The 230,686-nt window shown below is 46.0% G+C and carries 196 protein-coding genes, 2 tRNA genes, 1 rRNA gene and 3 pseudogenes; 100 read left to right on the top strand and 102 right to left on the bottom strand.

Annotated features, from left to right (window positions below; translation table 11 throughout):
• Positions 1-6: 6 nt before the first annotated feature.
• From QNM19_RS20810 to QNM19_RS20790, 5 genes are all read left to right on the top strand, one after another.
• Positions 7-1,227 (top strand): tetratricopeptide repeat protein, encoded by a 1,221-nt coding sequence (locus QNM19_RS20810; protein ID WP_049862977.1) that lies wholly within the window; start codon positions 7-9, stop codon positions 1,225-1,227.
• An 87-nt stretch (positions 1,228-1,314) separates the two neighbouring features.
• Entirely contained in the window at positions 1,315-1,773 is a 459-nt protein-coding gene (locus QNM19_RS20805) for a GNAT family N-acetyltransferase (RefSeq protein WP_049862978.1), read from the top strand.
• Between the two features lie 4 nt (positions 1,774-1,777).
• Positions 1,778-2,143 carry a hypothetical protein gene (locus QNM19_RS20800; RefSeq protein WP_284027161.1) on the top strand — a complete coding sequence of 122 codons (366 nt, stop codon included), beginning with the start codon at positions 1,778-1,780 and terminating at the stop codon, positions 2,141-2,143.
• Between the two features lie 142 nt (positions 2,144-2,285).
• Positions 2,286-2,672 carry a hypothetical protein gene (locus tag QNM19_RS20795; protein ID WP_049862979.1) on the top strand — a complete coding sequence of 129 codons (387 nt, stop codon included), beginning with the start codon at positions 2,286-2,288 and terminating at the stop codon, positions 2,670-2,672.
• A 276-nt stretch (positions 2,673-2,948) separates the two neighbouring features.
• The gene (locus tag QNM19_RS20790; RefSeq protein WP_058795091.1) at positions 2,949-3,713 is read left to right on the top strand and encodes a class II glutamine amidotransferase; all 765 of its coding nucleotides are present in this window, start codon (positions 2,949-2,951) and stop codon (positions 3,711-3,713) included.
• 87 nt (positions 3,714-3,800) lie between these two features.
• Here QNM19_RS20790 and QNM19_RS20785 read toward each other — a convergent pair whose 3' ends face one another.
• Genes QNM19_RS20785 through purM form a run of 3 tightly spaced genes read right to left on the bottom strand, consistent with a single transcriptional unit; the run spans position 3,801 to position 6,227 of the window.
• Positions 3,801-4,562, bottom strand: coding sequence for a DUF3108 domain-containing protein (locus tag QNM19_RS20785; protein ID WP_082225304.1), 762 nt, complete (start codon positions 4,560-4,562; stop codon positions 3,801-3,803).
• A complete protein-coding gene (purN, locus tag QNM19_RS20780) occupies positions 4,513-5,175 on the bottom strand; it encodes a phosphoribosylglycinamide formyltransferase (protein ID WP_049862980.1) in 663 nt (220 codons plus the stop codon). Before purN ends, QNM19_RS20785 begins: the two co-directional genes overlap by 50 nt.
• On the bottom strand, positions 5,175-6,227 hold the full coding sequence (gene purM / locus QNM19_RS20775; protein WP_010385511.1) for a phosphoribosylformylglycinamidine cyclo-ligase: 1,053 nt from the start codon (positions 6,225-6,227) through the stop codon (positions 5,175-5,177). Before purM ends, purN begins: the two co-directional genes overlap by 1 nt.
• 226 nt (positions 6,228-6,453) lie before the next feature.
• Here purM and QNM19_RS20770 point away from each other — a divergent pair, with 226 nt between their 5' ends.
• Complete coding sequence (locus tag QNM19_RS20770) at positions 6,454-8,055, top strand: putative bifunctional diguanylate cyclase/phosphodiesterase (RefSeq protein WP_082225302.1); 1,602 nt, start codon at positions 6,454-6,456, stop codon at positions 8,053-8,055.
• A gap of 204 nt (positions 8,056-8,259) precedes the next feature.
• Positions 8,260-8,847 carry an MlaC/ttg2D family ABC transporter substrate-binding protein gene (locus QNM19_RS20765; protein WP_010385509.1) on the top strand — a complete coding sequence of 196 codons (588 nt, stop codon included), beginning with the start codon at positions 8,260-8,262 and terminating at the stop codon, positions 8,845-8,847.
• Between the two features lie 39 nt (positions 8,848-8,886).
• On the opposite strand, the gene QNM19_RS20760 is transcribed toward QNM19_RS20765, so the two are convergent.
• A complete protein-coding gene (locus QNM19_RS20760) occupies positions 8,887-9,693 on the bottom strand; it encodes a DUF2989 domain-containing protein (RefSeq protein ID WP_049862981.1) in 807 nt (268 codons plus the stop codon).
• A 333-nt stretch (positions 9,694-10,026) separates the two neighbouring features.
• On the opposite strand from QNM19_RS20760, the gene QNM19_RS20755 reads away from it, so the two are divergent.
• From QNM19_RS20755 to QNM19_RS20730, 6 genes are all read left to right on the top strand, one after another.
• A complete protein-coding gene (locus tag QNM19_RS20755; RefSeq protein WP_049862982.1) occupies positions 10,027-11,472 on the top strand; it encodes a glyceraldehyde-3-phosphate dehydrogenase in 1,446 nt (481 codons plus the stop codon).
• A gap of 212 nt (positions 11,473-11,684) precedes the next feature.
• Entirely contained in the window at positions 11,685-12,812 is a 1,128-nt protein-coding gene (locus QNM19_RS20750; protein ID WP_049862983.1) for a M14 family metallopeptidase, read from the top strand.
• Positions 12,813-12,878: 66 nt separating this feature from the next.
• Entirely contained in the window at positions 12,879-14,612 is a 1,734-nt protein-coding gene (locus QNM19_RS20745; protein ID WP_284027160.1) for an alanine/glycine:cation symporter family protein, read from the top strand.
• 200 nt (positions 14,613-14,812) lie between these two features.
• Positions 14,813-15,139, top strand: a complete 327-nt coding sequence (locus QNM19_RS20740) for a hypothetical protein (protein ID WP_010385503.1) — start codon at positions 14,813-14,815, stop codon at positions 15,137-15,139.
• 2 nt (positions 15,140-15,141) lie between these two features.
• Positions 15,142-15,423 carry a YeaC family protein gene (locus QNM19_RS20735; RefSeq protein ID WP_049862984.1) on the top strand — a complete coding sequence of 94 codons (282 nt, stop codon included), beginning with the start codon at positions 15,142-15,144 and terminating at the stop codon, positions 15,421-15,423.
• Positions 15,413-18,097: a DUF349 domain-containing protein gene (locus tag QNM19_RS20730; protein ID WP_049862985.1), complete on the top strand. Its 2,685-nt coding sequence runs from the start codon at positions 15,413-15,415 to the stop codon at positions 18,095-18,097. The genes QNM19_RS20735 and QNM19_RS20730 overlap by 11 nt, the downstream gene beginning before the upstream one ends.
• Positions 18,098-18,143: 46 nt before the next feature.
• Here the strand turns inward: QNM19_RS20730 and QNM19_RS20725 are convergent, their stop codons facing one another.
• Positions 18,144-19,040: a TIGR01777 family oxidoreductase gene (locus QNM19_RS20725; protein ID WP_049862986.1), complete on the bottom strand. Its 897-nt coding sequence runs from the start codon at positions 19,038-19,040 to the stop codon at positions 18,144-18,146.
• 202 nt (positions 19,041-19,242) lie between these two features.
• Between QNM19_RS20725 and QNM19_RS20720 the strand changes: the two genes are divergently transcribed.
• The gene (locus tag QNM19_RS20720) at positions 19,243-20,277 is read left to right on the top strand and encodes an AI-2E family transporter (RefSeq protein ID WP_049862987.1); all 1,035 of its coding nucleotides are present in this window, start codon (positions 19,243-19,245) and stop codon (positions 20,275-20,277) included.
• Between the two features lie 29 nt (positions 20,278-20,306).
• Here QNM19_RS20720 and QNM19_RS20715 read toward each other — a convergent pair whose 3' ends face one another.
• The 5 genes from QNM19_RS20715 to QNM19_RS20695 all read right to left on the bottom strand — a co-directional run bounded on the left by QNM19_RS20715 (position 20,307) and on the right by QNM19_RS20695 (position 23,355).
• The gene (locus QNM19_RS20715; RefSeq protein WP_049862988.1) at positions 20,307-20,732 is read right to left on the bottom strand and encodes a hypothetical protein; all 426 of its coding nucleotides are present in this window, start codon (positions 20,730-20,732) and stop codon (positions 20,307-20,309) included.
• Positions 20,716-22,053 carry an ATP-binding protein gene (locus QNM19_RS20710; RefSeq protein WP_049862989.1) on the bottom strand — a complete coding sequence of 446 codons (1,338 nt, stop codon included), beginning with the start codon at positions 22,051-22,053 and terminating at the stop codon, positions 20,716-20,718. Before QNM19_RS20710 ends, QNM19_RS20715 begins: the two co-directional genes overlap by 17 nt.
• On the bottom strand, positions 22,047-22,721 hold the full coding sequence (locus QNM19_RS20705) for a response regulator transcription factor (protein WP_010385495.1): 675 nt from the start codon (positions 22,719-22,721) through the stop codon (positions 22,047-22,049). The genes QNM19_RS20710 and QNM19_RS20705 overlap by 7 nt, the downstream gene beginning before the upstream one ends.
• A 3-nt stretch (positions 22,722-22,724) precedes the next feature.
• Positions 22,725-22,976 (bottom strand): PepSY domain-containing protein, encoded by a 252-nt coding sequence (locus QNM19_RS20700; RefSeq protein ID WP_049862990.1) that lies wholly within the window; start codon positions 22,974-22,976, stop codon positions 22,725-22,727.
• A 79-nt stretch (positions 22,977-23,055) separates the two neighbouring features.
• Positions 23,056-23,355 carry a YciI family protein gene (locus tag QNM19_RS20695; protein ID WP_049862991.1) on the bottom strand — a complete coding sequence of 100 codons (300 nt, stop codon included), beginning with the start codon at positions 23,353-23,355 and terminating at the stop codon, positions 23,056-23,058.
• A gap of 259 nt (positions 23,356-23,614) precedes the next feature.
• On the opposite strand from QNM19_RS20695, the gene QNM19_RS20690 reads away from it, so the two are divergent.
• Positions 23,615-25,039, top strand: a complete 1,425-nt coding sequence (locus QNM19_RS20690) for a sodium-dependent transporter (protein ID WP_049862992.1) — start codon at positions 23,615-23,617, stop codon at positions 25,037-25,039.
• 49 nt (positions 25,040-25,088) lie between these two features.
• Here QNM19_RS20690 and QNM19_RS20685 read toward each other — a convergent pair whose 3' ends face one another.
• The gene (locus QNM19_RS20685) at positions 25,089-25,730 is read right to left on the bottom strand and encodes a CPBP family intramembrane glutamic endopeptidase (protein ID WP_049862993.1); all 642 of its coding nucleotides are present in this window, start codon (positions 25,728-25,730) and stop codon (positions 25,089-25,091) included.
• Positions 25,731-26,055: 325 nt separating this feature from the next.
• Here QNM19_RS20685 and QNM19_RS20680 point away from each other — a divergent pair, with 325 nt between their 5' ends.
• A complete protein-coding gene (locus QNM19_RS20680) occupies positions 26,056-26,334 on the top strand; it encodes an HU family DNA-binding protein (protein ID WP_049862994.1) in 279 nt (92 codons plus the stop codon).
• A gap of 8 nt (positions 26,335-26,342) precedes the next feature.
• On the opposite strand, the gene trpA is transcribed toward QNM19_RS20680, so the two are convergent.
• From trpA to QNM19_RS20650, 6 genes are read right to left on the bottom strand one after another with little or no spacing between them, the layout of a single operon-like run.
• Entirely contained in the window at positions 26,343-27,149 is an 807-nt protein-coding gene (gene trpA / locus QNM19_RS20675; protein WP_049862995.1) for a tryptophan synthase subunit alpha, read from the bottom strand.
• Positions 27,146-28,327 carry a tryptophan synthase subunit beta gene (gene trpB / locus QNM19_RS20670; RefSeq protein WP_010385487.1) on the bottom strand — a complete coding sequence of 394 codons (1,182 nt, stop codon included), beginning with the start codon at positions 28,325-28,327 and terminating at the stop codon, positions 27,146-27,148. The genes trpA and trpB overlap by 4 nt, the downstream gene beginning before the upstream one ends.
• 10 nt (positions 28,328-28,337) lie before the next feature.
• On the bottom strand, positions 28,338-29,702 hold the full coding sequence (trpCF, locus tag QNM19_RS20665; protein ID WP_284027159.1) for a bifunctional indole-3-glycerol-phosphate synthase TrpC/phosphoribosylanthranilate isomerase TrpF: 1,365 nt from the start codon (positions 29,700-29,702) through the stop codon (positions 28,338-28,340).
• Complete coding sequence (gene trpD, locus QNM19_RS20660) at positions 29,695-30,699, bottom strand: anthranilate phosphoribosyltransferase (protein WP_049862996.1); 1,005 nt, start codon at positions 30,697-30,699, stop codon at positions 29,695-29,697. Before trpD ends, trpCF begins: the two co-directional genes overlap by 8 nt.
• A 2-nt stretch (positions 30,700-30,701) precedes the next feature.
• Positions 30,702-31,292: an aminodeoxychorismate/anthranilate synthase component II gene (locus QNM19_RS20655; protein WP_049862997.1), complete on the bottom strand. Its 591-nt coding sequence runs from the start codon at positions 31,290-31,292 to the stop codon at positions 30,702-30,704.
• Positions 31,289-32,863: an anthranilate synthase component 1 gene (locus QNM19_RS20650; protein ID WP_049862998.1), complete on the bottom strand. Its 1,575-nt coding sequence runs from the start codon at positions 32,861-32,863 to the stop codon at positions 31,289-31,291. Before QNM19_RS20650 ends, QNM19_RS20655 begins: the two co-directional genes overlap by 4 nt.
• Before the next feature lie 518 nt (positions 32,864-33,381).
• On the opposite strand from QNM19_RS20650, the gene rnm reads away from it, so the two are divergent.
• Genes rnm through rluB form a run of 5 tightly spaced genes read left to right on the top strand, consistent with a single transcriptional unit; the run spans position 33,382 to position 37,165 of the window.
• Entirely contained in the window at positions 33,382-34,227 is an 846-nt protein-coding gene (gene rnm / locus QNM19_RS20645) for an RNase RNM (RefSeq protein WP_049862999.1), read from the top strand.
• Positions 34,228-34,231: 4 nt separating this feature from the next.
• Entirely contained in the window at positions 34,232-34,852 is a 621-nt protein-coding gene (locus QNM19_RS20640; protein WP_010385480.1) for an L-threonylcarbamoyladenylate synthase, read from the top strand.
• Between the two features lie 2 nt (positions 34,853-34,854).
• A complete protein-coding gene (locus QNM19_RS20635; protein WP_049863000.1) occupies positions 34,855-35,670 on the top strand; it encodes a segregation and condensation protein A in 816 nt (271 codons plus the stop codon).
• 50 nt (positions 35,671-35,720) lie between these two features.
• Positions 35,721-36,308 carry an SMC-Scp complex subunit ScpB gene (gene scpB, locus QNM19_RS20630; RefSeq protein ID WP_010385478.1) on the top strand — a complete coding sequence of 196 codons (588 nt, stop codon included), beginning with the start codon at positions 35,721-35,723 and terminating at the stop codon, positions 36,306-36,308.
• Positions 36,305-37,165: a 23S rRNA pseudouridine(2605) synthase RluB gene (gene rluB / locus QNM19_RS20625; RefSeq protein ID WP_010385476.1), complete on the top strand. Its 861-nt coding sequence runs from the start codon at positions 36,305-36,307 to the stop codon at positions 37,163-37,165. Before scpB ends, rluB begins: the two co-directional genes overlap by 4 nt.
• A gap of 42 nt (positions 37,166-37,207) precedes the next feature.
• On the opposite strand, the gene QNM19_RS20620 is transcribed toward rluB, so the two are convergent.
• Positions 37,208-37,951 carry a YciK family oxidoreductase gene (locus QNM19_RS20620; protein WP_049863001.1) on the bottom strand — a complete coding sequence of 248 codons (744 nt, stop codon included), beginning with the start codon at positions 37,949-37,951 and terminating at the stop codon, positions 37,208-37,210.
• A gap of 269 nt (positions 37,952-38,220) precedes the next feature.
• Between QNM19_RS20620 and QNM19_RS20615 the strand changes: the two genes are divergently transcribed.
• Together QNM19_RS20615 and sohB are read left to right on the top strand one after the other, a co-directional pair.
• Entirely contained in the window at positions 38,221-40,641 is a 2,421-nt protein-coding gene (locus QNM19_RS20615; RefSeq protein WP_284027158.1) for a VolA/Pla-1 family phospholipase, read from the top strand.
• A gap of 72 nt (positions 40,642-40,713) precedes the next feature.
• Positions 40,714-41,727 (top strand): protease SohB, encoded by a 1,014-nt coding sequence (gene sohB, locus QNM19_RS20610; RefSeq protein WP_049863002.1) that lies wholly within the window; start codon positions 40,714-40,716, stop codon positions 41,725-41,727.
• 30 nt (positions 41,728-41,757) lie between these two features.
• Here sohB and QNM19_RS20605 read toward each other — a convergent pair whose 3' ends face one another.
• The 4 genes from QNM19_RS20605 to QNM19_RS20590 form a co-directional block, all read right to left on the bottom strand.
• Positions 41,758-42,258, bottom strand: coding sequence for a SixA phosphatase family protein (locus QNM19_RS20605; protein ID WP_049863003.1), 501 nt, complete (start codon positions 42,256-42,258; stop codon positions 41,758-41,760).
• Positions 42,259-42,294: 36 nt separating this feature from the next.
• Positions 42,295-43,212 carry an ABC transporter ATP-binding protein gene (locus tag QNM19_RS20600; protein WP_049863004.1) on the bottom strand — a complete coding sequence of 306 codons (918 nt, stop codon included), beginning with the start codon at positions 43,210-43,212 and terminating at the stop codon, positions 42,295-42,297.
• The gene (locus tag QNM19_RS20595; protein ID WP_049863005.1) at positions 43,209-44,018 is read right to left on the bottom strand and encodes an ABC transporter permease subunit; all 810 of its coding nucleotides are present in this window, start codon (positions 44,016-44,018) and stop codon (positions 43,209-43,211) included. Before QNM19_RS20595 ends, QNM19_RS20600 begins: the two co-directional genes overlap by 4 nt.
• Positions 44,019-44,135: 117 nt before the next feature.
• Positions 44,136-45,947 (bottom strand): M2 family metallopeptidase, encoded by a 1,812-nt coding sequence (locus QNM19_RS20590; RefSeq protein WP_049863018.1) that lies wholly within the window; start codon positions 45,945-45,947, stop codon positions 44,136-44,138.
• Positions 45,948-46,095: 148 nt separating this feature from the next.
• Between QNM19_RS20590 and QNM19_RS20585 the strand changes: the two genes are divergently transcribed.
• On the top strand, positions 46,096-48,360 hold the full coding sequence (locus QNM19_RS20585) for an acyl-CoA dehydrogenase (RefSeq protein WP_284027157.1): 2,265 nt from the start codon (positions 46,096-46,098) through the stop codon (positions 48,358-48,360).
• Positions 48,361-48,478: 118 nt separating this feature from the next.
• Here the strand turns inward: QNM19_RS20585 and QNM19_RS20580 are convergent, their stop codons facing one another.
• The 4 genes from QNM19_RS20580 to QNM19_RS20565 form a co-directional block, all read right to left on the bottom strand.
• Positions 48,479-48,916, bottom strand: a complete 438-nt coding sequence (locus QNM19_RS20580) for a hypothetical protein (protein WP_049863006.1) — start codon at positions 48,914-48,916, stop codon at positions 48,479-48,481.
• A 161-nt stretch (positions 48,917-49,077) separates the two neighbouring features.
• Entirely contained in the window at positions 49,078-51,423 is a 2,346-nt protein-coding gene (locus QNM19_RS20575) for a PKD domain-containing protein (protein WP_049863007.1), read from the bottom strand.
• Positions 51,424-51,621: 198 nt separating this feature from the next.
• A complete protein-coding gene (locus tag QNM19_RS20570; protein WP_049863008.1) occupies positions 51,622-54,765 on the bottom strand; it encodes an efflux RND transporter permease subunit in 3,144 nt (1,047 codons plus the stop codon).
• A 3-nt stretch (positions 54,766-54,768) separates the two neighbouring features.
• Positions 54,769-55,944: an efflux RND transporter periplasmic adaptor subunit gene (locus QNM19_RS20565; RefSeq protein WP_049863009.1), complete on the bottom strand. Its 1,176-nt coding sequence runs from the start codon at positions 55,942-55,944 to the stop codon at positions 54,769-54,771.
• 221 nt (positions 55,945-56,165) lie between these two features.
• On the opposite strand from QNM19_RS20565, the gene QNM19_RS20560 reads away from it, so the two are divergent.
• Positions 56,166-56,414, top strand: coding sequence for a YkgJ family cysteine cluster protein (locus QNM19_RS20560; protein ID WP_082225305.1), 249 nt, complete (start codon positions 56,166-56,168; stop codon positions 56,412-56,414).
• Between the two features lie 134 nt (positions 56,415-56,548).
• Here the strand turns inward: QNM19_RS20560 and map are convergent, their stop codons facing one another.
• The 3 genes from map to rsmF all read right to left on the bottom strand — a co-directional run bounded on the left by map (position 56,549) and on the right by rsmF (position 59,711).
• Complete coding sequence (gene map, locus QNM19_RS20555) at positions 56,549-57,355, bottom strand: type I methionyl aminopeptidase (protein ID WP_417712665.1); 807 nt, start codon at positions 57,353-57,355, stop codon at positions 56,549-56,551.
• The gene (locus QNM19_RS20550; protein ID WP_049863010.1) at positions 57,330-57,542 is read right to left on the bottom strand and encodes a ParD-like family protein; all 213 of its coding nucleotides are present in this window, start codon (positions 57,540-57,542) and stop codon (positions 57,330-57,332) included. The genes map and QNM19_RS20550 overlap by 26 nt, the downstream gene beginning before the upstream one ends.
• A gap of 729 nt (positions 57,543-58,271) precedes the next feature.
• Positions 58,272-59,711 (bottom strand): 16S rRNA (cytosine(1407)-C(5))-methyltransferase RsmF, encoded by a 1,440-nt coding sequence (gene rsmF / locus QNM19_RS20545; protein ID WP_284027155.1) that lies wholly within the window; start codon positions 59,709-59,711, stop codon positions 58,272-58,274.
• A gap of 228 nt (positions 59,712-59,939) precedes the next feature.
• On the opposite strand from rsmF, the gene QNM19_RS20540 reads away from it, so the two are divergent.
• Together QNM19_RS20540 and arsJ are read left to right on the top strand one after the other, a co-directional pair.
• Entirely contained in the window at positions 59,940-60,953 is a 1,014-nt protein-coding gene (locus tag QNM19_RS20540; protein ID WP_049863012.1) for an ArsJ-associated glyceraldehyde-3-phosphate dehydrogenase, read from the top strand.
• Between the two features lie 4 nt (positions 60,954-60,957).
• Positions 60,958-62,157 carry an organoarsenical effux MFS transporter ArsJ gene (arsJ, locus tag QNM19_RS20535; RefSeq protein WP_284027154.1) on the top strand — a complete coding sequence of 400 codons (1,200 nt, stop codon included), beginning with the start codon at positions 60,958-60,960 and terminating at the stop codon, positions 62,155-62,157.
• 72 nt (positions 62,158-62,229) lie between these two features.
• Here the strand turns inward: arsJ and QNM19_RS20530 are convergent, their stop codons facing one another.
• Entirely contained in the window at positions 62,230-64,209 is a 1,980-nt protein-coding gene (locus QNM19_RS20530; RefSeq protein ID WP_049863013.1) for a methyl-accepting chemotaxis protein, read from the bottom strand.
• Between the two features lie 404 nt (positions 64,210-64,613).
• A pseudogene (ttcA, locus tag QNM19_RS20525) lies at positions 64,614-65,393 on the bottom strand (tRNA 2-thiocytidine(32) synthetase TtcA); the annotation flags it as partial.
• 479 nt (positions 65,394-65,872) lie between these two features.
• Between ttcA (QNM19_RS20525) and ttcA (QNM19_RS20520) the strand changes: the two are divergent.
• Positions 65,873-66,742, top strand: a complete 870-nt coding sequence (gene ttcA, locus QNM19_RS20520; RefSeq protein ID WP_049863014.1) for a tRNA 2-thiocytidine(32) synthetase TtcA — start codon at positions 65,873-65,875, stop codon at positions 66,740-66,742.
• Positions 66,743-67,048: 306 nt separating this feature from the next.
• Here ttcA (QNM19_RS20520) and QNM19_RS20515 read toward each other — a convergent pair whose 3' ends face one another.
• From QNM19_RS20515 to QNM19_RS20510, 3 genes are all read right to left on the bottom strand, one after another.
• The gene (locus tag QNM19_RS20515) at positions 67,049-70,123 is read right to left on the bottom strand and encodes a TrlF family AAA-like ATPase (RefSeq protein WP_284027153.1); all 3,075 of its coding nucleotides are present in this window, start codon (positions 70,121-70,123) and stop codon (positions 67,049-67,051) included.
• A gap of 8 nt (positions 70,124-70,131) precedes the next feature.
• Positions 70,132-70,293 carry an HTH-like domain-containing protein gene (locus tag QNM19_RS24480; RefSeq protein WP_465251001.1) on the bottom strand — a complete coding sequence of 54 codons (162 nt, stop codon included), beginning with the start codon at positions 70,291-70,293 and terminating at the stop codon, positions 70,132-70,134.
• A 475-nt stretch (positions 70,294-70,768) separates the two neighbouring features.
• Positions 70,769-71,092 carry a helix-turn-helix domain-containing protein gene (locus tag QNM19_RS20510; RefSeq protein WP_082225542.1) on the bottom strand — a complete coding sequence of 108 codons (324 nt, stop codon included), beginning with the start codon at positions 71,090-71,092 and terminating at the stop codon, positions 70,769-70,771.
• A gap of 96 nt (positions 71,093-71,188) precedes the next feature.
• Between QNM19_RS20510 and QNM19_RS20505 the strand changes: the two genes are divergently transcribed.
• The 4 genes from QNM19_RS20505 (at position 71,189) to QNM19_RS20490 (ending at position 79,435) form a co-directional block, all read left to right on the top strand.
• Entirely contained in the window at positions 71,189-71,449 is a 261-nt protein-coding gene (locus QNM19_RS20505; protein ID WP_197094361.1) for a transposase, read from the top strand.
• 357 nt (positions 71,450-71,806) lie between these two features.
• Positions 71,807-72,418 carry a hypothetical protein gene (locus tag QNM19_RS20500; protein ID WP_049865751.1) on the top strand — a complete coding sequence of 204 codons (612 nt, stop codon included), beginning with the start codon at positions 71,807-71,809 and terminating at the stop codon, positions 72,416-72,418.
• Between the two features lie 110 nt (positions 72,419-72,528).
• Entirely contained in the window at positions 72,529-78,822 is a 6,294-nt protein-coding gene (locus QNM19_RS20495) for a hypothetical protein (protein WP_284027152.1), read from the top strand.
• Positions 78,725-79,435, top strand: coding sequence for a hypothetical protein (locus QNM19_RS20490; RefSeq protein ID WP_049865752.1), 711 nt, complete (start codon positions 78,725-78,727; stop codon positions 79,433-79,435). The genes QNM19_RS20495 and QNM19_RS20490 overlap by 98 nt, the downstream gene beginning before the upstream one ends.
• 81 nt (positions 79,436-79,516) lie before the next feature.
• On the opposite strand, the gene QNM19_RS20485 is transcribed toward QNM19_RS20490, so the two are convergent.
• From QNM19_RS20485 to ccoN, 15 genes and pseudogenes are all read right to left on the bottom strand, one after another.
• A complete protein-coding gene (locus QNM19_RS20485) occupies positions 79,517-79,930 on the bottom strand; it encodes a hypothetical protein (protein ID WP_156202401.1) in 414 nt (137 codons plus the stop codon).
• Between the two features lie 78 nt (positions 79,931-80,008).
• On the bottom strand, positions 80,009-82,270 hold the full coding sequence (locus QNM19_RS20480) for a hypothetical protein (RefSeq protein ID WP_284027151.1): 2,262 nt from the start codon (positions 82,268-82,270) through the stop codon (positions 80,009-80,011).
• An 80-nt stretch (positions 82,271-82,350) separates the two neighbouring features.
• The gene (locus QNM19_RS20475) at positions 82,351-84,030 is read right to left on the bottom strand and encodes a hypothetical protein (protein ID WP_284027150.1); all 1,680 of its coding nucleotides are present in this window, start codon (positions 84,028-84,030) and stop codon (positions 82,351-82,353) included.
• Positions 84,014-85,270: a site-specific integrase gene (locus QNM19_RS20470; RefSeq protein WP_284027149.1), complete on the bottom strand. Its 1,257-nt coding sequence runs from the start codon at positions 85,268-85,270 to the stop codon at positions 84,014-84,016. Before QNM19_RS20470 ends, QNM19_RS20475 begins: the two co-directional genes overlap by 17 nt.
• A gap of 166 nt (positions 85,271-85,436) precedes the next feature.
• Positions 85,437-85,580: pseudogene (locus tag QNM19_RS20465) on the bottom strand (tRNA 2-thiocytidine(32) synthetase TtcA); the annotation flags it as partial.
• 150 nt (positions 85,581-85,730) lie between these two features.
• On the bottom strand, positions 85,731-86,654 hold the full coding sequence (uspE, locus tag QNM19_RS20460) for a universal stress protein UspE (protein WP_049865781.1): 924 nt from the start codon (positions 86,652-86,654) through the stop codon (positions 85,731-85,733).
• 100 nt (positions 86,655-86,754) lie between these two features.
• A complete protein-coding gene (locus QNM19_RS20455; protein WP_010385451.1) occupies positions 86,755-87,483 on the bottom strand; it encodes an FNR family transcription factor in 729 nt (242 codons plus the stop codon).
• A gap of 227 nt (positions 87,484-87,710) precedes the next feature.
• Positions 87,711-88,382: a sulfite exporter TauE/SafE family protein gene (locus tag QNM19_RS20450; protein WP_049865782.1), complete on the bottom strand. Its 672-nt coding sequence runs from the start codon at positions 88,380-88,382 to the stop codon at positions 87,711-87,713.
• Positions 88,360-88,542, bottom strand: coding sequence for a cbb3-type cytochrome oxidase assembly protein CcoS (ccoS, locus tag QNM19_RS20445; RefSeq protein ID WP_049865783.1), 183 nt, complete (start codon positions 88,540-88,542; stop codon positions 88,360-88,362). Before ccoS ends, QNM19_RS20450 begins: the two co-directional genes overlap by 23 nt.
• A complete protein-coding gene (locus tag QNM19_RS20440; protein ID WP_049865784.1) occupies positions 88,539-90,914 on the bottom strand; it encodes a heavy metal translocating P-type ATPase in 2,376 nt (791 codons plus the stop codon). Before QNM19_RS20440 ends, ccoS begins: the two co-directional genes overlap by 4 nt.
• Before the next feature lie 5 nt (positions 90,915-90,919).
• Entirely contained in the window at positions 90,920-91,411 is a 492-nt protein-coding gene (locus QNM19_RS20435; protein ID WP_040645005.1) for a FixH family protein, read from the bottom strand.
• 118 nt (positions 91,412-91,529) lie between these two features.
• Entirely contained in the window at positions 91,530-92,495 is a 966-nt protein-coding gene (gene ccoP / locus QNM19_RS20430) for a cytochrome-c oxidase, cbb3-type subunit III (RefSeq protein ID WP_284027148.1), read from the bottom strand.
• Positions 92,492-92,677: a cbb3-type cytochrome oxidase subunit 3 gene (locus tag QNM19_RS20425; protein ID WP_010385443.1), complete on the bottom strand. Its 186-nt coding sequence runs from the start codon at positions 92,675-92,677 to the stop codon at positions 92,492-92,494. The genes ccoP and QNM19_RS20425 overlap by 4 nt, the downstream gene beginning before the upstream one ends.
• Before the next feature lie 6 nt (positions 92,678-92,683).
• Positions 92,684-93,304, bottom strand: coding sequence for a cytochrome-c oxidase, cbb3-type subunit II (ccoO, locus tag QNM19_RS20420; RefSeq protein ID WP_058795135.1), 621 nt, complete (start codon positions 93,302-93,304; stop codon positions 92,684-92,686).
• Positions 93,305-93,316: 12 nt separating this feature from the next.
• On the bottom strand, positions 93,317-94,750 hold the full coding sequence (ccoN, locus tag QNM19_RS20415) for a cytochrome-c oxidase, cbb3-type subunit I (protein ID WP_058795136.1): 1,434 nt from the start codon (positions 94,748-94,750) through the stop codon (positions 93,317-93,319).
• A 97-nt stretch (positions 94,751-94,847) separates the two neighbouring features.
• Here ccoN and QNM19_RS20410 point away from each other — a divergent pair, with 97 nt between their 5' ends.
• The 5 genes from QNM19_RS20410 to QNM19_RS20390 all read left to right on the top strand — a co-directional run bounded on the left by QNM19_RS20410 (position 94,848) and on the right by QNM19_RS20390 (position 103,405).
• Positions 94,848-95,555 carry a hypothetical protein gene (locus QNM19_RS20410; RefSeq protein WP_049866217.1) on the top strand — a complete coding sequence of 236 codons (708 nt, stop codon included), beginning with the start codon at positions 94,848-94,850 and terminating at the stop codon, positions 95,553-95,555.
• 215 nt (positions 95,556-95,770) lie between these two features.
• Positions 95,771-99,769 (top strand): coiled-coil domain-containing protein, encoded by a 3,999-nt coding sequence (locus tag QNM19_RS20405; protein WP_284027147.1) that lies wholly within the window; start codon positions 95,771-95,773, stop codon positions 99,767-99,769.
• Positions 99,770-99,831: 62 nt separating this feature from the next.
• Positions 99,832-100,926: a TonB-dependent receptor gene (locus QNM19_RS20400; RefSeq protein ID WP_284027146.1), complete on the top strand. Its 1,095-nt coding sequence runs from the start codon at positions 99,832-99,834 to the stop codon at positions 100,924-100,926.
• 10 nt (positions 100,927-100,936) lie between these two features.
• Positions 100,937-102,850 (top strand): hypothetical protein, encoded by a 1,914-nt coding sequence (locus QNM19_RS20395; protein ID WP_049865183.1) that lies wholly within the window; start codon positions 100,937-100,939, stop codon positions 102,848-102,850.
• A 117-nt stretch (positions 102,851-102,967) separates the two neighbouring features.
• On the top strand, positions 102,968-103,405 hold the full coding sequence (locus QNM19_RS20390) for a GreA/GreB family elongation factor (RefSeq protein WP_237113763.1): 438 nt from the start codon (positions 102,968-102,970) through the stop codon (positions 103,403-103,405).
• Here QNM19_RS20390 and QNM19_RS20385 read toward each other — a convergent pair whose 3' ends face one another.
• The gene (locus tag QNM19_RS20385) at positions 103,406-104,401 is read right to left on the bottom strand and encodes a GlxA family transcriptional regulator (RefSeq protein WP_049865181.1); all 996 of its coding nucleotides are present in this window, start codon (positions 104,399-104,401) and stop codon (positions 103,406-103,408) included.
• A gap of 117 nt (positions 104,402-104,518) precedes the next feature.
• Here QNM19_RS20385 and QNM19_RS20380 point away from each other — a divergent pair, with 117 nt between their 5' ends.
• Positions 104,519-106,420 carry a beta-ketoacyl synthase gene (locus tag QNM19_RS20380; RefSeq protein WP_049865180.1) on the top strand — a complete coding sequence of 634 codons (1,902 nt, stop codon included), beginning with the start codon at positions 104,519-104,521 and terminating at the stop codon, positions 106,418-106,420.
• A gap of 51 nt (positions 106,421-106,471) precedes the next feature.
• Here the strand turns inward: QNM19_RS20380 and fghA are convergent, their stop codons facing one another.
• Together fghA and QNM19_RS20370 are read right to left on the bottom strand one after the other, a co-directional pair.
• Positions 106,472-107,314 carry an S-formylglutathione hydrolase gene (fghA, locus tag QNM19_RS20375; RefSeq protein ID WP_049865179.1) on the bottom strand — a complete coding sequence of 281 codons (843 nt, stop codon included), beginning with the start codon at positions 107,312-107,314 and terminating at the stop codon, positions 106,472-106,474.
• 11 nt (positions 107,315-107,325) lie between these two features.
• Complete coding sequence (locus tag QNM19_RS20370; protein ID WP_284027145.1) at positions 107,326-108,447, bottom strand: S-(hydroxymethyl)glutathione dehydrogenase/class III alcohol dehydrogenase; 1,122 nt, start codon at positions 108,445-108,447, stop codon at positions 107,326-107,328.
• A gap of 97 nt (positions 108,448-108,544) precedes the next feature.
• Between QNM19_RS20370 and QNM19_RS20365 the strand changes: the two genes are divergently transcribed.
• Positions 108,545-109,411, top strand: coding sequence for a LysR family transcriptional regulator (locus QNM19_RS20365; RefSeq protein WP_049865177.1), 867 nt, complete (start codon positions 108,545-108,547; stop codon positions 109,409-109,411).
• On the opposite strand, the gene QNM19_RS20360 is transcribed toward QNM19_RS20365, so the two are convergent.
• Entirely contained in the window at positions 109,408-111,075 is a 1,668-nt protein-coding gene (locus tag QNM19_RS20360) for a SulP family inorganic anion transporter (RefSeq protein WP_049865176.1), read from the bottom strand. The two genes, QNM19_RS20365 and QNM19_RS20360, sit on opposite strands and share 4 nt — an antisense overlap.
• A 168-nt stretch (positions 111,076-111,243) precedes the next feature.
• On the opposite strand from QNM19_RS20360, the gene QNM19_RS20355 reads away from it, so the two are divergent.
• Genes QNM19_RS20355 through QNM19_RS20345 form a run of 3 tightly spaced genes read left to right on the top strand, consistent with a single transcriptional unit; the run spans position 111,244 to position 114,377 of the window.
• Positions 111,244-112,455 carry a lipoprotein-releasing ABC transporter permease subunit gene (locus QNM19_RS20355; RefSeq protein ID WP_049865175.1) on the top strand — a complete coding sequence of 404 codons (1,212 nt, stop codon included), beginning with the start codon at positions 111,244-111,246 and terminating at the stop codon, positions 112,453-112,455.
• Positions 112,448-113,146: a lipoprotein-releasing ABC transporter ATP-binding protein LolD gene (gene lolD, locus QNM19_RS20350; protein WP_284027144.1), complete on the top strand. Its 699-nt coding sequence runs from the start codon at positions 112,448-112,450 to the stop codon at positions 113,144-113,146. The genes QNM19_RS20355 and lolD overlap by 8 nt, the downstream gene beginning before the upstream one ends.
• 4 nt (positions 113,147-113,150) lie before the next feature.
• Positions 113,151-114,377 carry a lipoprotein-releasing ABC transporter permease subunit gene (locus QNM19_RS20345; protein ID WP_284027143.1) on the top strand — a complete coding sequence of 409 codons (1,227 nt, stop codon included), beginning with the start codon at positions 113,151-113,153 and terminating at the stop codon, positions 114,375-114,377.
• A 28-nt stretch (positions 114,378-114,405) separates the two neighbouring features.
• Here the strand turns inward: QNM19_RS20345 and QNM19_RS20340 are convergent, their stop codons facing one another.
• From QNM19_RS20340 to QNM19_RS20295, 10 genes are read right to left on the bottom strand one after another with little or no spacing between them, the layout of a single operon-like run.
• Complete coding sequence (locus QNM19_RS20340) at positions 114,406-116,025, bottom strand: bifunctional diguanylate cyclase/phosphodiesterase (protein WP_049863748.1); 1,620 nt, start codon at positions 116,023-116,025, stop codon at positions 114,406-114,408.
• A gap of 5 nt (positions 116,026-116,030) precedes the next feature.
• On the bottom strand, positions 116,031-117,095 hold the full coding sequence (locus QNM19_RS20335; protein WP_284027142.1) for a protein-glutamate methylesterase/protein-glutamine glutaminase: 1,065 nt from the start codon (positions 117,093-117,095) through the stop codon (positions 116,031-116,033).
• A complete protein-coding gene (locus tag QNM19_RS20330; protein ID WP_049863750.1) occupies positions 117,092-117,895 on the bottom strand; it encodes a CheR family methyltransferase in 804 nt (267 codons plus the stop codon). Before QNM19_RS20330 ends, QNM19_RS20335 begins: the two co-directional genes overlap by 4 nt.
• A 6-nt stretch (positions 117,896-117,901) precedes the next feature.
• The gene (locus QNM19_RS20325; RefSeq protein WP_049863751.1) at positions 117,902-118,447 is read right to left on the bottom strand and encodes a chemotaxis protein CheW; all 546 of its coding nucleotides are present in this window, start codon (positions 118,445-118,447) and stop codon (positions 117,902-117,904) included.
• A gap of 1 nt (position 118,448) precedes the next feature.
• Positions 118,449-119,018 carry a chemotaxis protein CheW gene (locus QNM19_RS20320; protein ID WP_049863752.1) on the bottom strand — a complete coding sequence of 190 codons (570 nt, stop codon included), beginning with the start codon at positions 119,016-119,018 and terminating at the stop codon, positions 118,449-118,451.
• Between the two features lie 6 nt (positions 119,019-119,024).
• A complete protein-coding gene (locus tag QNM19_RS20315) occupies positions 119,025-121,004 on the bottom strand; it encodes a methyl-accepting chemotaxis protein (protein ID WP_049863753.1) in 1,980 nt (659 codons plus the stop codon).
• Between the two features lie 22 nt (positions 121,005-121,026).
• A complete protein-coding gene (locus tag QNM19_RS20310; protein WP_049863754.1) occupies positions 121,027-123,117 on the bottom strand; it encodes a chemotaxis protein CheA in 2,091 nt (696 codons plus the stop codon).
• Between the two features lie 2 nt (positions 123,118-123,119).
• Complete coding sequence (locus QNM19_RS20305; RefSeq protein ID WP_156202200.1) at positions 123,120-123,401, bottom strand: STAS domain-containing protein; 282 nt, start codon at positions 123,399-123,401, stop codon at positions 123,120-123,122.
• Between the two features lie 5 nt (positions 123,402-123,406).
• Entirely contained in the window at positions 123,407-123,775 is a 369-nt protein-coding gene (locus QNM19_RS20300) for a response regulator (RefSeq protein ID WP_010385407.1), read from the bottom strand.
• A 21-nt stretch (positions 123,776-123,796) separates the two neighbouring features.
• Positions 123,797-124,645 (bottom strand): methyl-accepting chemotaxis protein, encoded by an 849-nt coding sequence (locus tag QNM19_RS20295; protein ID WP_417712666.1) that lies wholly within the window; start codon positions 124,643-124,645, stop codon positions 123,797-123,799.
• Positions 124,646-125,115: 470 nt separating this feature from the next.
• Between QNM19_RS20295 and QNM19_RS20290 the strand changes: the two genes are divergently transcribed.
• Positions 125,116-125,550: a DUF4826 family protein gene (locus QNM19_RS20290; protein WP_049863757.1), complete on the top strand. Its 435-nt coding sequence runs from the start codon at positions 125,116-125,118 to the stop codon at positions 125,548-125,550.
• Here QNM19_RS20290 and QNM19_RS20285 read toward each other — a convergent pair.
• The 8 genes from QNM19_RS20285 to cspD all read right to left on the bottom strand — a co-directional run bounded on the left by QNM19_RS20285 (position 125,534) and on the right by cspD (position 134,315).
• Positions 125,534-125,992, bottom strand: a complete 459-nt coding sequence (locus QNM19_RS20285; RefSeq protein ID WP_049863758.1) for a GNAT family N-acetyltransferase — start codon at positions 125,990-125,992, stop codon at positions 125,534-125,536. The genes QNM19_RS20290 and QNM19_RS20285 overlap by 17 nt on opposite strands.
• A gap of 120 nt (positions 125,993-126,112) precedes the next feature.
• The gene (locus QNM19_RS20280) at positions 126,113-127,267 is read right to left on the bottom strand and encodes a cupin domain-containing protein (RefSeq protein WP_284027141.1); all 1,155 of its coding nucleotides are present in this window, start codon (positions 127,265-127,267) and stop codon (positions 126,113-126,115) included.
• Positions 127,268-127,505: 238 nt separating this feature from the next.
• Positions 127,506-128,876: an adenylosuccinate lyase gene (gene purB / locus QNM19_RS20275; protein WP_049863759.1), complete on the bottom strand. Its 1,371-nt coding sequence runs from the start codon at positions 128,874-128,876 to the stop codon at positions 127,506-127,508.
• A gap of 34 nt (positions 128,877-128,910) precedes the next feature.
• Complete coding sequence (gene hflD, locus QNM19_RS20270) at positions 128,911-129,513, bottom strand: high frequency lysogenization protein HflD (protein ID WP_049863760.1); 603 nt, start codon at positions 129,511-129,513, stop codon at positions 128,911-128,913.
• Positions 129,513-130,613, bottom strand: coding sequence for a tRNA 2-thiouridine(34) synthase MnmA (gene mnmA / locus QNM19_RS20265; protein ID WP_049863761.1), 1,101 nt, complete (start codon positions 130,611-130,613; stop codon positions 129,513-129,515). The genes hflD and mnmA overlap by 1 nt, the downstream gene beginning before the upstream one ends.
• A gap of 107 nt (positions 130,614-130,720) precedes the next feature.
• Entirely contained in the window at positions 130,721-131,365 is a 645-nt protein-coding gene (locus QNM19_RS20260) for a pseudouridine synthase (protein WP_049863762.1), read from the bottom strand.
• Between the two features lie 100 nt (positions 131,366-131,465).
• Positions 131,466-133,688 (bottom strand): NADP-dependent isocitrate dehydrogenase, encoded by a 2,223-nt coding sequence (locus QNM19_RS20255; RefSeq protein WP_049863763.1) that lies wholly within the window; start codon positions 133,686-133,688, stop codon positions 131,466-131,468.
• 408 nt (positions 133,689-134,096) lie between these two features.
• Complete coding sequence (gene cspD, locus QNM19_RS20250) at positions 134,097-134,315, bottom strand: cold shock domain-containing protein CspD (RefSeq protein WP_010385386.1); 219 nt, start codon at positions 134,313-134,315, stop codon at positions 134,097-134,099.
• A gap of 206 nt (positions 134,316-134,521) precedes the next feature.
• On the opposite strand from cspD, the gene clpS reads away from it, so the two are divergent.
• Entirely contained in the window at positions 134,522-134,839 is a 318-nt protein-coding gene (clpS, locus tag QNM19_RS20245; RefSeq protein WP_010385384.1) for an ATP-dependent Clp protease adapter ClpS, read from the top strand.
• 28 nt (positions 134,840-134,867) lie between these two features.
• Complete coding sequence (clpA, locus tag QNM19_RS20240; protein ID WP_010385383.1) at positions 134,868-137,135, top strand: ATP-dependent Clp protease ATP-binding subunit ClpA; 2,268 nt, start codon at positions 134,868-134,870, stop codon at positions 137,133-137,135.
• A gap of 102 nt (positions 137,136-137,237) precedes the next feature.
• Here the strand turns inward: clpA and infA are convergent, their stop codons facing one another.
• The 4 genes from infA to trxB form a co-directional block, all read right to left on the bottom strand.
• Positions 137,238-137,456, bottom strand: a complete 219-nt coding sequence (gene infA / locus QNM19_RS20235) for a translation initiation factor IF-1 (protein WP_002962494.1) — start codon at positions 137,454-137,456, stop codon at positions 137,238-137,240.
• Positions 137,457-137,548: 92 nt separating this feature from the next.
• Positions 137,549-138,253 carry an arginyltransferase gene (locus QNM19_RS20230; protein WP_049863764.1) on the bottom strand — a complete coding sequence of 235 codons (705 nt, stop codon included), beginning with the start codon at positions 138,251-138,253 and terminating at the stop codon, positions 137,549-137,551.
• Positions 138,246-138,962 (bottom strand): leucyl/phenylalanyl-tRNA--protein transferase, encoded by a 717-nt coding sequence (gene aat, locus QNM19_RS20225; RefSeq protein ID WP_049863765.1) that lies wholly within the window; start codon positions 138,960-138,962, stop codon positions 138,246-138,248. The genes QNM19_RS20230 and aat overlap by 8 nt, the downstream gene beginning before the upstream one ends.
• 123 nt (positions 138,963-139,085) lie before the next feature.
• Entirely contained in the window at positions 139,086-140,039 is a 954-nt protein-coding gene (gene trxB / locus QNM19_RS20220) for a thioredoxin-disulfide reductase (RefSeq protein WP_046003205.1), read from the bottom strand.
• 257 nt (positions 140,040-140,296) lie between these two features.
• Here trxB and pssA point away from each other — a divergent pair, with 257 nt between their 5' ends.
• A complete protein-coding gene (gene pssA, locus QNM19_RS20215) occupies positions 140,297-141,622 on the top strand; it encodes a CDP-diacylglycerol--serine O-phosphatidyltransferase (protein WP_049863766.1) in 1,326 nt (441 codons plus the stop codon).
• Positions 141,623-141,661: 39 nt separating this feature from the next.
• On the opposite strand, the gene asnB is transcribed toward pssA, so the two are convergent.
• From asnB to QNM19_RS20180, 7 genes are all read right to left on the bottom strand, one after another.
• Positions 141,662-143,338 carry an asparagine synthase B gene (gene asnB, locus QNM19_RS20210; RefSeq protein WP_284027140.1) on the bottom strand — a complete coding sequence of 559 codons (1,677 nt, stop codon included), beginning with the start codon at positions 143,336-143,338 and terminating at the stop codon, positions 141,662-141,664.
• A 169-nt stretch (positions 143,339-143,507) separates the two neighbouring features.
• On the bottom strand, positions 143,508-144,170 hold the full coding sequence (gene pcp / locus QNM19_RS20205; protein ID WP_049863767.1) for a pyroglutamyl-peptidase I: 663 nt from the start codon (positions 144,168-144,170) through the stop codon (positions 143,508-143,510).
• A complete protein-coding gene (locus QNM19_RS20200) occupies positions 144,163-145,182 on the bottom strand; it encodes a DUF979 domain-containing protein (protein WP_049863768.1) in 1,020 nt (339 codons plus the stop codon). The genes pcp and QNM19_RS20200 overlap by 8 nt, the downstream gene beginning before the upstream one ends.
• Positions 145,179-145,922 carry a DUF969 domain-containing protein gene (locus QNM19_RS20195; protein WP_049863769.1) on the bottom strand — a complete coding sequence of 248 codons (744 nt, stop codon included), beginning with the start codon at positions 145,920-145,922 and terminating at the stop codon, positions 145,179-145,181. The genes QNM19_RS20200 and QNM19_RS20195 overlap by 4 nt, the downstream gene beginning before the upstream one ends.
• Complete coding sequence (locus QNM19_RS20190) at positions 145,919-146,854, bottom strand: 5-oxoprolinase subunit C family protein (RefSeq protein WP_049863770.1); 936 nt, start codon at positions 146,852-146,854, stop codon at positions 145,919-145,921. The genes QNM19_RS20195 and QNM19_RS20190 overlap by 4 nt, the downstream gene beginning before the upstream one ends.
• Positions 146,848-147,504: a 5-oxoprolinase subunit PxpB gene (gene pxpB / locus QNM19_RS20185; RefSeq protein ID WP_049863771.1), complete on the bottom strand. Its 657-nt coding sequence runs from the start codon at positions 147,502-147,504 to the stop codon at positions 146,848-146,850. Before pxpB ends, QNM19_RS20190 begins: the two co-directional genes overlap by 7 nt.
• Before the next feature lie 200 nt (positions 147,505-147,704).
• The gene (locus QNM19_RS20180; protein ID WP_284027139.1) at positions 147,705-149,219 is read right to left on the bottom strand and encodes a leucyl aminopeptidase; all 1,515 of its coding nucleotides are present in this window, start codon (positions 149,217-149,219) and stop codon (positions 147,705-147,707) included.
• Positions 149,220-149,494: 275 nt separating this feature from the next.
• Between QNM19_RS20180 and msrA the strand changes: the two genes are divergently transcribed.
• Positions 149,495-150,715: a peptide-methionine (S)-S-oxide reductase MsrA gene (gene msrA, locus QNM19_RS20175; RefSeq protein ID WP_284027169.1), complete on the top strand. Its 1,221-nt coding sequence runs from the start codon at positions 149,495-149,497 to the stop codon at positions 150,713-150,715.
• Between the two features lie 23 nt (positions 150,716-150,738).
• On the opposite strand, the gene QNM19_RS20170 is transcribed toward msrA, so the two are convergent.
• A complete protein-coding gene (locus QNM19_RS20170; RefSeq protein ID WP_049865634.1) occupies positions 150,739-150,930 on the bottom strand; it encodes a hypothetical protein in 192 nt (63 codons plus the stop codon).
• A gap of 201 nt (positions 150,931-151,131) precedes the next feature.
• Here QNM19_RS20170 and QNM19_RS20165 point away from each other — a divergent pair, with 201 nt between their 5' ends.
• Entirely contained in the window at positions 151,132-152,055 is a 924-nt protein-coding gene (locus QNM19_RS20165; protein ID WP_284027138.1) for an ABC transporter substrate-binding protein, read from the top strand.
• A 95-nt stretch (positions 152,056-152,150) separates the two neighbouring features.
• Positions 152,151-154,457 carry a methyl-accepting chemotaxis protein gene (locus QNM19_RS20160; protein WP_049865637.1) on the top strand — a complete coding sequence of 769 codons (2,307 nt, stop codon included), beginning with the start codon at positions 152,151-152,153 and terminating at the stop codon, positions 154,455-154,457.
• Positions 154,458-154,462: 5 nt separating this feature from the next.
• Here QNM19_RS20160 and QNM19_RS20155 read toward each other — a convergent pair whose 3' ends face one another.
• Positions 154,463-155,485: a LacI family DNA-binding transcriptional regulator gene (locus QNM19_RS20155; RefSeq protein ID WP_049865638.1), complete on the bottom strand. Its 1,023-nt coding sequence runs from the start codon at positions 155,483-155,485 to the stop codon at positions 154,463-154,465.
• 388 nt (positions 155,486-155,873) lie between these two features.
• Between QNM19_RS20155 and glk the strand changes: the two genes are divergently transcribed.
• From glk to QNM19_RS20120, 7 genes are all read left to right on the top strand, one after another.
• Positions 155,874-156,890, top strand: coding sequence for a glucokinase (glk, locus tag QNM19_RS20150; protein ID WP_049865639.1), 1,017 nt, complete (start codon positions 155,874-155,876; stop codon positions 156,888-156,890).
• Between the two features lie 14 nt (positions 156,891-156,904).
• Entirely contained in the window at positions 156,905-157,918 is a 1,014-nt protein-coding gene (locus tag QNM19_RS20145) for a LacI family DNA-binding transcriptional regulator (protein WP_049865640.1), read from the top strand.
• Positions 157,919-158,178: 260 nt separating this feature from the next.
• Positions 158,179-160,032, top strand: a complete 1,854-nt coding sequence (edd, locus tag QNM19_RS20140) for a phosphogluconate dehydratase (protein WP_284027137.1) — start codon at positions 158,179-158,181, stop codon at positions 160,030-160,032.
• Positions 160,033-160,055: 23 nt separating this feature from the next.
• Positions 160,056-160,676 carry a bifunctional 4-hydroxy-2-oxoglutarate aldolase/2-dehydro-3-deoxy-phosphogluconate aldolase gene (locus tag QNM19_RS20135; protein ID WP_010385361.1) on the top strand — a complete coding sequence of 207 codons (621 nt, stop codon included), beginning with the start codon at positions 160,056-160,058 and terminating at the stop codon, positions 160,674-160,676.
• A 17-nt stretch (positions 160,677-160,693) separates the two neighbouring features.
• On the top strand, positions 160,694-161,698 hold the full coding sequence (gene gap, locus QNM19_RS20130) for a type I glyceraldehyde-3-phosphate dehydrogenase (protein ID WP_010385360.1): 1,005 nt from the start codon (positions 160,694-160,696) through the stop codon (positions 161,696-161,698).
• Between the two features lie 203 nt (positions 161,699-161,901).
• On the top strand, positions 161,902-163,329 hold the full coding sequence (locus QNM19_RS20125; protein ID WP_049865757.1) for a YfcC family protein: 1,428 nt from the start codon (positions 161,902-161,904) through the stop codon (positions 163,327-163,329).
• A 288-nt stretch (positions 163,330-163,617) separates the two neighbouring features.
• Positions 163,618-165,492, top strand: coding sequence for a S8 family serine peptidase (locus QNM19_RS20120; protein ID WP_049865756.1), 1,875 nt, complete (start codon positions 163,618-163,620; stop codon positions 165,490-165,492).
• Positions 165,493-166,070: 578 nt separating this feature from the next.
• Here QNM19_RS20120 and QNM19_RS20115 read toward each other — a convergent pair.
• Complete coding sequence (locus QNM19_RS20115; RefSeq protein ID WP_049865755.1) at positions 166,071-168,287, bottom strand: TonB-dependent receptor; 2,217 nt, start codon at positions 168,285-168,287, stop codon at positions 166,071-166,073.
• A 486-nt stretch (positions 168,288-168,773) separates the two neighbouring features.
• Here QNM19_RS20115 and QNM19_RS20110 point away from each other — a divergent pair, with 486 nt between their 5' ends.
• Both QNM19_RS20110 and adk read left to right on the top strand, forming a co-directional pair.
• The gene (locus QNM19_RS20110; protein ID WP_284027136.1) at positions 168,774-169,673 is read left to right on the top strand and encodes an EamA family transporter; all 900 of its coding nucleotides are present in this window, start codon (positions 168,774-168,776) and stop codon (positions 169,671-169,673) included.
• A gap of 198 nt (positions 169,674-169,871) precedes the next feature.
• Positions 169,872-170,516 carry an adenylate kinase gene (adk, locus tag QNM19_RS20105; protein ID WP_010385354.1) on the top strand — a complete coding sequence of 215 codons (645 nt, stop codon included), beginning with the start codon at positions 169,872-169,874 and terminating at the stop codon, positions 170,514-170,516.
• A 74-nt stretch (positions 170,517-170,590) separates the two neighbouring features.
• Here the strand turns inward: adk and cmoB are convergent, their stop codons facing one another.
• Both cmoB and cmoA read right to left on the bottom strand, forming a co-directional pair.
• The gene (cmoB, locus tag QNM19_RS20100; protein ID WP_284027135.1) at positions 170,591-171,559 is read right to left on the bottom strand and encodes a tRNA 5-methoxyuridine(34)/uridine 5-oxyacetic acid(34) synthase CmoB; all 969 of its coding nucleotides are present in this window, start codon (positions 171,557-171,559) and stop codon (positions 170,591-170,593) included.
• 10 nt (positions 171,560-171,569) lie between these two features.
• Complete coding sequence (cmoA, locus tag QNM19_RS20095) at positions 171,570-172,295, bottom strand: carboxy-S-adenosyl-L-methionine synthase CmoA (RefSeq protein WP_049866284.1); 726 nt, start codon at positions 172,293-172,295, stop codon at positions 171,570-171,572.
• A gap of 125 nt (positions 172,296-172,420) precedes the next feature.
• Between cmoA and QNM19_RS20090 the strand changes: the two genes are divergently transcribed.
• Complete coding sequence (locus tag QNM19_RS20090; protein WP_049866285.1) at positions 172,421-173,107, top strand: DUF3334 family protein; 687 nt, start codon at positions 172,421-172,423, stop codon at positions 173,105-173,107.
• Positions 173,108-173,145: 38 nt separating this feature from the next.
• Here the strand turns inward: QNM19_RS20090 and QNM19_RS20085 are convergent, their stop codons facing one another.
• On the bottom strand, positions 173,146-177,048 hold the full coding sequence (locus QNM19_RS20085) for a PAS domain-containing hybrid sensor histidine kinase/response regulator (RefSeq protein ID WP_284027134.1): 3,903 nt from the start codon (positions 177,046-177,048) through the stop codon (positions 173,146-173,148).
• 109 nt (positions 177,049-177,157) lie between these two features.
• Here QNM19_RS20085 and QNM19_RS20080 point away from each other — a divergent pair, with 109 nt between their 5' ends.
• From QNM19_RS20080 to QNM19_RS20045, 8 genes are all read left to right on the top strand, one after another.
• A complete protein-coding gene (locus tag QNM19_RS20080; protein WP_284027133.1) occupies positions 177,158-178,270 on the top strand; it encodes an ATP-binding response regulator in 1,113 nt (370 codons plus the stop codon).
• A 179-nt stretch (positions 178,271-178,449) separates the two neighbouring features.
• Entirely contained in the window at positions 178,450-179,292 is an 843-nt protein-coding gene (locus QNM19_RS20075; protein ID WP_049864568.1) for an isopenicillin N synthase family dioxygenase, read from the top strand.
• Between the two features lie 492 nt (positions 179,293-179,784).
• On the top strand, positions 179,785-180,696 hold the full coding sequence (nagK, locus tag QNM19_RS20070; protein ID WP_049864569.1) for an N-acetylglucosamine kinase: 912 nt from the start codon (positions 179,785-179,787) through the stop codon (positions 180,694-180,696).
• A gap of 3 nt (positions 180,697-180,699) precedes the next feature.
• On the top strand, positions 180,700-181,818 hold the full coding sequence (gene nagA / locus QNM19_RS20065; protein ID WP_049864570.1) for an N-acetylglucosamine-6-phosphate deacetylase: 1,119 nt from the start codon (positions 180,700-180,702) through the stop codon (positions 181,816-181,818).
• A gap of 65 nt (positions 181,819-181,883) precedes the next feature.
• Complete coding sequence (gene nagX, locus QNM19_RS20060; RefSeq protein ID WP_049864571.1) at positions 181,884-183,005, top strand: transmembrane glucosamine N-acetyltransferase NagX; 1,122 nt, start codon at positions 181,884-181,886, stop codon at positions 183,003-183,005.
• A 273-nt stretch (positions 183,006-183,278) separates the two neighbouring features.
• Positions 183,279-184,073, top strand: coding sequence for a glucosamine-6-phosphate deaminase (gene nagB / locus QNM19_RS20055; RefSeq protein WP_058795187.1), 795 nt, complete (start codon positions 183,279-183,281; stop codon positions 184,071-184,073).
• A gap of 115 nt (positions 184,074-184,188) precedes the next feature.
• Positions 184,189-185,133, top strand: coding sequence for an NAD(+) diphosphatase (nudC, locus tag QNM19_RS20050; RefSeq protein ID WP_197094291.1), 945 nt, complete (start codon positions 184,189-184,191; stop codon positions 185,131-185,133).
• Between the two features lie 27 nt (positions 185,134-185,160).
• Positions 185,161-186,330 carry a cystathionine beta-lyase gene (locus tag QNM19_RS20045; protein ID WP_049864572.1) on the top strand — a complete coding sequence of 390 codons (1,170 nt, stop codon included), beginning with the start codon at positions 185,161-185,163 and terminating at the stop codon, positions 186,328-186,330.
• A gap of 44 nt (positions 186,331-186,374) precedes the next feature.
• On the opposite strand, the gene sbcB is transcribed toward QNM19_RS20045, so the two are convergent.
• Positions 186,375-187,826 (bottom strand): exodeoxyribonuclease I, encoded by a 1,452-nt coding sequence (gene sbcB, locus QNM19_RS20040; protein ID WP_049864573.1) that lies wholly within the window; start codon positions 187,824-187,826, stop codon positions 186,375-186,377.
• A gap of 535 nt (positions 187,827-188,361) precedes the next feature.
• On the opposite strand from sbcB, the gene QNM19_RS20035 reads away from it, so the two are divergent.
• The 3 genes from QNM19_RS20035 (at position 188,362) to QNM19_RS20025 (ending at position 190,603) form a co-directional block, all read left to right on the top strand.
• Positions 188,362-188,775 carry a hypothetical protein gene (locus QNM19_RS20035; protein WP_010385337.1) on the top strand — a complete coding sequence of 138 codons (414 nt, stop codon included), beginning with the start codon at positions 188,362-188,364 and terminating at the stop codon, positions 188,773-188,775.
• A 287-nt stretch (positions 188,776-189,062) separates the two neighbouring features.
• A complete protein-coding gene (locus QNM19_RS20030; protein WP_156202281.1) occupies positions 189,063-189,221 on the top strand; it encodes a hypothetical protein in 159 nt (52 codons plus the stop codon).
• Positions 189,222-189,607: 386 nt separating this feature from the next.
• Positions 189,608-190,603, top strand: coding sequence for a hypothetical protein (locus tag QNM19_RS20025; RefSeq protein ID WP_049864574.1), 996 nt, complete (start codon positions 189,608-189,610; stop codon positions 190,601-190,603).
• A 330-nt stretch (positions 190,604-190,933) separates the two neighbouring features.
• Here the strand turns inward: QNM19_RS20025 and QNM19_RS20020 are convergent, their stop codons facing one another.
• The 3 genes from QNM19_RS20020 to QNM19_RS20010 all read right to left on the bottom strand — a co-directional run bounded on the left by QNM19_RS20020 (position 190,934) and on the right by QNM19_RS20010 (position 192,849).
• Positions 190,934-191,785, bottom strand: coding sequence for an alpha/beta hydrolase (locus QNM19_RS20020; RefSeq protein WP_010385334.1), 852 nt, complete (start codon positions 191,783-191,785; stop codon positions 190,934-190,936).
• A 651-nt stretch (positions 191,786-192,436) separates the two neighbouring features.
• Positions 192,437-192,589, bottom strand: coding sequence for a hypothetical protein (locus tag QNM19_RS20015; RefSeq protein ID WP_156202282.1), 153 nt, complete (start codon positions 192,587-192,589; stop codon positions 192,437-192,439).
• 183 nt (positions 192,590-192,772) lie between these two features.
• Positions 192,773-192,849 (bottom strand) — tRNA-Pro (locus tag QNM19_RS20010).
• Between the two features lie 513 nt (positions 192,850-193,362).
• On the opposite strand from QNM19_RS20010, the gene QNM19_RS20005 reads away from it, so the two are divergent.
• Together QNM19_RS20005 and QNM19_RS20000 are read left to right on the top strand one after the other, a co-directional pair.
• Positions 193,363-194,433, top strand: coding sequence for a hypothetical protein (locus QNM19_RS20005; protein WP_349654727.1), 1,071 nt, complete (start codon positions 193,363-193,365; stop codon positions 194,431-194,433).
• 600 nt (positions 194,434-195,033) lie between these two features.
• Entirely contained in the window at positions 195,034-195,846 is an 813-nt protein-coding gene (locus QNM19_RS20000) for a hypothetical protein (RefSeq protein WP_284027132.1), read from the top strand.
• 1,477 nt (positions 195,847-197,323) lie between these two features.
• On the opposite strand, the gene QNM19_RS19995 is transcribed toward QNM19_RS20000, so the two are convergent.
• The 3 genes from QNM19_RS19995 to QNM19_RS19985 form a co-directional block, all read right to left on the bottom strand.
• The gene (locus QNM19_RS19995) at positions 197,324-197,743 is read right to left on the bottom strand and encodes a hypothetical protein (protein ID WP_049865247.1); all 420 of its coding nucleotides are present in this window, start codon (positions 197,741-197,743) and stop codon (positions 197,324-197,326) included.
• Between the two features lie 24 nt (positions 197,744-197,767).
• A complete protein-coding gene (locus tag QNM19_RS19990) occupies positions 197,768-198,673 on the bottom strand; it encodes a DMT family transporter (protein ID WP_049865248.1) in 906 nt (301 codons plus the stop codon).
• 89 nt (positions 198,674-198,762) lie between these two features.
• A complete protein-coding gene (locus tag QNM19_RS19985) occupies positions 198,763-199,566 on the bottom strand; it encodes a methyltransferase domain-containing protein (protein WP_049865249.1) in 804 nt (267 codons plus the stop codon).
• Between the two features lie 437 nt (positions 199,567-200,003).
• Here QNM19_RS19985 and QNM19_RS19980 point away from each other — a divergent pair, with 437 nt between their 5' ends.
• From QNM19_RS19980 to QNM19_RS19850, 27 genes are all read left to right on the top strand, one after another.
• Positions 200,004-201,494 carry a pyridoxal phosphate-dependent decarboxylase family protein gene (locus tag QNM19_RS19980; RefSeq protein WP_156202351.1) on the top strand — a complete coding sequence of 497 codons (1,491 nt, stop codon included), beginning with the start codon at positions 200,004-200,006 and terminating at the stop codon, positions 201,492-201,494.
• Positions 201,495-201,785: 291 nt separating this feature from the next.
• Complete coding sequence (locus QNM19_RS19975) at positions 201,786-202,175, top strand: L-rhamnose mutarotase (protein ID WP_049865250.1); 390 nt, start codon at positions 201,786-201,788, stop codon at positions 202,173-202,175.
• Positions 202,172-202,531 carry an L-rhamnose mutarotase gene (locus tag QNM19_RS19970; RefSeq protein ID WP_049865251.1) on the top strand — a complete coding sequence of 120 codons (360 nt, stop codon included), beginning with the start codon at positions 202,172-202,174 and terminating at the stop codon, positions 202,529-202,531. Before QNM19_RS19975 ends, QNM19_RS19970 begins: the two co-directional genes overlap by 4 nt.
• Positions 202,532-202,778: 247 nt before the next feature.
• Entirely contained in the window at positions 202,779-204,119 is a 1,341-nt protein-coding gene (locus tag QNM19_RS19965) for a lysine N(6)-hydroxylase/L-ornithine N(5)-oxygenase family protein (protein WP_284027131.1), read from the top strand.
• Positions 204,106-205,164 carry an NAD(P)/FAD-dependent oxidoreductase gene (locus QNM19_RS19960; RefSeq protein ID WP_049865254.1) on the top strand — a complete coding sequence of 353 codons (1,059 nt, stop codon included), beginning with the start codon at positions 204,106-204,108 and terminating at the stop codon, positions 205,162-205,164. The genes QNM19_RS19965 and QNM19_RS19960 overlap by 14 nt, the downstream gene beginning before the upstream one ends.
• 14 nt (positions 205,165-205,178) lie before the next feature.
• Positions 205,179-206,102, top strand: coding sequence for a dihydrodipicolinate synthase family protein (locus QNM19_RS19955; protein WP_049865255.1), 924 nt, complete (start codon positions 205,179-205,181; stop codon positions 206,100-206,102).
• The gene (locus tag QNM19_RS19950) at positions 206,090-207,115 is read left to right on the top strand and encodes a beta/alpha barrel domain-containing protein (RefSeq protein WP_284027130.1); all 1,026 of its coding nucleotides are present in this window, start codon (positions 206,090-206,092) and stop codon (positions 207,113-207,115) included. Before QNM19_RS19955 ends, QNM19_RS19950 begins: the two co-directional genes overlap by 13 nt.
• A 27-nt stretch (positions 207,116-207,142) precedes the next feature.
• Positions 207,143-207,814 carry an HAD family hydrolase gene (locus QNM19_RS19945; protein WP_049865257.1) on the top strand — a complete coding sequence of 224 codons (672 nt, stop codon included), beginning with the start codon at positions 207,143-207,145 and terminating at the stop codon, positions 207,812-207,814.
• A gap of 11 nt (positions 207,815-207,825) precedes the next feature.
• Positions 207,826-208,689: a type 1 periplasmic-binding domain-containing protein gene (locus QNM19_RS19940; protein WP_049865258.1), complete on the top strand. Its 864-nt coding sequence runs from the start codon at positions 207,826-207,828 to the stop codon at positions 208,687-208,689.
• Between the two features lie 171 nt (positions 208,690-208,860).
• Positions 208,861-209,628 carry an SDR family NAD(P)-dependent oxidoreductase gene (locus QNM19_RS19935; protein WP_049866204.1) on the top strand — a complete coding sequence of 256 codons (768 nt, stop codon included), beginning with the start codon at positions 208,861-208,863 and terminating at the stop codon, positions 209,626-209,628.
• A gap of 272 nt (positions 209,629-209,900) precedes the next feature.
• Entirely contained in the window at positions 209,901-210,641 is a 741-nt protein-coding gene (locus QNM19_RS19930; RefSeq protein ID WP_197094399.1) for an SDR family NAD(P)-dependent oxidoreductase, read from the top strand.
• Between the two features lie 22 nt (positions 210,642-210,663).
• Entirely contained in the window at positions 210,664-212,712 is a 2,049-nt protein-coding gene (locus QNM19_RS19925; protein ID WP_049866206.1) for a class I tRNA ligase family protein, read from the top strand.
• A gap of 45 nt (positions 212,713-212,757) precedes the next feature.
• Positions 212,758-213,240, top strand: coding sequence for a glutathione peroxidase (locus QNM19_RS19920; protein WP_049866207.1), 483 nt, complete (start codon positions 212,758-212,760; stop codon positions 213,238-213,240).
• 37 nt (positions 213,241-213,277) lie between these two features.
• Entirely contained in the window at positions 213,278-213,814 is a 537-nt protein-coding gene (locus QNM19_RS19915; protein WP_049866208.1) for a DUF924 family protein, read from the top strand.
• Between the two features lie 29 nt (positions 213,815-213,843).
• Positions 213,844-214,233: a VOC family protein gene (locus QNM19_RS19910; protein ID WP_049866209.1), complete on the top strand. Its 390-nt coding sequence runs from the start codon at positions 213,844-213,846 to the stop codon at positions 214,231-214,233.
• Between the two features lie 215 nt (positions 214,234-214,448).
• On the top strand, positions 214,449-214,898 hold the full coding sequence (locus QNM19_RS19905) for a GNAT family N-acetyltransferase (RefSeq protein ID WP_049866210.1): 450 nt from the start codon (positions 214,449-214,451) through the stop codon (positions 214,896-214,898).
• Between the two features lie 667 nt (positions 214,899-215,565).
• Positions 215,566-216,375: a hypothetical protein gene (locus QNM19_RS19900; RefSeq protein WP_284027129.1), complete on the top strand. Its 810-nt coding sequence runs from the start codon at positions 215,566-215,568 to the stop codon at positions 216,373-216,375.
• 19 nt (positions 216,376-216,394) lie between these two features.
• Positions 216,395-217,243, top strand: coding sequence for an alpha/beta hydrolase (locus QNM19_RS19895; RefSeq protein WP_156202457.1), 849 nt, complete (start codon positions 216,395-216,397; stop codon positions 217,241-217,243).
• Positions 217,206-218,681, top strand: coding sequence for an AMP-binding protein (locus QNM19_RS19890; protein ID WP_049866152.1), 1,476 nt, complete (start codon positions 217,206-217,208; stop codon positions 218,679-218,681). The genes QNM19_RS19895 and QNM19_RS19890 overlap by 38 nt, the downstream gene beginning before the upstream one ends.
• A gap of 1 nt (position 218,682) precedes the next feature.
• Positions 218,683-218,925 (top strand): acyl carrier protein, encoded by a 243-nt coding sequence (locus QNM19_RS19885; protein ID WP_049866151.1) that lies wholly within the window; start codon positions 218,683-218,685, stop codon positions 218,923-218,925.
• Between the two features lie 74 nt (positions 218,926-218,999).
• A complete protein-coding gene (locus QNM19_RS19880) occupies positions 219,000-219,908 on the top strand; it encodes a chlorinating enzyme (RefSeq protein WP_049866150.1) in 909 nt (302 codons plus the stop codon).
• 99 nt (positions 219,909-220,007) lie between these two features.
• Entirely contained in the window at positions 220,008-220,232 is a 225-nt protein-coding gene (locus tag QNM19_RS19875) for an acyl carrier protein (protein ID WP_049866149.1), read from the top strand.
• Positions 220,232-220,966 (top strand): thioesterase II family protein, encoded by a 735-nt coding sequence (locus tag QNM19_RS19870; RefSeq protein WP_049866148.1) that lies wholly within the window; start codon positions 220,232-220,234, stop codon positions 220,964-220,966. Before QNM19_RS19875 ends, QNM19_RS19870 begins: the two co-directional genes overlap by 1 nt.
• A 30-nt stretch (positions 220,967-220,996) precedes the next feature.
• A complete protein-coding gene (locus QNM19_RS19865; protein WP_049866147.1) occupies positions 220,997-221,560 on the top strand; it encodes a GNAT family N-acetyltransferase in 564 nt (187 codons plus the stop codon).
• A gap of 10 nt (positions 221,561-221,570) precedes the next feature.
• Positions 221,571-222,569 carry a succinylglutamate desuccinylase/aspartoacylase domain-containing protein gene (locus QNM19_RS19860; protein WP_049866146.1) on the top strand — a complete coding sequence of 333 codons (999 nt, stop codon included), beginning with the start codon at positions 221,571-221,573 and terminating at the stop codon, positions 222,567-222,569.
• A 43-nt stretch (positions 222,570-222,612) separates the two neighbouring features.
• A complete protein-coding gene (locus QNM19_RS19855; protein WP_049866145.1) occupies positions 222,613-223,443 on the top strand; it encodes a hypothetical protein in 831 nt (276 codons plus the stop codon).
• A 50-nt stretch (positions 223,444-223,493) separates the two neighbouring features.
• Positions 223,494-223,829, top strand: coding sequence for a cupin domain-containing protein (locus QNM19_RS19850; RefSeq protein ID WP_010385318.1), 336 nt, complete (start codon positions 223,494-223,496; stop codon positions 223,827-223,829).
• 353 nt (positions 223,830-224,182) lie between these two features.
• Here the strand turns inward: QNM19_RS19850 and QNM19_RS19845 are convergent, their stop codons facing one another.
• The 7 genes and pseudogenes from QNM19_RS19845 to QNM19_RS19815 all read right to left on the bottom strand — a co-directional run bounded on the left by QNM19_RS19845 (position 224,183) and on the right by QNM19_RS19815 (position 230,000).
• A complete protein-coding gene (locus QNM19_RS19845; protein ID WP_049866144.1) occupies positions 224,183-224,827 on the bottom strand; it encodes a hypothetical protein in 645 nt (214 codons plus the stop codon).
• Positions 224,815-225,231 (bottom strand): hypothetical protein, encoded by a 417-nt coding sequence (locus QNM19_RS19840; RefSeq protein WP_049866143.1) that lies wholly within the window; start codon positions 225,229-225,231, stop codon positions 224,815-224,817. The genes QNM19_RS19845 and QNM19_RS19840 overlap by 13 nt, the downstream gene beginning before the upstream one ends.
• A 58-nt stretch (positions 225,232-225,289) precedes the next feature.
• On the bottom strand, positions 225,290-226,228 hold the full coding sequence (locus QNM19_RS19835) for a restriction endonuclease (protein WP_049866142.1): 939 nt from the start codon (positions 226,226-226,228) through the stop codon (positions 225,290-225,292).
• 280 nt (positions 226,229-226,508) lie between these two features.
• Complete coding sequence (locus QNM19_RS19830; protein ID WP_284027128.1) at positions 226,509-226,880, bottom strand: hypothetical protein; 372 nt, start codon at positions 226,878-226,880, stop codon at positions 226,509-226,511.
• 1,101 nt (positions 226,881-227,981) lie between these two features.
• Positions 227,982-228,227: pseudogene (locus tag QNM19_RS19825) on the bottom strand (transposase); the annotation flags it as partial.
• Between the two features lie 114 nt (positions 228,228-228,341).
• Positions 228,342-228,418 (bottom strand) — tRNA-Pro (locus tag QNM19_RS19820).
• Between the two features lie 163 nt (positions 228,419-228,581).
• Positions 228,582-230,000 carry an alanine/glycine:cation symporter family protein gene (locus QNM19_RS19815; protein ID WP_010385312.1) on the bottom strand — a complete coding sequence of 473 codons (1,419 nt, stop codon included), beginning with the start codon at positions 229,998-230,000 and terminating at the stop codon, positions 228,582-228,584.
• Positions 230,001-230,596: 596 nt separating this feature from the next.
• Here QNM19_RS19815 and QNM19_RS19810 point away from each other — a divergent pair.
• Positions 230,597-230,686, top strand: a 16S ribosomal RNA gene (locus tag QNM19_RS19810); the annotation flags it as partial.

Below are 230,686 nucleotides of genomic sequence, written 5' to 3'. Positions count from 1 at the left end.
ACCGAAATGTTCAGTGGCAACACAGATAATCGCGTTGGAGTCAAAAGTGCGAGCATTACTGCCAAGGCCGCTATCGCAGCCGCAATAATTACAACTGTGGGTGGAATCATTGTAGCCATAATGTCAGGTGGCAGCGGTTCCACGGATGTAAACATAAACGGAGAAGTAAACACCGTTCACACAGGTTCCGGCGATATTGTTCAGCATCATCACGGTATATCATTTGAGAAATATGAAGCCGGGCTAAAACACAGAGAGAAGGAGGTCACCGACCGGCTTAGCCGTGCCCATGACAAGGATAAAGCGATTCTTGAGCGTCAGTTGTTAGAATTACAGGTAAAAATTGCCGATATCGAGACCGCTTATCAACAACACATATCTCAGTTACAGTCATCAATTGAACGTTTAGAGTCGTTCAGAAGCACTGTCACGTCTGAGCTGTTCGACAAGGCAAAGCAGGCGCTGATTGAAGGGGACTCTGTGAAAGCAGATAGGTTGCTTGCTCAATTTGAACAAAGTGAGCAAGAAACACTGAACTCCCTGGCAGAAGCCAGTTATCAGCGTGGAATAATCGCCCGAGAGGATATTCGGTATAGGGATGCCTATGAGCATTTTCATAAAGCGGTCAGGTTATCCTTCGAAAACGCACTGTACAATAATCAGGCCGGATTACTCGCTCAAACACTTGGCGACTACGACAAAGCCATTGGTTATTATGAGCAGGCCCTGAAAAGTGACCTCAAGGCCTTCGGTGAAGACCATCCCGATGTGGCCACTCGGCGCAATAACTTAGGCTCAGCTTGGGAAACAAAAGGCGACTACAACAAAGCCATTGGTTATTATGAGCTGGCCCTGAAAAGTGTCCTCAAGACTTTCGGTGAAGACCATCCCAATGTAGCCATTGGGCGCAATAACTTAGGCTCAGCTTGGGAAGCAAAAGGCGACTACGACAAAGCCATTGGTTATTATGAGCTGGCCCTGAAAAGTGACCTCAAGACCTTCGATGAAGACCACCCCACGGTGGCCAATCGGCGCAACAACTTAGGCTCAGCCTGGACAGCAAAAGGCGACTATGACAAAGCCATTGCTTATTTTGAGCAGGCCCTTGCTGGTTTGCAAACATCACTGGGTGACAACCACCCCTATACCCAAACGGTAAAAAGAAACTTAAATCATGCGAAAGCGATACGACTGGCCAGTAAAAGCACATCGAATGACAGCATGTAGATTGTATTAAACAGGTCTAACTAACGACATTGGAATAGAGGTTACCGGAAAGAACTGCGGGCAAGACGCTATTATCTAAGGAACAGTATGTTAGTAACAGAGTACACATCACAAAACTACCGCTTGAAGACTTGTGCCGAGTCAGATCACTTTAAAATTGAAAGGATCAGCCCGCGTCAGTATATTGGCTATCTACAGATGCATGCAAATGATGGCAGGCTTGAAATATGCGACCTCTGGATACACGAGGAACCCGAGAATTTTAGGGGAAAAGGGTTTGGCTCAATTTTGATTAACCATGCGTTCGAGTATGCGTCAGAAAGGGACATTGATTTTGTCTTTGGGCATACCGCTTTTGACGACCACAGAGTGCATCGTTTCTATGAAAAATGCGGGTTTAAGATATTTTTAGACGACAAGCACGACACCGCCTGGTTCATTCGTGTGCAAAAAGGCGAACTAACAGGTGAGCCTGATTTAGAGCAGCTTGCTGCGCTTAGTGGAGTGAATCAAGATATGAGTACATTTAGACTAAACGGAATTTAAAATTATGAAATTTGAAATTGTAGAAGATGAATATTGTGACAGCCATGATCACAACTGGCTAATAGATACACCAAGCGGCCAGACGGTGATGCTTTCTTTCAACCTTCATAGGGCTTTTTTCATTACACAAGGCGACTCACACATAGAGATCCCCCAGGAGTGGTTTAAAATCGAAGGCTCATGTGATGAGGTTGAAATCAGCCAGGGGGCGAAAGCGTACATGGGGATTGGTCGCGCTTATATAACATCAAGTATCCCGGGCCTTGACGCTTCTTTTGTGGCAATAGGTATAAAACCAGAAGAGTACTATGCCTTAATGGAGTTTGAAGAGCTTAAGCCGTTTTTTAATCACAACCCATTAGAAGCGTAATGGTTGGTACGCATATTTCAGTGTTGAAAATTGAAATCCTCAACCGTTGAGGATTTCAAAAGTTTAATTGGAAGATAATGTAATTGTCATTCGGGCGATCAGTTCCCATTAATTCTATGGCTAACAATAAGGAATATAGTAAATGCCTAGAAAACGATTTTTATTTATCGCACTATTCTTGCCTCTTGTTGCTAACGCTGAAGTGATGGGTGGCCGCTCAATTACCACTACCGTAAACGGTGTTAAGTCATCGAAGACTTATGACTTAGCGATCCCTGATTCAGTTGCACGATCTCAACCAGATTTTGATCCGCTAAATAACATATCTATGCCAATGGAAAAGGCGATACATAAAGCTGAAGTCGCCTTTTTAAAAAAGACTGGACAGAAATACTATCAAATAAAGTCAGTCTCATTACGTCCATTTCACTCTAATAGAAAAAGCTGGTATTACGATATTTTCATTGGGAAAACTAGGCTGGCGGTGCTTTCTAGTGGACAAGTCGTTTTTGAAAAAGAGCGAAAGTAATACACCAAATATTAAATATTGGAATAGAATTTCGAATCACATGTAAAGCAAATACCCGATTGTCTGGAGACACTTCTTCTCGACAGTCGCTTTACAAGGCCAACATAAAACAAAACCCCGGATTACTCATTGGTACCCTCCGCCACTTGGTGATAAAATTTGGCTAACTAGCATTGTGGTCACAGACAATACAAACTGTGACCAACACTGAGACCAGAAAGTAAGAAAGAGAATGTCTCAGATTAATATATTTGAAATTTAAAGGCTTTTTATTCTATGTGTGAACTTTTGGGCATGTCTGCCAATGTACCCACGGATATTTGTTTTAGTTTTTCCGGGTTGCTGGAGCGTGGAGGGAATACCGGGCCGCATAAAGATGGCTGGGGGATCACTTTTTATGAGGGTAAAGGGTGTCGTACGTTTAAGGACCCGGAGCCAAGCTGTCAGTCGGAAATTGCCAAACTGGTGAAAGCCTATCCGATCAAAAGTGTGTCGGTGATTAGCCACATTCGCCAGGGCAACCGGGGCAGAACGTGTCTTGAAAATACCCATCCTTTTACCCGTGAGCTGTGGGGCAGGGAGATCACTTATGCACACAATGGTCAGCTGTCTAACTATAAAGATCTGACCACTGAGTTTTACAAGCCAGTGGGGAATACCGACAGTGAACTGGCATTTTGCTGGATTTTGGACAAGATCCGTGAGAAATACCCGAAAAGGCCCAAAAACATGGCCTCTGTGTTTCGTTACGCGGCTAAGCTGGCGAAAACCCTGATGGATAAAGGGGTGTTTAACATGCTGCTGACCGATGGGGTGTTTGTGTTGGCGTATTGCTCTAATAATCTGCACTGGATCACGCGTCGTGCGCCGTTTGGTAAAGCGACGTTAATCGATGCGGATATGGTGGTGGACTTTCAAAAAGAAACGACCCCGAATGACGTGGTGACTGTGATTGCAACCCGACCGCTGACGAATGATGAGCAGTGGAATAAGATGGAACCCGGCGAGTCTGTGCTGTTTAAGCTGGGTGAGAAAATCTAGCGCTCATCCTGAAAAGCCAGTTCGTGAAATGAATGACATAAAAAAGCCCTGATTATCAGGGCTTTTTTATCTTATATTGCTGGAATATTACTCAGCCGACTTTTCTGCATCAAAGCTCTTCAGCTGGATCATAAACTGCTCCACGCCATCTTTGCCTTTAAACATTTGCACTACAGAGTAGTGGTATGAAGGTGCCAGCCAGGCCATAGCCTGACGCTTATCGTTGTCGTACAGGCGCTTCACTTTAATGGTTTCGACATTGCCGATGGGCAGGGTAATGGCTTCGGTGCCAACCACTTCAAAGTCATAGCTACGCACATTGCCTTTTTTATCGACAATGGGGTAACTCATTTTGGTTTTACCGGCTTTGACATCGTTGCGCAGGGCTATCTGGTAAGACAGAACATCATGACGCTGCTCGTTCCAGTCGGCATTGATGGGGTATTTCTCATTGTCTTTAAACAGCTGTTTGTTGTCTCTGTCGAAGCGGATTTTGTAGCTTTTGTCCGGCCCGGTGCCTTCGCGCTTGAGTGTGTAAAGCAAAGGTTTGGGGTGCTTATCATGGTAAGTGAACAGTGAGTTTTCTGTGCGTTCGTCGGAGAAAATCATCCATTCGATGTTACTTTCGTAATTCAGGGAGTAAGTGTCGTTTGAGACTTTTGACAGCTCTCTGATGGCGTTGCCGTGCACTGAGCCTTTACGCAGTACATCATATTCTGCGCGGTAGGGAACCAGATCACTGGCCAATAAGGAAGAAGAGAAAACAGCGCTTAAACCAAATAGTAAAGCGCTGTATTTTTTATTCTTCTGGGTAGGTTGCGCCTTGAGCTGGAAGGGGTTGATTGTCAAAAACGGCATAGTCTGCTTCCATCGTTAGTCTGTGTTCGCTGAACCACTTGACCACCAAAGGATAGATTATATGTTCTTGTTCATGAACCCGCTGTGACAGCGTGTGCGCAGTATCATCAGCCAGGATTGGTACCTTGGCTTGTACGATGACCGGTCCACCATCTAGTTCTTCTGTCACAAAGTGAACACTGGCGCCATGAAACGTTTCTTTTGCATCAATCGCTCTTTGGTGGGTATTCAGCCCTTGATACTTAGGCAACAAAGAAGGATGAATGTTCAACATTTTTCCTTTAAATTTTTGCACTAAGTCAGCAGTTAGAATACGCATAAATCCAGCTAATACAACTAAATCTGGATTATAAGAGTCAATTAATTGTGCTAAACGTTGGTCATAGGCTTCACGGCTGTCAAAGTCTTTGTGACTTAATACTTGCGTGTCAATGTCCGCTTGCTGGGCACGTTGCAGCCCGTAAGCATTTGCTTTATTACTGATGACGGCACAGATCTCGCCATTGATTTCGTTGTGCTGACAGCTGTCCATAATGGCCTGTAAATTAGAGCCACTACCTGAAATCAGCACAACAATCCGAATTGGAGATCGTTCGGGTGCCATTACTCGGCACCACCCAGGATTTCAACTTGTTCTTCACCTGCGTTTGCAGCTTGAATTTCACCGATGTGCCAGGCGTTTTCGCCCTGTGCTTTCAGGATTTCCAGGCTTTGTGCAAGTTTATCAGCAGGAACAACCAGGATCATGCCTACACCACAGTTGAAAGTACGGTACATTTCATGGGTGCTGATGTTGCCGTTTTCCTGTAACCAGTTAAATACAGCAGGCCATTCCCAGCTGTCGCCTTTTACAACGGCTTTTGCTGACTCAGGTAATACGCGCGGGATGTTTTCCCAGAAACCACCACCTGTGATGTGAGACAGTGCATGCACATCGACTTCTTTAAGCAGTTCCAGAATAGGCTTAACGTAGATACGGGTTGGTTCAAGCAGGTGTTCGGCCAAAGGCTTACCTGCGAACTCTTCGCTGGTATCAGCACCAGAAACTTCCAGTACTTTACGGATCAGCGAGTAGCCGTTTGAGTGTGGGCCGCTTGAAGCCAGTGCGATCAGCTGATCACCTTCGGCGACTTTAGTGCCGTCAATGATTTTAGACTTTTCAACCACACCAGTACAGAAACCAGCCATGTCGTAGTCTTCGCCTTCGTACATGCCAGGCATTTCGGCAGTTTCACCACCGATCAGGGCACAGCCAGCTTGCTCACAACCAGTGCCAATACCTGTCACTACGTCCGCAGCAGTATCAACATCCAGTTTACCAGTCGCGTAATAGTCAAGGAAAAATAGGGGTTCAGCACCTTGAACTATTAAGTCGTTTACACACATGGCAACCAGGTCGATGCCCACGGTATCATGTTTTTTCAAATCGATGGCCAGACGCAGCTTAGTGCCTACGCCATCTGTGCCAGCAACTAAGACAGGCTCTTTATATCCGGTTGGTAGTTCGCATAATGCGCCAAAGCCGCCAATACCGCCCATCACTTCAGGGCGACGCGTCTTTTTAACTACCCCTTTAATGCGCTCAACCAATGCATTGCCCGCATCGATATCAACGCCTGCGTCTTTATAGCTCAGAGACTGTTTTTGTTCGCTCACAGGTTTTCCTCAAAAATAACATAATGGATTTGCTTAGAAACGCGCGTATTTTACATCAAATGCACGAGTGCGGCTAGTCGATTTGGTTCGCATACACGCAGATATCGCGTGTCAGAAGTGGCTACAAATGCATCGTTGGCGCTTGGCTGTACCTGTTATCAATTGCGCAGGGTGGGGGATTCTTCACTATACTCTTTACATTTTAGTCTGTGTGAATGTGGTCTATGTGGAAAGCCTGAGCTTAAGTTTCATCTTAGTTGGGTTCTTGCTGCTGGTGGTGGCACTGCTGCCGGCACTACAGATCTGTCAGATCACTCAAAACCGCGGCTGGCGCGTTTTGCTGGCATTGATCTTTTTCTTTGTATGCGGATACCTGGCCTTTGCTTATCATGTGTATCGCACAGCCGATGCTTCTCCCATGGTGCTCGGTTTGTCGGTGATCCTGATGCTGGGCGCGGTATTTGTAATTGTGGTTGTACAGTTAAGTCGCTCCAGTTTGTTGCTGTTGCAGGAGATTGCACAAAGTGAGCGCCATCTTGCCCGGCATGACTCTTTAACTGAGCTGGAAAACCGCCAGCAGTGCACTAAGTATGTGGAGCAATGCATACAGCAAGGCAGAGCGTTTAGCGTCTTACTCCTGGACATTAATAACTTCAAGCAGGTAAATGATGCGCTGGGCCATTTCTTTGGTGACAAGCTGCTGGTTGCCTTTGCTGGCAAATTGCGTTCACTAGCCAAACAGGGCAGCAAAGTCTATCGAATGGGAGGCGACGAATTCGTTATTGTGACGGATGCGGCAAGCGAAACTAAGTTGTTTTCACTCAACAACGGACTGCTGAAGGCCTTTAATGATGGTCTGGTGATCGATGAGGTTCACGTTGATGTTTTTTATAGCGCGGGTGCACGTATCTTTGATGCCGAAGAAAAGTCGTCTGTCACAGAGCTGATGAAGCATGCGGATATTGCTATGTATGCGGCTAAAAACAGCCGGCAAAGCCTGGTGATATTTGATCAGGCGCTGCACGACGGCGTGTCAGCAGAGTTCGAACTGTTTAATGCCTTAAAAGTGGCTTTAAGCGAGAGAAAACTCAAGGTGTTTTATCAGCCACTGGTGTGTGGACACAATAACGAAGTGCATGGGCTGGAAGCCTTATTGCGCTGGACTGACGGGCCGGGCTCATACATTAGCCCGCTGCGGTTTATCCCCATTGCTGAGAAAAACAATTATATTAAGCAGATCACCAGTTTCGTCATTGAGCAGGTGTTTAAAGACCTGGACAATTTTTTGACCATAGAGCCGGGTGTCACGATACACATTAATTTGTCTTGTCAGGACTTTCATGGCCGTTACCTCATCAATCAACTGGTTGAGCTGCAATCCAAATATCAAATTCAGCCGAGTTGTATTGTGTTCGAATTAACAGAGAGTATGGTGATGGTTGATGTTGAGCAGGCCAGATATATGATAGGCGTGTTGATTGATATGGGGTTTGCGGTGAGCATAGATGATTTTGGCACCGGATTTTCGTCTTTTTCAATGCTCAGAGAGCTGCCTATTTCCCAAATTAAAATTGACCGCTCATTTGTGAGTAGCTGCCTGGACAGTGACAAAGATCAGGCCATAGTCGAAACAACCATTTATCTTGCGAATCGCCTGGGATGCTCGGTGGTTGCTGAAGGGGTGGAGGACAGTAAAACCGCTGCCTATCTCAACAGTAAAGGATGTCACTACTTGCAAGGCTACTATATAAGTGAAGCACTGGAGAAAAATAGCGCAAAACAGTGGTTACACTCTCATCGTATGGTGAAAAGAGTACTTAAGCGTTAACCTTCCCGGTTGCTCTTTGCAGCAAAGCCTAAAAGGGTCCGCAGAGGTAAGCTGACTGGCTACTGAATCTGATATATTTTCATACATTTTCTCACACATTCAGACGCGTTTTAGCGTTACATTATAAATCTCGCACCATCCGACCCCCATTAATTTGGCGGGGCTGGACCAGGACGTCATTTTTTCAAGTATCGAGGAACGAACGTGAACAAATTAATTGCTGGACTTTTTCTGTTGCTGTTTTCATCTCTGACTCTGGCATCGAAACCACCGTTAGAGTTAATCCATGAAGTAGGCGACTCACTATTTTCAGACATTAAAGCAGTTAATCAGGATGGCAATGCCAGCCCTCTGGAAATGCGTCAGATCGTTAAGGCACATCTGATGTCACACATTGATATTCGCTTTGTGTCTTACAAGTTACTGGGTAAGCATATTAAAGGGTTAACTAAACCACAGGCGCTGGCGTTTATTTCTGCGGTTGAACATTATCTGGAAGTGAGCTACGCCAGTGCACTGATGCAATATAAAGGACAGCAAGTGACGTTCGAAGCCCTGCCTACAGACAGCAAAAGTAAATACGCCACGGTCAAAGCTGTGGTGAGACAGCCTTCGGGCCCGGACATCGACATTCACTTTAAATTTCGCAAAAGTAGCAAAGGTGAATGGCGGGTATACGACCTGGTCGCAGAAGGAATTTCCCTGTTAAGTGCTAAGCAAAAAGAAATTTCGGTGCGGATCTCTGAAGTGGGGTTAGCGCAGGTAACGGCGGAGCTTAATGCTAAAAGTTAATCAAAGTGGCCCGTAAAGGCCACTTTGTTAAGATACAGATTAAAAGTTTCTAGGGGAGAGGAATTCGCCATTACTGATCTCTTCCCAGGTTTTTGCAGCCAGCGTATCCAGTGCGCCTAAGTCTTTCCCGCCGGCAGAGAGTTTATGTTCCACGGGCAGAATATCAATATTCTCAGAGCCAGATAGCTGCGCTACCCGGGCAAATGTATAAGCGTGCTTATATTTTTGTTGTTTGTAAAAAATACTGACCAGGCTGGCGAATACTTCCGGGTCTGGGGTTTCGCCCGCTTTATTCAGTTCCAGCACGCGATAAAGAATGTCTATGGTCTTGTCGTCATCAATCTTGGCATAGAAGGTTGCCAAAAAGAGTTGTATTTCCCGATCACTTTTTACATGTTCCTGATCCTGCATATTTAGCAGCTTGTTTAATGCCATGCGGTTGTTGCGTCGGGACCAGTGATAGTAAAGCAAACCCGGGTGTTCAGTATTTATCGTGTCCTGATAGATGCGCGTCATTTCTTTCAGGCTGGTGAGATGGCCTTCAACACGTGATGTGGTTTTTTCTTTTAATTTGATGTGTTCAATTTGTGCGGCGAGCGAAACACACTCGTTATACTGTTCAAAATCTTTTAGCAGCGTGTATTTATTCTCGTCAGTCGGGGCTTTGTATTCCCGGTAACGTGAGAATATGACTGATGCACGTTCTTCTTTGCAATGACTGTCTTTATTGAGATCTGCGCAAAACCCCGGTGTATCCGAGCAAATTTTACTCAGCGTTATCGTGTCATCGCAGCCACTGAGCAGCGCTGTTGTAATATACAGGCTTGAAATTAGCCACCACCTCATTGTTATCCGTACTCCAAGTCTTTGTTGTTGCTTGCGTATAGTACCAATTTCGACAATTCTGGACACCCTTTATTTAGGTCAAGTGTAGCAAGGGATCACGTGCCTGGCAGATTAGCGCGGAATTTCTTGTGTTATGTGGGTTCTGAACCTGAAAATCTGCGTTGAGATTAACTGTGCAGTTAATTTTACAGCAACAATTGTCAGTAAATGGTGGAGAATCCGAGCCAATTAAATTAAAATGTCGCTGCCTTGGGGCCTGTTGACTCTCAAATTATGCAATACATCAGGCTCGGTTAGGCTATCCGTTCAAAAATTGTTTATTAGGCAGAAAAAATGACCTTATCTCACGAGCAAGAATATCAAAACAGCTGGCAAGAACGTCAAGACTACGCAGAAAGCATGCAACCGATCATCGGTCGTTTGTATCGTAATCTGGGTGTAGAAATTGCGGTTTATGGCCGTCCTCTTGTTAACACCAGCACTATCGATGTTATTAAAGCCCATAAAACAGTCGCACGTTTTGAAGAAACTAAACTGCGTCTGCGCGAGAGCTTCCCATTCTTAGAAGCAATCAGCAAGATGGAACTGGCTCCAGGCCGTGTTGACTTAGGTAAACTAGCCTATGCATATATTTACAAGAACGCAGGCGAAGGCCGCTCAATTGAGGAATACCTCAACGCTGAGCTGTCTGCACTGCTAAATACAGGCAACCGTCCGGCCCCTCGCGACGTGGTACTGTATGGTTTTGGTCGTATTGGTCGTCTACTTGCTCGTCTATTGATTGAGCGCGGTGGCTCTCACGCTGACCTGCGTTTACGTGCAATTGTTGTGCGTGGTGGCCGCGATGGCGACCTTGAGAAGCGTGCTAGCTTGTTGCGTCGTGATTCAATTCATGGTCCTTTCAATGGTTCTATTACTGTTGATCACGAAAAAGGCGCTATCAAAGCAAACGGTAACTACATCCAGATCATCTATGCTAACTCTCCGGAAGAAGTGGATTACACCCAGTACGGCATTGAGAACGCACTGGTTGTAGATAACACGGGCGTGTGGAAAGACGAAGATGGCTTAGGCAAACACCTACAATCTAAAGGTGCGTCTAAAGTACTTCTGACTGCCCCTGCGAAAGGCGACATCAAGAACGTTGTATACGGTGTTAACAATGCTGACATTCTGTCTGAAGACAAAATTGTTTCTGCAGCAAGTTGTACAACAAACGCCATTACACCAGTACTGAAAGCGTTGAATGACAAGTTCGGTATCAAGAATGGTCACGTTGAAACGGTTCACTCATACACCAATGACCAGAACCTGATCGACAACTACCACAAAGCTGAGCGTCGTGGTCGTAGTGCTGCACTGAACATGGTTATCACCTCTACCGGTGCTGCAAAAGCCGTTGCAAAAGCATTGCCAGAGCTGGCGGGTAAATTAACGGGTAACGCAATCCGTGTTCCTACGCCAAATGTTTCTATGGCTATTTTGAACCTGAATCTGAAAGCAGAAACGACCGCAGAAGAGCTGAACGAGTTCCTGCGCGAGACTTCTTTGCACTCAGAATTGCGTGATCAAATTGATTACACAGCATCAACTGAAATCGTATCAACTGACCTGGTTGGTAGCCGCTACGCTGGTGTGGTTGACTCACAAGCAACTATCGTTGACGGTGATCGTGTAGTACTTTACGTATGGTACGATAACGAGTTTGGCTACAGCTGTCAGGTTGTACGTGTAATGCGTGACATGGCTGAGGTAGAATTCCCAAGCCTGCCGCGTTAATTCTCGGTTTATCTAAAAAAGCCAGCGATTGCTGGCTTTTTTTGTTTTTGTCTCGCACCAGGTGTGTTAGGCTTGCAGCTGATTTATTGCTACAAATCACTAACAAAAATCATCAAGGTTAAAACAAAGTTCCTTGACTATGTACTGCGCTGTTAAGTGCTTTGTACATAACACCTGGCGCAATGAGATGGTTTTTTTATTTAGGGTATATGATGAAGATCACCAGTAATTTTGACAGCGGAAATATCAAAGTGATTTCTGCTGAGGCTCCACTCGACATTCAGCTGGAAATTAACCACGACAACGAATCTGAATTCTTTCAATGGTTCCACTTTCGTCTCGAATCAACACCATTTGTAGAACACAAACTGCATATCAATAATCTGCAAAATTCAGCTTACCCAGAAGGGTGGGATGACTATCAGGCTGTTGCTTCCTATGACAGACAAACCTGGTTCCGGGTACCGAGTACTTATCAAGACGGCCAGCTGGTTATCGACTTTGAACCTGAATGTCATCACACTTATTTTGCTTACTTTGCCCCGTATAGCTACGAGCGTCATTTGGATCTGGTTTACTGGGCTCAAAGTCATGATGCGTGCCGGGTTGAAACTTTGGGTGAAACACTGGACGGTCGTGATATTAGTTTATTGTGTGTCGGTGAGCCGGGCGATGAAAAGAAAAAAATCTGGATCACAGCGCGCCAGCACCCTGGTGAAACCATGGCTGAGTGGTTTGTAGAAGGTCTGTTACACAAACTACTGGATGATGAAGACCCGCATGCAGCAGCGCTGTTATCAAAAGCGGTGTTTTATATCGTACCGAACATGAACCCTGATGGCAGTGTGCGCGGTCATTTACGTACTAACGCGAAAGGCGTGAACCTGAATCGTGAATGGCAAACGCCTTCACTTGAAAATTCGCCTGAAGTGTATCATGTCCTGAATAAGATGCATGAAACGGGTCTGGATTTGTATCTTGATATCCATGGTGATGAAGCGTTGCCATACAACTTCGTTGCAGGCAGTGAAGGGATCCCAAGTTATGATGCTCGTCTTGAGTCTTTGGAAGAACAGTTTAAGCAGGCCTTACTGACGATTACTCCTGAGTTTCAGGATGAGTTTGGCTATCCTAAAGATGAGCCGGGTCAGGCTAACCTGACGGTTGCTTCTTGTGCGGTAGGTGAAGCCTTTAAAGCGCTTGCATACACCATCGAGATGCCATTTAAAGACAATGCCAATTTACCTGATCCGTATTATGGCTGGTCTGACCGCCGCTCATATCAGTTTGGCCAGGATACTTTAGCCGCCATCGTGAATGTGGTGGACAATCTGAGATAAACATCATCGCAGGCAACCTCATTGGTTGCCTGTCGCATATAATAACAACGAGAAAGAGGAAGAATCGTGGACGCGTTAGGAAGTTTTCTGGATAGTCTGGATGCCTTGTTGGGGGGCTCCTGGTGGTTCCCTTATGTATTACTTGGGGTGGGTCTGTTTTTTACACTGTACTTAAAATTCCCACAGATCCGTTATTTCAAGCATGCGTGCAAAATCGTTACGGGTAAATACGACAAGAAAGGTCAGGAGGGGGACACCACGCATTTCCAGGCGTTGTCCACAGCCCTGTCAGGCACGGTAGGTACTGGTAATATCGGTGGTGTTGCACTGGCCATTTCAATTGGTGGCCCGGCTGCTTTATTCTGGATGTGGATGACGGCATTTTTCGGTATGACGACTAAGTTCGTTGAGGTAACTTTATCTCATAAATACCGTACTAAAGCAGAAGATGGCACAATGGCTGGTGGTCCCATGTACTATATGGATCGTCGCCTCAATATGAAATGGCTTGCTGTATTGTTTGCCATTGCAACGGTTATCAGCTCATTCGGCACGGGTAGTTTGCCGCAGATCAACAACATCGCACAGGGTATGGAGGCAACTTTTAACATCCAGCCTATGGTCACCGGTGCGGTGCTGTCTATCCTACTAGCCCTTGTTATCCTGGGTGGTATTAAGCGTATTGCTGCAATTACCTCTCGGGTTGTGCCTTTGATGGCTGCTGTGTACATCATAGGTGCGCTGGCGGTTATTCTTTATAATGCTGAAAACATCATTCCCTCTTTTTCTGCTGTGTTTGTTAATGCATTTAGTGGCTCGGCTGCGGTTGGTGGCTTCCTGGGGGCGTCTTTTGCCTATGCCTTTAACCGGGGCGTAAACCGTGGTTTATTCTCCAATGAAGCCGGTCAGGGGTCGGCACCGATTGCGCACGCCTCTGCCAAAGCTGATGAGCCGGTATCCGAAGGTATGGTGTCTATTCTTGAACCTTTCATCGATACCATAGTGATCTGTACGCTGACAGGCTTGGTGATCTTGTCATCCGGTGTGTGGACAGAAAAATTCGAAACCACTTTTGAGCGTTCGTCAATGACCATAGTTCAGGGTAACTATGTTGAGTCAAACGACAGTGACAGGGAAGAGTTGTACAAATACCTTAATGGTATTGATGGCCACAGTGTTGAGACCTACAACGGAAATATCCGGGTAGTCGAAGGGGTGGCAGTGAATAAAGACTTCACCGTGATTCATTCGCGTTCGATCGGTGAGGACATTCGTTTCGGTATCACCGATAAGCATCGCTACACAGGTACCGTTGAAGTAAGCAAAGGTATGCTCGTCGATACCAGCATCAGCATCAAAGGTAAATCTCTGGTGCACTCTGCTGAGCTGACAACGAAAGCGTTCACCCGTGGTTTCTTTGGTGACAGCGGCCAGTATATTGTATCAATCGGTCTGTTGTTGTTTGCGTTCTCTACAGCGATAGCCTGGTCATATTATGGTGACCGTGCCATGACGTATCTGTTGGGCTCACGTTCTGTGATGCCGTATCGGGTATTCTATGTTGCTGGCTTTTTCTGGGCGTCATTTGCAGACACCACTTTGATCTGGAAGCTCGCAGCTGTGGGGATAGTGGTCATGACACTGCCAAACTTATTCGGGATCATGTTACTGCGTAAAGAGATGAAAGAGTCTATTGACGAGTACTGGGATAAGTTTGATAAAGAGCAGCGTAGCTCGGAAGGAAATGCAGAGGTACAAAAAGACAATTCTATGCATTTCCAAAAAGACAAACCTGAATAAACCAAGTAGAATAGGGCGCCACATGGCGCCTTATTTTTTGGTCTTACTCTTTAAGTAGCAGTCATACCTTTTTGCGCTTATTTGTTGCTTGATTTGCCAGCTGGCCTTTTTCAATCAAGATGACATTAAGCACTTTGGTATCAACACTCTAAAGGTGACCGGCGTGTAAATGCTAGTTTTTCGTTAGGAGTCACTCGAGTATGGCGATTGCCCAATGCCCCAGTTGTAACAAGCCCATATCTTCTATGCACAAAACCTGCCCACACTGTGAATTTGATCTTGCGAATATGGACGAGGAATCTTTGCACAGAGAAACGGTTCGCAGGCGAATTAAGAAACAGCAGACCATCATGAATTATTCATTTCTGGCACTGATCTTGTTCCTGGGTGGATTTTTATACTTATATTGGCAGCAGCCGGTAGAGGGAACATTGGAGATGCTGGCAGCTAAAAGTGCAATTGGCGTAGGCCTGGTTTGGTATCTGGTTAATCGGGTGATTTTAGTCGTACTGAAAAAGAAAAAGTGAACATGAATATAGACAGTTTAGTTAAAAATATTACACCGGAACTCTACGAGCGATTGCAGTATGGCGCTTCAACCGGACGCTGGCCGGATGGTACACCGCTGAGCGAGGCACAAAAAGAACAAACCGTTCAGCTGGTCATGTTATATCAGGCAAAAGTCGCGAAAAGCACCGAGCAATTCACCATCAACGAAGAAGGTGAAATGGTGCAAAAATCAAAGCGTGAGTTGCAACAAGAATTTAAAGCAGAAAATGAAATAGCCAGGTTTAGTGAAAATGATCTTTAAAAACCTTTTTACCCCTAAATGGAAGCACCCGAAAACACAGGTGCGATTAGCCGCAATCGATAAGCTAGACATGAGCAAAGATGCCGAGGTATTACAGACTTTGGCATTGGAAGATGACTCTAGCCAGATCAGAAAAAAAGTGCTCGATAAAATTAATGATTTGAGTTTGTGGTGGAAGGTATATAAGCAAGACCAGGAGTTGAAAGAACTGGCCGAGCAGCATATCTCGCAGGCAGTTTTATCCGGTTCACAGTCGCTGAGCCAGGCAATTCGTGATGAGTATATTGACCGATACGCACCGGCTAAGACACTGGAAAAAGTGGCTTTTAGTGATATTGCGAACGAGCAAAAAGCCAAATTATTAAAGCGTCTTGCCAATGCCAAGCTGATTGAAAAGGCATTTAAACAAGGTAACGAGGCACTCCAGAGCCAACTATTGCCTTTGATCGCACAGTATCAGCTAGAAAAAACCGTGCTCAAAGCCGCCAATGGCGAGGCACGTACCGCGCTGGAGCAAACCCTGGAACAGCAGCGACTGAGCCAGGTTATGCCTGCACAGGTTGCTCAGGAAGCAAAATTGGTTTTGGCCAAGCTGAATGCCCTGCGTGAAAAACAAGATTACCAGGTGGTTGCAAGTCAGTCTGATGCATTGGTAGCGCAATGGCAGGCACTGGAAGTACAGTGGTTGAGTGAAGAAGTCCAACAGGTTAATCAGGAAAAGTTCACCACTATCTCTGAGAAACTGGGTAAGCACCGTGATGTGTTAAAGTTGGCCTTTGATCAAGCGCAGCAACAGGCTGAACAAGCTGCGAGCAAAGCCAAAGCTATCGGTGAATTCGAGTCTGATTACCAGGCGCTGGAGCAGGCCCTGTCAAGCGCTGTTGACGCTTTGAACCTGTCTGCACAGGAAGCTTTAGAGACCCAGTTATCGCAACTTCAGAGCCGCTTAGAGGCCTCACCTTATCAAACAGAGGCGACACTTCAGACTTTATCTGGAAAGCTACGTGATAGTGCAACACAACTTAAGAACCTGCCTGAACTTGTCAGTGCGAAAGAGCAATTCGATGAAGCACTGAAAGCACTGGCCGAGATTGCTCCGAGTGAAGCGCTTGAGCAGTTGGATGCTGTCATGGCAAAGCAAAAACAAGCCTATCAGCATGCTCAGTCGCAGTTGCGTCAGTTGCCAGGTGAGCTGAAAAAGCAGGCTTCAGAGCAACTTAAAGCTGTCAGTGGCCAATTTAATCAGGGTATGAAGCCTTTGGTTGATGGACAGGAAAAGCACCTCAAGGACGCACGTAAGAAGGCAAGAGATGTACAGCGACTGTTAGATCAGGGCCGTTTTAATGTGGCATTCGGTGTATTTAATGGCTTTATTGAGAGCTATGAATTGCTCAGTGAAGGATATCAACAGCAGCTGGCAAAACAGCATACGACATTGAGTGAAGCGCTTAAAGAGCTTAAAGACTGGCAAAAATATGCATCTCAGCCGAAGCGCGCAGAGTTGTTGCAACAACTTGATGACATGCTCACTGAGCAAGACGTTGACCCCAAGGCCCGTGCAGCGCAGGTAAAATTATTGCGCGTACGCTGGAATGAACTGGGCCGTGTAGAAAGCGACGAAGAAAAAGCACAGGCAACTCAGTTTGATGAGAAAATCGAGCTGCTATTCGCCCCGTGTCGAGCATACTTTGCAGAGCAAGACGCACAACGTAAAAAGGTGATTGAGCAGCGCGAGGCGCTGGTTGGTCAAATGGCCGAGCTGATGGAGCAGGCGCAAGCCGCTGAACCCGATTGGCGTCAGGTTGAAAGCACGTTTAACCGTATCAATAAGCAGTGGCGTGGTGCCGGTAGCCTGGATGCTTCTACATATCAGGCACTTAATACACGTTATCGCCATGCCTATACTCAGATCAATGAGCAATTAAAATCTCGCCACCAGGCTAATGCGCAGCTGAAGCAACAATTAGTGACAGAAGCACAGGCCCAGCTTGAGTTAGATGATGTGATGCAAGCGTGTGATACATTGAAAAACTTGCAAAAGCGCTGGCAGGAAATTGGCTTTGCTGGTACCAAGCAGGAGCACACATTGTGGCAGGAGTTCAGAAAGCATAATGATGCTGTGTTTGAAAAACGTCAGACGCAACAAAATGCTGAACGTGAACAAGCACAGGCACAGGAAGCACAACAGCGTCAGTTGTTGGCTGAATTGGACAGTCAAATGATCGATGCTAAAACGCAATCAGAACTGCTAAGCGTTAAAGAGGCTGTTATTGAAACAGATGTGCTTGGTTCACTGAGAAAAACTAAACAACAGCTACTGGAGCAGATAGAAGCCAAGTTAAATGAACTCTTCTCAGCTCAGAGCCGTGAAAAGTTTAATGACCTGGTCGAAGCGGTGCGTGCTGGACAGACGCCATCGGATAACTGGTTAAGGGGCAATGACTCTGGACTTGCTGCTGAGCAGTTATTGCTGCGTCTTGAAATCATGACCAATAATGAGTCCCCGGACTCTTGTGCAAAGGCACGAATGACAGAGCAGGTTGCTTTGTTAGAAGCCAAGCTGCAAGGTGGTGCTCAGTCGCTTGAATATTATCTGACGTGTTATCTGTCACAGGTGGTTAGTGATAACGAGCAGGTTGAACAGGCGCGTTTAATTAAGGTGTTAACCGCCTAACCGAAGAAATAAAAAAAGCGCCGCAAGGCGCTTTTTTATACCTTCATCAATGAAATATTTGCTGAAGCGCCTCGTCCAGATTGGGGTAACGAAAGCGGTAATTTGCTTTGAGTGCACGCCGGGGTAACACGCGCTGGCCGTAAATCAGCAGCTCAGACATTTCACCAAACAACGCCTTGAGTACGAATTCAGGCATAGTGAACATGGCAGGGCGTCTTAAAGTGATAGCCAGACGCTCAGCAAACTCCTTGTTGGATACCGGGGCTGGCGCTGTCGCATTGAATACACCAGATAGCTCCTGATGTTTAATCAGAAATAAAATGAGTTGCACCATATCGTCAATATGGATCCAGGACATCATCTGCTCACCACTGGCCATTGGCCCACCCATGCCGAACTGAAAGGCTGGCAGCATTTTCTTCAATGCTCCGCCGTGTCTGGACAACACCACGCCGGTTCTGATTATACAGACCCGGGTGGCTTCATTGTGGGCTGAATTCGCTTTTGCTTCCCAGTCTTTACAGAGTTGGTGACTAAACTCCGGGTAGGGGTCGTCGAAGTCTTCACCTACCTTAACCGTAGCTGGTTGTCTGCCGTAATAGCCAATGGCACTGCCTGAAATAAAGGTATGCGGTGGCGTGTCGCAATTGCGGATCCGCGCGCTGAGCGCTTCGGTCAGTAAAATGCGGCTGTCCATGATCCGGGCTTTTTGTTTTTCAGTCCAGCGTTTGTCAGCAATGGGTTCGCCTGCAAGGTTGATGACCACATCCAGTTCATTAAAGTTGACCTGATCCAGGCTGTCGACGAGTTCAATTTTACTGTCCAGCAAGCGCCGGGCTTTGGAAATATTGCGTGTCAATGCAATGATTTTGTGTTTATTGAATAGGAATTTGCACAACTCTGACCCGATGAGCCCGGTGGCACCTGTCATTAATACCTTCATGTATAATCCATTTTAATAATTTAGTGTTTATACTCAGCGTATTGCAATGTCGATCAATTTGTTAGTTCTGCGTGCTTTGATGCAAATTTCCGTTACAATGAAGTCGCCGGGCAATAATTAAATTAATGCGCTAATGGCAGCTACCCGGTGCCATCCCCCAGTGTTGTAGTGGGGTTTTGCAAAGTTAATGTAAGGAAAAGTCGTGTCTTCATTGTCTGGGATCACTAAAAGCTTAGTCGTTATTGCGTCATTGTTCATTGTTTTGGCCGGAATTAAACTGGCGAACGACATCGTTGTCCCTTTTGTTTTAGCAGCCTTTATCGCGATTATATGTAACCCACTTCTGAAGTTTTTTGCAAACTATCGCATTCCAAAAGGACTGGCAATTGTCCTGATCATCATGATGGTTATGCTGATGGGGATGAGTTTGACAGGCCTGGTTGGCCAGTCGTTAAATGACTTTTCAAGCCAGTTACCCCAATACAGAGAAGCCTTGCGCAGCAAGTTTATCTGGTTTGTTGATATGGCGGCCCAATATAATATTTTAATTGATAAACAACAGCTTATTGCGTTGTTTGATCCAGGTAAAATGATTGATGTGGCAACCAACATGTTAGCCGGCTTTGGTGGTGTGATGGCCAACATCTTTCTGATCCTGCTAACTGTGGTCTTTATGCTTTTTGAAGCGCCCATGATCAGTACCAAGGTACACCTTGCACTGGATGATCCGGATATGAAAATGAAGCAGATTGACCGCTTTTTGGACTCGATAAACAGTTACCTGGCCATTAAGACGTTAGTGTCATTGGCAACGGGCCTGCTGGCGGCTGTATTTCTTTGGGTGTTGGATGTTGATTATTTTGTGCTTTGGGGCGTGTTTGCCTTTTTGCTTAATTATATTCCCAATATAGGCTCGATTATTGCGGCGGTGCCACCGGTGTTACTGGCGTTGGTGACACACAGTCCTATGGTCAGCGCAATTGTGGCTGCGGGGTACATTAGTATCAATACTATTATGGGAAATATTGTTGAGCCGCGTTTTATGGGCCGGGGACTTGGCCTGAGCACTTTGGTGGTGTTCTTGTCTCTAATCTTCTGGGGCTGGTTGTTGGGTACTGTGGGTATGCTGCTGTCTGTGCCTTTGACTATGGTGGTTAAAATTGCCCTTGAAAACAGCGAAGATGGGCGTTGGCTGGCAACAATGTTAGGCGGTGAAGAACAGCACAATGCCAGATAATCATCGCTATCTGGCATTCAGTTACAGGCTTACTGGAGCGTAAAGTCGGCCTGTAGCTCCTGTGTGTGTTGCTTGATAAACTCTATTTTACAGCGTTTGTATATCTTGGCTGCCATGGTGGCGTTGGGCATTTGCTTTAAGTAGCGCCAGCGACAGGCGTCTTCCATGTACCTTTCCTGATTGATAAAGCTACGCTGGATAATAGGCAATAGTTGAGAATTGCCGGTTTCTTTTTGCAGGTTTTCGGTGTCCATCACCAATTTAGTTACCCAGGTCTTTCTTTCACGTTCCAGCAATTCAATATTTCCATCCAGGCACATCAGGTAGCGCTTGGCTTTTTCAGGGTGGTCCGAATTGAGATGCTCACATTGCTGTAAAGTCAGCCTGGCTGCTTGTGCAGATAGGCTGAGCGTTAACAATGATAAGAAACACAGTGTTTTATTGGTTCTGTTCATAACTAAATTCTATCGTAAACTGGGCACCGCCCAGCTGGCTGTAATCTATGTCTATGCTTCCGTGATAGGAAGAGACGAGGTCGGACACAATGGCCATGCCAACACCGTGGCCACTTTCATAGGTATCCAGGCGTGTCCCACGTTGCAACAGGGTGCTTCTGTTCTGCTCAGGGATGCCCGGGCCATCGTCACTGATGATAAAACGCACGCCTTTGCTTTGATTATACTTCACGTTGATATCAACGTGCGACTGGCAAGCTTTACATGCATTGTCGATCAAATTACCCAAAATTTCCATCAGATCGGTTTTATCGCCCAAAAATGCCGCGTCTTCTGGGCACGCAGTGCTAAAGTTGATCTGCTTATCATGATAGACCTTGCTCATCGCATTGAGGATAGCACTGACCACAGGCTGCACCTGAGTTTGTTTTTTCCAGGTGTCTGATGCGCCCGATGCGGCACGCTTCAGCTGGTGTTCAATCATGGCATTAATGCGATCAAGCTGCTCCTGAGCGTCTGCGTTTTCTGCCAGCGGACTGGATTTGAGCACCGCCAGAGGGGTTTTAAGTGCGTGAGCAAGATCGCTCAGTGAGGCTCGGTAGCGCTCTTTCTGCCTTCTTTGCGAGTCCAGTAGTAAATTCAGGTCGGCTTTGATGGTATTGAGTTCAACAGGGTAGAGGCCACTGATTTTGTCAATCTCGCCTGCTTCGACGGCTTTTATTTCTTTGTCCAGCCGTTGCAGGGGCCTGGCACTCCAGATAAACCCAAGCGCCATAAGCACAGCTATCATAATGCCCATAACCAACATCCAGTTGACCAGGGTATTACGAAACTGAGCCATTTGTGCGACCAGGGCTGAGTTTTTCTTCAGCAGTATAAAATTGGCCTGTTGTGAGTGACTGGCATTGCCCAGAATGACCGTCATGCCGAGTTGCCAGTAAAGCTCCTGATTGTACTCAACCCGCTCGAACTCTTTCGCGCCGGCTTTGCTTTGCGATATATCCGGTGTGACGGTCAGATCCATTGCCGACTCAGAGTGCCAGACCAGCGTGTTCTGTTGATAAATAAGCGCATAGGTATCTGAGTTAAGTCGGTTCAATTCAGGAGCTAAAATGCTGTTGGGCATCTCCATGGTCACGAAATCGACCTCTGAGATAAGCGAGTAAAGATGGGCTTCAAGGGTTTTGTGTGTTGCTTCGACTAAGGTTGCGTGATAAGCACGGCTGATTGAGAAAAACAATGCGGGCAATGCAACAATAAGAACAAAGACAAGGATAAATCCTTGCCTTATTTTAAGGGAAATTTGAGCGCGATTTACCACTGGTTTTTAAACCTATAGCCTCGGCCTCTGAGCGTTTCAACGGGGTTAAGTGTGCCGTCTGGATCCAGTTTCTTTCTCAGTCTGAGTACAAACACCTCAATGACATTGGAGTCAAGATCAAAATCCTGATCGTAAATATGTTCGGTCAACTCGGATTTTGAAATCACCTTGAGTGGATTAACCATCAGGTATTCCAGTACTTTGTATTCGTAAGCGGTGAGTGTGAGCTCTCTGTCTTCCACCCACACCTGCTGAGAACGCGTATGTATTTTTACCGGACCTATGCTGATCTCCGGGTTCGCTTGTCCTGCACTTCTTCGGATCAGGGCGTTACAGCGGGCAATCAACTCTTCTGTATGGAAGGGTTTAGTCAGATAGTCATCGGCACCAGCATCCAGCCCCTCGACTTTTTCCTGCCAGCGATCACGTGCAGTGAGGATCAAAATAGGTAATTTGATGCCTTTGGCGCGTGCCTGGCGAATGAGCTCTATGCCATCCAGCTTAGGCAAACCAAGGTCGACCACAGCCAAATCCAATGGGTACTCAGTTAAGTGAAAAAGACCATTTTCTCCGTCGTGGCACAGATCAACACTGTACTTCTCTTTTTCCAGCGCTGTACGCAAGTTTTCAGCCAGTTGTATATCATCTTCTATTACAAGAATTCGCATTGCTTAGTCCTTCTTCACTTCGCCCGTTACCTGGTGAACCTTTAAATCTATGATCCGGCCATCATCGAGCAAAATTCTCACTACGTAATAGTCTCCTTGCTTGGAGATCTTGAGTGTTTTACCTGAGTACTGGTCGGTTGCAAGTTTAACAGCTTGCTTTTTGCTTATCGTATCTTGCTTTTCAGAAGCTTCAGTGGGCTGGGAACCCAGCAAACAGAAGGCTAACGTAACTGTAAGACATCTTGGCAACTGCATTTAAAAGCTCCACGGTTTGGGTTGCTTAACATCTTGTCGCACAGGCTATTGGAAAACGACTTAACCCATGCTGAACTTGTTAAGGCAGCACTTTCTTGTATGGCTTGACGATACTGTTGGCATAAACACCCGCTGCGATATAGGGGTCTTCCGCTGCCCATGCTTCGGCCTGCGACAGGGAGTCGAATTCTGCGATAACTAAAGAACCTGTAAACCCAGCTTCGCCCGGATCTGGACTGTCGATAGCGGGCAGCGGGCCGGCGGCGAACAAGCGCTGTTGCTGATCAAGCTCATTCAGTCTGGCCAGGTGTGCCGGGCGTGCTGCTAAGCGCTTCTGTAAAGAGTTTTCAACATCAGTTGAGTAGATCATGTAAAGCATAGGATGTAACAATTATTGTGTTATTTGCGCCTATCATAGACTGAACTGGCCCTGTGTGTAAATGCCGGAACTACTGACGAATGAAGACAAATCAAGGTGTCATGGATGTGTAACATGTTATGAGTGCGTTGTATAAGCGTGCGAAGGTGTGAGGTTTACATCAATGCGCACCGGATTAGACGTTTATACTTGAAATTCCGTGCGGATGGCTGGTAGAGTCCTTCGACTATTCTTACAAAATAATAATAAGGTTGTTCTTGTGAGCGCAAATCGTGAGCACTTTAGCTCGCGGCTGGGTTTTATCCTTGCCGCAGCAGGTTCCGCAGTCGGGATTGGTAACCTGGTTGGGTTTCCCGTGTCTGCAACAAAAAATGGGGGCGGTGCGTTTCTGCTTACTTATGCCCTGTTTGTTATCTTTATTTGTCTGCCGGTGATGATGGCAGAAATGGCGATGGGGCGTAAGGCGCAAAAAGACCCTTATGGTTCCTATAAGTCGCTAACACAGGGAGATAAAAAGTGGTCCCTGGCAGGGGCAATCGCCGTTTTAACCCCATTCATGATAGCCGTGTTTTACATGGTCATTACTGTTTGGATCTTCGGTTATCTGGTGCAAACTGTGTTGGGGAACCTGGATATGCTGGCAAATCCGGGTCACTTCGATGCTTTTGTAAATGAATACACTATGTTTATCTACATGGTGTTCGTTGGTTTGTTTGTTAACCTTATTCTGGTTGGTGGCGTAAAAGAAGGCATTGAAAAAGCCGCTAAGTTTATGATGCCGGCGCTTTTTGTGTTGTTACTTGGCCTGGTGGTCTATGTATTAACGCTGGACAATGCCATGGCGGGTGTGCGTTATTATCTGGTGCCAGATTTCTCTAAAATGAACGCCAGTGTGCTTAACGGTGCTTTATCACAATCGTTTTTCTCGCTGTCTCTGGGAATGGGTATCCTGATCACCTATGCCTCCTATATCTCTAAGAAAGATGACATTGTTGGCAGTTCTAAAATGGTGGCAATTACAGACTCTTTGGTCGCGTTTATCGCAGGTCTGATGGTGCTGCCAGCCATTTTCAGCTTCAACCCGGATACCGATCCTGCGAAGCTAAGTGATTCGTCAGTATCCATGATTTTTGTCTATCTGCCAAAGTTGTTGCTGGCATTGCAATCTGACATCGGCTACTTCGGCGCTTCTGCGGTTGCGGCGTTGTTCTTCCTGCTGGTCTTTTTTGCAGCAATCACCTCATTGGTGTCGATCATCGAAGTACCAACTGCTGCGTTAATGGAAGAAAAGAACATCAGCCGTAAAAAGGCGTTGGGCTTGCTGGCATTGACAACGGGCGGACTGACTGTGCTGTGTACCATGTCTTTTGGTATGGTTGGTTGGCTGACTGATTTTGTGAACTATGGTGGTGCCAGTCAGAGCATGTTTGCGCTGATCTCGGATGTATTCTACGAAACCATTCTGCCTTTTAACGGTTTACTGGTTTGCTTGTTTGTGATGTACCGCTGGAAAAAGCATAACTTGTCAGAAGAGCTGGCACAGGGGTCACCAAACTATAAAGGTAGCCTGATGGAAAAGTACGTGAACTTCTCGTTATCTACTTTCATACCCGTTATACTGACCGTCATCTTCGTTAATACAGTAACGACTAAGTTCTTTGCATTTAGTTTGTTTGGCTTCTAATCGTTCTTAGCATGCCACAGGGGCACCTCAGCAATGTGGTGCTCCTTTGCTAAAACGTCACCCCCGAATCCAGATACTGACCCAGCCCCAGGGTAAAAACCCATAATCCCCAAAGACTATGTTCGAGTACACAGACGGCTAAAGAGCGACTGTGTGCGTAGGTATAGGCAAATAACAACCCGCCGGCAAAAGAAAGTGCAATGGCAACCCAGTTGTCGTACACACAGTGCGCCAGTGCGAATACAGCAGCACTCAACACAACCCGAATTGTCTTCCTCGGTAAAATACGTTTGTAGCGATGAAAAAAGTAGCTGCGGAACACCAGCTCTTGCGGTACCACCGATAATATTGGATAGGCTATTAGCAGGACCAACCAGTCATTGGTGGAGTTGAGCGGCATATCAAACCAGCTTTCCTGATTCACCAGGCCATAAAACATGGCGGAAAACAGGGCACCGATAAAGAAGGTTGAAAACAGCCGACGCCTTACTGTAGAAAAGGTGCCCAGACTGGTCAGGCGAAATCGTTTGAAATGTGGATCGGTGAGTAACAAATATGTACACACAGCTGTGAGTATAATCAAAGCCGGAAACAACCAATTGGCGAGTTGATGGCGAAATGCATAGGCAATAACAGGTAGCAGGAAAAACACCAGGAATAGTTCGCACCAGCGATATTGGTTTGCGTTCAATGTGGCCTCTGGTATGTCTGTCAGTGTTAGCCTAACTATAGTCAAGGCATTTCAACTCGGGTATGGCAGAACAAGGAAAACTTTGTCTATACCAATTTGCTAAATGACGTGTTCTATTTTGAGGTAGGAAAATGTTGTCGATAACCCGCTAAGAATTTTGCTATTTAGTTGTTTTAAATGAGAAGATTCTAATGCTGCCAAGGTGATATTTGTTCCTTCAAATTGAACAGGTATTGAGTAAAGTTGGTATTCATCCGCTCAGGATTGACTTTTAAGACAGAACTCCTTAGCCTGCCGGGCTTTGTTGTATAAAGACGGATGCATGATGAATAAAAGTGAACTGGTTACAGCCATGGCGGCGCACAGTGAATTGACCAAGAAAGACACACAGGCTGCACTGGGTAGTCTTATAAAACTTATCACCAAACGTCTCTCTGAAGGAGATCAGGTCCAGCTTAATGGTATGGGCACCTTTACGCTAAGCTATCATCCGGCCAAGCCGGGCAGAAACCCCAGAACAGGGGAAGAGATCATGATCGAAGGGCAGAATAAAGTGCTATTTAAGCCAGCCAAAGCGCTCAAGGACGCTCTGGCTGACAAATAGCCTAGATGTTAGCGCGCAGTAGCGGCTTTCATGTCGCGTACAAAAGCGCTCAGGGCTTGATACATCGCTGGCTTGTCATCCAGGTGCTGCTCAATGATTTTGACCACAGCAGAACCTGAGATGGCCCCCGCGGCACCTGAGTCAAGTGCTGCTTTGACCTGTTCCGGCGTGGAGATACCGAAGCCCAGCAGGGCAGGGGCTGCATGGTACTCAGTGAGCTTAGTGATGATCTCACCGGTTGGCATTTGCACCTGGCTTTCTGTACCGGTCACACCGGCGCGCGAGAGCAAATAAGTATAGCCTCTGCCGTAACTGGCACATTCGCGCAAGGTATCATCACTGGCATTAGGCGTTGCGATGAAGATTGGCTCAATGCCTGCTTCTATCGCTGCTCGGCGGAACATTTTTGACTCGTGCAGCGGCACATCTGCAACCAATACCGAATCGACGCCAGCGGCTTTGGCTTGCTGGTAAAATGCATCCAGACCACGAGCGAAAATCAGGTTTGAATACAGTAGCAACCCAATAGGGATATGAGGATATTGCTCGCGCACTGCACGGATCACGTCAAAGCAATCTTCTGTGTCAATGTGCTGTTCTAGAGCACGAATATTTGCAGCCTGGATAACCGGACCGTCCGCGATGGGATCGGAAAACGGAATCCCCAGCTCCAGAGCATCCGCACCGCCTTCAATCAGGCTTTTGATGATTGCGAGGCTGGTTTCTTTGTCCGGGTCGCCAATGGTGACAAACGGGACAAACGCGCCTTGCTGCTTGTCGTTTAGCTGCTGGAACATCTCATTGTAACGGCTCATAGCTCACCTCGCGCTTCTAATACCTGGTGGACATGGGCTAAGTCTTTGTCACCACGACCACTTAAATTGATCACTATCACTGTGTCTTGTTCTTGTGCCTCTGCATATTTCAATGCGTAGGCTAACGCATGACTGGATTCCAGCGCCGGAATGATCCCTTCATGTTTTGCCAATGACTGGAAGGCGGCCAGCGCTTCATCATCGGTTACAGCGACATATTGAGCCCGACCGGTCTCGTGCAGATAGGCGTGTTGCGGTCCAACAGCTGGGTAATCCAGACCAGCAGAGACCGAGTAAGACTCTTCTATCTGACCGTCCTGGTTTTGCATGATATAAGTATAAGCACCATGTAAAATGCCTTTAGTCCCCTTACACAATGCTGCGCCATGTTCTTCGGTGTCCAGACCTTTACCTGCTGGCTCGACGCCAATCAGTTTGACGTCTTTTTCGTCGATAAAGTCTGCAAACATCCCAATCGCATTGGAACCACCACCCACACAGGCCATGACTACATCCGGCAGTTTGCCTTCAGCTTCCAGTACCTGTTGTTTTGCTTCTTCACCGATCATTTTTTGGAACTCACGTACCAAAGTCGGGAAAGGATGAGGGCCCGCTGCGGTACCAAGCAGGTAGTGGGCGGTTTTGTAATTGGCTGACCAGTCGCGCATGGCTTCATTTACGGCGTCTTTAAGTGTACCTGAGCCTGCTGTAACCGGGATAACTTCTGCACCCATCAGGCGCATCCGGAACACGTTGGGTTGCTGACGTTCAACGTCTTTGGCACCCATGTAAACGCGGCATTTCAGACCCAGCAGGGCACAGGCCAGTGCTGTTGCAACACCATGTTGCCCGGCGCCGGTCTCTGCGATGACTTCTGATTTACCCATACGTTTAGTGAGCAGTGCCTGACCAAGCACCTGGTTGGTTTTGTGTGCGCCACCGTGGAGCAGATCTTCTCGTTTCAGATACAGCTTCACTTTTGGGTTTTTAACCAGGTTTCTGGTGAGCGTCAGTGGCGTTGGGCGCCCTGCAAACTCATTGAGTAATTGATAAAATTCCTGCTGAAATGCCGGGTCTTGTTGTGCTTTATTAAATTCCTGCTCAAGCTGCTTGAGCGCAGGAACTAGTAATTCAGGGACAAACATGCCACCAAAATCACCGTAATATCCTGTATTCATTTTTTCCACCTCAGTATTTACGAATTGTGTTAAAAGCTGTATTGAGTTTGTCGGCACACTTTTTGCCCGGGCTGATCTCGACACCAGAGTTCAGATCGAATCCTGCTGCGCCCAGGTATGAGGCCTGTGTCAGGTTGTCAGCACTCAGTCCGCCTGCCAGCATAAAGCTGCCCGGAGTTTGGCTAAGCAACTGCCAGTCAAATGCTTGTCCTGTTCCACCAAGCTGACCTTTGACCTTAGTGTCGTATAAATGTTTGTCGACGCCCTGTAATGGCTCAGGCAAATGATCACTGATCCCCTGGGCTTTCCAGATCTGGCAGTTAACAGGTAATTGTTTGCGCAGCTCATCGATGTACTCTTGCGCTTCATTGCCATGCAATTGTACTGCGCTGAGCTTTAGGATGCGGACGTTTTCAACGACTTGTGCAAGTGGTGCATCGACAAATACGCCCACATAGTTGAGCGGTGCGCTGTCTACGACGGCTTTTGCACAGTCAATGTCAACATAACGGGGTGACTTGGGATAAAAAATCAATCCTCCGTATACTGCACCGGCCTCATAAGCGGCAATGGCGTCCTGACTGCGGGTTAAGCCACAGACCTTGTTTTCACCCAGGATCAGCTTACGACAAGCGGTTTCCAGGTCTTGCTCAGCCATCAAAGAGCTGCCGACCAGGAAGCCATTACAAATGGGGGCAAGGCGTTTAACGTCTGCATGGGTATAGATACCGGACTCGGAGATCACGGTTTTATCGTCCGGGATTAATTTGCGTAAACGCTCGCTGGTTGCCAGATCTGTACTTAAATCTCTGAGATTACGGTTATTGATCCCAATGAGTCTGGCGTTTAGCGCGAGTGCGCGATGGACTTCTTCTTCGTTGCTGACTTCAGTCAGTACTGCCATGTTCAGGCTGTGCGCAAGTTCAGCCAAAGCTGTGTAACGCGCATCATCGAGTACTGATAGCATTAGCAAAATGGCATCGCCACCACTTAAACGGGCCAGATACACTTGGTATTCATCGATAAAAAAATCTTTACAGATGAGGGGTTGCGAGACCTGAGTTCTGACATAACTAAGATACTCAAAATTACCCTGGAAATATTTTTCGTCAGTGAGCACACTGATGCAACTGGCGTAACGACCGTAAACTGCGGTAATTTCATCCAGATCGAAGTGTTGGCGGATCAGACCTTTCGACGGTGAGGCTTTTTTACACTCCAGAATAAACTGAGTTCCCGGGCGGCTCAGCGCAGCGTAAAAGTCCCGATCGCTGGGCGTGATTTGATCAACAAAGCTTTCCAGCGGGCGGTCTTGTTTTCTTTGCGCGACTTCGACTTCTTTGTCAGCAACAATTTTTTCTAACACATTAGCCATTGCTCACCTCCACAATTTCGGCAAGTTTCTGCGCGCAGCGTCCGGACGCCAGTATTTCTGAAACCTGGGCACTGGCTGATTTCAGGTCCGTTGCTTTGTCTGTCATGACCAGCAGCGCGGCGACGTTGGCAATGATGGCAGCGTTATGCGCTTCTTTGCCTTTGCCATCGAGAATGTCCCGGGTTGCCTGGGCATTAAATTCCGGGGTGTCGCCAAAAATGGCTTCAAGCGGATAGCGTTGCAGCCCAAAATCTTCAGGCGTCAGCGTGTAGTCTGTCAGTACGCCCTGGTTGAGCTCGGTGACCTGAGTTTCGCCATGCAGAGCAATTTCATCGCAACCTGAACCATGAACGACCATGGCGCGCTGAGTACCGAGTTTTTGTAAAGTCTCAGCCATGGGACGACAAAGTTTAGGGTCATAAACGCCAAGTAATTGCACCTGCGGCCTTGCTGGATTCGCTAGTGGGCCAAGGATATTGAACAAAGTGCGGGTTTTGAGTTTAGTACGCACCGGCATCGCATGTTTGACGCCAGCATGATAGTGCGGCGCAAACAAAAAGGTAAAGTTAGTTTGTTGCAAACAGCGAGCACCCAGTAGCGGGTCCATATCCAGGTTTATGCCGAGTGTTTTTAACAGATCAGCAGAACCAGATTTACTGGACACGCTGCGGTTGCCATGTTTCACCATAGGGATCCCACAAGCGGCCGCAACGATTGCTGCTGTAGTACTGACATTGATGGTGTTGGTGCCATCACCCCCAGTGCCACAACTGTCTGCGCAAAGCAGGCCATGGGTGTCAAACGCGGTGGCGTGATCGCGCATCGCTTTTGCGGCTCCGGCGATTTCTTCGGCGGTTTCCCCTTTTATTTTCAGGGCGACCAGGGCGGCGGTTAGCTGTACTTCATCCAGCTGGCCCTGCATGACTGCACTGAACAACTCTGTGGCCTCGGCAAAGTTCAGTGATTTTTGTTCTAGTAATAAGTTTAAACTGTCCATGTCTACTCCTCCGATGTGAGATAGGCGATGCTTTGCTGTAACAGCTGAGCGCCGCATGGGGTTAAAATTGATTCTGGGTGAAACTGATACCCGATCACCTTATCGTCCGGGTGATAAATCGCCATTGGGATTTCTTCATAGTTGGCAATGATTTCCAGGCATTCAGGTACCTGAGTTGCCATAAGAGAGTGATAGCGAGCCACGGGAAAAGACTTACCCAGTCCGTCAAAAACGGGGTGAGGTTTGACACTAATATGGGAAGATTTACCGTGTACCGTCTCACCGGCATGGCCAATGGTGCCACCATAGCTTTGTGTCAGTGCCTGTTGGCCAAGGCAGATCCCAAGCATGGGGTAGTGACCTTTGCACAGTTCAATCAGCTCAAGTAAGCACCCTGCGTCTTTTGGTGCGCCCGGACCCGGGGACAAAACCAGGATCACCGGATCGGTTTCTTGCTGCATTTTGGCAAAAATGGTGCTGGCATCGAGATGATTACGATACACCACGAGCTCGGCCCCAAGTAGCGACAGCTCATCGACCAGGTTGTAAGAGAAGGAGTCAAAGTTATCGAGAAAATATATCTTAGGTATCATGCCGGTGCTCCTGCATAAGTCGATTGAATGGCTTTGATCACGGCACTGGCTTTGGCCCGGGTCTCATCGGCCTCGGCTTGTGGGTCGGAGTCATAAACAACGCCGGCACCGGCCTGAACCAGCGCCTGGCCATTTTTGACAAAAGCTGAGCGGATCACGATACAGGAGTCCATTGCGCCATCGCCGGTCAGATAGCCCACAGCACCGCCGTAGCTACCACGTCGTTGTTGTTCTGTGTGTCTGACCAGCTCAGCCGCTTTGACTTTAGGCGCGCCTACCAGGGTGCCCATATTCATGCTGGCCTGGTATGCATGCAGGGCATCCAGATCTGGCTTTAGCTGACCGACTACGCGGGAAACCAAATGCATGACCTGAGAGTACCGGTCAACTTTAAGCAGTTCTTTGGCGTGGCGGGTACCCGGTATGCTGATCCGCGCCACATCATTGCGTGCCAGATCAACCAGCATCAGGTGCTCTGCGCGTTCTTTGTGATCGTCTCTGAGCTCCAGTTCGATGCGGCTGTCGAGATCCGGATTGATACTGCCATCAGCGAACTTGCCTCGAGGCCGGGTTCCCGCAATCGGATAGACTTCTACCTGGTTACTCTGCTCACAATATTTCAATGCCGATTCAGGAGAGGCACCAAATAAAACAAATTCCTCATCGCGCATGTAGAACATGTATGGGCTTGGGTTTTGCTGTTTGAGCGCTTTATAAGCCGAAAGGGGATCGGCACAAGGTAAAGAGAAGGTGCGAGAGGGCACAACCTGAAAGATGTCGCCATCCACGATGTGCTGCTTCAGTTTTATTACCTGCTCTATATATGCTTCGTCACTGATATCAACACTGACCTCACAGCTACCTGCAAGCGGGTTTGGCGAAAATGACTGCAAAGCATCACATTGATGATTGAGGACTTCAAGCTGGCGGCCTACTTCAAAACAGTTCGCATGAACATCGGGACCGTTGAATACATTACCTATCAATTCAGTCGTTTGAGCCTGATGATCTATGATCAGCAGGGTCTCGGCCAGGTAGAATACGTAGTCCGGGCAGCTATTGGCACCGTCCGGAACGTCAGGGAGTTGCTCAAAATTGGCGACCATATCGTACGCAAATACACCGCCCAGAAACAGAGAAAATGGTGTGTCTGAGTTGCACTTGATGCGGTTGATACAGGTTCTGAGCGCGCTGAACGCGTTATCGGCCTTCAGCTTGGCATACTCATCGAGATCGGCCGATGTGTCCTGATAAGTAATGGTCAGCACTGAGTTATCGAGCGTTACGTCACAGTTTTCGACTTCCTGTGCCAGATAGGGCAGAAGCTGCTCGCCGTTGTTGGACAGCGCCCGGACGATGACATTTTTGCCCTTACATTCAAAGCGCAGTGCTGTATCAACCAGGATAATGCTCTTTACATTGTCTTTGGAGTCTATTTCTGCAGATTCCAGCAACAATGAATTGGGCTTATCCAGCGCTGCGAACAGAGACAAAGGGCTGGCGATGTATTCTCGCCGTAACCGAATACTGGTTACTTCCCCGGGCTGTGTCGTTATATGACTAAAAATCACACCTCATTCCTCGTAATTTTCATAAATTAATCTAAAAAAAACCCCCGAAAGCGATTTGCTTGCGGGGGTCTGTGTATTAGGTACAAAGATGCCGTCCCGCTAATTCAGGCACCACCACCAAGATTTCACTAGTAAAATAGTTGTTATATTATTGATCACTATACAATATCTTTGAGAAAATTAAGTTACAAAAAAACCCGCGTGTTTAGCGCGGGTTTCGAAAATCTTGCATGCACAACGACTCACCCGCTAATTACGAGTGCCACCACCAAATGTTGAAAGTTGTTTGTGTTTTCATTTGTTAAGTCGTCGTTATGTAAATTTAGTGACCACAGTAAACCGCACTATAGGACAAAGTGTCAAGGTCAAATTGGAAAAAATGCGGCCAGCCCGCAAAAATGGTTATTTTGGCCTAGCTGATTGCTGCATTATCACTGTTTAGTGCGTCAGATAACCGCCCGTAGAAGTAAACAACATGGTATACTAAAATCTGCATTTTTTTAGAAGGTTATGAGAGTTTGATAAAATACGACTTACACAGTCACAGTACTTTTTCGGATGGTCGTTTGGCGGTCGGTGCCTTGCTTGAACGAGCAACCGAAAGAGGTGTGGACGTACTTGCCATTACAGATCACGATACCACCGCAGGTCTTGCTCCTGCTCGGGCATACATCACGGATCAACAGTTGCCATTGTCACTCATCTCCGGGGTTGAGATTTCAACTAAGTGGGAGAGCTTTGAAATACATATAGTGGGTCTGAATATAGATGAGTCGAACAATGCACTGAGCACTTTGCTTGCCAGTCAACAGCAAAAACGTCGTGAACGCGCGAAAGAGATTGGTGCACGATTGGCTAAGCGCGGTTATGAGGGGATTTATGAGCAGGCGCAAATACTGGCTGAGGACGCTGAGATTACCCGTGCGCATTTTGCCAAAGCGCTGGTAGACCGAGGGGTCGCCAAGAATATTCAGGGTGTGTTTAAAAAGTTTCTGGGGCGTAACAAAATCGGGTATGTGCCCAGCAGCTGGTGCAGCATGGGAGAGGCAATAGACGCGATCCATCAGGCTGGTGGTGTGAGCGTGCTGGCGCATCCGGGTCGTTATCAGATGTCTAATAAATGGCTCAGAAAACTACTAAGTGAATATAGTGCAGCGGGCGGCAAGGCAATGGAGGTCGCACAGCCACAACAGGCACCTTCGGAGCGACAGTTTCTGGGGCAGTTGAGTCGTGAGTTTGACTTACTGGCCAGCCAGGGATCTGACTTTCATTATCCAACGAACTGGTTGGATCTTGGAAAAAATCTATACTTACCAAAAGATTGCCAAGGTGTTTGGCAGTTCTGGGGCGCGACAGAGGAGTGACAGCGTGAGCCAATTTTTCCATATCCATCCTGATAATCCACAAGGTCGTCTGATCCGTCAGGCCGTTGACATTATTCAGCAAGGTGGCGTAATCGTATATCCAACCGATTCAGGATACGCCATTGGGTGTAGCTTGGGTAACAAACAGGCTAAGGAGCGCATTGAGCGTATTCGTGGTATTGAGAAACATCATAACTTTACACTGATGTGCCGTGATTTATCTGAACTTTCGACTTATGCGCGTGTAGACAACCAAATGTTCCGGATGATCAAAAACAATACGCCGGGCCCTTATACGTTTATTCTCAAAGGGACCAAAGAAGTTCCCAGGCGATTGCTTAATGAGAAGAAAAAAACCATCGGTATCCGGGTAACAGAACATCCGATCACGGCTGCTTTACTAACCGAATTAGGCGAACCCCTGATGTCTTGCTCGTTAATTTTGCCGGATGAGCAATTTACCGAATCGGACCCGGACGACATTCGCCTGCGTCTGGAAAAGCACGTTGACCTGATCATTCACGGTGGGTATCTGGTAGAGCAGGCAACGACTGTGATTGATATGTCCGACGATGAAGTGGTGATCCTGCGCCGTGGTTGCGGCGACACGACCCAGTTCGAATAGTCATGCCTGATCAGAACGCCCAGCAAAAATTACCACTGGCATTTTTACACGGTGAAGCGGTATTGGAAAAGCCGGAGGACCTGTACATTCCTCCGGATGCACTGGAAGTCATACTGGAGACTTTTGAGGGGCCGCTCGATCTGTTGTTGTATCTCATTAAACGTCACAAGCTGGATATTCTTGAGCTACCGATACTGAGTATCACGCAGCAATACGTTCAGTATGTGGAGATGATGCAGGATATGCAGCTGGAGCTGGCCGGTGAATATCTGGTTATGGCGGCCTTACTGGCACAGATTAAATCGCGGTTATTGTTGCCGGTTCACGAAGAACTGGAGGATGAGGAAGATCCGCGTGCAGAGTTGGTCAGGCGGCTTCAGGAGTATGAGCAATTTAAAAAAGCGGCTGAAAATCTTGACCAAATCCCCCGTGTCGATCGGGAAATTTTTGTTGCCCGCGCGCTGATGGAAGAATCAGAAGAACCACAAACCCGACTGCCCGACATTGAGATGGCCGAGCTGCTTTTGGCCCTGAGTGATGTGATGGCACGGGCAAAAACCTTTGAACATCATCAGATCAGTGCCGAAGTGTTGTCTACTCGTGAGCGCATGGCTGCAATCCTTCAGTTTTTATCTGAACATACCGAGCCGGTTGAGTTTACACGTTTATTTACTTTCTCAGAGGGGCGCAGTGGTGTGGTGGTCACATTTATCGCTATGCTTGAGTTATTGAAGGAGCAATTGATTAACTGCTTGCAGGTGACTCCCGCGGGTACGCCCGCCAGTGCAATTTATTTGTCATTAAAGCTACACGAGTGACGCGGGCTCTGTCATAATACGCCGCTTTAGACTAGCCTTATCTTACTTGCATGAAACGTCGTATCAGTGATGAACAATTGGTTGAACTGGTTGAAGCAGCCATATTCGTTGCCGATAAGCCTTTGTCTCGCAAACAACTGAAAGAAACTGTTTTGCAGGATATTCATGTTTCTGATGTCCGCCTCAGGCAGGCGCTGGATACCTTAAGCGAGCATTATCAAACCCGCGGTGTCAAACTGGTTGAAGTCGGAACGGGCTACCGTTTTCAGGCCTGTGCCAGCCTAAGTCCGTGGCTCAGTAATCTGTGGCAGGAAAAAGCGCCAAAGTATTCTCGTGCAACGCTCGAAACATTGGCGCTGATCGCTTATCGACAACCCATAACCCGGGGCGAGATTGAGCAGGTGCGGGGTGTGACGGTCAGCTCGAATATCATCAAAAGCCTGTTAGAGCGACAATGGATAAAGATAGTGGGCTATAAAGAAGTGCCGGGTAAACCCGCACTGTATGCAACAACGAAACAATTTTTAGACTACTTTTCGCTTAATGGATTGGATATGCTCCCTGAGCTGCCTTCCCAACAGGGCGAAAAGCTAGATCAGATGTTAGATGATCCTTCTGTGAGAGAACCATCAGAATGAGTGAGAAGTTACAAAAAGTTTTAGCACGCGCTGGCGTTGGCTCGCGTCGTGAAATGGAAAAGTACATCGAAAGCAACCGTGTTAGTGTTGATGGCAAGGTGGCCCGACTGGGTGATCGTGTTGAGGAAAATGCAGTTATCCGGGTCGATGGGCATATCGTAAAAGTAGAACAGCAGGATGATAGGATCTGCCGTGTCTTGATGTACCACAAGCCAGAAGGTGAGTTGTGTACGCGCAAAGATCCGGAAGGCCGTCGTACAGTGTTTGACCGTCTCCCGCGTATTGAAGGCGATCGCTGGATTGCCATCGGCCGACTGGATGTCAATACATCGGGTTTGTTGTTGTTCACCAATGATGGTGAACTGGCCAATCGTCTGATGCACCCCAAATATGAAGTAGAGCGCGAATATTCGGTACGCGTATTTGGTGATGTGACTAATGAGCACCTACGTAACCTGAAAAAAGGCGTAGAGCTGGAAGATGGCCCGGCGAAATTCCTGAAGCTGGCGCCACGCGGTGGTGAAGGCTTGAACAAGTGGTTTAATGTCACTTTGACTGAAGGTCGTAATCGCGAAGTGCGTCGTTTATGGCAATCTCAGGAGCTTGAAGTGTCACGCCTTATTCGTATTCGCTACGGTAAGTTAGAGTTGGGCAAACGGCTGCCTCAGGGTGGCTGGGAAGAGCTGAAGCTGGAAGATGTGAATTACCTTCGTAAATCTGTCGGCATGCGTCCTGAAACGCAAACTAAGCTGTCGGTGATGCCTGAAAAGCGTAAAGACAAGCGTGCTAAGATCAACCGTATTCGCAAGGCGGTGAGCAAGCATAATCAGCGTCTTAAGCAGAGCAAACGTCGTTAACAGACATAAAAAAAGCCGCGTAAGCGGCTTTTTTTTATGTCTTTATTTTACCTGGGCGTCCAGCGACTGGCCATTTACTTCGGCCGAATCATCGGACATCAGATAAAGATAAGTAGGCATCAACTCTTCAGGTGTCTTTAATTTATCTTTGTCTTCACCCGGGTAGGCTGTGGCGCGCATACCAGTACGCGTGGCCCCTGGGTTGATACAGTTTATACGAATGTTGGTTTTGCCTACTTCTGCGGCCCAGGTTTGCATCATCCCTTCAGTAGCGAACTTAGAAATCGCATAGGCTCCCCAGAATTCACGCCCCTGACGGCCGACTCCGGATGAAGTGAAGATAACTGAGGCACTGGGGGCTTTACGCATAACAGGGAACAGGTATTTAGTGATCATTGCCTGTGCAGTAACGTTTACCTTCATGATGTTTTCGAATGTGGACACACAAAAGTGTTCCAGCGGACCCAATGCACCTAATATAGAGGCATTGTTCAGCAGTCCATCAAGCTTGCCAAATTGTTGTTCGATAGTGGCGGCAAGATCACGGTAGTGTTGTTTTGTAGCACCTTTAAGGTCTAAAGGCACGATGGCAGGCTTTGGATAACCTGCGGCGACGATTTCGTCATAAACACATTCTAGTTTGCTGGTGGTTTTCCCCAGCAGAATAACCGTCGCACCATGTTTGGCATAGGTCAGTGCAGCAACCCGGCCAATGCCATCGCCTGCACCAGTGACCAAAATCACTTTGTTTTCTAAAGCATTCTCAGCTGCTTGATAAGTATGCATTTTGAACCTCTGAGCTAATTTTTCCGCATATTTTACCACATACCACAGCCAAGTTATCGAATTTATTGTAAATATGGCTGGCGAAACGCTACACTTTGCGTTAACTTAAACTGGTCTAATGTCTTATTAAAAGCAGATTTACCTTTAAGTACCTTTTTGCAAAGGTTTTAACTAAATATTCTCTGATCGGTCAATTTATCAGCTAAATTAAGCAGTTAAGTTGAATTCAGGGCTTAGAATAATAATAAGATTATGTCGGAGCCAAATAAATGAAAAAAATGCTACTCTCACTCGCGGTTTCTGCAGCCTTAGCAGGTTGTGGTGGCGGTGAAACCCTTGAAGATGTAAAACAAGAAAGCACAGCTGTAACACCCAGCGCCTCGATCAAATTCGACCCTGCAAATGGGGTGATTTCGGTGCCTAACGACCTGCTGTTTAACGGCACTAAAGATGGCACGCTGAATATTCCAGGCGAACTGAACGATGACGGCTCTGTTAAAATCCAGCGTGCAAACTATGCTGACCCTTCACTGGCGTTGGGTGCACTGGATGGTTGGTCAACACAAATGCCATTTGCGATTGATTTAACGGTGCCAGCCGGTGTTGAAATTGATGCGGCGAGTGTCGCAACCCCTGGTGCTGTGAGAATTTTTGAAGTGGTCATGGGCGCCAGCCTGACTGACCAGGATTGTGCAACTGTGCCAGCCGGGATTGCCTGTAAAGGGGTCGCTGAGCTGACCTTTGGCCCAACTGGTGATTTCATCGCTCAGTTAGGTGCAGACGGTAAGAGCATTAATGTTATTCCTGTGAAGCCGCTAAAATCGGCAACGACTTACATCACCGTGTTAACAACGAGCCTGAAAGACAGCTCGGGCAGTGTCGCACCTTCTTCTTCCTACACATTGCTTAAGCAAGAAGCGCCTTTGGTTACACCTGCACAAAAAGGCTTGCAAGCGGTTGTGCGTAGCTACGAAAGTGCGGTGGCATCTCTGGGCACCGTGACCAGTGAAGAAATCATTTACTCAGCTGCAATGACAACACACTCGACTTTTGAAGTCATGGGTGCCGTGAAGCAGTTGCTGGCAGCGTCTTTGACGACTGAGCAAAGACCCGTTTTGAGCGTTGGTCAGCAGCCTGCTGATGGCTTGACGGTTGCCGATTTGCCGGATCTCCCATTATCTGACGAAATTCGTCCTTTGTTCCGCTCTGTAAGATACTTGCAAGGTAATATTGTTTTACCGCGTTACCTGGGTGAGCCGCAAACGAAAGACGACGCAGCGTTGGCAGATACCTACTGGCAGGCACAGTGTGATAACGCGGCAGCGGTTGCCGGCTATATTCAGGCAACGGGTGGCACGCCTGAGCTAAGAGAAGGTAACGATACGCTTTGTAATGCGTTATCTGAAGGGCGTTTGAGAGACTTAGGGCTGGATCAGCACAAGTTTGTCAGCAAATATAACCCAATTCCAAAAGCGCTGGGCGCGAATAACATTCCGGTCCAGATCACTATGCCTGCGGACGAGACAAACCGCCCGGAAACAGGCTGGCCGGTTATTATCATGCAACATGGTATCACCAGTAAGAAAGAAGACATGCTGGGTCTGACGCTGGCATTGACTCAGGCTGGTTTTGCAACGGTTGCAATTGACCACCCATTGCATGGTGACCGTGGTATTGATGTAGATGGCGATGGTGAGGTTGATTTCAACGCGTCAACGAAGAGTGTACTTCACTATATGAACCTGCAATCACTGCTGGTTGCACGTGATAACCTGCGTCAATCAACTGCTGACCTGCTGGGTTTGCGTCTGGGTCTGAATTTCATCAATCAGGCGACGGCGGTTCCTTTGCTGTTCAATACGCAGGATGTGAGCTTTATTGGCCACTCTTTGGGGTCAGTTGTTGGGCCTAGCTTCATCGCGTTGGCTAATACACCGTTGGATGAGCAGGTTGATGCCTTGTTTAACGTGAAAGCGGGCGCCTTATCAAGCGGCGGTTCGGGTATTGCAAACTTCCTGGTGGAATCTGCTTCGTTTGGTCCTGTGGTGAAAAGCGCTGTGTTGTCTGCGGCAACAGACTTAGCTGTATCAAAACAGTTTAATGCTTACCTGGGAGAAGGTGCTATCGCAGATTGCGGCCAGTATGCGGCAGATGCAGGTGCGTTTGCAAACTGTGCATATTCCACCTTTACTGCACAGCTAGAGGCGAACGGTGATACCGTTTCACTGGGAGCTATTGATGCAACCGTAACGCAGTTCGCTTATGCAGCACAAAGCGTACTGGGTAGCGCTGATCCGCTCAACTATGCTGGCGCGGTAAACGCGCTGGGTACACCTATCTATATGGGTGTTGTTGTGGGTGGTGAGAATGGCAATAAAGAAGATCAGGTGATCCCACCTTCAACGCAAAGCAATCCGTTGTCTGGCAGCTTACCAATGGCCGCTGTAATGGGGCTGACGCCTGTGAGCGAAACGCAAACGTCAACCGACGGCACAGCGGGTAGCTATGTTGTGCGCTTTAGTCAGGGACATCACAGCTCGCTGTTGACTACCAGCTTTGACGAACGTTCGGGTGGCACAGCAGAAGGTCATGCTGCAGCGACCATGGAAATCCAGCAGCAACTGGCGACTTTCCTGGCTTCAAAAGGCCTGATGTTACCAATCACCAATGATGCTGTTATTGCAAAATAATCGCATTTGAGAGATTATGAAAAAGCCGCTGTTTTAGCGGCTTTTTTTTACTTAAATTTCAGGAGTAGAAAGTTGGTATTTTTATACGAATACGGATTATTTTTGGCTAAAGCGGTGACACTGGTCGCTGCGTTAGGTGCGATTATTGCGATGATAGTTGCCGCAAGCCATAAGCCGAGTTCACAGTCTGGTGAAATCGAGCTGACCAATCTGTCCAAACGACTGGACGAGGCTAAAGAACAGTTTCTGGCACAAACCCTGGATAAGAAAGCGCTGAAGTCTCATCTTAAGCAGCAGAAAAAGACGCAATCAGAACACGCAACTGAGACAAAAAAGCGGGTCTTTGTGGTTGAGTTTTGCGGCAGTATGGATGCTCATGAGGTTGAAAATCTCAGAGAGGAAGTGACGGCTATTCTGACCATTGCAGACGCAAAGCAGGATCAGGTCGTGGTTAATCTGGAGAGCGGTGGAGGGGTTGTGCATGGTTATGGGCTGGCAGCTTCACAACTACAACGTTTCAAAGATGCGGGTCTGCCACTGACGGTGTGTGTGGATAAAATCGCTGCCAGTGGCGGTTATATGATGGCCTGTGTGGCAGATAAAATCATCGCTGCGCCATTTGCCATTGTTGGTTCAATTGGCGTGATTGCTCAGATGCCTAACTTTAATAAGCTACTAAAAAAGAACGACATTGACTACGAGCAAATTACCGCTGGTGAGTTTAAGCGTACGTTGACTCTGTTTGGTGAGAATACGGATAAAGGGCGAGAAAAGTTCCGTGAAGAAGTGGAGCATACTCATGGTTTGTTCAAGCGTTTTGTCAGTGATAACAGACCGAATATGGATATTGATAAAGTGGCGACTGGAGAGCATTGGCTGGCCACACACGCACATGAGTTTGCTCTGGTAGATGAAATCCGCACCAGTGACGATCTGTTGTTAGATTTAAATCAGGCCCATCAGCTCTATCAGGTGCGGTTTAAGCTGAAAAAATCGCTGGCTGAGAAACTGGGCGTAGGTGTCAGTCTTAGCCTTGAAAAAGGCGCGATGCGTTTGTTCTCTAAATGGCAAAAATCGAGTTATTAAGCACTTAGGGCAGTGTGGTTTGCACATTGCCTACTTATTTTGGCCTGTTTTTTCAGGCCTGAGTATATAATGTTGCAACGTGGCTATGCCTGGCGCTAGAGTGTGCCACTGTTCAGCTCTTATATTCAGTTCGACATAACCAGCTGTCACTATGTTATCAAACTGGTGTGTACTCAGATGATTTACCAGTATCGTCATGGCTGGGTTGTGGCCAATTATCGTCACATCATTGCACTCGTCCGGCAGCAGGTGTAAGCAGTCCATTAAGTCGACGGCATCAAAGGTATAGAGTGCAGGTATTTCCTCAATAGCCTGAGTCACCTGACATTGAGCGTGCAAGATATGCGCAGTATCCCGTGCCCGGCGAGCAGGGCTGGTGAATATATGCGTATCAGGCAGCGGACCTAACCGATTTGCCAGCGCCTGAGTCCGGCGTACTCCTTTGGGTTTGAGCGGCCGGTCAATGTCGCGCAGCATAGGCTCCTGCCAGCTGGACTTGGCGTGTCGGATCAATCTGAGTGTTTTATTCATACCTAATCCAACTAATAAGTATGTTGTCAGTGTAGACTAGGGTGACGTGAACAGCTCATTTTCCAGGGTATTGCCATTAATTAGCTGCTTGTAAGTCCAGCCCTGGTGATGACAGAGCTCTAGCAATGTAATATCCAGCGCCTTATGGCAGGTATCATACTCGATAACAAATTCATCCGGCTGAGATTGTCTGACGTGCTTTACCCCGGTAAGGTGTGCTATTTGCTCCCGCATCTGATCGGTAACCTGCTGAAGTTGTAAGGTTAAGAAGGCGGTACCGGAATTGTTTTGGGTATATCTTTGATGACTGGTCAGTTTACCGTGTTCAAGATACAACACAGTGTCACATAAGCGTTCCAGTTCACTCAGATCATGTGAACTGAGCATAAAGGTGATGTCTTTACTTAGACTGGCAATCAATGAACGGATGGCTTTTGCATTGATGGGATCTAACCCTGCTGTTGCCTCATCGAGCAGAACGATTTTGGGCTGTCCTATCAAAGCTTGTGCAATGCAGATCCGTTTTCTCATTCCATGGGACAGCTCAGAGGCCTTGGCATTGAGCTGGTTACCGAGATCAACAAGTTCCAGAACGCGCGCTGTTTCACGCGTCGCGTCACGGCGGCTTAATCCCTGTAACTGACCATAAAAGGTCAGTTGTTTGCCAACAGAAAAGCGGGGGTCCAGCTGCGCATCTTGCGGTAAGGCACTCAGTACACCGAACAGGGCGTTGTGTCCTGGTGTATGTCCAAATACTCTGACGCTGCCTGTGTCAGCTTGTAAAAAGCCACACAAGATACTGAATAACGTTGTTTTTCCCGCTCCATTGGGGCCTACCAGCGCAACCGTATGGCCGTGATCTAACGTAAAGCTGACCTTGTCCAGCGCGCATTTGCTGGCAAATCGCTTGGTGACATCATTGACTTCAATGACAAATGGCGATGATGTACTCATAGATCTTTCCTTTTCATTAGCCAAAATGCAGCACTCAGCAATATCGTAGTTTGCAGCAGGGGAAGTGCAATGGCGTACAAACCGATACCGTGCCAGGGAGCAATGTCGCTGATATGCATACCGGGTAGCAAATAATATAGCCAGTGAGCCGGTTCGAACAAAGCGCTCAGGTAACTAATCAGCATATTCCCGACGGTGAACAGCAAGCTAGCATAAATGATACTTAGTCTGGCTGAGCTGGCGAGCAGATTAAGTAAGCTCATCAGTGCGATGAACGGAAGTGTGGTCAATACCAGTAACGCAATAATCGAGGTAGTTTTACCCAAGCCGGGCATGGCCAATGTGGCGTCCCGGGTTAGCATGAGTACCCAGGCAGCAATGGCTGAGGCCGTGATCAGGGTTAGTAAAATAAGCACCTGGCCTGCAAAGCGACCGAGCAGGATCTCTCCACGGCTGGCACGTAATGTCAGGAATCTGAGCGTGCCCCGTTTTGCGTCCTCAACCGTTTGATCTGCACTGACAAACAAGGTAAAGACTGGGAAGCTAAATAACGCAATGACCCAGTAGACCGACAGCTCAGCCTCTGGCCAGCGTGCAAGTGAATAGAGCCCCACTGAACCGGCTATTTGCACCGCGATACCTGAGAATTCTGGGCTGTTGAGTACAGAAACTGCATGATAAATTGGGTAGCGTAAAATCATCAGCCAAACCATAGTGAAGGCGGCCAGTGCCAGCCAGCCCCGTTTGGTCGCAAACAAGCGGGTCAGTTCAAACTGACTCAATAACATGATTCTTTTTAGTGGCATAGTGCACTCCTTTTGCGGATACCTTAACGCAAAAGCAAATAGATGGGAAAGGTGAGAATTGTTTCAGAGTGTGGCAAATAAAAAAGAGCCCGCAGGCTCTTTTTTAAATCGAAGGAATTACCAACCGCACTGGCGGTTTTTGTTTTGCTCATCCAGATAGGTCTGAAGTGGTGCAAAGTAATCCAGGATAGCGGTTGCATCCATTTGCTGGCTGCCAGTGACGCTTTCCAGTGCTTCTTGCCATGGACGGCTGCTGCCCATTTCAAGCATGGCATTTAAGCGCTCGCCTGCTTCTTTCGAGTTATAAACTGAACAACGATGAATGGCTTCTTTGTTACCAGCAATTTCACAAAGTGCTTTGTGGAATTCAAACTGCAATATGTGTGCAAGGAAGTAACGTGTGTAAGGTACATTACCTGGTACGTGATATTTTGCACCTGGATCAAAGTCGTTTTCGCTACGTGTAACCGGTGCCTGAAGACCTTGATACTTTTCACGCAGTTCCCACCACGCCTGATTGTATTCTGCCGGGCTGATTTCACCGGAGTACACTTTCCAGCGCCACTGGTCAACTAGCAGGCCAAATGGAATGAAGGCAATTTTGTCCAGCGCCATTTTCATCAACAGACCAATGTCTTTTGATTCATCAGGTACTTGCTCTAACAAACCGATTTCTTTGAGGTAACCAGGCGTTACAGACAGAGCAATGGTGTCACCGATAGCTTCGTGGAAACCATCGTTGGCACTTTCCTGATAATACAACGGCAGTTTGTTGTAAGCTCGTTGATAGAAGTTGTGGCCTAACTCGTGGTGAATAACAGAGAATTCCTCGCCAGTGCGTTGGATACACATCTTAATACGTAGATCGTCTTTGTTGTCCAAGTTCCAGGCTGACGCATGACACTGTACGTCACGATCCTGCGGCTTGGTGAATAATGAACGAGTCCAGAAGGTCTCAGGCAGTGGTTCAAAGCCCATTGAAGTAAAGAACTTCTCAGCACCTTTTACCATCTTGATTTCATCGTAATTATGCTGCTCAAGCAGTTCAGTGACGTTGTAACCCGGATCGGCATTTTCAGGTGCGACCAGATCATAGATGTTGCCCCACTGTTGTGCCCACATGTTACCTAGCAGGTGTGCCGGGATTGGCTGATCTTGTGGTACTTTGTCTTCGCCGTACTTTTCGCCAAGCTTAGCGCGAACATGACAATGTAATGAGTCATAAAGTGGTTTTACCTGACCCCAGATACGATCAAGTTCTTTGGCGAAATCATCCGCGGGCATATCGTATTTGCTGCGCCACATTGCGCCTGTGTCGCGATACCCCAGCTCCTGAGCACCTTCATTTGCCAAAGATACTAAGTCTTTATACAAAGGACGCATCTGAGGAGAAACCTGACGCCAGCCTTGCCATACGTCCAGCAGTTCGTCGTAGTTTCGGCTGTTGGCCATTTTGGATGTCATCTCACCCAGGCTCATGCAGTTGCCGTCTTTACAGTATTTACCTTTACCGTACATACCGTCCAGCTCAGCCGATAGCTTAGCCAGCTCAGCCGTTTTTGCCGCGTCTTTTGGCGCTGGTAATGTCAGGTTAAGTTTCAGCTTGTCGAGTTTACGGCGATTGTCATAGCTCAGCTCAAGTTCGTCAAACTTGGCTGCTTCATTGGCCAATGCGACTAATTTTTCAGTGTATTCCTGGCTCACGTCAGCGGCCAGTGAGGCCGTGTCTTCTGTAATGAAGTTGGCATAGATCCAGGCTGAACGAGCACTGCGATAGCTCAGGTCCTGCAGGTCTTTTTCTGCTTTGGTTAAAAATGCTTCAGCGTCTTTTTCGGTCAGGGTTGACGTGCTTGTTGAGTTACATCCACTCAGAGAGAGTGCCCCGGCAACCACGAGGGCGCCCAGGCTGAGTTTGAATTGTAGTGCCATCATTGTTCCAATTATCGTTATTAGAGACGTGATAATACCAGTGTCGGCTGATTGCGACAATTCGCGTTGTATAAGCTGAGTAAAAATATTGTGATAAGTGGCATTTGTTCCATACTTATAGCGCCATAAACCGGGAGGTGCCGAAACCATGTGGTTACTGATACTTGTCTTAATTGCTGTGTGTTTTATTTTTTACGTTAAGGAAGCCAGGCTCAAAGTCGTTTCTAGCCCGGCTTTAGCATATTTTAAGCGTGCATTACCCCAATTATCACAAACTGAGCGCGAAGCGATGGAGGCTGGCGATACCTGGTGGGACGCAAGTTTGTTCAGCGGGAAACCCAACTGGTCGCAGTGGCTGCAAACGGGCAAGCCTGCACTGAGTGATCATGAGCGAGATTTTATAGAACATGAATTGAATGAACTGATGGCAATGCTAGATGAAAACCAGATCTGCGCCCAGGGCGACTTGCCACCAGAAGTTTGGCAATTTCTGAAAGAAAAAGGGTTTTTCGCTTTCATCATTCCAGAAAAATTCGGCGGCAAAGCCTTTAGTGCACAGGCCAACTCGGCCATTGTAGCGCAAATTGCCACGCGCAGTTTGTCTGCGGCAGTGACTGTGATGGTGCCAAATAGCCTGGGCCCGGCTGAACTATTACTGCATTTTGGTACTCCCGAGCAGCAACAAACCTGGTTACCTAAATTGGCAAATGGTTCGGCGTTGCCTTGTTTTGCATTGACCTCCCTGGAAGCTGGCTCAGACGCAGGTGGTATTACCGATTTTGCAGTGGTGTGTAAGCAAGAGTTTGAAGGGGAAATGACTTTAGGCCTGAAAGTTACCTGGCATAAGCGTTATATCACTCTGGCACCCGTGGCATCCGTGCTGGGGCTGGCCTTCAAAGTGTATGATCCTGATCAGCTAATATCAGAAGCAACTGAATTAGGCATTACCTGTGCACTCATCCCTACCGATCACCCGGGTGTTGAGGTCGGTGCAAGACATGATCCTATGGGGCTGGCGTTTATGAACGGCACAACACAAGGGCAGGGGGTGTTTATCCCTATGCACTGGGTCATCGGGGAGATGGACGGGATAGGCAAGGGCTGGCGTATGTTGGTGTCCTGTCTGAGCGCCGGGCGGGGCATCTCATTACCGGCTCTAAGTGCAGGAACCGCACAATTGAGTGCTAAGGCTTCGACTGCCTATTGTCGTGTCAGGCGACAATTTAAGCAGTCATTGTGGCGATTTGAAGGGGTTCAGGTTGCGTTAGCCCGAATCGCGGGGCTGAGCTACAGCATAGAAGCCACCCGACAGAATACCGCGATGGCCATAGACCTCAATAAAAGTCCTGCGGTGATCACGGCGATAGCCAAATACCATCTGACCGAAATGGCCAGAGTTGCTATCAACGATGCAATGGATTTACATGGTGGCAAAGCAATTCAGCGCGGACCACTTAACTATCTTGCGCTGCACTATCAGGGGATGCCCATCAGCATTACCGTCGAGGGGGCGAATATCCTGACGCGAAACTTGATGATTTTTGGGCAGGGTGCAACCCGCTGTCATCCATATGTGCTCAAGGAAATGGCTGCCGCACAGGAGCAAGATGCGGACATGGCATTGCAACAATTCGACAAGGTGCTAATGCAGCATTTGGCCCACAGTGGCAAAACCTTTCTTAAAGCGTCGTTCAATGGCCTGACTCGGGGTGTGTTTTCATCTGCGCCCGTTGCCGGAGAGGTGGCACGCTACTACAAAACGCTCACCTGGTATAGCCAGATTTTGGCTGTTCAGAGTGATCTGGCAATGCTGGTACTTGGAGGCAAACTAAAGCTTCAGGAAATGCGTTCCGCCAGGCTTGGTGATATGTTGAGCCAGCTCTATTTGGCGTCGTGTGTGTTGAAAAAGTTTGAGGATGACGGTCGTCAGTGTAGTGATTTACCTTTACTACATTATGTGATGCAATTTCATCTGAGTGCATTTGAGCGGGCTTTTACCGGGTTTATCGATAATTTTGCACCTACTGGGTTGAAGACCATAGCAAAGCGTTGGTTTATGCCTTTCGGGGGCGCTGTGGATGGTCCGTCGGATCGGCTGATTACGGCACTGTGCGAGAGCCTCTATTGTAATAAGCTCACTCTTGCAAGGGTAAGCAATCTTTGTGATACCTCAGGGCACGCAGGGTTAGCCGCACTGGAGCAGGCATTTCAGTTATTTCCCAAATGTGAGCAGTGTTTGCATAAGTTTGAATGTTGGCAAAAGGCCCATCAGGCTAAACTGCTGGTATTAAATACAGATGAGCAGCTTGCGATGGCCGTTGCTGAATGTGTCCTCGACGAGGAGGAGCGAGAGTTGCTCGTTGAGTGGTTCCAGGTCAGCCGGAAGGCCCTGAGTGTTGATGAGAGCGTTTGATGTCATTCGATGTGTGATAGGATGTATTGTTGCGCTTAATTGTTTGTGTGAGTTGGCTATTTGACTCACACAAACTACAGGCGACTAATGAAAATTAGTGGGGGATGGACATATAGGCTTAGCGAGCAAATGGGTCGGCGTTAATTTTGTCAACATACCACTCACCTTTGCGCCTTATAAGCTGGACGCTGCGCATGTCATCTACTTGCTCTCCGTGCAACATACCGGTAAAAATTAAATTGATGCGGGCTTCGTTGCCGTATTGTTCCCGTAAACTTTGATTCGTCATATCCACTTCAATGGTCACTTGATCGTATTGCATGTTTACCAGATTCCTGGCGAATTGAGATGGTGTGCCATAAGAGCGCATGATCCTGCCCATCCGTGGCGTTGAGCGGCTTAGGGCCAGCTCCATGTCTTTCTTATTGTACAATGCGTCAAAGAACACCGTTGCTGCATATCCAGGAGTATTTTTGTCCCCACGCGCAGCGTCATCATCACCACAACCGGATAGCATCAATAGGATTACAGTTGAAAAAGTAAGTAGTAATTTCATCTTAGTAGTAATTCAGGTGAATATGACTTTAGTTTGTCTTCTAATCGAGGGTTTGTAAAGTATCGGTCGATAAAATACAGGGTGAATAACGGGAGCTGCTCTGGGTTAGGGGAAAGTGATAAACAGTTGCAGCATGTTGCCGCAACTGTTTGAAAGTTAACTTACTCAATATCGCATTTTAGTGTTCCGCGACCTGTTCGGTAGCAAATTTCTCCTATATACAGCAATAGATCTTGTGGTAATACGTCTTCGATTAGTTTAGTTTGCGTGTCACCTTCATAACACTTAATGTCTTTGTTGCTTACCAGGCAGGTGAGAGAGCCGTTTGCCAGCACTTTATGTACGGTTGCATTCGCCGCAAGCAGATCAGTCAGTTCAGTGCCTCGATTTCCCCAACACTGCCAGCTGGCATCGCTGAGTTGAGCACACACATTGTTTGCGTCGACAGCGTTAAGTTTTGCAGCGAGTAATTGTGCTGGCACGTTTTTCACCGGGTTATCACCCTTGGCATTACAAACGACGGTACCATAATTGCCAAGCAAGCAGGCATAGTCGCCTTTAGTTATCACCTGTTTGAGTTCGACAGGGGCGTCCAGAGCAAGTGTCTGCCCCAGGGTTTCACTACAAGAATCAAATTCGCCATCTTTTACTTTACAAGTGTAGTCATCACCTTGGACAGTGTGGTTGCTTTCATATCTTAGTTCAACTTCGCCATAATCGCTCTGATCATGTTCATCTGTGGCGTGAAATTCAAGTGTCACCTTGCGTGCTAAGTCTCCATTATACTTGATAGATGCGCTGGTATCAGACACTTGCTTAATGGTTACATTGTCTTCCGTGCTTTTTGCCTGCCAGTGACTCGGTAAATCTTGCTTATCATTCAGGTGAAAAACTTGCCCAAACACTTGCGCCTCGCTGCCCATAATATAGGTTTCTTCTACGCCAGCATAGGGAATGACGATGGCGTTATGAGCCGTACCAATAATCGTACTTTCACGCACAATATCACCTGCTTTAGCAGTGACTTTTATTATAGTCAGGCCTTTACGGGTAATCGTTTTCTTATGCAGGTTCAGCGTTAAATTCTGACCCGCATGAATTGCTTCAAGGGTGTCATAGAGATCTCTATCGCTGCTGGAGACGATGACTTCTTCAATATCAACATCGCCATTAAATACCAGATCTAACGTATCAGGGGTATCCGGATAAATAGAAAACTCGCCGGGGTCTTTGACTATCATCAGTGTTTTAGCCACCGTGCTGCCGACGTAGGTGAAAAGAGCAAAGGTTGACTGTTCGGTCCCGTCTTTGAGTTTCACCTTGTACTCAATTTGCCGTGACGTTTGCATGATGTCTTCGTCAGGAATGGTAATCACGAGTTTGTTGTTAGATTGTTCCATCAAGTCTTCGCTAAACTCTGGAATAATCCAAGAAGCACTTTCAACATCGTCGAAATTAGTTAAGTTGGAATTTACCGTGATTGTTTGTCCTGGCACCGCGACCGAGCGGTCTACTGTGAGCTCCAGGCTTTGTAAGTCAGTGACGTTTTGCACCACAACGGTTGTTTCAGCCGTTTTTGTGATGTTACCCTTCATTGTTACAGTGAGCTGGAGTGTAAAGGTTTGGTTTGCACTCACTTCCGGGGCTTTAAAAGTATAGCTCGCTTTTCCTTGAGTTTGTTGGGAAGGCTGAGGCGTGCCTTGCCATTGCCACTCATAGCTGATGATATCATCGGTACTGGCCGTTGTTGCCTGAATTGTCAGCGAATTTTTTTCATTTACAATAACCTGCTCAGGCAGACTGACACTGAGTGATGGCTCAGATTCTGGCGTCAGTGTGACTTTAATAGTTTTGGAGATGACTTCGTCACTGGTGGTAATTTCGAAGATAATATCAAATTCTTGAGTTTGCGTGACCTTTGGTAATTCAATGCTGAAAGTACTTTGTCCCGCACGGGTGTCATGGTTCGACTGGGTATCCGTATTAGTCAATTCAAAACCGTCGCTTCGCCAGTTAATATTTTCTATTTTGGAAGTCATGGCGAAGGTTGCGGTAATGGATGCCTTGCCACCGCCAGCCAGCGTCAGGGTGTCGGTAAGCTCAATGTGCCCGGCAGTAGATTTGGGCATCAAAGTCACCTGCCAGGTTTTGCGTGCCTGGTTATTGTGACTGTCAGTGACCGTGTAGGTTAAGGTGACTTGCGTTTGCTCGTCAACCTCCGGGAAAGTCACATGATGGATGCCGTTAGTTGTATCGACAAACTTAACACCAGCAAGAGAGCTGGCCCACACTCCGGTGACTGAATCGTTTTCTGGATCCGTCACTGTGGTGGTCAGAGATAAGGTACCACCCGAGTTGACCAAGGTATTACCTTCCAGGCTGACGCTGGGTGCCTGGTTGACGACTTGCTGTGTATTGTCTGTTGAAGGCGATTTACTGTCGTTATTAGAAGAACCGCCACAGGCGGCTAGAACCCCAAAAGTGGAGAGCAGCAGATAGTTCCGCATTATTCATTCCTTTTATTGCGTTTTCATTTCAACATGCAGAGTACAACAAAAAGGTGCAATTTTGGAAACACTTATTTGTTCGATTGTGTATTTTAATTCATCAACAAATTTAAACGAATTGTGGTGAACAGAGGCGAAAATAAAAGCCCGATACGGGATCGGGCTTAGTTGGTTGGGTAGAACTAAGATTATAAACTGTTAGCTTCGCTGCAATGCTTCCTCATCAGCCTCTGGCTTTTTAATGCGCTTGATGATGCGTTTGAGATCTTCCAGCGCCACATATTGACAAGGGATCAGGATCAGCGTGATCACCGTTGCGAACAACACACCAAATGCTAAAGAGACTGCCATAGGTATCACAATTTGTGCCTGCAGGCTGGTTTCCAGAAGAATGGGGACCAGACCAATAAAGGTAGTCAGAGAAGTCAATAAAATCGCTCTGAAGCGTTTGCAACCAGCCTCAACAACGGCTTCCTTGATGGTCATTCCTTGCTCTCGTGCCTTGTTGACAAAGTCGACCATGACCAGCGAGTCATTAACTACCACGCCTGCGACTGCGATGATGCCAAAGAAAGATAAGCTGCTCATAGTCATACCGAGCACCATATGGCCAAAAACTGCACCTACGACACCAAAAGGGATGACTGACATAATCAGGATAGGCTGAGAGTATGAGCGCAGTGGAATTGCCAGCAGCGCAAATATGATCATCAAAGACAAGGCAAAGTCGCGAATTTGCTCAGCTACACTGTCCATTTCTTCCTGAATGCGGCCGGCAACACTGCTGCTCACACCCGGGTAGTTTTGCAATAGCGAAGGTAAGTATTCATCTCGGATCTCTTCAGCGATTTTGAATGGCTCAGCCTGATCTGTGTCAACCGATGCCCAGACATTGATAGTCCGTTTTGCATTTTCGCGACGGATGCGGTTGACTCCTTCGACCAGGTTGATATCGGCAATTTCTCCCAATGGGACTTCTGCACCGCTCGGCGTAATGATCCGGACTGACTGAATATCGCTGATGGTATTACGCTGCTCTTGCGGGTAGCGGATCATGACTTTGATCTCTTCACCGCGACGCAGGATCCGTTGTGCCTCAAGACCGTAGTAACTAAAATTGACCTGAGACGCCACGTCAGCCAGAGTGAGGCCCATGCTATAGGCAAGCGGTTTAAGTTCGAGCTGTACTTCTTCTGTGCTTGATTGCATGGAATCATTGACATCACCCACACCGGCAATGGTACGCAGCTTCTCTTTGAGCTTGCCTGCGACTTCTTGCAATGCTTTTTTGTCTTTGCCTTCCAGGCGGAAGCTAATATCCCCATCGTCCCGACCACCATTCATAATGCTGTCCTGAATATTCAGTGATTTTACCCCTGGTAGAGGTGGCATGTTTTCTCGCCAAAGTGCACTCAGGGCAAAGGTGTCGATAGGGCGCTTATGAGGTTCAACTAAAATGGCCATGATTGACGCTGTGGTTCTGCCGCGCAAATTGACAGACAGGTCTTTAATCATGTTTTCACCATACTGTGCTTCAATCTGCTTCTCAACATCCAGAATAACCTGTTCCACTTTTTTGGCCGTAGCCAAAGTCGCGGACTCGGACGATGACAGGTTCATATCTATGGTGATACGAGGGAAGTCATGGGGGATTTTAGGGTTTGCCACAAATTTCACCAGGCCACCTGCAAACATACCGCCGCTGACAATGATGATTGACAAGAATGCGACAATCACTGTGTAACGGTAATGGATACAGCGCTCGATAAAGGGGCGATACAGATTCTCAATGAAATTTTTAAGCGCACCATCAATGATAGCTCTGGCGCGGTGCAATGGGTTTCTAGGGTTATCCGGACGGTCTTTCATCGCTGCCAAATGCGCTGGCAGGATAAGCTTAGACTCAACCAGAGAAAACAGCAGACACAAAATAATCACGCCACCAATGGCTTTGGAGAATGCGGCGGCGGGCCCGGTTGCAAAGGTTTGTGGCAAAAATGCGGCGACTGTGGTTAATACCCCAAAGGTTGCGGGAATGGCGACACGCTTGACCCCTCGCACTACGTTATCCAGGCTGTGACCATGTTTTTCAATTTCAGCGTGGGCTGATTCGCCAACGACAATCGCATCATCGACCACGATGCCCAGCACCAGAATGAAAGCAAATAAAGAGGCGAGGTTAATCGTCACATCCAGCATGCCCATTGGCATGAATAAGAACGCCCCTAAAAACGACACCGGTAACCCCATCATGACCCAAAAAGCCAGGCGAACGCGTAAAAATAGTGCCAGCATGAGCATAACCAGGATACCGCCCCACAACATGTTTTCTACCATCATGTTGAGGCGGCCTTCAAGGTAATAAGTGAGATCGATGAAGGGTTCAAGCTCGACTCCCTGAGGCAATTGTGTTGCTTTGTCGGCCAGGTAAGATTTCATCACCTGAGCGACTTTGGTGATATCCTGATCTTTTGACGCTCTTACTTCAAATACCAGTGAGTTTCTGCCGTTGTAACGAGAGTACAACAGGCCTTCTTCAAAGCCATCTGTGACAGTCGCCACGTCTCCCAGTTTGATCTGTGCGCCATCAGCAAGCGTTAACAACGGCAGTTGCTCAAACTCATGTCCGCGATAGGCCTGATTTTCGACTCGCATTGATATATAACCGTTGTCTGAGCGGATCTGACCTGCCGACATATTGGCTGAGAAGTTCTTAACCGCCTCTGAAATGTCTCTGAATGTCAGACCATATTCACGCAGTCTATCTGGGCTAATCTCAATGCTGATCTCATAATTCAGGCCACCATTGAAGCCGACCAGGTTGACGCCGGGCAGGGCGAGCATCTCGTCGTGTATTTCATTTCCCAGTTGTTTCAGCTGGTGGAAGTTCATCTCGCCATTGAGAGATAAAAACATCACTTCTTGCTCAAACTTATCGCGACGGACTATGGGGCGCTCCATGCCGGCTGGAAAGGTTGATATAGAGTCGACCTGCATTTTTACTTCGTCCAGCACTTCCTGCGGGTCATACTTTTCTTCAACTTCAATCCAGGTTTGCGAGAAGCCACGGTTAGAGTAGGTGATCAGGCGTTTGATCCCTTCAAGCCCTTCCATAGACTCTTCAACTTTAATAGTGATCCCTTCTTCAACTTCTTGTGGTGCTGCGCCTGGGTACACGGCCTGAACACTCAACCAGTTGTTCTCAAACTGGGGAAACATCTGCTTGCGTATGGTAAAAGCACTGAGCAAGCCGCCCACCAGGATAAAAATCATCAGCAGGTTTGCCGCAACCGGATTGCGGGCAAACCAGGCTATTAAGCCTTTTTCTCGTGTGCCTTGCATAGATTACTCCTCCTTCAAAGCCAGTTGAGTCTCTGCGGCCATCACTGGCGATGCATCAAGGCGCAATTGCATTCCTTCCGTTGGGTACTCCAGTGCAGAGGTAATGAGCTGTTGTCCGTCGCTCAGGCCTTCTGTGGCCACCGCATATCCGTCTACTTCGCGAATAATGGTGACGGGCTTAAAAGTGAGTTGTTGATTCTGGTCAAGTAACGCCACTTTGCCTTCGCGTATCAAGTGACGAGGGATCCGCACCGCATTACTGACCGATACACCTTCTATCTGTGCATTCAGGTAGGTACCAAAGCGCAGTGGCTGGTTTGGGCTATCATATGGCGCAGCGACCTGAGCAACCAGATAAGTCATGCGACTTCTGTTATCGACAACGCCTTCGCTGCGTACAATAGTGCCTTGCCAGGATACGGCTTGCCCTGCAACTTTTGCTGATAATTTCACTGTGGCGTCTATACCATTGTTTTGCAGGTATCTCAGTTCGTGGTCCGCAACGGGTAAGCGGATTTCTGCAACGGATATTGCGTTCAGAACACCCAAAGTACTGCCAGGGTTAACAACACTGCCAAGGCTCAATGTACGATTGGTAATAATGGCATCATAGGGCGCCTTGATGTAGGTGCGCTCGAGATTACGTTTTGCTCGTTTGACACTGGCTTGAGCTGCTTTGAAGCGTGCCAGCTTTTCCGCCAGCTGAGGCTTGCGCAGATAAAGCTCAGAGGGAATAGTCGAGTGTGCATTGTCTTTAATACGTTGCCATTCTGTTTTGGCTACATGCGCCTGGGCTTGTTCAATCTCTAGTGCAGAATGCGCCTGAGCCAGGCTGGCTTCGGCTTCAATCAACGCCGCTTCGTAGTCATTAGGATCAATGCGCGCCAAGGTTTCTCCCTGGTGAACAAATCCGCCTTTGACAAATTTATCTGACAGCTCGATCAATTGACCACTGACCTGAGCGACCAGTTCAGTGCTGTACTTAGGGGTGACGAGCCCGTAAGAGTCGACCATCAGTTGCATTGGGGCCATATCAATTGGCTGCACTTCAACCAGCGGATGAATGACTTTTTCAGGTTTTTCTTCGGGCGGTTGCTTCATTGCAGAAAATGCAAAAGCGGTGGCCAGGCCACCGAGTAGCACCGCAACGGGTAATAGGATTTGTTTTTTACTAGCCACGAGTTATTCCTTCCATCAATAACGGTTGAATCGATTTCTCTAACCTGGTTAAGGATACGCGAACAGATGTGTCTAGGTGTTTTAATCATTTCAAATAATGTAACAAGGCATTGCAATCATGTCTGAATGCTTACCTATTGGTTGTGTGCTTGGTGTTTTCATCATTGGATTGGCGTATAATCACCGGCTTTATTCGTGAAATTCAAATTATGAAGGGTCTGATGGAGTGTCGTTTGGGTTGTGGTGCATGTTGCATAGCACCAAGTATCAGTTCGCCAATTCCGGGAATGCCGCAGGGCAAACCCGCGGGGGAGCGGTGTGTACAACTGGATGATGACAATTTGTGTAAGTTGTTTGGTGATCCCCGTCGACCCAAAGTATGTGGAGATTTCGTGCCTTGCGAAGATGTATGTGGGACAGATAATGCGCATGCCATGTGGCTGATCACTGAGCTTGAGCAATGTACTTAAAGCCATCATAAACAACAGAGAGTCAATTTGGGGAATAACCTAAACCGACCCTGAAATGTTTTAACATTGCTATTCAGCCCGCAATAAAAAGCTGTCTCTAACAATCAATGAGATGTAATCCCCTCGGGAGAGAGCTAAGTGTGTGATCTTGTATTGGCTGGCAAGCCACTTAATTTTTCTTCTTCTCGTAAGGTTAGCACTTCAAATCCTGTTGGGGTTACCAAGAGCGTGTGCTCCGCTTGAGCAGATAAAGCGCGATCTCTTGTTACCACAGTCCAGCCATCTTTGAGCGTCTTAACCCTGTGGCTACCTTGATTAAGCATCGGCTCAATGGTGAAGGTCATGCCGGGTATGAGCTTCAGTCCGGTACCGGGGCGTCCAAAATGCAGCACTTCAGGTGCTTCATGCATTTCAGTGCCAATTCCATGTCCGCAATACTCCCGCACGACACTTAACCCTTTTAGTCGTGCAAACGTGCCAATCGCATGGCCGATATCGCCCAGTGTTGCTCCGGGCTTTACCTGAGTGATACCACGCCATAGTGCTTTGACAGTGTTGTTTACCAGCGTCTGGGCTGCGTCACTGGCATTTGGCATCACGTACATTTTGCTGGAATCAGCAATGTAACCTTGATGTTTAAGGGTGATATCGATATTCAGAATGTCTCTGTCATCAATGACGTGCTTGGCATTCGGCATGCCGTGACAGACGACTTCATTAACTGACGTGTTAATTGAGTAGGGGTATCCATACTGACCTTTACTCGCTGGAATCGCACCAAGCACATCTACAATATAATGCTCAACGAATTCATCCAGTTGTAGTGTTGTAACGCCCGGTTTTACTTGCTCGTCCAGGGCTTTAAAAACTTGGGCTAACATGGCTCCAGACTCGCGCATAAGCGAGATAGCTGCATTATTTTTGATCGTGACCTGAGTCAATGGTGTCATTCCTTGTGTGATTAAGTTGTTGTCTGATTATTTGGGCAAAGGTCATATCTGGGTTCAGCTCCGCCAGTCGACCCATTTTGATCCAAAATTCTGCCTGAGCATTGATAGAGCGCGACATAACATGACTGGCCTGTCGTAGCTCTTCGTGTACTTCGTCTGAAATTTTAACGATACCCATTTTATATATGATTTATATATGATTCATATATAAATCATACATTGCTGTATAAAGAGGATGCAAGTTATTTTTGTCAGCAGATTGTCAATTCAGGTCACTGTTGCTCAATAAAGCACTCAGACTTCATGTCTTCGGGCGCTCGTGCAAGTATTTGCAATGAAAAGGGCGCAGTGTTTGTCGTATGTATTTCAGGTGCCAGCATTTACCCGTTTTCTTGACTGAGCGGTACTTTCTAATTCGGTTTGATATGGTCATGGATACAAACGTCGTGTTTCTGCATACCTGAGACAAGATTGTGTGCTGGCGGTGATTACTTAATTGAAATAGTACTTATCAGTAATATTACAGGTGGGGAAACTGTCTGCCTGTTCATGATTGATGATGAGTGCGTTGAACTTAAACACATTGGGTTGTTTCACATCTCTAACCAGTTATACAAGTGCAGCGTGGTTGAAACAAAGCGGTTTAAGGGACACTTGAAATGAGATCCCGCGGCATAAAAAACGCCCGACTCTGAGGGAGTCGGGCTTAGGGAAAGGCTCAATTTTGGAGCCATGCGCTAACTTAAAAACACCTTCTAATTACAAGGGAGAAGTAGAAAGTCATTTAAGTGTAGCCAAGGCTTCATAAAATTTACAAACATTTGAAATATTAATTACTTTATAAAAAACAATACGTTACTTACATATAAATGAATGGTCTTAAAATTATCAAAAACTTTTGTTCAGGTTATACCCAAGTTATTAACTGGCCATTGAGTACCAGATCGCGTGGTAGCTTGTTTTTGATTTTAGCTTTCTGCCACTTGCCGAGCCCGACTGGTGCGCCGCATAGTGTAAGTACCACCTCACCCTGTGCGGGTCCCGGGGGATCAAGGCGGATATCTTGTCCCTGAAAGTATGCTTTTGCTTGTGCGGGATCTAACTCAAACACATTGTTTGTTGCAAGGTGACCCAGGCAGGTAGCAAACTCGTGCTCAAGTTTGACCCCATTTTTATGGGTTGTGGCGACTTTAATGCCAATTCGTGAGTATTTGATTTTTTCCTGCAGTGTTTCCATATGTTGAGGAAATAACCATAATTCTTTGTCCCGACTCATTAGTGTGCCAGGTAAAGACTTGATCCCAAACTGTTGCTTAATGCTCGTTTCAAATGCTTGTCGGTCTTTTTTGCTGCCTGACGAAAAGGGAAATTGCCCTTTTTTCGTCTTTTGCTGTAGGTGCTCGACACTGCCTGTTTTTTTGAATTTGGCAATAAAAAAGCCTTCGCTATCGTAGAGTTGTGGCCAGACATGCAAGTAGCCTTGTGCCGTAGCGGCTTTGTTAGCATCCGGAAACAGAGTATTAAGCGGTACTATTTCAACGTGCTCTGAGAAGGTTTCGAGCAGGTGCTCACAGATCTGCTGGTTTTCTACTGGCGTCAGGGTACAGGTTGAATACACTAAAGTGCCACCGGGTTTGAGAGCCATAAAGGCACTGTGGATCAGTGTTTTCTGCACCTCGGCGATGTCCAGGTTCGATGCCAGTGACCAGTTCTTGAGCGCATCCGGGTCTTTGCGCACAGTCCCTTCTCCAGAGCAGGGAGCATCCAGTAATATATGATCAAAACTTTCATACATGTAATCACCAAACACCTGACCGTCAAAGTGCGACAATGCGCAGTTGGCTACACCCATACGCTTCAGTGTTGCGGCCAGTGTCTTTAACCGCGAGGAGGAAAGTTCATTAGCTATCAGAACACCCTGGTTGTCCATTAAAGCGGCCAGCTGTGACGTTTTTGACCCCGGCGCTGCGGCCATGTCCAGAACATGCTCTCCCGGAACCAGGCAAGTGGCCAGCGCCATGGGTGGCAGCATAGAGCTTGCTTCTTGAACATAGATACAGCCACTCAGGTGCAGGGCGGTATTACCGATAGGCAAGTTGGCTTCTTCTTCTGCTGAACGGGTTAGCCAGTAGCCCTGCTCGCACCAGGGAATAGGCTCAATGTGCCAGTTTAGTTGTGCTGCCTGATGTTCAAATTCTTGCAGCGACATTTTTAGGGTATTAACACGGACAGCGCGCCGCAGGCCGGTGCGACAGCTGGCAATAAAGCCATCCATAGTCAGGTGCGCCGGCAGGTAGCTGGCGACATCTGCAATAAAATCATCGGGGATATAAGTTTTGTTGTCCAAAGTCAGTATCTCTTGCACTTTTAGCGACTAGTTTACCACTAATTGACATCACACGGGGATAGACTGACCCCAAGAGGCTATATTCCTCGTAGCAAGGTAATGCTTTGCCATTTATCTTGAATATACGGAAAAACATATATAATATATTTCGCATATTTGGTTTGGAGGGTGAAGGCTTGTCCTGAAACGCTTCTGAGTAACTCCAGTGTAATTAAAAAGGTAATTCACATGACAATCAAAGTAGGTATCAATGGATTTGGACGTATGGGCAGATTGACCATGCGGGCATTATGGCAATCAGCAGACATAGAAATTGCAAACATTAACGACCCGGGTGGTGATGCGCATACACTGGCGCACTTGATGAACTTTGACTCAGTGCATGGCAAGTGGCAATTCGAAGCGCAAGCCAGTGATGCTAGCACTATGGTGATTGCAGATAAAAACATTACCGTGACGCAGCAAAAACAGATCGAAAGTATTGACTGGTCTGGTTGTGATTTGGTCATTGAAGCCAGTGGTAAGATGAAAACTAAAGAGAAGCTGGCAGGTTACTTTGAGCAGGGCGTCAAACAGGTCGTAGTAACAGCACCGGTAAAAGAAGAGGGTGTACTGAATGTTGTGATGGGCGTAAACCAGCAGCTGTTCGAGGCAGAGTCTCACCCCATCGTGACGGCTGCATCGTGCACCACTAACTGTCTTGCACCCGTTGTCAAAGTGTTGCAGGACAACATTGGTATTAAACATGGGTCAATGACCACAATTCATGACATCACCAATACTCAGACCATTATTGATGCGCCGCATAAAGATCTGCGCAGAGCACGCGCTTGTGGCACAAGCTTGATTCCTACTACGACTGGATCGGCAACCGCCATAACTCATATATTTCCGGAACTGAAAGGGAAGCTGAATGGTCACGCGGTGCGTGTACCGCTGACGAATGCGTCCATCACCGACTGCGTATTCGAAGTAAATCGCGAAACAACCGTCGAAGAAATCAATAGCTGGATGGAGCAGGCTGCACAAGGAGAATTGGCGGGTATTCTGGGTTATGAAACTCGCCCTTTGGTATCCATAGACTATAAAACGGACCCACGCAGCGCCATCGTTGATGCTCTGTCTACTATGGTCGTGAATGGCACCCAGGTTAAGCTTTATGTTTGGTATGACAATGAATGGGGCTATGCAAATCGCACTGCTGATCTTGTGCGTTACGTGATTGCTCAGCGTTGGGGATAAAAGCGTGTTGCAGCAGTTATCCGCGCCAATAAAGCAGTACCTGGTAATTACCGGTAATTACTGGTCGTTTACCCTGACCGACGGTGCACTGAGAATGCTGGTGGTGCTCTACTTCCATCAACTGGGTTACAGTCCGCTCGCCATTGCTTCCTTATTTTTGCTTTATGAAGTCTTTGGTGTAGTGACCAACCTGGTTGGTGGCTGGTTGGGTGCCAGGATGGGCCTGAACAAAACCATGAATGTCGGCCTGTTTTTGCAAATTGTCGCGCTGCTGATGCTGGCCGTGGACCCACAGTGGTTAAGTATTGCCTATGTTATGGTTGCACAGGCTTTGTCAGGTATTGCCAAAGACCTCAATAAGATGAGTGCGAAAAGCGCCATTAAGTTGCTGGTGCCCAAGGAGCAGGACGGTGTTTTGTTTAAGTGGGTTGCAATCCTGACTGGCTCGAAAAACGCACTCAAAGGGGTTGGCTTCTTTCTGGGGGGCTTGCTGCTGACCCAGCTGGGGTTCCAGGGGGCATTGTGGTTTATGAGTGCGATGCTACTGGTAACCTGGTTACTTAGTCTGGTACTGCTCAAGCAGGATCTGGGTAAGAAGAAGCATAAGCCGAAATTTTCTGAGATGTTTTCGACCAGCAAACAGGTCAACTGGCTGTCAGGTGCAAGACTGTTTTTGTTTGCTTCCAGAGATGTTTGGTTTGTGGTGGCATTGCCGGTTTACCTGGCCAGTGTATTCGGCTGGGATCACTGGTGGGTTGGCGGATTTATGGCTTGTTGGGTCATAGCTTACGGGCTGGTTCAGGCAAACGCGCCTAAATTGTTAGGCAAGCGGCGCTCTAATACCCAGCAGGCATTTATCTGGGTGGCTACGCTTTGCTTGCTGCCTGCGCTTATTGCATTGGCGTTGTGGTATGAGTGGTATATTCAGATTTCCATTATTGCGGGTCTGTTGATATTTGGTGCGGTGTTCGCCGTTAATTCTTCTTTGCACAGTTTTTTGATAGTGCACTTTGCGGATGAAGACGGGGTATCTATGGATGTCGGATTCTACTACATGGCCAACGCTATGGGGCGCCTGGCTGGCACAATCTTATCAGGACTCGCGTACCAGTATGGTGGCCTGATTAGTTGTTTGTTGATTTCCAGCGTTTTGCTTGTGTTAGCGACAGTACTTACCTACGGATTGCAACGCCATACCAGATGATAAACTCTCCAAAATAGCGTAAGCCAACTGATTCTAACCAGTTGGCTTACGCTGTAAGCAATGGAATGCTATTTATGGCAGCTTGAAGCTGGCCGTAATTTGTTTCAGTTTTCTTGACTGTTTGTCCAGATCCAGACTTGCACTGGCAACCTGATCGGCTCCGGCTGCGTTATCCAGTGCCGCTTGTTTGATCGCATCAATATTGTAGCTGATCTCTTCAGTCGTCGAGGTCTGTTGCTGTGCTTCTTGTGCGATGCGTCTGGCACTTACTGAAATCTCCTGGATCTGTGTGACGCTTTTGTGCAGGCTTTGGGCGCTCTCATTGGTGGCTGAGATAGAGGCCTGTGCGACTTCGGAAGATTGATGCATTTTATCAACAGCCTGTGTGGTAGCGCTTTGCAGCTCAAGGATCATGGTTTCAATATCGCCAGTCGATTGCTGAGTTTTGTGCGCCAGCTGGCGTACTTCGTCTGCAACGACAGCAAAGCCCCGGCCGTGTTCACCTGCGCGAGCAGCTTCGATGGCGGCGTTTAATGCAAGCAGGTTAGTTTGCTCGGTGATTGCCTGTATCACTTCTATGACCTTGCCGATGTTCTGGGCGCCAGATTCTACATTCTTAATTGCACGCTCAGAGTCATTAATCACTTGATCCAAAGTGCTCATTTTTGAAACGCACTGTGCCAAAGTGTGACTGGCTGCGTCTGTACTTTCTTCTGCTCTGACACTGAGTACAGCAACCTGATTAGCGCTGCTGGCAACGCTTTCAATGGATTGAGCTGTTGCACTGATAGCGAGCGCGACTTGCTCTATATTTGCATGTTGTTCTTGCAGGCTGGTATTAGCTTGTTCGCTGGCTGCACTGGTCTGGCTGGCTGTGACAGCAAGTTGGGAGGTTGTCTCACTAATGGTCCCAATCACGCCCGTGAGATAACTGGTCATTTGTCGCATCGCACCATACACACCGGTAACATTGGTATCCTGGCTGAAATCCTGGCGCAAATCACCTGAGGCGATACGTTCACTGATATCGCGCATCATACTGGGTTCGCCGCCAAGTGGACGTAAAACAGAATTGGCTATTAACCAGGTAGCAATGCTGATTGTAATAATTGCAATTCCGCCAATTATCGCAATAAACCAATATAATTGATAAATCGGTGCAAAAGCCTCCGCTTTATCAATCTCGCTCAACAATACCCAGTTCAGATTCTCGAACTGAAAGGGCATATAGGCAGACAAGACCGGGTTGCCGTTGTAATCAATGATCAGTTTAGTTTCAGAGAACCCCTGTAAACCGCGTCTGACCGCGTAGGTATCGACCCCGTTATGGGCAACTGAACCTGCAAAGCTCGCTGTCACACTGTGTGCAGTGGGGTCGAGATATGAATCAGAGCGCATTCTCAAATCTGAGCCGACCAGATAAGACTCACCGGTTTTACCCATACCATCGCGTTGTTGCATGATGTCGTTGATGGTATCAATGGCGATTTGCAAAGCAATAACAGAGTGTGTTCGTCCGTTGATTTGGATCGGGACGCCTATAAAGGCGGCTGGTTCATTGTTGCTGGGGGCATACTGTTGGTAGTCAGTAATAGAAAACTGCTTACGGCTGAGTGTATTGCGAAACAACTGTGCCAGTCCGGAGTCGCGATAGGGCCCAGATCTCAGATTGGTCTCATAATCGCTCTCCTGTGCGACGGTGTAACCAATAAAGCCGTCAGTGTCTATAATGAACAAGTCATAAAATCCTTTCTGTTCAATAAAGTGTTTAAACAAAGCATGGTTTTTATGCGCTAACTGAGCTGTAGTTGCATTTACTTCAGTACTGGCGATTTGTTGCCATTGTGCGGCAATCAGACTTAGGTCTGCCTTGCGTGCCTGGAAGTAATCGTCAATTTGGCGATGTTTTATATGTTTGATTGAGGTCAGCTGATTATAAGCCTGACGTTCCAACGCATCGGATGCGGTCATTAAGGATGTGATTGCCATAAATGCGGCGGGCAGTAAGCCAACCAGTAAGAATGAAATCAACAAACGTAGTTTGGTGGACATGGAGTACCTGACTTTAGGTTGTTTTGCTAATTGCAATTAAAAATGATTATCATCACACATTGTAAACAAAAATCCCTTTAGTGGGAACTCTGATGGGCAAAAAGTTAAAAAAAAGAAACTAAATTCTTATTTTTGTATCGGTATTTTGCTGTTTGCACCGCTGTGTGGGATTGTATGGCAGGGATCTGCGTTGTCGGAACCGGATGCCGGCGCATCCGGAACACTTTATACCAACTTCACTTAATACCTGTTCAATTTGAAGACGTAAATATGGCGCTAACGGCGTTAAAAATTTCTCATTTAGAACCTTATACCTTAGACATAGGTTCACAAATTTTAGCCTTGTTATCGACCCTACTTTCTCGCCTTAAAATAGAACACTTAACTAAGCAAATTGGTATGATTTAGCTAAGCTCAATAGCTTGGATCTGAACGATTTGTTCGTCCTCATCCTGTACCGTGCCTTGTGGCGCGTCAGGGAACTGTGGTTTATCGAGCGCAATGTCCCCACCATCAATGATGTCGTCTTTTTGCAAACCCTTGAAATCAAACAGTGCATGATCGGCAAGATGGGAAGGAACAACATTTTGCATAGCGGTAAAAATACTTTCAACTCTGCCTGGGTGAGAGTTATTCCACTCGTTGAGCATCGCTTTGACATGCTTACGCTGCAGGTTTTCTTGTGAGCCACATAGATTACAGGGAATGATGGGGAAAGCCTGGCTTTGCGCATACTGCGCGATATCAGCTTCTTTACAGTAGGCCAGAGGACGTATCACCATATGCTGACCATCATCACTCATCAGCTTAGGAGGCATGCCTTTTAACTTGCCGCCGTAAAACATGTTGAGGAACATGGTTTCAATCATGTCATCTCTGTGATGACCCAGCGCTATTTTGGTGGCCCCCATCTCTTTTGCCGTGCGGTACAAGATACCACGGCGCAGGCGTGAGCACAGCGAGCAGGTGGTTTTACCTTCGGGGATCTTGTCTTTTACGATTGAATAGGTGTCTTCCTCAACAATCTTATACTCAATGCCTAGGGTATCGAGATATTCGGGTAAGATATGTTCAGGGAACCCGGGTTGCTTCTGATCAAGGTTAATGGCGAATACATCGAACTTGATAGGGGCAACACGCTGAAGGTGCTGTAGTACGTCCAGTAAGGTGTAGCTATCTTTACCTTATATTCAATAAACCATAGCACTCAAATGTGTTTGTAGAACGAAATGCTAGTTAAAATATAAAGTAAAGGACTTGATAACAATTTTAAAGCTAACATTTATAGTCACTTTTGTAATGTAAAGGTGAAACAGTAGGTATCATCACTAGAAAGTGGTATCTTGAAGCTTTACAAAACTCCCTCATTTTGGAGAGATTTCAAGCCATCTGGTCTGTTTCTGTAATGGTTTCTACACTACGTTAACTTTCAGCTCTGGGTCTTACTTTCGCTATCTTTAATAAGTGATCAGTGTGGAGGGTCGATTGCGATGTTTAGAGCCTAATTCGCAACTTAACCAGATAAAAAAATAGTGGTTTTACTAAAAGGTTTATTTTTGTAAAATGCGATATTTTTTAATAGATACTACAGTGTGCCGTCTTTCGGAGCTGTAACGACTCAAAGTAACAATTGCTCTTTTATGGAGCATAGGATTTGCATTACATGACCACAGAACTATCTAAAAACCAACTGAAACTGCAAAAACGCTTGCGCAGTCTGACAGGTAAGGCCGTAATTGACTTTGATATGATCAAAGAAGGTGACAAAGTGATGGCGGCTATATCGGGTGGCAAGGACAGTTTCGTGATGCTTGATATTCTGCTACATCTTAAACGTGTGGCTCCAATAAACTTTGATGTGGTTGCTGTAAACTTAGACCAAAAACAGCCTGGCTTTCCTGAACACGTTCTTCCAGAATATCTAGAAGAAAAAGGGGTTGACTACTATATCATTGACAAAGATACCTACTCAATTGTGAAAGAAAAGGTACCTGAGGGGAAAACCACTTGCTCACTTTGCTCTAGGCTTCGTAGAGGTTCTCTGTATACCTTTGCAGAAGAGATTAATGCTACAAAGATTGCTTTAGGGCACCATATGGATGATGCTGTTGAAACGCTTTTAATGAATATGTTTAACAATGGTAAAATAAAATCAATGCCACCAAAGCTGCTTAGTGATGATAAAAGAAACATTGTTATTAGACCATTGACGTACTGTCGTGAAAAGGACATAGCAAAATATGCAGAAATCTGTAAATTTCCAATCATTCCATGCAATTTATGTGGTTCTCAGGAAAACCTCCAGCGAAAGGTAATAAAAAATATGCTTGCTGACTGGGATGAAACTAGCCCAGGACGGGTAGAAAATATATTTAACGGTATTCAAAATGTTAGTCCATCCCAACTTGCGGACAAGAGTTTATTTAATTTTGAAGATTTGTCTATCGACCGTTCTGGGAAGAGAGCAAAATATGAATTTCAAGGTCCTGAAGTTTCTCATTCTAACCTTATCGAAATGTTTTACGAAGTTTAAAAATTAGACAGCCTATGTGAGTAGATTATTTTTATAATAAACTAGAGCCACAAAAGAAAAGTAAATGATGAAGGTGATTTCCACAAGATTTATACTTGATAAAAATCTCTTAATTTATCAAGTATAAATGTGGATGGAACTAATTAAGGTGAATATATAAACTGTAATAGTGTGATTACGTCAAAATCGCTTGGTACTTATACCGTCAGTATCCCTTGGTAATCACACTAATTCATATCATTCTTAGAGAAATTTTCCTGATATTCAAGCAGGCCCGCCTTCTGGCTGGCTTAGCTTGTGATTGGTTTACATGTACTTCATTCTACGGTTGTCGAATGCAGGCATTGTACCCTCAAGCACATCAACCACTTTGTTGTTGATTGTGCTGCACTCAATGGCCCCTGATGTATATGTGATGTTGTGCCCATTTGTTCTGTCAAACTCGCAGTGGATTATCTGCTCTGCATCGCAGACGACAGCAAGATTTGGGTTGTGTGTAACCATAATGATCTGTCGCTTTTGTTTTGCTTCAGTCAACACAGGCACAAGTAAGCTGACAATTGTTTCATTGTCCAAGTTTTCTTCAGGTTGATCTAAGATAATGGGAGTGTTGCCCTTATCCACAAGTAGGTAGAAAATTAAAAGTAATGCACCTCTTTGACCTGGTGACAGTTGCCCAATGTGCGCATCTTGGAACATTAGAGTGTACCTTGGCTCAAGGTAATCTAGGCCAAATATAAGATCATAGACCTCATTTGCTGTACGGTCTTTACGTAGCAGTGAATCTATGCCTGTCGGGTTCTTAGACGCATCCTCTAGTTTATGATGTAGCTCTTGAACAAAGCCGATAAGAGACTCTTCGTTATCAAGATCGTGCCTATCCATTAGCTCTTTCATTACTGACAGGCTTTCAGACTCGCCTCTAAACTCTCCTGACGCTTGTTTTACAATAGAGAATAATTTGTTCGAAACTTGGTCTATTGTACTACTCAGTTCGGCTCTAAACTGCAATTTATATTCATCACGGATCAGGGCATTATTTTGGATGAGAGATTGTACTGGCTCAAAGAGTGCCTCGCGATTCGCCTTTTGCTCATTAAGGACTCTGAATATTTGGCGAGTTAATTCCTGCCGTTGCTCATGTAGTTCCTGTCTTTGAGTTGGCAGCTGTTCAAGTTGAATTTTTCTATGTTTAACACCCTCAAGAGAGTCTGGCTCATCCTTGGTCCCTAATAACGCTGTCTTCTTTTCTTCCCAAATTTTAAGTTGCTCTTTATATTGCTGAAATTCTTGCTGTGGTGCATTTAGCTGTGCGTTTAATGGAGCCTTCTTCTCTATAAGAAATTGCTTTTGGGCATCAAGTGACAATTGATTTTCTTTTAGTTCATTGCCACGTGTAGTGCTGGCGCTTTCGAAATCTGAAACTGCTTTTTCATCAATTTCTAGCTTGATTAGGCTCTCGACGTCTAAGCCCACAAGGTCGGCGTCATAGTTAAACTCAGAAGTAAATTGACTCACTGCGCGTTTGACAATTTCGAAGCCGGCTTTGATGTTCTTACATGATTTTTTCTTTGCTGCTAGCTTTGTTATCTCTTCTCGATTTGATTCTTGTTGTTGCTGTAGTTCTTCAAGCTCTTGGCTAATTGCAGTAAGCTGTTCAGCTACTTCTTGTTGTTCATTCGTGAGCTCACTCGTTGGTTCTGGAACCTCTTCTGGCTTAACCTTTGTATGTTCTTCGAGTAGCCTCTGTTTTTGAGCTAATAGTTCTTCGAGTGTCTTTCTCGATTCATCAGTCATCTGACTTTCAACGAATGCAATTTGCTCATTTATCTTGTGCAATTCGCTGCGATAGCTTTCGAGCTGACTTCGAAGTGAACTTTCTTGCTGCTCGATAAGCTGGCCAAAGTCATGAGCCCCTAAACGTATAGAATCATCAGCATGTGAGAAAATTACAGATCTTAGCTCTTTCTCGAAAGCATCTGACTGGCCAGAGACATGTGCATTACACAGTTCTTCAAAGTGTCCCTGAGGAATATACTTTACGAGTTCAACATTTTCAGTTGCTGGGTTTTCATTAAGATTTTTCGCTAATTCTTCTGCATCACCCCATGTTACTTTTGCATTGAAGTGACGCGCTGGTTCGCCTGTTTTCCCCCTGAATCGGTTTTCTCTCAAGAAAGAGAAATGGTGGCTTTGTTTGGAGTTACCAAGTAGTGCAGCAATATCAGCTAATGCACTTTTACCGCTGCCTTTATTGCCAATAATTGCTACCAAATCATGGTTTAGATGTAACTCGGTTTGGTCAAGCCAGGTACCTGAAAGTGGTGCCCCAGTAGATTTACTGATTTCTAGCTTTTCGATGAAACGACTTCTGTTTTCATTTACAAGTTGTCGCTTTGGCGGAGTTGCGCCAATAAATGATCGCTTTGCTGGTTCCTTTATTGCTTGCTGTAACCCTTCAAATGTTGGGTTCGCTTTTATCCAAGTTACTTTGCCTGACGGGTAGTCGCCGTACCCTCGGCGATCATTGTTTCCTGACTCACCAGTGAACCTATGAGCATCGCTACCTGAAACAGCAAGTCTAGGCTGGTTGTCCAGAGCCGTCTGGAAAGCATCAAACCATCGTTCATTTTCAGTGACTTTTACACCAGCGAACGCAGCCCATGTTGCATAGTCTCTTGTTTCAAAGATTGGCGAAGACTTGAAAAGGGTTAATGAGTAGGCGTAATGCTCATTACGTTCAATTTCAGTAAGGCCGTCGTAAGTATTAAACGGCATGTAACCAATTGCCTGATTTTCGCTTACATTGCTAATGGCATCTAGGTAGCTTTCGCATGTGACTTCAGCGATTATGGACCCCGCTTTGAGAGCTTCACTGTCAGAGTCATTCACACGCTGTTGATTTAGACCGTGGTGGCGTAGCTTGTCGGGTTGAACACTTCTTGCAACTTGTATTAAGGCGGTATCAGACAACGGCCTGCTTATTAGTGCAATTTGTAGTTTGCTCTTGAAATCAACAAGCTCTTGGTCAGGAGTGCTGTCAGAGAAAAGAACGTGTGCATTTAGCCTACTTCGCATTGGAGCCATTAACCGCAGTTCAATGCCAGGGAACACTGTTTTCTCCAGTTTGGGAGCATCTTCTTGTGTTAAACGATGCTTTAACGCAAACCACCCATCAAAAGTCCAATAATCCATAATTGCAAATACAGCTGGTTCTGCTGCATTCATTGCATGGATCATTTCATCTACTAAAGGAGCATTTTCTGGTGCACATGGATTTGAGTTAAATCTTGGGCCATCCCAATGAAAAGACGCTGGGGTGTGAATATGTAGGTCCCACTTACGCCATTCAGAACCACGAGGATATTTACTATTAGTCATTTTCTTCCCTACATTTTGCCCACGTCCAAGTCTGCTTGTTTCAATCGGCCTGAGGCTGACTTTTTCGCAGTTATGCTTTGAAGTTCATCTGCATACTTGAGTAATTGGAAGTGAGATTCTGCCATATATTGCTTACGTGGCACGCTCTCAAGTGCTTGGTGTATCGTCAGGAAAGTCTGAGCTTTGTTCAGTGACTCTCAATACTCACTCGAACAGATAACCAATCTAGTCAAATTAGCAAAATTAGCTAATTTTGCAATTGATAGAGATCACTATGTAACTCCTCTATAATCAACGTTATCACGTAAAACCTCTATCAACATACGAAGTGTGTCTGAATCTGCCTCGATAGCTTCGCGCACTTATATTGAGATTTCTTTGACTCCGGTCAATGTGGCTATAGCTCCTTTTGCTGCGCGTACATAGTAGTTTATCGGAGGGGCTTTGCAAGAATACTCATTATTTAAAGTAGGAGGTAACACGCCTAAACTACTGTTTTAATAAAAATTAAGTTGATTTAGACAGTAGGTGATATGAACCGAATGTACTTAAATGGTAGGTGTTCGACCATAGCAGTCTGCGGAGGAAATCTGAGCTCAATCCGTAAGGTCAGATATGAGCCACAAAAACTAATGTGTTCCGTAGTTAATTTCGTCGGTTCTTTAGTTCGCTTTCTAAATTTTGTAGTAGTTCCAACTTTCTTTTTTCTGACAACTGCTCGAAGAACAAGACTAGTTTTGCCATTACATCACTTTCACAAAAAAAATAGTTTAATGGAACATCTAGCTCTTCAGCTATCCGTTTTAGCGTTTGTAGATCAGGTGTATGCCTACCTTTCTCGTAATGGTTCATGCGCCCACTCGCAGAACCTGGCTCCAAGCCAATTCTGATTCCCAAGTCTCTTTGAGAAATATTTGCTCTTGTCCTAGCTTCCTTAAGCCGAATTGGGAGGGGGTTAGTAAAATCCAAAGGTAAATCATAATAAAAAGCTGGTACTTAGATTCTCTAAGCTTTACTCTATCATGTATACTTAGTAATCCTAAGCATTGATCAAGGAACATGAAAGTGAGTAAAACTTACTCAAATGAAATTAAGTCATTAGCGACCAAAAGAGTACTGTTTGATGGCGAGCGAGTCGTTGATGTAGCAAAAGACTTAGAGATAGGGCAGAGCACCTTATATTCTTGGATCAAAGCGGCTAACCAAGATGATTGTTCAAACGGTAGCTTGATTGTTAAATCACTAAAACAGCGTCTCAACGAGGTGTCAGAAGAGCGTGATATCCTTATTAAAGCTGCATCAATATTTGCTAAAGAGCTGTATTGAGTGACATTGCTACCCGGTTTTTAAAGAGGGTTAATCTCAGTGGACTGTTTTTTGAACACCCTTAACCCTATAAGCGTTATAGCATACGATGTTGGCAACTGTTCCGCCATATTTGGCGCATTTATCTATTCCAGACTCGATTTTAATGTCGTGCATCCCTTAAGAGGGTTACTCTACGTGGGCATACCCTTGATTCTAAAAATTAATACTTGTCGATCAAGGTAGGATTGTTTAACAATGAATAGCTAGTAGAAGTTCGAGTCCTACCTGAGGCACTTAGAGTTAAATAGCTTGGCAAAAGAGCACTAACCAGTCTACCTCGGGAATGCACATGGGCACTAAATTAAGGATATTTGTATGATTGAAATGTTGATGGATCACAAGGAGTGGATTTTCAGTGGTATTGGTGTGTTTTTCTTTACCTTATTTAGGAAACGAGATGTAAGCCAAGTGTTAAAGATTTTTGCGAGTGCAGCTGCTACAGTTTATACTCATTTGATTAGTGTTTTTTATCCGAAAAGCCTCGTAGTAACTAAAGTGAACATTGATCTGCGGCCAAGACATAAGCCATTTGAGTTGTGGCTAAATGAGTTACCGAAGTGTAAATTATGGTTGCGTGGAATAAACTTTAACTCATTTGATATCACGATAAAGCATATAACTATTGAGTTTAATTATGGCGGTGTGAACGTTAAGTGTGACAACTTCATGCACAGGTGCGTCGTCCCTAGATTATCCTTTAATGATGTTATTCTTTTTGAGGGTAATCTGACAACTGAACAAGCTGATTATATTGCAGGTTTGGAGGATGGGCAAAGTTGCCATGTGAGCATTAAAGCAGTGTTAAAAACTCCCACCAAAGAAATCACTTATGAGCATAGCTATATGGACGGTATAGAGCCGGCTCTCGTAAATGCTAATGGCCGCAAAGATAAGATGCGGAATAAATCTATGGTTGCAGAGGCTTAAAATGTGAGTATTGATTTTGAACCCATATGCATACAGTTTTTTAGAAAGTTTTAATAGTTTCACTTGTTTATTTTCTATAACGTCATAATTTATTGAATAATAAAGCAGATATGAAAAAGAACTCTGATTTAATTCACTACTCAAGGGCTGGTGATATTTTTCACTATAGATGGGCAATAAAACGATGCCTAGAATTGCTGGATTTCAATACCGATTTGTTATATGTCACTATCGAAGGCTCCCAAGAGTCCGAAATGAGTGGAGAGTGTGTAGTCGATTTAGCTGAATATAGGAAATCAAAAAGTGGAGACAAGTTCGTTGAGTATTTCCAGCTTAAGCACTCAACGGTTCGAGCTGATAAACCCTTTACTCTATCTTTATTGAAAGACACGATCATAGGCTTATCACAACGTTTTTTGGAGTTAACGACCAATGCTCTAGATTATAAAAGTGCAACATTTTCTGTGATCACTAATAGGTTAATCGCGCCTGATTTTAAAGCAAATATAGAGAAACTTGCCAATGGTGAGCAGGCTGACAACCAGTTTACAAAGACACTCAAAAAATATACAAAGCTTGACGGGGTTGAGCTTAAAGGCTTTTGTAGTAGCTTAAGACTATGTGACTCTGAAGGAAACTACGACGAGCAGAAATACGACATTCATAAAGAGCTAGCAAAGCTGTCTGTTTCTAAAGATATCAAGGATAGGGAAAAGCTCCTTGTTGCTAAAGTCTGGGAAAAGATAGAACCCAGTAAATCCAATATAATCAAAAAAGAAGATATGCTAGAGGCTTTTGATGTCACAGACATTAATGATTTTTTTCCTGCTCCTCCAATGTTCGAACCTATACCACATTACATACCTAGAGAAGAACAAACGAGTATCGTCTCATCAATAGAAAAAGCTAGAAATCACACTATCATTACTGCGAATGGTGGTGTTGGTAAATCGATTTTAAGCTGTAACTTAGCAGGAGAATTTACTGAGACGTCCATTGTAATTGCTTATGATTGTTTTGGTAATGGTAATTACAGAAGGCCAAGTGCTAAGCGCCATGGTGCTAAGCATGCTTTTATACAAGTAATTAATACTCTTGCTAAGGATGGACTATGTGACCAAATAATTCCGGCAAGAAATGAACCTGATGATTATTGGATAAAGGCATTTCTAAACCGGATTAATGAAGTTTGCTTAACTCTCTTATCGACGGATGAAAAAGCTCTTTTAGTTATAATATTTGATGCCGCAGACAACGCGGAGATGGCAGCAGAAGAATTTGGAGAAGCTTGTTTTGCAAACCAATTATTGAAAGAGTCAGTGCCTCAAAATTGTAGACTAGTATTTACCTGTAGACCAGAAAGGTTAGACCTACTAGATCCACCAAACAGTATTAACAAAATTGAGCTTTCCACTTTCTCGGCTGAAGAAACGCTGTCAAATTTACAGCAGAAATACCCAGAAGCACATTTAGAGCAAGCCTTAGAGTTTACGCGTTTAACAGATGGTAACCCTCGCGTTCAATCAAATGCACTAGCATTGAAGTCCAAATCTCTCAACGAGCTTCTACTATCATTTGGTTCTAACCAGATGACGGTAGAAGATTTAATAGAAAGGCAGTTAGAAGAATCAATAGCAAGAATAAAAGATGAGTTTCCCAAAGATTTTAGAGAGAGCATAGAGAGTATCTGTACGGGCTTAGCTACACTTCCGCCCTTTGTGCCCATAGAAGTCTTAGCTAGTGCTGCACATGTATCTGCTGATTCTGTTAGAAGCTTTGTTGCTGATTTAGGCCGCCCGCTATGGCTAATCGATGACTCTGTTCAGTTCAGAGATGAACCAACCGAAAAATGGTTCCAGGACAACTATTCTGGATCTCCAACAGAAATCTCAAAATATGTGGATACCATTAAGCCACTAGTCGAAAAGCTGCCTTATGTAGCTGAAGCTATTCCTGTACTTCTTTTAAAATCTGAGCGGTTTGATGAACTAGTTCAACTGGCGTTATCCGAAGACTACCTACCTTCAGTCAGCTCATATGACGATAACCAAGTTAAAGTACAAAGACTGCAATATGCTTTTAGAGCGGCCTTAAAAGCGAGTAGACTATATGAGGCGGCCGAACTAGCCCTTAGGGCGGGCGAAGAGATCGCAGGAAGTGAACGCCAGCTCGATATACTCTCTAACAACATAGATCTCGCTACCCAATTTCTAACTCCTCCTCGCATTCAAGAGCTAGCGCATAGGAAAGAGCTTCAAGGTGGTTGGAATGGTTCTGAGACCATTTATTCAGCTTCTTTGCTTTCAAGCTTGCCCGGCTTCAGCGGGGAAGCTCGCAGTTACCTCAGATCTGCCGGCCACTGGTTACGCAGATATCTTCAACAAAGAAAAAAAGCCAAACAAAAAAAAGAACGATTTCATGAAAAGTTAGAACTGACCGAACTTTTGGAGTTGGCTGCGGCAATTTATCGATTAAATGGTTGGGAAAAATGCGTAGATTTCTTGTTATCTTGGCGCCCACCTGATGTATTTAGGGTAACATCGAAATTTGTATCTAGATTGGTAGACACTGGTGAATTTGAAACAATTGATTCAATGGCAACCTATGGCAAGGATAATCCGAGCTTTATTTTGGCTATCACTGCTGAACTAATGAAAGTAGGAAAAGCGCCCCCTAAGACTTGCTTAGATAGCTGCCTAACTCAAATTGTTCAACCCAGTTCTTATTTAGAAAAGCCTTCTTACTCTTTTGATAACACCGGATATTCACTTGACGCATACTTGTCATTCTTTGAAGCCTGCTTAATTCACAACTTACCGACAAAAAGCATACGGCTAGGTGTTAACCATTATTATGATTACCCTAGCCTTTACAGAGTTGCTGATGAGCATCAGTACGACGATGCAAGAGAATCATTGCTTCGCTTTTTATCCATTCAAGCGGCACTAGACAGTAACTACGAGTTAAAACTTGAAGATCATATACCAAGAGGCTGGAGCGATGATGGGGACTCATATGATAGTTCAAGAGAACTTGGGCGAGCTAAAGAACTAGTGGGGAAGCTACTCCCATGGTATTTGCTCAGGGCAAAAATTCTTGCAGGTAAAGAGTTCAATATTTCAGAAGGGTTTAAACATGCTCACCAGGCGTCGTCAAAAATAGGTTATAGCGCGTACAGAGAACATGAACCAGCCCCATACGAAATAGCTAAAATTAAGTTCCAAAACGTTCTATTGTACCGCTCAGATTGCACTGAAGTGCTTAACGCTTTTGTCAGTGATTATAAAGAGAATAAGTTAAAGACGTCATTCTTTAAAGACTTGTATTACCTGAGGGTAAGCTGTAGGAATGAAAAATTGCTTGAATTGGGCGAGCTTATAGAAGCTTCTTGCGCTAAAACATTAACTAAATTTGATGTGGAAGAATCACCTGAGTCTTACTCCGAAAATTACATTAAATTAGCTCGAGCTGTTTTGAGCGTGGGGCCAGATGATGCTGGGTCATACTTTGATGAGGCATTAATTAAAGCTGCTAATTTTGGGCAAGAATCTGTAGCTAGGTGGGAGGCGTTAACCGCTACAGCAAAGCGAAGTGCAGAAGATAACCTACATGACCCTGAACTAGCGCACAGATATATGCGATGCGCAGAAATGATTGGTGACTCTCTTGCCAGAGAAAAGCATTGGGATCGCAACGATGCTGTCGCTACTTGCTTTCAATTGTCGCCTGAGTCTGCATTCGCTATTTCAAACCGCTGGAAAGAGAGAGGTGTTGGGTGGAGTGACCGACAGATGTATCCCTTGGCACATAGCGCTATTGACTCAAAGCTTGCAACATCTGCCTCAATGTGGTCTTTATCAGCCTTTACTTGGGAGTTTGGCCTAGTTGAGTTTTTCAGTAAGTGCCTATCACTAGAACCTTCAAAGGACAATCAACAGCAAATCCTAAACCACCTAGTTAGGGACTTAAGAATAAACGGTACGACTGGTACAATGTGGGAAGAAATATCCAATTTAGCAAGCCAATATGGATTACATAATGAAGAGCTGAATGATGTAAAGTTACTGTCTGGCACTACTAAGCCCGAAATCTCAGCACAATGCACCAATCACTCTAGAACAAAGCAAGAACAGGATGAAAGCGAACTATGGTTCAGTATATATGGTCATTTTGACATTCTAACACCAACGGGTTTTAGGGAAGCATACAAAACTTTTGACTCCCGCAGAAGTCCTGGTGAGCCAGACAAATTTTGGTCTGGCTGCTTTCAAAAAGTAACCTCTAGGAGGTTGATAACGTTTCTTAAAATTATAACTGAGGCGGATCTGCTAAATTTTTTTGATATTCACAGTGCATTTGAAAAAATCCCTTCCGCATGGAAAGAGAAGACCTCGGTAGTTAAAGCCTGGGATAACCTGATTGAATATCTTGCAGCTAGATTTCCAAATAGGTTTACCCAAGGGCGAGAACGAGACTATTTAATAAAACACTTTATACTCACAAACAGTACCCACAAAGCGATTCGGCAAGGTGTATTAAAAGGGCTCTCAAACTCAGTAGATATAGAATCTGCAAGTGCTTTATTTAGTTTTGTACATTACAGCGCTAGTAAGCTATCAATATTACAAGCTAAAAAGTTAGTTGAGAGCGGTTTATCTAGACTAGAGAGTTTTCTAGATGAAGATTATGCTGATGGCAACTGGAGTACGGATAACTCAATTCCAGAGAACGTTACACATGCTTTAAGCTGCTACATTTATGCGAACTTAGGCTCACCATACCCAGAGGAACGCTGGCGAGCAGTACATGCTGTGCTTCGATTATATGATCTTAATTGTCAAACAGAAATAAGCTTACTCATCGAATGCTATAGCTGCGGTATTCCTAAATCCTACATACCAACTAAGTACAAATTTTACGACTTACATGCAAAACTATACCTGCTTGTGGCCCTAACCAGAGGGGGGCATAAATCCCCTGAATTATTGCTTAAACATAAAGACTTCTTTTCAAAAATCGCTTTGAATCGAAAACAAGGGATTTTGTTTCAATATTACGCAAAGCAGATATGTTTGGAAATTGAAAGGCACAGTCCTGATAGTTATCCTGCCCAACTGATTGAAAGTATAAAGAAAGTTTGCGTAACTCAATATACTTGTGTCAATGAAAGTAAGTATTGTTTCCACACAGAGTCTAAGTGGCACAAGGCGAAATTACTCCCTACATTACCTGATATTCGGTTTGGGTACGATTTCGAAAATAATTGGTGTAGACCGCTAGGACGTGTATTTGGTGTCTCTGGTTCTCAAGTGCAAGATCTAGTGAAAGATATTTTAACGAACCAGTGGGGAATTTCTTTTGATTCATCCCATATACCAGATCCGAGAAGTGATCTATGGAAGAGCCAAAGAAATTCATATGAAGTATTTAACTCAAGGTATAGCTATCCAAAAATTGATAATTTTACATTTTATATCTCATATCATTTGTTGTTAGAAGTTGCCTCTAGGCTACTAGAGTCAATGCCGGTGCTCCATGAAGAGGAGAATGATATCTCAGCATGGGACGAATGGTTAAAAGAGCATTTAATTCTAAATAATAACCGAATGCTCTTGTCTGAATATAGAAACTCAATGCCAATTGAAAGAAGAGGTTGGGTACAAGAAAAGGATCATGAGGATTGGCGTTGGCAAATCACTGCATCTGACTTTATTGATGAATTGATAGTAACTGAAGATTTAACAACTTGGCTTAATGTAGGTGGAAAGCTAAGTGAGTATAAAGATGGCCGAAAAGAAAGAATCTCGTTCACAAGTATACTGGTGCCTAAAAAGGTAGCTCAGTCCCTTTTAAACACAGTTACAGATTTTGAAAGCCATACATATGACTGTTATTTATTTAACTACTGCGTTGACGAACATACACCGCCCAACCACCCTTTTTATTGTATAAAGTGGCTAAGCCGAAATGAAGAAAACAATGATATTGAGTCAAAAGATCCCTTCGTTGGAGAAATAGATGCTCGTCCTTTTAAATTGAGCCATCAAATAAATGAGGTATTTGAAGTGACTTACAGTGACGATCAGAAAAGTTGTTTTTTAGAATATAGTAAGTCCATTTGCCTGAAAAATAAATATTGGAGTGACGACAAACCCCTTGACTCTGACACCTATGTCAGAAATGGAAGCTACGCATTAGCTTCTTTGGAATTTCTAGAACTTATCTGTGAAAGAATGAATGTTGAAATTGCAATTCAGGTGAATATTGACCGCTCATACACAAGCTCCTCAATGCATAGGAATAATAATGACGAACTCGGATACATCCCTGGCTACAGCAAAACCTTCCTCCTATCTAAAGGTGGACAACTTAGAGACACAAGAAAAGGTTATCAACTTAGGTAAAAAGTTAGCGGCTAGTTTTCAAGCAAATAGTCCAGATGAAATAACCTCTTGGATGATCAATTATCTAGCTGAGCAGATTAAGCTCGCTGAAAGTGCACATTGTGAAAAAGCAAAGCTGAATTGCTTTAATACAATTTTACAACTTTGGGAAAACCGAGCGATACTTCCTGAAGGGACGCGGCCATTTGAAAATCTTGAGCCTGTATTCAAAGCATTAGATTCTTTAAGTCCTGAGAACGCTTACCCTCGTTATTTCGACTATCAGACTGAAGACTACACTGAGGAACAACTTAGTAATTCTGCAACTTGGCTAGAAGCTGCTAAAAGACTAGATGTGGCCGCAAGAACTATAATCACATTTCTCTTTGAGCTGGCAATTGCAGACGCAATTACAGAAGATATAAAAGACTGGTTTACAAGCATGTCGGATGCTGTAGGTGCTAGCGAATTTGACTTAATTGGTGAATTCTACGAAGAAAGAGCGCCCGATAAAACAGAGCAACGGATAGCTCTCTTGACCAACAGAATTGAGCAATTAGAAACATTTGAAGAAATAAGTAAATCTATTCGCGCAGGACTGAATGAAGAACTTACCGCTCTTCATTCTAAATGATGATATGTGCTAGTTTATGAGGGAGTTACATCTGTGTAACTCCTTCATAAACTGAAATAGATCATAAGTAGGATTTATATATTATAGTTTATCCTCTGGCCTAGCGGATATCAGAGCGTCCAAATTACCTTTTAGCGCAGGAATTTCAGTAGCATTTTGGAGAATCCTTTGCAGAAACCTCTTCTGTTCATTTATTATCTTTTCCTTTATCTGTAACTCCGCTTCCAGAACTTCAACTCTTTTTATTAAGTTAACCTCCTTTAGAGAGACACTTTTTGGCGTTTTTTGGCTAACACCTCTGAGAAGTTCTTTTTGATTTCTATAAGCTATATATATGCTGTTATAGCCCTCTAATGTTTGCCGAGATACCTTTATCCCCATATCCATGTAGATTTTTTGTGTTAACAGCTCCCAAGTTAACTTGCCTTCCCAGAGCCTAATTAATCGCTCAATTTTGAATTGGACGTCTTCTGTGATTTTAGTTTGAGCTGGCATTTTTCTCTCTATGTAGATTAGTGTAGATAGCACTAAGACTTTGCTGTCAGATATTTTTGCTTTTTAGTAGGCTACTTACTATCTGTTCTTCAGTCCAAATGAGGCAATTAGTGATCTCATACTTTCTGGAACAGATTCTTCGGTTTTGGATTCCACTTCTAAAGCTGCCAAAAGTTCACTTTCAGAGGTCAGAAGTAGTGTTTTCTTTTCAACATGCTTAGTATTTAAATTTGTGATGAAAAAACAGGAACGATCTGGTGCTATCCTTACTAGTTGACCACGTTCATAGTCTTTTAAAACTGCAATCAGCTGTTCCAGGAGTGAAGTACCTTGAGAATGCTTAACCCACCAATCTTTAGTTGCCTGGGAAATAAACGACTCTAGAGCACGTTGAATTTTCTGAAGTCTTATTTTCTGAAATTTGAGATCTTGCTCAAGAACGTTAATAGCAGCATGATCACCGCATATATAACAGGCGCTCTCACATCCAAAACATCCGCTTAAAAAGTCATTGACGTAACTGCATGGGGTAACTGTTAATTCTTGAATGCATATACCCGTTTCGGTTTGGCTTGCGGGTAGCCCATGATTTTCGTGTAGTTCATCCTTTGATATGAGCCTAATTTCTTTCTTAGTTTCGCTATAATCTAAGGTACTCACAAGCCTATCAGCTTTTTCTTCTTCTGAAGTGTGGATATATTCCAGTGTTTGATTGACGCTTTTTCGACCGGACCAAGCTGCTATAACACTCAGCGGTATTCCTCCTTTCTCTGCTTGTGTATTCGAAAAATGTCTAAGCGAATGAAGTTTTAGATATTGGGCCCCAAATCCATATTTATTAAACAAATTCGAGCTTGTTTTATTCTTATCGCAAACCCTTTGGGTAAAAAGGTGAGTTATTCTTTTGATTGGCAATATATAGAGAGGGCTTCCCGCCATCCCTTTTGTTGAAGTTATAGAGTGCTTTCCTGGGGATAAACAAAAAAGTGCACTTTCCAAATCAATCCCTTTATCTAGTTTTGTGTAGCATAGCGGGAATTTAGGGATGTCCCTATAAATCATTCTAATTACCGAATTTTCCAATTCATAAGCAGTAATCAAAAAAGGTAAATCTAGAGATTCTTTAAATTTTTTGCTTATACAGGAGCAGTATAAAACCCTTTGAACTGAGTAAAGGGCGTTGTTTGAACCAGTTAAATTTAATATCAAGTCACTCGGACATATTCGTCCAATACTTTTTCGAATCAAAAAATCCTTTTTTGAAAGGCGGCGCTTCCTGCTCTTACACCATTTGAAACTATTAAAACGCCATTTTTTTGAGTTTTCTGTTATGGAAATCGCATCAGGTGTACTGAGGGTATCTACTTCATAGTTAACGGGGTAGAAACCTAAAGAATATGCAACTGTGAATATGTTTGGGTCGGTGCTGAAATCGATGTTATTAGCTCTTTCTTTTTCTACATTGAATCCTTTAAGAATGGCTTCCCAAGTTTGATTAGGGTTCTTTAAATAGCGAATAAAATGTCTTTCTGGCTTGAGGTATAAGTTAAAAAAACCGATAGCTCTTTTTACTTGTGGAGCTAGCACTTTTAATATGTGATTTTGATTGTCGAGGTAACCCTTACTACCTGGCCAATCTAAGTAGTAGACTTCATTCCCTGTTTTTGGATGTAGTACCTTTAACCTTTGATTCTGCAACAAAGGAATTTCACTGTTTAGTCTGTTCGGAGCCGCTAAACCCAAAAGCACAGTTGTCATAGAAACTGCTTCGTCTAATTTAATGTGACCTCCCTTTAGTAAGTTACCATCTTCATCTATGTCACAAAAAACCTGTGTAAATATATCTCCAAGCGCGTAAATCATAGAATCAGGTGTCATTTTTAACTGTTTTTCGCTGCGTTGACGATATATATCTGCACCTCTTTCCCTATCCGTGTGAGACGGTCGATTTTTCCTTACGATTAACTTATTTTTTGTACAAAAGTCCCAAAAAATGTTTGACATTGGAATGCTGTTCCAGAAGTTCAACGGGACATTATTCAAACCACCAAGCTTCTCTGCCTCGGTTAGAATGTGAGAAGCGACTACAACTCTATATTGCTTGGAGTTGTTGACAATACTGGCTGATTGCACTTCGAGCGTGTAAATTTTTAAAAGCTCTAAATATGGCTCTGAGTGGATTATGGAATCGTAGTTTTTGTTATTTAGCAATAAAATATCTTTACTTTCCCTACGTTCTCCTTTGACGGATTTAGTAAATAAGTATCGATGTCGTACACCTGTATTATGGTCTAAAATATACCACACAGGATCTGTCCAATTCCCCGAGTTTCCGTTCATTCCAAATACGTTCCCAGGCAGTTTCTTAGGGTAGCTTTTTACCAAGTTTTCGAGGTTGATAATGTATTTATTAATCTCGCTTATGAGGTACCCTCCAATCCATTCCGAAGACGTTTGGCTTCCTCACATAACGCTATAGTGAGTTTTATATAAGCGATTGCCTTTTCCATTCTAGCTAAAGCTGCTGATTTGGTATGACCAAATTGGAACTTTTTCATGAAATCACGTTTAGCTTCCGCTTGTGAAAGAATAAAGGAATGATCTCCTTCCAACAATGGCCTGAAATTCGGACAGCCGTAACAGGGGATAGGTCTAACCATACGAGTTTTATGCTCGCAGACTAAACAAGTTGGTTCGCTATTTTCTACTCCTACAGCGCATCCAATCTCATTTAAGACAGGTGTATCTGAGTCAGAAAAAGTACTTATGGGGCTGAATGCTTCTTTAAGTAACTCATTGGCAGCATAGTGCTCATCGATAAACTGCCTTTCCTTCAAGCCTAACTGAAGGTAAGCTCTTGCGGCAGGTATTGTGACATTTGTTATTTTACATATATCTATGAGAGGCTTTCCTTCCATCGCTGCGTTGCATAGCCAAGTGTGCCTTAATCTATTATTTGTGCCTCGTACTACACCGTGCCTTTCAGATAACCCTTGCCCATGTCGTGAGGCGTAGGCTTCAATATTTGATTCTGATAGATGAAAAATAGGAGAGTTTTTTGACTCTAAGGCCGAGCATATCTGCAAGTTTGTTAAATCTGCGCTAAAAAGTTCACGGTCTGGGATAATAGGGCACTGATTAATGAGTTTAGCAGCTTTCAACTCGTGATCTTCAACACCAAGTCTTTTGAAGTTCAGAGACAACCCTTTAAGGTAAACTGCCCTATACTGTAGGATTAATGATGAACACGATTCGCTAAGTGGAATTGTCCATTTTTCAGGCATATACCTAAAAGTACTTTCACTATGACTTTGCTTAATTTTAAAACATCTTAGATGAAGTGAGCTTACGCCAGTAAAAGTTGGCTCCTTGTTAATTTCTGCATCACTAAAAGATACACCTATCGGCAAAATATCGCACCACTTCAGCGCTGCAATTTGCTTGGGCCTTCTGGCAATCTGCAGCATTAATCTGTAAGCAATAACAGATTTTACATGACTAAAATACTTATTATTGCAAGAGCTATTACTAATTCGATAGAATTCTAGATCATCTGGCGGATCTAACGGTAGTTGATTACATATCAATCTAATGTTGTGCAATATTGAATCATATTCATAATCAGTAAATCGACCTTTGGTTGAACTAAGAGCATTGAATTCCGGCTTATGTCTATACCTTTTGGCAATTTCATAATACTTATTTATGTACTTATGATTGAGCTTGTTTACAGCTGTATTAATAAAGCCCTTAATAGTTTTCTTTGTTGAATTACTAAGTTGGCACCACCTTTGCCCGAATTCAACTAGGCTTTCACCATCGTTTGGAAAAGCACAAAACAAAGCAGAACGCTGTGTTGCAGTTGTAGCTGAGCTTTTTGTTTCTGCATAATGAATAAGTGTATCGAGTAAAATATCCCTTAACATTCGTTTTAGTTTAAAAGAATGAAGCCATGTAACTTCAATAGACTTTCCGCGGCCGGCAGCAGCAAGTACCCACGTATTGTCGTAAGTATTTACAATAAGACCAGCTTGAGAAGTGAACGTCTTTGGAATCTTTACCTCTGCGCTTGAAGTTTGTTTTTCATTCTTTTGAGCCATCTATCGTTTCCTGGTGTTCGGTCATTATATTAATGGCAATTAATTGCTCATGCTTGTCATTGTAAACTCTTCCCATCTGTGAATTCGGCTGCCATCCCATAGCGTTCCTTCTTACATCTTCAGTGTATTCCCTGTCCAGGCCTTTTGATGCGGCATTTTCACTTAATTTTTCATTCCATTTGTGTCTTAAAAGATGAGGATGAATTTTGAAGTTCAATGAAGCAGAAACTTTTGAGAATATGTAATTTATCATTTCTCTAGTGATAGGTAAGCCCGCTGTTGCATGAGTGTTCTTTTCTGCCACGAAAATAAAATCATGACTATTGGCTTTCGGATATTTAGTTCTTTCATTGGTAATATAGAATTGAACTTCTCTCATTAGTTGTGGTGTAATACCCGACATGTGAGGCCTACCACACTTTTTATCTGGCCTATTGATTCGAGGGTCGCTCTTGTCGTCTGGTGTGGCGTATACACTAATTTTGTTAAAGTCACCATGAAACTGACAATCAGATATTTTTAACTTGCAAACTTCACTTCTTCGAAGCCCTGTTTGAGCTATTATTGATATAATAAGATAGTTTCTGAGTTTGCAATTGAGGAAAGGGTTTTTAGAATTGCTAGGGTGGATGATCTGTAGAAACTGTTTATAAATATTATCTGGAATCACACTCTCACTTAGCTCAACTGGCTGCGCTCTACTCTTAGTAGTTGAATAATTTTCTTTTGCTTTTAACCTGTTTTGCATTGTTTGAAATGCGCCAATGAGCCCTTTCGGAGGAACCACATCACCGTGAAAGTAGTCGAACAAAAAGGATAGGTATTTTCTTAACGTTCTTATTCTACCTGTTCGAGTTTCGCAAGACACTTTATAACTATTATGATTAGATGCACTTATCGCATTTCTGATTTTCTTACTTGTAATTGCCGTAGTGTTACTGGTTTTCTGTATTTTTCCAAGAGATTCTTTCCTAAGCATCATTTGGCCATAAAGGCAGCTGATCTCGTTAGAGGATAAAAAGTTCCCTGATGCAACTCTATTAGATAATTCAATCCCATGTAACTCAAAATAACAGAGTAGAATCTTCAGTTCGTAGGCAATCCGCTTTTTAGTTGAAAAGGATGCATTCAAAAATTCACTATAGATAAAAGCATCTGCAAGTGGCTGAACAGGGATCTCATTTTCATCAACAAACGAAACGAAACGTCTAGATCCAGCTGCATAAACACTGACTTTCATATCTTACAAACTTTATTTCATAGATAGTCTCAATGACTAAATATAGCTATGCTTACAAAAATCTCAATTTTTATTGATTGAAAAGTGGGTAGCGGCAGATGTTGATGCTTGGGGAAGTGCTTTTGGGTATAGATAGGATACTTTACAAATTTGTTATTTAATATAATTTACCGCCAGACAGACAAACCATGACGCGGTCACCCTCTTCGATCATATTAAAATCGCCAACAGCCTGACCGGCCAGCCTTCGTAAGCGTTTTTGCAACTTGTTAAGGCTATATGCTTGCTTTGCTTCTTGTGAGTGAGACACTCGCCCCCCTATGTAAAAATGACGGCAAAAATAAATAAGGGCGCATTATACCGCCAGACCAGTAAACTGCAATATTAGCGGTGTGAATACACGCAGGCTCAGAAGGAGAGGGGATCGGCACTTGACTCTGTGCCGATCTGAGGGCGTGGTTTATTGTGCGAGTGGGCTTGTGTAACCATCCGGTTTCAGAGCCAGTACGTCACAGTCCAGGCTGTCAATCACGTGTTCAGCGGTATTACCTACGAGTGCAGCGCTAAGACCCGTTCGTCCGACGGTGCCGATCACAACCAGCTCAGTATTTTTCTCTTTCGCAATATGGGGGATCACATCTTCAGGAAGTCCTTCCTTTATCACACATTGTGAATCGCTCAACCCAAAGCGTTGTGCCAGAGCCCAGGTTTCCTCTTCGTGATGTTTTTTGACTGCCTCATTATATTGAGACGGATTAAACTCAGGTATTTCTATGGCAATATTCACTGGCGTTGCCGGGTAGGTGTTGACCAGGCTTAAAGAGGCGTTGGCAAGTTGACACAGAAATTGTGCATCTTTAATTATACGATGGTTTAGCGCCTGGTGTTGTTCGTCATCACTCACCGCATTGACTGCTGCAAGTATTTCCCCTTTTTCTGGCCAGGCATGATCTTTGACTAACAATACCGGAGCCGGGCACTTTCTGATCAGGTGCCAGTCTGTCGGTGTAAAGATCACAGACTTAAGCGTGTCATGTTGATGGGTGGCTTTGATAACGAGGTCAAACTCGTGCTCGAGTACCGTTTTGATTATGGCTTCATAAGGTCGGTTATGCCACACCACTTTGGTTTCTACATCAATATTTTGATAGCCACTGGTGAGTTCTGAGAGCCAGGCCTCGCGGTCTTTAATTACAGCTTCTCTCATCGCCTCACGCTCTTCTCGTGATAACATCGTCGTCATCTCATAAGAGAAGTCATAAATTGATAAAAAAGCGGTGATTTTGGCACCTGTTTTTTGCGCCAGACTGATAGAACGATCCAGGCTGTTCTGTTGTTGTTTGGTCGGATCTATGACGGTGAGAATGCGTTTGATTTGTTCCATAATGGGCTCCTTAATCTTGCAAGGACGATTTCATCTCTGTATACAGTGTAATCGAAATCGTCCCGGGATAAAGAAAAAGTGAGCCGTTAATTGCCTCAGATCAAAGCGCAATTGCTGCGGCTTTAGCCAGTTCATCAATATCCAGAATCGTGATGAATTTACCTTCTACTTTGATGATCTCTGCCTTCTGGAAGCGACTTAACAGACGACTGATGGTCTCAACGGTCAATCCGAGATAATTGCCTATTTCTCCTCGCGTCATGGTGAAACGGAACTCTTTGCGAGAGAAACCGCGCTCGCCGAAACGATTAGACAGGTTGTAGATGAAGGTTGCCAGGCGTTCTTCAGCGGTTTTTTTGTTAAGCAACAGCAGCATTTCCTGATCATAGTTGATCTCACTGCTCATCAGTCGCATGATCTGTTGTCTGAGTTTTGGCAGCTTGCCTGCCAGCTCATCTAAAGTGTCAAAGGGGATTTCACAAACCATGGAAGTTTCCAGAGCTTGTGCAAAACTCTGATGCTGCATCTTATTGATGGCATCAAAACCCACTAAGTCACCAGCCAGGTGAAACCCTGTGATTTGCTCGTCACCTTGTTCTGAAATAGTGTAGGATTTAAACGATCCGGAACGTACAGCAAAAATTGAGTTGAGTTCGCTACCGGACTCGAACAAAAAGTCCCCTTTGTGAAGGGGTTTTTTACGCTCGATGATTTCATCCAGCTTGTCCATTTCGCTACCATTAAGAGAAAAGGGCAGGCACAATTGGCTGATACTGCAGTTATTGCAGCTGATAGTACATTGACTTTTTGAACGATTACTTAAATCCATAACAAATCCGTTATCTATGACGCACGTTAATGATATTCTATTAGATGCGGTCATATTTTAATACTTGAACTTTGCGATATCTGGTACCCAGATATACCATCTATTAGTTGGGTTTTAGGCACTAAACATCAAAGAACCAAACCGCGTATTGATCATTTTAGGTCAAAAAACTCCCATTTCTCGACCAAAATAGATGACTCTCATCTAATAGTATTACTCGCTCTAGATTAATGTACTAGTTTATCCGTTGCAATGATTAGTAGATAAAAGCCATACCAAATAAAAATATTGCCTAACGCAATTCGTGTTGCTTGGTGATTTAAAAACGTACTGAGCACTTGAGCGGATTGACCCACCGCCAGCATGGCTGGAAAAGTACCGAGTGCAAAGGCTGCCATTATGAGGGCGCCACTTAAGCTGCTGCTTGCTTGCAGACTCCAGGTTAGGGCGGAATAGACTAACCCACAGGGGAGCCAGCCCCATAGTGCACCATATGCCAATGCTTTGGATTTTCTGTCGATAGGGAGCAAGTACTTGTTAAGTTGAACAAGACGTTGCCAAAGTAACCATTTGCCAGCTTTTTCCAGCCAGTTAAGCGTGGCTGCCAGGCGCATGACATATACACCAACCAGCAGCATAAAAACGCCGCTAAGCACATTCAGCGTATTTGCAAATAATGTACTTTGTTTGGCAAATGCGGCGCCTAGTCCGGCAACCAGTGCACCGGCCACCATATAGCTGCCTAGCCTGCCCAGGTTGTATAAGAGTGTGGTCACAAAGGCGGACTGTTTGGTCTGGGCGAGTTGCAGGCTTGATGCAATACCACCACACATGACTAAACAGTGACCGCTACCAACCAGGCCCATGACAAAGGCACTAAATAGACTTATCTCGGTCATTGCTTTTGTTGTGTTGCTCTTTGTCGTCTTCGAACAGGATGCTGTGTCCTTGCTTATTTAGATCAGAAAACTGTTCGCTTTTGACGGCCCAAAAAAAGACCCCAATCGCGATGATGACAAATAAAATCGCGATGGGAATAAGGATGTAAATAATACTCATAGCTTCAATAACCTTAGGGAGTTAGTGATCACCAGAATTGAGCTCGCAGACATACCAATGACAGCCACCCAAGGAGGCACTAATCCCATCGCAGCGAGCGGTAAGATTGAACCATTATAACAAAGTGACAAAGTGAGGTTCTGTTTTATCACTGTTTTGGTTTTTTTAGCAACCAGGTGTAGCGTTTGCAGTGACTTCAGGTCGCTGTTAAGTAGGACTACATCGGCGGTATTTTTCGAAATATCTGCACCCGTCTCCATTGCGATGGATAGGTGTGCGCTGTTAAAGACCGGGCTATCGTTTACACCATCGCCAACCATGCCAACGATATGTTGCTGTGCAGACCAGGATTCAACCTGTTGCTGCTTATCTTGCGGAGAGCAGGCATTTTTGTAGGTATCTAATCCCAGCTCCAAAGCCAGATCTTTGACTGCATTTGAGCTGTCGCCGCTCAGCAAATGGCAGCTCAGGCCCTGACCCTGGGCATAATGGATTATCTCGGGCGCGCTATGTCGAACTTTGTCTGCCAGATAGAAATCAGCGACTGGCTGGTCATCGACAAACAGCGTTGCCTGAGCAAAAGAGCTGTGATTGCCAAACCAGGCTGATTTACCGATAGCAACAGGTTGTTGATTAAAGAGGGCTTTAACACCGCTCCCCGTGACGACTTCAACGTCACTTAGCTGCCTTGGAGACACTAGCTGTTCGGTAAATGCTTTCGCGATTGGATGCTCGGAATAACGCTCCAGAGCAACGGCCAGTGCCATTACATCGGACTCCTGCCAGCTTTTGTCAAGTATGCTGATGGATTCGATAGAGAAACGTCCTTCGGTGAGTGTACCTGTTTTGTCAAACGCCATTCTGGTTAGTTTAGGCACAGTTTCAAGTACATGGCTTTCTTTGATTAGGATCCCTTTGCGGGTGAGCGTTGCGACGGCACATGTGAGTGCTGTCGGAATTGCCAAACTGAGAGCACATGGGCAAGTTGCAACTAGCACGGAAATGGTGACCCAAAATGCATGGGGTGGGTCTATCTGGTACCAGGCAACCGCAGTGATAGAGGCGAAAATCAATAAGCAGGCGACAAACCACTGCGCCACTTTATCTGTGACTTCGACGATTTTGGGGCGTTTTGTCAGCGCGTTATGCTGTAGCTTTATGATTTGATTAAGTAGTGTATTTTGACCTACTTTGTTGATTTCAATGGTGATCACGCCATCATGATTGATGGTGCCGGCATAGACCTGATGAGTTTGGTATTTTTTCACGGGTAAGTGTTCACCCGTCATCATAGATTCGTCAACGGTTGTAGAGCCTGAGGTTAATACGCCATCGGCCGGGATGGTTTCACCGGGTTTGATCATAATCTGATCGCTCAGTTGCAAGCTTTTCGCAGCAACGATTTTTTGCTCGCCATCGGGCAATAATTTACGTGCGGTCAGTGGTAACAGTTTTTGCAAGTTAGCAGTAAATTCGCTGGCCTTCAGCCTGGCCCGAAACTCCAGGTATTTACCGAGTAAAAGCAAAAAGGTAAACATACAAATTGATTCAAAATAGACTTCGCCCACAGACATCACCGTGGCATAGCAGCTCGCAGCGTATGCACCAAATATGGCCAGTGAGACGGGGAGATCCATATTGAGCTGTTTGGCTTTGAGCCCTTTTATGGCATTGGTCAGAAATGGCATGGCAGAGTAGAGGATCACCGGAGAGGCCAAAAATAAACTGATCCATCGGAAATACTGCTCGAAATTGTCTTCCATGCCGGAAAACATGCCAAAGTACATGGCAAACGCAAACATCATGACTTGCATGGTCATGAGGCCCGCAACACCTAGTCGGCGTAAATAGGCTTTAGCGACAGTTTGCTTTTGTGCGGCTTCGTCGTCGGCCTGAAAAGGGTAGGCCTTGTAACCAATTTGATGCAGTGACTTAATAATATCACTCAATTTACACTGCTGCGGGTGCCACAAGATCATGGCTCGGTGTGTTGATGTGTTGACGTCAACCCGTGCAACGCCTTTCAGTCCAAGTAATTGTTTCTCAATGAGCCAGGCGCAGGCCGCGCAGCTAATACCTTCGACGCTGAGTAACACTTCCTGTAGCTCGCCTTGCTGACTGACAAAATCTTGCTGTATTTCGGCATTGTCATAACTCAATAGCTCTTTTAGCTGTTCCGGAACCAGTTCTTCGACTTTGCCTGCACTGTCGGTTCGAAATTTATAATAGTCGCTCATGCCCTGAGCTAGAATGGTTTCGGCGACCGCCTGACAGCCAGTGCAGCAGACAGGCTGCGGCTGGCCTTCAAATTGTATGTGAGCAGAAAACCCCGGCGGTACGGGCTCCAGACAATGAAAACAACTGGTTGTCATAGTGTCTACTTATATTCTGGAGAAATGGCGACTTTCTGTGCAGTGGGCAACTGAAGCTTTTCTTTTAGCTTCCAGCTTTGGTCCATGGGTTCTAGAAAAACAGTGAATGCGCCATAATGCGGCTCATCCAGAATGGCTGTGAATTCACCAGCGGCATTGGCCAACAGAGTGACTTCAAAGTCGTATTTCTTGACTGTGCGGTGATAAAAAGACGCTTTCAGTGCATTGACTTTACTGTGGTCACCTTTGGTGAAAGTAAAGCTGATTCTGTCTTCAGTGACATCAAGATCACCATGTAAATACAAGGCTTTAGCTTTATCGAACTTGCTGAGTTCAAGGTTAATGGCCTTGCCTTTTTTATAGTAGTCGTCGACCACCATGTCCGGACCATTACCGACGGCAAAAATCACTAAGAAAACGCAGGCAATAATGGTAACCAGCGGAAAAAACATTAAAAACCAAGGCCAAAAATTCTTATACCAGGGAGTAGGGTTCATAACGACTCAACAGCTTAATTTCAGTGGCAATATTCTATCTTATTTGGGGTTAAATACCTAAAAAAAAGCCTCCGATTGGAGGCTTTTTTGATCTTAAATAAACTTATAATCTATTCGATTATTTCTCCTGAGAGAGACTGTACACGTAGGCTGTAAGCAGGTGTACTTTGTCTTCACCCAGAATGTCTTTCCAAGCTGGCATTACTCCGGCACGGCCATGACGTAGCGTTTCTTCAACTGCACGTTGAGAACCACCGTACAACCAGATGTTGTCAGTCAGGTCAGGCGCACCGAATGGCAGGTTGTGAGCAACAGAGCCCTTACCGTCCATGCCGTGACAAGCCGCACACATTGCGAACTTCGCTTTACCAGCATCAGCATCTTTTTGGTTTACTTTACGGCCAGACAAGCCCAGTACGTATGCAGTCATTTCTTTAATGCCCTGGTCACCCAGTGCATCCTGCCAACCAGGCATCGCAGCAACACGACCTTGCAGTAGTGTTTCTTTGATCTTGTCAGGTGTACCGCCGTACAACCAATCATTGTCTGCCAGGTTAGGGAAGCCCATTGCACCACGTGCATCTGAGCCATGACATTGCGCACAGTTTTGTGCGAACAAACGCTGACCAATTTCAAGTGCTTTTTGATCTTTTGCCAGTGTTTCGATGTCTTGCTCAGCAAATGCCTTGAAGATAGGACCAAAACGCTCGTCAGCAGCTTCAAACTCTTTATCAAGTTGAACCCAGTGACCGTTTGCTTTGGCTTCTTCAATTGCTTTTTTGGACTCCTCGAGAGACGTTACGCCCTGGTTAGAGCTTGTCCAGTTCAAAAAGCCTGCAAAGTTACCTAAGCCAGGGTAAGCAGCAAGATAATAAACAGACCAGATAAATGTTGCGAAGAACATGTAAGTCCACCACTTTGGCAGTGGGTTGTTTAGTTCTTCGATTCCGTCAAACTCGTGACCACAGCTTTCGCCTTCTTCAACACCTGCATAGTTTTTCAGGTTCCAAAGTAGCAAGCCAAAGATCAGAGCCAGACACGCCAAGGTCAATACAATGACCCAAATACTCCAAAAGCTAGTCATTTTTCAGACTCCTTTTCCTCGTTTGAGATTGTGCTGTTGTGCTTTTTTTCATCTTCAAAAATGGCATTAGCTGCGTCATCAAAACGACGTTTGCTACGCTTGCTGTATGCCCACACAACAATCACTATGAACAGTACTAAAATTATCAGAGTCAAAATGCCTCTGTATGTGCCGTAATCCATAACAAATTACTTCAAATGTGTGCCAAGTTGCTGAAGGTAAGCAATCAGGGCTTCCATTTCGGTTTTGCCCTTTACTGCGGCTTCAGCACCTTGAATGTCCTCGTCGGTGTATGGCACACCAAAGTTACGGAACACTTCAAGTTTCTTAGCGGTTAATTGACCGTCCAATACATTCTCATTGAGCCAAGGGTAGCCAGGCATATTTGACTCAGGTACCACAGAGCGAGGATCCATCAGGTGTGCAAAGTGCCAGTCGTCGGAGTAACGCTGACCTACACGAGCCAGATCTGGACCTGTACGCTTAGAGCCCCACTGGAACGGGTGATCCCAAACAGATTCACCAGCTACAGAATAGTGACCATAGCGCTCAACTTCGTCTCGGAAAGGACGGATCATCTGTGAGTGACAGTTGTAACAACCTTCACGTACATAGATATCACGACCTTCCATTTCCAGCGCTGTTAGAGGACGCAAGCCATCAACAGGCTGAGTGGTGTCTTTTTGGAACATCAGTGGAGTGATCTCAACGAGGGCACCAAAGCTGATGGCAAAAACCGTCAGGATAGCCATCAGACCAACGTTCTTTTCGACGATTTCATGTTTGTTTGAAGAGTTATTATTGCTCATACTCGACACCCCTTAAGCCATTTGCGTGTTAGCTTCGGTGGTCAAAGAGCCACTCTTAGCTGCTACAGTACGGTACACGTTGTAAGCCATTACCAGCATACCAATCACGATGAACACACCGCCCAGGAATCGCATAATGTAGAAAGGCTTAGACGCTTCAAGAGACTGTACGAAGCTGTACATCAAAGTACCGTCAGAGTTAACTGCACGCCACATCAGACCTTGCATAACACCAGAGATCCACATTGCTACGATGTACAGAACAACACCAACTGTGTGTAGCCAGAAGTGGGTGTTAACCAGTTTAACGCTGTACATGTTAGCATGACCAAATAGTGCAGGGATCAGGTGGTAGATAGCACCAATAGAGATCATAGCAACCCAACCTAGTGCACCTGAGTGAACGTGGCCGACTGTCCAGTCAGTGTAGTGTGATAGAGCGTTTACTGACTTGATTGCCATCATTGGACCTTCGAAGGTAGACATACCGTAGAAAGACAGAGAAACAACCAGGAAACGCAGTACAGGGTCGGTGCGCAGTTTATGCCAGGCACCAGACAGGGTCATGATACCGTTGATCATACCACCCCAAGAAGGCACGAACAGGATCACAGACATTACCATGCCCAGAGATTGAGTCCAGTCCGGTAGTGCAGTGTAGTGTAAGTGGTGAGGACCTGCCCAAATATACAGAGAAACCAGTGCCCAGAAGTGAACTACTGATAAACGATAAGAGTAAACAGGGCGACCAGCTTGTTTAGGCACGAAGTAATACATCATACCCAGGAAACCAGCAGTCAGAAGGAAACCTACCGCGTTGTGACCGTACCACCACTGAACCATAGCATCTACCGCACCCGCATAAATAGAATATGACTTGGTTAGAGACACAGGTACTGCCATGCTGTTTACGATGTGTAGTACTGCAACGGTAATAATGAAGCCCGCGTAGAACCAGTTCGCTACATAAATGTGTGACACTTTACGCTTGATCAGTGTGCCGAAGAAAACAACAGCATACGTAACCCAGACTACAGCGATTGCAATATCGATTGGCCACTCAAGTTCAGCATATTCTTTAGAAGATGTGATACCCAGTGGCAGCGTGATAGCTGCTGCAAGAATGATTGCTTGCCAGCCCCAGAAAGTGAAAGCGGCTAGCTTGTCGGAGAATAAACGCGTTTGACACGTACGCTGTACAACATAGTAAGATGTTGCAAATAGTGCACTAGTACCAAATGCGAAGATTACTGCGTTCGTGTGTAACGGACGAAGTCGAGAGTAAGTTAACCATGGAATGTCGAAGTTTAACGCAGGCCACGCAAGTTGCGCCGCGATAAAGACACCTACACCCATGCCAACGATGCCCCAAATCACTGTCATTATAGCGAATTGGCGTACAACCTTATAATTGTACTCAGTTTGTGATGCTACTGTTTGGCTCATTTTCTGGATTCCGCTGCAATTAATGCGATTAGAAATGATTAACCTGTAATACAGGCCCTGTTTTTTTATTTCAACAAACCCGTTTGAGTTACATCCCGTGGAACAAAACTCTCACCAGCTTGAGAAACCCTTATTTTTGCAAGGAAATAATAATTTTTTTGCAAACGAAAAGATACTACAAACACCTAAAATAATGACATCAATCAAACTTTGTACGCGTCATTTGTTCAATGAGTACGCGAATTGCGCAATATCAAAACAAATTGCAAAACTTAACGCCAAAGGCTGGCCGAAAAGAGCAATCCCACATAAACTGAATGTCTTTTCAAGATGTCACACACTACGCATTATGCAGAAAATTTGCACACTACCCGGTGTTTTTTTAGTCACTTTCCTGACGGCCTGTTCAGACCCAAGTACCATTATACATGAAAGTTCAGAAAATAGTGAAAGTTCGCAAACTTCCTTGAATTGTATTGCCTCTTCCCCCTGTCAAAGTCACGAAATAACGCTCTGGAATTCAGCCGAAACACTTCGACCAGAAACCCCGTTTGACTTGTTTCTGGACACACAAAACCCAGCACTTAAAGTTCGTGCTGCCTGGCTGGAGGGGAAGAGCATGTATATGGGAAAAATCCCCGTTTTTTTCACCTTAGAGCAAAACTCGCGCTGGTCTGCTGAGGTCATGGTCGGTGCATGCAGTGACCCGGTCATGGAGTGGCAGCTGACGATAGAATTGACCGGGCAGGCAGTGAAAGTAAGTGACAAAACTGTCACATTTAGCCTGTACACTACGCGAAATTGATGTATCGCAGTTGAATACTCTTACTTAGCGTTTCATGTTCGTTTACAAAACTTCTCGATTTTGCATGACTTTGTTAAGCGTTTTCACTATATTTAACCAAACCGCACATGGCGATAACAGAATACCCATTTGGCCAGAGTCTCGTTTGACAAAACACTCACACAGGCAAATAACTATATTAAGAACAAAACGCAAGCTATTTAAGGAGACATCTAGTGGCAAAGCGCATAAGTAAATTCACTCCATTGGCATCCACCATTGCTTTAAGTTTGGGGCTATCAGGCTGTAGTCTTTTTGATGATGATGACAATAACGTCCCGGTGACGACCCCCCAGGAAGTTGAAAGCACGGTAACAGCAAACTTTTCGGTAGCCATATCAGGCAAGGCTGTAAAAGGTACGCTCAGTGGTGCCCAAGTGAGTGTCAAGGCACTTGATGCTCAGGGAAATATGGTCGACTTTGCATACCGAACTCAGGCGGGCGAAGAATCGGCAACAGAGAAAGCGCTTAATACAGAAGATGCAAAGCAGAAAGCTGAAGCAAAGCTGGTTGCTTCTAACCCTACCGACGTCAAAACAGACGCTCGTGGTTTCTTCCAGTTGTTTGTTGATGAGAACTTTACTGGTCCGGTTTATATTACGGTTAAAACAACCAAAGATGGAGACGCATTGGTAAAATGTGATGCGTTCGTTGGATGTGGTGAAGGCGTTGCCATTGATAATGGTGATGGGATTGTAAAAGACAACGGCAAAATTGACTTTGGTGAATGGTACAAAGATGACATTGAATTGTCGGTTGTGAAAATCATTGCTCCCAACACCGCTGCGCGACCCGCGTCAGCTAAAAATCAGCCTAGTTTTGCCGATGGAGATAATAACCAGTACACAGCTAACGCGACTATTTTTACTTCAACGGCAGTGAAGTTGCTGTTGGACGCAGCCGCAGAGCAGGGCATTGATGCAGCAAAAGTCGGTGAAGCCAGTACTCGAGTACTCAAAGCCTTGGTAGGTAACACTCAGCTTGTTGCTTCTTTGACTGGTGACCTGTCTTTGGGCGGTGCAGTTGACTTCACTGATGTTGGTCAGGGCGAGTCTATTGATGAGGGTGTACTTGCCCTTATCCAGATTGCATCTACCCTACAAGCGATTGCAGGTAAAGAGGGCAAAAGTACTGATGAAGTGCTCGATACCCTCTCAGAGGATGTTGGCAGTGGAGACTTAACGCAAAGTGATACTTTCAACAAGGTGAAAGATGAAACCTCGAAAGCAGCTAAGATTTTGGTTGCTATGGTGAGTAATGATTTATCCGCGCTAGAACAAGCTTTGATTGATGCTGGTGTTCCTGCAGACGACGCAGCTTCAGTCGCTGAAAAAGTCAATGAAGCAAAAGACAAGGCCGTTGAAAATGGCGCAACCACAGATGATGACTTAACTAAAGATGTCGAGCAGGTTAAAGAACAGCTTGAGGATCTAGGTAACGAAGACGTTGTGATACCGGACGAAAATGATGAAAATGATGTTGCAAACGCAACGTTATTAACTGCCATCAATGCGAGCTCTTCACAACTCGATTCAGCGGATACTGATCTGTCTCAGCTCAACACAACCTTAGCGGACGTACAAGAACTGTCTGAAACGTTGGACACAAAAGAGCAAGCAACGGCTTACTTTTCAGCTGCCAGTCAGCTTAGCGCAAGCTTCGATGCTCAAAAAGACGCAATCGCTGCCATTTTTAGCGCTGAGGCCACAAATATCGACGCTCATATCGCAGCCGCTCAGGCACTTGTTGATATAGACACTAAATATCAAGCTACGCTGGATCTGGCGACAGAGTTGAAAGGTAAGTTAGAAAGCCTTGTTCAATTCAACGACAGTATTGCGACACAAGTGGCAGAGCAGATTAGTAATGCAACAAAGGCAGTGGAAGACTTTGACGTAAAACTTGAGGCTTCAGCACAAGCGGCAACGTCTGCACTTGAGTCCGCTACGACGGCAAAAGATGCGTTCACTGAGCTTGAGACACCACTCAAAGCGGAAATTTCAGCAGCAAATAGTCTGGTTGAACAAATCGTTGATCTTGACTCTGCGATTGCGGCACTTGATGCTGTGACATCAGCCCAGGGTTCATTAAGTAACGTTGCCGACCTATCACAAGATTTTACAACTAAAGCAACAGTGGCTGTTACGACGGCTACAGACTATAAAGCGGAAGCAGACGCGCAGGGCGAACAGGTTGAACAGGCAACTGAAGCACTGCAAAACGCGCAACAAATTAAAGCAGAAGCTGACACCGCAGCATCTAGTGTCACCGCTTATACCAGCGAATTAAGCACTGCTGAGGAAACGGCTCAGGAGCGCAAGCTTGCCTATGAGCAACAACTTGAAGACGATAGGGAGCTAAACGAGGCGCTTGTCGGCCAGATAAGTGAACAGCTTCAGCTCTTAAGTGTGCCTCAGGGTGAGATAACGGGTTTTGAGACTGAGTTGGTGCAGGTAAAAGAAAAAGGCACGAATACCAATACAGTAGACCTGGCAACAGAGTATTACCTGGCTGCCTTAAGCCTTCAGACGGCAGTGTCGGTTGATAAGCAAAATGGCTGGAACACGACCTTGTCAGGTGTTTCTGATAAAGCTCAGGAAATTGTCAGTTCAGCGACCGCGTTGGCGAACAGAAATAGTGAGTATACGTCTACGAAAGACAATGCAGATGCGCTGTTAGCATCAACTGAGCAAACACAAGCTAAAGTGTCTGCTTTGGTGTCTGGCATAGATGCTGAAGTCAGCAATGCAGAAGCGAAACTAACCTTAGAGCAACAAATTGCAGCGGCATTGAAGCTCGCTCAGGATTTAATCACTGAAACGCAAACTGCCGAGACTGAGGTTGCTACCAAGCAAGCTGAGTTCGAAGCTGCTTATAATGAGGCACAGGCTGCGTTTAACAATATAGAAAACTTGGGCACAGCCCAACAGGCACTGGATGCAGCGGTCGCAGCGGTCGCAGCAGGCGACGCATACAAGCAAGCTGTTGCGAATTATGTTGAGCTATCCAATGCTGCTGTTATCGCAGCGCAGAACTATAAAAACTTAGTGGATAGTCGTGAAGCTGCATCATTAGTGACGATTCAAACAGATAGCGAAGATCCCACTGAGCTACTGACATTGGCCACTGAACTACAAGTGAAAGCGGTTGCTGCCAATACAGAGTTTGAACAAGACTCACGTCCTGCGGAAGTTGCTGAATTACAGACGCTCTCTGAAGAAAAGAGAGATGGGTATGTCGCTGACAATGACAACACCGAAATTGGTAAGCAAGGTACAGATAAATTGGTGAACATCAGCTTTGTTACCAAAGAAGGGGCTGATGCGGTCTTTAATGCCGGCGAAATTATATATGATGTTGTGAGGGATGTCTGGGATTCAGGCTTAGATAGCGGTGTACACTCGGGTGTGGCGCCAAACTTCCCACAATGGAACTATAGCTATGATACTGAGAGCTATAAACTGAGTTTGGAAAATACTCAGGGCGAAGAGCAGATCGATGCAACAGGGCAGGTAAACTCAGGTGCTCAGAGTAAGATCTTGTTTACCTGGTCAGGCTTGCTGAAAGCAGACTCTGGTCAGAAAATTGAGATTCAAAGTGCCGATTTGGCTGAGTGTGAACGTTGGGCGCTTGACGTTATTGCAATGCCAAATGCCTCTTGTACCATTCTTTACGTTGACGGCAGTATTCAGAAAGTTGAAGATGCGCGTGATTTTGATATTTCTCGTGGCAAGACCTTTAACGTTGTAGAGTTTGTTGATGGTCAATATGGTTTTAGTGGGTACTTCTCATCCGAGGCGACGGCAGTCGATGCTCAGGGTAATCCTCTACCGCTATTCACTGACGGTGCCATTGAACTTGCAGACGTGACTTTGTCAGGTGATAGTGAAGGGACCGAATTTACTGCGCATTTTGACCTGCGCAATGAAAGTGACAACAATGAACTTGGCTTGGCCAATATTATATTGGACAACTTTAACGGATATGTATTTAAGGTCAGTTTGATCGATGAGGCTGGTCCGTTATTGGGAGATGTGTCAATCAACAATGATACGACTCAACCAATCAAGGTTGGTGACGTAGAAGAGGTAACCAATGGTTTCCGCATCGACTATATCAACGGAGAGTCAATCGAATATACAGATATCGATTTTTTAGGCCAGTCAAATAATTAAAACAGGCCTGGATTAAGGGGGAAAGGTCAACCTTTCCCTTTTTTTTGTTAAAAGTGAAGTTTATGAAATTAAAAAAAACCTCTCCATTGCTCATTCTTCTTGGTGTTTCCTCAGTTAATCAGGCTTACGCAAGTTCCAGTGACATTGAGCTCATTCACCAGTTTCACAGCGAAATTTATACTGAGGCCCAGCCCGTTAAAGCATTTGTCGAAGATTTTGATAAACCTTTGACCCATGGCGACAGTGCTTTTACCTATAATGTGTTTGAACTGGGTATGAAATACAAAGGCATTGGGTTTGGCGCCCAGAGCCGATTCGATTATTTACTTGCTTTTGATCCCGATACGGCACGTTATACACACACAGAAAAAAATGATCTACCATTTGAACGTCGTAATTATCGCTATTATCTGAGAGGTAAGCAGGCGACAACCAACGGGGTTTTTCTAAGTTACGATTTTACGTTGCTGGATGAGCGCTTAGTCATTACACCAAAGTTTACGTATTTTCAAAGTACGCACTTTCAGGATGCGATAGTCGACGGCACCATTTTTGCGGATGAAATTGAAGGAAAATTACAGACTGAGTACTACTTTTCCAAAGATATCCTATTTAAGTCATTTACACCGACAGAAAACCCGGAAGGGGAAGGCTATAGTTTTGATCTTGCACTTAGCTGGCAGATCACACCTGATTTAGATATTTGGGCCGCAGCCAAAGACCTGATGTATGAGACGAAGTATGAGGGAGTTGGGTTTGTCAATGGATTCACTACCGATATTCCTTTTACAGAGAGAGAAGATGGGATAGATACAACACCGTCTGTAAGATTGCGTACCTCTGCCTATGACCAAGAAATCGAATACACCTTTGAGCAGAACGCCAGATACTATTTGGGCGTGAACTACCGTATTAACAACCAGTTTTCTACCACACTAAAAGCACGCAAGTTTATTGATGATACCTTCGTTCAGGCAACCGTATCCTATCATTTTGGAGAGAGCTGGGAGCTATTTGGCGGGTATGAAACACATAGCGAGGCTTTTGAGTTGGGAATTAAAACTCGCCATGCAGGCATATCGGTTAAAATGGATAACCCTGATATCGAAGATGCGCATTATGTAAATTTGAACTGGTTTCTTAACTTGGCATTTTAAGGGGTAAAAGGTGCAAAAAATCAATAAAATCTTACCTTTGTTGTTGGCTGGCACTTTAGCCGCATGCGGTGGAAGTAGTGACCCGGCCCCGACTGTAAACGATGCTGAGCCTGGGCTTGGCCATGATGTTACTCAAGTTCCATCAGCGTCTGTGGCTTTCTTTGTGCCCAAATTTGCTGATACCTCAGGCACATTGACAGTCACTCAGGTCAGTTCAAGGGAAACACAGCAGTTTACCGTTAATGATCTAAATCAAATGACCATCGCCCTGGACGCAGGCAGGGTGTATCAATTTGAGTTTAGCCCAAGTTCCGAACAAGCATTCTGTCCCAGAAAGCTGGGGTGTGGCCGAGCCCTGCGTGACGATCCAAATGACCTTAATGGCAACGATGAAATTGATTTCGGCGAACCTGTCTCTGCGACTGTGTCATATTCTCTGGCAGCAAAACTCATTGCTGGCCAAAATCAGCTGTATTTCTCTTCTTATGGAACATTGCTAAGCGAATCGCAGTCAGACAGTACAGTGTTGTCTTTGACGAATACACCGATTTATCACCTGAGTCACAGTCGTATCAACCAGTCATTGCAAGCAGAGTATGCTGCCAGAGCATTTACATATGCGGATATCATGAGGCAGTTAAATATAGAGGGGCGCCAGGATGACGAGACATCATCGCTGGCTGATGCCTTTGAGCTTGCTTATAATCACAGCGACAATACGCTTTGGCAAAGCTATATTGATGAAGTCAATCAATACTTCATAGAAACACTGTTGGACGAGAAGGACAGCACACTGTTTGCCAATGTCGTTGAGCAGGTGTTACTGAATGCCAATGAAGCATTGCAATTGCAAGATATGGTGACGCTGGCAGACTCTGAGACAGTGTTTAACAATGACTTGCTTGATCACTTCAGGGATTCTCTGGGCGTAATCCGCCTTCAGGAAGAAAAATACAGTGATGAGCTGGATACCAAGCTGCGCGAGATAGAGAGTCTTGCTGCTGATGAAGTAGTACAAGAGTCGTTTTTGGCTCTTTCAGAGGCGGTCTACAATGTTGTTGATGCTGTGTCTCCAGCCCGCAATTCTGAACCTGGTAATTATCAGGTTGATGATCTCGATATAGTGTATACAACAGATCCGTCGTTCAACTGGCGAGTAACAGGCTTCAATAGAGGGTTTGAAGTCAGTATTGACGTCACTATGTCCGAGTGGCGTAAAAGCCCAACTTTGGGCGACCGCATCGCTGGTAGTGGCGTCGCCTCTGTGCGTAAAGGTGACGTGTCTTTAGAAGCTGACCTGGACGATATCTTTTTATTGTTCGATGGCTCTATTGATGATGATAACCTGCAAACGGCCACCGGCACTTCGCGTTTCGCAGGGAAGATCACCTTACAAACATCAGCCTCGACTACTAAAGCGGATCTGAGATTACGTTTAAACCGGGTAATGTCTCCCCGCAATTCGGTTGAAAGTATCCTTGCCAATTTGCGTGTACGTGGTGACTTTGAAACTGCCAATCAGCTGACACCTGTGACTTTATATGCTGCTGAGCGATCTCCTTTTGCGTTTGATACCAGCCTGGATTTAGCATTTGGGTTACATGTCGACTTTGATCTCAAGGGCGGTCCTGATTTTCAATTACAACTGGCTGTTGATGATCCCAGCAATGTCACAAATTTGAACTCTGCTGAGATCAGTTACCTTCTCGGTGGCCGGGTTATGCAACTTGATGTGCGCCGCTCTGGAGACAACAATAACATTGTTGCGCAAGGAAAAGATGGCTACTGGCTGGATATAAAACAAAAGGGTCGTAATTTCACTGGGGGTTATTATTACGGTGACCAGCAAATCGGTGACGTGAAAACGGTACGAGGGATCCCTGGTGTTTTATTCCCGGATGGGAGTTTTGAATCCCTGTTCTGATGGTGCCTGTTACTGTTAGAATAATGTCTTTATTTGAAAGGGCCTTCGGGCCCTTTTTGAGGTCTTAAGAGGGTAAGTTTGAATAAAAGCCATGTTATTGAACATTTAAGGTTTGCGTTGGAATGCAAGCTGCAGGAGGCACAAGAAGCCGCGGATAGTGCCCGTGCCGATGCGATCCATGAACAAAGTGCTGCGGAAACTCAGTATGATTCATTAAGTATTGAGTCTGGCTACCTTGCCGAAGGACAAAGTGAGCGAGTCGACCAGGCGCATAAAGCCATTCAGGCATTTGAGCAGACGTATACCCTAAGTCGTCCCGATGTTGTTCAGGTGGGGGCACTGGTTGAGTTGGTTGACGAGCAGGGTCAGCATCACTGGTTTTATGTCGGCCCCTGCGAAGGCGGATTAAAAGTGATTTTGGGCACCACAGAGGTGAGAGTGATCACGCTCGCGTCTCCTATCGGCCTGGCCCTCCGGGGGCGTGACCTGGGTGAAGAGATTGAATTTAATTTCAATGGCACAACGCAATGGCTGGAGCTACTTGAGTTACAGTGATTATGAAAAGAGCTTTTTTCTGACCACTTGCCGATACTGGCTGGGGGTCTGATTCATCGTACTTTTGAAGACCCTGGTAAGTTGCCCTTGAGAGCTAAACCCACAAGCCATTGCTATTTCCTGAATGCTCAGGTTAGTGGAGGCTAATAGCTCAGTAACCTGACGTACCCGAGCCGTTTGCAAATAATTCGCGGCAGTTTGTCCGGTTGCAGCTTTGAAACGGCGGTTGAACGTTCGGTAACTCATACCAAATTGCGCGGCAACGTCGGGGAATGTTATTTCATTCGCACTGTTGTTGCGTAACCAAAACTGGATTGAGGCTATTTGTTCATCGCTATGTCGGTCCACTGCACCTTCAAGGTATCTTTGTTCTTCATAGGGTTTTCGCACTTCATGAGAAAAGTTTTGTTGCACATGATTAGCTGCCTCCTGACCATAAAACTGGCCAATAAAGTGGACAATTACATCTGCCAGCGCGTTTAAGCTTGCGACGGTATATAGTCGCTCTGATTGGGTGATGAAGTAATCCGGACGTAAGGCAACTAAGGGGTAATTACGCTTAAACTGTTCAGCATAATGCCAGTGAGTTGTTGCGGAATGTCCGTCAAGGATCCCTGACTCAGCCAAAAAGCAAACGCCAGTTCCAACGCCAATCAGTGTGGCTCCTGAGCGCCGTGCCTCGGCTAAATTTGAAACCAAAGAGGTATTTTTTCTCAGCACCGGGCGAGGGTTGCGCCAGATACTGGGAATAATAATGTAGTCGAAATCACTCAATGCACTGAAACTGGTGTGTGCTGAAAAGGGCACACCCATTGATGAGTGAACAGCTTCTCCAGTCTCACTTAGCCAGGCAATTTCCAGCGGTATAAACTCATTGCCCAGATGGCGCCTTGCAAACGCTTCACCGGCGCGCAGCATTTCTATAGGTAATGTTACGCTGGTTATGAGCATTTGCTCATAAAGCGTGAAGGCAATACGGTGATTGTAAGTACCCATCTCATCCGACCTCTTATTGGTGGCGTAATTTGCATGTTATGTGGCGAAAAAAGAAAAGTATCATATTTTCCTTCGTTCTAAAATCGGTTCATTAGTTTTATTTGATAAGAGTTTGATATGACAGCATTACCAATTATCGTAGGTATGGGCGGTGTAAATGCCGCTGGCAGAACCTCGTTCCATCAGGGCTTTCGTCGCATTGTATTAGACAGCCTGGATGATGCTGCAAGGCAGGAAACTTTCCTGGGTTTAGCGACTTTGATGAACCTGGTGTCTTTACAGGGATCGGAGTTGGTAACAGCTGAAGGTGACATCGTTCAGCGTGACGAAATTGAAGCACGCTTTGGCCAGCAGATTGTTGACGGCACATTAATCCGTAAAATCGAAAAAAACCACTTTGATGTAGATGCAACACATTGGCAGCAAAAGCTGACAATGCAGGCAAGCGATAGCCATGGTTTAACTTTTACGTGCCGCAAACGTGATTTACCAACGCCTGTACCATCTAGCTGGCAGATTGAAATGCTGGATGAAAAAACGGCTCAGGTACTTATTCCAGAGCAACTAGCTGTAAAAGTGGATAGTTATAGAGACAATCCGATCAAAGCAGCTGGTCAGCTGCCAACCGGCTTTGACCCCTCGACCATGTATAACAGCCGTTACCAACCACGAGGTTTGCAAGCCACCATTTTTGCCGCGACCGATGCTATCCGCTCCACTGGCCTGGACTGGCAAAAAGTGATGAACAGTGTTGAGCCGGATCAGATTGGCACTTATTCGGCTTCGATAGCAGGTCAGGTAAATGATGAAGGACTTGGTGGGCTTATTCGGAGTCGCATGAAAGGGGAGCGGGTGAGCACCAAGCAGCTGGCATTGGGTCTGAACTCCATGTCAACTGACTTCATTAATGCTTATGTGACGGGCAGTGTGGGTACTACCTTCTCGACGACAGGTGCTTGCGCGACGTTTTTGTATAATCTACGTGCAGCAGTTAATGACATTCAGGCAGGCAGAACCCGTATTGCCGTGGTTGCCAGTGTTGAGTGTGCGTTAACCCCAGAGATCATAGAAGGCTTTGGCAATATGGGCGCGCTGGCTAACGAAGAAGGTCTGCGCAAGCTTGATAACACCGACCAGGTCGATTACCGCCGTACCAGCCGCCCATTTGGCGAAAACTGTGGCTTTACTATTGGAGAAGGCGCACAGGTAACTATTCTGATGGATGATAAGTTAGCGCTTGAGCTGGGCGCCGATATCATGGGGTCCGTTGCAGATGTTTATGTTAATGCTGATGGGGTGAAGAAATCGATTACAGCGCCTGGCCCGGGTAACTACATTACTATGGCAAAGTCAGTGGCATTGGCGGAGCAGATCGCGGGTACTGAAGCGCTTCAACAGCGTAGTTTTATTCTGGCACATGGTTCCAGCACACCGCAAAACCGCGTGACTGAATCTTTGATTTACCATCGCATTGCAGAGACATTTGCTATCGAAGGCTGGAAAGTCGCTGCGCCTAAAGCATTTGTCGGCCATACCATTGGCCCGGCATCTGGTGACCAGCTAGCAATGGCACTGGGTGTCTTCAGTCATCAGATCATGCCAGGTGTGACGACCATCGATGCGGTGGCAGAAGACGTTCATGATCAGCATCTGGATATCCGTACCCACCATTATAACTGTGGAGAAATGGATATTGCTTTTATTAACTCCAAAGGGTTTGGTGGTAATAATGCAACTGCAACGGTACTGTCGCCAGCCATCACTCTGAAAATGTTATCAAAGCGCTACAGCGATGCCGCGCTTGCAGAGCATGGTGCCAAACTCGCAGAGACGAAGCAGCAGCAAGCGAGTTACCAGAAGGCTGCTGATCTGGGTCAGTATGAGCTTATCTACCGATTTGGTGATGGCATGATTGATGAATCCGAATTGCAGCTGAGTAAAGAAGCCCTGGAGATCCCTGGCTTTGATAAAGCTGTCAAGCTGAACGTCAATAACCAGTATGGTGATTTGACGGATTAAAATACTATGTTAAGCAAACAAAAGGCGCGTTAGCGCCTTTTTTTGTGCTGGTTACTTCAGATATTGTGCATGGAAGTCGAGGTGCGAATCGATGAAGGTCGAAATAAAGAAGTAACTGTGGTCATATCCCGGTTGCATGGTTAGTGTAAACGGGTGATCTGCTGCCAGAGCCGCTTGCTCCAGAGCTTCTGGCTTAAGTTGCTCTGTGAGGAATTGATCGGCATCGCCCTGATCAACCAGGATAGGTGCTTTCTTATCCCCCTCATTTTGCCTGAGCAGGTGGCAGGCGTCGTAAGCTTGCCATGCTGTGCTGTCTGCGCCCAGGTAGCCTGTGAATGCTTTTTTGCCCCAAGGACAATCCACCGGATTTGAGATTGGACTAAATGCCGAGATACTCTGATAGCGGGTTGGGTTTTTCAGCCCGATGATCAGCGCGCCGTGGCCACCCATGGAGTGTCCCGCTATGGCACGCTTGTCAGAAACCGGAAGGTGCGCTTCGATAAGCGTAGGCAGCTCGTCACTGACATAGCTATACATCTGGTAGTGCTTATCATAGGGGGCTTGTGTCGCATTGACGTAAAAGCCTGCGCCCAGTCCAAAATCATAGCTATTTTCCGGATCATCCGGGATCGCTTCACCACGCGGTGATGTATCCGGTGCGACGATTGCTATCCCCAGTTCGCTGGCACGTTTAAACGCGCCAGCTTTTTGCATAAAGTTCTCGTCGTTACAGGTCAGCCCTGACAGCCAGTAAAGCACAGGTACAGGTTGGCCTCTAAGTGCTTGCTCAGGTAAAAAAACGGCAAACGTCATTTTACATTGCGTATTCAGGCTGTCGTGCTGATAACGTCGATGCCAGCCTCCGGCGACTTTGTTTTCGCTCAATAATTCCATAATGTGCTCTTTTATAAATGGATCACCGAACGAATACTCTTACCCTGATGCATTAGCTCAAATGCTTCGTTAATGTCATCCAGTGACATCGTGTGGGTAATAAAGTCATCCAGTTTAAATTCACCTGCCAGGTAACGCTCGACGATTTCTGGCAGCTCTGAACGGCCTTTAACACCGCCGAATGCTGTACCCCGCCATACCCGGCCGGTTACCAATTGGAAAGGACGGGTAGAGATTTCCTGACCTGCACCCGCAACCCCGATGATCACGGATTCGCCCCAGCCTTTGTGACAACATTCCAGTGCACTACGCATAACATTCACATTACCAATACACTCAAATGAGAAATCAACCCCTCCATCAGTCATCTCGACGATAACCTCCTGAATAGGTTTGTCATAATCATTTGGGTTGATGAGATCCGTTGCGCCGAGTTTTTCTGCCAGCGCATATTTGTCTGTATTGATATCAACGCCGATGATCCGACTTGCACCAGCCATCACAGCACCAATCACGGCTGACAGGCCAATACCGCCCAGGCCAAAGATGGCGACGGTATCGCCAGGTTGTACTTTGGCTGTGTTCATCACCGCACCCATTCCTGTTGTTACCCCACATCCTAACAGGCAGATCTCTTCTAGTGGTGCAGTTTTATTGACTTTAGCCAGAGAAATCTCTGGAAGAACAGTATATTCTGAGAAGGTTGACGTGCCCATATAGTGATAAATAGGCTCGCCATCTTTGTAAAAACGGGTGGTCCCGTCAGGCATAACCCCTTTGCCCTGAGTCGCACGGATTTTCTGACATAAGTTTGTTTTACCGGAAGTACAGAACTTACATTCACCACATTCCGGTGTGTAGAGTGGAATTACGTGGTCACCTATAGCGACACTGGTTACACCTTCACCTACGGCTTCAACAATACCGCCGCCTTCGTGACCTAAAATCGCTGGAAAAACGCCTTCCGGATCTTCTCCTGATAGGGTGAACGCGTCTGTATGACAGACACCTGTGGCAACGATTTTAACCAATACTTCGCCTGCTTTAGGCATCATCACATCCACTTCTTCAATGCTCAGTGGTTGTCCTGGTCCCCAGGCAATCGCTGCCCGTGATTTAATAAACTCAGCCATCATTACTCCAGTTTTGTAGTGTGAAAACAAAAGTATAACTTGCTGTGAGAGTTTGATAATCTTAAAAATTAAGAAAGACTTTTACGTATTTGTAATAATGGATAGATGGTCAGGTTTAGATGAATTTGTCGCGGTTGCGACCAGTGGGTCCTTCACAGCGGCAGCGCAGCAGTTAGACACCTCAGTAGCACAGGTCAGCCGTCGGGTTAAAACCCTGGAATCTGAACTCGGCTATCAGTTACTGACTCGAACAACCCGAAACTTGTCACTGACACCCGAAGGTCAGGTGTTTCTCGGTCATGCCAGGTTGCTCCAGCACGCCTATGATGACGCAACGACGGCACTGAGACAAAGAGACAGTGAGCCCACGGGTAAGATCAGGCTGACAGCTCCTGTGATGTACGGCGAGCAATACATTATGCCGTTGGTACATCAGTTTATGTGTCATTTTCCTTCGGTCACGGTCGATATGGAGCTCACCAATGCACAGTTAGATCTGGTGGAGCAGGGCGTCGACCTTGCAATTCGGATCGGTCAACTCAAAGACTCCTCACTACATGCAAAGCGCCTGTCGCAAAGGCGCACTTTGGTGTGTGTTTCACCACAATACTTAAGTCAGCAGGGCCCTATTACAGCAATCAGAGATCTGGAGAAACAGAATTGTCTGTTGGGTAACGCACATTATTGGCGTTTTATGGATCACGGCGTGGAGCGACATGTTAAGGTAACAGGTACATTGAGATGTAACAGTGGTTGGGCGTTACTGGATGCGGCGAAGCAGGGATTAGGCGTTGTTCAGCTACCACACTATTATGTGCAAGATGCCATTGAACGTGGTGAACTAGTAACAGTGCTGGATGCGTTTGCACCAATGGAGGAGGGGATCTGGGCGGTGTATCCGCCCAGAAAGTATTTGTCTACGGCTATCCGTGCGCTAATAGACTTTTTGGCCGACGCACTCTAAGCCTCAATAGTATCGCTTTGCATCGCTTCCAGCGCTCTGGTTAATGCCTGCTCGCGACTCTTGCAGAAGGCATGATCACCCAGTTTGCTACGAATATCGAACTTCTGAAGTTGTTCACTCGTGTCTTTATTTGGTGAGTAAATAAAGACCTGACAATCAGCATCCAGTGCATCACTAATGGCGTTTTCAATTGCGAGGCTGACGGTCACGTCCAGCATGGCCACATCACTTAAATCAAGTACCATGGTTTTATACTCACCGATATGGCGGTGCTGGCGGGTGATTGCTTTAGATACACTAAAGATCATTGGGCCTGACAGATAAAAGAACAAGAGCTTGCCTTTGGCCTGCTCTAATAACGCACGCTCGTGCGTAGAAAGAGGTACGTCTTCATCAGCATCGCCGTCACTGATGGCTTTTACATGTTGTTCCTGAACCCGGCTGAGGCGTTCAATCACCATAATATTGGAGATAAAAACGCCCAGGCCAACTGCAACCATCAAATCGACGAACACTGTCAGCAACATAACACCATACATGATGGCCATCTGACTAATGCTGAGCTTATGTGCACGCTGAATAAAGCTCCAGTCCAGAATGTTAATCCCGACATATACTGCGATGCCGGCGAGCACAGCCATCGGGATCGGTTCAGTCAGACTGCCAGCCACAAATACAACGGCCATTAGGATCAGGGCGCGGAAAATCCCTGCTAATGGGGAGCGTGCACCTACCTGTATGTTGACAACTGTGCCCATGGTGGCACCGGCACCCGGTAGTGCGCCGAAGAAGCCTGCAATCATGTTTGCAATACCCTGACCACGTAGTTCTTTATCAGAATCGTGCTCTGTACGCGTCAGACTGTCACCGATAACGGCTGTCAGCAAGGTATCAATGCACCCTAAGGTACCCAGCACCAGGGCATCGATAACCATTTCGGTAAAGAGTTCCGGGGTAAAAGTTGGCCAGACAATTTCAGGCAAGCCACTGGGGATCTCACCAATTCGGCGAATGCTGTCAGTATCAAACAACAAGATTGAAATTAAGGTAACAATGACTAGTGCAACCAGTTGAGCAGGCACATACTGGCGATACTTCTTAGGCATGTAAAACAGCACACCTAAGGTGAGGATCCCTAAAAAGAGCTCTGAGAAATGTAAATTGAGAAATAGCTCAGGAAAAGCGGACAACGTACCTGGCACACCGCCTGGGGGCGCTTGATGCCCGAGCAAGGGAGCCAGTTGCAGTATGATTAAGATGACCCCAATTCCGGACATAAACCCGGAGACCACGCTGTATGGCATCAGGGTTACATATTTACCAAGCTTGAGCGTGCCCAGTAATATCTGGAATGCACCCGCCATCATCACCACTGTGAAGGCCATTGCCGGCCCCGCTTCGGGGTATTTTGATATCATGGTGGTCAGAACTGCTGTCATAATGACCGTCATCGGGCCAGTTGGTTCTGAGATCAGAGATGTGGAACCGCCAAATAAGGCAGCAAAGAGGCCAACGAGAATTGCGCCCCACATGCCGGCTTCAGCTCCGGCTCCGGATGCCACGCCAAAGGCGAGGGCGAGTGGTAGGGAAATGATTGCAGTGGTCACACCACCGAACAAATCTCCCTTGAAATTCATATGTTTAAATCTTGATAACGAAAACATTGAAGGTCCATACCGCGAGATTTGCCGCATTCTACACTAAAACCCGGTGTAATTTAGAGCCGCTATTAAAAAAATTTTACACTTTTTTTTGGGGTCAAGGGTATGACCCGGCTTTCTTGATTGTGCTAGTATCGTGCACTGAACTTATACGCAGAAAAATAAACTATTATGTTTCAGCCTGTTAGCCTTTATATAGGGCTCAGATACAGCCGTGCCACCAAGGGCAATGGGTTTGTATCTTTTATTTCGTTTTTTTCCATTGCCGGGATAGCGCTTGGGTTAATGGCGCTCATTACAGTCAGCTCGGTGATGAATGGGTTTGAGCAGAGCCTGAAAAATGCCATGCTCGATTTAATCCCTCATGTGCAGCTACACAAATCATCAGATGAACAATCGCACGACGCCGGGGCGCTGTTGACTAAACTGAGTGCACTGCCAGACGTTAAGCGAGTAACCCCTTATGTAACCAGCGATGTGATCCTGCAAACAAATAAAGATTTGGTTGGTGTGCGTCTGCAGGGCGCTTTTTCCGGTTACCCATCAGCACTTGAGCCCCATATTGAAGCCGGTAGCCTGGCGCAGTTTCGTGAGCAGAAATATCAACTGGCGCTAAGTCGCTATCTGGCCAATCAGCTGGATGTACGATTAGGACAAAAAGTTCGGGTTATCATGCCCGATATCAGCAGTTACACGCCCATGGGCCGGGTCCCTAAACAGCGCTTATTTACCGTTGCCCTGATTTACAACACCCACAGTGAGGCCGATGTTAATCTGGCGTTCGCCGATGGTAAAAGCCTGCAACGTTTACTTAAGCGCAAACCGACTGATTTTGACGTCAGCATTACGTTGAAAGATGCCTTTGCCGTGAATGAGTTTAAAACAGTTCATGCGCCGCTATTGTCGGGGCTAGAGTACTCAGACTGGCATGTCCAGCAAGGGGCATTATTTGCTGCTGTAGCCATGGAAAAACGCATTATGTCCTTATTGCTGGGACTGATTGTGATTGTGGCTGTATTCAATATCGTGTCGGCCCTGTCGATGATGGTCAGTGAAAAACAAGGTGAAGTCGCCATTTTGCAAACTTTGGGGCTGGCACCTGATGCCATAGCGCGGGTGTTTATGGTGCAGGGTTTGTATAACGGTGTTGTGGGTACGCTGATCGGCACCGTATTTGGGTATCTGCTGGCCAGTCATATTAACGAAGTGCTGACAGTCAGTGGGCTGTCTTTGCTCGGTGGTGCAGAGTTACCGGTCAGATTCGACTGGTTGAGTTTGAGTTTGATTGTTGCGACCAGCCTGGTTTTGAGTTTTCTTGCAACATTGTATCCGGCGTTTAAAGCCGCAAAAGTGCTTCCTGCTGAGGTGTTAAGGTATGAGTGATTTAGTAATTAAATGTCAGGGTCTGAGTAAGACGTATGATGAAGCGGGCCAGCAGGTTGAAGTGTTAAAAGGGGTTGATCTGGCGCTTGAACAGGGCGACATGTTGGCCATCGTCGGCAGCTCTGGTTCAGGAAAGAGTACCTTGTTGCATATATTGGGTACGTTGGATACCGCCAGCAGTGGCTCAGTTAAAATTAAAGATACCGATGTCGCGCAATTATCGCGTCGTAAACAAGCGGATTTTCGCAACCAAAACTTGGGATTTATATATCAGTTTCATCACTTGCTGATGGATTTTACTGCGCTGGAGAATGTGGCTATGCCCTTGCTGATTGCCGGTCAACCACCTAAAGCTGCGCAGGCACAGGCACAGGAGATGTTGGGCAAAGTCGGCCTGGCTCACCGTGGAGGCCATCGACCGTCGGAGCTATCCGGCGGGGAGCGTCAGCGGGTAGCCATTGCCAGGGCACTGGTCACGCGCCCTGCATTGGTATTGGCAGATGAACCCACCGGTAATCTGGACAAGCAAAATGCTTTGAAAATTTATGCCTTGCTAAAAGAGTTAAACCGGGATTTAAAAACCAGCTTTGTGGTGGTAACACATGACCTCGAACTGGCGGCAAAGCTGGGCCGTGCCGTTGCTCTGGACGACGGTGTGCTGATTGAGCATGCCTTACATAGTGAGGCCTAAGCCAATGTTGAGTGTGTTTATCAGCAACCGATTACGCGCTTCCAAGCATCAGGCTGGTATGATCGGGTTTTTGAGTAAATCGTCAACGCTCGGTGTCATGCTGGGGGTGGCGGTGCTTATTGTCGCACTTTCAGTGATCAATGGGTTTGAACAGCAGCTGAAAACCCGATTGCTGTCTGTGGTGCCTCATGTCGCGTACCAGGCGCCGTACGACCCAATTTCGAATTGGCCTGATAAAGTGCGATTGCTGGAAGCTCAGCAAGGTATCGTGGCTGCAGCCCCTGAAATATCTCTCACTGCCATGGTACAGTTTCGTGGTGAGCTAAAAGCTGCACAAGTGAAGGGGGTAGATTTTCTCTCTCATCATAAGGTGTCAGATGTGGGTCAGTTTATCACTGACACTTCATTGAGCGAAATGACCGACAATGACATCATCTTAGGTCGACATATTGCAACAGAGTTAGGTTTAAAGCGCGGGGATAAAGTCACGCTGTTAGTGGCAAATTCACAAGCCGCTTCTCCTCTGGCTGCCCTTAAGCGGCTTAACTTTGTGTTAGCTGATGTGATCAATATGGGAGGCCCCATTGATCGGTCGCTAGCTTTGGTCTCTGTGAAGCGGTTGCAGCAGGCAATGGGGCTTTCGGATGATGAAGTGACGGGGCTTCGCGCAAAAGTTGAAGATGTATTCTCCGCTCATCAGGTGGCAATGGCTGCAGGCCGGGCTTTACCTGATCTGGTTTACGTTAACAGCTGGTTTCGCACCCAAGGGAGTCTCTATCAGGATATCCAGATGGTCAGGACCATAGTGTACCTGGTGGTGTTTTTGATCATCGCTGTTGCCAGTTTTAATATTGTGTCGTCTATGGTGATGGAAGTGAAAGAAAAGCAAGCGGATATTGCGATTTTAAAAACCATGGGTACCAGAGATAGCACTATCTTCGCGACTTTTGCTATCCAGGGTGTCAGCTATGCGCTAATAGGGGCCCTGGTTGGTCTGTTTGTGGGTATTCTATTGGCGCTGAATATCTCAGACTTATTTCGTGCCTGGATTGAGCTTGATGGGGATAATCCGTTGCAGGGCGTTTATTTTATTGAATTTTTGCCCAGTCAGTTAGATTGGCTAGACGTGATTTCTGTGTTGTCTATTACGCTTGTTATTTCGGTATTATCTTGCCTTTACCCGGCCTGGCAGGCTGTAAAAGTAGACCCAGCCAGAGTCCTGGGAGGCTAGCGCAGGTAACGCATACCCAGTGTATGCGTTACTCTTCAAAGTGTAGGTAGCTGGATTTATCGGCTACAACATACTCGACGAAGTCCGTGATATTCAGCGGCTTGCTATAATAATATCCCTGTATATATTCAACCCCTTTGGCTTTGGCATAGATCATTTGGTCTAATTGTTCTATGCCTTCTGCAACCAGTGGTTTATCGAGATTTTTTGCCAGTGACACAATAGAATTGAACAGCGACTGCATTTTTCCGTCACTGACGACATGGGTGACAAAGGCACGATCAATTTTAATTTCATCGAAATGCAGTTTACATAAATAGCTCAGGCTGGAGTAGCCGGTTCCAAAATCATCAATTGATATCATCAGTCCTTCGCTTTGTAGTTTTTGCAGTATCTCATTAATATAATTAAAGTTATCGATCAGGGCTGATTCAGTAAGTTCAAGCTTAATTTTAGCAGGGTTAAGCGACAACCTCTCCAGCGCTTGCAGCAATCGGGCGGTAAAGTTAACGTCGAGAATTTCAACAACACTGATGTTGATGGCAAAGCGAAACTGACGGGCCTCAATGTGCTCCTGCGCCAGTAAACTTTTTAACTTATTAATCTGGCTCAGCGTAAATAGCGTGAGCTTGTTGATCTCGCCCGTACTTTCGATGATTGGAATAAATTCGGTAGGCGGTATAGGCTGACCATCAAGCTCCCAGCGCATCAGGCACTCAGCCCCAATCAGGCGTTCGGTTTTGGTGTCATGAATTGGCTGGAATACCACTTCAAAGCTGTCTGCGAGGTTATCCTGATAGAGGGCGCTGCGCAGGCCGGTTTCAATTTTGTTTTGTCGTTCAATTTGCCTGGCCAGCGTTTCTTTAAATTCGACCAGACGGTTGTGGTCTGATAGCGCATCAAAGGTTGCCATCTCCGCTTTGTTCAGACTTAACTCATGGTCGTCACTGGGCTGCTCTTTATAGTAGCCCAGTGATACATTGCTGTAAAAACTATTGCCGTTAAAATTAAAGGGTTCATTCAGTTGCTTGTATAGGGTTTCTATATTCAGTGGAACCGTATTTGGAATGAACACGCAGTAGCAGTCGGAAGAGTGTTTTGAGAATATACCTTTGTCAAATTCCCCCTGAAATCGTGCCAGTATCTCCATAAATACCAGGTTGGCAACACCAATATTCCAGACTTCGGAAATACGTTGAAAATTGCAGATCCGAACACAGCAAATGGTGCCCTGATGAGGCTGTTCTTTAATTTTGTTAATAAAGGCATCCCGATACAGTAACCCGGTGTGGGGATCGCGGATTGCGAGCTGTTTATTCAGGCGTCTGACGGAGATCAGCTCTTCAATGGGTTCGAGCCTGAGGTAGTATTGGTCATCTTGCCTGAAGCTGTAAAGTCTGACCCAGGTAACGCTGCTGTTATCAATGCTGATGCCCAGCTCAATTTGGTCAAAGATAGGATCGAACAAGATTTCATCGAGATTAAGCTCTGCAAAGTCTTCATCAATAAAAACCAGTTTTTGCGATAGTAAGTCGCCGGGCTTCAGGCCTAGCATGCGCTCGGCAACATCAGAGAGGGAGATGATCTGCCCCTGCTTGTCATAGCTAAGATAAGCAATGTGCAGTAGTTGACTTAGTTGGTTTTTCATACAGATCACCCAAGCGCTTTTTGGATCTGATAAGGGAGGTTGCTCAGCGCATAGATTTTATCGGCGGCCCCCCTCGCGATGGCTTCTTTTGGCATGCCAAATACCACACAGCTGGACTCGCTTTCTGCAAAGGTCACAGCCCCCTTTTGCTTCATTTCCAGTAAACCACTTGCGCCGTCATTGCCCATGCCGGTGAGAATAATACCAAGGGCATGATTGCCTACCGACTGGGCTACGGAGCGAAACAACACATCTACCGAAGGTTTGTGGCGACTGACAAGTGGTCCATCGCGTATCTCTAAATAGTAGTCCGAGCCTTGACGTTTTACCAACATATGCTGGCCACCTGGGGCGATATATACATGGCCGCGGCGGATCCGGGTGGCAGTCTGTCCCTCTTCTACGTTATGAGGTGTGATGTCGTTGAGGCGTTGGGCAAACGCAGCCGTAAACTTACCTGGCATATGCTGTACAATAACAATCGGCGGTGAAAGGGCAGGTAGCTGCTGTAAAAGTCGGGCGATCGCCTCAGTACCGCCTGTCGAAGCGCCAATGGCAATCACTTTTCCGGCACTGTCAGGTGGTTGTGCTGTTTTGTGGGCAGGTAGCACTTCTTCTGTCGTATGTAGCTCGCGAAAGCTGCCTTCTTCGAGGTATTTGAGCTGACGGACTTTGGCTTTAGTCGCGCCCTTAATAGCGTCAATGATTTGCGACACCGAGTCACTGTGTAAGAAGTCTCCCAGCCCATGAGTGGGTTTAGCAATCACATCCACAGCACCACAAGCAAGCGCCTCCATGGCGGTGGTGGTTTTTTCCTGCGCCAGTGCCGAGCAGATGATCACCGGAGTAGGGCGTTCTTGCATAATCTTTTTAAGGAAAGTGATGCCATTCATTTTTGGCATTTCCACGTCCAACAAAATGACATCCGGCCAATTCAAGTTCATTTTTCGTTCGGCAATGATGGGGTCGGGGGCGGTGCCGCTAACCATTAAGGTACGTTCATGGGCTATGATCTCACTCATGACTTGGCGCATCAGGGCGGAATCATCGATGATGAAGACGCTGGTCATAAGGTCACCTTCTTGTAAATGCAGGGACTCAGAGTTTGCAGACAAGCAGGTTTGTCTCGCATGGCTTCCGAATGTCCCAAAAAGAGTAAACCGCCATGGTTTAAACGTTTGATGATATTATTCAGGATGGCTTGTTGTTTGGATTTGTCAAAGTAGATGAGTACATTACGTAGAAAAATCACATCAAAAGAAAAATCAACCGTGGTCAGCTTTAACAGGTTGTCTTCCTGAAAGCTACATTGCTTTTTTAGCGTTGAGATCAGCGTGAAGTTATCGGCGTTCTTGCCCGTTCCTTTCATGCAATAGCGGATCCGATAGCGTTTCGGAATTTTGCCTACGGTTGAAATGGCATAGCGTGCATCTCTGGCCATAAGCACAGACATTTCAGAAATGTCTGTGCCGATAACATGCCATGGCCGGTTATAAAATAGGTCGTCCAGTATCATGGCCAGTGAGTACGCCTCTTCTCCGCTTGAGCAGGCGGCACTCCAGGCCCGAATAGGTGAGTGTCGTGGGCGATTGTGCTGATAATAGTGATAAAGAAACTCAAACTGGGCCTGCTCCCTGAAAAAATAGGTTTCATGGGTGGTGAGTTTATCAATAAAGACTTGCAGCTCATTTTGTCCCTCGGGTGTCATTAACAAGCGATAGTATTTACTAAAAGAGGGGCAGTGTTTAGCACGCAGGCGACTAGCAAGGCGGCTTGCCACAATATCTGCTTTGTTTTTGCCCAGGCTGATCCCGGTATGCTGCTCAAACAGGCGGTTGAGTTGCTGAAACTCCAGAGTTGAAATTGCCATTGCTGCCTATCGCTGACAAAACCGGGTGAAGAATTCAGCCTGAGAGGATTTCAGTTGCGTATTTATCTCACTGATGTTGAGCACACTGTTCATGTCCAGCAAAATGGTGAGCTGATTATTAATTTTGGCCATTTTCCAGACAAAGTGACGGGGGATATTGGCACCGAAAGACGGGGAGTCCTCCAGCTGAGTGCAATTGATAAACTGAATAGACATCACGCTGCTGACCAGCATCCCGAGGGTCATGACTTCGTCCAGGCTGGGATCATAAAAATCATATAACACAATACAACTGTATTTGTTGTATGGCTGAGGATTTTTCAGCATCAGACGGTGTTGCATATCCAGAACCGGGATGACACTGCCCCGGACGTTGATCACCCCCCGGATCACCTGATTGCACATAGGGACCATTGTCGTGTCGGTTAGCTCAATGACTTCTTTCACCGATTCTATCGGGATGCCAAAGGTATCATATCCGATCGACACTAACAGTGAATGGAGTTCTTCGTTGGTCTTATTGCTATCAGTCAGAGTGGGCGCTGAATTCATATCACCTTTCCTCGTAGGAGTGTGCGGGGTCGGAGTCGAGTGTCAGTTCCAGTGCCAGTTGTTTATTGTGTTGCTGTAAGTCGTCAAACAACTGCACATCATCCAGCGTCAGTATTTTGGTAATGTCCAGTATGGTCATCAGGCTGTCTGTTAATTTAGCCAGACCATAAACAAAACGGCTATGAAACTGACCTGCGATGCTAGGCACCTGGTCAATCTCTTGCGCTGGTATATCCAGTACTTTAGTTACCATATCGACTTTCAGGCCGACAGTAATATTCTGCGCTTTATAGTTGCACTCAGCGACAATAATGCAGGTCCGATTGGTGTTAGGCTGTGCGGGTTTGTTCAGTCGAACAGACAAGTCAAAAACAGGAATGACCAGGCCCCTGAGGTTGATAGCACCGATAATGAAATCAGGAGCCATGGGAATTTTATCCACTTCGATATATTCCATGATCTCTCTGACAATGGAAATACTGATCGAGTACGATGCGCCATTGAGCTCAAAAGCCAGATACTTATCCAGATCATAGGCCGTTGTGGCTGGGTTGTGTACTAGTTCACTCATCGCACATTACTCATCAAACGGGGTGTAGCCATCTTCGCGGTTATGGCTACTGTCGTGAATGATATGAGACTGGCGTCCTTTGTGACCGCGGCCATTGTTGCTTAATTTAAAGTAGCCCACGGTAGAGCGAATATCTCCGGTCTGATCCTGAACCATTTTGGCCGTAGATGCGAGTTCCTCTGAAGCGGATGCATTTTGTTGGGCAATTTCATCAAGCTGAGCCACAGTTCGATTAATTTCAGCCACACTGGTACTTTGCTCTGTCGATGCGGCTGTGATCTCCTGCACCAAATCGGCGGTCTTGCCAATGTTGGGCACCATTCTGTCGAGCATGGCACCGGCGTGTTGCGCGATCTTAACGCTGTTGTCGGCAAGTGTACTGATGTCCTGTGCGGCAACCTGAGACCGTTCTGCGAGCTTACGCACTTCATCAGCTACCACGGCAAAGCCTTTACCGTGTTCACCGGCTCTGGCCGCTTCAATGGCGGCATTTAAAGCCAGGAGATTCGTTTTATATGCGATGTCTTCAATGATGCCGATTTTCTCTGCTATCTGGGTCATGGCCTGAACGGTGTCTTTTACAGCCTGGCCACCATCGTTTGCCTCGCTGCTGGATTGCTTGGCAATGTCATTAGTCATTTTGGAGTTTTCGGTATTCATTGAAATAGATGAACTCATTTGTTCCAGCGATGCGGAAGTTTCTTCCACACTGGCTGCCAGCTGGTTGGAGGTGGAACTGAGCATGCGGGAAGTAGTGCTCACTTCATTAGTACTGTGGGCAATGGACTCAACAGATTCCTGAATATCTAGCAAGATATTTTGTAGCCGTTCGATAAAGCCATTGAAGCTTTGTGCGGTTTGACCGATTTCGTCATTACCAAAATCTGGTATACGGCGGGTCAAATCGCCTTCCCCTGATCGCAGATCTTCCGCTGCTTCTGCCAGCGCATTGATAGGCAGCACTATGCCTCGTATCAAAAAAGCGGCGGTGGCGATAGCGAGGACAATGGCGACAACCAGCAACCCCCAGACCAGACGGATACTGTCCCGGGCGGCAGACATGAGATCGTTGAGCGACGTGGTGCTCTCAGCTATCGCTTCATTGGAGATCTTTTCTAGTATCTCTTCGATTTTGCTGAAAATATCGTGCTCCAGTCGGTCCACATCTTTGGAGGCCTGGATCTTTTGTTTTGGGTCATACATAGCGAAAATTTCTTTACCACCGTTGTAGAGACCCAGATACATACGCTCTATGTCACCAATGGCTTTAATTTCCAGAGGTTTTCTTTCCAGAGGTTTGAGTTCCGATAGAAAATTAGAAAAGGTACGGGCGTCTTTTTCAAAGGCAGCGGTTGCACCGACTCGACCACGCATATAGGCATTGAGTGACCCCATCATGTCGCCTTGTTCGTCAATCAGCTCCAGATAGTAACGTACCCCGGGTAAATCATCGTTGACCACTTCGGCAAAGTCGCCACTGCTGCCGGCATCAGCCACTTCGGCCTCTTTTTGTGAGTCGAGTAAACTTTCGAGCGGTTCCGCGAATTCACGATTGATGTACTCATATTTCTCGACCGCTTTTTCTTCCTGAAGGGGGTCAAATCGGTCAAAAATAAGCTCCTGATTCTCGCTGGCATAACGACGCACTAAATCTTCCAACTGACGAATGTAGCTGGTATCAACAGAATTGAGTCGCTTAAGATCTTCAAGGTAGTTAGTGAATTCACTGTAGTTTGACAAAAAATCTGCTTTTTCGTCGGCCTCGCCGGCAATGTATTCCAGCACGTTGCTGTTCATGTCACCCAGTTCATCGAGCATATTCAGCGCATAAATGGCCTCAGGTATGTCGTATTGTCCGACATTGGTGGCAAATCCTTCAATCCGGCCGTTTTTCATTTGTACTGACATAGCAATCACCAGCAACAGCAGCCCCATGGTAAACATGGCCAGAATGATCTTGTTTTTAATGGTCAGATTCTTAAACATCTCTACGCTCCGGTTTATCTGACTAATGTTTGAGCTCTAATTGCTCGTACATCGTAATTGCGGTGCGGATCAGGGCAGATACATCCAGAATAATGGCGACTTTGCCACTGCCGAGTATGGTTGCTCCGCTGATACATTTGAGGCCTTCGAACAGCCTCCCCAGGGGTTTTACAACGGTCTGAAACTCTCCTTGCAATGAGTCGACGACCAGACCGGCTCTGAGCGTGCCAAACTGGACGATAACCAGTGATTCCTTCGTATGTTCAATTTGCTGCTCTATCCCAAACAGGGAACGCAGACGAATAAAAGGCAGGACCTCAGTTCTGAGGTTAATGTAGTTTTTATCCTGAATGTCGGACTCAGAGACCACTTCATGCAGTTCCAGGCATTCAACCACAGTGTCGAGGGGGATTACGTAATCCTCGTCACCAACGGTAAACATAAACCCATCAATAATGGATAAAGTCAGTGGCAGGCGAATAATAATTTTGGAGCCCAGCCCTTTGGTACTGTCAACTTCCACGCTGCCCCGTAAACTTTCAACATTGCGTTTGACCACGTCCATACCCACGCCCCGACCCGAGATGCTGGTTACGGCGGCGGCAGTGGAAAAGCCTGGTTCAAAGATAAGCAGGTTAATTTCTTTGTCCTGCAAAGAGTGTTCTGCGCTGATCAGGCCATTTTCGATTGCGCGAGCCAGGATCTTACTCTGATCTAGCCCCTGACCATCATCCTGGATCTCTATCACAATTGAGCCAGAGTCATGATAGGCCTTGAGCGTGAGTTGACCACATGCAGACTTGCCTGCGGCGACACGTTCGTCAGGTGTTTCAATACCATGGTCTATGGCGTTGCGGATGATATGCATAAGCGGATCGCTGACTTTCTCAACAAAAGTTTTGTCCAGCTCAGTATCCGCGCCAATAATATTGAGCTCCACCTCTTTACCCAGTTCGTCAGCGACATCCCGGACAACGCGTTTGAATTTATTAAAGGTTTCGCCAATTTGCACCATTCTGAGTTTAAGTGAGCTGTCACGAATGTTTTCGACTAATCGCTCTAGTAGTGCCATGGCTTCTATCAGGGTTTCGTTGCCGGTTTCGTGGGCCAGCAGATTCGTTCTGGCCCCGGTAATGACCATTTCTCCGACTTGATCGATCAACCTGTCGAGCTTCATTGCCTCGACCCGCAAGGTTTTGCTGCTGTGTAGTTTGTTTTTCTTCTTGTCTTTAATGGGCGCTGTTATCGGGTCATCATCTGGCGCTGGTGCGGATGGCTCATTCGGTAAAAGTGACTGAGTGAGCTGTGACAGGGTTGACTGGAACTGAGATGGTTCCGGAAAGTACCGTGCGCATGCCTGGATTGCGTCGTAACTGCACTGTTCAGGCGGCAAAATCTCTATGACCGCATCGTTTTTAATAAACTCGAAGACCTCTTCTATCGCCTCTTTGTTTTGACTTGTACGGAACAGCATCAGAAACGCCAGGTAGCAGGACTCGGGGTCATAGGGGGTTTGGGCATTCAGCGGAACAACATTCGTGGCTACTTCAAGCTCGGTCACTTCATTATTGAGAAAATGAATAAAAGGGAAGGGATCCAGGCCATTACGTAATACATTTTCGTTAGGGACAAAGCAGACAAACCAGATACCATTTTGCGGCAGTTTAGGGCTGTCTGAGGTGACAATGTTATCCTGTGGTGAAGCAGCATCGTCGATAAACTCATGGAATTGACCGCTTAGATCCGTAAGTTGGGTCAGTTGCTGTGCACTGGGTTCACTGTCAGACGCGGCGAGCAGGATAAGTTCCTCGCACAGGTCTCCCGTCTCCAGGTAAAGAGAGAGCAGGGCTTTACTCATTTCCCGGTTTCCGTTTCGAACATCGTCCAGCACGGTTTCTGCAATGTGAGTCAGGCTCACGACGTAGTCAAAACCAAACAGGCCTGCACTGCCTTTTATGGTGTGAATGGCGCGGAAGATGGCGTTGATGGTTTCTTCCTGATCCGCGCCAGCGTCACTGGCTTCCATATCCAGCAAACTGTTTTCCATGTCGGCCAGCAACTCTTTGGACTCACTGACAAAGGTGGTAATGGCCGCGCTTAAATCAACAGACATAGTTAAGGTTCGCTTTTATTTGGGGCGGCCAGGGACACATTCAACAGGGTAAGCCTGGCTGTTAGCAGATCTGACAGGGTGAGGGCATTAATCTGTACCCCTGTTGTCCGACAGTGATTCACCAGCCAGACAGTCAACTGGATCCCTGCGCTGTCGAGCTCTTCGACCTGACTTAAGTCGAGCCCTACTGACTGTTTACCCTCTAAAAATGCGCTGAGTTCAGTGTGCACGTCTTGTACTTCGTAAATGGTCAACTCTGCCGGGAACTTAAAGCACTCTGACATCACGGTCACATCATCAATAATTTGGAAACGGCTTGAAGCATTTGTGCTGGCTTAAATGGTTTAACCATCCAGGCTTTTGCGCCTGCTTTTTTGCCTTCTTCCATCATGCTTTGTTGATTTTCAGTAGTCAGCATAATGACGGGTGTAAACTTGTATTGTGGCAGCTGTTTGACATTTTTGACGAACTCAATGCCGTTCATATTGGGCATATTGACGTCACTGATGATTAGGTGAACTTTGCTACCGGTGAGTTTACTGAGTGCATCTTTGCCATCGCAGGCTTCAATAACCTGATAGCCAGCCCCTGTCAGCGCAATATTTACGACCTGTCTTAAAGAATCAGAATCATCTACAACTAAAATGGTTTTACTCATAATGTACCCTCAGGCTGCATGTCAGAAAAAAGTAAGGTCGTCCACAGTGTCATCGTCCTTGCGATTGCTGCCGCTATGATTGGACGACAGAATATGTCGTTGCTCCCGGGTCGCAGCAGTACGAGAGAGCGTGTCACTGATCCGTTGATGATTAAATCGGGCGGTGTTACTTTGGCGGCGCTCTTCAATGAATTTATCCAACTCTTGTGTCATGATCTCCAGCGCAATCGTTACGCTGTCTTGGATCTGATCGACCCGGTCCTGAAACTGCAGGTCAACCAAAATCTCCGAAATTTTTTGTCGATTATCTTCGTTAGAGGTCTGAAGTATTTGCGCCTGTTGCTCGACGTTTTGAGATAATGTTAGCCAGGTATCAATTACTTCGTTGATTTGGAGTTGATACTTTTCCGTCAATGCCTGGCGTTCGGTTAATTCACTTTCCATCATCGTCATAGAGCTTTGCATTGCTTGAGCAATAGACTCGACCATTTTGTTGATTTTGACCCCTGTGTCTCCACTTGAATTAGCCAGTGCACGTACTTCATCTGCAACAACAGCAAAACCACGTCCATTGTCACCAGCACGCGCTGCTTCAATTGATGCATTCAGAGCCAGTAAATTGGTTTGCTCTGCAATTTTCGCGACATCGATGGACATTGCCTGCAATTCTTTGCTTTGTTCGACCATGGTTTTAAACGTCTCGGTGCGTTGCTGTTGGCTGGTATTGGATTGTTCAAGATAAGCCAGGATCTGATTTAGCTGATCGCGACTGTGTTGAGAAGTTTGTTGTAAGGTATTGGCACTGCTGTTATCCAGGCTACCTAAGGTTGCAGTGATATTGCTCACTAACTGGGAAAATTCACCAGACATATTGTCAACCGCCTGCTTGGTTTGTTGTCGGGCACTGTTTATTTGTTCCCGCAACTGCGGGGTAATGGTGTGGCCCAATTGTTCCAGACAGGTGAGATCAGATTGCTGTCCGAGTGCTTGGTCTGGTTGTGGGTCTGCTGCTTGTGGTACGTCTGCCCTGACAGCACGAACGCCTACATACAGTGCCAGTCCAGACAGAGCGGTGATAATCAGCGCAAAGACCAGGTTTGACCCATACCAGGCGATAGCAAATATGATTAACTGAATAGCAATGGAAAGTGGGATCATAGGTACGTCCACTTTGACCTGTAAGATGATCCTTTAATCCTAGTCGAGACTGTTTATTGTGCAAATACAAATAATCATCTTGAATACTCTTGCGCTTAATACACCCGTTTGAGAAGGGTGATGCTTGCATCCGGTCGATTTAATTCATACAGTAGTGGAAATTTCCCCAAGCAGTAACAAGAATGACGAAAGACAACACACAAATGAGTAAAGAAGAACAACAAAAAATGCTTGCCCAGTGGCAACACACTTCTCTGCAGACTGCGCAGAAGTACCTTGCAGAAAAAGGCATAGTCGGTATCAACATTCAAGCCAGTGAGTCCCGTATTTTGCCTCCTATCTGTGGTGTTTGGAAAATTAAAGACAATAAAGGCAAAGGGTATTGGGTTGTCTCAGGCAAAGTCCCGACAGATGCGATGCCTGTGAGCGGGGCTGTGGATGCTCGCGCCGCACTCAAACACTTTTCTTATCAATGGCAAATCAAAGCCGATAAAATTCTGGGCGCAGAGCATCCAGATCCGACCCAGGCCGAATATGCCAATTTCCTTATTCACCATGCTCATGGCGTGTATGATTTGGCTAACAGAGAGCAGTTATGGGCTAATGTAGCATCGTAAACGGCTCAGAGTTCATCTCTTTAACCGGGCATTTCATTCGCTGTCTTGGAATGCCTGCTTCCATAAATACACCGCCTTGTTTGGAAAAGCCGGATTTCAAAAAGGTGGGCACCTCGTCCAAAATGCACTGCACGAAGACGTTCTCATAGCCTTTTTGTTCTGCCAGTATACTAAGAAAGCTGATCAAAGACTGATAGGCTTCACGGTTTCTGTGTGCCCGAATGATCGCAATTCGACTAATCAGACCATCACAACATAACCTGCCAGTTCCAATTGGGCACTGATTTTCGTCCCGTACGAGAACATGTTCCGCAGTTTTGTCGTGTTGATCAAATTCTACTTCCCTTGGAAGGTGAAGCTCGCAAACGAAGACTCGTTCGCGGATTTGGCGCAGTTGTCCCTGAGTTTTTTGCCAACTCACTCTATCGACGTGGTAATTCATGATTGCCTCGCATCAAACATCATAATCACGCCTGATTAGGGGATCAGCCTGTGCTCTTTATTATTGTGGCACCGACTTGGTCGGTGCCTTATTGTGTGACTAACCCTCAGATTCAGGTAATTACACCCAGTCCTCAATGTAAAAGGACCCATCGTTAATAAGCGTAGTTAATGTTTGTTTAAATTCCAAACATGCAAACTCACTTAATAATGAAGATACGGGCGTACAACTCTGATCTGTCAGCTTTTTAACGGCTGGTAAGACCTCAAGAGGAAGAGTGAAATTTTGCCCATTCACACTCAGTATCACCGTGTGTGTCGTTAACTGATACAGTGCTCTGACGCCTCCTGACCGTACCAAGGTGTCTTGCGGTGAAATATCATCTTGTAAGGTGTCAGCAGTCAGTGGCGGATCGAGTGGTGCCAGATCCATTTCATGTTTAGGCTCACTGAGTGTCTGCCCCAGCCATTGGTCGAAGATGTCGCTGTCATGCAGTATCGATTCCAGCATGGTGCGGATCTTTCCTTTGTCCTGACGACTGACCTCGCCCAGAGAGTCACGCGGCGAGAGGTCAGGGTCGCTGTAACGGGTTGTGCCTAACTCTGAATCTATCAGGTGGTCAGCCAGGCTTGAGAGTAGATCTTTTTGATCAGGAGCTCTGAAACCAACAGAGTAGTTCATTGCATTTTCAACAGCATAGCCTTCATGAGGGCAGCCGGGTGGAATGTACAGGATATCACCCGGTTCCAGCTCTGCATCTATGCAGGCTGTAAATTGCTCTACTTGTAAGAGGCTTTTGTTCTGCGCAAATTGTTTCAGGCTGGCGTCAGGCATACCGACGCGCCAACGTCTTTTCCCCTGGCCCTGAATAATAAACACGTCGTATTGGTCAAGATGTGGACCAACCCCTCCCCCTGGCGTAGAAAAACTGATCATCAGATCGTCAATACGCCAGTTTGGAATAAAGCGAAAGGGTTCCAGCAAGCTGGCAGCCTGAGGGTGCCAGTGATCAACGGCCTGTACCAGCAAAGTACTGTGCTGCTCTGTCAGCAACGAAAAGTCTTCAAACGGACCATGGTGTGCATCCCAGTGATTGTCGTGGTTGGTGACGATCCGAGATTCAATATTGTCTTCCATTGCCAGGCCAGCCAGTTCTTCTGGTGACAGTGGATCGATAAAACCCTGAAAGCCTTGCTTGATAAGTAGGGGCTTTTTTTGCCAGTACTGGGCGAGAAATGCCGCCTCAGTCAGGGCATTGATAGATAGCTGATACATAAAGTGACTCCAATAAAAAAGCGAAAGTCCGGCACTATGCCACGACTTTCGCTTCTCAGGCTTATTTCTGAGTGATACCAATTTGCATAATTAAGCCGCCAATGCTGAGGTAAGAAGACCTCGTTTGTCACCGGTCAAAAATGTCCGAACCTATCTCTGAAGTATAGGTTCTGTAAGAGCATTTTTAACACTGTGAGCGGCAGATTATATCTCTCAAACTGGTTATTAATACTTGGTATTAGTTTAGTTCATCAATGAAAGCTTCTGCGCGGCCAATGTAGTTGGCAGGCGTCATTAGCTTCATGTCAGCTTTTACGTGCTCTGGCAGATCCAGGCCATCGATAAACTCAGCCATAATTACCTGATTAACGCGTTTACCGCGTGTCAGCTCTTTTAGCTTTTCGTACGGCTTTTCGATACCGTATTTACGCATCACAGTCTGGATTGGCTCAGCCAGTAGCTCCCAGTTGTCATCCAGCTCTGCCAACAGGCGATCTGCATTCACTTCCAACTTGCTGATCCCTTTAAGCGTGGCCTGGTAGGCGATCAGAGTGTAACCCATGCCAACACCCAGGTTACGTAGTACCGTAGAATCGGTCAGGTCACGCTGCCAGCGAGAAACTGGTAGTTTTTGCGCGAGGTGAGTGAAGATTGCATTGGCAATACCCAGGTTGCCTTCAGAGTTTTCGAAGTCGATTGGATTCACTTTATGTGGCATGGTTGAAGAACCAATTTCGCCCGCAATGGTTTTTTGCTTAAAGTGGTTGAGTGCAATGTAACCCCATACGTCACGATCAAAGTCGAGCAAAATAGTGTTGAAACGTGCAACCGCATCAAACAGCTCTGCAATATAGTCGTGCGGCTCAATTTGCGTTGTGAAAGCGTTCCAGGTCAGGCCCAGGCTGGTTACAAATTGCTCTGCATGATTGTGCCAGTCGTAATCCGGGTAAGCGCTCAGGTGAGCGTTGTAGTTACCAACTGCACCATTGATTTTGCCCAGTATCTGAACGTTGGCAATTTGCTCGCGCTGACGTTGCAGACGTACGTATACGTTTGCAAATTCTTTGCCCATTGTTGAAGGAGAAGCGGGTTGACCGTGGGTGCGGGTCATCATCGCAACTGACTTATATTCAATCGCCTTTTCTTTGATAGCAGCCAATAGCTTGTCGCAGTATGGCAGCAATACTTGATCACGTGCTTCACTCAGCATCAGACCATGAGAAAGGTTGTTGATATCTTCAGATGTACAGGCAAAGTGAATAAACTCATTAACAGCCTGAAGCTCAGCGTTGTCTGCGACTTTCTCTTTCAAAAGATACTCGACGGCTTTAACGTCATGGTTGGTTGTGCGCTCAATCTCTTTAACTCGCGCGGCATCAGCTTCACTGAAGTTATCAACAATGCTGTCTAACAGGGCATTCGCCTGCTCACTGAAGGCTGGAACTTCGTTGATTGCAGCTGCGTTGGCCAGGGCTTGCAGCCAACGTACTTCAACCGTCACGCGATACTTGATCAGGCCGAATTCACTGAAAATACTTCTCAGCTCACTGGTTTTGCTACCATAGCGGCCATCTACTGGAGAGATAGCGGTTAACGCTGAAAGCTCCATAACTTCTCCTAACTAATTGGTTTTTGAACGATATTTAAATATAACTTTGTGCAGCAGTAATGATTCTTTTCTTCGCAAAGAAAAATTGACGACGCTTACCACCAAGCTGACGCCATAACACTGCGCTGCGGATCCCGGCCAGTAACAGGGCCCGGATCTGATGTTGTACATGAGATTGTTTGAGCAACTCGGGTTTACCAAAAATTTGGATTTTTGGACCCACCGGACTTACAACCTGGCTATAGATATCAGCCAGAGCGGCAACGATTTGTTGGTCACCGATATCGAAGTGCTGAAGTTGCCTGTCGAGTTGTTCAATACGCTTACCCAGTTCAGCCAGAGCTTTGCTATTGGCTGACAGCGCGCGCTCTAATTGCATCAGGCTACCGACGTATTTGACCATTTCCACGTCTTTCTCACCTTGCGCACTCAGCTGGTCTGCGAGTGCACGACAGCCTTGCTTGACGGCACTGGGGTCTTCGTAGACATCCTGAGGGTTTTGCGGCGAAGTAATAGTGATACTTTTTAATATACTGTCTGTTTCGTGGCTATTAAAGGTGCCGTATCGGGCGCATTTCTGAACAAGCTTGGCAATTTGGCACATAGCTGCCAGTGGGATCACGACTTCACGTTGCATTATTTGATCACCGACTCAATGATACCACCACCAAGACACACATCGTCGAGGTAAAAGACCGCAGATTGACCAGGTGTCACCGCTTTTTGTGGTTCATCAAACAACACGCGTGCCATACCATCCTGACCGACCAGTAATGTACAAGGGATGTCTTCCTGGCGATAACGGGTCTTAACTGTACAACGTGTTGTGCCCTGTGGACCTAGGCGATCAACCCAGTGGAGCTGATTGGCGTTGAGGCCATTACTGAACAGGCGAGGGTGGTTTTTGCCTTGCCCGACGATCAATACATTGCGTTCAACGTCTTTATCGACCACATACCAGGGTTCGCCGGAGCCTTCTTTCATTCCGCCGATCAATAACCCTTTGCGCTGACCCAAAGTGTGATACATCAGACCTTCATGTTCACCAACATGGTTGCCTTCGCTGTCTTCAATATTGCCAGGCTGAGCAGGCAAAAACTTTTGCAGGAAGTCTTTAAACTTGCGCTCACCAATAAAGCAAATACCGGTGCTGTCTTTCTTATTGTGAGTAATTAAATCCTGCTCTTCCGCGATGCGGCGTACTTCGGGTTTTTCGATATTGCCGACCGGGAAAAGTGTTTGTGCCACGTGCTCATGACTGAGTGTGTAAAGGAAGTAGCTTTGATCTTTATTGTTATCCAGCCCACGCAACATAGCAAACTTGCCATCTCGTTCCTCACGACGTACGTAGTGACCTGTCGCGATGTAGTCAGCACCCAGTGCTTCGGCGGCAAATTCTAAGAAAGCCTTAAATTTGATCTCTTTGTTGCACATGATATCCGGGTTTGGCGTGCGACCGGCTTTGTATTCGGCAAGGAAATACTCGAATACATTGTCCCAGTATTCCGCAGCAAAGTTAACGGTATGCAACTCAATGCCTAATTTATCGCATACTGCCTGAGCGTCTTTTAAATCTTCAGCGGCGGCACAGTATTCGTCATTGTCGTCTTCTTCCCAGTTCTTCATGAACAGGCCTTCAACCTGATAGCCTTGCTGTTTAAGCAGGTAGGCCGAAACGGAGGAATCTACGCCGCCGGACATGCCGACGATGACTTTAATTTGACTGTTATCGCTCATAAACTCGCTGTGTATTTTGATTACAAAAAAGTGAGCTGCATTATAGCATGTAAATCAAGGTGCCCGGAAGTCGCGGGCCGATTAATCCCAAGTTTTTCATCGTCGGGCTAAGTGGTTTTTATCACGCGATACTGGCCGTTTTCAATCCCATCGAGCGTGTAGGGGCCGATCCGATAGCGGATCAGTCGCAGGGTCGGATAGCCAACATGTGCTGTCATGCGCCTCACCTGACGGTTACGCCCTTCTGATATGGTGATTTCCAGCCAGCTGGTGGGAATATTTTTACGTTCGCGGATAGGGGGAGTGCGTGGCCATACATCCGGCGCTTCGATCACGCGCACTTTGGCTGGTCGTGTCGGCCCGTCTTTGAGTATGACCCCCTCGCGCAGTGCTTGCAGCGCGGTGTCATCGGGTTCACCTTCTACCTGAACCCAATAGGTTTTGTCGGTTTTTTTGCCAGGCTCGGTCAGCTTATGTTGTAAGCGGCCGCAATTGGTGAGTAACAGCAGGCCTTCGCTGTCTCGGTCGAGTCGTCCTGCGGCATAAACATCTTTTATATCAACAAAGCTTGCGAGTGTTTGGCGATTTTGATCGTCGGTAAACTGGCACAGGACATCAAAGGGTTTATTAAACAGAATGACTTTAACCTGATCTGGCGAGAGCTTAGGTTTATTGGTTCGTTTTGTGCCGGGACGTTTATGAGTAGGGCGCTTGGCAGTGTGTGTTCGGTTTTTTGTGCGCTGTGCAGGCATAGTCACTAGTAAAGCTGAGTTGCGATGGCGCGAGTGTAGCAAAGAATAGCGACAAAGAAAAAAGGTGGCTGTCAGGCCACCTTTTACAGTAATGAATGTATTAAGCCATGTTAGCTAATACGTCATTCAGCGTTTTGCTTGGACGCATGGCTTCAGAAGCCAGTGCATCGTTAGGCTGGAAGTAGCCGCCGATATTCATCGCCTGGCCCTGAACGTCGTTCAGTTCACCGACGATTGCCGCTTCGTTCTCTGTCAGGCCTTTTGCAACGTTTGCAAATTTAGCTTGTAGCTCAGCATCTTGTGTTTGCTCTGCAAGGGCTTGTGCCCAGTACATAGCAAGGTAGAAGTGGCTGCCACGGTTGTCGAGTTCTTTCACTTTACGTGAAGGTGACTTGTTCTCATCGAGGAATTTACCCGTTGCTGCGTCTAGCGTGTCTGCCAGTACTTGTGCTTTGCTGTTACCAGACACCTGGCTCAGGTGCTCAAGAGAGGCTGCTAGCGCCAGGAATTCACCCAGCGAGTCCCAACGTAGGTGGTTTTCTTTTTCGAACTGTTGCACGTGTTTAGGCGCAGAACCGCCAGCACCTGTTTCAAACAAGCCGCCGCCATTCATCAGTGGTACGATAGACAGCATTTTTGCACTGGTGCCCAGCTCAAGAATTGGGAACAAATCTGTCAGGTAATCACGTAGAACGTTACCAGTCACTGAAATTGTGTCCTGACCCTCTTTCATGCGAGCAAGTGAGAATTCAGTTGCTTCAACTGGTGCCAGGATATGAATTTCCAGACCTGAAGTGTCGTGCTCTGGCAGGTAGGCGTTTACCTTTTTGATGAGCTCAGCATCGTGTGCACGATTTTCGTTCAGCCAGAATACCGCAGGCGTGTTGGTTGCACGTGCGCGGTTAACTGCCAGCTTAACCCAGTCTTTGATAGGTGCATCTTTAACCTGACACATACGCCAGATATCGCCTTGCTCAACATCGTGTTGCAGCAATACGTTACCAGCTTGGTCAACAACGCGGATTTGACCGGCTGATGGTGCTTCGAATGTTTTGTCATGTGAACCGTATTCTTCGGCTTTTTGTGCCATCAGACCAACGTTAGGGATAGTACCCATAGTACGTGGGTCGAACGCACCGTGCTCTTTACAGAACTCGATAGTTGCCTGATACACGCCAGAGTAACAACGATCAGGAATGACGAAGCTGGTATCTTGCTGTTTACCTTCCGCATTCCACATCTGACCACTGGTACGGATCGCAGCTGGCATAGATGCATCGATGATCACATCGCTTGGTACGTGCAGGTTCGTGATGCCACGGTCAGAGTCAACCATTGCAATACTTGGGCGCAGGTCATAAACGGCAGCTAAATCAGCTTCAATTTCTGCACGTTTCGCTTCGTTCAGGTTAGCCAGTTTATTGTAAACGTCACCAATACCATTGTTTACATCTACACCCAACTCTTCGAATGTTTTGCCATGCTTAGCAAATACTTCTTTATAGAATACTTTAACAGCGTGACCAAAGATGATTGGATCAGAAACCTTCATCATGGTGGCTTTCATGTGCAATGAGAAAAGTACGCCTTTTTCTTTTGCCGCTTCTACTTCTGCTTCCAGGAAGCTGCGTAGTGCACTTACGCTCATACGAGACGCGTCAATGATTTCACCAGCCAATAATGGCGTGCTTTGTTTCAGGACTGCAACCGTGCCATCTGCAGCAACGTGTTCAATGCGAACGTCAGTTGCTTGTGCAATCGTAGTTGATTGCTCTGAACCGAAGAAATCGCCTTCGCTCATGCTGGCAACATAGGATTGTGAGTCTTTAGACCATGCACCCATTGAATGTGGGTTTTTACGTGCGTACGCTTTAACAGAAGCTGGTGCGCGACGATCTGAGTTACCTTCACGCAGTACCGGGTTTACCGCACTGCCTTTGATCTTATCGTAAGTCGCTTTGATTTGGGCTTCTTTGTCGTCTTTAGGCTCTTCAGGGTAGTCAGGAAGGGCATAGCCTTTTTCCTGCAGCTCTTTGATTGTCGCTTTTAGCTGAGGGATAGACGCACTGATATTAGGGAGTTTGATGATATTGGCTTCTGGCGTTTTGGCCAGTTCACCTAGCTCAGCCAGGGCGTCACCAATGCGTTGCTCTTCGCTCAGAAATTCTGGGAAGTTCGCAATGACACGGCCTGCCAGTGAAATATCACGAGTTTCAACTTCAACACCAGCCGCTTTGGTGTAAGCCTGGATCACTGGCAATAAAGAATAAGTTGCCAGAGCCGGCGCTTCATCTGTTTTAGTGTAAATAATTTTTGATGTCATCATCATTCCTAGATAGTTTAGGGCTAAACAGCCGTTCAACAAAGCAAAAGCTTGCTATTCAAGGACGTATCCGCATACACGATCTTTATTCAGCCATCAGCTTGGTGACCTGATTAGGGATCATCAAGCTGATGGCTGAGCTCGGCATATAGCAAGTTTGTTAGGTATTGTTACTCGTGGGCACAATAAAAATATCTAACACACCTGACGCGCCCTGAGGCTTAACAAATTGGGTGGCTTGTTTGACATCGGCGGGGATTGTATCAACCAAATGACTAAGTCGCTAATGCAATTTAATAAACATATAAAATTTTATGAACTAAGGTGGAAGAAATGAGACTAATTAATGAAGGGGATTAAGCGAGAAACAAACGTAACCCGCTTTGAGTGTGCCAAAATCTTGCAATGCTAAACAACTTCCTCCGCTATCGGCGCGATGTTGGTAGCGTGCAGCCCTTTGGGACCTTCTTGCAGATCGAATGTTACATCCTGACCGGCTTTAAGCGTTTTGTATCCATCCATTACAATCGTGGAGTAATGGGCAAAGATATCTTCTTCGCTGCCGTCTTCTACGATGAAACCAAACCCTTTGGCATTATTGAACCATTTGACTTTTCCGCAAGCCATACTTCTACATCCTTCTATAAGTTGACTAAATTAAGTTAATCTAACCTTTGAAATTTGCTAAGCTGCCCATATGATTATTATGTCCAGCTAGGTAAAGACTGTAGTTTATTTGGCCAGACAGTCAAGTTTTTAAAGCGATTTTTTAACAATTTATTTATTTTTCAATTCAAGTTGCTTGAGTTGATAAGACAAGACTATATTTTATTATGAGTGGGACAAACGAATCTGGTGTGGTTGACGCGGTCCGCGAGGAACAGAAACAAAAGTTGCAACCGCCGCGCAAGTACAAAGTGATTTTAAACAATGACGATTACACACCAATGGATTTTGTCATTGAAGTTTTAATGACATTTTTCCGTATGGATAGCGAAAGAGCAACTGAAGTGATGTTGAAAGTACATCACGAGGGAAAAGCGGTATGTGGACTGTATCCTGCCGACATTGCCCATACAAAGGCTGAGCAGGTAAATCGATATGCTCGGGATCACGAGCACCCGCTGCTCTGTAGTTGTGAGCAGGAATGACCTTATATATTCTCGTTGGGGGTTGCCAATGCTAAATAAAGACTTAGAAATTACTCTGAATACCGCGTTCCGTGAGGCAAGAAATCGTCGTCACGAATTTATGACGGTAGAACATTTACTGCTCGCATTGATTGATAACCCGTCTGCCAGTGAAGCACTGAATGCTTGTGGCGTTGATACAGAGGGGCTAAAAAAGGAGTTATCTGAATTTATTGATGAGACTACGCCGGTCATTCCAGATTTGGAGGAAGACCGTGAGACACAGCCGACACTTGGTTTTCAGCGCGTATTACAGCGCGCCGTTTTTCATGTGCAGTCTTCTGGTCGCAATGAAGTGACGGGTGTCAATGTGCTAGTGGCGATTTTCTCTGAGCAGGAAAGTCAGGCTGTGTATTTGCTGAAGAAAGCAGATGTCAGTCGTTTGGATATTGTTAATTATATCAGCCATGGTATTTCAAAATCTGACGATGAAGTTGAGCCGGAAGATAATGAAGAAATCCATGAAGAGAGCCACGAAGCTGCGTCTGAAGAAAAAACCAAATTGGAGAACTTCACCGCCAATTTGAATGTGCTGGCCAAAGCGGGTCAAATCGATCCTTTGGTTGGACGCGACCAGGAAGTAGAAAGAACCATTCAGGTCCTGTGCCGCAGAAAGAAAAACAATCCGTTGTTGGTTGGTGAGGCTGGTGTAGGTAAAACAGCTATTGCTGAGGGCTTGGCGTATCGGATTGTTAATGAGCTGGTACCAGAAGTGATTGCCGATGCTGTAGTGTATTCACTGGATATGGGCGCGTTACTTGCCGGAACTAAATATCGGGGTGACTTTGAAAAACGCTTCAAAGCTCTGCTGAAGGAGTTACAGGCAAAACCCAATGCCATTTTATTTATCGATGAAATTCACACTATCATTGGTGCCGGAGCGGCGTCAGGTGGCGTGATGGACGCGTCAAACTTGATTAAGCCTCTGCTATCAAGCGGCCAGCTTCGTTGCCTTGGGTCAACCACGTATTCCGAATTTAAAAATATTTTCGAAAAAGACCGTGCGCTGGTTCGACGTTTCCAGAAAATCGATGTGGTGGAGCCGAGCGTAGCGGATACCGCCAAAATTCTGAGCGGCCTGAAAGAGCGTTATGAAGAGCACCATGGTATCAGGTATACCCAAAAAGCGTTGAAGGCAGCTGCGGAGCTGAGCGCAAAATACATTAATGAGCGTCACTTGCCAGATAAAGCCATTGACGTAATTGATGAAGCGGGTGCAAACCAGCGCCTGTTGCCAGCCTCTCGACGTAAAAAAACCATTGGTGTCGCTGATATTGAGCAGATAGTCTCTAAGATTGCGCGCATTCCTCAGCAAAATGTGTCATCAAGCGACAAAGAAGTGCTTAAAAACCTGGATCGTAACCTGAAGATGCTTGTCTTTGGTCAGGACGAATCGATTGATGCTCTGACGTCTGCTATTCGTTTATCACGCTCAGGGTTGGGCAGTGAGGATAAGCCGATAGGTTCATTCTTATTTGCAGGCCCAACTGGGGTTGGTAAAACGGAAGTGACTAAGCAACTGGCGAAGTGTATGGGCATTGAGTTTGTACGTTTTGATATGTCTGAGTACTCTGAGCGTCATGCAGTAAGCAGATTGATTGGTGCGCCTCCTGGGTATGTTGGCTTCGAACAGGGCGGCTTACTGACCGATTCGGTAATTAAGCATCCGCACTCTGTGGTGTTACTGGATGAAATTGAAAAAGCGCATCCGGATATATACAACATCTTATTGCAGGTCATGGACCACGGTACACTGACCGATAATAATGGTCGTAAAGCCGATTTCCGCAACGTGATTGTGGTGATGACAACCAATGCAGGTGTGCAGGAAACTGTGCGTCAGTCTATTGGTTTCCAGCAACAGGATCATTCACACGATGCGATGGTTGAGATCAATAAGGTGTTTACACCTGAGTTCAGAAACCGTCTGGATAATATTATTTGGTTTAACCACCTTGAAAAAGACGTTATCTTGCAGGTTGTCGATAAGTTCATTGTTGAACTACAGGCGCAGCTTGATAAGAAATCTGTCTGTCTCGACCTGACTAATGAGGCGAGAGATTGGCTGTCAGACATTGGTTATGACAAGTCGATGGGGGCGCGTCCAATGGCCAGGGTGATACAGGACAACCTTAAGAAGCCACTTGCCAATGAGATTCTGTTTGGTGAGCTGGTTGATGGCGGGACTGTCACTATATCCGTTAAAGATAAGAAGCTGTCGTTTAAGTTTGAGTCTAATGTGGTTGAACCCGCTTGACCTTGATTTAAGACGACAAAAAGCCCGGCAATTGCCGGGCTTTTTGTTTTAATCGTCTCTTTGTATCCGCTTAGTGTGGTAAGCGTTACTGAGCTGGGCGAATTAACGCGCGCGGAAGACGATACGTCCTTTGCTCAGATCATAAGGTGTCATTTCAACAGTCACCTTGTCACCGGTCAAAATACGGATGTAGTTTTTGCGCATTTTGCCAGAGATATGTGCCACAACTACGTGACCATTTTCCAATTCAACACGGAACATAGTATTTGGTAAAGTGTCAAGGACCGTGCCTTGCATTTCAATAACGTCTTCTTTCGCCATGGGGAGCGTATCACCTCTTTGATAAGTTTAACGGTGCAGATTTTGCCGAAAAGCGCGCGATAAGTAAAGGCAGGAGCGCTTATTTTTGTAATCTAAATGTTGACCCAGACATCGCTTTTGAACTGTTGCGCAGGTAAATATTGTTGCTTATAGCGCATTTTGGGACAGGCATCTATCTGGTATCCAAGATAGAGATAGGCTTTATCATGCTGTCGGGCAAAGTCTAATTGGGCCATGATCATGATAGTCCCCAGGCTTAATTGGGCATATTCGGGGTCAAAAAAAGTATAGATAGCTGATAAAGCGGTGGGCATTGTATCAGTGACTGCAACGGCTATGAGTTTGTCTTTGTGCCACAGCTCGATGAAAGTGATGGGCAGCCAGCGACAAAACAGAAAGCTTTCGTATTGAAGTCGGTTGGGCGGATACATAGAGCCATCGCTGTGACGCATTGTGATGTACTTTTCGTATAACTGATAATAGTCAGCTTGTTCCTGAGTACTATATTCAAAGCGAAACTCTGAGTTTATTTTATTCCATTTGCGTTTTTGTGAGCGTGAGGGAACATACGCATCAGCCAGTACACGCACTGATTGGCAGGCGTGGCAGGCTGGGCAGTGTGGGCGGTATATTTGATCGCCACTGCGACGAAAGCCAAATGAGAGCAAGGTCTCAAAGCGAGCAGGTGTATAGCAGTTGCTATCCAGGATAACCAACAACTGCTCTTTTCTGTCTGCGAGGTAACTGCAATCAAACTGTTGACTCAGTCCAATTTTTGAAGGGAAATGTTCAGTCATATATCGCCCTCAATGGTTGCGGATGCCACATCGAATCAGGCACTTGATAATGGCTTGCTGCTTTAAGTTTAGCTAAAAATTCTCTTCGTGAGATGACTTTTGCACCTAAAGACACCAAATAAGGGTTCTCTAGTTGGCAGTCTATGAAGTGGGCGCCATGCCGCTTGAGCCAGTTTACTAATGCCCACATAGCCAGTTTGGAGGCATCAGGTACGTGGTAAAACATTGACTCTCCGCAAAAAACACCATTTAACATCACGCCGTATAAACCGCCAATCAGGGTGTTCTCGTGCCACACTTCAACGCTGTGTACGAACCCTTCATCATGGGCTTTCAGATAAGCATTGAGCATGGCACTGTTGATCCAGGTGCCTTCTTTGTCCAGCCGCTGCTCTCTGCATGCCTTAATGACTTGCTCAAATGCTGTGTTCACAGTTACCTGTGGCGCTAGTTTTCGCATAGATTTTTTGAGGGAGCGACTGACGTGAAACTCATCTAGGTCGAGGATACCCCGTTCACTGGGCGTCCACCACATAATCGGCTCTCGTTCATTGAACCACGGGAAAATACCTTGTTGATAGGCGCGGCGCAGCCTTGTGGTACTCAGGCATCCACCTACAGCCAGCAGCCCATCTGGATCTTTGAGTGCAAAATGGCAGGGGGGAAAAATAAAATCGGTGGCAGACAGATGAAACAATTGCTGAGTCATATTCGGGGATCTGAATTACAAACTAAAAACCTCAGGGATGAAGTCAGTCTAACCTATTTTTGCTCAGGCGTGGGGATTTTATATTGGAAGACGTGCGTTAACTCACACGTCTTCCTGCAGGTGTTACTTAAGGTTGTCTAAGTAACGCTCTGCATCTAGGGCTGCCATACAGCCTGTGCCCGCAGAGGTAATTGCCTGGCGGTAAATGTGGTCAGAGACGTCACCAGCAGCAAAAACGCCTTCAACGCTGGTTTGAGTGGCATTGCCGTTCAATCCTGATTGTACAACCAGATAACCGTCTTTCATTTCAAGCTGACCTGCAAACATGTCTGTATTTGGTTTATGGCCGATAGCAATAAACACACCAGCAAGGTCTAGCTGCTCAGTGGCATCAGAATCGGTATCTTTGATACGGATACCCGTCACACCCATGTCATCGCCCAGGACCTCATCGAGCGTTTTGTTCAGGTGAAGTACAACGTTACCATTGTTTGCCTTTTCCATCAGACGGTCTGACAGGATTTTTTCACTGCGGAAAGTATCACGTCTGTGGATCACGTGTACTTCTTCAGCAATGTTTGACAGATACAGCGCTTCTTCAACGGCTGTATTACCGCCACCAACAACCGCAACTTTTTGTCCGCGATAGAAGAATCCATCACAGGTTGCACATGCTGAAACACCGCGGCCCTGGAAGTTGGTTTCTGATTCCAGACCCAGATATTTAGCAGAAGCACCTGTCGCAATGATCAACGCATCACAGGTGTAAGTCCCCTGATCACCCGTTAGAGTGAAAGGACGCTTGGTGACATCAACTTTATTGATGTGATCAAAAATGATCTCAGTCTCGAAGCGCTCAGCGTGCTCTTTCATGCGATCCATCAGTGCAGGGCCTGTCAATCCATGCGCATCACCTGGCCAGTTTTCAACTTCAGTAGTGGTAGTCAGCTGACCACCTTGTTGCATGCCTGTGATCAGTACTGGGTTAAGGTTAGCACGGGCTGCATAGACAGCGGCAGTATAGCCTGCAGGTCCTGAGCCAAGGATCAATAGTTTGCAATGTTTTGCATCACTCATGTAAACAATTCCTAAAAATAAATTTTATCTTCTCTAGTTAGTGCTGCCGATTCTATGAATTTCAAGCCAGAAGTAAAATAAATTGCAAAAATCGATTTTTTATAAAATGACAAGCTGTCAAATATACTGTACTTGCTGAGAATTTGCGCCACAAGCGTGTAAATGAACGGTATTTCATGACCTGAGTGTTTTTTTTTGCTATGTTCTAGGGAATTTTTCTCTGTCTATTTGACGTTAGTCTGTTTTTAAAGGTAGTTATGGCATTTTGGCAGGATAAACCTGGGTTTTCACTGGAAGCGGAAAGTTGCACAATACTTACTGACGCAAAACAGTATCATACACAGCTTTTGTCACTCATTCGCGGTGCACAGCAACGCATTTACTTAACCGCGTTGTATTTGCAAGACGATGAGGCGGGGCGTGAAATACTGTCTGCCTTACATGAGGTGGCAACAGCGCGGCCAAACCTGGAGATCCATGTGCTGGTCGATTTTCATCGTGCTCAGCGTGGTCTGATAGGTGAAGCCAAATCAGAAGGCAATGCGAAGCTGTATTGTGATATGCAAGCACAGTTTGGCTCACAGGTTAAAGTTTATGGAGTGCCGGTCAAGGCAAAAGAGCTATTTGGGGTACTTCACCTTAAAGGGTTCGTGATCGATGACACGGTGCTTTACAGTGGCGCTAGCATAAACAATGTGTACTTGCAGCATGGTGATAAATACCGCCTTGATCGCTACTTTGTGATTGAGAATCCTGCACTGGCGGCAAGTTTTTGTCACTTCCTGAATACTTATTTGTTGTCCAGTGAAGCGGTTCCGAGATTGGATTTACGCCCACTTAAACCTTTTTCCGAGTTAAAGGTGGCGCAAAAGCAGCTGATGAAGCAGCTTAAAAAAGCACAGTATGATATGAGTACGGCAACGGCAGAAAATGGCTTAAATGTACGCGCTTTTTTGGGGTTTGGTCGTCGCACTAACAAGTTAAATCGCCTTATCAAAGCTTTGTTTGACACCACAGAGCATGAGCTGTTGCTATACACACCTTATTTCAATTTTCCGGCTCCGTTACTGCGCTCATTGCGAAGATTGCTTAAAGAAGGCAAGACCGTCACCATAGTGATTGGTGACAAAACCGCAAACGACTTTTATATCTCGCCTGATCAGCCGTTTAGCCGTATTGGTGCCTTGCCTTATTTATATGAAACCATTTTGTACAAGTTTCTTAAATCGCAAAGGCGCTATCTCAACGCCGGCCAGTTGAATGTTTACTTGTGGCGTGATGGCAATAACTCGTTTCATCTGAAGGGGATTAATCGGGATAATCAGGTACATCTGATGACCGGCCATAACCTTAATCCGCGTGCCTGGGGCCTGGATATCGAAAATGGTATTCTGATAGAAGACCCCGAGCAGCAACTCGAGCAGGCCATTAATCAGGAGCGAGATGCTATTCTTGCTAACTGCACCAAACTGACTGGTCCGCAGGATCTCGAAACGGTGGATGATTATCCATTACCGGTTAAGAAAATACTTGGCCAGGCAAAGCGGGTCAAAGTGGACTTTATTATCAAAAAGTTCATCTAAATTAAAAGGGCCTGAAGGCCCTTTTTTTGTACGCCATCATTATGAACTAGTATGGTCATAAGCATGGCTGTGAACATTGGCGGCCCGACCTGAAGGATCCGCGTTTTGCTCAAATGACGCATCCCAGGCTAGCGCTTCAGGCGTCGAGCAGGCGACGGATTTGCCGTGAGGCACACATTTGGCTGCTGCATCCCCAGGGAAGTGTGATTCAAAAATACAGCGGTAGTAGTAGGCCTCTTTGCTATCTGGTGTATTGATAGGGAAGCGGTACTGGGCGCTGGCCAGCTCCTGATCACTGACCTTCTCGTCAACATACTCTTTTAGCGAGTCAATCCAGGAATAGCCAACACCATCGGAGAACTGCTCCTTTTGACGCCAAAGCACATCGTCTGGCAGATAGCCATCGAATGCTTCACGAATAATGTGCTTTTCAATGCGTCCGTCTTTGCACATTTTGTAATCCGGGTTAGTGCGCATGGCAATATCGACAAACTCTTTGTCGAGGAATGGTACCCTGGCTTCTACGCCCCAGGCAGCCATTGACTTATTTGCGCGCAGGCAGTCAAACATATGCAGCTTAGAGACTTTACGGTTGAGCTCTTCATGGAATTCCTGACTGTTGGGGGCCTTATGGAAATACAAATACCCCCCAAACAACTCATCGGCGCCTTCTCCTGAAAGCACCATTTTTATCCCCATAGCTTTGATGTAACGCGCCATTAGATACATAGGGGTCGACGCTCGGATTGTCGTGACATCGTAGGTTTCAAGGTGATAAACCACCTCTTTCAGAGCATCGATACCTTGCTGCACAGTAAAGTGAATTGGGTGGTGAACTGTGCCTATCTGATCGGCGACCTTCTGCGCGGCTGCCAGGTCGGGTGATCCTTCCAGGCCGATGGAAAAGGAGTGCAATTTGGGCCACCAGGCTTCAGTCGCATCATCGTCCTCAATGCGTCGCGCCGCAAACTTTTGGGTGATGGCTGAAATAACCGACGAGTCCAGACCGCCCGAGAGTAACACGCCATAAGGTACATCACACATGAGCTGGCGTTTAACGGCAGCTTCCAGCGCTTCTTTGACGGTCTCGGGCTCAGCTTCATTATTTTGAACCGCATCAAATTGCTGCCAGTCTCGCTGATAATAGGGTCTCAGAGTGCCTTCTTTGGAGTACAGGTAATGTCCCGGCGGAAATTCCTCAATCTGGTTGCAGATTGGGGTGAGTGCTTTCATTTCACTGGCGACATAAAAATTACCATGCTGATCTCGACCTGTGTATAGCGGAATAATACCAATGTGATCGCGACCAATCAGATAGGCATCCTCTTGTTCATCATACAGGCAAAAGGCAAAAATCCCGTTCAGATCATCCAGAAATTCAGGTCCTTTTTGCTTGTATAGCGCCAGTAATATTTCACAGTCTGATTGAGTCTGAAAGGTGAAAGGGACACTTAGCTGCTGCGCCAGCTCTTTGTGGTTATATATTTCCCCATTTACGGCAAGAATATGCGTCCGTTCCGGGTTATACAAAGGCTGTGCGCCACTGGATACGCCAACGATGGCGAGTCGCTCGTGCACCAGGATTGCTTTCTCACTGGCATAGACACCAGACCAGTCAGGCCCGCGGTGGCGTAAACGCTTAGACATTTCTATTGCCTGCTCACGCAGAACGGTTGGGTCGGACTTAATTTCCAACACACCAAAAATTGAACACATAATGGACCTCATTCCTGTTAACTATTATTGTCGAGCACCTGTATTTTCGGCGTCTCGTGCTCATAGTACTATCAGAAATGGCATATCAAGTCACATAAAAAACTGTGATTTTGTCGAGTAAATGTTGCCCTATTTTGGTGCGCAAATGAACCAAGATAGGGCGATGTGACTAGTGTGTGGTGCCTGCAGCAATCTGCAGATCAGTATCATGGGTCAGAGCTGAGGAAATCATCACTTTAAGCGCATCGACAACCTGAGGAGCACTCATACTGGGTGCACCGATTTGGTGCGTGGCTTGTTCGGGTAAGTAAGGAATATGAATGAAGCCGCCACGACAATTGAGCTGATGCTCATTGATATAGTGAAGCAATCCGTACATAACATGGTTACACACATAAGTGCCGGCGGTATTCGAAATACTGGCCGGGATCTGTGCCTGTCTGAGATCGTTGAGCATGTGTTTAACCGGGAGTGCTGCAAAGTAAGCCGCGGGGCCTCCCGCTAATACTGGCGTATCTATCGGCTGAGCACCGGCATTGTCTGGAATACGTGCGTCGTTGATATTGATAGCCACACGTTCAATGGAAATGTCCGCGCGGCCACCTGCCTGACCCACGCACAGGACCAGCGCAGGAGCATATTTGTCTATGGCTCTGTTCAGTTGTGTTAAGGCATGGTCAAACTCGCAAGGGAGCTCTTTGGTACGAATTGTATGCCCTGCAATATGACAGCCGTCGAGCTGATGTACAGCTTGCCAGGAGGGATTGATCGATTCGCCGCCGAAGGGTTCGAAGCCCGTCAATAATACGGTTTTATGCGTTCCTTTAGTCATTGAAGATGACTCCATACATGAGCAAGATGTTAATGATTAACAGCGACAAAGCTGTCGGAATTTGAACTTTGATAACCTGATATTTGTCTTTTAGATCTAACAACGCTGCCGGGACGATATTGAAATTGGCGGCCATAGGCGTCATCAGAGTGCCGCAATAACCTGAATACATACCAATGGCAACTAACGGGGCCGGGCTTGCACCGTGACCCTGAATCAAAAATGGCACGGCAATGCCTGCTGTCATGACGGGAAATGCGGCAAATGCATTACCCATGACCATAGTAAATAGGGCCATGCCAACACAATAAATAACCACCAGCATAAAGCGGTTGTCGGGAGAAACAAATAACGTGACCAGATCCTGAATGGCTGTGCCGGTACTGGCGACGATGAAAACCCCACCCAGCATCGCGAGCATTTGCGGCAGAATCGCGGCCCAGCCAATTGAATCGACCAGGCGTCTTGATTCTCCCAGTGCCTGAAATGGGCTACCTCCAGTGAACTTCCAGCTGACTAGCAACGCGATTGCACAGGCCAGCGTGAGTGCTGCAAGGGTCACATGACTCTGATCAAATACAAACAACCCCGCCACCTGGATATCTTTCAGCAGGATAGTACACACCACAGTAACGATGGGGATAAGCACTGCGGGGATAAACAGCTTATTGCCGATCCGCCGGGCACTGGCAGTTTGCACTTCATCGCTGGGTACATCGTAGCTGCCCATAGAGACCCTGCCCATTCCGGCCAGGATTGCGATGGCGATGACAAAGCTTCCTACCCAGCGATAGGTCAGGCTCTCTCCCAAATAGGCGACAGATAAATCACCAAACAGAAATACGCTACCAAATAACCCCCAGAACAAGGCGGTAGTTAGTCGTTTTGGGTGGTGTTTATCTTGCAGTGTTTTGACCACCAAAAATAACACCACAAAGCCGATTAGCAGATATATATTTTCAATCGACAGGATAGCAGGCTGCACACTGGCAGAAGAAGTCATTGTGCTCATGCCAATTCCTCCCGGGCGACTGAATTGCTTGTACTGGAGCCGTTTTGCTCGGCATGTAAGGCTATTTGCGCTCGTATCTTGGCTTCCAGTCTGGCCAGTCGAAACAGGTGAACAATTAATGCTGCAATGGCCGTCGGAATGGCCCACAAACCAATGTGAAGCGGTTCAATTCCGGTAATGCCATTTTCTCTTAAAAAGGCATCCATCAGCAACACGGCACCAAAGGCGATGAAAATATCTTCACCAAAGAAGACGGCAATATTGTCACACGCTGCGGCATGCGCACTGATCATATCCCGGACAGGTTTGGGCAAGTCCCCATGCATGTTACTCGCCGCTCCAAGCGCCATCGGTGCTAATAAAGGACGTACTGTTTGGGGCTGACCAGCAAGGTTGATGAGCCCCAGTGCTGCACTACATTCACGCACAACAAAGTAGACGCTGAGGATACGTGCTGTGGTGGCACCTTTAATACTGGCTATCCAGCTTTTGGCATGTTGCTGCAAGCCATATCGCTCCAAAATGGCAATCACAGGCAAGAGTAATAAAAAGCTGGCTAACTGTCGGGAGTTGAGAAATTTTTCTCCAAAGGTTTCCAGCAAAGTCAGGTAATCTAAGTCGACAGCCCATCCGGTGACGAGTCCGGCACAGGTCACGACCAGCAGGGGGTTAAAACGAAAGGCAAATCCGAGGATCACCACCAGTATCCCTGTAAGGGGCAAAAAATTAAGTTCGCTCACGAAATACTCCTGTCGCGATGTGTCAGCGCAAAGCGCAGTTGGTTGAGATGATATTGTTGTTGTTGTGTCTCTTGGTATGCCTGAGCCGGGGTGACCAGCGTGAAATTAATCATATCTCCGGCACTGAGTTGAGCAAAGTGTCTCAGATCCGCCGCAATCACTTGGGCTACCATTGGGTAACCGCCCGTGGTTTGACAATCATTCAGCAGCACAATAGGGGCGCCGTTTGGTGGCAGCTGAACGGTGCCAGGTAACACCGCCTGACTATTGATAGAAACTTGATGAGTGACTGGCTCAGAGCCCGAAAGTCGCATACCCATCCTATTGCTATCTGGTGATACTTTCCATTGCTGAGTGCATAATAGCTGTTGTGTTGTAAGGGATAACCGTTCGCAGTGTGGGCCCGGCAATATACGTATTTGCTTATGGTAGGGAGGCTGAAGCGCGCCAGCACTGCTTTTTGCTGCACAGCTTTCATAGTGCAGCTGATCGCCGGCGGCCAATGCTGAACCATCAAAGCCACCAAATCCCGCCTGGACATCGGTCGAGTGCGAGCCCAACACGGTTTTCAGGCTGAACCCTCCTTCAACACTCAGATAGGCACGCAGTGCCTCGGAGCTCGAGGCGAAGCTCAGGATCTGACCTGGCTTGCTAAAATAGCGCCAGCCGGGCGTCAGTGGTGTATCGTCAAGACGCGCATTCAGGTCACCCCCAGTCAGCGCAAAATTGGTAGCTGTCGTAAATTTTAGCTGGGCGAGTCCGACTGTGATCTCAAGTACCGCGGTATTTGGCGCATTCTTCAGTAACAGGTTGGCAATGTGCAGTGCCATGGGATCCATCACACCACTTTGAGAGACCCCAAGATGACGATGCCCATGTCGTCCGAGATCTTGGATACACATTTGCACGCCGGGCTTAATGACTTCTAGCATAGGCCCTCCTTCTGTGGCACAAATTTGACGTTATCACCTGACTGAAACAAGCTGGGGGACAGCGCATTGGCATCGAATAAGCGGGTCGTGCTGTTACCCAGAAGCCGCCAGCCGCCGGGAGAGGCGCTGGGGTAAATCGCACTTAAATCTTCAGCGATGGCAACAGAGCCGGCTGGCACATGTGTTCTGGGTGAGTTGAGACGGGCAACCTGCAGTTGCTCAGGTACACTACCCAGATAGGCAAAACCAGGTAAAAAACCCAGAAATTTGACCTGATAAGTTGGTGAACTATGCAGCTCAACGATGTCTTGTTGTGATAAGTTCAGCTGTTCAGCCAGCGGTGCCAGATCTGGGCCAGCTTCCCCTCCATATATAACCGGGATTGTGTGTGTAGTGGGTTGAAAGTCTTCTGCACTGAGTGATTGCCACAGAGTGAGTAATGCTTCTTGCCACTTGGCGCACTGTGTGTGGTCTTGCAAAACCAGGGTAAGAGAAGTCTTGCCAACTACAATATCAGTGTACCGGGCTTGTTTTTGCAGGTGACGATGCAGGGCAAACAAGCGATTCTGTTGTTCGTTGTCGAGTCGGGCGCAGTTAAGGTCGAGTACAACAGCTTGCTCGCCGAGCAGGTAAGTCTGTTCTTGTGTCATGGTTTCTTATTTTCATTTTATTGTCTTCACATGTGGCGGCCCGTCAGTGTCGGTTCACTCAGAGGGACATCCGGGCAAAGCATAGCAAGCTTATTGTTGGCTGTCTTGCCAAACCTGTCCAGCGTTGTCAGTCTGAGAGCTGACCACGGCTAAAAAAAAGCCATGCAAGGGTTGCATGGCTCTCTTCGGTTGGGATTGAGTTAGTTGCTTAACAACCATTCACTCAGCAGGCGTACACCAAACCCGGTGCCACCCGGAGATACTTCACCTTTACCTGTGGTAGTCAGTGCGTTTCCGGCAATATCAATATGTAACCAGCGCGTGTCACCGGCAAAGTGCTGCAGGAATGAGGCCGCGGTGGTTGCACCCGGGCCGCCAGAGCCAATGTTGGCAATATCCGCAATATCAGATTTCAGCATATCTTTGTAGCCCAGAGGAAGTCGCCATAGCGGCTCATTGACAGCTTTGCCTGCAACCGTAAATTCCGTGACTAGCTGATCATCGTCTGAGAATACGGCTGCGTAGCGGTTACCGACAGCACGGATTTTCGAGCCTGTCAGCGTTGCCAAATCAACCATCACTTCTGGTTTGTAGTAGGTGCGGGCATACCACATAGCGTCACTCAATACTAAGCGGCCTTCCGCATCGGTGTTGAGGATTTCGACACTCAGACCTTCTGCTGTACGTAGTACGTCCCCAGGTGCGATAGAGTTCTCTGAAACCATGTTCGCGGCCATGCCCATCACGGCAACCACGTTCACATCAGCTTTTGCCAGTGCCATAGCCTTCACGGTACCCAGTACCGCAGCAGCGCCGGCCATATCTGATTTCATGCGGGCGATAGATTTACCTGTTTTGATGCTATAACCGCCAGAGTCAAACGTGATCCCTTTACCAACCAGTGCGATTGGGGTGTCGTTATTTCCTTTGTAATGGGCTACAACCAGGCGTGCACCTTCTTTACTGCCTCGGCCAACACCTTCCAGGGCGTTCATTCCCAGAGACTTAAGCTGCTCGGGTTCCAGGATCTTGACTTCAACACCATATTGCTCAAGTTGTTTTGCGGCATTTGCAAAATCAACTGGCGTCATTTCAGTCGGAACTTCTGAGGTCAGGTCACGCGCCAGAAACACACCCTGCTCGATATAGCTTAAAGTGGTGTACTCGGTCTGGGTCTTACGCTGGTCATCGACACTCAGGCTGTAGGTCATGCTGTGCGTGTTAGGTTCTTTTTTGTATACCTCGAAAGTGTGGTCGCGTAGATTTGCACCATGTGCATATTGTGCAGCAAGCGCATGGTTACTTAGCTCCCCATTAACGCCTTTGAATGCCACACTGACGGTGCCGGCTTCTTTTTTCTCCAGTTTGGCATGCAGGTTACCACCAAGCTTGGCCATTTTGGCGCTATCCAGCTCATCGCGCTCACCAAGACCGACGACAAGAATGCGCTTGTGCTTGGAGTCCACAGGCGCTAATACTTCTACAACCTTGCCGTATTCACCTGTAAATTTGTCTGCTTCAAGTGCTTTAGAAAGCTGTTTACGGGTATCTCTGTCAAGAAATTTAAATGCATTGCTTTGCTCGCTGTCCTGAAACACAACCAGCGCATCGGTTTTTTCGTTCAGTTTATTGGTGAACTGGATGTCTGCGGCCAAAGCCGATGCTGAGCCGAAAAGTGCGACGCTGAGTGCGCAAAGACGAGTAGATAATGACATTGATTAAACCCTCAATAACTAATTTGGGTTTTGTTTTACCCTAAACCATCAGATTAATTAATTAAATGTCGTTGAATGACACAGAATCATAGTTAAAGTGCGGGCTGGCAGGTTTTTTCCCTGATAGTGAAAGAGCAGTCAGGGTTTCGCGGTCTCAGTAGACAACAGATATTTATTTAAAGGATACCGGAGTGAATAAACGACTAATTCTGGGATTTACGCTGATGAGTGCCGCAAGTCTGGTGAACGCTGGTGAAGTCTCTGTCAACAGCACAATGCCTGAACAAGCCAGCTCACATATCAAAACTTTGGTTTTGGGGTCAGGGTGTTTTTGGGGGGCAGAAAAACGCTACGAGGCTTTGCCCGGTGTGATAGATGCTGAATCCGGCTACGCTGATGGTCGTGGATTTAAAGCAAGTTACAAAGCAATTACGGCACCCAGCAGGCGTTTTGATCCTAACAATTACGCTGAAGTAGTGCGGGTCACTTATAATGCCAGTCGACTCTCGACCGCATCATTGCTTAAAGCTTATTTTGAAAGCCATGACCCGACTCAGAAAAACCGTCAGGGCAACGACATAGGTACACAATACCGCTCGATAATACTGTATACCGATAAAGCGCAAAAAGAACAGGCTATTTCGTTAACTGAGCAGTATCAGGCATTGCTGACGAAAGCTGGATATGGCCAAATCCAGACCGAACTTAAACCGCTCGCAGCATTCGTTCGAGCAGAAGAATATCATCAGAATTACCTGGTAAAAAACCCCAATGGGTATTGCCCGGATCACAGTACGGGTGTCACTTTTATCGATATAGCAGAGCAGCAAGTTAACAATGACGCTTTGTTAACGGGCAAGCACGTGGTTGTGATTGATGCGCCTTACTGCCCATATTGTGACAAGTTTAAGCAGCAAGTCGTGAACGACTATCAGGGCAGCATTCCTTTACATTATCGCCGTGCCAGCCAGTTGCAGGGGCTGAGTATTATGTCTGCGACCTGGGCGACACCTACTATTTTATTCCTTGAAAATGGTAAAGAAGTTGCGGGGTTTCAGGGTTATATGAACCGTAAGGAGTTCTATCAGGCGCTGGGCGCATTTAAATTGGGTGACAGCGACGCCTTTAAAACCGCGTTTGAACAGGGCACAGACAGACCGTTTTGTAAGCAATATGACTTGTTCAAGAAAACAGGGGATGGGGTCTTTGTCGACAAGCTCAGTGGGCAAGCTTTATTTGATACGAAAGACAGGTTTAATTCGGGCACTGGCTGGTTGTCATTTAAGCACCCGGTCGCAGACAGCGTCACTTATCATGAGGATAATAGCCATGGTATGCAACGCGTTGAGATCCGGTCCAGTTCATCCGGAATTCATCTGGGTCATGTGTTTGCTAAGGAAGGGCCCGGCGGAAGCGATCGCTACTGCATCAATGCGACCGTATTAGAGTTTAAATCAAGACAAGATTATCAGGCAAGTCACGCTTCATCTGACTGAGTAACTTGGTCTGAGCTAAAGGACTAGCACCCGATAGCCTGAGACAGCGGGCAATTGTTGATAGACTCTTCCCAGCAAAAGCGGTTTTCGGTAGGTGCACAGTTATTGAAATAGCTTTTTGGACGACCTCCTGCCACCTGTGGCGTCGCTTGCATTGCCAGTGCTTTGTCTGTACTGAGTCTTTTGATGCTTTTTTTGTTTAAATTGAGTTTCATTTTGATATTCCTTTTAAAAAACGCGTAATGTTCATTTGTTGAACAATATTCACGTTAGTACAGTTGTAACAATGTTGTAAAATTGTTTTTCATGTGTATTTGTAAATAATTGTGTCACAGAAAAGACATGTGATGAGGAGGTACGACAGAACGATTTTATAACTATACTGAAGAGACCTGTATTTTGACTTCGGTCTTACTATGCATCGTTTGTTCTGTGTTTTGATTCTGGCATGGTCGTTGTCGCTGAGGGCCACGCAGCCAGTGCAAATCCTCTACAATGACTGGACCAGCCAACAGGTTCTGTCCCATATTGTGGCAGATATTTTTACGGAGCTGGGTTACCAGACTGAATTTATCGAAGCCAAAACGGATGGCCAATGGTTCTTACTCAAAGCCGGTATGGCAGATGTACAGGTTGAAGTGTGGGAAGGCACCATGGCGGATAAATATGCGCAGCTGATGCAAAGCCAGATCATAGTCGACCTGGGGGATTATGCGCTTAAAACCCGAGAGGATTGGTGGTATCCACTGTATGTCAAGCAACATTGTCCCGGGCTTCCTCATTGGGAAGCACTGATCCAGTGTGCGGAGGTATTTGCCCGTCCTGGTTCCCAGGGTAAAGGAGTGTATATTGCAGGTCCGTGGGAAAAGCCAGACAGAGCCAGGATCCGGGCACTGAAGCTGCCATTTGTTGTGGAACAAGTCGACAGCGGTGAGGCCCTGTGGAAAAAGCTGGCCATTGCGCACAAAATTAAACAGCCCATTCTGATGTTTAACTGGACGCCTAACTGGGTGGGTGCTGTGTATCCAGGTGAGTTTGTTGAGTTTCCGGACTTTGACGAGCGCTGTGAAACTGAGCCGGGTTGGGGCGTGAATCCCAAGTTTTTGTTTGACTGCGGCAACCCAAAATCTGGTTGGCTAAAAAAAGTGGTTAGCACGCTATTTGTTGAACAACACCCTTGCCTGGCGGAGGGGTTGCGTCAGTTCAATATGACCGGCGCAACGCTTGAACAGCTTGCTGCTATGGTAAATCTGGAGAATTTCACCCCAAGCCTGGTTGCTAAGCACTGGCTGGAAAATAATCAGGCACAATGGCGCAAATGGTTTGTTAGCTGCCGTTAATCTACGATATTGATTAAAAAGCACAACATAACTGGTATTCGTCTATTCTTATATAACCTGTCGGGATTATAAGTCAGGATGACGCTGGAGGTGCCATGAGCATCAAGTTAAAACTCATTGTAAGCGTCTCAGCTCTGGTAACTGTTGTACTCATTATATTGTCAATTAGCGTGGGTATCATCACACAAAAAGATGTTGCCAGCACGCTAACTATGCAGATCCAACACCGATTAGTTGGACTTAGGGACGCAAAAAAAGAACAGTTAACGGCGTATTTTGATTTTATCAATGGTCAGCTACTGACTTTGGCCCAGAGTGAGGCTACCCGCGATGCAGCAGTGCGTTTTACCAGTGCTTTTAAGCATACGGGGGAATTACCAGATGAGCGTGCGCTTGAACGCTATTATCGTGAAGAGTTCGGGCAGATCTTTGAACGAAGAAATGGTACTCCAACTGATACACTGAGCCTGTTGGATGCGTTGGACGCACCAGCAAGGTACTGGCAGGACAAATATATTGCACAAAACACGCACCCTTTGGGCAGCAAAAATGCCCTGAACAGCTTGCATGATGGCAGTGAGTATGACAGTGCGCATCGTCTTCACCACCCCTTTTTCAATACCTTTTTAGCCCAGTTTGGTTACTACGATATTTTTATTGTCGATGCACAAAGCGGCCATGTGGTTTATTCCGTATTTAAGGAGTTGGATTACGCAACGTCTTTGCTGCGTGGCCCATACGCACAAAGCGGACTTGGCGCCGTTTTCAGAGCTGCCAGAACATTGCCAGAAGGTGAAGTGGCCTTTGCTGATTTTGAGCCTTACTCACCGTCTTATAATGCGGCTGCGTCTTTTATTGCAACACCTATTGTCAGAAATAGTGAAACCTTGGCTGTGTTGGTTTTTCAAATGCCAATCGACAGGCTTAACGACATCCTCACTTACCAGCAGAATTGGCGGGCCAGAGGACTGGGAGAATCGGGTGAAACCTATCTGGTAGGGAGTGACTTCAAAATGCGGAGCATGAGCCGTTTTTTACTGGAAGATAAAGCGAGCTATCTACAGGTTTTGGAACAAGCCAGGGTCGATCCGGCAGTTATCGCCGCGATAGATAGGTTCGATACTTCGGTGGGGTTACAGACGGTTCGTACGCAGGCAGTAGAAGCGGCATTGTCTGGACAATCTGGTTTTGCCATTATTCAGGATTATCGCAATGTGGCGGTGGCATCAGCCTATACGGATGTCGAAATTAATGGCAAAACCTGGGCATTAATGAGTGAACTAGACCAATCCGAAGCCTTTGCGGATGTCGCAGAAATTACCAAGCAGATCACAACGGTAGCCATAGTTATTACGGTCGTGTTGATCATTATTGCATTGATTATTGCATGGGCGATGGGCAATGTCATAGCGACGCCCATTCAAAGAATGAGTCATTTCATTAATCAGGTTGCGACTTCTTTGGACTTAACCCTAAGATTTGATGAATCAGGTAATCAGGATGAACTGGGGCAGGTAGAGCGTGCGTTAAATTCCATGTTTGAGACCTTTTCAGATACTCTAAATCAAGTTAATGCCAATGCAGAAACATTGTCCAATCAGATGGCACAACTTCAATCGAATTTCACTGAGTTGACAAACAAGAGCGATAACCAAACGGATCTAACCGTACACATAGCAGCAGCGATGGAACAAATGGCCGCAACCTCAGAGGATGTGGCTAAAAATGCGCAATACACCAGCGAGGCCAGTCATGATGCGGTCAGTGCTTCACGGCAAGGTAAGAGTAATGTTGATAAGAATATGCAATCGTCCCGAAGTCTGGAGCAGGCGATGGAGCTCACTATGCAGCAGATGTCCAGCCTACAGGAACAATCAAATAACATTAGTCAGGTACTTGAGGTTATTCAGACAATTGCTGAGCAAACGAATTTGCTGGCATTGAACGCTGCAATAGAAGCGGCCCGAGCGGGTGAGCAGGGGAGAGGGTTTTCTGTTGTGGCGGATGAAGTTCGCTCCCTGGCACAGCGAACACAGCAATCGACTGAGGAAATCAACCGAATGATACAGAGCCTTCAAAGTGGCGCAGCGAGTGCGATGTCAGCAATTCATGAAGCACATGCTTTAACGGAAAATAACTTATCGTCGACGGATTGCACGCGTGACTCTTTGCAGCAGATTAACGACCAAATTTGCAAAATTGAGGCGTTCAATGAGCAAATGGCTACAGCCGCCACTGAGCAAAGCGCAGTGGCCAAGGACGTTACCCAGCAAATATCGGACATCACAACATTGGCTCAGGCGAACTGTGTCATCCTCACTGAGGTTAATTCAATGGCAAGTGCTGCCGATGAAGATGCACTATTGCTTAAGCAGCAGATCAGCAAATTCCACCTGGAATAAGGTTATTACGCGGATCTCCGCACAATCAGCTTAGGTGGTAACAGGGTATCTGTGACGGCTTCTCCTTTAATTAAAGAGAGCAGGTTATTGACCAGCATCTGACCGGCCAGCGTTGTATTCTGTTGCACCGTAGTCAGGGCGGGTGAAATAAAGTTGGCGGCAGCAATGTTATCGAAGCCAATAACCGCAACATCATCAGGCACTTCTTTACCTGCTTCTTTGAGTGCTTTGAGCGCGCCAATTGCAATGAGATCGCTGGCTGCGAATAACGCGTCAAATTGAATATTATTAGCTAATAAGGACCGGGTTGCATGATAACCCGACTCCTCAGTTGAAATCGCATTGGCGATTTGGCGCTCTGATAATACACAGTCATTGGCGATCAGCGTATCTCTAAACCCTTTGAAGCGAGCGAAAAATTCAGGGCTGTGCTCTGATGCGTCACCGACAAAAGCATACTGAGCGCGATTTTGCTGCAACAGATGTTCCGCTGCCAATTTACCACCACCATAGTTATCACAGCTGACCGTCAAATCCTCACGGCCATCGACTGTCGCTCCCCAGCAAACAAATTTGGTATCCTGAGTGAGCAATTGCTGAAGGCGAGACTGGTAGTCCATGTAGTCACCATATCCAAGCAGAATGATACCGTCGGCACGGTGGCTATCCTCATAGTCTGCTCGCCAATCCTGACTCGTGGACTGAAAGGACACCAGCAGATCATAGCCTTGCTTTGCACAGGCACGGGTGATGCTGCCCAGCATATTAAGAAAAAACGGGTTGATTTGTGATTCATCACCGGTTGGGTCTTCAAACAGTAACAAAGCCAGTGTGCTGCTTTGCTGAGTACGCAGGTTACTGGCGTTTTTGTCGACTTTATAGTTGAGCTCCTTTGCGACTTCCCAGACGCGGCGACGTGTCTCTTCATTGACCAACGGGCTGTTTCTCAGCGCACGCGACACTGTAGACTGGGAGACGCCCGCAAAATGGGCGATATCAAAAGAGGTGGCTTTGCCTTTAGGTTTCATAGTGCATTGGTTCTGAGTGATAACCTGATTATTGTCAGCAAATGAATAAAATTTGCAAGCTTAATATCTCTGTTTCCTCTTTAGTAACATATTTGACTGATTGTACTGTCACTATAACGTATACCACAAATAGAATTGGCGTGAAAACACGCAGTTGGCATACGCAGCACCGATCTGAACAAAATTTTTATTGCCTCCATCTGACACCGGTGTCATAATGTCACTGTTTTATCATTTTGTTGTCAAAACGTATTTAGCTGTCCTTTCGGGGACAGCCTTTTTTCAGCTGAACGTGCAAAGTTAACTAGCTGAATCTTGGCATCATCACCCAAGCCAGTTACCTTGGAAGCTGTGCACTCAGTGCACCCAGATAAAAGAGAAAAACAACATGAGCCAGACAACACCTCATAGCTCGAATGACACAGGACAGGCCTTTGAGCCAATTGTCGTCGCGGATATTGGCGGTACCAATGCCCGCTTTGCCGTCGTAACCCACTACGAATCGAGCAACAATCAGTTTGTTATTAGTCATCAGTCTACGTATCCCAGCGCCGAATTTCCCTCTTTTGAAACTGCCATTAGCCGTTACCTCAATGAACTCCCAATAGCCAAACCAACACGCGCGTGTTTAGCCGTTGCGGGTCCCGTTAAGGCTCAACAGGTTTATCTGACGAATCTCGGTTGGCAGTTTAACAGTCAGGATATTAAACAGCAGTTCGGTTTTAATGAATTGGCTGTGATCAATGACTTTGCAGCCTTTGCTTACGCAGCGCCGTATCTAGACCCAAAACAAAATATAGAAATTAAATCGGGTCAGGCACAGGCCGGCGCCAACATCGCGGTTATGGGACCTGGCACTGGCTTTGGTGCCGCATGTCTGGCCAGAGACATTAATGGTAGTGCTGTGATGAGCTGTGAAGCTGGTCACATTAGCCTGGCTGCAGTGACCGAGCTGGACCAGCAATTGTTGGTGGCTCTGAAGCAGGAGATTGCACATGTCTCTGTTGAAGAGGTGTTTTCGGGGCGTGGATTGGCACATTTATATCAGGCCATGGCTAAAGTAAAAGGCCATACTGCAGAAAGGTTGAGTGCTGCACAGATCAGTGAACGCGCATCAGAGTGTGAGATCTGCGATGCCACGTTGAATCATTTTTGTGACTGGATTGGCAGCGTAGCTGGCGATCTGTCGTTAACGTTTGGTGCGCTTGGAGGCGTATTTATTGGTGGTGGGATATTGCCGCGAATGGCAGAGCGACTCAAATCAAGCCAGTTTGTTGAGCGTTTTGTGACTAAAGGGCCTATGAGTCAGTACGCAGGCCAGATCCCAGTCACCTTAGTTGTGCAGGAAAATATTCCTTTGATTGGTGCCGCAGCGTGTTTACATGAGCGTGCGAGCATCAGATAGTCAGGATAAGTGTAATGAAGAAAGTGACCATTAACAGTGTCGCACAGTATGCGGGAGTCTCGAAAAAGACGGTTTCTCGAGTGCTGAATAATGAACCTAACGTCAGCCCGGCGACCCGTGAAAAAGTACTCAAGGTGTTCAAAGAGCTGGACTATCGGCCAAACCCGATAGCTCGGGGGCTGGCGCGTAACAAGAGCTTCATTATCGGCTGTCTGTATGATAACCCGAGTAAAAGTTACATCACTCGGGTGCAAAGCGGTGCGTTAGAAGCGTGTCATAAACACAATTACAACTTGCTGATCCACCCATGTGAGCTCAGGGGGGAGGCGTTAATTGACAATATAGATCAATTGCTGACGACGTCTCGCCTCGACGGGTTGGTGTTGACGCCGCCATTTTCTGATTCAAGGGAATTGATAGAGTTTCTTAAGCAGAAGCAAGTCAATTACGCATTGGTGGCTTCTGCAATTCAGGATGATGACTCTATTTCTGTATGTAGCAACGACGAGCAGGGAGCGTATGAGCTTACCGAGCACCTGATTACGCTTGGGCATACGGACATTGCATTTATCAAGGGGCACCCGGATCACAGTGCCACCGAAAACCGATTTAACGGTTATAAACGGGCGCTCGAACAGCATAAAATCCCTTTACAAGAACGGCTTGTAGCTGAGGGTAACTTCAGTTACCACTCGGGTGCAGATAGCGCTAAGGCCATACTCGATCTGACACCTCGTCCCTCCGCGGTGTTTGCTTCGAACGACTACATGGCTGCAGCTGTCCTTAAGCTGGCAACCCAACGGGCGTTGCGAGTGCCGGAGGATTTGTCTATTGCCGGGTTCGATAATGCACCTATTGCCAGGCATATCTGGCCGGGCCTGACGACCATTGCACAGCCAGTCGAAGAGATGACCCGGCAGGCGGTTGAGCAACTGATACTGCAGATTTCGGAGCCTCAGGAAGAGGTTTATCATTGTGTGCTGGAAGCGCGTTTAATCACCCGTGAGTCAACAGCACAAAACCACTAAATCCCATTTTTATACTTGCCCAAAGCCCGGCCATTACTGGTCGGGCTTTTTTGTTTGTTATTTGTTCATTTGTGAATTTTAGACTAAATTTAACGTAAGGGTTGACACCGGTGTCAGAAACGTGAGTAAATATAGTGACACCGGTGTCAGGTTGGGGTGAGAGACAACCTGATAGCGTACCTTTGAACGGGTAAATCAAAGCTGCTCAGTACAGGGAGAGCTGTACTGAGCCTTTTCCTCTAACAATAGAGAGTTGAATTATGTTGCATCCTCGAATTCATGAAGTCACTCAACGCGTTATCACTCGCAGTCAGCAATCTCGTCATGCCTATCTTGAGCGTATCGAACAAGCAAAAAAACAAACTCGAGTCAGAGCCGGACTAGGCTGTGGTAACCTGGCACACGTGATGGCAGCCTGTTCGAGCAGTGACAAAGCCAGATTAAAAGCCGATGAGCAGCCAAACCTGGCCATCATCAATGCTTACAACGATATGTTGTCCGCCCACGTGCCTTACAAAGAATATCCGGATCAAATCAAAGCGATTGCCGAAAAATACGACGCAACCGCACAGGTTGCGGGTGGTGTACCGGCAATGTGTGACGGTGTAACACAGGGGCGCGATGGCATGGAACTGTCGTTATTCTCACGTGATGTGATTGCAATGTCGACAGCGGTTGCACTCTCACACGATGTGTTTGACGGTGTGTTCTGTCTGGGTGTGTGCGACAAGATTGTTCCGGGACTGTTGATTGGCGCATTATCTTTTGGCCACCTTCCCATTTACTTCCTGCCTGCGGGACCGATGCAGTCGGGTATTCCAAATAAAGAAAAGGCGCGTGTCAGACAAAAGTTTGCACAGGGCCTGGTGAGCCGCGAAGAGTTACTAGAAGCGGAAAGTGCGTCTTACCACAGCGCCGGTACCTGTACTTTCTACGGTACCGCTAACTCAAACCAAATGTTGATGGAAATTATGGGTTTGCATTTACCGGGCAGCTCGTTCATCAACCCATACACTGAACTGCGCGAAGGCCTGACAGCCAGCGCGGTAGAAACCATGCTGAAGCAACTTCAGGGTGATGGCAAAGTAAATAGTCTGGCGGAAGTGGTCAGCGAGAAAACCGTGATTAACGGATTGGTTGGCCTGTTAGCGACGGGTGGTTCAACTAACCACGCCATTCACCTGGTTGCGATGGCAAAAGCGGCCGGTGTCGAAATCACGTGGAAAGATATGGCTGACTTATCGGAAGTTGTGCCGCTGCTGACGCGCATTTACCCAAATGGTTCGGCGGATGTGAATCACTTTCAGGCTGCCGGTGGTATGGGATTCCTGATGCGTGAGTTGCGTGATGCGGGTTACCTGCACAATGACGTGAAAACCATTGTTGGCGAAGGCCTGGATGCATACACCAAAGAACCTGTTTTGGATGTCGATCCTTCACTCATCATGACGGACAGCAAGGGTCCTGCAAAAGTGAAGTGGATTGATTGCCCGGTAGATTCACTGGACGAAGAGGTACTCAGACCTGTTTCTAACCCATTCAACAATCAAGGTGGCTTACAGTTACTGAGTGGAAACCTGGGTAAATCAGTGATTAAAGTGTCGGCTGTTGCAGAGCAACATCAGGTGGTGTCGGCACCTGCCAAAGTATTTAGTTCACAAGCCGCACTGCAAGAAGCTTATACGCGAGGCGAGCTCAACCAGGACTTTATTGCCGTTATCAAAGAGCAAGGTCCTAAGGCTAAAGGGATGCCGGAATTACACAAATTGACGCCGGTCATGGCGAGCTTGCAGGATGAGGGCTTCAAGGTTGCTATCGTGACAGACGGCCGTATGTCAGGCGCGTCAGGCAAAGTGCCTGCGGCTATCCACCTGGCTCCGGAAGCCGTTGAAGGTGGCCCGATTGCGAAAGTACGAGAAGGCGATTTGATCACATTAGACGCACCAAAAGGTGAGCTGCTACTGCATGTCAGCGACGAAGAGCTTGCCCAGCGCGAGATTGAACTAACGGAAGTTGGTCCAACCTTTGGTACAGGCCGTGAGTTATTTAGCGGCTTTAGAAATATTGTCAGCAGCGCCGATTTAGGTGCAAGTGCATTCGGCATAGAAGAATAATAGCAACTGGGAATGAGGACATTATGAGCATTAAAGAGATTTTATCAGCGGCACCGGTAGTACCCGTTATTGTTATTGATGATTTAGAAGATGCCGTGCCATTAGCGCAGGCATTATATCGCGGTGGTCTTCGCGCATTAGAGGTGACATTGCGTACGCCAGTTGCTGCACAAGCAGTAAAGGCGATGAAAGAAGCGGTACCAGAGGCCTATGTAGGCACAGGTACTGTGGTCGACAAAGCCTCGTTTGACGCTTCTGTTGAGGCTGGTGCTGACTTTATGGTGAGCCCGGGTGTCAGCTCAGAATTGCTGGCGCTGGCAAAAGAATCTGATATCCCGTTTCTGCCTGGTGCGGCGACGCCTAGCGAAGCGATGGAACTGGCAGCGCAGGGCTTTAAGTTTCTTAAGTTTTTCCCGGCAGAAGCCGCAGGTGGCACGGCAATGCTGAAATCAATCGGTGGTCCTTTACCACAGGTGACGTTTTGCCCAACAGGTGGGATCAGCTTAGCAACAGCACCCAACTATCTGGCACTGAGCAATGTAATCTGTGTTGGTGGGACCTGGATGCTCGATAAAACACTTATCGCAAACAAAGACTGGCAAGCCATCGAAGCGCTTGCTCGACAAGCAAGTGAAGTAAACTAATTTAGGGGAATAGGGTTATGATTAATATTGCAATTAATGGCTATGGCCGTATCGGTCGAAATGTACTGAGAGCACTTTACGAATCAGGTCAAAATGATCAAATCAAGATTGTCGCGATCAATGATCTGGCACCTGCACAGACTAACGCACACCTGACTCAGTTTGACTCTGTACATGGACGCTTTAACTTCCCTGTTGAATTGAAAGACAACACGCTGATCGTTGGCGAAGATAAGATCACGCTTACCCAAGAGCGTGACCCTGAGCAATTACCATGGCGTGATCTGAATGTCGACATCGTGCTTGAATGTACGGGTTTGTTTACTTCGCGTGAAACTGCAGGCAAACACATCACTGCGGGTGCAAAGAAAGTCATTGTGTCTGCGCCTGGTACGGATATGGATGCCACTGTTGTACACGGTGTGAACAGTGATGTGTTAAATGCAGACAGCACTATTATTTCGAATGCGTCTTGTACGACTAACTGTCTGGCACCTGTTGCGAAAGCACTGAACGATACCATAGGCATTGAGCAGGGCAGCATGACCACCATTCATGCATATACCAATGACCAAAACCTGTGTGATGTCTATCACAAAGATTTATATCGTGCGCGTAGCGCCACACAATCTATGATCCCGACTAAAACTGGTGCGGCTAAAGCAGTCGGTCTGGTGCTGCCTGAGCTGGCGGGTAAACTGGATGGCATGGCAGTACGTGTGCCTACCGTCAATGTCTCTGTGGTTGACCTGACCTTTATCGCTAAACGTGAAACATCTGCTGCGGAGGTCAATGAAATCCTTCAGGGGGCTGCAGAAGGTGCAATGGCAGGTATCCTCGAATATAACACTTTGCCGCTGGTATCTGTGGATTTCAATCATAACCCGGCTTCTTCAGTCTTTGATGCGACGCAGACAAAAGTGGATGGAAAATTGGTTAAAGTTATGGCCTGGTATGACAACGAGTGGGGTTTCTCAAATCGTATGCTTGATCAGGCAAAAGCATTGGCTGCGTTCCTGTAAGTAGCACGCTTAACAGCAATTTAAATTCTTGCGTCATTTTAGCCCCACACCATGTGGGGCTTTTTTGTACGCGCTTTTTAATGCAAAGCGGCGTATTTACCTTTTTTAACGCCAAAGTTGGTTTATTAGGCGCGTGGTGTTTGCACCTTAGGGTTGATTTTTATTACACTGCGCACAATTTTAATTAACGACAAAGAAATAACATGAAAGAAGGGTTTAAAGTACCTCATACGCTCATCCTGCTATTGTCTATGATGCTGGTGGCATATATTGCGACCTGGCTGGTTCCGCAAGGTTTCTTCGACACCGTCACGCTCGATAATGGCCGTCAGGCTGTGGTGCCCGGCACTTATGCACTTGCTGAAGCACAAACTCATTTAACGCCCATGGATTTTCTGGTCGCCATTCCGCGCGCATTTGCTGCTGCACAAGATGTTATTTTCTTTGTTTTCATTGTCGGTGGTGTTCTGTCAATTGCGCGTGCAACGGGTACCATTGATGCCTTGATTGGCCGCTTGCTTGAGCGATTTGGTCATAAGCCAAATATTTTGATTTTTATGGTGGTGTTTTGTTTTGCTCTGGCATCCGGCGCCATTGGGACTGCGGGCGAATATATTCCCTTTGTCCTGATTCTGGTGGGGTTGTGTAAAGCAATGCGCCTTGATGCGATGACAGCCGTGGGCATGGTCGTGGCAGGGTATGGGATTGGTTATGGTGTGTCAGCCTTTAACCCATTTACCGTGATGGTAGCGCAAAAGGTTGCTGATATTCCGGTTTACTCAGGTATTGAGCTACGTCTGGCGATTTTCCTGCCGTTCGTTTTAATTGGTTTCCATCACGTATGGAGCTATGCCAAAAAAGTACAGGCAAACCCTGAATTATCCCTGACGAAAGGCCTGCCTTGTCCGCTTGCTGGTTCAGCAGAAGCAAATTACCCGATGCTTAATAAGCGCCACCAAATGATCTTGTTTGGTCTAGTTGCTGCCATTATCACGGCTGTATGGGGTATTTCTCAAAAGGGCTGGTATCTGTATGAGCTGGGTGCGGTGTTTATCTCCTGGGGTATTTTCACAACGTTAGTGGGCCAGATTGGTGCTGACCGCGCTGCAAATGAGTTTATTGAAGGTGTGAAAGATCTGGCAAGTACTGCCATCCTGATTGGTGTTGCAAGGGGCATTGCGTTAATTATGGAAGATGGACAGATCTTGCATACCCTGGTTTACGCTATGTCGTCGCCGCTGTCACATTTAGGTGCTGAGCTGGCTGCGGTTGGTATGTTTATTATGCAAACACTGTTGAACCTGTTTATTCCTTCGGGCAGTGGTCAGGCATATGTCACTATGCCGCTAATGGCACCGGTTGGTGACATCATTGGTGTGTATCGTCAGGTTGCTGTGCTTGCATACCAGTTTGGTGATGGTTTCTCTAACATGATTATTCCAACCAACGCTGTGCTGATGGGTATCATCGGAATGGCCGGCGTACCTTATCATTTATGGTTCCGATTCTGTCTGCCGCTATTCGGCAAGTTGATGCTGGCTGCGTCAGTGGTATTGGTGCTTGCGGTTACATTTGGTTATGGTGAAGATGTACAGCCAAAAGTGAGTGCAACGACACAGGTGCAATCGTAATATCTATCTGCTCGCAGAGTATCCGCTCTGCGAGCAATCTCTTCTCTCACAGCCCAGCTCCCTCTAAACCCTCATTATCCTAATTAATGATATATGTTGTCGCTAATTCTAGCTTTCAGTTTGTTACCTACCCAGCTTGTTGTTTTTTGACGTAGCGCACAAACTAGGTTTTGGGTATTTTTGTTACCTTTTGTGTTTTTTTGTAAATACATTTTTGTATTTTTGTTCTTGACAGTGGAAAAGTTGAAGTGCTAGTAATAGATGTGAACCCAAAAAAGGAACTGTACAATGAAAATAAAGAAACAGCCTCTTGCTTGTCTTATCGCGACACTACTCAGTGTAAGTGCTTCTGCAACAACTGATCGTGACTATCAACACCGCTGGCTTGATCCAAATGGGGATCCTATGCTTGCATTGCAGTGGAACTTACTAAATTCTGGTGCACTGGCAAATACCCAGTCTGGAATTGACCTGAACTTGTGGCAGACGCATATCTGGGGTCACAAAGGACAGGATATTCTGGTAGCAGTCGTGGATTCGGGTGTTGACATGGAACATGCAGACTTAGATGCCAATACGGTAGATGACCCCTTAATTAATCCACAACCTAATGCTGGTGGCGATCATGGCACTATGGTGGCGGGGATAATTGCTGCTGTACAAAACAACATCGGGGTGCGTGGAGTTGCGCCAATGGCAAAGGTTACGGCATTTACCAATTATGGCGGAACCTTCGAAAGTCATGAGCAGTGGAAGATAAGTCATGGTTACGATGGTGACCTTTCGGATAACTCAACCACAGATCGGATCCGTATCTTTAATAAAAGTTATGGTATGAGCCCGTCGGTGAGTCTGCCCTATACTTTTTCAAAAACCATTCAGGATAGCCAGGGCAAAGATATCCTGATGTTTAGCCAGCCTGAGCAGGAAAAGGTTTATGAAGCGGTCTCTCTGTCCACTGAAGAGGATCCCCGCACTGCAGTCTACGTGCAGGCAGCCGGAAATTCATATCGGGATTCCCGCGTTCACTATTTTACAGATACTGGATTAGACTTTTTAGGTTACAGTTTTCCCGTCGGCGGTAATTATGGCTTACCCTGGACAAACGGCAACTCACTTTATACTCCTGCAAACTTCTGGAACCTGACAGTCAGTGCACTGAGTGCCGATGGTGTGTTGTCTGAGTATTCGACGGTGGGGAGTAATGTGTTTCTGACCGCCCCGGGTGGGCTTGACAGAGGTACCCCTGGTCATGCGACCACGCGTATTTCATGTGCCTGGTATCAGGAAAACTTTGATGCAAACATCGATTGTAGTGGAAGCGATGATTTTACAGTGTTTATGAATGGTACATCGTCCGCGGCACCAAATACGTCGGGCGCTATTGCGTTGCTACTTTCTGCCGCGCAGCAACAGAATCATGACCTGACACCCCGTGACATCCGTCATCTCCTGGCGCGGACGGCGACAAAAGTGGACCCGACGCGTGCCGACATCGACGTGAATGGCATTACGGCATTTGAAGGGTGGAGTACCAATGCAGCAGGGCACACATTCTCACCTTACTATGGCTTTGGTTTGATTGATGTAGATAAAGCGACAGAGCTGGTGCGCCGCTATGCAATCGAACAACTCCCTTCTGAGTTGGTTAAGACGCCCTGGTATGGGCTGAATGACGCTGTGAATGCAACCATTGTGGATGATGCCAGCCAGACGACAACAGCAAGCATTAAAGTAACCGATGACTTGTTTATAGAAGGTGTTCAGATCCGGCTAGATGCACGACACGCACGTATTTCAGATTTGAAAGTAGAGCTGGAGTCACCGAATGGTACCCGCAGTATCCTGATGTCACCCTTTAATAACCTGGTAGGGCAGCACCTGGGCTTACCAGAGCAGTCACCCGGTAGCCAGGATGGCTATACAGATCATTTGATGCTCAGTTACAAGTTTTGGGATGAGAAAGCCAATGCAGGCGATGGCCAGTGGAAGCTACATATCACAGATATGAGTAACGAAACCCGGGCTTTTGGGATCTTTGACTTCGTCAATGGGAGTCAAGTCCATCAGGTAGAGAACAACCCAGAGGCTGGTGTATTACAAGGCTGGTCTATTCGTATTCTGGGTCATAAAACGAAAGTAACGAAGAAAAAAGCGCTGTAAATTCAGCACAGTGGTTGCAGAGCAACCAGTAAACCAAAACGCCGTGTCTCATAGAGGTGCAGCGTTTTGGTTTGTGTCGTTTTAAATCGGCTAGTCTAATTTAAGCTCAAAACTACCTGTCTTCTTTGCTGGTTGACTTTCTCACCTTCGTTTACTTTGATAAGCCATTCTGTTTTCTTTGACTGGCGTATCGCCACCGTCGGAACCTCCGCCGTATGCAGTAAGGGATAGGCCCATCGTGATGTCTAATACCAATTTCACGGAGCAAAGATGACGCTCACTGTGTTAAAAATTTCTCATTTTGAATCTTTACCTAAGGTATAAATTCGCAAAATTTTGGCTAGTTATCGAACATATTTTCTCGCCTCAAAATAGAACACTTAATTAAGAAAATTGGTATAAAAAGCGCTTTTTATTGGGGAAGCATCTCATTTTGAAGCATACTGATAGCTGCTTTAAAAGCCGGAATGTTGGTGATTTTTGAGTTATGTAAACAGTAGTGATTAATGAGTGATTGTAAATAACGGGGAAGGCAGGCTACCAGCCAGTAACTGGCAGCCTGTAAGAGGTTATTTTGGTTAGAATGTTGCGCGGTAACGAACACCAAACTCGCTGGCATCATTGCTCTTGATTACCAGGATATAGTCACCGGTATTCAGGCGTGCATCATCATAACGCTCATCAAAGATGTTACGACCGTACAAAGAAATATCCCAGTTGGTGTTAGCTGGTGCGTAAGAGATATCAAAGTTTACTGTAGTACGGTCATCGATTTGAGTCATGCGGCGCGGATCTGAACTTGGCTCACCATACATGCTGTCGCGGTATGAAATATCAAAACGTGTGTTGACGGTTGCATTGTTACTCAGTTCAAATTCGTAAGATGGGCTGATAGAAGCGGTCCACTCAGGTGTGAGTGGGGCAACCGGCTTAATGCCGTTTTGCTCTTCCACATCCACATCCATGAAGCCGAAGCTTGAATGCAGGGTAAAGCGGTCTGTGACATAGTAGGTGCTTTCAAATTCGATACCGCGTGATGTCTGTTCAACAATCAGGTTGTTTGTGTCGAATCCAGAGTCCGTTACTACGTTCACCTGATATGGCAGGTCTTCATATTCGGTATTGAAAAACGCCACACTCATGCTGAAGTCGTCAGTCAATTGACCTTTAAAGCCGGTTTCATAGTTGATTGCACTGATGTTTTCACTTGCCATGAAAGCATTATTTGCACGTACAGCAGCAGCGGCATTCGGGTTGTCAAAACCGCCTTCGCCGAAGAACTGACCGATCAGGAAATACGGGCGAGCAGGGTACTGACCAGACTGATAACCAGTTTGAACCGTACCGTACCAGTTCAGACCATTTTCAAAGGTATAGTTGGCAGCTGCTTCCCATGAAATCTCATCCCAGTCTTTGCTTGATGAAATGGTGCCAACAGGGTCAAATACGTTAGTTGATGCTTCTTTTTCATCTTCTGTGTAACGCACACCACCGGTCAGACGCAGATCATCAGTCAGGTCATATCCCAGGTTGAAAAATACCGCGCGGCTGGTGGTTTCCTGATCCAACTCAAGCTTAGTTGGGCCACCGTCAAAGCTTGCTTCGTCTGAACTCTGGCGGTTGCTGCCTTCTTCATTAAACCAGTACAGACCCGTTACGAAATCCGCGCGACCCAGGTAGCCAGTTAGTTGCAGTTCAACAGACGTCTGATCAGCTTCACCACGTTCTGGATAGTGATCGAGCGCGATAGCTGTACCATCATCATCCAGGCCCGCTTTGTACTCTGAAGAGCGTTTGCTGAAGATAAACTTAGTGCCAAAATCGGCATTGATATCGTATTCGGCAGTTAATGAGATACCGTTTGCTTTGTTTGAAACGGTAGCAGTCTCTATGCTGCTGGTTGCATTATCATACGGGTCGGCGGCGACCATAGAGTTGCGCAGGCCTGCTTTATATAAACGGCCTTCCGGCATTTCATCGATTAAAACAGTAAACGGACGTGTACCACCTTCACCGTCATTGGCGTCAGCAGTCAGGACCAAACGTAGATCATCAGTGGGCGTGTATTTTACGGACATACGACCGTGGAATTCCTGATTCTCACCTACATCGTATTCAGCATTTGGCAGGTTAGTAAATTCACCCAGTCCACCGCGACGGTTAAAGCCCATATTAAAGTTGAACGCCAGCTCATCAGTCACGGCCTGGTTAGTGAACATGCTTGCTTTGATGCGGCCTCGCGTACCTGTTTCCGCGCTAACCTTAGTCACTGCTTGCTGGTCTGGCTGCTTAGTGATGATGTTAATGGCACCACCAATTGAGTTACGGCCATATAAAGTGCCCTGAGGACCACGCAGTACTTCAATACGCTCGATATTAGCAAGGTTCCAGTTTTGACCTACCTGGCGACCTAAATATACACCGTCTACATAGACACTGACACCTGGATCTGTGGTGATCAGGTGGTCTTGCAAGCCGATGCCACGAATAAATGGGTTTGCAGATGAGTTATGACCTGCAGAAAAGCCTGTGATATTCAGGTTTGGAACAAATTTGCCCACATCAGTGATGTCAGAGATACCTTGCGCATCCAGATCATCTCCTGAGAATGCACTCATAGCGATCGGTACTTCATAGATAACCTGTGAACGTTTGGTCGCGGTTACTGTGATGGCTTCGATTTTTGATTTCTCAGCTTGTGCTTCTTCTGCTAAAACGGGGGCAGATGATAAGCCGGCCATTGCCAGTGCCATGGCGGTTGCGATCGGAGTAAGATTGCGTGCTGTGGTGCTCATGTATGTTCCTCAAGTTAGAAACGGTTAATTTTAAATCTCGTGTGTGGTGGTTTCTGCGAGGGAAGTCGCCAACCGGGTTGAATTGCTATCACTGAGCTGGCTTTTGACATTTATAAAATTGACGCGCACAAAAAAGCAATCACCATATGGGGACTGCATGACTTTTATTTACAAGAATTTTAAAAATGAAAGGCCAGCAAAAGCTGCTATTCGGTTGGGCGTGCATTCTACAATGGAATGAAATAATTTTGCAATAAAACTTGGTTAAATTTTTTTATTTTGCTCTATTTTTGCATAGTATTGTCTTTGTATTCGGTAAATTTACATGAATGTACCATTCTTGTAAAAATCCTCCAAAACCAATTTTATTATGTCTAAATTTGCAATTATATTCTCTGCCCATTTTGATTTGCTCCTGTAACCTGTGCTAGCGTTGTAGTTTGGACCCGAAATAGGGTGTGACCGTCTCAGGTGCAGGAAGGAAGTATGGATTTTAAAAGTATCATGTGTGCACTGTTTGTGGTGACAGTGTGGGGGGTTAACTTTTCAGTGATCAAACTGGGGCTGGAAGAGTTGCCACCTATTTTATTCTCCGGCTTGCGCTTTTTGATTGTGGCCATTCCTGCCGTGTTTTTCATTCCCTTTCCCAGGACCTCTGTATTGCATGTACTTGGGGTGGGTTTGTTTCTCGGTGTCATCAAGTTTGGCTTGTTATTTATTGCAATGGAAAATGATGCCTCAGCAGGCATTGCCTCCTTATTACTTCAGGCACAGGTGGTGTTTACGATAGTACTGAGCGCACTGGTACTGAAAGAGCAAGCTAGTCGGTTTCAGATTGTCGGCGCCGTCATTGCATGCACTGGGTTTGGGCTGTTCTTTATGAGCCAGACTGGTAGTGTGACTTTGCTGGGGATAGCATTAATACTGTGTGCGGCCTTAAGTTGGGCAGTGTCGAATCTGATTATGAAGCAATTACAGCAAGTTAACTTATTACATTTCATGGTCTGGGTCAGTGTGGTGGTCCCTTTACCGCTGTTTGCCTTGTCCTATTATCTTGAAAACGATACGCCAATAAGCCTTGTTCTAAGCAGCAGTAGGCAGACCTGGCTGGCTTTACTTTATGTTGGGCCTGTTTCAACTTTGTTGGCATTTGCACTGTGGGGCTGGCTGCTTGGCAGGCATCGCGCTGCTGTAGTTACCCCGTTTGCGTTACTCATTCCTTTGGTTGGCATCGTGAGTGCAAACGTGATCCTAAACGAGCAGGTCGACACATTTGAGTTGATTGGTGGTGCTGTGATCCTCTGTGGTCTGACATTTTCCGTTTTAGGTGAGCGGCTATTTCAATTCTTTTCAAACACAGCGCCAGTAAAGCGAAAAGTCAGCTGACAAATTTGCCAGAGCGGGTGCAGTTAAATTGACCAGTTGTCTTTACTAATTCGAATATTACGACTTGGTGGGCGAATTTTGTTCGTCCTGTAGCAATCAGCGCTAGACAATTGGTCTAAGTCCCTTGAGTATCCCAGCTCAATGTGAAAAAATTCGACACAATTAAAATCCAGTTAACTCACATACGAGGAACACACTATGCGCATTATTTTGCTAGGCGCGCCGGGTGCAGGTAAAGGCACTCAAGCTCAATTTCTAATGGAAAAGTACGGTATTCCACAAATTTCAACAGGCGATATGCTACGCGCTGCGATCAGCGAAGGTACGCCGCTGGGTCTGGAAGCCAAAAAAGTGATGGATGCAGGTCAGCTTGTATCTGATGACATCATCATTGGCCTGGTAAAAGAGCGCGTTGCAAAAGAAGATTGTGCGAATGGTTTCCTGCTAGATGGCTTTCCACGTACTATCCCTCAGGCAGATGCAATGAAAGAAAATGGCATTGCTGTTGATCACGTTATCGAGTTCGACGTTGCTGACGAAATCATCGTAGAGCGCATGAGCGGTCGCCGCGTGCACCCGGCTTCTGGCCGTGTGTACCACGTTGTGTACAATCCACCAAAAGTGGAAGGCAAAGACGATCAGACAGGTGAAGATCTGATCATTCGTGCTGATGACACAGAAGAAACAGTGCGTAAGCGTCTTGGTATCTACCACGACCAGACTAAACCACTGGTAAGCTACTACCAGTCAGAAGCGGATGCAGGCAATACTCAGTACCACAAACTGGATGGTACTCAAGCTGTTGAAGCGGTAAGCCAGCAACTTGCTGAGCTATTAGGCTAAGTTAGCCGTTAGAGTAAATTAAAAAAGCCAGCTGTGATGCTGGCTTTTTTGTACCCAATGATCAGGCTAATGATCTAGGCTTTTGCGACAATAATTGCTCTGAGCGGAGCCGGGTAACCCTCAATGGTCTTACTGGGGTCGTTTGGATCCAGGAAGTCGGCAAGCGATTCGGTTTGCATCCACTCGGTACGTCTTTGTTCATCCAGCGAGGTCACGTCTTTGTCGACCACCTGTATGTCTTTAAAGCCAACACGTTGCAGCCACAATGTAAGCGCATCACAGCTTGGAATGAACCATACGTTGCGCATTTTTGCGTAGCGATCTGTGGGTACCAAGACGGTGTTAACATCACCTTCGATGACCAGAGTTTCAAGTACCAGTTCACCACCTGGGCGTAACTGAGCTTTCAGCTGAGCCAGGAAGTCAATGGGGGAGCGGCGATGATACAAAACACCCATTGAGAAGACCGTGTCAAAGGCTTTTAATTCGGGAAGCTGCTCTACACCCAACGGCAGCAGGTGGACATTGGGGTCCGGATTGAAGTGTTTGATCGCCTGAAACTGACTCAAAAACAGATCTGAAGGATCAATGCCCACGACAAATTCAGCCCCCGCGCCGCGCATTCGCCACAGGTGATAACCAGAGCCACAGCCGATATCTAACACATTGCGGCCATGTAACTCGCTGATATGAGGCAATAAGCGATCCCATTTCCAGTCGCTGCGCCACTCGGTGTTTATGTCGATACCATGAACATGAAAAGGGCCTTTGCGCCATGGCATCATACGTTTGAACAGATGTGTCAGCTGCTTTTGATGCCCGTCAGAAATCGGGGGTTGGCGAGTAAAAGAGACTTTGCTCTGAATATCAACCTGATCAGCAGGTAAATCAGGCAGGTTTTTTAGTACTTTTTCCCACTGTGGCCAGTCGCCATGCTGCGCTTCTTTTTGCCAATGAGACAGCTGAGCCGGCAATGTTTCCAGCCAGTGACTGAGTGGGCTTTTTGCAATGGCGGCGTAAAAATCGGTAAACCAGGAATTCATAGTCTCTCTCTTATTTAATCGCAATCATGGAGCAGAAGTTAAAGCACTGATACCACACCTGGGTGTGAGCGAACCCAATCTGCTCGAGGCGATTTCTGTGGGCGCTCAGGCTGTCAGTACGCATCACGTTTTCAATTGCGGTACGTTTTTGGCTGATCTCCAGTTCTGAATAGCCATTGTGTCGCTTGAAGTCATGGTGAAGATCAATCAGCAGATTGTCTTTGATATCATTTTCGCCTTTGATCTTCTCTGAGAGCAACAAGACACCGCCAGGCTTAAGTCCCTGGTATATCTTTTCCAGTACTATGGCTCTTTGGTCCTGAGGAATGAACTGTAAAGTAAAGTTCATAGCAACTACGCTGGCGTTGTCGATCGCTAATTCGTTGATGTCGCCCAGTTGCACATCTACCGGGACATCGGACTTAAAGCCCTTAAGATGCATCTGACAGCGCTCAACCATAGGCAAAGAGTTGTCTACAGCGATAATACGGCAATTCTCTTTGTCGATATTACGGCGCATACTCAGGGTTACTGCGCCCAGTGAGCAGCCCAAATCATATAGATTTGAGTTACTCTGGGCATACTGTCCTGCCAGTTTGCCCATGGTACTGACTATGGTGGCATAACCCGGCACTGAGCGCTGGATCATGTCCGGAAATACTTCTACAACGTTTGCGTCGAAGGTGAAGTCTCTGACTTCTTGCTCTGTGGCATATATACTGTCTTTGCCCGTCACACTGCTAGTCCAATTTGTCTTAGAAAAAAATAATCATGCTATTTTAGCATTTTATACTAGATAGTCAGTGATAAATTGAGTAGCTTGGCTAGTATTAACAATAAGAAGTAAGTTAGAGAACCAACATGGCGAAAAATAAAGTGATCAGCACAGAAGATATCCTATCCACACTTTGTCACTCAGTGACTGAGGTTTTGTCCTCGGCCAGTGGCAATCAGATTGCCTATTCGGCAATGGTACAGAAGATCACCCGTACCTGTATGCGTCCAGATATTGGTTGTTTTGTCCTGTTTGATGGCGGTTTTACTGGTCTGGTTGTGACCAACTTTACTGCCCAGGCTGCAATGGAAGTGTATCAGGACTACATGCGTTCAATGGGTATGCCGGAAAGTGAAATTGCACAAAGCCATTTGTCAGACGATGTATCCAATGTGATGGGGGAACTGATGAACCAGATCGTTGGTGACTTCACCAGCAAAGTGCGTGAGCAACTTCATACCTCTATCACACAGAACCAGCCTAAAATGATGGCGATCAACAAGCAGGTTCAGATATCGGTTGATACGACCATGGATAGACCACAGGCACGCCGCGTGACCTTCACCACACAGGGCCAGAATATATTCTATCTGGAGCTGGCAATGGACAAGACGGAGTTTATCAAGCTACACGATTACGATATCACAGAAGCGGTGGACCCAGATGATATCATCGCCAGTCAGAGATCGAAAAAGGCAGAACCTGCGAAAAAAGCCGAGTCGCCAGCAGAAGATGTGGCAGACGATGACTTTATGGCCGACCTTGGGCTTTAACGAGTAACACCTTGCCTTTTCTGGGCAACAGGCCTCGTTTAATCTACCGCAGCGCTGCCTGAAAAGGCTTGCTGCGGCACATAAGGCTCAAGCAAAGAGTGGGCTTTTTCAAACTCATACTGAGTGATCAGCGTTTTTAACTCATCTAATACATCGGTCGGCAATGGTGCGTCGGCGTGCAGTGATGCGACTAACTCAGTGGCACATGAGTCATACTCTCTCAGCGCCTTAGCAAGCGCGACCAAAGGTGCTTCTGACGGTTTTGGGTGAGTGTCTGAGATACTGTTCGCAGCTGCTTTTTGAGCGTGTGTTATGCCAGATTCAATATGATGTGTAACCTGGACATGACAGTCTCTGATGTAATCCAGCAAATTGTCTATTTGTGTCCCATCTAAACGAGTGTCCTTAAGCTGAGATTCTAATTCAGCGCATTGACCCGTCAGGTAGGTCATTGATAAGTTGGCGCTTGCGCCTTTCAGTGCGTGGAGTATATGTTCGGCAAGCTCCGTGTTGCCTATGGTGATGGCCTGTTTGAGGTTGATAAGTTCTTCTATCTGTTGTTTAACAAACTTCTCAAGCAGTGAAAAATAAACCTCCCGGTTTCCAGCTGCCCGGTTAATACCGGCTTCAATATCTATTCCTTCAAATGTATATGCTTCCGTTTCAGAGTCTTGCTCCAGAGAGTCCTGACGCTGTTCCGGGACTTGTAATGAACTAACATCACCTGCCTCTTGTTTTTGGGTGTGGGCCAGGATGGTTGCAACCATATTCTCAACATCGATTGGTTTTGCAATGTGACCCACCATCCCCGCGTCCAGACAAGTTTGAATATCATCTTGCATGGCGTTGGCCGTCATGGCCAGAATGGGAGGCTGGATTGTGTTGGTAAGTTTACTGATTGCACGTGTGGCCTGGAGTCCATCCATGACCGGCATTTGCATGTCCATCAGCACAATATCAAATGTGCTACTCTGTACCGCATTAAGCGCCTCCTGACCATTGTTGGCAACCGCCACGGTTGCGCCATGAAAAGATAAGATCTCAACCGCAATCTCCTGATTGACAGGCTGATCTTCGGCCACCAATATGGTTAATCCGGATAGCCTGTTATCCTGGGCTGGACAACTCGTATTGAGCTGTTGTGGTTGAGGTGCCAGGCAGGCTTGTAAGCAATCGAATACGCTTGATGGGTTAATGGGTTTCAATAGAATACTGGAGATAATTTGTTTTTGTTCTTCTTTCAGGCCTAGTTCTCGTCCATAGGCGGTGACCAGAGCATATTGACTTGCCGGAGACTGGCTATGTAACTCCATAATGGTATCAATGCCGTCTTTTTGCGGCATGTGCCAGTCAATAAACGCAATATCAAAGTGCGGCTGTTGATTCCGTACGTACTCGATGCAGGCGTCACCGGAAGAGAATAGCTTAGAAGCGATACCAAACTTTTTCAGCATTGCAGCCATTACTTCACGTGCCAGGGCATTGTCATCTACTATCAGTGCCATTTTATCTTTGAAGTGTTCAGAAGGCTGACTCACAAGACGGCTAGGGGTTGCGAAGGGGAGCGGCAAGGTAAAGTAGAATGTAGACCCTTTACCCAGTTCGCTCTCGACAAAAATTTCGCCACCCATTAGCTTTACCAGATGTTGTGAAATCGTCAGCCCCAGGCCCGTGCCGCCGTATTTACGGGTAATAGAGGTATCAGCCTGCGCAAACGATTGGAATAATCGGGTTTGTTGCTCCAGGCTTAATCCTATTCCGGTATCAATGACACTGAAAAGCAGCCGGGCACTTTGCTCATCCTCACTCTGATAGCTGATATTGATGGTAACATGGCCTTGCTCCGTAAATTTCACAGCATTGCCGGCCAGGTTAATCAGCACCTGACTGATACGCAGAGGATCGCCGATATAGTCATTGCTCACATCCGGATGAACATCAAAAATCAACTCAAGTTGCTTTTCATCTGCCTTTAATCCGACGATGGTTGCTACATTATCCAGGACCTTATCAAGTTGAAAATGGGTTGATTCAATTTCGACTTTACCCGCTTCGATCTTCGAGAAATCCAGGATGTCATTCAGGAGTTTTAGCAGCTGCTTAGCGGCATTGTCGATTTTTTCAACATAACTACGCTGTTTGATATCAAGCTGTGTATTCAGAGCCAGATGCGCCATACCTATAATGGCGTTCATGGGGGAGCGAATTTCGTGGCTCATATTAGCAAGAAACTCACTTTTTACTTTGGCATTTTTGTCAGCAAGCTCCTTGGCTGCCAGCATGTTGCGCTCCAGCTCATTGCGCTCAGTCATGTCTAAAAAGGTGCCTACCACACCGCCAACTTCTTTATACCCATCAAAGAAGGGGGCTTCATGAACGATGAGTTCTCGAGACTCCTGCTGACCATTTTTCAGCGTAAGCTCAAACTGATGTTGCGCCTGCTGCTCTATTGTGAAGCGCGACTTTTGCTCCAGATAACCTGTGGTGTAGACATCAAACACGTCCTGTATGCGCATACCGGTCACTTCGGCCTCAAACAGATCCAGAAAATCCAGAAATGCCCGGTTAACACCTAAAAAGGTGCCTTGAATATCCCGGTAGTAAGTGGGATTAGGAATGGCATTCAGAATGTGCAGCATCATTTCAAGATGTTGAGACAGGGCTGTTTCAGCGGCAAGCTGCTGTTGCGCATTCTCACAAAGCTGTATCTGGATAGCGAGGTCCTCGCACAGCTGTTGAATGCTGCTTTGTTGCTCAAAGTCAAAGTGTTCAACACTGGCAATATACAATGCACCTCTGAGCTGATTGTTGACCAGTAGGGGATACAGTGCCGCACTTTTTATTGAAATGACTACGGCGCCCGCTTTTACTTCAAAGGCAGTATTGCCTGCATCCAGACTTTGTCGTGTTAATGTCCGGCATAATTGCGTGTATTGGATACCTAGGTTATCCAAACAGGGGGGGCAGCCAATGGTTTGTATTGGTATCAGTGTATTTTCATCCGTATTGCAAATTGCCACACTGGGGGCTGCATAATGGGTGGCGAAAAATTCCAGAGCAAAGCGCCGCAGCTCATCCGGATCACGGCTATGTCTGATCCCCTGGTTAAACATTTCTCGCAATTTAGCGATTTCTATTCGATTGTGAAGTTTGTCATGCATCTGGCCAACAACATTTGCCAGTCCACTGAGCTCAGCTCCAAGTTGTTCAGGGAGTTGTAACTGTGCGTTGCCTGTTTGGTTGGCATTGTGTAAAGCCTGATAAAGCCTTTGCAGCGGCTCGAATAACCCGAAGTTGCTCCACCACGCTGCCAATATCGTGGCTGCGCTAATTAGTACAACGCCCCATACAATGAGTGTTTTGAATTGCACAAAAATATGCTCTTTGTCAGCACGCAATTGCTGGCTCTGTTGCATGAATAGCCCATTTAATTGTGCTAGTTCGGCCATTATATGCTGCAGCTCTGAGTGATAATTCGCCAGGTTAAACGCTGCAACGACAAAACCTGGCTGGTTGAGTTCAGTCTGGGTCTGAACAAAAAGTTGCCTGAGATCACTATGCAAGGTTGCTAGCTGAGCTGCTGAGGATTCAACAGGCAGAGTCGAGATGGCCTGGAACAGGCTGACTGGCTGTTGAACTGCCTGCTTGAAAGCTGCAGAGCCCAGTTTACCAGTGATGACCGGCAGCTCGGACGTACTGAAGTTGGCCAGTTTTTCGAGTTGATCCGACTGCGAACTATTCAGGTATTGAGCAAGTTGCATGTTGTGGTTTTGCGCATGTGCTGTGAGGCTGGATGACACAGTACTAAGGGTAGTAAGATTGTCTAGCTTTTCATTAATGGGCGCTATTTTGGCAAAATTAAGAAGGAGTAATAACGCTGCAATAAACAACAACGACAGTATCACCGAATAAACGATATTTACTCTGAATCTTACACCCATATATGCGCCACACCGTTGAGTTTACTAACATAGTAACCATAGTCGCGTGCGGGCATTTCTCAAGCTATGCTTACTGAAAGTGTGCAAAAGCAATGAGGAGGATAAAGGAATGGCCGACATTTTGGTGGTTGATGATGTTGCTGAAAACCTGCATATGCTGCAATTGATCCTACGTCAGCAAGGACATACGGTGCTGGCGGCGATAAATGCTGAGATAGCCTTAAACATTATTAAGCGTAAACCACCTGAACTGGTGATCACGGACATAAAAATGCCAGGTACTTCGGGCATTGAACTTTGTAAGATACTGAAGACGGAAAAACACACCAGTCATATCCCGGTCATTTTTGTCAGCGTCCACAGTGACACCGACTGGATAGTCGAAGCACTGCATGCAGGCGGCAACGACTATATAACCAAGCCTTTTATTCCAGCCGAAATCCTCGCCAGAGTTGATACCCAAATAAAACTGCTGGATGCACAAAAAAGTGCTGTTAAACAACAGCTTTCTCAGGTTATGAACGAAATGGTCATAGGCGTTGCCCATGAAATTAATACGCCACTGGGCACGGCCATTACCGCGGTGAGCCATTGCTCTGATACGGTGCATAAGCTCATGCTAGATTTGCAAGCAAACAGGGCCGACCCCGAAGTATTTGCAGATAAGCTGGCACAATGTGACACCAGCCTGGCGTTAAGCCAGAAAAACCTGACTCGGGTGGCAAAATTTGTCTCTATGGTGAAACAGATTGCCCGGGTTGAGTGCCCGGTGTCACCCACTCGAGTGAGTCTGGTCGACCTTGCTAATAAAGTGCATAGTGCCTGGTCGGACAAACCCGTCAATGTGCATGTTGACGTCAATGAGGAGCAGGTAGCTTTGTTTGATGGTGGGTTAGTGGCATCGGTATTAGATACTTTGATTGCTAACTCTTTGTCTCATGGTCGCCAGGAGGGGGCACTTCAGGTGAATATAGTGTTCTCAATAGAGAATGGGCTGCTGGGTATCAGCTGTTTAGATAATGGCTTAGGGTTGGATGGGATTTCGGAAGAAGACATGCTCAAACCATTTGTAACGACAAAAAGAGGTAACACTGGCCATGTGGGACTGAGTGCCTCGGTGGCGGCGAATTTGATCGTGAATGCTTTGGATGGCACGTACAGTGTGCGCAATCATCAGGATGGTCTGGAGTGGCAAATATCTTTACCTGTGGATGCAGTTTGATCTGAGTCAATCAGCGTGGGTATTGATGGTGTGGGCGGACATAAGTCCTTATCTGCGGCGGTGTATTTCTCTAAGCTCGCGAGCAAGATTTTATCTTAATTCAAAAAGTTAATTTTCAATGTTCGAGTTGCAGTTAATTTTTTGAATTTAAGTCACGTTAATATATCGGTGGAACCATTATGCAACAGCTACCTACAGTTGACTATCAAGCGCCTGACGCGTCGAAACAATTTGTTGAATCTCTACGCTCAACGGGCTTTGGTGTACTAAAGAACCACCCAATTCCTCAGGAACTGGTTGAGTCTATCTATAAAAACTGGCAAGAATTCTTTAACTCAGAAGAAAAGCATGCGTTTTTATTTAATAAGGAAACACAAGACGGTTACTTTCCGCCTGACGTATCTGAAGTTGCAAAGGGCTTCACAATTAAAGATATTAAAGAGTACTTCCACGTTTATCCAAAAGGCCGTGTACCGGCACAGTTGGATGCAGAAATTCGTGAGTACTACCGTCTGGCAAATGAATTTGCGGCGCAGCTACTAAGCTGGGTTCAGGCCGAAGCGCCTGAGGACGTGCGTGCTAAGTTCTCGATTGATCTAAAAGACATGATCAAAGAGTCTGAGCAAACGCTACTGCGTGTGTTACACTATCCGCCGATGACAGGTGACGAAGAACCTGGCGCTATCCGTGCAGCAGCGCATGGCGATATCAACTTGCTGACGGTATTGCCTGCAGCTAATGAACCAGGCCTGCAAGTACAAAGACAAGATGGCAGCTGGCTGGACGTGCCGTGCGATTTTGGCAACCTGATCATTAACATTGGTGACATGTTACAAGAAGCATCTGGTGGTTACTTCCCGTCTACTATTCACCGTGTGATCAACCCAACGGGTAAAGCCAGTGATAAGTCGCGCATCTCATTGCCACTTTTCCTGCATCCGCGTCCGGATGTAGTACTGTCTGAGCGCTATACAGCAGATAGCTATCTGCAAGAGCGCCTTCAGGAGCTAGGTGTAAAATAATCCTAACCAGCTTATCCGAGAGGGTGTATAACCGACGGGTATGAGCTGAGCCTGACAGGCATATCAAACGGCGCGAAAGCGCCGTTTTGCATTTCGAAATATACCCATGTACTAACCTTGCATTGTTCGGTCCTCAAAAAGAGAGAGTTGGCTTGTCGCGAGCGGTGTTAAAATTTCTCATTGTACTTGTGGTGATTTCACAGTCTTGAGATTGACGGCTCCATTCATTAAACGGGTATTAAATCAAGCTGATGCTCTGTTCCTGAAAATTACGGATTTTGTCGCAAAAAAAGGACAATATTCAGTTCCTTGCAAAAATTTTTCTGACAATTAAGCAAAAGTATGCAATATTAAAATTTTTCACACTGCGAAAAAATAATAAAAAACTTAATGACAACGCTGTCATTTGTTGTGTAACATCAAATCAACATGACTGAATACCGGTTGCCTTTGAATGAGGAGGCACCAATCACAACTTTTAGGGGTCGCTACATGATGGCTAAACAGGTTGAACATGACCAGTTATATATAGGTATCGATGGTGGAGGGACGAAATGTCGCGCCACCATATACTCTGCAATACATGGCGTACTAGGCACTGGTCTTGGCGGTCCTGCGAACCCGCTGCACGGATTTGAAAGAACCTTAGAGTCAATCATGGTTTCTACTCAACTGGCATTACAGGACGCAGGACTCAGAGTAGAGCAGGTACATGAACTCTACGCAGGTTTAGGCCTTGCAGGCGTCAACTTACCTAGCTTATATGACAAAATTATGCGCTGGGATCACCCGTTTAAACAGATGTTTCTGACCACCGATTTGCATACAGCCTGTATTGGTGCACATGAAGGTGAAGATGGTGCTGTGATTATCACTGGAACTGGCTCTTGTGGCTTTGTGCTGGTGGATGGTAAAAGTGCCAATTATGGTGGACATGGCTTTGCTCAGGGAGACATTGGCAGTGGTTCCTGGATGGGACTGGAAGCGGTTAAGGCTGTACTGTTGGACTTAGACGGGTTAGGACCAAACACGGCGTTGTCACAGGTTTTCTTACAGCATTTTAATACCAATACTGCAATGGGCATTGCTGAGCAAATGGCAGGGCAGCCCTCAAGCAGTTATGCCAAACTGGCGCGCTATGTATTGGATGCGGCGAAAAGTGGGGACACGCTTGCGCTGGAGATTGTTAAAACGGGTGCTGATTATGTCAGTCGCCTTGCCCGCAAGCTCCTGGAGAATAATCCGCCCAGATTATCAATGATTGGTGGTTTATCTGAGCCGCTTAGCCAATGGTTAGACCCGGAAGTGGCAGACCAAGTAGAGCTGCCAAAGCAGCCGCCTGAAATGGGGGCTATTTACTTCGCCATGCAAAGCATTCAACGTCAATCGGAGCATTTGGTATAAAATATGAACAGATTTTTGGCCAGCCGTTTGTTTGACGGCACACAATTTAAAAACGATGTTGAGTTTGTTGTCGACAATGGCAAACTTCGATTTGAATCGCATCCGTCGGGGAGTGACGTGACGCGACTTGAAGGCATTACCGCACCAGGTTTTATCGACGTTCAGGTTAATGGCGGCGGAGGTGGCTTTTTAAATGCTGACCCGACGTTATCGTGTCTGACGACCATAGTTACAGCACATGCGCAGTTTGGTTCAACTGCTTTAATGCCAACGTTGATCACTGATCAGGTTGCCGTGATGGAGCAAGCCGCAGATGCGATTGCTGAGGCCATTGCCCGTAAAGAACCAGGTGTTGCAGGCGTGCACTTTGAAGGTCCACACCTGTCGCACCCAAAGAAGGGCACGCACAGCGAGCAGTTTATTCGCCCTATCTCTGAGCGTGAATTTGCTATTTACGCTCGTACAGATTTAGGGATCAAAATGGTCACACTGGCTCCGGAAACTGTGCCTTTGAGTGACATCAAGCGTCTGGTTGAACTGGGCGTGAAAGTGTCGATTGGTCATTCTAACGCTGATTTTGAAACCACCATGGCAGCACTGGAAGCTGGGGCTGATGGCTTTACTCATTTGTTTAATGCCATGTCGGCATATACCTCACGTGAGCCTGGTGTCGTAGGTGCGGCATTGTGGGAAGACAACGCCTGGTGTGGCCTGATCGTAGATGGTCATCATGTGCATCCTGCATCGGCAAAGCTGGCGATCCGAAGCAAACAACGCGGTAAGATCATGCTGGTAACGGATGCTATGCCACCAGTGGGCACGGATGATCAGGAGTTCGACTTTTTTGATGGTCGTAAGGTGATCCGCACGGGTGACAGGTTGAATTCGACCACAGGCGAATTAGCAGGCAGTGTCTTGGACATGGCCGGTGCGGTGCGCAATAGTGTTAATACGCTTGACGTTACCTTGTCAGAAGCGCTGCGTATGGCTTCTTTGTACCCGGCACAGTATTTGGGTTTGGCAACTAAAGGGCGTCTTATTGATGACGCCGATGCCGATTTTATTGTGCTCGATGATGATCTTCATGTGTTGCAGACTTTTATTAACGGGCAACGCGTATAATTTTCCCTGGGTAAAAAACCCCGCTGCAGTTTAGCGGGGATTTTTTGTTTGTGTAGGTAGTAACTATGTCAAATAATAAGAAAAGACTGGCATCACTCGATGCTCTGCGCGGTATGGATATGTTCTGGATCCTCGGTGGTCAGTCCATATTTGCCGCATTGTTTGTATTAACCGGCTGGCAGGGGTGGAAGATATTTGAAGCCCAAACGCTCCACAGTGCCTGGCATGGTTTTACCTTTTACGACTTGATATTTCCCTTGTTTATCTTTTTGTCAGGCGTAGCAATGGGGCTCAGACCCAAGCGCATTGACCACCTGCCAATGGCAGAGCGCAAACCCATATACATAAAGGCGATTAAGCGACTCGGCTTATTATGCCTGTTTGGGGTGTTATATAATCATGGCTGGGGAACAGGTATACCTGCCGATCTCGGTGAGATCCGTTATGCCAGTGTGCTCGGACGGATTGCTATAGCCTGGTTTTTCTGTGCGATGCTGGTATGGCATTGTAGTCTGAAGACCACAGCTTTGACCGGCGTGGGCATTTTGCTGGCCTACTGGTTGCTACTTTGCTTTATTCCGGTCCCTGGAGGCAGTGCCGGTGAACTCACACCGGCAGGCAGCTGGAATGCCTGGGTCGATCAGGCATTGTTACCCGGGATTACCTATCAAAACCGTCCAGTTGATCCGGAGGGGATTTTGTCTAGTTTCCCTGCCATCGTTAATGCGATAGCGGGCGTGTTTGCAGGTCAGCTGATAGCTCAATCGGATAAACTCGGCCAGTGGCAGGTAGCAGGGCGTTTGTTTGCCGCAGGTATCGTCAGCCTGGCGTTAGGCTGGCTGTGGGATTTACAATTTCCTGTTAACAAAGAGCTATGGACGAGTTCTTTTGTGCTGGTCACAGTGGGCTGGAGCGCGATTTTTCTTGCCGTTTTCTTTACGCTGGTAGATATCCTTAATGGCCAAAAACTGGCTTATCCATTCGTGATCATCGGCGCCAACTCTATCATTATTTATCTGGCGTCGAGCCTGGTCGACTGGGCCTTTATTAGCCGCAGTGTGTTTGGCGGTATCATTAATGCTGTGCCAGCGCACTGGCAGGCATTGCTCAGTGTCTGTGCTTTGCTGGCGGTTCAGCTTCTGGTATTACACTGGATGTACAAGCGTAAGATCATTGTTAGTGTGTAATAGCGCAAACATACTAACTCCGATATTTAGTTAGCAAACTCAAAATGGCCCGTTGTAAGGGCCATTTTTATTTGGCTATAAAAAAAGTACATTTTTTTATCACTTTTACTTTACAAGCGCGCTTTTTTCTCTAATAATGACAGCGTTGTCATAATGGTAATAACCTAAACAGTGTATCCCAGTTAGGTTTTGATCTGACCTTGTTTTGATTGCACGCAAAGCAAGGTTCAGATCCCATTTTTCCTGTTTGTTCACAACCTTGAGCCTTACATTATGCAAATAGTAATTCTAAAAAACGCAGCAGAAGTTGCGGCATATGGTGCCGATATTTTCACTCAACAGTTAGCACGTAACGCAGGCTCTGTACTGGGACTTGCCACAGGGTCAACGCCCGTTGCTTTGTATCAGGAACTTATCCGTCGTAACGAAGCGGGCTCGGTGAGCTTCAGCAAAGCAAAAACGTTTAATCTGGATGAATACCTTGGATTGGATGGTGAGCACCCGCAAAGCTATCGCTATTTTATGAATGAACAGCTGTTCAATCACGTAGACATTAACAAAGATAATACGCATGTTCCGCCGGGTGATGCTAAAAACCCAATTGAAGCGTGTAAAGAATATGAAGCACAAATCAACGCAGCGGGCGGTATTGACGTTCAGCTCTTGGGAATAGGCCGTAATGGTCACATCGGCTTCAATGAGCCTTCTTCAGGCTTGACGTCACGTACTCGGGTGAAAACCCTGACTAAGGCAACCATCGACGATAACGCGCGTTTCTTTGCGGCCGACGAATACCAGCCTCATCTATCGATCACTATGGGGATCGGGACTATCTTAGACGCTCGCAAGGTTGTGTTGCTTGCGACTGGCGAAAACAAAGCGGATGCTGTACATGCCATGATAGAAGGGCCGTTAACAGCAGCGTGTCCTGCATCGGCACTGCAAATGCACCGTCACGCCGTTATCGTGCTAGATGAAGGCGCAGCCAGCAAACTAAAAGACATCGAATTCTACAAGCACATTGAAGCTGAAAACCAAAAGCTTCAGGAATATCTTGCCTCTCTGTAGTGTGATTTCACACTGTAGTTCAAGCCCGTAAGGGCTTTTTTTTTGCCGCAAAGCTATTGGCATTCGGCCCAGCTATGTTAGCGTGTCGACAAAGAACAAGAAAAGGATGAACGTCGTGCTGCACTACACGCAAATGAACCTGGATCGGGCCTCGGCTGAACGTAAAGATCCCAACTGGTTGTTGGGCCAATATGGTGAGAAAAGTCGCTGGTTATTGGTGTGGAATAATAAAAACCTGATTGTGAGCGAAAAGCGTGAATTGGCGCTGTTATCTCAGTCTCAGATTGCCACACTCGACCGTGCAGAAGCGGTTTTTTTAGGTATTGACGATACCCATAGTTATTTTGCACTTGATGTGAGCGAAGTTGAGCAAGAGCTGCTTCAGGGTTGTATTGATGTCAGCTTCGAAGAACATACCGATAATCAGGCCTTTCATTTCGAAGACATGCGGACCATAGGTCCAAAGCTGGATGTTGAGCTGGCCTCTGTGGGCGTGTTGGCGCGAGGATTATGTTACTGGCATAAAACGCACCGCTTTTGTGGCCGCTGTGGCAACCCAAATCGTTCTGTTGAAGCCGGACATGCACGCTTGTGTAATGATCCTGAATGTCGCCATATGACGTTTCCGCGTACCGATCCTGCCGTGATTATGCTGGTCTCGCATACCTTCCCCGATGGGGTTGAGCGTTGTTTGCTTGGTCGTCAGGCGCAGTGGCCAGAAGGCGTGTATTCAACCTTAGCTGGGTTTGTTGACCCGGGTGAAACGCTTGAGCGAGCCGTGATCCGTGAAGTGAAAGAGGAAGCTGGGGTTGATGTTGATGAGGTACGCTACCTGGCTTCGCAGCCCTGGCCATTTCCGTCGTCTATTATGCTAGGCTTTATTGCAACAGCAAAAAGTACCGAAATCTTTGTTGAACAGGATGAACTGGAGCAGGCACACTGGTTTTCCCGGGAAGATCTCGACGGTTTTGCTGAGTGGGGAGACGATGCGCCGGGATACAAACTTACCCGAAAAGACTCTATCTCCCGATATCTGATTGAATACTGGCGTCAGCAATGATGCACCTAGTCCAAAATTGAGCACTTTATGAAGAAGAATACCAAACTGGTGGCTGTAGGCCGCAAATCCCAGTACACCAAAGGCGTTGTTAACCCGGTTGTACAAAGGGCGTCAACCGTCGTTTTTGATTCCGTTGCTGATATGCAGGAAGCCATTTCCGAGCGCGGCAAACGAACCTTGTTCTACGGGCGTCGTGGCACCAATACCCATTTTGCATTGCAAGACGCCATTATGGAGCTGGAAAATGGCGCGGGTTGTGCGCTGTATCCGTCAGGCGCTGCTGCAATTTCACAAGCTTTGTTGTCATTTTTGAAAACCGGTGACCACCTGTTAATGGTGGACACTGCGTATGAACCAACGCGCGATTTTTGTGACAAGATCCTTTCAGGACTTGGCATCACAACAACGTATTATGATCCATTGGTTGGCGCAGATATCGAGTCTCTGATCCAGGACAACACCAAAGTTTTGTTCCTGGAATCTCCGGGCTCTATCACGATGGAAGTGCAAGACGTGCCAAGCCTGGTTAAAGTGGCCAAGGCAAAGGGCCTCATTACTATGCTGGATAACACCTATGGCAATGGCTGGCATTATCGCCCGCTTGAGCATGGGGTCGATATCAGTATTCAGGCTGCCACCAAGTATATTGTTGGTCATTCAGATGTCATGATGGGTGTGGCTGTTGCTAACGAAACCCTGTGGCCAACACTGCGCGAGAATTCCTATCTGTTGGGGCAGTGTACCTCGGCAGACGATGCTTATCTGGCATTACGCGGCTTGCGAACTATGCCGGTGCGTTTACAGCAGCATGAGAAGTCTGCATTGCAGGTTGCAAATTGGCTGGCGGGCCACCCGCTGGTTGATCACGTGCGTCACCCGGCCTTAAAAAGTTGTCCCGGGCATGAGTTTTTTAAACGGGACTTTAGCGGCAGTAATGGGTTGTTCTCTGTTGTCATGAAACAGGGACATCGTAAAGCCATTAACCGTTTCCTGGATAGTCTGCATCATTTTAAAATGGGCTTTTCCTGGGGCGGCTTTGAGAGCCTGGTAACGGCTAACGCTAGCATGGCGCCATTGCGAAGCACTACCGGCTGGCAGCATGGCCCGGTGATCCGTTTACATATCGGTCTGGAAGATGTGGAAGACCTGATTGCCGATCTGGAGCAAGCGCTTAAGGTTTATCAGGAAAGCTTGTAACGGAAGAGGGCGGTGATAAATCACCGCCTTTTTAACAGGCTAGCTTAGAGGCTCTGAGCGTAGTGGTAGAGCGCTTTGAGTACTGCCAAATTCTTCTCATTCCCTTCATGTTCGTACACCAGGTTTTCCAGCGTGATCATAAAGTCCTGAGCATTAATAGACGGATTATCTTCGCCATGCATTAGTTTGTTCTGACAGTATTTACGCCACTGGTCTAATTCGTTTTCAGAGAGACTCTCCGGCCAGTTTCTGGCGCGATAACGAAACAGCAGGGTGTGGAACTTAGGATCTTCGAATTCCAGCGCCAGCGACCCTAATTCATGAGGCGGTGCACTGCGCACAATGGCCAGTTTGGCTTTGTCTGCTTTACTGATAAAGCCGTTATATAGCTGATAGTCGGGGTTGGTGGTGTCGCTAAAGTCGCCCTGATCGTTAAACACTTCAGCCACCTTGTTGCGCAGCTCAGGATTTGATTTCAGCACTTTTAGATTTTCCAGGCACTGTTCACGGTCAATGCCCAGGCGCGCTGCGTTCTCCGGCAACAGCGTTTTAGCCGGAGCTAATATCGGACATTTGTTCAGGTGAACCAGTTTCAGACCAACCGGCAGCTCATCTTCGCCTAAGTCACTGTGCTTGGTATATAAGCGTGCCCGCAACTCTTCTACCGACAGGTCCAGCAGGACCTGCGGATCGTTGGTCAGGTTAAAACACACGACGGCATTTTTATTGACCGGATGAAAGCTCATGGGTGCAATCCAGCTGGTGCAACCCTGAGTGGCCGGAATGCGTGAAGACGTATGTACCAGCGGCTGCATATTAAACACATCAATCAGATCGGCCAGTGCTTTTTTACCGCGCAGTGAGAAGAAAAACTGATACAGCTTTGGCTGTTTTTCTTTGATCAATTTGGCCAGCGCAATGGTTGCGGTGACATCGCTCAGTGCATCGTGCGCATCCGCGTGTTCAATGCCATTAGCTTTGGTGAGATCTTCCAGGCGAAAGCTTGGCGTGCCATCGTCTTTTTCTGGCCATACAATGCCTTCAGGGCGCAGGGCATAACAGGCGCGCACTAAATCTATGATATCCCAGCGGCTGTTTCCATTTTGCCACTCGCGCTCATAAGGGTCATAAAAGTTACGATACAGGCTGTAACGGGTCACCTCATCATCAAACCGAATGCTATTATACCCAGCGACACAGGTATTGGGCTTACTGAATTCGGTGTGAATTTTCGCCATAAACTCACTTTCCGGTAAACCATGCTTAAGCGCATGTTGCGGCGTGATCCCGGTCACCAGACACGCCTCCGGCTGAGGCAAATAATCCGCCGCAGGGCGACAATATTCAATCAGTGGTTCACCAATGATATTTAAGTCCAGGTCAGTGCGGATCCCGGCAAACTGACTCGGCCGGTCTTTTTGCGGGCTGGCACCCCAGGTTTCATAATCGTGCCAGTAAATTGTCGGGATATTATCAGTTATTTCTTGTGTCGCCATCAGGCTATAAATCCTATCTTAATCAACCTGTTATTCTTATTAAGCTCAGCAGGCTGCTATTCAGAGTTTGCTGTTTTTAAGCCTAAGTGTGTATATCACTGTGTATACTGCACTCAATCAGTGTGTATACAACTGCGTATTCAGCCAGGGTCCAATACAAACTCAAAAGTCTGGAAATCTAAGTCGTTGCGCCATTGTCTCATAGTGATGGGATGAGAGTAAACGGAAGAGGCCGGGTGCGTTCTTTAATGCTGAGATGTCAAAAGTTTCATGCCTGCTGCAGCTCCACCATAAACTGCAAAATATTTGTTCAACACCTGGAAAACTGCAGGAAAATGCAGAGCCAGTAAATGAAGGAGTTACAGACACAATAATCTATCTAAGCGCCGGTTTTGAACGTTAACCTTGGTGTGTCTAAACTTATGGAAGCTATGGCAAAGCATGTGACAGGGCTGTTGAGGTCATGTGTTCTTATTGCTTACTTTTAATCAGTGACCGTTTCAGTTCCTTGTGAACCGGTAGCTCTGGAGGCTTGATGACGCGTAACCGTTCTGATCAACAGCATACCCATGTTAAGCAGCTGCTTAATAAGATGGATCCCGAAGTAGCGGCAAGTTTTAGCTATAAACAGCGTAAAGCGCTGCAAAAGGTCATTAATACCCGGGACTGGCGGGGTCATGCCATTGATTTCAGGCCGACACTGGCATTACCGTTTTTACCCTGGAGTTTTTATATCGTTTTCCTGGGGGGCGTCAACCGACGCAGCCTGACTAACACCGAACGCTTTACTGCGGCCATTGTGTTCCTGGCTAGTTTGTTGATTGTTGGGTTGGTTCTAATCGGTCTTGTTTTTGTTGCGCTTTACTTACTTAAATCCTGGCTGGGTATCGATATTTTCGCAGGCGAATCTTTGGGATTGTGGGACTACTTTAAGGCGCTTTTTGAATAAGGTGTTTGAATGTATATGTCGAACGACGATTTCGTTGTTTTAGTGGTGCTTAAATGGCGCTCATAGTTCAAAAGTCTAGCGCTGTCATTTTTGCTTGTGTGAAAAAAGTTCAATATAACAAACAACTTAAAAAACAGTTACCTAAAATAATACACAGACAAAACGGGTAAAAGTGCTTGATATTTGTTGCTAATTTAAACACATTGTTTAACTGGTGAGCACAGTCAGATAATTGTGACTTCATCATCAGTCGATTAAACAATTAAAGTATTACAACAGGAAACACCATGAAACTTAAAAAGGTTAAATTAAAAACGCTCAGTCCTGGCAAAAATATCAATGCACAGCAAACCAATCAAATTGCAGGTGGTGCCAGTGCTTACAGTAAAGACTATGGTGCGTGTCACACTGCCCCCGTGTTTTGTCCGACAGCTCACATCTGTTGATAAGGCAGTTTAGCCCGGAACAGTCCGGGCTTTATGGCTTCAAACTAAACCTTTATTCACCCCTTGTGTTAGCCCATTATTCACAAACAAATTGGACTGCCACCGCACAGTAAAGCGTCCTATATCGACCTCACCTTTATGTAAGTCTAACTTTATATTGCTCATGATGGCCTTCTAAACAACGTCAGTCATTATTGTGCTTACTCGTGCTTTTACATCTATTCAGGTGTCCAGGTATTGTCCTGTATTAACGGATGAACGAGATGATGTGTAAAGAAACTTAATGTGCGCCGATTGCGCCAGGTGGCTGTACCTATGGACACGATATACACTCAACAGTGGAATGTTACAGGTTGTATTTCAAACGATAATATATGGAGAGTGTTATGTTGATGCAAGACGACAATGAAAAACCAGAAGGCCCGGAGCCGGACTTTGATGGGCAAGGGCCTGAATTTGAACTCAAGGTAGACGGCCAGGTGATGTTGCTGGGCGCGGCGCCAGAAGGCGAAGCAGAGCAAAAGTTTGAAGATATGGCACGGGGCCTAGCCCTTGCCGGGATCTCTGCAATTCCCTATGTTGGTAGCGCGCTTTCAGCAATCATCGGTGTACTGACTGAACGCAAATTGGATATCTGGGCTGAAATAAAAGAGCGTGTTTATGAAGCCATTCACAGGAGTATCCTTGAAGCAAATTTGAATGACATTAAAGGTCACTACAACGGGGTTACGGAAGTCTTTAGGCAGGCCAATGACTTTCGTGGTGGGCAACGCTTTAACAAGTTAAATAATCTCACGGATACGTTTGTTGAGAAGTTTGAGAGTATCCAGTCAAGCCTTAAAAAAGGGGACTCAGACGAAGTCGATGGAGAAGCGATTTTTTATGCGCTGCCCTATATCGTACCATTTTGCGCGCTGGAGCTGGCAAACAGAAATATGGTGATCCGTGCAAGCTGGTGGCATGACTTGTTGAATCGCAATGTTCATAAAAAACATCATGAAGATCGTAAGAATGAGTTTGTGGCTTTTATTACCTTGTCTGCCTGGCAGTCGTTACAGTGGCGTCTTGGGCAAATTGAATTAAAGGACATGACCCAAAATCCAAATAATGCATCGGCCTTTTACCGGTACGTGGATAATTTCACTGGTAAGGAGATAAAAGGGACAGGCCCATTTAACCCTATCAGTAACCCGGATGCGCCTATTTTTAAAGAAGTGGCGGCTTACCATGAAGAAGTAAAAGCAGAAACGGTCAATTTTATTATTGAGCATTCAGTCGGCTTTGTGAAGGATTGGGGAGTGCCTCAAAAAGTAGAAGAGTGGGATCCTTCACCACCTTCACCGTTTTGGTCATGGATAAAGTGGTTACTGGGTTGGAAATAAAACAGTGATCATATCGACTGCCCCTTTGCAATAAGTTTGCGAGGGGGTTGTCAGATTTATATCGACAGGCAAGGGATAAGGTCTTGGCTTTAAACTTTAAAATAACGCGTTGTTGACCTCGCTAACAGCAAAGAGACTGGCGTATTTTCGTAAGTCTCTGTGTGATGATATTGTGCAAAAACAAATGACATGGCACGAAATTATGGTGAAACTAGTACAAAATTACCCGTGTTGAGTCAGCTAGCTCTGAATCAACACTGAGCTTTGTTTTAGGCACCATTAGCCCTGCGCACATAAAGAAACGGCATCAGGCAGGGCAAGTTTGACTATCTATTGCGTTATTAATTCGTCAAACGCTTCTTGTGCTTGCTGGCTCTGTAAAATTCGGCCATGCCCCAGACCCTGTGTTTCTATGAGTTTAACCTTAGACATTTTAGTGGCTGCTTGTTTAGATACGGCAAACTGTGCGAATTTGTCATGCTTATCATGGACGATAATGCAGGGGGCCGTTTTGTTTTTCAGCTTCTCAAATGGATCGACTGATGCCATTGGATAGTTGTATTCATTTTCAACTTTACTGACGACGGAGCGAAACAAGCGCATTGAATAGCCTGAACGTTCAATACTGCCAAATAAGTTACTGACATAATCTAACAAAGGTGCAATCAACAGCAGTGGTTTGTTGATAAGTTTGGGGTGTTTACATTCAATTGCGGCTGCGCAGCCCATACTGTGTGCTATAACACCTTTTACCTGATCTGTGCTCTCCAGCACTGCTTCCAGTCCAGACACAAAAGCGGGTAGGTGGCCCACTGAGCCTTCACTACTGCCATGAGCCGGATGATCAAAGGCCAAAGCGGTGTAACCTTGCTCTGCGATGTATTGCATCAAAGGGAAGAACTGATTGGCACTGCCAGACCAACCATGAGTGAATACCCAAACGGGTCCGCTTCCCATCTGGTAGGTTTTAAGTAATCCTTCTCTTGATGAGATACTACCTTCAATCATATCACTTGGTACTGTATTTTTCGGCTTAGCCCGCACCGGTGTGAGCAGTAATTTAATCGCGGTTTTTTCTGCATGTCTTGGCGCGACTCTGTGATGCGCGCGTGTCATCACATTGAGCATATGTTTTTTGAGATTAAACCTGTTGTCTGATTTAAAGTAAATTTTGTCACTCATATTTATTCCTCTGCAAAGCAATACCATCATCCGTTGAATTGAAAACGAGCGATCGTGCTATTAATGTGTTCAAAAAAAGCTGAAGGTGAGCAGCCTGTATTTTATTCGGCGGCGCCAGAGTTAGGCCCCATACCAGCCGGGCTTAAAACGCGCGATACCGAGCCTGTAAGTTGTTTTATACTCTTAGCCAATGCATGGAATGCTGTGTGCGTACTCAGGTACAGGTTGTAGCACTCCAAAGTGGCTTACCCTGGATCTAAGCCGGGCCTAAACCCCGTACTTTATTTGCCTATTTCTATCTGCAAGAGCTGGCAAAATCACAATCCCTACTAATACTTCATTGACAAATTCAGCTACTTACAAGTTTCCTTTTACTCTGACATGCGGCGCTAAAAATGTTATTTTAAGTGTATTTATAGCACGACCGTTCTTTTAATGATAGTAATACCTTTGCTAGTCGGTTGCGGAAGGGAAGTGGAAATCACGTTGAACACCGGCTCTGATTGCGTCAATTTGATAAATCGTTGCCCGAATTTGCTTAGATATTGTGCAGCGGATTATTGCTACGCAGGTAGGTCTTAAAATTGGTACTCGGTAGGTTTAGTTAAGGGTAGCCCTCATATAGACCTACCCAGCATAAGTGAATGCGATTTATGGCTCAGCGCAATACTCAATAGAGACAGTAATAGCGATCGTAACAGGAGTGATACCTCCCCCAACGTGCGGTGTCGCATCATAAGGTAGAGATTTTTGTTGATTGACCAGTGTTTTGAGTTTTGTTTTTTTGACTTTAAGTGATTTCATTTAATTTCCTTTAACTTTTTATTCAAAATAAGTCAAAGTCATTAATGTCAGTAAAAGAGTAAATTGTCAAACATAACGCGCTTTAAGTGCGGGAAGCAGCACAGAGTATTAACCATATCAGAGATCAAAGAAAGAGTTAGAATTGCTTTTACGAGTAAGAAAAGTGTTTAAGGGGGAGAAGAATGGTCGGCATAGCAGGATTTGAACCTGCGACCCCTGACACCCCATGACAGTGCGCTACCAAGCTGCGCTATATGCCGACTTGGTTGCCACTATAATGATTTTTATCAGAAAGGCAACACCCCACAAACTCGTTTGGATGTTTATTAGCCATGCTGTCTCCTTCATCACCTTTAAAGCGTTCAGTAGCAATCTGTTGGCTATTGCAAAGGTGCCAGTTGATGTTATTAAGAAATTAATGCGTGAGTGAGGCAGAATGACAACAATGTAGGGCAAAAGCATGCTTGCACTATTTCATGAACGCGACTATAACTTTGAAGCAAATGTTATTAATTTGTATTCAATATGAAGATATTGAGCAAACCTCCAGTTGATTGCGTTCTATCAATGTTTTAAAATATGGAATATTGTATGCTCATGTTTGTTCTTAGGTTCAAGCGAACTTTTCTACTCAATGTTTAAGTTAAATAATAAAAATAAATTAAACAAACGATGCACTGGCGTTGTACATGACGCCTGGAATGTCGTTCGTACTTACTGTTTTTGTTAAACGGAAAAAGTGCTTTGTATAGGTATGATTAGCAATGAATAAGATGGAAAAAATTTTTATAAGTGTCGTCAACAATCAAGACCCGTTGCATAGTGAATCTTTTGAGTACCAATCCGTATTTCTTAGTAAGGTCAGACCAGATCCGACTAACGGTCGCTTTTTACCTTCCGTGTTTATTTCAGACGAAGACGCCAGGTTGTTCATAGAAAAGCGCTTATCTAAGCGGCAGCTGGTTGATAAGTACGAAGCTGAAGAACGTGTGATTATTGGTAAAAGTTGCATCATAAACTGCATGAAATATGGCTCTCAGGAATGGAGCAAAGCGCAAAAGAGCATAGATACCATTATTGAGTTAGGTGATAACATTGCCGTATGCGAAATGATCCAGGTACCAACGATTTATCCGCTCGACAACGGGGATTTTCAAATTCTGACCGGCCATAGACGATTTTTTGCGCTCGTGTATGCAAAAGGGTATGACTCATACGAACAGTTCAAGGTTTATGACAGAAAGCCGTTATTTACTAAGGTTAAGCAGTTTCAGGAGAACGCAAGTCGTGAAGATCTGCCTCAGTATGGAAAATTACAGGCATTTCAAAATGCGCTAAGTGAGATTGATGCGCTTAACAAGGCCCGCAAAGGCGCCGGGCAAAGAGCACTTACTATAAAAGAAGTGGCAGCAAACCTGGGGATATCTATGGGAGCCTATGACAATTATAATGTGCTTACCCGTTACCCAAGTGTGGTTAAAGCTTATGAAGAAGGTAACTCTTTATCTTTTCGAAAAGCGAAAAAGATAGTGATTACTGTTGAATCTGAATTTAAGCTTGCTGAGGGCAGAAAAGCGCTGAATGCTATAGACAAGCAGACTGTTTCTGAAACAATCTATGCCCGGATGACAGGTAAAAATCAGGCGCGTAAACCCGCCACTGATATGTATAAGCTTGAGCCAATTCGCTCAGCTAAGGCGCTGAAGACGCTATTAACCAGTGATGTCACACAAATCGACTGTGGTGTTAACTGGCAAACAGTGGACTGGGAAGATCATGCGAGCATTTCTTCTGCGTTGGTTCAGTTGAGTCAATATTTAAATCAAGATCAGTCGCAGGGCTGATCTGAGACTCTTTACTGAGGCATTCCATATTGGCGCTGGCTATTAGTCGTTCAGTACTTTGACTTGCATAATTCAGCTTGAAATATTCTATATTTTATAAATTCAATAAGACAAATGTCTAACTTGATTAACACTAGATCCCTACCCATTACTGTATTACGCTGTTTCTGTTCGAAAAACATACAGTTTGTACGATGCCGTTAATTCGTTTGTTTTTCTGATTTCTTGTATCTTTACTGAGTACGTTTGCCTGGGAGCATCTGGCGTGACGTCAAAACTTTAATAGATGCAAAGCCGAAGCTCACGGTATGTTCTGAACACAAAATGTAACCTGTTAAGCTCGCTTGTTGATATGCGCTAATCCTGCATGATGTTATTTGAGCAAGTTGAGCGGAATATACAGATTACGTTAATGCTAATTGCGTAGTTTATGCATGGGAAGTAGTGAATTTGCAGTATAGCACCAGATCTCACGGGTGAGATCTGGCGCTATACTGCGGTCAGGAGGGAGAACCGGGCGTGTAGGCAAACGTATACCCTAAGCTTGCGACACGCAGAGTATGTAATAACGATAGCTTTTTTCACGAAGGGGTTGAGGGAATGAAGAAAGAGTATTTAGCAAGAATGTTTGATATAGAGGGTGCGGAGAAAGTCGATATATTAACTTTAGAACACGCATTCAATTATGTTCACAGGGGCGAGTTCGATGTGGTCCTGATGCGAGTTGAAGCTCAGGAAAGTGTTGATTTTTGGTGGGAGAGGCAAAGTGAACTCGGTTTGAACAGGCCTGAGTACTATACTGGTAGCAGGAACAAAGAGATAACATCCAGCAAGCCACAGCGGGCCCTGGGTAGTGAGTGTAACGCGAGACCAAAGCGGTATTTTAATTCAGCGAGAGGTGTCAATTCTGGGCTCAGGCAAACACCTTACTATACTTTCTTTGAACGAGAGTTAAATGTCAGAACATTGGAGTGTGATCAGGATCTGGAAATGCGTATCGCATCTCAGTGTGAGTACCCGCCGTCGACCGGGAAACATTTTAGCTTTACACCGCATGCAAATTCTAATGCTTATGCACATGCTGGTAATTGTTGGCCAGTAAAGGAAAACTGTTTGCAAACGGCCGCATTTCTTACTGTTGAAAGTACGACAAATACAGCCGGGTTTAGGATCTGGGATTATTTACCTGAAAGCCGTGGAGAACTGGATGAATTTATTGCGATGCATGAAAAGGATGAAGGCAGAGCTCTGGCGTTTCTTCAGCAGTTCAAAAGCCTCGAAATTAACCCTCAAGAAGGGGATTTATGTATTTTCAACTGTCGTAAAATGCACGGTATACCAAGCGGTAATACATTGAGAAAGACTATTGGCTCATTCTTCATTAAAGAAGACGGCTGGCGCATATTTAACTGAGCTGGCTTTGAAAAAGCTAAGTCAGAACAGAGCCCTGAAAATGGGCTTCGCAACGTTTTCGGTGTAACTCCCAAGCAAGGCGAGATTGTTAAAAAACTCAAAATAAACCCTGGTATTTAGTCTTTTTATGGCGGATTAATCTGATCAAAATAGCAGGCTCGCCTTCGCTTTGGCCTTCAAAACCGCCTGGCTTTTAAAGCTTCGCCTGGAGAAAAAAGATGATTAGACCAAGCTGTAGGTTTCAGATGCAAGACTAGGCAATATACCAGCGCTAACTGGGCACCATGACCATAAATAGGATAGCCGTTTTTGGTTAAAAAGTGTCGGTGTCATAGAGTGTAACTAGCTTATCCGGTTTCAGGCGGAAGTATATTCAATATTAGTCGAGTATGTTTTGTTTGTGTCCTAAGACACTTAACTGGCATGAACTGCGCTATATGTAAGTCATCATGGCAGACTGTGCCATCACCAGAGCGTAATTTCCCTTATACTACCCTAATTAGACTCAATGTTGTTCACCTTCTGTTAAAGGTGTATTGGTTGGCGTGTGATACTAACACCCAATCGCTTTCATCCATTTATACTTTTGTTACATGAAAAAGTAACAACTACCTATTTATTGATTTAGCGCAAAAAACGTTCATTTAAAAAGGTATACAGTATTGGCATGAAATAAATGTTACATTGCGGGTATGAGAAGGTAGAGATAGCCAAAACTTTATGCAAAAACAAAATTAGAATAAGCCAAACGCTGCACTGGTAAAATGCTAAATTGTGACCTTGTTGGCCATCGAAACGGCACAGGTCTGAAGCACTATAAAGATCCATAAAACGACACACTTAATAGTCAAAGACTACGCGACTGGCTTTACCCACTATTAGTATTGAGTTAAGCATTTTCCATGGTAGGGTACTCCTCCTTCAGTTTCTTTAGAAATTGATTTTGCACTTCTTCAAGTTTTATATGTATGCCTTCCCTGGTGTTTGATGCGCCTTGTAAGTATCCACTTTTGAAGGCTAGCTTAACCAGTTCATCGTTTGTCCGCATAGTCTATGCCTCTGTCAATTTGCTAGGGATCACAGGATAACGACACTGTAAATTACATAGAATACCTACTGTACGAAATACACATTGTAAAAGCAGGTATTACAAATAAGCCATAAAAAAGTAACATGGTATCCAGATACTTTAAAGTGATTTATGTTCAAAATATTTCTCTTTTTTGTTTTGTTGATGAATCATCTATTGGCGAGATACTAAGGGCTAGGGCTAAAGTATAATGGTATTAAAAATGAAATTTGGATAAGGGCAAGATTTGAACTAAGCGCAGAGCGAATTAACCTCTGTGGCTACCAGTATATAGCCAGGTGAGATTGGGGGTTAGTTGCAAGGTTAGGTCAGAAAAGCAATTTGGCGTTTAGATTTTATGAATGTGCTAAGCCACCTATAGTCGATGGCTTAGCATCAAAAAGGCGATTATTGCGCTGCGGGAATGGCTGATAAAGTGCGATTTGTCTTTACGATGCCCAGCAGGCCAAAAAACGACACCGGTACAAATAACCATGCCTGAGACAGAATCTCGAAAGGCAAATTAAACACCTGTGCCATAGCTATACCCAGCACAGCAATGCAGATAGTAAAGACCAAGGTTCCTGCCGCAAACAGTCTGTTATGCGCGTTCAATGCACACGCCAGATAGGCAATGCTCATGAATACAAGCTGTAGGGTGGTAATATGCCAACAGTAATACATGCCGTACTTGACAGTATCGGATATGGCACTGGATGCGAGCAAGGGGTCGGCAATATCTATTCCGCCCCATACACCATGCAGAAAGACAATTATTGTGCTGAGAATGGCCGCGATAAGATGGAAGGGGTTAATGTTTTTAGTCATTTTTTGAGTTTCCTTTGATAGAGGTTATAGTTTGTTTGTGTCGTTTTCAGGTGTCGGGTTTGATGGCAATTGGTTAACTTGTTTAACTGATGATGAACGCAGTCGTGCAGGAGCCAGAACCGATAAAATAATGAGTACGATCCCCACTGCTGCAACAGGAGAGGTGGGTTCAGAGAACAGCACATATCCAGTGATTGAAGCAAATACCAATCCGGTGTATTCAGCCGGAGCCAGCAAGCTTGCGTCACACATTTGGTAAGCTTTAATAATCAGATATGTCATAACCACATATAGCACACCTAAAGCGCCGCCATTGAAAACCAAATGTGCTGAAACGGGCACACCTTCCCACAGACACAGGGGGATCATCAGAATAATGGTGTATAAGTTTGACCAGAATAATGTTTCGAGAGGGTGTTCTTTGTGTGCAACGTACTTCATACAGGCATTATTAAGTGCCAATGCCAGGGCGGTGAGCAGTGCGACGAAACCATATATGTTAATTTGTGATGGATTGGTGATAATTAAGATCCCAATAAACCCGGCGAGTGCAGACATCAGCTTTTGAAAGGTATATTGCTCTTTGATCACAAAGTGGCTCATTATTACCAGAAAGATCGGGGATAGATAAACGATAGCGGTTACCGTCAACAGCGGTAAATTGACGATTGCAATCATGAAGGTGATGTTCCCGATAGCAATCAATACGCCTCTGAGCAGGTGTATACGTTTGTGTGCCGGTGGCTTCAATGCGCCAAACATTTTATATAAAAAAGGAATAACCAGCAGGCTTGAGGCCAGTTGACGATAGAAGATGAGTTGGAAAAACGCGACTTCCGTTCCCATATACTTGATGATCACTGTGCCTAAAGTACTTAAAATTTGCACTGTTAACACTAAAGACAGCGCAAATAAGATGTGTGTATTCATCTTTATCACTTATTTTTTGTCACATTCACTATGCTGTGTCCAGTAGCCCGGAGACGCCGGTTTCGGCCCGGCGGATTAGGGTCACACTATCAGGTCAGTGTTGCGACGACCTCCACATAGCAGGTTGAATTAAGCGTATGTGATTGGCTCGCTTCAGTGATGAGTTGCGCGGGAATGGCATCTCGTTGGTTCTGAGTTATCCAGCCAAGTTCAACGGCCTGAGCAGGAAACTCAGCTTGTTGCCACAAAGCAACCATTGACTGATACATTCCTTCTTTTTGAGTAAGGGTTGTAGCCTGTGACATACTGATATTAAACTCTTTGACAGAAAAGCCATTTTGCTCAAGTAAGTGTGCGAGAGAACGTCCTAAATCCGGGTTGGCGTCGTTGTGGAAAAAAGAACGCCTAAATAAGCCCATCACTTCAGCCAAAGCACTATCAGATGGGTAGAAAATATTGGATCCAAAGTCCACTTCTCTGAAACTAATGTAGCCTCCTGGTTTTAACACCCGGCGGATCTCTGCCAGTGCTGCTTCAACTTCTTTGAAGTGCATCAAAATAGTGTGCCCGTATACCGCATCAAAACTGTCATTTTCGTAGGGTAGTTCAAAAATGCTGGCTTGCTCGAATGAACAGTTAACTACTTTGTGCTGCAATGCTGCTTCTGACGCAATGTCTAATTGAGAGCCTTCTTTGTCAATACCAATGATGTGGCAATCAGGTAATGCCTGAGCCAGTCCAATCGTGATTGAGCCGGGACCACAGCCTACGTCCAGAATGTGCATATTTGGTTTTGCATAGTTTAAAAATAATTTTGCATTATCCTGTGCGGTACGGGTTTTCATAATGTTGACCGCCGCATCATTGTAACCGAATGGATAGATTTTACCCACGTCTATTCTCCTTAAAGTACAGTGTACAAAAAGCGCTATCACTAAGCATTCAAGGCTGCCTAGGCCCAAGCAAGGAGGCTGCTTAGCAGCATACTTGTTATACATGTTAAAATAAATGGAATGAGTATTTACCCTATCGTAAAAAATAATTTGTGTACATGCTTTACATTATGAATTATTTGATGTCATAGTAATCACAGTTTAAGGGACAGTCGAAATCGCTCCCTTCTGCCACCAATATCGTATTTCATAATCAGGATGCCTAGCATCCTCACGGCATCGTTATGCATGGATTTATGATTGTGCTCGTTTATGGTGGTATATAAGACGTAACAATACACCTTGTGCTGTTTATCAAAGCGCTTTCATGTTGCATGACGATTACTTCGTCAGCAAGTGTACACATTTGAAATTGATGAGATTAAAAGGATCCTAATTTGTCTGACTCACATAGCAAGGCCGCTGCTTCAGTGTTGCCATCCATTAACAGCGACGCTGCAAGCGAGCAGGATATTGACCTGATCATGTCTACAATGAAAGAACTGGTCATGGCTGAACACGCTGCGCTCAGCGAACCGCAGGACTACCTGTCTATCAGCCGCCAGGTCGCTGAGTTATGTGATTCAGAACACTCAATTTGTTCGCAGGGTGTAGGGGTTGAGCGCGCTTTGGCGGCATTTGCTAGCTTGCTCTCTCAACAGGGAATACCCACAAATCACAAGGACTATCTTGCTTACGTTGGCAGCGCGCCGACGCCAGCAGCTGCATTGATGGATGGCTTACTCTCATCAACTGGTATGATTGGTTCAGCGTGGTTAGGTGGCGCCGGGTTAATATGGGCAGAAAACCAAGCTCTAGATTGGCTCTGCCAGCTTATTGGCTTTGAAGAAAAAGCCGGTGGTAGCTTTGTGTCTGGCGGTACGGCTGGTAATTTATCCGCGCTAATTGCGGCGCGAAGTGCAGCAAGGTCCAAGCGTTCCGGCTCAAAATTACAGGGTCACAATGAAGTCTTAGTGATCTGCGATACGGCTCATGCCTCAATCGTCAACTGTGCTTATGTGCTCAATATAGAAGTGATCCAGGTGGCTGCTGATGCCGAGGGTAAATTCAACGCGGCAGCGGCACAGCGTGCCATTGAAGATCTCGTCCAGCAAGGTAGAGGTGATGATATAGTTGCGCTGGTCGCTTCTGCTGGCGCAACAAACACAGGCCAAATTGACGATTTGAAGGGCCTGGGTGGGTTGGCCAATGAACTGAATATTTGGTTCCATGTTGATGCAGCATATGGTGGGGCATTTTTGTGTATTCCTGAGTTAAAAAAGAAGTTTTCCGGGATAGAGTTAGCAGATTCAGTCATCATTGATCCGCATAAGGGCTTGTTTGTGCCTTATGATTGCTGTGCATTACTGTATCGTGACCCTACACATGTGCCGGCAGCTTTTGAGCAAAGTGCTGCTTATTTGGATCAGATCAATGCGACTGCTGAATGGAACCCAATGCACTATGCGCTGCACTTATCACGCCGGGCCAGAGGTGTCCCTTTGTGGTTTTCTCTGAGTGTGTATGGCACAGAGGCGTATGCAGCTACGTTGAACAAGCTACTTGATTTGACGCATCAAATTCGTGAAAAAGTCCAGGCCTCAAAAACACTGGAACTGATAGAACATACGGATCTGACCGTAGTACTAATCAGCTGCAACGATTGGCAACAGAATGATTATGAACATTGGAGTAACGCTTTGTTGTCTAAGGGCTTAGGTTTTGTGGTACCGACCCAGTATCAGGGGAAATCAGTATTACGTTTGTGTGTGATGAATCAGCGCTTATCAATGGAAAAAGTATCGTCTTTGCTGGCCGATATGGTGGCTTACAAAGCAGGAAAACAAGAGAAAAAGCACACTTCAGACCTAAGTCGAATAGAGTGCTAGAGCGACAAGTGTTAATCTTTTAGTATGGTTTCAGGTTTAAAATACGTGCGTTTTTGCAGATCTCACGCGTGAGATTTGCCGTGAGTGTATCCTCATTCTATCTATAAAAATGTACAAGCAATTGAGCGTTTATCTGAGACGCACCTATTAGAAAAGATTTCATCGTTCTCTACATTGAAATGAAAACGGGTTCATTGCGTGAACCAGACATATAAAAATTTAAATTCAGCTGTACGTATCACGTTTTAGGCTTCTCTGTGAGGTGAACGTACGTTTAAATTATGACTAAAGATGAATAGTGAGGTTGGTTTGAAAACTTATGGCTTTACGATCAAGCTTCGTAATGAAGCTGCGAAAGAGCGCTACTTCCAGTATCACAAGTCCGTGTGGCCAGAAGTACACGATGCGCTTGATGATATAGGTGTTCGCTCGGTACAAATTTTCTTTATGGATGAGCTGACGTTATTCATGCATATGGAAACAGAAAATGACTTTGTTCCATATGACAGTTTTGCCGCGGCGATGGGGTTGCACCCCAGAGTTCAGGGCTGGGACGATATCATGCACATGGAATTGTTAGAGAGATGGCCAGAAAACGACAGCAAAACCGAATGGGCCGTGATGAACAAGATTTATCACTACGACACAAGAGACGTAGAAATAGAAGGAGTTGACCGATGAAATCTTATGGATTCAGTATTAATTTCAAAGACGATGCCAGTCGTGAACACTACGAAGCGCTCCATCGAGATGTTTGGCCTGAAGTGAAGGATGCCTTTGAGAAAATGGGCATTAAATCGATGCAGCTTTTCCATATGCCGCCTTTAAAATTGTTTATGTATATCGAAGCCGATGAGCGATTGGTTATTGAGCGCGACTTTAAACAGTATGTGAATATCGGCCCTAAAGTTAAAGAGTGGGATGAGTTGTGTGGAGGCTTATTACAACGTCTGGAGAATAACCAGGGGGTCACAGATTGGCTACCTATGGAAAAAATCTATGCGTATGACAGACGTGATCATCGCGTCGAATTTTAACTTTATGCTACTTAGATACATAGTCAATGCATAAGTGAGTAAGTCTGGTGCATATGTCCTTTTACTGCACCTAAAGTGTATTTTTTAACTTTAAATTTACCTTTTGGCGTTGACTAGGTATTAATTCGAGTGGGTAAAGCTGACAGATGTGTATATGAAGCCGCATTGAGTCACTCAGGGTGACCTCAGAGTATGTGTTGCTTTGCCTGAATTTTAATCAAATACAGCCGTTAGGATGTAGAATATTATGCAAATACTGGACGTGGTTGGCGTAGGTTTTGGCCCTTCAAACCTGGCCTTAGCGATTGCTATTGAAGAGTATAACCAAAGTGCCGATACACCTTTGTCGATGAGTTTTATTGAACGCTCAGCAGAGTTCATTTGGCACAAGGATATGTTGATTAAAGATGCCACGATACAGGTGTCATTTATAAAGGACTTAGTAACGCTGCGTAACCCTGCCAGTGAGTATAGTTTCTTAAGTTATCTGAAAGCACAGGGTAGATTGCTGAAGTTCTCAAATCTGAAAACTTTTAATCCAACTCGTATGGAGTTTTGTAAGTATTTTAGATGGGCTGCCGACAAACTACCTGCTGTTGTGCAGTATTCAAAACGTGTGATAGATGTGCAGCCTGTTGGCACTGAGTCAGTGAATCTATGGCAGGTATTTTATCAGCATGTGGAAAGCGGTGAGATAGAGTCAGTGTTTTGTCGAAATCTGGTGATTGCGACAGGTGGAACTCCTAAATTTCCGGAGAATATCCAACCTTTTCCAGGTAAAATTTGGCACAGTTCCGGGTTTTTATCGAATATTGCGCAGTTTGAACACACGGGTACTCCATCATTTTGCGTTGCTGGTGGAGGCCAGAGTGGAGCGGAGATCGTCGAGTACCTGCATGCCAACTTCCCGCAGGCAACCGTGCATTCCGTGTTTGGTGGGTTTGGTTACAAACCAGCTGATGAAAGCAGCTTTGTGAATGAGATTTTTGATCCAGATGCTGTGGATGTGTTTTACAACGTGGCTGCTAAACGTCGGGATGCGCTGCTCGCGGAGTTGAGCCAGACTAACTATAACGTCGTAGATATTGAATTAATTGATAAGCTTTATCATATTCATTATCAGGAAGAGGTGGAGGGCGTACCACGTTTACATTTTCGTCGTATGACCCGTGTCGAAGACGCCAAAGTCACATCGAACAAAGTCAGGGTGACACTAAGAGATATCCACAATGACAAGGCCGTAACAGAGCACTTTGATGCGTTGATTATGGCAACAGGGTATGAAAGAGCGTCTCCACACCCTTTGCTTGATTCATTGTATGGTTTGATTGAGTTTGAGCAAAACAAGCCGATTATCTCTCGGTACTTTTGTGTCAAAACGCAAGCGCATGTTAATGCCAGGATTATATTGCAAGGGTTCAGTGAAAATGCACATGGGCTTACTGATACCTTACTATCGACTCTGTCTGTTCGCAGCGAAGAGATCTTGCAAAATATTCTTGATGTTCCCGTTAATAATGAAAGCGTAACTAAGCCCGCGGCGACGCAGGATAGCTCGGTTAAGGAGCGTAATTATGAATTCATTTGATGTCGTCGTGATCGGTGGTGGTGTGGTTGGAGCTGCAGCTTTTCATCGCCTGGCTCAGCAAGGTGTAAAGGTTGCTTTGCTTGAAAAAGACAGATTATGTCAGGGAGCAACCAGTTACTCCGGTGGGATCGTGCGCTGTTTTCATTCGGATCCGGTGCTAAGTGATATGGCGGTACAGGGTTATCACTATTATCGCCAGTTTGCAGAGTATACCGACAGTCACTGTTCGCTCACAGAAACCGGTTTTATTTATCTGGATAAACCACAGAGAAATCAGGCGCTCAGGAGTGAAGTTGACCGGTTGTCTTCAGTTGTAGAAATGCACTGGTTAACGGATCAGGAAGCGAAAAAACAATTTCCATTTTTGAACATCTCATCCGGACAAGGTGTTGTTTATGAGCCTGGCGCCGGCTTTATGGACACCTATGAAACAACAATCGCCTGGGCAAAAGCGGGTGAGAGAGCAGGGGGCGTTGTGATTGAGGGGTGTCAGGTTGAAAGGCTGTTAATGGCAAAAGACCAGTTTCAGGGCTTACAAACCAATATGGGACCTATCTACGCAGCCAAGGTTGTGGTGTGTGCAGGACCATTGTCCACTGCTTTATTAGAACAAGCCGGCTTGCAGACCTCAGTGTATGCTCAGGAAATTCAGGTAAACCGATTTAAAAGTGACGTTTTCCCGAAACAACACCCGGCTTACATTGATGACGAATATAACCTGAATGGGCGTCCAGACAGAGAGGGCGCGGTCCTGGTTGGGTACCCGACATTTAACCGCCAACTGGACTTGCCTAAATCGCCTATTGCTGCAAACCACACTCAACTGATTTGCGAGCAGGCGGATAAGCGATTTAGCTGGGCCGAGGCCATGCAGAGTTTGGGAGGCTATCGGTGTTTCGATTCCTATACCCAGCACGGGCATGGAGAAATCAAGTTTGTGAACGAAAACGAGAACATTGTTGTCGCAGCCGGATTCAGTGGTGGCGGATTTAAGCTTGCCCCGGCAATTGCGCAACGTGTAGACGAATTAATAAATCATAAGTAACAAGGACTAAAGTGATGAACAAAGTAATTGAAGGTGTATTGCCAGTCTGTTTAACTCCTTTCGATGCAGCATACGATATTGACGAAGAGGATTATCGCAAGCAAATTGATCACGTATACAACGCCGGCGCTAATGGGTTTGTGATTGGCCAGGTGTCTGAATTGCTCAGACTCAACACCTTTGAGCGTCATAGTTTAATTGAACTGGCTGTTGCGCAAAACGAAAATCGGGGAATTGTTATTGCCAGTACCGGTGCTGAGAGTACCAGGAACGCCATTGACTATTCTTTGCATGCCCAAGACGCCGGAGTAGACTGCCTGCTACTTATGCACCCCACCACGACTGCGCTGAGTGAAGAGCAAATGTATAACTATTATCAGGAAGTGATCACTCGCGTGTCGATCCCCGTGATGATCCACCATGCTAAAAGTTATGCGAAGATCCCATTATCGCAGGAAAATCAGGCTCGACTGGTAAACGAGTTTGGTCAGGATAAGGTATTGTTCAAGCCTGAATCGTCGCCTACGCCGCCCAAACTCAGCATCTTGCGAGATATGTCGGAGGGTAAGGCGAAGATCTTTGAAGGTGATGGCGGCATGATGCTGCAAGACTGTTATCGACGAGGACTCGCGGGGACTATCCCGGCAGCTGACACCGTCGAAATTCTGGTTTGTCTGTGGAGTTTGCTCAAAGCAGATCGAGTTGATGATGCTCGAAATATTGCGCATGCGCTGTCCTACCTGATGTGCCTGATGATGAACAGTGTCGATTGCTATCAGACGATCGGTAAACATACTTTGAAACGCCTGGGTGTATTTAAAAGTGATCGTGTACGCCCGCCACTGGATTATATTCCGGATCAGGAAACGCTGAGTGAAGTTGACAGAACTTTTGACTACATTTACTCCTTGATGGAGCAGGTAAAATGGCAAAAATAACCTTGCTAGATTGTACCCTCCGGGATGGGGGGTATCACAATAATTGGGACTTTTCTGACAAATTTGTAGAGCAATATTTGGCGGTGATGTCTGGTTGTGGTGTCGATATCGTAGAGTTAGGTTATCGCGATGCAAATCCCGATAACCGTCGTGGGCGGTTCGCTAACTGTTCGGACGAATTCTTAGCAGGCTTACCTTTGCCGGCGGGTTTGACTTATGCCGTGATGTTAGATGCCAAGCAGGTCGTGTCGAGTACGCAAGCGCTCGATGAGTTCATGTGTCGCTGTATAAAGCCTGCAAGTGAGTCAGTGGTTGACTTAATGCGAGTGGCGATTAATTACAAAGAGGTCAGTAAAGTCAGCCCGTTGATCAGACGCCTGGCTGCGCAGGGCTACCGTGTAGCGCTCAATTTGATGCAAGTGACCAATGGCGTTTTAGCTGAACTATCACACAGCCTGCTGGGACTGGAAGAACTTGAGCTGGTCGAGTCTGTTTACTTTGCAGACTCGTTTGGTTGCATGACTCCGCTGGATATTCCAAAAGTGGTCGCCAGTATCAGAAAAGCATGGCAAGGAGAAATCGGTTTTCATGGCCATGACAACAAGGGACTGGCCCTGCTTAACGCGCTTGAAGCTACAAATACAGGTATAACCTGGATAGATTCGACGGTAAATGGCATGGGGCGCGGCGCTGGTAATGTAACGACTGAGTCGTTGCTCAATGCTTTATATTATGAGCGATATAAAGCGCATCATGGGCATATGAACCAATTGATTGCATGTCACATAGAGCCGCTTTTGGAAAAGTACAAATGGGGCACTAACCTGTTTTATTACATTGCGGCAGAGAAAAAAATTCATCCTATGTATATACAGGTGCTGATCGCGAATAAGCACCTGGACAGGATGGCTTTGTTGGCTGTGCTCGACGAGTTGGCGCAGCACGATGCGAGTCGATTCCGGGCTGATGTTTTGGATATGTGTCTGGAAGCGAGTGTAGCTGAGCCTGCCTAAGAGCAGGTGCGATATAAGGGTGAAAGTGTGAACAGAGTAGAGGATTTTGATGTTGTCGTGTTTGATATGGACGGTGTCCTGATAGACTCGAATCGTAGCAAAGTGCAAGCAATGCAACGCACAATTGACGAGTTGCATACCGAGCTGAGCGCGGAGTTTATTGGCTACTTTGAATCCAATTTTGGCAAATCAAGACAGCAACACTTTGGTGTGTATCAGGACATGCTATCCGCTCTGCTTGCGGGTGATTTGTTTGCAAAGCTGGATCTTGGGTTTTCCACCTACAGCGAAGAGGCGTATTTGTCTGCACAGGTGATCCCCGGGGTCAGGCAATTGCTCGCAATGCTTGAAAGTAAGGGAGTCACACTCTATGTGGCGACTGGCTCACCTCAGGAAAAAGCATGTACTGTGCTTCAAGACAAAGGCCTGAGTCGATTCTTTAAGGCGATATATGGTGGACCCGTAGACAAAGTATCAAACCTTAGAAAAATTCAGGATGCCGAAAGCACCAACAGGATCCTGTTCATAGGTGACTCGATTCAGGATATAAAAAGCAGTGAAGCATGTGACCTTAACTTTGCGCTGTTCGCCCCTTATTCATTACACAGCAAGGCGTCTCTCATGGCATTAAAAACAGAACGTTGGGTCGCTGAGTTGGACAGCTTTGACAGTTTGTTACCTGACGAAACGCGTGTTTAAGTGGGTAGGTTATGATGAAAAAGGTAAAAACGGATATTGCTTTAGTCGGCCCACTTAGTGGTCCTCGTTCAGATTATGGTCGCATGTTGGCTCAAGTCGCCGACAAACTGAAGCACAGCGAAGGTATTGAGTGCGAGTTATTTGACGATGAAGCACAACCTGACGCTATTGCGGCTTGCACCAGTCAAATTATTAGTTGCGGTGCACGCATTGTCGTGGGTCACCTCAATAGTTTTTGTGCAACGCTGGCTGCGCCTGTCTACCTTGAAAAAGGAATACCTTTGCTTTTGCCGGCAGCAACCAAAGCTGAACTGACGCACTTTAAAAACGTATTTCGTATTTGTCCTGATGAAGGAAAAATGTTGGATATGATGGTGGCTGTGTTGGAAAAAACGCCACGTCTTGCGGTCTTTTGCGACGGCAGTCGCTACGGTGCACATCTTTTGCATTTACTGCGGTTGCGATTAGGGCGGTCGTTTTCTTGTGTTGATAAAAGCAGGCTGGTTGCAGATACCCAGGTAGACACTGTTCTGGCACTGGGCGTGCACCGTAATCTGGCTGAATTAATCTTACACTTGGATTTGAATAACAGAAGTACCAATGTGATTTGCTGTGATGATGCGGCAGTCGATGAATTTGAACACATGGTGGCGCAGACTCGCCAACGGGTTAGTGTGATCTATCCGGTTGGAGGGTTTGAGGAAAGTGTTGAGCGCGCCTTGAGACTTGCCGACCAGTGTATGATTGAAGCGCCACATGAACCAATGTCGTACTTGCAGCGCCATCAGGGGTTTTGTGATCGGGAATACACGATGAGTGAATTTACACTCCGGCACCTTGACTTGCCCAACGCGGTAGTAAATGAATTTTATTAATATATTACTATCATGTGGCTTGTTTGCAGCTGTTTGGTTGGATGTTGGTGTCTTTTATGTTACAAAACAAATGGTTCTCATTTAATGTAGAACTTAAAGGAAAAGCTAATGTGCTTTGCATTGCGTGAAGGTGCAAAGACAGTTTAATTTCATTTTGCTAGGAAAGATCAAATGAGTTTTGAAAATAAAAAGGTTGTGATTACGGGTGCAAGTCCGGACTTTGGGCAAACACTGTCTATATTGTTTGCTCAAATGGGCGCAGAGTTATTTTTATCAGCCAGAACGTTAGAGAAGGTTGATGCGACGGCTAAGTTAGTCAAGGAGGTGGTTCCTGATGCCAAGATATCCACATTTCAGGTGGATGTATCTAAGCCCGCTGATATTGAAAAGTTTGCCCATGGTGTTCAGGAAGTGTCAGGTGAAGTGGATATCCTGATTAATAATGCGTCCTACTGGCTCGATGGCCATCTGGCACAAGCTGATGATACCGGCATTGTCGAGACTATCAATTCAACGGCGACAGGTAGCATCTTAATGACGAAACACTTCCTGCCTTTATTGAAAAACTCGAAAACTCCGGACATCGTTTTTGTCAACAGTACAGCAAGCCTGGAAAACAACACACATTCGACAGTCAATGAAGCCTTCAGTGCGGCCAAATCTGCCCAGTCTACCTTTGCGGATAGGTTACGTCATCGCATGAAAGGACAAGGCGTGCGCGTTATTTCTGTTTATCCACCAAATTTCGATAATCCTTCGCCGTTAGATGACGAGCAGTGGAATGAGCGCAGATCGCACACAGAATTGAAGTATCTGACCGCACGCAACGTATTTGAGTGTATTAAATTTGCCCTATCTCAGGATCGGGTGTGCTCAATTGATAAGATTATATTAAGCAACAACAACGCGTCTGCGACGGAAGTGATTGACGAAGCGTAATCACTTTGATCAGGCAAGGCATACTTAGTGCTTTGTCTGCTCACTTAACAAATCAGTCGACAAGGACTGCGTTTTCAAATGAGCCAGATAATGACGGCGAGTCGTTGTAAATGGCTCATTACTACTGACTAAAGAAAAATATCCCTTTAGGTACAGGTCATTCAGAGATGGACAGAGTGATGTATGCGGCGCGCGTACAGGTAATGCTGTGTTCGACTAAAAGCATGTCTGGTTCTTTTTTGGTGCCAGAATACAAACTTGGAATATGGGAAATGACTTCACAATTCAAAGACAAGCGAGTACTCATTACGGGAGCCAGTCCGGATTTTGGTAGAATTCTTGCAATCCGTTTTGCTCAGCAGGGCGCTGAGGTATTTCTGGTTGCCAGAACAATGGAAAAGGCTCAGCTAACAGCTGCTATGGTTCACAATTTTGTTCCTGAAGCCAGGCTACATTGCTATGGCGCAGATATGTGCTTTGCCGATCAAATCGCGGTACTCAAATCTCAACTGGAGAAAGACACCGACCATATAGATATTTTAATCAATAATGCAGGGTATTGGTTACAAGGGCCGTTTTTGTCTGTCAAAGATGAGGATATCGTGCAGGCAATAAGTTCGACACTCACAGGCTCCTCGTTAATGACGAAAAGCCTGTTGTCATTGCTGGCGCGTTCTCATTGCCCGGATATTGTAAATATCTCCTCTGTGAGTGCGCTACCGACAACTTCAGAGCCGGCACATGAAGCCTATTCAGCGGCGAAAAAAGCCATGGCCACCTTTGCTTCACGGATCCGTGACCGAATGGCTGGAAGTGGATTGAGAGTGATGACCATCTATCCGCCTAAATTTATTAATCACACGCCCACCGAACAGGGGGAATGGGAAGAGCACGCACAGGCAACTGAACAGCGCTATGTGACAGATAAAGACGTGTATCAGGCCATCAATTTTGCACTGTTACAGGATCGGGTTTGTTGTTTGAGCGATATCTATATGAGTAATAACGCGTAAAAACGAGAGTGGGGGCGTTAAAATGCAGGTCAAGGAATTAAGTAAATCAGAGTTAGAGAAGTTCTACAATGTATATTATCTAGGGCTTGATGAAGGCCTTGGAAAACCACTGGACACAGCACAGGGGATGGTAGGAATAGTCTCTGCGGGGACAAGTTCAACACCACATGCGCATCACGAAACTGAGTTTTTCATAATACTAACCGGCCAGGGGGTGTTTGATCATGGCAACGGTCAAAGTGAAGCGATTGAAGCTGGGACTTTAATACTGTCAGAGTCTTTCAGTCGCCACAGTATCATCAACACCGGTAGTGAAGACCTGCGTTTTGTCAGCATTTGGTGGCGAGAAGCAGAGCTTGAACGCCAGGCTTTAGCTGGCCAGGCGATGCCTGTGTTACCACGCAAAGCGATGTTAATCGCGACCCCACCTACGCCCAACGGCAACTTACATTTAGGCCATTTGTCTGGTCCCTATTTAGCGGCGGATGTCATGAAACGGTACTTGGTGTCTAAGGGAGTAGAGGTTAACTATGCAACTGGTTTAGACCGCAACCAGAGTTATGTTCCACTTAAGGCACAGCAACACGGACAAACCGCGGAACAAACACTGACGCATTTTAGCGAAAGCATTAAGCAAACTTATCAGCTGGCGGGGATTGATTTAGATTTGATTATTTCGCCTGATGAAGCAGCTGACTATGATGCATATATTCAGGCTTTCTTCACTCAGTTGCACAGTAAAGGTGTGCTAATTGAGAAAGAAGAAGATGCTTATTTTTGCGATCAAACTGGGGAGTACTTGTTTGAGGCGTATATTAAAGGAACTTGCCCTCACTGCGGTGCCGGTTCTGATGGGAGCGCCTGTGAACAGTGCGGGCTGCCTAATCAATGTGTGGATCTCATAGCACCGCAATCCAAGTTTGGGAGTGAGAAGCTCTTGAAAAAGCGCATCAAGCGACTTTATCTTCCTATACATAAGTACATGACTCAATTGAAAGCATTTTGGCAGAATACGGGGATGAAAGCGCACCTGCTGCAGTTATGTGATGCATTAGAAGCCCATGATGATCTGGAAATTGCAGTCACACACCCGACCCACTGGGGGATCAAATCGACCATAAGTGGCTATGAAGATCAGGTTTATTATGTGTGGGCAGAAATGGCCGCGGCATTTATTTATATGTCTGAGCAGCCCCAGTTTGCAGAGCAGTGGTCTTTGCAAGAAGGTACCAATTGGGCCGACTCGGGTGATGCAAAGCTGATACACTTCTTCGGGTTCGACAATGGCAACTTTTTCACCGCGCTCTTCCCCTGCTTATGGTGGGGCTATAATGAAAAAATTAAATTTCCCGACCGCTTCATTACTAACGAGTTTCTGTGTTTGGAAGGCGAAAAGTTCTCAACCAGCCGTGGCCATGCCATCTGGGGTAACGAGTTCTTTAAAAAGAATAATCCAGATATCGGGCGCTTCTATCTGGCATTGAACAGTCCTGAATCTTTCCGGTCTAACTTTAGTCTGGCTGATTTTCAGCAAAAGTCTCAGCATCTTTGGGCTGGCAAGTTTAGTCGGGTAATCGGCGACTTCAATACGCATCTGTCCATGCATGCACCTGGTTCAGAGACCTTGTCCGAGGCAGGGGCCTGGAATGAACAGCATGTGGCCTTTTATGATGATTTGCGCCATTTTGCCGAAAAAATGGAGAAGAGTTACCATCCTGAGCGCTTTTCGCTTCACAGTGCGGCTAATACACTGGTGTATTTTATAGAAGCTTTGTGGCATTTCTCTCAAAGTGAACAATACCTTTTCAACACATTGGGTTTTAAGAACCAGGCGCGCACTAGTCTTCAGCTCAGAGCTACCGCTTTGGTGTACTTGGGCTATTACGTGTCGCCGCTGATGCCGAAACTGGGAGAGGATTTGCTTGCTGCATTTCAGGTTAGCGAGGTTAAATGGGAGCAAGTTAACTCTATGGAATTGGCGATTAAACACTATAAGAAGTTGGACGAAGGCTATTTTTCAGCGTATCGCTCTTTTGAGCGCAAAAGTAGCAATGAAGCGCTTGCTATATAGTGTGTAAAGCGAGAAATTAGATTACAAATCATTAAGGAGAAGAGCGTGAGTGCGTTTTATGATTTAACTATACAAGATCTCACGGGTGAGATCTTGCCTCTTTCGAGTTATGCCGGGAAAGTCGTCATGATAGTAAACGTGGCCAGTGAATGCGACTATACACCGCAGTATAAGCAGCTACAGAAAACTTACGATACTTTCAAAGATCAGGGGTTTGAGGTTTTAGGTGTACCGTGCAATCAGTTTTGGGCGCAAGAGCCCGGCGATGCCGCACAAATCAAATCCTTTTGCGAAAAAAACTATGCCATTACATTTAAGCTTACCGAAAAAGTGGATGTAAATGGAGAGAACCAGTGCCCGTTATATCATTTTCTAACCAATGAACGGTCACCTAAGCCAGGTCAGATAGATTGGAATTTTGAGAAGTTTATCATTGATAAAACGGGTCAAATCGTTGAGCGATTTGCGCCAGAGCTCGACCCGTCAGATAAAGCCATTCAGGATAAGATACAGGCCTATTTAGCCTAGCATTTAAAAGTACATAAAAAGATATAAGGAGAAGAATATGAAGGTACGTCCGGTTATCAATTTCTGGTTTGATGAAATCGAAGAAGATAAGTGGTGGGAAAAGGATGAGCAGTTTGATGCGTTGCTTCGGGAAAAGTTTCTTGATTTACATTATGCGGCTGTCAGAGGTGAGTTGTTTGAAGATCGGGATAACCCGTTTGGCAGACTTCAGGAAATCATTCTGCTGGATCAGTTTTCAAGAAACATGTTCAGGGGGACACCTCAGGCGTTCAAGAATGATACTCAGGCCCTGGTCCTCTCTCAGGAAGCCGTGCGCGCAAATGCCCAGGTCGATATGGCACCTGATCAGAAAGCATTTTTGTACATGCCATTTATGCACAGTGAGTCATTGGTGATCCATGACACTGCGATGAAGCTATTCGCCGAACCTGGCCTGGAAGGCTACTACGACTATGAAGTAAAGCACAGAGAGATAATAGAAAAATTTGGTCGTTATCCCCATCGTAACAAAGCTCTGGGTAGGGACTCTACAGAAGCAGAACTAGAGTTTATAAATAACACCAGCGACTTTTGAGTTAAAAAACGATCTTAAGGGGATTAATAATGTTTAGTCATATATCTGTAGGGACGAATGATCTGGATAAAGCGATGGCGTTTTATGATGCCGTCTTTTCTGAAATTGGTGTCTCAAGAGCAAAACAGGGGGATGGCTGGGCTGCTTATGGCGACTATGGTGAGCTCGGTATTGGCGTGTTCTGGCTATTTAAACCATTTAATGGCGATCCTGCGACTGCCGGCAATGGCACCAACATAGCCTTTATGGCGCCCACCAGAAAGTCCGTTGATGCTTTTTATGCTGCGGCGCTGGAGAATGGCGGAGAATGTGCAGGAAAACCGGGTATTCGCGAAGAGGATCACCCGAATTTCTATGCAGCCTTTATACGCGACGTTGACAACAATAAGATTGTCGTTGTTTGCCATGATCCAGAATAGAGTGAGTCATTCGACCCTGGACATTTACAGTAAATAATAACATGTTGTGAACGACAGGCTTGCCTGGCGATATATGAGCGATGGCACTTATATTGTCAGGTACAGTCCTGGTTGGTGATAGATTGACATGAAATGGCTATCTTGTATGCCATGGTTATGTCGTTAATCTATTTTAACTGTACTAGCATAAAACTTAAAAGTAATAGGACGATAGGATGATCACAACACGAAGGGCAACAACGAAAGATATTGATGCAGTCAGTGAGCTGTTTAATGAATATCGAATGTTTTATCAGCAAGGAACCGATCTTGCCCTTGCTCATGAGTTTATTAGCGAACGGCTCGAGAATCAGGAGTCAGTTATTTTTATCGCGCTTAATGGATCTGAAGAGGTGCTGGGCTTTACGCAGCTGTATCCGAACTTCTCCTCTATCTCAGCGAAGCGAACCTGGACACTAAATGATCTGTATGTCCTGCCGAGTGCAAGGCGACAGGGGGTGGCTAAATCTTTGTTAAATGCAGCGAGAGATCATGCTCTGGAGACACGTGCGAAAGGGTTGGCGTTAGAAACCGCAGAAGACAACTTAGAAGCGCAGTCCCTGTATGAGTCGCTTGGATACACTAGAAGCACCGGCTTTTTCAGCTATTTTCTCAGTACTGACTGATTCTGCGCGTTGTAAATACCTAAGCGATCTGGCGGGGTATTACCTGTGCACCCCGCAATAGCGTGCAATCACGCTTCACTCTATACCGAATTCGGTATTACCAGTATGGCTTTTTCATGAAGACGACACCGCAATGGTTGCTCGTTTGTTCACTGTGCATCAAATAAGCCTGCCGCAGGGCTTCCGGGATCCAATTTTTGGCCTGATTTGATGCTAAACCTGTTTATGAGTGGTTGTTCTGAATTCGGTAGAAAATGAGATGGTTGCGCAGAATTTCACCTGATTGACTTTTAATCTGAGAAAAAGTCAGGAAAGTTCCACGAAGAACTTGCTTTGAAAAATGCAGCAATGTGGCTGCGGAATTTTTGAGAAGTATTAGCTAACTTTCTGATTTAAATGTTTTTCACCTTTATTTTTGTTGTCTAAATGTTAAAGGTGATCTTGGTTGTATTGCGATATTTGAAATATGGCGATCAAAGTAGCTCGTTGAAAAGTAACTTTACATAAAAATAATTTACGTAAAGACTTGACGCATTAAGATACTTTATGGCAACTTAAATACCAAGCCAGAGCAACACACATCTGGTTAAGTTTTGGAATAAAAAAGCGCTTGCAGGTGATAGAGCAAGTAACGGAAAAACACATAGTCACTAGGGTTGAGGGAAACATGAAAGAATTTAAGGCAAGAATTTACGATTTTGACGGCACTGCGAAAACGGACTCTTTATCACTTGAGCATGCGTTTAATCTTGTACATGGCGGTGAATACGATGTCATTTTGTTACAGGTAGAGTCGCAGGAAGGTGTTGAGTTATGGTGGGGAAAGCATGACGACCTGGCAATGAATGGCCACCGTTACCACACCGGTATCATGACGAGCGGAATGACATTGGGCAAGTTACAACGGGCTACTAATGAGGAATATCAGGCGACATCGGAGCTATATTTTAACTCTGCAAATGTGGTTAACGCAGCGCTTAAGCAAACGCCTTACTTTGAATTTTTTGAACAGGGTCTGAGTGCAAAAACACTGGAAGTGGAACCAGGACGTGAAATGCTGATTGCATCGCAACGTGAATATCCGCCTTCAACTGAAAAGAATTTTAGCTTTGCGCCACATGCAGACTCTATCTCTTATGCACGGGCAAATGATAGCTGGCCAATAAAAACCAGTTACCCACAAACGGCTGCCTTTATAACGGTACAAAATGCCGCAAACGAAGCTGGTTTTGTAATGTGGGATTATTTGCCAAGTAGCCGCAGTGAGTTGGATGAGTTTATTGCGCTGTATGGCAAGGATGAAGCACAGGGGATGGAATTCCTGGCGCAGTTTGAAAGTATGGAAATCAATCCGGAAGTTGGAGAGCTGTGTATTTTTAATTGTCGCAAAATGCATGGTATCCAGACTTGTGACACGTTACGTAAAACCATCGGCTCGTTCTTTATAAAGCAAGACGGCTGGCGCATATTCGACTGAGTAAATTATGAAAACATTAATGAATACATTCATAAATGGGGCCATGCCAATACTCAGCATGCACACCGAGCGGGTCGAAAACAGGCCTGATGTGGTTCTGGTTTTGCCCTTTGGCACTGAGCTGGAGGCGGCCAACAGCTTCATCGCGAGCCTGGATCAGACATGCAATCTGTATACGTGGCAAAGCCGTCACATTTTGGACGACAACGATGAACTGCAAGTTCAGGCACTGACAATGGCATCACATGCTGCGGATTTAGAGCAACTCATTGATGAATACGCGTTGCACGAGCCTGTGATTGTGGGTTACTGCTCCGGCGCTGCCGTGGCACTGCACTTTGCAGCGCAAAGTGACAATTATCAGGCACTGTTCTTGGTTTTTGGTGAATACGCTTTGGCTGAAAGGAGCAAAGAGTACAAGGTACCAGCACATTACTTTGAAGTTGATACTTTGCTGAGAATGGCTGCCAAAAGCCGAGCGTTTAGCACTATGTTAAGCGACAAAATGTCGGATGCTGGTTTTGCCAGTCAGGTTGCCGATGAAGCGAGGTTTTTCAATCAACCTTACTTCAATGAATTGTATTTGCATCGTTATGCTTTGAATTATCTGGATTTTGTGAGTCACGATTATCTGGAAGATGCGAAGCAGCTTGAGAAACACGTTTATGTGTATTGCTCCGATGAAGATAAGCATGTCGGGACTGATACATCAGTGGTGATAAGTAATGTGTTGAGAAACAGCACGCTGGTCAGAGGGAAGTTTGGTGACCACTACGCGTTTTGTCGCCCTGAAACAGGCATTTTACAGAAATTAAAAAAGGATATTTCTCATGAAATCAGCAGCAGAGAATGTTTATACGCAGTTTGAGTTAAGCGTCGCAAAACATCCAGACCGCATTGCGCTGGACAGCGACAAACAGCAGCTTAGTTATCGCACTTTATATCACTCGGTAGAGCAGCTCGCAGCGGTATTATCGGAGCAGGGAGTTACGCAACAGGATGTTGTACTGGTAAAACTTGAACGCTCCATTGAGTTTATCACGGTTGTGTTGGCATTGCTGCGAGTCGGCGCGACATACCTGCCGGTGTCGAACAAGCTGAATGAGTCGGATCTCAGTTTTATGCTGCAAGAAACCCAGGCGCGTTTTGTGATTTGTACAGATGTTACATCTCTTCCTGGAATGGGCATTGAGGTGCTTGATATTGTGGATATGCTGGCTCAACAACCTACGCAACCTGCACCCAGAGTTATCCGCAATCGTGAAGCCTGTGCCTACATTATGTATACATCGGGTTCAACAGGCAGGCCCAAAGGGGTGAGAGTACCTGACAGAGCCATACAGCGTCTGGTCATAGACAGTGATTACATTCAAGTCACGCCAGAAGATGCAATTTATATGACGGCTGATATTTCATTCGATGCCGCAACCTTTGAAATATGGGGCGCGTTATTAAATGGCGCAAGGCTCATTATTGATGGTGCTGAATTTAGTCCGACCAGGTTTATGCGCAATGTTGCGGCTAAGGAGGCGACTATTGCCTGGCTTACATCAGGGTTATTTCACATGTTGGGGGCAAACCGTCCTGAGGTATTCCAGCCATTGCGGGCCATCCTGGCCGGCGGAGATGTACTCAGCAGCGCGGTGATCCGCTCAGTGTTGGGGACTTGTCCGGGTCTGACAGTGATAAATGGCTATGGCCCAACAGAGAATACAACGTTTACATGTTGTTATGTCATGGATGACGTGACATTACCCCAAGATAACGTGCCAATCGGCTACCCAATTAGCGGCACTCACATTGCGATTCTGGATGACGACCTGGAGCATGTGACTGATGGCGAGGCTGGTATCTTGTATACCTACGGCGATGGAGTTGCACTGGGATACGTCGGTGACAGGGATAAAGACAACGCATTTTTTTATCACGAAAAAATCTCCTCCGGGCTGATTTACCGCACCGGCGATAAAGTGAAGCGAGTAAACGGGAAAATTCATTTTCTGGGTAGAGAAGATAACTTAGTAAAAGTACGTGGTTACCGGGTATCTATGGAGTTTGTTACAGAGAAACTGTATCAACTTGACTATATAGAAAATGCATTTGTGCACTTAATAAAAGACCATGCAGGTAATAATGCCTTATGTGCAAAGGTAACGACTAAAAAGCCTGTGTCATCGAAATTAATAAAGCAAGATCTGGCAACTATGATTTCACCCTATATGGTGCCGGATATCATTGAAGTAAAAGAGAAATTTAGTTTAAACAAGAATGGCAAAATTGCCAAAAATCAACTTATCGAGGTGTAATATGCAAAATAGTAATGTAGTTAAAGATATCGTGTTGGAAAAAGCACAGGCCACATTCAGTGGTATCGAAATTGATGAAAAAACTGACTTTTTCTCAGTTGGGATCAGCTCTCTGGCAGTGGTTAACTTTCAGATGGAAGTTGAGCAAGCGTTGAATTGCACGGTCGAAACATCCGAGTTAATGGCTAATTCGACTTTAGGTGACTGGGTAAACCTTTACGAGTCTGCAGCGCAAACAAACTGAATTAATTAACATCAACTAAAACCAAACTTATTTAAATAAACCAATTTAATCAAATTTTTATTAAGGAAAATACAATGAGCTTTTATCTAACTGAAGAAGAAATCCAACAAATGCGTACAAACGGTTATATCGGTCCTTTTGACCTATATGAGCGTGACGAAATTCTTGAAAAGTACAAGAATATCCGTGCCAAAATGTTTGACCGTAAAAATGCGGCCTATGACCTGGAACACACCAGCGTAGTATCTGGTTATGACCGTCACCTGGATATTGACGCGCTCAGCGAGCACGTTATGAATCCAATTATTGTTAACAAGGTAAATTCAATCCTGGGCCCGGACTTAATCTGCTGGCGTTCAGAGATGTTCCCCAAATATCCAGGCGATGAAGGCACAGACTGGCACCAGGCGGATACCTTTTCTCACGCATCTGGCGCGCCTCAAATCAGATGGCCAGGTGAAAGCGACTTTGGTGGTGCAATCACAGTATGGACTGCACTGACAGATGTGTCTGAAGAAGTGGGTTGTTTGTGCTTTATTCCGGGTACACATGAAGAAATGTACTACGACGAATCAAAAGACATGGAATATACACCTGATGAAGTGAACGCACTTGAAAAAGACGGTGTAAAACGCGGCTTCTTTGGCTACGACTATCGCAACCTGCAAAAGGACCCAAGCTGGAAGCCGGATGAGTCTCAGGCGGTACCAATCAAAATGAAAGCAGGTCAGTTTGTGATTTTCTGGTCGACCTTGATGCACTCATCATTACCAAATATCACAAAAGACCAAACTCGACTGGGCTTTGCTGCACGTTATGTACCTGCTGCGGTAGATATTTACCCTGACACTGATTCAGTCACAGAGTACGGCAGTGAACTGTCACTTGAAAAGTATGGTGTAGTTTCGGTATCCGGTGAACGAAATGATAGCCATAACCGAGTCCTGGATGAGAGTCTGAATGGGTTTAGCTTTAAGCGCTAAGTCATTGTATCGCGTCGTGAAGCTTCTTACTTCGTAGCATTGCCCTGATGTGTTCACAGGCAAGTGAGAAGCTTAATTCGTTCGAAAAGGAGAGTTGAAATGCAAACACAAGAGAAGGTTTTAAGCATAGTTGCTTCCCTGGTAAAGGATGTACCGGCACTTGCTCTGGACACGCAGATCGCTGATTTAAATATCAGTTCCATGCAGGCAGTGATGATGGTGAGTGAGATTGAATCTACGTTCAACATTGCTTTACCAATGCAAGAGTTCTATGTGCGTGAATGTATACAGGATCTGGTTCAGTTTGTTGAGGAGGCTGCGTGATGTGGTTGAAACACATTAGCTCTGAGGGCACTCAGTCTGCCAGGGTGATTTGTTTTGGGCACGCTGGTGCCAGCCACGTTGATTTTGTTAAATGGCGAGATCTTCTGCCTTCAAACGTAGAGATCATTGCCATTGCATTACCAGGACGGTGTGAGCGGGTAAAGGAAACACCAGTAAACGACATTCAGGTATTAGTACGTGAGATTGCCGCGGCACTTACAGAGTTACCACCGATGCCAACCAGTTTTTATGGTCATAGCTTTGGTGCTGTGCTCGCTTATGAAACTGCGGCATTTTGCACTAAACATGGACTTTTACCTGAACTACAACGGGTGATTTTGTCAGCCAGCGCTTTGGAAAAACGCCGTATTCTGCAAGGCGTCAATCTTACGGATATGGATGCCGTATTGTCGGTGTTTATCGAGCGTCAGTACATCAGTGAGCAGTACGCACAAAATAAAAAGCTTATGTCTTTGGTACTTCCGTACTTGCTGGCAGATATTTGCTGCAAAGAAGAGTGGCAAATAGATAACACCATCAAGCTGGCAGTGCCGATCCATACGGTGGCATGGGACGAGGATGCCCTGGTTGACCCACCGCAAGTGCACAGTTGGGTTGTACGCAGTGAAGTGCCCCAGTTGTGTCGTCAGGTGACGTTACCGGGCGCACACCTGGCATATTTAAATTCACCAGCTGAGTTTATCGAAACAATTAATGAGTTCATCGCTGATTAGTTAAGGAACCAAGCGGATAAGGAGCGCGTCGTGCAAGATTTATGGAAAAGTGTCCGGGTCAGGGCATTTCAGGAGTCGGATATAGACCAGCATATTGCGTACTGGCACAACCCCGAGAACACCTTTCTTGAAGATTTGGGGGTTGACCGTCAGCGGTTAATACCTGCGCACAAAATGCGTGAACAACTGCAATATGTACTCAACAAGATGCCCCAGGCATGTAGCTTGTTGACAATTGAGTACCAGGGACAGGCCATCGGCGTACATGAATTAACGGATGTAGTTGAACAGGAAAGTGGGGTAATGCATGCCAGTATCTGGACTTCGGAATTTCGTGGTCTGGGCATCGGCAAAGTGTCTTACGTAAAGGCCATGCAGTGGTACTTCGAGCACTTTCCATTGCAGCGGATCCTCTTTAAAACGCCGAAAAATAACCGGGCAGCGAACAAACTAAAGCAAACGCTCAAGATTAAGCAGGTTGGTGAATGTACTTATGAACTACCCATATTCGGCCGACCGATTGAAGCCCATTTATATGAGATGACGCGCAGCGCGTTTGAACACCTGGCTGCACTTGCTGCGCCCAGGGAATGAGGAGAAAACCATGGACAAACAGGTAGATCAGGCGCTGACGCAGTTTAGTGCATTCCGGGACGCAAAGACGCTGGGCAATCTTTCAGTAGAACAAGTTGATGATTGGGGATTTACCCTGGTGCCAAAAGGAGGTGAATCTAAAGACGGCGGTTTCCACAGCGATCTGACCCTGATCGCACTGAACCACGGCAATGAAGTGGGCGGACTGGCAGTGCTAAATGCCTTATGCCATGAGATTGACAATGGTCAGTTAACCCCGGATTTACGGGTCACATTTTTATTGGGTAACGTTGCCGCGGCTAAAGCAGGTAAACGTTATCTGGAACAGGATATTAATCGCACTTTTAACACTCAGGCACACGACAGCCTTGAATCACAAAGAGCAAAACAGCTGGAGCCCATTGTCAGAAACTCCAAGTTTATTCTGGATTTTCACCAGACAATAGAACCAACCAATACGCCGTTTTTTGTGTATCAATATAATCGACTCGCTGCACTGTTTGCGCATGCAGTAGACAACGCGCTACCGGTGATCACCCACAAACAGTCAACGGCAAGTAAGCTCGGGGGTATGCGGTGTGATGAATTTGGCACCCATTGCGGGTGTGTATCGATTGCGCTGGAACTAAGCCAAAAAGGATTCGACCAACAAGGCATTGAGCTAGGGATATTGGCTGCTAAGCGCGCTTTGGCCGCTGTTGAAAATTGGACAGAAGTAAAATCACAGGCACCGAAGCAAGTAAATCCAATGTGGACCTGGTCGCATATTGAGGCGTATCCGCAAGAATATGTGCAGTTACATACCGGGCTGCAAAACTTTACTGAAGTTGAAGCCGGGCAATTACTGGGTCACACGCAATTGGGTATTGCGGTACAGGCTGCTCAGTCGGGCGCTTTACTGTTTCCCAAACACATTAAAGTGGGTGAGCCAAAACCGGGCGAGTTGTATCGCATCTTAAAACAAGTCAATTACTTTGCTACGTCAGGCCCGGGCAGGGCGGTGGCGTAATAAATAGAATTTTAATTACTCATAAATTTATTAAGGAAAAGTCATGAAACATAATTACGTAAGCTCAATAAAAAAATGGACCGTCGCACTGGCAACAGGTTTGCTGCTCACCAGTGGGGCTGCGATGGCAAAGAAAGGGGTGACAACGCCAGACGGGTTTGAATCCGTACTCGTTCTGATGGGAACAGGCACCATTGATAAGCATAACCCAGAGCCTCATCCGGGGGTTATTAACTGTGATGGCCTGATCTGTGATGGTGAGTTTTTCCAGAAGGAGATCATGGGTCGTACAGATGCTGAAATTGCTGAAGTTGCGCAGCAGGCAAAAACGTTTTACCTCGAACGGTTTGGACTGGCTGCCGATGATCTGGTCGCAAATAATCGCGCCACATTCAAAAGCTTTACCTTGAATCCGGATTTTGAGTATCGATTGCAAATTGCTACCGGCATGAAAGCAAAAGGTGAAGGCTGGATCATCCGCGATGGTGGTTTTAACCTTACGATCACTGACCCTCAAGGGGTGCCGATGGCTGGTGAGATGGCGGGTCGTTTAGCCAAGCCTGATGATCAGTTCCTGTTCGGCAGTTACAATATTCTGGTAACGAACAAAAAGGGAAAACCGAAAAAAGAACTGGTTATTGACTATCGCTCGCGCGTTCCTGCGGTTTCAGATGAAGACGGTTTCAGGTTGCAAAGCTTCCTGTCGAGTGAAGAGTTTGGTGAAGGTTTGGTACTGGGCACCATCTTAACCAGAGACGGCGCCGATGAAACAATCAAAGTGAATGGTCGTACTGTGATTTCTTTCCCGGCCGAAACACAACTAGATTCATTCCCGGCTTTCCCGGCCTTTGACGATAAGCCTAAAAGCAAATAACACAAGCCTGAAGGGGCACAGCCCCCTTCACCTTTTTAACGGTGATGAGTATGGATAACAAAATAAATATAAGCGAAGCGTTAGCATCGGTGACAGAACATTGGTCACAACGCGTGCTTGGTGAGGCCAATGGTCAGCTATATAAGGTGGCCAAAGGACTGGGCGCAACAAACTGGCACAAACATGACGATCAGGACGAATTGTTCATCCTGTATCAGGGCCAGTTAAACATTGAACTCAGAGACAAAACCATCGAGCTGAAACCACAAGACATGTTTATTGTACCAAAAGGCGCAGAGCACAGAGCCGTCGCGCCAGTTGAAGCAGAGTTTGTGATTGTGGGTATGAACATTACATCGACCAAAGAAGGCGGAAAACCGAATTAATAGAAAGTGTGTTTTAGGAGCAATAAGGGAGATTAAAGCACAGATCGCTGGTGGTGTGAGAAAGAATGGTCGGCATAGCAGGATTTGAACCTGCGACCCCTGACACCCCATGACTGCGTAAATGTTTGTGTTATTACTATGTTTTATATGTGATTTTTCAGGTTTTTGGTGGGGTGTGAAATAACTGCAATTGCGTTATTTGTGCCTTTGATGTTGCGGGCTACAGAGAGGGTTTTGCACACTCTGTTTTGCTAAACTAGTAAAGCTTAATCAAACCTGACGGTTTCATATACCAAAAACTGACGGTGGTAACGCCCAGCGAAGGGGACAATTTGTCCCGCTTTCGTTTTTTGTTAGCGCTTTGGCTCCGCATGATTCTTGAATATTGCATTTTCGTTTTCTAAAAAGTCAGTGAACCGCGAAACAAGAAACGAATTGCAGCCTTGCGAGGTTAGATATAGTGCTTGAATTTCTCCGCCAATGTATATTCGAGACTCTGGTGGTATTTGGTTCTGAATAGCTCTTTGTTCCTCCATCATTTTGGGGAGAGCTTCGATTAGATTTCCGTCAGGTGTAGAGCACTCTGGCTTGACGCCAGTTCCGTATCCGATTGGCTCAGATACAAAATCATTCGTGGAGCGATAAGCAAACGAGACTACCTTACCGTTTTCCTCGGAAAGCCCGAACTGATAAACCGTAGTAGTGAAATCGTTGGATAAAGAATATTCTTTTTTGTAGTCAGACCAAAGTTCCCTTAGCCCAGCCGGTGTGTGATAGTCTAAGTTCATAATGCCTTTTACTATCATCTGAGTGCTTGCAGTTAAAGCCCAACGATTCGCAAATCCACCAGCTCCTGTGCCCGCTACAATCGTGCGCAAGTGAGGTATATGCACAGCTTTTGAGACAAAAGAAAAAGGCTCACCCTCCGGTGTAACTGATAAAGTATCCGTCGCTACAAGAATCTGCTCTTCATCTGTAGCGAATATTAATGACGACATGATCTTTCCTTAATTGTAGCGCTAAGGCCGTTAAATGTGCTTTGCTGAACATTGCTCATTTCAGTTGCACTAGTGGTACTGAGCCTATGCCATAATGTTGCTGATAAAACTACCAGTGTCAGTACAGAAACACATAGGATATTACGATTTCTTCGTTTTTCTCGATGTTCTTTGATCAACGAACATACATTGTTATATGCGTTATTCCAAGTATTCACAAAACTACTATTATCCATTGGCATAAAATCGCCATTTCCATCATCAGTTCTAGGAAAATAATTTGATAATACAACCAAGAACTCTTTCAGCTCTTTTTCAGAAGCATCTAAGAGGTCTGGGTGAAAAGCATAGCAAATGACATTCCTCTGCTGACTAACAGAGTTATCGTATTTAAATTTCCTCATTAACAACTCCTTGTACACTTAACGTCGCATTCAGCGGCTCGCCCGCTGTAATGCTTTGTTAAGCATTACGGTTAATAATTTCTTCAATTTGATCAATTTCATTAACAGATGCTACATATAGGTTTGAACCAGCCAGCTCTTTATTTAATTTATCAAACTTGTATTTAGCATTTTTGGTTAATGCAGCGTTTGTCACTAACACTACCGGATATCCAAGATTTTTGGCAATTTCACCAATCTGATTAATAGCTCTAAGTGGAATTAGGTCTGTATCTGTAAATTTCACCTGAACAGCAAACTTAGGCTTCCCGTTGGCTCTTACTAAATAATCTACCCCATAATCAGCTTGTTCTCGCTCAACGTTGTCTAGTCCATATATGCGATCAAGCTGCCTTCCAACAAACTCTTCAAGGGCAAAGGCTCTCTTTATACGGTGTTGGAACTTCTCTTTTTGATCAACAACCCTTTCTTCCACCTCTTCTTCTCTTTGTTTTCTAGCGCTAGAAAACAAAGAGAACGATCCAAGCATAGATACAATAATACCTAAACCTGAGGCAACTAATGCCGGCCAGTTGAAGCTAATCTCATCCTCTCTCGGGTCATCTAAAGTTGTTTCTGGTTGCAGGCTTTCTCTAACAGTATCAATTGATTCTACGAGCTCTTTTCTAGATTCTAAAGGTATGAACTTGTTTGCTAAAAAGGTTTCTTGCACTTGAACAAGAAGCTGAACAACTGTGTATGGGTACTCTATGTTATCACGTAGCTCCTTACCTTTTATTAGCGTTTCGATATCATGTGAATCGATTTGATGTTTATTGTAAACGAGTTCTTGGATTGTACTAATCAGTTCACTGTTCATACCCTCAATTCTTTTAAGCTTTATGTCTTCCGAATATTGAGGAACATAAAAAACAGAGAAATAGATTGTCAGCACGATACCCACCAGTGAAAACATGTGGGAGAGGTTATCTTTTAGCCAGGATAGAAATTCCTTCATAGTTCCGTGATATCTCCTATTGCATAACAGTTAATTAGTAAGACCATACAAGGTGCGCTACCTTGTATGGTAGGAGGTAACCGATGCATGGACTAACCACTAAAATATTTTTGTAAATCATACATTAATAAAAAAAATATTACATCTCAATAGCTATGTAACTTAGTAGCAACTCAGGTTGTATCTGATTTAGGAGGGAAATCGCAATTACTGCTTAAGATAGTGCGGCCAATTACAAGTCCAGCTATAGAGTGCAATACAAAATCACAACTCCATGAGGCTAATCAACCGTACCCGACTTTATCTCCGCAAATGGTACTTCCACCCACTCGATATGATTCTTAGTGTAAATCTTAGTGCTTTTCGCGTCGGTGTGCGCCATCCTGGATTGGGGGTCTACGCCCTGGGTGTCGAACAGGTGGGCGGCGAGGGCGCGGATTTCGTGGAAGGTAGGGCGCTTTTCTTTTTCTAAGTGGTCACAGCAGCCCAGTTCGTCACGGATTTTTGAAAACGTGCGGCTGATGTAATCGGGGGTTAGCTGGGTGACGTGGTTTACTTCTTTGCTGATCTTACGTTTACTCTTTGCCGGCAGGCGGTGGACTACGTAATCACTAAGCAGGTTGTCGCGGCTGCGTAGCTTTTTAAGTGGCACCCACCGGTAAATTCTTTTGTGTAATTATTTTACGTTTTCTTGGGTTGTAAAGTGCGACTTATACCGCTCAATGGTGTTGGGGCATATTCTTATTTATTCTAAACTGACCGATAGTTTCTACTTATTCCCAGTTACACTTCGATATTATTTTGGTGTATCTTTGTTCGGGTGTAATTTTCACGCAGGGTGACGGGGAATAGATCTGTAAGGATAGTAGATTGAAACCATATTATTTCACAGGCCGTGAATACACGGAGTACTTTCAAAAAAATCAGCTGGTTAAAAATATATGTAGCAAACTCCATGTTTGCGACACTAGACCCAACACTGCGTAATATCATATCCATCTAATAGTAATGGAACAGTTGAAGCGATAATTTTTATGTTATTGGCGAACTAAAAAGGCGGGTGAAAAGGTTTTCCAACAACGCAAGGGGATGAGCTTGCAAGAAAACCCGCAACGGCCCTCAACACGGCCTAAAAAACTGTTGAATATGAAGGAATGCGCACTTTGCATCGTTTGGTTATTTGAGGATCAACTAAGAGACCAGATAGCCATGGTGGGAAGTGTAGCAGCAGAGTGGGGATTAGAGCTGATTTGTTTGGCGACAAGTCTCTAATCCACACCCTAGGGGCAAACGGAGTTGCCCGCTTCTATGAAACCAAATTTGAACCAAATTTAGTCTCACATTGCTACTGTAGCTACATTTAAATAAATCCGCAATTGGATTTTCAAAGATCCAATGACTACCAGGTGTTAGCTCGTTCTAACTACGCGAACCAAAAAGAGAACTTCACCAGTTACTGTTGCATTAGGCATGGCTGTGAAGTTGGATGTCTCAAAAACACGTTCTTTCAGTGGGCCATTAGCCTTTCGCGGGGTTAAGTTCAAGTGACACCTACCAGTAAATTCAAAGTCCAATTGTGGGCAGGTTCAATAAAGAAATGCAAGACTATCAAATGCTGCGCTTTCTATAAGCTCTGAGTAGTGAGAGTCGTAAATTTAAGCATGAAAGCCTTAAAAGCAGTAAAGCTCAGATAATACGAGCACGTACTTAACACTGAGTTTGGATAAGTCGAAATGATGTAAAAGAAAAAGTGTTAACCTATCCATCGCTTGCACTGAATCAGATTGGCTCGTTGCCTTTTATGATGGTGCTCACAGTAATCTGTCATCTCTTGCTTTCTCCCGACCGCACCATGAAAGACCTTAGTAAACTGCGTAGTGAGCTTGAGCCTGTTGTCTGGGTCTATTTGCAATCTCTTTAACAGTGGCTGGCTATCGTTGATTTAACCCAGCTTATTTGCACGTATGCATCGGCCTGTTAATTCAACCAGTTGAGTATAATAAGATTGCTATGGATGAGTACGTGTTTTTGACTTGAGTTTTGCACTTATTTTGCACAGGTGTGTGTCGAGGAGTTTAAAGAGGAAAAACTTTAATGTTATGAGGGAGTTAAATGGTCGGCATAGCAGGATTTGAACCTGCGACCCCTGACACCCCATGACAGTGCGCTACCAAGCTGCGCTATATGCCGACTTGGGGTTCACTATAATGATTTTTTGATGAAAGGCAATAAGTAATTGTTTCAATTGAATGTTATTTGTACTTAATTGGTTTGGCTGCGGATTTGTTGCACAGTTTATTTGCAGAGGATAGAAAAGAGGGGAGGTAGCATTGGCTGCTACCTCGGTAATGGATTACTTGTGCCAGATACCTTTAGGCAGAGTTTTCAACACTTCAGGTTTTTGCGAAGGATCAAAAACAGGGGTTTTGCCTTGTTTAAGCTGGGCACGGTAGTCTTTAGCTAACCAGATAACAATGCCGGATAACATGAACAACGCGACGACGTTGACGATGGCCATCAGGCCCATGGAGATATCAGCAAGTGTCCAGATCAAACCAAGCTCGCCGACCGCACCAAACATCACCATAGCCAGTACACAGGCTCGGAAGATAAACAGGCCTTTGGGATGGTTGTGCTCAAGGAACAGTAAGTTGGTTTCTGCATAACTATAGTTAGCGACAATGGACGTGAAGGCAAAGAACAGGATAGCGATGGCAACAAAGATCGCGCCCCAGTCACCGACATGCTCAACCAGTGCAGCCTGTGTTAACTGAATTCCTGTTACACCAGACTCGGGTACTAGCTGGTTTGACAACAGAATAAGTGCCGCTGTAGCGCTACAGATAACAATGGTATCAACAAATACGCCAAGCATTTGAACGTAGCCCTGAGAAGCAGGGTGGTTTGGATTCGGTGTTGCGCTTGCTGCGGCGTTTGCAGCACTACCCATACCGGCTTCGTTAGAGAATAGTCCGCGTTTAATCCCCTGGATCATGGCCTGCATCACAGCATAACCTACAGCACCGCCTGCGGCTTGTTCAAAACCAAGCGCACTGTTGATGATCAGCATAAAGACGTCAGGTAATTGGCTGGCGTTCATGACACATACAACGATTGCCAGCAATAAATAGGCGATAGCCATAAATGGCACAGCCAGCTCGGCAAATCTTGCTATGGTTTTAAGGCCACCAAAAATAATAAAGGCCGAACCACAGACTAGCAAAAGGCCCATTACGTATTTAGGTACGTCAAAGGCAACTTCAAATGCTGCGGCAATCGAATTCGCTTGTACGGCATTAAACACTAAGCCAAACGCCAGGATAAGACATAAAGAGAAGAGTACACCCATCCAACGTTTGTTCAGGCCATACTCCATATAATAAGCAGGACCACCACGGAAGTTGCCTTCATCGTCTTTGGTTTTGTATAGCTGAGCCAGTGCACTTTCTGCAAAGCTTGTCGCCATGCCGATAAGCGCGATGAGCCACATCCAAAAAATAGCACCTGGCCCCCCTAAATAGAGTGCAACAGCAACACCGGCCATATTACCGGTTCCTACCCGGGCGGCAAGGGAAGTACAAAAAGCCTGAAAAGAAGAGATACCGTCTTTGGCACCGCTTCGGCTGTTTGCCATCACTTTAATCATGTATGGGAATTGGGTGAACTGAATGAAACCCAGTCGGAGGGTAAAGAAAACACCTGCTGCAATTAATAGGTATATAAGTATATGACCCCACAGCAAGCCGCTTATTGTATTAAAAAAGTCAGCCATTGGATTACGACCCTTATTATAGATATAGCAGAACGGGTAAATAAGGTGGCGTAATTTACCACAGGACCGCGTTCAACTCTAAATATTATTGTCTTATCCACAGTTTTTTGTGGGTAACTTGTGTGGTGTTTGTGCGGTTTTTTGGGGTAAAAAATTAATCCAAAAAAGTGCTAAAAAGCGCTTGCGCTGGGTTTCGATTTCCCTATAATGCGCATCCACCGACACGGGGCACAACGCTGAAAAGCAACGAGCCAACGAGTTGGGAGTCAAATAAAACTTGATTCTGAAATTTTTCAAAATTAAGTGTTGACATAAAATGGGAAGTGATTAAAATGCACAACCCTCGGCGCTAACAGCGCAGCGACATTAAGTCGCACTGTTCTTTAAAAATATGAAGCAATCATCTGTGTGGGCACTCGTACAGATTGAGTTCTAACAGCAGATTTCAGTTTACTGAATGACGCACAAAAATTTAGAATCTCAATTGAACTGAGTGACCAACGGAATAAACATAGTTTATTCAGCACAGTCAATTCGATTCGAAAGAATCAAAATCAGAATTCAATGAGCACGAAACTTCGGTTTCAAAAAACTTTTAATTGAAGAGTTTGATCATGGCTCAGATTGAACGCTGGCGGCAGGCCTAACACATGCAAGTCGAGCGGTAACATTTCTAGCTTGCTAGA

The sequence above is a fragment of the Pseudoalteromonas ardens genome (genome assembly GCF_030125445.1).
Classification (GTDB): Bacteria; Pseudomonadota; Gammaproteobacteria; order Enterobacterales; family Alteromonadaceae; genus Pseudoalteromonas; species Pseudoalteromonas ardens.
The sequence above is the reverse complement of the archived record's forward strand: the minus strand, read 5'-3'. Positions and strand labels throughout refer to the sequence as shown.

Bases quoted from the DNA above. Each gene is read 5' to 3' on its own strand.
- msrA (WP_284027169.1), top strand. From the start codon at position 149,495: ATGCCTGAACAAGCCAGCTCACATATCAAAACTTTGGTTTTGGGGTCA.
- QNM19_RS20590 (WP_049863018.1), bottom strand. From the start codon at position 45,947: ATGGCACTACAATTCAAACTCAGCCTGGGCGCCCTCGTGGTTGCCGGG.
- trpCF (WP_284027159.1), bottom strand. From the start codon at position 29,702: ATGGCTAATGTGTTAGAAAAAATTGTTGCTGACAAAGAAGTCGAAGTC.
- QNM19_RS20310 (WP_049863754.1), bottom strand. From the start codon at position 123,117: ATGTCTGTTGATTTAAGCGCGGCCATTACCACCTTTGTCAGTGAGTCC.
- QNM19_RS19840 (WP_049866143.1), bottom strand. From the start codon at position 225,231: ATGAGGAAATTTAAATACGATAACTCTGTTAGTCAGCAGAGGAATGTC.
- aat (WP_049863765.1), bottom strand. From the start codon at position 138,962: ATGACTCAGCAATTGTTTCATCTGTCTGCCACCGATTTTATTTTTCCC.
- lolD (WP_284027144.1), top strand. From the start codon at position 112,448: ATGAGTGATTTAGTAATTAAATGTCAGGGTCTGAGTAAGACGTATGAT.
- QNM19_RS20360 (WP_049865176.1), bottom strand. From the start codon at position 111,075: ATGTTTTCGTTATCAAGATTTAAACATATGAATTTCAAGGGAGATTTG.
- ccoS (WP_049865783.1), bottom strand. From the start codon at position 88,542: ATGAGTATTATTTACATCCTTATTCCCATCGCGATTTTATTTGTCATC.
- QNM19_RS20725 (WP_049862986.1), bottom strand. From the start codon at position 19,040: ATGAAGGTATTAATGACAGGTGCCACCGGGCTCATCGGGTCAGAGTTG.
- nagA (WP_049864570.1), top strand. From the start codon at position 180,700: ATGAACAGATTTTTGGCCAGCCGTTTGTTTGACGGCACACAATTTAAA.
- QNM19_RS20455 (WP_010385451.1), bottom strand. From the start codon at position 87,483: ATGGATTTAAGTAATCGTTCAAAAAGTCAATGTACTATCAGCTGCAAT.
- QNM19_RS20080 (WP_284027133.1), top strand. From the start codon at position 177,158: ATGGCCGACATTTTGGTGGTTGATGATGTTGCTGAAAACCTGCATATG.
- QNM19_RS20365 (WP_049865177.1), top strand. From the start codon at position 108,545: ATGGATAGATGGTCAGGTTTAGATGAATTTGTCGCGGTTGCGACCAGT.
- QNM19_RS20190 (WP_049863770.1), bottom strand. From the start codon at position 146,854: ATGCTAGAAGTCATTAAGCCCGGCGTGCAAATGTGTATCCAAGATCTC.
- QNM19_RS20605 (WP_049863003.1), bottom strand. From the start codon at position 42,258: ATGAATAAAACACTCAGATTGATCCGACACGCCAAGTCCAGCTGGCAG.
- mnmA (WP_049863761.1), bottom strand. From the start codon at position 130,613: ATGAGCGATAACAGTCAAATTAAAGTCATCGTCGGCATGTCCGGCGGC.
- QNM19_RS20530 (WP_049863013.1), bottom strand. From the start codon at position 64,209: ATGTCCACCAAACTACGTTTGTTGATTTCATTCTTACTGGTTGGCTTA.
- QNM19_RS20295 (WP_417712666.1), bottom strand. From the start codon at position 124,645: ATGTCTGGTGAATTTTCCCAGTTAGTGAGCAATATCACTGCAACCTTA.
- QNM19_RS20735 (WP_049862984.1), top strand. From the start codon at position 15,142: ATGAATATAGACAGTTTAGTTAAAAATATTACACCGGAACTCTACGAG.
- QNM19_RS19975 (WP_049865250.1), top strand. From the start codon at position 201,786: ATGAATAGTGAGGTTGGTTTGAAAACTTATGGCTTTACGATCAAGCTT.
- QNM19_RS20750 (WP_049862983.1), top strand. From the start codon at position 11,685: ATGAAGATCACCAGTAATTTTGACAGCGGAAATATCAAAGTGATTTCT.
- QNM19_RS20025 (WP_049864574.1), top strand. From the start codon at position 189,608: ATGTTGATGCAAGACGACAATGAAAAACCAGAAGGCCCGGAGCCGGAC.
- QNM19_RS20600 (WP_049863004.1), bottom strand. From the start codon at position 43,212: ATGAGTACATCATCGCCATTTGTCATTGAAGTCAATGATGTCACCAAG.
- QNM19_RS20470 (WP_284027149.1), bottom strand. From the start codon at position 85,270: ATGAAAGTCAGTGTTTATGCAGCTGGATCTAGACGTTTCGTTTCGTTT.
- sbcB (WP_049864573.1), bottom strand. From the start codon at position 187,826: ATGGCGACACAAGAAATAACTGATAATATCCCGACAATTTACTGGCAC.
- QNM19_RS20755 (WP_049862982.1), top strand. From the start codon at position 10,027: ATGACCTTATCTCACGAGCAAGAATATCAAAACAGCTGGCAAGAACGT.
- QNM19_RS20550 (WP_049863010.1), bottom strand. From the start codon at position 57,542: ATGGGTATCGTTAAAATTTCAGACGAAGTACACGAAGAGCTACGACAG.
- QNM19_RS19990 (WP_049865248.1), bottom strand. From the start codon at position 198,673: ATGAATACACACATCTTATTTGCGCTGTCTTTAGTGTTAACAGTGCAA.
- QNM19_RS19940 (WP_049865258.1), top strand. From the start codon at position 207,826: ATGATGAAAAAGGTAAAAACGGATATTGCTTTAGTCGGCCCACTTAGT.
- asnB (WP_284027140.1), bottom strand. From the start codon at position 143,338: ATGTGTTCAATTTTTGGTGTGTTGGAAATTAAGTCCGACCCAACCGTT.
- QNM19_RS20230 (WP_049863764.1), bottom strand. From the start codon at position 138,253: ATGACTGAACATTTCCCTTCAAAAATTGGACTGAGTCAACAGTTTGAT.
- QNM19_RS20300 (WP_010385407.1), bottom strand. From the start codon at position 123,775: ATGAGTAAAACCATTTTAGTTGTAGATGATTCTGATTCTTTAAGACAG.
- QNM19_RS20260 (WP_049863762.1), bottom strand. From the start codon at position 131,365: ATGCCTGCACAGCGCACAAAAAACCGAACACACACTGCCAAGCGCCCT.
- QNM19_RS19935 (WP_049866204.1), top strand. From the start codon at position 208,861: ATGAGTTTTGAAAATAAAAAGGTTGTGATTACGGGTGCAAGTCCGGAC.
- pssA (WP_049863766.1), top strand. From the start codon at position 140,297: ATGGCATTTTGGCAGGATAAACCTGGGTTTTCACTGGAAGCGGAAAGT.
- QNM19_RS20450 (WP_049865782.1), bottom strand. From the start codon at position 88,382: ATGACCGAGATAAGTCTATTTAGTGCCTTTGTCATGGGCCTGGTTGGT.
- QNM19_RS19875 (WP_049866149.1), top strand. From the start codon at position 220,008: ATGCAAACACAAGAGAAGGTTTTAAGCATAGTTGCTTCCCTGGTAAAG.
- gap (WP_010385360.1), top strand. From the start codon at position 160,694: ATGATTAATATTGCAATTAATGGCTATGGCCGTATCGGTCGAAATGTA.
- QNM19_RS20715 (WP_049862988.1), bottom strand. From the start codon at position 20,732: ATGAACAGAACCAATAAAACACTGTGTTTCTTATCATTGTTAACGCTC.
- QNM19_RS20355 (WP_049865175.1), top strand. From the start codon at position 111,244: ATGTTTCAGCCTGTTAGCCTTTATATAGGGCTCAGATACAGCCGTGCC.
- QNM19_RS19930 (WP_197094399.1), top strand. From the start codon at position 209,901: ATGACTTCACAATTCAAAGACAAGCGAGTACTCATTACGGGAGCCAGT.
- QNM19_RS20115 (WP_049865755.1), bottom strand. From the start codon at position 168,287: ATGAGCACCACAGCACGCAATCTTACTCCGATCGCAACCGCCATGGCA.
- edd (WP_284027137.1), top strand. From the start codon at position 158,179: ATGTTGCATCCTCGAATTCATGAAGTCACTCAACGCGTTATCACTCGC.
- QNM19_RS20335 (WP_284027142.1), bottom strand. From the start codon at position 117,095: ATGACCAGCGTCTTCATCATCGATGATTCCGCCCTGATGCGCCAAGTC.
- QNM19_RS20800 (WP_284027161.1), top strand. From the start codon at position 1,778: ATGAAATTTGAAATTGTAGAAGATGAATATTGTGACAGCCATGATCAC.
- QNM19_RS20280 (WP_284027141.1), bottom strand. From the start codon at position 127,267: ATGTATCAGCTATCTATCAATGCCCTGACTGAGGCGGCATTTCTCGCC.
- QNM19_RS19870 (WP_049866148.1), top strand. From the start codon at position 220,232: ATGTGGTTGAAACACATTAGCTCTGAGGGCACTCAGTCTGCCAGGGTG.
- QNM19_RS19845 (WP_049866144.1), bottom strand. From the start codon at position 224,827: ATGTCGTCATTAATATTCGCTACAGATGAAGAGCAGATTCTTGTAGCG.
- QNM19_RS19915 (WP_049866208.1), top strand. From the start codon at position 213,278: ATGAAGGTACGTCCGGTTATCAATTTCTGGTTTGATGAAATCGAAGAA.
- QNM19_RS20790 (WP_058795091.1), top strand. From the start codon at position 2,949: ATGTGTGAACTTTTGGGCATGTCTGCCAATGTACCCACGGATATTTGT.
- purB (WP_049863759.1), bottom strand. From the start codon at position 128,876: ATGGAGCTTTCAGCGTTAACCGCTATCTCTCCAGTAGATGGCCGCTAT.
- QNM19_RS20370 (WP_284027145.1), bottom strand. From the start codon at position 108,447: ATGGCTGAGTTTATTAAATCACGGGCAGCGATTGCCTGGGGACCAGGA.
- QNM19_RS20695 (WP_049862991.1), bottom strand. From the start codon at position 23,355: ATGCTTTACATGATCTACTCAACTGATGTTGAAAACTCTTTACAGAAG.
- QNM19_RS20490 (WP_049865752.1), top strand. From the start codon at position 78,725: ATGACGAACTCGGATACATCCCTGGCTACAGCAAAACCTTCCTCCTAT.
- QNM19_RS20125 (WP_049865757.1), top strand. From the start codon at position 161,902: ATGAAAGAAGGGTTTAAAGTACCTCATACGCTCATCCTGCTATTGTCT.
- QNM19_RS20700 (WP_049862990.1), bottom strand. From the start codon at position 22,976: ATGCAGTTGCCAAGATGTCTTACAGTTACGTTAGCCTTCTGTTTGCTG.
- QNM19_RS19910 (WP_049866209.1), top strand. From the start codon at position 213,844: ATGTTTAGTCATATATCTGTAGGGACGAATGATCTGGATAAAGCGATG.
- QNM19_RS20760 (WP_049862981.1), bottom strand. From the start codon at position 9,693: ATGAGGTGGTGGCTAATTTCAAGCCTGTATATTACAACAGCGCTGCTC.
- clpS (WP_010385384.1), top strand. From the start codon at position 134,522: ATGAGTGGGACAAACGAATCTGGTGTGGTTGACGCGGTCCGCGAGGAA.
- QNM19_RS20440 (WP_049865784.1), bottom strand. From the start codon at position 90,914: ATGACAACCAGTTGTTTTCATTGTCTGGAGCCCGTACCGCCGGGGTTT.
- QNM19_RS19950 (WP_284027130.1), top strand. From the start codon at position 206,090: ATGGCAAAAATAACCTTGCTAGATTGTACCCTCCGGGATGGGGGGTAT.
- clpA (WP_010385383.1), top strand. From the start codon at position 134,868: ATGCTAAATAAAGACTTAGAAATTACTCTGAATACCGCGTTCCGTGAG.
- cspD (WP_010385386.1), bottom strand. From the start codon at position 134,315: ATGGCTTGCGGAAAAGTCAAATGGTTCAATAATGCCAAAGGGTTTGGT.
- ccoP (WP_284027148.1), bottom strand. From the start codon at position 92,495: ATGACTAGCTTTTGGAGTATTTGGGTCATTGTATTGACCTTGGCGTGT.
- ttcA (WP_049863014.1), top strand. From the start codon at position 65,873: ATGACCACAGAACTATCTAAAAACCAACTGAAACTGCAAAAACGCTTG.
- QNM19_RS20155 (WP_049865638.1), bottom strand. From the start codon at position 155,485: ATGAAACCTAAAGGCAAAGCCACCTCTTTTGATATCGCCCATTTTGCG.
- QNM19_RS19955 (WP_049865255.1), top strand. From the start codon at position 205,179: ATGAACAAAGTAATTGAAGGTGTATTGCCAGTCTGTTTAACTCCTTTC.
- QNM19_RS20635 (WP_049863000.1), top strand. From the start codon at position 34,855: ATGCCTGATCAGAACGCCCAGCAAAAATTACCACTGGCATTTTTACAC.
- QNM19_RS20655 (WP_049862997.1), bottom strand. From the start codon at position 31,292: ATGATACCTAAGATATATTTTCTCGATAACTTTGACTCCTTCTCTTAC.
- QNM19_RS19895 (WP_156202457.1), top strand. From the start codon at position 216,395: ATGAATACATTCATAAATGGGGCCATGCCAATACTCAGCATGCACACC.
- QNM19_RS20570 (WP_049863008.1), bottom strand. From the start codon at position 54,765: ATGCAAGGCACACGAGAAAAAGGCTTAATAGCCTGGTTTGCCCGCAAT.
- QNM19_RS20085 (WP_284027134.1), bottom strand. From the start codon at position 177,048: ATGGGTGTAAGATTCAGAGTAAATATCGTTTATTCGGTGATACTGTCG.
- scpB (WP_010385478.1), top strand. From the start codon at position 35,721: ATGAAACGTCGTATCAGTGATGAACAATTGGTTGAACTGGTTGAAGCA.
- QNM19_RS20380 (WP_049865180.1), top strand. From the start codon at position 104,519: ATGACAGCATTACCAATTATCGTAGGTATGGGCGGTGTAAATGCCGCT.
- QNM19_RS20035 (WP_010385337.1), top strand. From the start codon at position 188,362: ATGACGCGTAACCGTTCTGATCAACAGCATACCCATGTTAAGCAGCTG.
- hflD (WP_049863760.1), bottom strand. From the start codon at position 129,513: ATGCAACGTGAAGTCGTGATCCCACTGGCAGCTATGTGCCAAATTGCC.
- QNM19_RS20325 (WP_049863751.1), bottom strand. From the start codon at position 118,447: ATGAATTCAGCGCCCACTCTGACTGATAGCAATAAGACCAACGAAGAA.
- QNM19_RS20580 (WP_049863006.1), bottom strand. From the start codon at position 48,916: ATGAAATTACTACTTACTTTTTCAACTGTAATCCTATTGATGCTATCC.
- glk (WP_049865639.1), top strand. From the start codon at position 155,874: ATGAGCCAGACAACACCTCATAGCTCGAATGACACAGGACAGGCCTTT.
- trpD (WP_049862996.1), bottom strand. From the start codon at position 30,699: ATGGACAGTTTAAACTTATTACTAGAACAAAAATCACTGAACTTTGCC.
- QNM19_RS20680 (WP_049862994.1), top strand. From the start codon at position 26,056: ATGAATAAAAGTGAACTGGTTACAGCCATGGCGGCGCACAGTGAATTG.
- QNM19_RS20475 (WP_284027150.1), bottom strand. From the start codon at position 84,030: ATGGCTCAAAAGAATGAAAAACAAACTTCAAGCGCAGAGGTAAAGATT.
- QNM19_RS20615 (WP_284027158.1), top strand. From the start codon at position 38,221: ATGAAAAAAATGCTACTCTCACTCGCGGTTTCTGCAGCCTTAGCAGGT.
- QNM19_RS20575 (WP_049863007.1), bottom strand. From the start codon at position 51,423: ATGCGGAACTATCTGCTGCTCTCCACTTTTGGGGTTCTAGCCGCCTGT.
- QNM19_RS20320 (WP_049863752.1), bottom strand. From the start codon at position 119,018: ATGAGTGAACTAGTACACAACCCAGCCACAACGGCCTATGATCTGGAT.
- QNM19_RS20620 (WP_049863001.1), bottom strand. From the start codon at position 37,951: ATGCATACTTATCAAGCAGCTGAGAATGCTTTAGAAAACAAAGTGATT.
- nagK (WP_049864569.1), top strand. From the start codon at position 179,785: ATGATGGCTAAACAGGTTGAACATGACCAGTTATATATAGGTATCGAT.
- QNM19_RS19900 (WP_284027129.1), top strand. From the start codon at position 215,566: ATGAAAGAATTTAAGGCAAGAATTTACGATTTTGACGGCACTGCGAAA.
- QNM19_RS20170 (WP_049865634.1), bottom strand. From the start codon at position 150,930: ATGAAACTCAATTTAAACAAAAAAAGCATCAAAAGACTCAGTACAGAC.
- QNM19_RS19970 (WP_049865251.1), top strand. From the start codon at position 202,172: ATGAAATCTTATGGATTCAGTATTAATTTCAAAGACGATGCCAGTCGT.
- QNM19_RS20255 (WP_049863763.1), bottom strand. From the start codon at position 133,688: ATGACATCAAAAATTATTTACACTAAAACAGATGAAGCGCCGGCTCTG.
- QNM19_RS20120 (WP_049865756.1), top strand. From the start codon at position 163,618: ATGAAAATAAAGAAACAGCCTCTTGCTTGTCTTATCGCGACACTACTC.
- QNM19_RS20515 (WP_284027153.1), bottom strand. From the start codon at position 70,123: ATGACTAATAGTAAATATCCTCGTGGTTCTGAATGGCGTAAGTGGGAC.
- QNM19_RS20285 (WP_049863758.1), bottom strand. From the start codon at position 125,992: ATGAATTACCACGTCGATAGAGTGAGTTGGCAAAAAACTCAGGGACAA.
- QNM19_RS19885 (WP_049866151.1), top strand. From the start codon at position 218,683: ATGCAAAATAGTAATGTAGTTAAAGATATCGTGTTGGAAAAAGCACAG.
- QNM19_RS20400 (WP_284027146.1), top strand. From the start codon at position 99,832: ATGAAATTAAAAAAAACCTCTCCATTGCTCATTCTTCTTGGTGTTTCC.
- QNM19_RS20540 (WP_049863012.1), top strand. From the start codon at position 59,940: ATGACAATCAAAGTAGGTATCAATGGATTTGGACGTATGGGCAGATTG.
- QNM19_RS20495 (WP_284027152.1), top strand. From the start codon at position 72,529: ATGAAAAAGAACTCTGATTTAATTCACTACTCAAGGGCTGGTGATATT.
- QNM19_RS20480 (WP_284027151.1), bottom strand. From the start codon at position 82,270: ATGAACGGAAACTCGGGGAATTGGACAGATCCTGTGTGGTATATTTTA.
- QNM19_RS19855 (WP_049866145.1), top strand. From the start codon at position 222,613: ATGAAACATAATTACGTAAGCTCAATAAAAAAATGGACCGTCGCACTG.
- QNM19_RS19880 (WP_049866150.1), top strand. From the start codon at position 219,000: ATGAGCTTTTATCTAACTGAAGAAGAAATCCAACAAATGCGTACAAAC.
- QNM19_RS19905 (WP_049866210.1), top strand. From the start codon at position 214,449: ATGATCACAACACGAAGGGCAACAACGAAAGATATTGATGCAGTCAGT.
- QNM19_RS20200 (WP_049863768.1), bottom strand. From the start codon at position 145,182: ATGAGCACAATGACTTCTTCTGCCAGTGTGCAGCCTGCTATCCTGTCG.
- trxB (WP_046003205.1), bottom strand. From the start codon at position 140,039: ATGAGTGATGCAAAACATTGCAAACTATTGATCCTTGGCTCAGGACCT.
- QNM19_RS20075 (WP_049864568.1), top strand. From the start codon at position 178,450: ATGCAACAGCTACCTACAGTTGACTATCAAGCGCCTGACGCGTCGAAA.
- QNM19_RS20340 (WP_049863748.1), bottom strand. From the start codon at position 116,025: ATGAAAAACCAACTAAGTCAACTACTGCACATTGCTTATCTTAGCTAT.
- QNM19_RS19815 (WP_010385312.1), bottom strand. From the start codon at position 230,000: ATGGCTGACTTTTTTAATACAATAAGCGGCTTGCTGTGGGGTCATATA.
- rluB (WP_010385476.1), top strand. From the start codon at position 36,305: ATGAGTGAGAAGTTACAAAAAGTTTTAGCACGCGCTGGCGTTGGCTCG.
- nagB (WP_058795187.1), top strand. From the start codon at position 183,279: ATGCAAATAGTAATTCTAAAAAACGCAGCAGAAGTTGCGGCATATGGT.
- fghA (WP_049865179.1), bottom strand. From the start codon at position 107,314: ATGGAATTATTGAGCGAAAACAAAGTCGCCGGAGGCTGGCATCGACGT.
- QNM19_RS20315 (WP_049863753.1), bottom strand. From the start codon at position 121,004: ATGTTTAAGAATCTGACCATTAAAAACAAGATCATTCTGGCCATGTTT.
- QNM19_RS20425 (WP_010385443.1), bottom strand. From the start codon at position 92,677: ATGGATTACGGCACATACAGAGGCATTTTGACTCTGATAATTTTAGTA.
- QNM19_RS20485 (WP_156202401.1), bottom strand. From the start codon at position 79,930: ATGCCAGCTCAAACTAAAATCACAGAAGACGTCCAATTCAAAATTGAG.
- QNM19_RS20290 (WP_049863757.1), top strand. From the start codon at position 125,116: ATGACGAAAGACAACACACAAATGAGTAAAGAAGAACAACAAAAAATG.
- QNM19_RS20145 (WP_049865640.1), top strand. From the start codon at position 156,905: ATGAAGAAAGTGACCATTAACAGTGTCGCACAGTATGCGGGAGTCTCG.
- QNM19_RS19960 (WP_049865254.1), top strand. From the start codon at position 204,106: ATGAATTCATTTGATGTCGTCGTGATCGGTGGTGGTGTGGTTGGAGCT.
- pcp (WP_049863767.1), bottom strand. From the start codon at position 144,170: ATGACTAAAGGAACGCATAAAACCGTATTATTGACGGGCTTCGAACCC.
- QNM19_RS20005 (WP_349654727.1), top strand. From the start codon at position 193,363: ATGGAAAAAATTTTTATAAGTGTCGTCAACAATCAAGACCCGTTGCAT.
- purN (WP_049862980.1), bottom strand. From the start codon at position 5,175: ATGGCACCCGAACGATCTCCAATTCGGATTGTTGTGCTGATTTCAGGT.
- QNM19_RS20795 (WP_049862979.1), top strand. From the start codon at position 2,286: ATGCCTAGAAAACGATTTTTATTTATCGCACTATTCTTGCCTCTTGTT.
- QNM19_RS19835 (WP_049866142.1), bottom strand. From the start codon at position 226,228: ATGAAGGAATTTCTATCCTGGCTAAAAGATAACCTCTCCCACATGTTT.
- QNM19_RS19860 (WP_049866146.1), top strand. From the start codon at position 221,571: ATGGACAAACAGGTAGATCAGGCGCTGACGCAGTTTAGTGCATTCCGG.
- QNM19_RS20435 (WP_040645005.1), bottom strand. From the start codon at position 91,411: ATGAACCCTACTCCCTGGTATAAGAATTTTTGGCCTTGGTTTTTAATG.
- nagX (WP_049864571.1), top strand. From the start codon at position 181,884: ATGTCAAATAATAAGAAAAGACTGGCATCACTCGATGCTCTGCGCGGT.
- cmoB (WP_284027135.1), bottom strand. From the start codon at position 171,559: ATGAATTCCTGGTTTACCGATTTTTACGCCGCCATTGCAAAAAGCCCA.
- ccoO (WP_058795135.1), bottom strand. From the start codon at position 93,304: ATGAGCAATAATAACTCTTCAAACAAACATGAAATCGTCGAAAAGAAC.
- QNM19_RS20500 (WP_049865751.1), top strand. From the start codon at position 71,807: ATGATTGAAATGTTGATGGATCACAAGGAGTGGATTTTCAGTGGTATT.
- trpB (WP_010385487.1), bottom strand. From the start codon at position 28,327: ATGAATACAGGATATTACGGTGATTTTGGTGGCATGTTTGTCCCTGAA.
- adk (WP_010385354.1), top strand. From the start codon at position 169,872: ATGCGCATTATTTTGCTAGGCGCGCCGGGTGCAGGTAAAGGCACTCAA.
- QNM19_RS20015 (WP_156202282.1), bottom strand. From the start codon at position 192,589: ATGAAATCACTTAAAGTCAAAAAAACAAAACTCAAAACACTGGTCAAT.
- QNM19_RS20090 (WP_049866285.1), top strand. From the start codon at position 172,421: ATGGCGAAAAATAAAGTGATCAGCACAGAAGATATCCTATCCACACTT.
- QNM19_RS20740 (WP_010385503.1), top strand. From the start codon at position 14,813: ATGGCGATTGCCCAATGCCCCAGTTGTAACAAGCCCATATCTTCTATG.
- QNM19_RS20030 (WP_156202281.1), top strand. From the start codon at position 189,063: ATGAAACTTAAAAAGGTTAAATTAAAAACGCTCAGTCCTGGCAAAAAT.
- QNM19_RS20345 (WP_284027143.1), top strand. From the start codon at position 113,151: ATGTTGAGTGTGTTTATCAGCAACCGATTACGCGCTTCCAAGCATCAG.
- QNM19_RS20805 (WP_049862978.1), top strand. From the start codon at position 1,315: ATGTTAGTAACAGAGTACACATCACAAAACTACCGCTTGAAGACTTGT.
- QNM19_RS20705 (WP_010385495.1), bottom strand. From the start codon at position 22,721: ATGCGAATTCTTGTAATAGAAGATGATATACAACTGGCTGAAAACTTG.
- infA (WP_002962494.1), bottom strand. From the start codon at position 137,456: ATGGCGAAAGAAGACGTTATTGAAATGCAAGGCACGGTCCTTGACACT.
- QNM19_RS20810 (WP_049862977.1), top strand. From the start codon at position 7: ATGTTCAGTGGCAACACAGATAATCGCGTTGGAGTCAAAAGTGCGAGC.
- pxpB (WP_049863771.1), bottom strand. From the start codon at position 147,504: ATGACACAAGAACAGACTTACCTGCTCGGCGAGCAAGCTGTTGTACTC.
- QNM19_RS20585 (WP_284027157.1), top strand. From the start codon at position 46,096: ATGTGGTTACTGATACTTGTCTTAATTGCTGTGTGTTTTATTTTTTAC.
- QNM19_RS20160 (WP_049865637.1), top strand. From the start codon at position 152,151: ATGAGCATCAAGTTAAAACTCATTGTAAGCGTCTCAGCTCTGGTAACT.
- QNM19_RS20560 (WP_082225305.1), top strand. From the start codon at position 56,166: ATGGAGTGTCGTTTGGGTTGTGGTGCATGTTGCATAGCACCAAGTATC.
- QNM19_RS19925 (WP_049866206.1), top strand. From the start codon at position 210,664: ATGCAGGTCAAGGAATTAAGTAAATCAGAGTTAGAGAAGTTCTACAAT.
- QNM19_RS19890 (WP_049866152.1), top strand. From the start codon at position 217,206: ATGAAATCAGCAGCAGAGAATGTTTATACGCAGTTTGAGTTAAGCGTC.
- trpA (WP_049862995.1), bottom strand. From the start codon at position 27,149: ATGAGCCGTTACAATGAGATGTTCCAGCAGCTAAACGACAAGCAGCAA.
- QNM19_RS20305 (WP_156202200.1), bottom strand. From the start codon at position 123,401: ATGTCAGAGTGCTTTAAGTTCCCGGCAGAGTTGACCATTTACGAAGTA.
- QNM19_RS20330 (WP_049863750.1), bottom strand. From the start codon at position 117,895: ATGGCAATTTCAACTCTGGAGTTTCAGCAACTCAACCGCCTGTTTGAG.
- QNM19_RS20165 (WP_284027138.1), top strand. From the start codon at position 151,132: ATGCATCGTTTGTTCTGTGTTTTGATTCTGGCATGGTCGTTGTCGCTG.
- QNM19_RS20045 (WP_049864572.1), top strand. From the start codon at position 185,161: ATGAAGAAGAATACCAAACTGGTGGCTGTAGGCCGCAAATCCCAGTAC.
- QNM19_RS20385 (WP_049865181.1), bottom strand. From the start codon at position 104,401: ATGGGTACTTACAATCACCGTATTGCCTTCACGCTTTATGAGCAAATG.
- QNM19_RS19995 (WP_049865247.1), bottom strand. From the start codon at position 197,743: ATGACTAAAAACATTAACCCCTTCCATCTTATCGCGGCCATTCTCAGC.
- uspE (WP_049865781.1), bottom strand. From the start codon at position 86,654: ATGGAACAAATCAAACGCATTCTCACCGTCATAGATCCGACCAAACAA.
- QNM19_RS20595 (WP_049863005.1), bottom strand. From the start codon at position 44,018: ATGCCACTAAAAAGAATCATGTTATTGAGTCAGTTTGAACTGACCCGC.
- QNM19_RS20180 (WP_284027139.1), bottom strand. From the start codon at position 149,219: ATGTCATTATCTACTCGTCTTTGCGCACTCAGCGTCGCACTTTTCGGC.
- QNM19_RS19850 (WP_010385318.1), top strand. From the start codon at position 223,494: ATGGATAACAAAATAAATATAAGCGAAGCGTTAGCATCGGTGACAGAA.
- QNM19_RS19965 (WP_284027131.1), top strand. From the start codon at position 202,779: ATGCAAATACTGGACGTGGTTGGCGTAGGTTTTGGCCCTTCAAACCTG.
- QNM19_RS20135 (WP_010385361.1), top strand. From the start codon at position 160,056: ATGAGCATTAAAGAGATTTTATCAGCGGCACCGGTAGTACCCGTTATT.
- QNM19_RS20020 (WP_010385334.1), bottom strand. From the start codon at position 191,785: ATGAGTGACAAAATTTACTTTAAATCAGACAACAGGTTTAATCTCAAA.
- QNM19_RS20110 (WP_284027136.1), top strand. From the start codon at position 168,774: ATGGATTTTAAAAGTATCATGTGTGCACTGTTTGTGGTGACAGTGTGG.
- QNM19_RS20000 (WP_284027132.1), top strand. From the start codon at position 195,034: ATGAAGAAAGAGTATTTAGCAAGAATGTTTGATATAGAGGGTGCGGAG.
- QNM19_RS20730 (WP_049862985.1), top strand. From the start codon at position 15,413: ATGATCTTTAAAAACCTTTTTACCCCTAAATGGAAGCACCCGAAAACA.
- ccoN (WP_058795136.1), bottom strand. From the start codon at position 94,750: ATGAGCCAAACAGTAGCATCACAAACTGAGTACAATTATAAGGTTGTA.